The sequence below is a fragment of the Synechococcus sp. PCC 7336 genome (assembly GCF_000332275.1).
Classification (GTDB): Bacteria; Cyanobacteriota; Cyanobacteriia; order Thermostichales; family PCC-7336; genus PCC-7336.
Genome location: NZ_CM001776.1, coordinates 287,565 through 518,250, shown reverse-complemented (window position 1 = coordinate 518,250; position 230,686 = coordinate 287,565). Strand labels below are relative to the sequence as shown.

Sequence of the window (230,686 nt, the reverse complement as noted above, 5' to 3'; positions counted from 1 at the left end):
GAGACTGCCAGCGATCGCCCGCAATCCAAGCTAAATCTGGCGCACGGATAGCACCATTAGGCAAACGAAACCCAGTCGAAGAATCAAACACCTTACCCAATTGGGTTTGCCGATTCCAAAGTCCCAGATCGAGCCCCAATTCGAAGTTCAGGTTCCCGCCTTCACTGCCCGTTGGTGCCATTACAATCAATGTCCCATCTGCGGCCCGCTCTATCCGTAATTCGGGATTTGCGCGCGCAAATTGAAGAAATTGTTCGTCATTGACATTGAAGTCGCGAGGAATCGAAATGGGAAGGGTGGCAACCATAGCTGGGCTACACGGATGACTAGCTGCTCTTCCACAGTTTAACGGAGTCATTGTAGGGAAGTAGATTTAGTGCTCTTGGTTGGCCTGTAGCCGATGCGATTTGATGAAAGGCCGCTCGACGACTCTCAGCATCAAAGGCGGCACAGCCCTGCCCGCTGGAACACCTGCAGCGCTGTCAAGTTCAGCTCCGGCAAGAGCGGATCGGCGATGGGGCGATCGCCTCGATAAGTTTCCGGAACCGATTGCGGTGCAAATACCGTAATGCTTTGGGCTTGCGGATCGACAATCCACACTCTCAATACGCCCGCAGCCAGGTAATCACTGGCCTTTTCTGCCAGATTGCCAAAGGCTTGGCCGGGGGCAATAATCTCGATTGCCAGATCGGGAGGGATGGGACAGGGGCCATCGTCTTGCCGGTCTGAGGAGAGGCGATCGAAGGAGACATAGGTCAGGTCGGGAATTGGTACCCAGTCTCGACCCCGGCGCTTGAGAACGACCGACCACTCAACTCCCACTTCGCCCCGCTCTCTACCCCATTCGTCTAACATCCAGAGCAGGGCTTTCTGGGTTCTAGAGTGAAATCGTTGGGGAGCCACTTTGAGGATTGCTTCTCCATTGACCAGTTCGTAGCGATCGCCACTCAAAGGAGAGTTGAAAAACGCTTCGAGGGTAAGGGGCGATGGGATAGCGCGAACCATTGCAGGGTGGGGTTTAGATGGCTTGTTCTCAGTGTAGGGGAAGGTTGAGAGGGCGATCGCCCTTTACCCCAATGCTAGGCTGTCAAATATTCCGAATCCGATTGGAAGACTGATGGAGGTTTTGCTCATTCACGGTCTCGGGCGATCGCCGCTGTCAATGTTGGGCTTGGCGCGGCACCTGCAGCGCAGCGGCTACTCCACCGAACTGTTTGGCTACTTTGCCGCAACCGAATCCTACGATCGCATTGCCCTGCGATTGCGAGAGCGAATCCGCAGCATGGCCCGACAGGGAGCTTACGCGATCGTGGCCCATTCGCTGGGGGGCTTGCTGACACGCTCGGCGTTGACAGCAGAAGCATTGCCCAGCCCAGCCCATGCAGTTTTTTTAGGCACCCCCCATCAATCGTCGCGCATGGCCGCAATGGCTTGGCAGTGGTGGCCCTTTCGCTGGTTTGCCCGCGACTGCGGCTGGAAGCTAGCTCGAATAGATTGGCGTTCCAGCCTCTCCATGCCGACGTTTGATTACACCATTGTGGCGGGAACGCTCGGTTTTAATGGCTTGTGGAGTCCGTTTGGGGATGAACCCAACGACGGCATAGTGGCGGTGGGCGAAACCTCGATTGGCGATCGCGATCGCCTGATTCAAGTGCCCGTCTTCCATACGTTTATGATGAATCACCCGCTCGTGCAACAGACCATCTTAGAGGCATTGGACAGCGCGCGATAGCAGGTCGCTATTCCTCAGCCAATTCGAGCACCACTGGGGCGTGGTCGCTCGGTTTTTTCCAACTGCGAGGGTCGCGATCGATCGTGCAGGAAACGGCTCGTTCGTAGAGCCTGGGGGTGGCGTAGAGATGGTCGATGCGCCAGCCGCGATTGCGGGCAAATCCACCCGAGCGATAATCCCACCAACTGAAGTGACCGCCATCTTCTGTAAACTTGCGAAACGTATCCTGCAAGCCCAAGGCGAGCACCTGCCGCAAGACCTCGCGCTCGCGGCGGGAGGACATGATATGGGTTTCTTTCTTATCGGGGTTGTAGATGTCGCGATCCTCTAGGGCAATGTTGAAATCGCCGCACACCACCATTTGAGTCTTATCCCCCTCCGGCGCTAAATAGGTTTTGAGATATTCCTGCAAGACCTCGAACCAGCCCAGCTTGTACTGGTATTTTTCACTCCCCACTTCCGAACCATTGGGAACGTAAAGATTCACAATCCGCACCCCTCGCAAGACGGCAGAAATCACCCGTTTTTGCTCGTCAAACGCACCCGTGACAGCTTTCCCCACGACAGGTTCAAACCCACAGGTGACCTCTGCAAGCGGATGGCGGCTGATGAAGGCAACACCGTTATAAGCCTTTTGCCCGTAAATGTAGGGGTATAGACCCATAGCTTGCAAAGGTTCGAGCGGAAACTGTTTGTCTATTACTTTGGTCTCTTGCAGGCAGAGTACGTCCACCGCCGCACCGGCATCGGAGTCGAGCCAGGTCTGGATGTGGGCGAGACGGGTACGGATGGAATTAACATTCCACGTTGCAATTTGCATCGGTCATAGTTGAAGGAGAGTCTCTAGATACTGTAGGAGGCATTTATGTCGAATACCAATAGGTCGCCAGCCAAACGGTTGCTCGTGCCGCTCGCCAAGCTGGCGGCGGGGGCGATCGCCTCCATTGGGCTTGCCGCAGGCGTGAGTTGGGGAGTGGTGTTCTCGGATGGTCGGATTGCCTTTAATTCGCCGCCGCGCATGGTCGATACATCCTTAACGCCCAAGTTTGCCAGTGCCCGCAATGCAACGTTCCGCTTTGCTCTGTCTCTGCCTGCCAATGCGGGCGAGCCGCTGTCATATGTCGAGATTATTCCCTACTCTGGGGTGGAAACGATTTATTTTCGCTTGAATAATATTACGGCTTACGAAGGGGCGGGTTTGCGCAGGGGCGAGCCGGTGCCGGTGGTGGGTCTGCCTTTGGGGGGCGAGTTCGACTCGGAGGATAAAGCCGAGGCGATTGGGGTGTTGTTCGATCCGCCCGTCGAGCCGGGGCGCACGGTGACGATCGCCCTCAAGTCTTTGCGCAATCCTCGCCGGGGAGGATCGTATCTCTACACGGTGACAGCTTATCCCGAGCGCGAGGTGGGGGTAGGTCAGCGATTGGGGTTGGCCAGCTTCTCGTTTTTCGATCGCAATGGCGATCGCGATCGCTTCTAAACCCGTTATTTCCTGTGTCGTGCTGCTGCAGCGCAAACACCCAGACGGGAAAGCCTCTAAATGTGGTGCGTTTCTCCCGCTGCATACCGACCTTTTGGGCCACTCGCTGCGAGGCCAGGTTGTCGATGTGGGTAATGGAAATGAGGCGATCGCGGTCTGGAAGTTTAGCCCGAGCCCAATCTCGAATGGCGCGAGCAGCTTCTGTGGCTAAGCCCCTGTTCCAATATTGGGGGGCGATCGCGTAGCCAATTTCCAATTCCTGCTGTCCGTCTACTTCTTGCTGCAGGAGTCCGCAGCGTCCGATGAAGTTGCGATCGCTTTTCTGAATGGTGGCCCAGAGGCCGAAGCCTTGTTGGGTATAGCTTTGAAAGATTTGTTGTAGATATGTGCGGGTGCTGTTGGTGTCGCGGGGGCCGCCCATGTATTGCATGGCGATAGGGTCGGCGTAGAGGGCGGCTAGGTCTGGCAGATCTTCGGGAACAATTTCTCTCAAGATGAGGCGATCGGTTTCAACGATCGTCGGGAGGGAATCTTTCTCGTGTTTGTTCATTGGATTATTTTGAGGGGGCTGCTTTAATTCGATCGCATTTGAGCGGCTTGGGGGACGATTGCCCCCCAAGCCGCTATCCGTATTCTCCCGGCATCGATGTTGGGAAAACTGAGGGCCTGAAACTTCGCCATGGGCTCGGGGCATCGTAAGCAAGACTTCATCAATTCGGACTTCATATTTGTCTTTTAGATGAATGCCAAACAGGCAAAGAGTATATATACTCATTCTGTTTGACGTCCTCTCTGAGGACTTGCTGAAGGTTGGCGAGAAGAGTCTCTCGACCGACTCGATGGCCACTTTGAGGCAGCCTACCTTGCCCCAAAGGTCTGTGTGACTCACCGACAGGAGACATGACTTGGTGCCGATATCTTTAGTCCTGCAACCAGCCTCTAGTGACTCAACCCACCAGCCCTCTGCCTCAAATCTATGCCTCCACAATCGCCGATCGCGAATGTGGCATCACGCATCTCTACTGACGATCGCCACTCTGGCCCTCTCTGTCGGCCTTTTAGGAGACTTGCATTGGCGCAGAGCCCAAGCGACCGAACTGGACTGTGCAACAGACTGTCGCGAGGCTGTCGCGGAGTCAGCCAGTCAAGACCCTGACAGAATCGCGATCGCCAATCGCCCCATCTATATTGCCGATGCTGGGGACACAGTAGACGCGATCGCCCGTCGCTATAGCATTTCGGCTTCCTCCATCCGCTCGGCAAACGAGGACAAAGCGTTAGAAACCCTCAAACAAGGTGAAGAGGTGGCGCTGCCGTGGGTGCCCAATGTGATCGCCCATGCCGATTTTTCAACGGGTGCTGGCGGCAGGCTGCGCAGATCGGCTTCAAGTCTGTTTCCACTGGGCTCGACAGATTTTATTTGGCCAATGGCGGGTCAGGTGAGTTCGAGGTATGGCTGGCGATGGGGCCGAATGCATCGGGGGATCGATGTTGCGGGGCCGGTGGGGACACCGATTGTGGCGGCGATGGAAGGGATCGTGACTTATGCTGGATGGGATCGCGGCGGGTATGGCAACCGGGTGGATATTCGCCATCCCAATGGTTGGGTCACTCGATATGCCCACGGTTCTCGCGTAATGGTGTCTAAAGGGGACAGCGTCAGCCAGGGCGAGGTTATCATGACCGCTGGCAGCACGGGCCGCAGTACGGGGCCGCACTTGCATTTTGAAATTCGTCGCAATGGCTTAGCGATGAATCCAGCAGCCTTTTTAGGAGATACTCCTGCAGCGAATGACGTTCAACTGGCTGCACAGCCATTGGAGGGCGATCCGCACCTAGCGGCAACTCTAACTGAGGGGGACGGCGAAGATCTTCAGCCGTTAAAGATAAGCGCCTCAGAGGGCGGCCCCGAAGGCAATTCAGAGATAATTCGCAATCTACTGCGCGAGATCTCGAGATAGATCGAGCCCTTTTCAGTCAAGGGCTTGCCGATGGGAGGGAGAGTAGTCTTGAATGGGCTCAGGATGGAGATAATTAAGTCCTTTGCTGACCCCTTTTTAGAAGCTGTCATGGCGTCGACCGACAGCAGTGCAAAGACCTTATTTGCGGTTTTGACGCCACTTGCTACAGCTATAACCGGTTACTACTTTGGCTCAGCCAGTGGTCGCAACTCCGATGATTGAGAGTTTGTCGTGACATCTAAGTTACTTATTCTCGGCGGGACGGGGCGAATTGGGAGTAGTGTTGCCCGCGATCTCTGCACTCATACGCCTCATACCGTTGCGATCGCCGGACGCAACTCCAAACTGGGCGATCGCCTTTGCCAGCAACTGGGTCCCCAAGCACAATTTCTCCAATGCGATCTCGCCGATCGGGTCAGGCTGCGAGAGGCGATTGTCGAGGCCGATCTCGTCATTCACTGTGCCGGACCCTTCCTCTACCGCGATGCCAGAGTGCTCGAACTCTGCATCGAAACCCAAACGAATTATCTCGATGTCAGCGACAGCCGAGAATTCACCGAGCTCGCCCTCTCCCTGCGCAGCCGAGCAGAAGCGGCAGGCATCACCGCTACGATTAACTCCGGCATCTTTCCCGGCATTTCTAATAGCATGGTGCGTCAGGCTGCCGAGCAATGCGATCGCCCCGAAACCATTCAACTCAGTTACGTCGTGGCGGGCTCCGGCGGCGCGGGACTGACCGTCATGCGAACTACATTCTTAGGCTTGCTGCATCCGTTCGATGCCTGGATCGATCGCCAATGGCAATCGGTCTTGCCCTACAGCGATCGCCAATCCGTTCATTTCCCCCATTACGGCGATGCCCCAGTCTATTGGTTCGACGTGCCCGAGACCCTGACCCTCGCCGAATCTTTCCCCTCCGCGCAAGCGATCGCCACCAAATTCGGCTCGCTGCCCGATCTCTACAACCATCTCACCTGGCTAATGGCTCGCGCCATTCCCCCCACATTGCTCAAACGCCCAGTCACGATCGAGTTTCTCTCCCAAGTCAGCTATGCCATGACCCAAGTGAGCGATCGCTTTACTGGCATCGGCGTGGCCATTCGGGCCGACGTGACAGAGACAAAGGGCGATCGACAATGGCGATCGACATCCACACTGTATTGCGAGGATACGGCTGCTGCCGCTGGTGCAGGCACGGGCAGCATCGCTGAATCTATGCTTTCGGGGGAACTGTCGAAGCCGGGGGTGTGGCCTGTGGAGCAGATCCTGTCCACTCCTCTATTCGAGGCAGCCATGCACAACCGCAACATTCCCGTCACGCTAGAGCCGTTAGCGCGATCGCAGAGGGAGTCAGCAGCTAAGACAGATGGGGATCTGTGACCGATTCAATTGCCAAAATATTCAGCAATTCCTCGGGCGATCGCCTGCGCTACGCGCTCGCGATATTCCGCCGTGCGCAATCGGCTCGCTTCGGTTGGGTTGGTTAAATAGCCCAACTCCAACAGGACTGACGGCATGGTGATGGGGGTCTCCCGCACCATAAAGAAGCGCGCCCGCCGCACATTGCGATTGACTGCCCCCGTTCCCTGCACGACATTGCGATGCATGACTTGGGCCAATCGGGCGCTGTCGGGACGCAGGTAGTAGGTTTCGGCTCCACTAATGTTGGAGCGGTTGAGGGCATTGGTGTGAATGCTGACTAAAATCGCGGCTCCCCCTGCCACAGCCCTGTCGATGCGGGGTTGCAATAAAATTTTGCGATCGTCCGTCCGCGTCATCACCACATTGAAGCCCCGCTCCAATAACAACCGCTGCACTCGCTGGGTAATATCTAAATTCACCTCTTTTTCGCGAATGCCTCCCACCCCGATCGCGCCGGGATCGGCCCCCCCATGACCGGCATCGAGGGCGATTGTGGCTCGGGGTCGACGGCTGGGAAGTTGGGGGGTGGGAGCTGCCGTCGGTGCCGGCAACGGCACCGACTGGGCGACGGGGGGCGGCGCGGTTTGACCGATACCGAGGAGGTCGAGGGTAATGCGGCGGGAACCTTGGCCGGGAAACGGCTCGAACACGTTAAAGTCCCGCGAGGGCTGCACCAAGATGCTGACGGTCGTCGCATTTTCTTGCACGAACCGAATCCGCTCCACCGGACTGTTCGCAGACAAGCCCGGATCGGGTAAAGCTTCAGGCAGTACCGCCGGACTGACCGAGATGCGATAGGCCCGCGAGCTGGGATCCCAACCGCTGCGATAGAACATAAAACCATCGGCATCGATGACGAGGCGATTGCCCTGCAACTGCACCGATCGCAGCGTGGCCCGAGGCCCGTCAAAGTTGGCGGGGGTATTGGCCACTAGGGTTGCCCCTTGTGCCCCCCCGGCCGGGTAGAGTATCACCCCGCCGCGAGCAGCATCGTAGACACTTTCCCAATCACCGCTGGTGACATCGACGTCTAAGGCAATGCGAGCGACAGTCGGCAAAAATTGTCCGGCCCTGAGGGTACTGACGCCCAGCCGATTGACCGATAACTCTTTCGGACCCTCCATCTGGGAAACATCTGCGCCAAAAAAATCGACAGCAATGCGATCGGGATCGAACAAGCGGCGAGTTGTCACCTCAACAGGTCCGTTGGTGCGAATCAAGAAGCCTTCGGGTGTGGATTCAATGGCTGAGATGTGGATATCGACTTCGCGATCGCCAGTTTGAGCCACTAGCTGAGGTTCGGAGGAAGAGGCGATCGCCGGGGAGGCTGTACCGCTTGTCGGTAGCGGCGGGAGTAGCTCTGTCTGGGGGGGTGCGGCCGCCGCCACTGGGGAGACATTCTGCTGAGGCGATCGGGCAAGCTGAACTGCCCACCGTTCCGGGCTGGCGGTGAGAAGCTGCAATTCTGCGGGTGAGATCGGGCGATCGGGATCGATATCCAACACAATGCGGGTGGTGTCGGGGTTGAATTGACTGATGCGCAATGCCTGTACGCGATCGCCGCGATAGCGCTCGATCCGCTCCGGCTGCCCCCAAATCACTTTAGGAAAGTCCACCACCACGCGGGAGGGATTGTCGAGGGTAAATAGTTCAGGCCGGATTGCCCCCCCAGCATTCACTTCTAAGCGGCCCGAGGCGGGATTGTAGGACCAGTCGCGCAGTTGAGTGGTTTCAGTACTCTCTGCAAGTTCCGCAGCGCGGACGACGGCCGCTGGCGCGATCGCAGCTTCCAGCGCAGTGGTAACGACAGCCATCCCGCCACCCCACAAGCAAGTGCTGCAGCACACTAAAGGTAGCGCCCAATGCTTCAATTTTGTCCGCTTGTCCACTAAATAGCCCCACGACCCCCCAAGCTAAAACCCACTATAGCAACGGCAATTAAGGCAGTCCCCCATTCGAGCGCAAACCTCTTGCTGCTGAGGGAACAGTTCGGCAACGTTACCGAGATTGGGGATTCTGACAACAGTAATTCTGACTATAGAAGGAGGATACCCGAAGGTTGCCTATCCAACCGCTTGCAATGTTGGTGAAGCCATCAACTGACCGGACAAACTAAAGGCTCGCGCTTCGCGAATTTCCACTGGCACTAACTGACCGCGCCAGCGCTGCAGATCCCCCTCGAAAAACACCATCCGGTTCGAGCGGGTGCGACCGCTCACCTGGTCCGGTCGTTTGGGATTGGCCGCTTCCACCAATACCTCTTCAATGCGACCCAAATAGCGCTGGCTGCGGGCGGCGGCTGACTGGGCTACAGCCCGGTTGATGCGCTGCAGGCGATCGCTTTTCACAGCTTCACTCAACTGTTCCTCCCACGTAGCTGCGGGAGTGCCCGGGCGGGGGGAGTAAGCTGCGGTATTGACAGCATCGAACTCGATATCCCGAATCAACTGCAGCGTCTCTTCAAACTGCGCCTCAGTTTCCCCCGGAAAGGCCACGATCGCGTCGGCGGTAATGGAGGCATCTGGCATATACGAGCGCACCAGAGCAATGATGTCGCGATAGCGTTCGTGGGTATAGCCTCGCCGCATCCGCTTGAGCACTTCGTTATTGCCCGCCTGAAAGGGAATGTGAAAGTGCTCGCACAGCTTGGGCAGTTCGGCACAGGTGGCGATTAACTCTTCCGTAAAATAGCGGGGATGGCTGGTGGCAAACCGAATGCGCTCGATCCCGTCCACATCGTGGATGTAGCGCAGTAGGGCGGCCAAGTTGGTTTTCAGATCGCGACCGTAGGCATCGATGTTTTGTCCCAAGAGGGTAATTTCTTTAAACCCCGCGCGACCCAAGGTCTCAATTTCTTGTCGAATTGCCTCGGGAGTGCGGGACTGCTCCAGCCCTCTCACCGACGGCACGATGCAATAGGTGCAGCGCTCGTTACACCCATAAATCACATTCACCCAAGCAGTAATGTCGCTGTCGCGGCGGGGCTTAGTAATGTCTTCAAGAATGTGGGTGGGTTCTGTCATCGCCACCTGATTGCCCGCTTCCACTTGGGCTAACAGGTCCGCCAAACGGTTGACATACTGCGGCCCCATGACGAGATCGACTTCGGGCACCCGCCGCAATAATTGTTCCCCCTGCTGCTGGGCCACACAGCCCGCCACCACAATTTTGAGGGCAGGGTTGTCGTGCTTGCGTTTAGCTTGACGGCCCAAATAGGAATACACCTTCTGCTCGGCATTATCGCGAATGGTGCAGGTGTTGTACAGCACTAAATCGGCGACAAATTCATCCTCGGCAGCGGCATAGCCGAGGGTTTCCAGAACCCCAGCCATACGTTCGGAATCGGCCTTGTTCATCTGACAGCCGAAGGTGGTGATGTGGTAGGTCTGCTGAGACATGGGATGGGGGGCCGGATGGGGTAGCAGTGCGAAGCAAAGACCATTCTAATGTTTTCTGTCGAACTCGTGCATTCTGCGCTCTGCGATCGCAATGGGAAAAGAAAGCGTAAATATTTATGGCTCTATAGGGATAGCAGGGAGGTGAGATAGAAGCGGCATTCTGCTGTTGCGCTGGCCGGAGGGTGTGAAGTGTCCTAGATGCGGGAGCGAGCAGGTCAACAAGCGGGGTATGGATGATACTCAAGCGTATCGTCAACGCTACATCTGTCAAGGCTGCGGCAGACAGGTTGACGATCTGACGGGGAGCATCTTTGCCGCTCGTCGCCAGCCATTGCGAGTTGGGATTAGGGCTCTTGCCAACTTTTGGGGATCTGGAAAATAACCCGTCAATATACTGACGATTTCGAGCGGATAGAAACCAGAAATCGGGGTTGACAGCCCTCTTCTCTATAAAATTGAAGACAAACATTCTCGTCCAACAGTGATGAGCACCAAAAGTTGGCAAGAGCCCGAAGTTGACGTGATTTTGCAACTTGGCCTGGATAGTCAATTAATCGAGGTGCCCTTAAAGCGCAGCTTCATGGAAAATCAGTATTAATTATGACTATTTCTAATTAGATTGACGATACTATTTATAATATCTGAATATATCGTGGTTGGAGCTCTATCTACATTATAGTAATTAGAAGCTCTTAATTTTTTACGATTGCTTAAAGGAGGAACAATATCTCCTAGAGAAAGGATATTGTTCCGGGTTTCGCTAAGGATCTGAATTATTTTGTTTTGAGATTTTTCATCCTTGATGAGGGTATCAAGTTGTAAATCCCTTAGATTATGCCCTTGATTGAGGAGTTCTCCCTCCCACTCTTCTCGAACATTAAGAAGCCATTCATTGTCTGGATCGGCGGCTATCTTTGCATCAATAACCTCAAGAGATTCATCGATAATAAATCTCAAGTCATAGTCTTTTACGCTTACAAAGCCTTTTTTGTAGAAAATTTTTTTTGCATTTCTATCTTAAGAAGCGAACTCTAATTGTGTCTTTAATTCGACTTAATAGATCTAAAGATTGTTGATCTGTGAGTCCCAGTAAGTCTACAACAATTAGGTCAATATTAGATGTAGGCAATGAATCTACCTCACTATTAATGCTCCTTGCCACACGTGGTAAATTGAGCTCAGGAATCAATTCAAATGTTTGGATCCTATCGTTGATCTCCAAGAATGGTCCTTTCAGCTCAATGTTATCTCTGCCTGGAGCATCCACAAAATCAAAGCCTATTGTTGCAGGATTCCTAATCTCTCGTCCAAGTGCAGCCTCAAGGCGAGCTCCACCTAAGCCCTCTACAAAGTCAGGTCTACCTTGCTCGAGGTTATTAGTCAAAGCCTGGATGCGCTGTACAAATGGATCGTTTGGTGAATTTTGTAGCCCAGAGTTGACTCTATTCACAAAATCAAAGTCTTGCTGGAAGCGGGCTGCTGAATTTGTAATCCCGTCAGCCCTACGAGAGAAATCTGCGAATCCAGAGGGATCTTCAGCTCTGCTGGCGCGACTGGCATTGAGACGAGCGCGGACTTCAGCGGGGTCTGGGACATTATCTGAGAAGTTATTTCTCCGACCTGGAACGATTGGGAAAACTTCAGCAGCATCAGAAAGATCCCCGAGAGTGCTCGTTCGAGGGCCATCGGGAAAGGAGCGAAAAATATTGTCTGGCGCTGCCCCGGCAGTAATAATCTCAGCCAGTCCCTCGACAGCGGCTGAAGCACCTGCACTGGTTCGCTCTTCCGTGGTTAAGACTCTACCGGTGGCGAAATCGGTGCCAAAGATAAATTCTGACAGATTAGTTCCCAACTGGAGAGCACCTCCAATAGCCGCTCTGCGGCGGAGTTGGCGGGGCGTTAAACCATTGACTGGAGTCGAAAGATTTTGTTGGGCTCTCTGCTCCTCTCGGGCGATCGCCTCATCCACCTCATCCAAGCGACGACCGATATTATTCAAAGTCGTCCCGAGGGCTACCACACCGAGAATGGTGGCTGCTACTGGTAGTGCTGCTGGGGCTAGTGCTGTAAACCCTGCGATCGCTATCCCCACAGCAGCTCCAGTGACAACGCCACCGGTAACCACTTCTCGTACAAACTGGTCTGGGTTAATTGGCTGGGGCTCAGTTAAAGGAGCTGTTTCAGGAGTAGTCGAAGGTTGGATTCCAGCAACATCTGGTCCATCGGTGCCATTCACAGCATCGGGAGACACCACAAAGGGGCCGACTCGGCGACGAGGATCGCGGGGACGATTGGGGCGGGGATCCCGAGGTGGTAGGGGCTCTTCTGGCTCGTTGATTTCTGCTTCCGGCTCGTCGACCGCAGGCTCGGGCACGGGGTTGTGCTCGCTATTGGACAGCTCGGTGCCTTGATTGGGAGAGGGAGCGCGCGGGGGTAGATCGTCCTGCGTGATGATGATATCGGCCCCTTCGTCGATGATTGGCTCGGGAGTTAGAGTGGGCTGTTCGGGGGCTTCGGCAATCGGCGGTTCGGGTGTCTCAGCACCCGGTGAAGCAGAAGCTCTCACATCCAGAGACAAAAACGGCTTGACCGGGTGGAAGCTCGGCTGTGGCAAGGGGATGTTGATGGTGCGATCGAGCAGTTTGCGGCTTGGCAGCACGAGCGGGTGGAGCGCTTCATAGCCTATCTGACGAAGCATCTACATCGAATTGTCAATTACAGCTATTTCCAGACAGAAGGGATTTCCATCGGCTCGGGAGCCATTGAGTCTACCGTCAAGCAAATTGGTCGGCGCATCAAAATTTCAGGAGCCCAATGGAAGGAGGATAATGTTCCACAAGTCCTCAAACAGCGCTGTTTCTACCTCAATGGATTTCTCTCTGCTTGAAATCTGCAAAACTGGGATGCACTCTATTGAGGGGAACTCGAAAAATTGCTTTTGTCCAAAAAGCAGAGCCTGGAACCCTTGAAAACTCGTTGAAGATTCTCAATAATTCAGCCATATTCTCAATAAGCCTGAATTAATCGAGGTGCCCTTGAGTTAACCTCCTAATATATCTTGCTTAGAGATGCTTACATCTTTAGATCCCTCAAGAAACAGTCCTCCTGACATGCCTGAATATAACTCATCAATGGCGTGACCATAAGCTTTAATCATTACGATCTTCAGGTTGACATATCTAAGATTTTCTATGTCAGTTACTTCATAGTTCCCTTCGGGCGTTCTGGCTAGAATATTTCTATACACTTTCTGAAAAGTATCACCTATTTTTATTGTACCCTTATTGCAAGCACCTTCAACATAGAGCAAATCTTCTATTTCTTTTACAGAATCAATCAAAAATTCCATGACTCACCTTAATTTGCTGCACGCCTCGTGAACTCGAGAATTTGCTCAGGTGTTAAACGAGGAGTATTTTCTAAGATTTGTGTTGCCTCCTGAACAGATCCAATTGAAGGCGGTAGGTCTGCTACACCTAACTCACTTAGGATTTGTCTGGCCCTATCAGCCGATATAGAATTTGGTGCGTTACGAGCAAAGTCTGATGGAGACATACCAACAGCCACCTCTCTTTCCAAGGTTCTCCTCACATTCCCTAAGTTTATGTCAGGGCTGCCAAAATCTTGTGCATTTCCGAACAAAACTATGGGATCTCCACCTCTTGCTTTGCCTTCAAGAGCAAAAACTGTTGCTACCAGAGGATCTGTAGATGCAGGCGAAATTCCTAACCGCTGTAATATGGGATTCCCAGGAAAGTCCCTTGTGGTGCCACGAAATAGAGGAGTACCTCCCAGTAGCTGAAGTTGACGAGCGATCTCACCGTCACTTAAACCAGCCCCTCTCAGTGCAGTCAATTCGCTCAAGTCAAGATCGCTAAGTGCTCCGTTATCTGCTCGGCGCCCTGGGACTAGCGGAAAAATCCCTTCAGCAGCATCGCCAAGAGCTGACTCGGATGCCACCTCTCGTGAATTACTCAAGCGTATGGGTCCAGAATTGCGACTGTTAGCAGTGAATGTCCGAACCACTTCATCAGCCGTAGTGATGAGACCAACCACCTCAGTGGCGGTACTCAAAACACCAGTCCCCAAGTCTTCGCTACGCTGCTGAGTGGACAGCGTTGCACCCGTGACGAAATCTCGACCCGTCACGCCTTGAATCAGTTGAGTGACACCAGTGATATCACCCACGGCACCCGTGAAAACTCTAAGCTGAGTTTCGACTTCAGAACGACCCAAGGGGCCGACCAGAGTCGAGCCATCGACAACACTCTGGCTTCTGCCTAGACTGGCGGCCTGTTGAGAGCGCCGTCTGAGGCTAAACCCAAACACTGCCACAGCCAATGTGACTCCCACAACCGCAGCAGTAACGGGTGCTGCAGCTAAGGCTAAACCACCAACGATCGCGCCTGTAACGAGTGCTTGGGAACTGTTGTTGAATGCATCAATAGCCGTGAGAGGAGCGATCGGGTTGGGAGTGGAGTCAAACAGTGGAGAGGAAGCAAGGCTGTCAGTATTTCCAGGAGTAGAGGAGGTTGTGGATTGGATTCCAGCAACATCTGGTCCATCGGTGCCATTCACAGCATCGGGAGACACCACAAAGGGGCCGACTCGGCGACGAGGATCGCGGGGACGATTGGGGCGGGGATCCCGAGGTGGTAGGGGCTCTTCTGGCTCGTTGATTTCTGCTTCCGGCTCGTCGACCGCAGGCTCGGGCACGGGGTTGTGCTCGCTATTGGACAGCTCGGTGCCTTGATTGGGAGAGGGAGCGCGCGGGGGTAGATCGTCCTGCGTGATGATGATATCGGCCCCTTCGTCAATGATTGGCTCGGGAGTTAGAGTGGGCTGTTCGGGAGCTTCGGCAATCGGCGGTTCGGGGGCTTCAGCGCTTGGTGATACAGAAGTCCTCTCATCAAAAGACACAGGCTCGGGGTTGACTGGGCTGAATTCCGTTGCTCTCAGCTCGGCGATCTCTCGAGCTCTCGCAAGTGTCTGGTTAATGGTTGTTTCGGGAAGGGATGTCTTACTACCTTCAGCGATCTCGTTGGAGCGATCGCGTAGCTCGTTAATAGTTGCTTGGGGAATAGTAGAGCCGCTCTCCACGCTCAAATTAAATTGAAGTGGCGACTCTGCCTGATTGCCACTGGGGTCGATAAAGTTGAGCGGACTGTTCCCCACATAGCGATATAAGTTGACATCTCCAGCAGCAAAGCCAATCGGGTCTTGGCTGATAAATTGACCGGTGGATGGGTCGAGGTAGCGGGCGCGGAAGTAATACAGTCCCGTTTCCTCATCAAACTCTCGTCCCGTAAAGCTGAAGCGGAATTCAACGCTGGCATCGCTCTGGCTGGTGATGTTGCCGAAGCTGTCAAATGTGAGGTGGTTGACTACCGTGCCAGTAGAGTCGGCTATATCCCGCACCGTGTTTTGATGGTCGCTCAGGGCATACAGAACATTGCCCGCCCCATCCTCTTGCGCCACGACGCGATCGATTGATGTGCTGTGGAGGAACCTTTGGGTAACTTCACCGCTCTCGTACGTCACTAAGGCAATATCGCTACCGTCATACAGATACCGCTCGGTTTGTCCCTCCACAGTGCGCCCAATGCGGCGATCTAGGGCATCGTAGGTATATTCCGCTCGCCCAGTCTCGTTGCCGCTACTGTCGAGGGTGATGGCAGAGGTGAGGCGGTTGCGATGGTCGTATTCGTACTGGGTGACTTCGCCCGTGGCCTTATCGGTGCGTTGGGTGCGATTGCCCTCCGCGTCGTAAGCGTAGGTGAAGTTCTCGTCTTCTAAAAGCTGATTGTTGGGACCAACGATATTACCGGTATTGGTGCGGTTACCGGTGGCATCGAAGCTGAAAGATTCGTCAGTTTGGAAGTCGAAGTTGCCTTCGAGTTGTTGGCCGCTGGCATCGTAGCTGAAGCTGCTGAGACCATCGAGCGATTGGATGGCGGTGATGCGATTGGCTGCGTCGAAGCTGTAGGTGTAGTCGGCCAGGACTGTGCCGCCTGCGTCAGTATGAGTGATATTGGCCAGACGACCGGCAGCATCGAAGCTGTGGGTGGTGGCGATCGCCACTTGCGTCCCCGCTAAGTCGTTGAAAGTTTCAACGCCAATCAGTTGGCTGGCGGCATCGTAGGTATAACTGACACGCTTGTCGCTGACCGCTGCCCCTGTTTGCGTAATATCAATGACGCGATCGAGTGAGTCGTAGGTAAAGCGTTCGACACCAGTTTCGACTGCGTCAATACTGTCGGTGACACTGAGGCGATTGCCGACGGCGTCGTAGGTGTAGTCGAGGGTAAAGGTGGGGATTCCGGCAGTACCGGTATTGTCGCTGCGGGTGAGGCGCCCAGCGGCGTCGTAGCGGTAGGTATAGCTGGAATCAAAGTCGCTGATGCCTATCAGTTGGCTGGCGGCATCGTAGGTGTAGTCGATTTGCTCGACAGCTGTGCCTGCATCGTCTAAGAAGCGTTCTTGCGTGAGGCGATCGAGGCTGTCGTAGCTGTAAGCGGTTTGGCGACCGTTGCGATCCACCAGACTGGTCAAATTACCGACTTCGTCATAGTTGTAGCTGCGGCTGTCACCCAACTGGTTGGTTTCGCGCACCAGCAGATCGCGGACGTCATACTCATAGGTAGTGGTATTGCCAGATGCGTCGGTGATGGATGCGAGAGTGCCGACGGCAGTGTAAGTGGAGGTAGTAGTAAACCCGAGTGGGTCAATCGTGGCGATCTCTCGATTGAGCTCGTCGTAAACAAAGCGGGTGGTATTGCCCAAAGCATCGGCTTGCGAGGTCAAGTTGCCGACCGCATCGTAGCCGAACAGCGTCGAGTTACCTAAAGCATCAGTGATGCGTGTTTGGCGATCGAGCGCATCGTAGCCAAAGCGAGTGGTGCGCCCCAATTCATCGGTAAAACCGTATCAGCCTCGGGAGAGTAGGGTAGGGCAATCAGCCTGTGCTCTAAGTTCATCACCCTTTTGAGTGCCTGATAAAACCTATTTAATTTAGGTGATACAGTATTTTAGCTAGATCCTGGATGACACAAAAGTTGCATTATCTTTATAGTCCATGCAACTTCTGTGTCTACTTTTAAAGCTATGAAAGCCTTATAGATTAAGCTCTTTTTCTGGAATTTAAGCATAGAAAATGTGCAGGAAGCCTTGTGGATAGAATCGACACCCTAGGAGTAGGGTTGGATGCCTGATAGATTTTGTTCCGTGGGCAGTGCCCACCCTAACTCGCTCTCCTCTACTAGGAGCTGATTGTCTCCAGCATGAAAGAAGCGGCATCGATATCCCAAGTTAGCCAAGCTGGCGGGTTCTTTGATACTCCTTCGATAGAAAACCGTTTGTAGTTTTGGCCTTCCGAGGGTTGAGCTATATTTTTGTCTACTATTTTTTCTCCTGTAAAACCTTTGCGATCTTCTGAATATAGAGCTAGTATTCTGTGAGAATAAATTACATTTTTGAAGATAGCAATACATGAGTCAGATGGTTGGATAATTCCCTTTAACGGATGCTCTCCAAATATATACAAGCCAGAGTCGATATTCACGTATAAATCTTTATCAGAGAAGCTAAATTCTCCGATGTTACATTCTGTAAAATGTAAATCTTCAAAATAGTTTTCGGTGATCATTTTACTGTATTCGCTCAAGTATAGTAGTCACTATGCTATCATTATCAATTGGTGCACCATCTGTTCTAAAAAATTGGAAGTTAGCAAACTCCTGTGGAAGTGGAATATTTTCCTGGACTATCCTTAAGTTCAAATTGCTTAGCACTTCGGGGCTGACTCGATCAACTTGTGCAAATCTATTGTTGGGCGTACCACTAACTATAATTCGGCCTCCTGGTCTGGTGACACGTGCAGCTTCCGGCAGGAAATCTAGCATGTTTCTATTACTACCTTCTGGAATGAATGGATTGAAGGTAGTAACTCTATCAACACTATTGCTCGGAATAAATGAAAGTCCATCGGACAATATATTAGCTCTGACACCCTGCTCGGCAATGATATCAACATTGATTGCTCCGGGAACTTGGGAGTTGCGACCACCGAATAAGTCAAGTGTGGTATTACCTTGCCCAGAAAATAGACTGCCAGCATTGTCAGCTGTAAAGAGACCACTATTTGGGCCAATAATTGAGTCAGAGGCAATTCACTTTTTAGATGTAATTTTCTCCGATAAATACTGGGTTTGAGCGGCTAAGGAAAAAGACGGTGATGGTTGTTATTTGAGCAAGCCCCCCGAGGCAAGAGTTGAATCAATTCTACTGCTCGTCCAACTGTTCGGCGGCTAAGGTGGCGAATAACTCATCGGCTGTGGCGGGTGTCTCTTCAGTCTGTCCATCCCAATCGACGGAGAGCGATCGCTCGGAACGAGCCGGGTGAGTGAGGGTATGAACCTGCTTGAGCTTCTTAATCGAGACCTGGGTGTAAATCTGAGTGGTATCGAGACTGACGTGACCCAGCATCGCCTGAATGTGACGGATATCAGCTCCATTCTCGTGCATGAGCGTCGCCATCGTGTGACGGAACAAATGACAACTACCCGTCTTGCCCAGCTCAGCCTTATCGACATAGGAGCGAACCAACTGAGTCAAGCGGTTGGGAGTCAGCGGCTCCCCCAGATGAGAGAGAAACAAACGGCCATCCTCATGACCGCAACAGAGATGGGGCCGCACATCAGCCAGATATTTCTCTATCCAAGCCACGGCCCGAGCGCCAATGGGAATCATGCGGTCCTTGCGTCCTTTCCCCTGACGCACCATCAAAGTACCCCGTGCATATTCATCCGACTTCGGGGTCTTGTCCGCTTTTGGTGATCGTTAAATCTGTCCTAAATGAGGCGCTTATTTCGTATAAGAATCAACTGATTAGGATGAGGCGCTTGGCCAATAGCTCGAGCCCAGCCCTTCCAAACATCTGCCGTTTCAGCATTTTTAGTCGGTTGTTTTGACCCTCCACTGGCCCATTGCTCACCTCGAGTGTGAGAGCTGCTTTCACCGCATCGTAATCTTCTTGAAGACCCTTGGCAAAACTCCGTAATGCCTTGATTGAGCTGCTCACAGCTGTCTCCAGCCAATCGTCGAATTCCCCAGGCAGTCGCTCGCGCACCAGTTTGATGAACCCCTGAGCCAGAGCGATCGCCCCCGATAACTTTGGCTGCTGGCCCAGTTTTTCCAGCAGGGTTTTCTCCTCAGGCGTAAGGTTTTCAGGCCGTGTCAACAGCAGCCAAGCCGCCCGCTTGGCACTCAAAGGCTCTGACACTGGTGTGGCGGGTGATGGCGCTGGTCCCCGACCCGGTAAGTCATTGAGGGATTCTCGGCTGGGCTTGATGGAGGGCAGAGAGCAACGCAACTGCCGAGTGTAACGGGCGACGGTCATATAGCTGCCCGGGTACCCTTGCTGTTGGATCTCGCCAAACAACTGTTTAGTTTGTTGGCGCCCTTGCTGCCATTGCTCTGACAGGTAAGCCTTGTATGGATCCAAACAACTGGGGTTTCTCCGCCGCCCCACAGGATATTGCCATTCCGGAAACGTTGACGCGGCCAGGTAGGTATACACCGTTCGCTCGCCAATGCCGAGGTGATGGGCAATGTCTTTAATGGCATAGCCTTGCTTGCGTAGAGCATGGGTTTGTTCCCACTTCTCCAGTCGTATGGCCCGATTGACTTCCCTTTGGGTTCGATATCTATCCGGAGCAGCTTCGGGGGTCGGTGCTTCGGTTGGCTGTTGGGCTTGAATCTGTTGCTGCTCAACCTGTTCGAGCGACTGGGTTTGTCCCTTAAAGACTTTCTCTAAAGCCTCTTCGAGATTCTGCAACAGATGAAAGCGATCGGCTACCTGGATGGCATCGGGTGCTCCATCGCTCATGCCTCGCCTGTAGGCTTTGGAGCGATCTCTCGAGAGAATCTTCACGCCAGGATGCTCTTTCAACCAGGCTGCTAAGGTCCCAGCCGCCCGGTCGGGGAGTAGTGCGATCGGTTGGTTGGTCTCCAAGTCGACCAAGATCGTTCCGTAATGATGACCCGTGCGAAACGCGAAATCATCCACCCCCAATATCTTTGGCGTGGCCATGACTGGTAGGGGCAATTTGGAGATGGCTCGCAAGATGGTGTTGCGGCTGTATCCGTATCCGAGCTGATGGCTCAAGCGGGCTGCTGCCGAACCACCGAGGGCTAAGCCCATCGCTTCCAGTTGAGCCGTGTAGCGAGTCGTGCGTCTGGCCCAAGGCGCGACAACCTCGGGCAGACGCTCCGTAAAGATACGCCGAGGGCAACGCTCGTTGAGGCAGAAGAACTTACAGACTTGGAGCAATATCGTCAGCGTGAATTGAACTAATGGCAGATCCCTCAACGTTCTCTCATAGTGGCTATGGATGCGATCGGTGGAGCGATGACACAGCGGGCAACAGGCCACCGTTTGAGTCGAGCAGAGGTTAACAACGAGCTGTTGGTTGGCCGGATCGATACTCCAACTGTTCAAGCTCACATCCGTTTGGCTGGGCAGGAGATGCTGTAAAAGTTCCACGGGCTTGGCAGAGTGAGGGTTTGCACCTGGTATTCTCCTATACCTTCTCTGCATCACCAAAAGCGGACAAGACCCCGAAGTTGGCGTTATTTTGCAGGGCGTTGCCAACGACTGCACAGTTGTACCAGTGTTTTGTTCTTTCGGTTTGGGCGACCAAGTTTTACCTGCCCATTGACTTAATTCGCATTGATGAACGTACTGGTAACATCGCTTTCATTGCGGGTGAAGAAACAGTGATTACCATTGATGCTCAAGGGAGATGGGATAAAACTCATGAGTGAAGTAGATTTGCAGATGATGTCCCTTAAAGAGCTGAAGGCTTACGTGTTATCCCACCGTGAGGATGACCAGGCATTCCATACCTACATGGATAGACTTCAAGCTGAGGCAACTTGGACTTCTTATCCGCCTCTGAAATCGATGGAGGATATGGAGAATTACCCCGAGGTGATTGAGAGATTTCAGCAGGATTCTGGCCAGCATTCATAGATGAAGAAATAAGGTGCATCCCGCTTCGAAAATGCACCTTATTTCTAGACAATGGAAATCGACCTCGAAGGTGAGGGCAGGTTTACCTGCTCTTACCTTTGAGGAGCAAAACAATCTTGAGGGTCGTGCCCGTGTTTTTTCCCGCGCCAAGCAGCTACGGCGGGTGGGTGGGTGCGTTGCCCCTGCTTCGTTGATGGCACTGTTGGGCATTAGCGGGGTTGCGCGGGGGCGGCTTGGCGCGAATTGGGAGGCGCGATTAGCGCGGGTGGGGGGACTAGCATTGCCGTTGCACGACCGTGCGCTTGATCACCGGCGATGCGGAACAAGCGGAGCAAAGCGACTTCATTTACGTATCAGCCTCGGGGATGAGCAGTAGTCAATCTAATGCGGTAGGCGGGTGCCCGCCCCACCCGAATTCAAGCCTCGCGCTCTAAAACCGGGATTTATTTAGCCAATATTCAGATTTTTTAGGATCAATTTCTAAACCAAGTAATCCTTTTTGATAGGCTTGACTTAGGATTAATTGTGAAGGAGCATATCCTTCTTTACTTGCTTTCTCGAAATATTTAAAAGCTTGCTTGTATTTTTTAAGATCAAGATAGATTTCCCCTAGTCTATGGTAAGCATAAGAAAAACCTTTTTCCCCAGCTTTTTCATAGTATTTTTTTGATAGTCTATAATCTTTTTCAAAATCACTAGACAATCCATATATTCCCGAATATATATCTCCTAACATTGATTGTGCTAGAGGCATATCTTGAGATGAAGCTAATTTTAATAGCTTAATTGACTCTTTAGGATTGCTTTCAAAAAGAATAGTAGCAAGATTTATTTGGGCAATCGCATAACCCTGCTCAGCTGCAAATCGATACCATTTAGAAGCTTCAACTAAATTGGAATCCGTGCCTTGACCTGAAAAATACATTCCAGCAAGAGAGATTTGAGCTTTGACATCTCCACTCTCAGCAAGTTTTTGGAAAATCCTAAATGCTTTATCAAATTCATTATTTTGATAGGCAAAATCTCCATTTTCAAAAGTATCCATTTATATATCTCCATGGAGTAATAAAACATCAGAAACTTTGAGGAATTTATTTCATTCAACCAGCAGAAAAAATGCATCTTACTATGAGATCGATCAAATGATTATCTGGCAAAACTCATAGCCTCTTAGTCAAAGGTAACAGTTGGCAATATTCTCAATAAATAATCACTGAAAGCCCATGCATGCGTTCTGACTTAGAACGGTTAAAGCTCTTATCAGCAGAGCAGCAATGGCTAAAAGCTTTACGTGTCAGTCTATTCAGCATTTTGATTTAAGATGCGTTTACCCTGCTTCAACCAGCCGGCTCTAGGTTTCGATCTGGTGGGAGCCAATCTACTCCTTCAGGACATTTTTCTCCTAATGGCACAAAACCATGAACCAACCAACTACGTGGATCTCCTTGACAATGATATTGACATAATTCTCTGCCCAATGCAGGCATTGGGGATTGACGTACTAATTCACATCTAAATTCTCTCTCATTATTATCTTCAGAACAAGTAGTCGGTGGTAATGGGTCTGGGAGAGGATCGGGCTGAGTGTCATGCTCAAGCCAAGGAACTGGAACGGGCGATGGCGATGGCGATGGTGTTGGCTCAACACGAGGAGTAATATCAGTGCTTGTATCAGTTTCAGGAAGGGCACGAGGTAGGGGGGAAGGATCACCTTTTAAGGGCCAGACTAAAGGTGGTACCTCTGTCTGTGAAAGAATTATTACACCCACTACAACTAAACCAGCAATAACAATAACTGGTACTAGTGGTATGGCGAGAGGCAAAGCAAATAACCCAGAAGGATCGGTCAGATTGACAACAGAATTTCCAACATAGCGATAAAGATTGGCATCACTAGCACCGAAACTTAATGGATCTTGACTGATGAACTGACCGATAGAAGGGTCATAGTATCGAGCCCGGTAGTAGTAGTTTCCTGTCTCCTCATCAAACTCCCGCCCTGTATACCCGAAGCGAAACTCTACATCAGGATTGCTTTCACCCGTAATGTTGCCAAAACTGTCGTAGCTGATGTGATTGACGAGAGTGCCATCGGAATCGAGCAGGTCTTTTACAGTGCCCTGATGGTCTGTCAGTGCCCACAGCACCTCGCCACCGGCATCTTCTTGTGCCAACACCTGGTCGATCGCCGGTCCATGCAAATATCGATAGGTGAGATTCCCCTGCCCATCAAACACCAGCGCAATATGCTCGCCATCATACACATACCGCTCTGTTTGCGTTGCTAAAACCCCACCGCCATCCGGGTCAACTGTCTTCTCGATCCGCCGATCGAAGATGTCGTACTCGTAATCAACCGTCTCGATGATATTGCCGTTGATATCAGTTGTGACCACCCCCTGCAGTCGATTGCGATGGTCCCACTCAAACGTCTCTAACTCCCTAGTTGCCTTATCCAGCCGAGTAACTCGATTCCCCTCACCGTCATAGGTGTAGGCATAGCTCTCATCCTCAACTAGTTGATTGCGCTCCTGAGTGACATAGCCCGCATTCGTGCGGTTGCCATTGCCGTCATAGGTATAGTCTTCATTCCCCTGATAGTCATACTCAGCCCCTGTCAACTGATTCCGTTGGTCGTAGCTATACACCGATTCCCCATCTGGAGAAGTCAGCTGGGTAATCCGACTGGCCGCATCGTAAGTAAATCCATAATCAGCCACCGTAGAGCTGCTATTCGCATGGGTCAATTGCTCCAGCCGTCCGGCCAGATCGTATTGGTAGATACTGGTGGCCACAGACTGAGTCTCAGCCAAATCGCTAAACCGGCCCACACTCGTCATTTGACTGGCAGCGTCGTAGCCGAAAGTGACAGACTTCTCGGCCACATTCGCCCCCGACTGAGTAAGGCGAGTCACCCGATTGAGCAGGTCAAACTCAAAGGTTTCCAGTCCAGTCTCAACTCCGGCGATGGTGTCAGTTACAGAGGTGCGGTTGTTGGCAGCATCGTAGCCGTAGGCAAGGTCCACCTGAGGAACACCCGTGCTGCCTGCATTCGAGACTGAGGTGGCACGACCGGCTAGATCGTAGCTGTAACTGTAGCGATGGAAAGCATCCCCTGCTGCTTTCAGTTGGTCGGCAGCATCAAACTCGTAGACGTAATCTTGCAGCAGCTCGCCCAGCTCGTTATATCCCTGCTCGCCGATACGGCGATTGAGTTCGTCATAGCTATAGAGGGTCTCGAATCCATTACCATTAACCATCGAGATCCGATTACTGGTGGCATCGTAGCTAAAGGTACGCACATCTCCGTGGCTGGATTCTGCCTCCACGCGATGGAGCTTGTCGTAAACGTATTCGGTTCGGTTCAGTTCGGGGTCGAGTAGGGAGATAAGATTGCCAGCGGCATCGTGACCAAATGTGGTGGTGTCGTTATTGGCATCCGTAATACTAATCTGGCGATTGAGCGTGTCGTAGGCGTAGCGGGTGATGGAGAGCGTAAAAAAACAGGGGAAACCCTATGAATACTAGGATCGAGCGATAGTTGCCCTCATCCGATACCTGTCCCAAACAGTGCCATCAGGCATCAAAATCCAGGTGCGATTGGGATTCACTGTCCTGCCGGATGTAATCTCCCCCGGTTTTTCCGCTCTCCATCCCCAGCAGGAGCGCTCGCAACTGATAGACGAATGGATCGATAGGTGCTGACATGCCTCTATCCTACTGCTGACAAGCTTTCCCCCGGTTTTTTTCGCTCTCATACGTTTTTCCCTGGTTGTTCCGTTCTCCTTATGTCCACATGGCTATAGTCGAGAAACCTAAACAATCACCACTTTGAGTTTTACCTATAACATAAATATCAAACATAGAAATTGTTCCAATTACATAAAAACGTAAACCATTTAGATTTGAGAGTAGCAATTCATCGATAGCATTAAATTTTTCACCATCCTCAACAAGGTACACTCCTTCTATTCCTGAAGCCATTCCTTTAAACTCCCAGGTGTTGAGAAAATTTGATGAATGCAGAAGTCTACTAATTAGCTCATCTTTACTTTCAGCATAATCAAAAGCATACTTATCTCGTTTGCTATAGATATTGTGGCAGTCTTGCCAAACAAATTTCAGCTTATCAAGAATAGGTTTGAGTTTAGATAAAATTTTTTCTACTTCTTCCTCATACCGCAAAATACGTCTATTCATATATCTTTCAGGAGTTGGGCGGCTTGGAAATTCTACATTTCTGCTGATTGGACTAATACCAATCCAGCAATCATTCATCACTTTACCCACTAAGATTTTGAATGACTCAAAAACATCCTTGGATGAATTTAGATCATTACTATAATCGTAGTTGTGAGTCACTTCATCATATTTAATGACTCTGTAGACTTGCAGTTCGTTGACGTGCGTTTGTATATTTTCAAGCAAAGAAAGATAACGTTTCTCCATTACAGCTGACTCTGAGTTAAAAATTCTGAATTCCTCTTCTCGTTCTCGAGCTATTTGAAGGCGTGTAGAAAGTGGCATAGGCATTCTACTATTGCCCTCGCTAGTTAAATACTCTGGATTTTGATCTAGAAACTCTTGCCACTGTTTAAAGTCTTCTAAATACTCTCCCCAACTCAAGAAATCGTCTAATTCGACGGCGACCAAAGTGCCTATGGACTTTAGCAAGCGGCTGATATTAAACTCCCCCTGTGTGCTCACATCCCAAACAAATGGCTTCAATCTATAATCAGTCTCTGTCTCAAAGAACAAGCCTTGAATGCTCGAATCAATTGAGCTTAGAAGTCCAGCTGTATCATTCCGCATCATACAAATGATCTCCAAGGGTCTATCTATGCAAGCAAAAACCAAAAATAATTAGCTTGATTTTTTTTCAAGGAGCAGGTCTGTTTGTCCTAATTGTCCATGTAACACCTGGTCTAGATTGGCGGTTTGGATCGTTGAAGAATATTCCTTCGAAGATTGTACCATCTGAGAAAGCAGCTGTTGCAACAATAATGTTAGGTCTGAATGGAGATCCAAGTAATGGGAATTCTTCGTCTCGTACTAACTTAACACGAACATTTACTGCAGGCACATTGTCTGGTATTGCAACGCATGCTCTTGTTGCCTCTTCCAAGATTTCCTTTAAATCCTCATAATCTTGCCTGTTAAAGTCTTTGCCTAGTTCTTCTAGGTGTTCTCTTACTCGTCTTTCAAATTCTCTATATCCTCCCGAATTTATGCTTGAATTCTGAGCAATAAAATTACTCCGATTGAAGTTTGAACCACCAAGAATATGGGCAATTATATGTCCATTCGTATCCGCTATATCTCCACCTTGATACCTTCCACCCCAAGGTGTTACGGTCGGTAGGCGTATAGGAATTGCATTAGGATTATAAACGATCAGGGCATTCACAATGTCTGATATAATCGTGTTATTTCCTACAGAAGGTTCTGTTCCAGATCTACTTACTTACCAACTACTTTCTGGCGAGGTAGAGAATTTGACCTGGCTATTATTGAGCGTATCGAAAATCGTCGTTCCATCAGAAAGCGCTATCTGCCTTGTTTGACTAATAACAGTCCCTCCATCCAGGCCCAAAGGATCGATTAAATTTACTGGAGAATTAAATACATATCTATATAAATTTGCATCTTCAGCCAAGAAGCTAAGAGGATCTTCATTAATGAATTTTCCAACTTTACCATCGTAATACCGAGCTCGATAATAATTGAGCTTCGTCTCTCTATCAAACTCCCTACCCGTATAACCAAAGCGAAACTCAATATCAGAATTCGTCTCGCCCGTGATGTTGCCAAAACTACCATAGCTAATGTGGTTGACCAGATTGCCATTAGCATCGAGCAGGTCTTTTACAGTGCCCTGATGGTCTGTCAGTGCCCACAGCACCTCGCCACCGGCATCTTCTTGCGCCAACACTTGGTCGATCGCCGGTCCATGCAAATATCGATAGGTGAGATTCCCCTGCCCATCAAACACCAGCGCAATATGCTCGCCATCATACACATACCGCTCTGTTTGCGTTGCTAAAACCCCACCGCCATCCGGGTCAACTGTCTTCTCGATCCGCCGATCGAAGATGTCGTACTCGTAATCAACCGTCTCGATGATATTGCCGTTGATATCAGTTGTGACCACCCCCTGCAGTCGATTGCGATGGTCCCACTCAAACGTCTCTAACTCCCTAGTTGCCTTATCCAGCCGAGTAACTCGATTCCCCTCACCGTCATAGGTGTAGGCATAGCTCTCATCCTCAACTAGTTGATTGCGCTCCTGAGTGACATAGCCCGCATTCGTGCGGTTGCCATTGCCGTCATAGGTATAGTCTTCATTCCCCTGATAGTCATACTCAGCCCCTGTCAACTGATTCCGTTGGTCGTAGCTATACACCGATTCCCCATCTGGAGAAGTCAGCTGGGTAATCCGACTGGCCGCATCGTAAGTAAATCCATAATCAGCCACCGTAGAGCTGCTATTCGCATGGGTCAATTGCTCCAGCCGTCCGGCCAGATCGTATTGGTAGATACTGGTGGCCACAGACTGAGTCTCAGCCAAATCGCTAAACCGGCCCACACTCGTCATTTGACTGGCAGCGTCGTAGCCGAAAGTGACAGACTTCTCGGCCACATTCGCCCCCGACTGAGTAAGGCGAGTCACCCGATTGAGCAGGTCAAACTCAAAGGTTTCCAGTCCAGTCTCAACTCCGGCGATGGTGTCAGTTACAGAGGTGCGGTTGTTGGCAGCATCGTAGCCATAGGCGAAGTCCACTTGAGGCACACCCCCCGTGCTGCCTGCATTCGAGACAGAGGTAAGGCGACCGGCTAAATCGTAGGTGTAGCCGTAGCGATGGAAGTTATCTCCAACTGCTCGCAATTGGTCGGCGGCATCAAACTCGTAGAAGTAATTGTTCAGCAGCTCGCCCAGCTCGTTGTACCCCAGCTCGCTGATGCGGCGATTGAGTTCGTCATAGCTATAGGTAGTCTCAAATCCATTGGCATTGACCATCGAGGTCAGATTGCTGGTGGCGTCGTAGGCAAAGGTGCGCACGTCTCCGTGGCTGGATTCTTCCTCCACTCGATGGAGCTTGTCGTAGACGTATTCGGTTAGGTTCAGTTCGGGGTCGAGAACAGAGGTGAGATTGCCTACGGCGTCGTAACCCAACGTGGTGGTGTCGTTATTGGCATCCGTAATGCCGATCTGGCGATTGAGTGTGTCGTAGGCGTAGCGGGTGGTGTTGCCGAGGGGATCGGTGACAGATAAAACATTACCGTTGGCATCGTAAGCAGTGGTTGAAGTGTGGATGAGGGGGTCGGTGACGCTGGTTTGCCAGTTGCGTTTGTCGTAGGTAAAGCGAGTGGTGCGGTTGAGTTCGTCGCTGACGGAGAGGAGATTGCTATTGGCGTCGTAGCGATAGGTGATGGTGTCGTTGTGGGCGTTGGTGACAGTTTCAACTCGGTTGAGCTTGTCGTAGTCGTAGCTCGCCGTACGGTTGAGTTCCCCATCGATCCCCTTGAGGTTGCCGATCGCATCGTAGCGATAGCGGGTGGTTTGAAGTAGTGGGTCGATGACGGAAATTTGACGGTTGAGGGCGTCGTATTCAAATTGGGTGAGGCGATCCAGTTCGTCTTCCACTGAGAGGAGATTGCCGACTGCGTCATAGCGGAATTCTGTTGCACCCAGCTTGGCATCAATGGTTTTGGTCAGACGGTAGCGGGCGTCATATTCAAATTGAGTGGTGTGGCCGCGCTCGTCGGTGGCACTGGTGAGGTTACTGGCTTTGTCATAACTCCGCAGATAGCTGTTGGAGTAGGGGTCGATTTGCTGGACGAGACGGTTGATGTCGTCGTAAGCAAACTCTGTGCGGTTCTGATTGCGATCGACGGTTGCAATCAGGTTATTGACCGCATCAAACTCATAGCGGCTGACGTTGCCTTCGGCATCTGTGGTGCTGACTAGGCGATCGCGAGCGTCATATCCATAGCGAGTGGCATTGCCACGCGGATCGACCACCCGAATCAGGTTGTTATCTAGGTCGTAGGCAAACCTGGCGATACCACCTTCAGGATCGAGGCTGGCGATGCGGCGATTTCGACTGTCATAAAAATGAGTCGTCGCATTCCCTCTAAAATCCGTCTCGGCAATCAGATTCCCCTGACCGTCATACTCAAACGTAGACTCGTCATTATTGGCATTAATAATCTTGCTGAGGCGATCGCGCTCCTCATACTCGTAGCGAGTCAGATTGCCATTGGCATCAATGGTTTCAATGAGATTCCCATAGGCGTCGTAGTCAAACAGAGTAACAGGTGAAAGCAGCGGGCCAACGCCATCGGGGTCGGCTTCGATAATGCGTTCTAGCCGGTTGAGTGCGTCGTACTCGTAGCTGGTACGATTGCCGTTTTCATCGATAAAGGTAGCCAAGTTGCCTGCCAAGTCATATTCAAACCGCACTTGAGCTTGGTCTGCGGTGCCCACCGCCACGGTGGTGGATTCAAGCCGACCCAAGACATCGTAATCGTTGTCAGTGATGCGGCCTAAAGGATCGGTAATGGTGTCAACCAGTCCCTGGGTCGTATAGGTAAAAAGGGTGAGGAGATCGTCAGTTTCAACAGAAGTACGATCGTCCTGGCCAATCACCTGCCGAATTTCAGTGGTATTGCCATTGGTAGGATCGATTTCGAAAAAGGTTTGGCGGCCTAGCTCGTCGGTGTAGCTGGCGAGCTGGTTGAAAGCGGGATCGTAAGAAAATCGTTGAGAACTCCCTTCTGCCGCATCAACCGCCGTCAGTTTAACCACTCGAACATTATCAATCCCCCAAGACTCATCGAATAAGCCCTGCAATCCCTCATCGGCAAATCGTAACGAGGTCAGACCATCTTGGGCGGTAAACGTGAGGGAAATATCCCGGTAAATCGCATCTTGATATTGCGAACTAAATCCAAAATATCCAGACTCATCAGGGGGTCGAAATGTCGGTTCGTTGGTCAGGCCAAGCGCCTCTCTAAACAGAATCGTATTGTCTGCTTCAACCCTGACAATATCTGGACCGCTGATTGCGCTGTTCTCATCCCAAGAGTCGATCGCGTATAAATCAAACGTTATATTATAAGTCTCTCCTGCTGTGGTCGATAGATTGAGCGTGGTTTCACTATTACTAAAACGACCTAAAAATGTACTAAAAGTATTTGGATGAGAGTTGTCGGTGTTGCTATTTGTCCATTCATCCAGAGAAGAAGAGATGATGTCGCCCTCAAAGTCCTCATCATAAGCTAGCTCTTCGAGGAGAAATTGGTTATTCAAAGGAGCAGTATCTTCACTCCATTGGACGCCATTGGTTAAGTCTCCAGTCAATTCATCGTTAGAGCTAACAGCGGTGTTATCAATATTCGTACCATCGCCAGCATCCAATCTCCAATAGCCAAGCAGCCCGACTTCGTTCCCCGCTAGCTGATAGTCGAGATGGCGCTGAATCTCTGCTTGCGAGCGTGCCACTCCCCAGGCTCGAATCTCATCAACCTTACCGTTGAAATATCCCCCACCCCCATTATTGATATGGCGGCCAAGCTGTGTGGAGACAACATTGGTATTGGTAGGAAGATTACTGTTATTGAATGCGACCTCTTCTCCGTTCACATATAAAATCATGCCTCCTTCGGCATCTAGAACACCAGCAATGTGAAGCCACTCTCCAGCGACTATATCGACGGTTGCATTGACATATCGCCACTGGCCGCTACGATCGCTTCTCCAAATCGCAAATCCAATCGTATTATCATTGCGATAAAGCCGATGAATGGTTCCCCCAGAATTGTCTTCACTGTAAATCGTCTCCCCGACCTCACTGGTGACTGAGTTAAAGTTCACCCAGGTTTCAATGGTTGAATTGGGCAGACCTGCCACGATTGGGGAAGAGCTGAGTTGAACGTAATCATCAACTCCATCAAAAGATAATGAGGCTTGGGGTAGAGTCGCGCCTGTGGAAAGCGAGACGGTATCGCTGATACTGGTCACATTACCCCGCTCGTCATAGGTGTAATTAGTCAGAAAGCCCCTGGCATCGGTTGTCTGCTCGACTAAATTATCCGCATTGCGTCGAACAATTCCCCCAGCCCCAACCCCATCGCTGGCATTGACAAACTGACCGGCCAAATCCAGTTGAGCGGCCCGCACATTCCCATTCGCATCCGCATAAGTGGCCTGGAGTTCGCTACCTCCCGCCGCCAGCGGTGCTGCTGTCACATCGCGAGTCAGATCCCCCCGCACAAACCCCTGCGACTCAAAGCCAGCCACCTGCACTGCCGACCCATCGGGACGTTCCGCCCGAGACGCACGACCAGCCTCGTCATAGAACGTCTCCTCCACAAAACCGCGCTTGGTAATCTCCGTCGTCAGCAAATGACGGCTGTCATAGCCCCAAGTACGAGCCGATTCATCCGGGTCGACAATCCGTGCGAGATTGCCAAATTCGTCGTGCTCCAAACGGGTGACTCGGCCTGCCGGATCGACGATGGAGGTAATGCGATCGCCCGTATATTCAAACCGAGTTTCCAACCCCACCGGATCGACCCTTTTGACAAATCGTCCCTGCAGGTCGTACTCGTAACGGTTCGAGTTGCCATTGCGATCGCGCATCTCCACCAGTTGGTTGCGCTCGTTGAATTCGTAAACCGTCTGGTCTGTGAGCGTGCGGCGGAAGGTACCATCCGGCAATTTCACCAGTTCGGAGAAATCCCCCAACGGCGATTGATAGGGCTCCCCCGCAAGGCTGGGCGCATCGAACAATAGCTCGCTGCCATCCCCATCAATCAGCAGCAGCGAACCATCGGCATTCTCGACAATCTCCTGCAGCCCCGCCAAGCCCCAGCCACTGCCAAAGACACTATCAACCGAATTGACGTGCAACAGTTCCCCTTGAGTGGTGTTGGACGAACCGACCAACTGGTTGCGTACAAACAGACGAATGCCACTCTCCAACGAATAGTCATATTTGCCAGACTTGACCGAGCTCAAATCCACTTGGAGGGAGGCATTGACCGGGCCACTTTCTGCCGGCAGACTCCAGAAGTTTTCTCCCCCCTGCAGGCCGTATTGACCCCCTTCAAACCCAGCGGCTTCCAGATCGAAGCCATCGGCATGAACGGTTAATTGCGCCATCAACCGCAGCCGCTCTTCAAAATTAGGCGCTAAGGCGGTGGGGTCGACATTGTCGTAGCCGAAGGAGACGAGATGATTGGGATTGGCTCGTTGGGAGTCGTAGGTGAGCTGAAGGCCGCGATTGACCCCTTGAGACTGGTAGGAGGCTAGATCGTGGGTTTCAATTAATGCCCCTGTAAACAGTTGAACCGAAGAGTTGAAATTACTGCCATCGGGATTGTTCGATTCACCTAATTCGAGGTTGTTGGTATCGGCTGGGCAGGTATTGCATTCGGGATGGAGCTGGTTGAGGCCCGGAGCCTGGGGGGTTGGAGCAAAGAAATGCCAGCTACTGTTGCGAATTCCCCCCTCAACCGTTTCAACGACAGTTCCGTCAGCACTGACTCGCCCGCGACCCACCACCTCGAAGTCCCCCGTCGCAGGATTAATCGAGTAGAGATCCAACTCAAATCCCGCTGCATATCCAGCTAAATTCGGCAGCGACAGGGGAGCCGCCTGGGCAAACACCATCTCCCCTGGCTGAATCGTCACCACCAGATCGGGGCTGAGGGTGTCCGGAAAGGCGGCTGGGGTAAGCTCGGCGGAAACCTCCGTGATACTCAACACGCCCCCAAATGGATTCCCCTGCGGATCGAGCAACGAATCCGCTGCCACAAATACCGCCGCTCCCGGAATCTTATCGGTGGTGACCGTGACGTCTTGACCCGCTGGAATAACCGAACCACTGTCTACGTCAATCGGCGGCAGATAAATCGGTCGGGTAATGACATTATTCACCCCGACGATGGCCTCTTGGCCCAACACCAACGGCAGTCTCTCGGCAATAAATGGATAGGCCCCAGCAATCGAATCGCCGTGGATTTTGAGGGCATTGATGTCGGGGAAGCCATTCAGGAGTTCTAGAGTGAAGGAACCATCCGCCGCCGTGAAGGTCTCTGCTTCACCGAGGGTAATGCGCACTCCCTCCAACACCTGTTGCTCTCCTGTCGCTGGGTCGAGCAGCGTACTGGCAATGACTCCCGAAACGCGGGTGGTGGCGATCGGGTCGGCTACCACCTCCAACGTCACCGCCTGCTCCACCGTTGCGGTCCCGTCTACGGAAGGTGACCTCCCCATGTATGGGAGGTTCGTGAAAACACTATGAGAGCGTGATGAAATGCCTGAGACGGTTTAAAGTTAACAGCGACCTAGCGGCCGCACATGCGTGTATTCACGGAAATAGTATAAATAGATGCGTAATAATCGTAAGAAATATTAAATAGGTATCAAAACAGAAATCGGCAAAGTAGTGCCTTTAGGCTTCGATCGAGACTTTGGGTCTGTGACTTATCGACCGCCTCAGATCGGGCGATGTCTGGGTTTGCAGGCTGCCCGAGCTGTGCTCGCGGCTAGCGAAACGAGGGCTGAGAGGAACTGGAGGGGCAAAGGGCGATCGGAAAAATTAACATGATGCTCCTATCGTGAAGCGATCGCCTCTCAGAATGGTTAGATCGCTGCAGCAGCAAGACTTCAATCGCATCTTTAACGAACGCACTGGATTGCGGTTTGACGATCGCGATCGAACAGATGTAAACCCTCCATATCAAACCAGAGGGGAACTGAGTCGCCCACTTTCATGGCAGTGCGCGGGTCGATGCGGGCCACAAACTCGCTGCCATCGGGACTTTCTAAATACACAACCACTTCATTTCCCATCATTTCCATCACCGATACTTTGGCCGTGACGGATTCAGGCGAGATGTCTGGAACGGGGTACTGTGGGTCGTGAATATTTTCGGGGCGCAAGCCAAAGATAACCGGGAGATCGCGATAGGGGCGAAATTGCTCGGCTTTGCGCTCGGGCAACTTCAACTCAAATGCCTCCGTTTTGACAACTAAGTCCCCGTCGCGATCCAGCAATAGCGCTGCAAACAGATTCATTGACGGACTGCCGATAAACTCTGCCACAAACACATTTTTGGGATGGTTGTACAAATTGGCTGGAGTATCGATCTGCTGCAGCACTCCGTCTTTCAGCACGGCAATGCGGCTGCCCATTGTCATAGCTTCCACCTGATCGTGGGTGACGTAAACGAACGTCGCCCCCAATTTTTGATGCAGTTTGCTAATCTCTGCCCGCGCCTGCACCCGCAACTTGGCATCCAAATTCGACAGCGGTTCGTCCATCAAAAACACCGCCGGGTCGCGCACGATCGCCCGACCCACCGCCACCCGCTGCCGCTGTCCCCCCGATAGTTGCGCGGGCTTGCGATGCAACAGCGATTCGATCCCCATCTGCTGTGCTGCTTCAGTGACACGGCGAGAGATCTCCGCTTGATTCATCCCCCGCAACGTCAGGCTAAAGGCCATATTTTCGTACACCGTCATATGGGGGTAGAGGGCATAAGATTGAAATACCATCGCGATATCGCGATCCTTCGACGGCACATCGTTCACTCGGCGATCGCCGATCGATATCTCCCCCGAGCTGACCTCTTCTAAGCCCGCCAGCATCCGCAGCGTCGTGGTTTTGCCGCAGCCAGATGGTCCGACTAAGACGAGGAATTCCCGATCTCGAACCGCTAGGCTGAGCTCGCTCACGGCAGTGAAATCGCCATATCGTCTGGTGACGCGATCGAAAACCACTCCAGCCATTTCAATCTCCTTACCATTACCGACACCCACCTGTGGCGATCGCCGCAGAAGCTGCCATCAACCCTTCACCGACCCCGCTAAAATCCCCCGCACGAAGAAGCGCTGCAGGGCAAAGAACACGACGAGGGGGATCGTCATACTCAAAAACGCTCCGGCGGTGAGTAGGTGCCAATCTTGACCGCGCGAACCCACAATATTGCTCAGCTGCAGTGTCACCGGAGCCACATTGGGGCTGCCGCCGAGGTAGACCAAAGCCACCAGCAAATCATTCCACACCCACAAAAACTGGAATACTGCAAAAGAGGCGATCGCCGGAATCGAAAGCGGCACGATCGCCTTGGTGAAAATCTGCCAGTGGGAGGCACCGTCCACCGAGGCTGCTTCAATTAGTTCTCTAGGCAGCGACCCAATGTAATTGCGCATCAGATAAATGCCGAGGGGCATGCCGTAGCCCGTGTGGGCCAGCCAGATGCCGAGAAATGTACCGGATAGCCCCAGCGAACTATAGGCCCGCAAGACTGGGATCAGAGTCATTTGCAGGGGCACCACCAACAGTGCGATCGTCAGGCCAAACAACAACTGCCGCCCCGGAAATTTCATCCACGCCAGGGCGTAGGCAGCAAAGGTGGCGATCGCGATCGGCATAATCGTGGCCGGAATCGCAATCGTCAAGCTGTTGAGAAACGCCTGTCCCATCCCTTCCGCCGTCGCCACCCGCAGGTAGTTTTCCCAAGTGAATTGGGCGAAATCTAGGGGGAGTTGCAATACCGTCCACCAACCGGAGGCCAGCAAAGCCTCTCGCTCTCGTAACGAGCTGATGAGTAAACCCGTGGTTGGCAAGCTCCACAACAAACAAATCGTGACGATCGCCGTGTGGAGGGGAAGGCGGGAGGCAAATTTCTGGACTTTGAGCCGCCAAGTTGAGGGGTTCGAGCTGGAAAGCGTCATTAGCGATTGGCCTCCTGCTGCTGAAAGCGACGGATGTTGGCGAAGATAACGGGAATCACCAAGATGAAGAGAATGACGGCGATCGCGCTGCCTCGGCCAAAATCCCGGAAGTTGAACATTTCTTTGATCATGCGGCTGGCTAAGACTTCCGTCCCTTGATTGCCGCCAGTCATCACCCAGACAATATCAAACACTTTCAGCACCAAAATGATGACGGTGGTGGCAACGACAGCGATGGTGGAGCGAACGTAGGGAATGATAATGCGCCAGAAAATCTGAAATTCGTTGGCTCCGTCGATGCGGGCAGCCTCCAATATATCGGCGGGAATACACTTAATGGCGGAAGAGAGCAGCACCATGCAAAAACCGGTATATAGCCAAATCATGATGGCGATCAGGGCGAAATTATTCACCGATCGCTCCACCAACCAGCCCACGGGCTCGAATCCCAAGCGGGTGATGGCAGCATTGAGCAGGCCAATTTGTTCGCTATTTGCGGGGCGGAAGGCATAGATAAACCGCCAAATCACGCTGGCTCCCACAAACGAAATCGCCATGGGCAAGAAAATCAGAGATTTTGCCAGAGGCTCGTATTTGACGCGATCGAGCAGTACGGCGATGACCAAACCAAACCCCACACTCAACCCCGTGACCAGCACCAGCCACAAAAAGTTATTGCGGAAGGCAATTAGCATCGCCCGATTGGTGAGGGCGAAGGCGTAGTTGGCCAATCCGACAAAGTTTTCCGAACGGCGATCGAGCAAGCTCAGGTAAAAAGTGTTGAGTGTGGGCAGCACTAAGTAGGCAGCTAAAACGACTCCTGCAGGCCCGACAAAGACCCAGGGCAGCACCCGAGGTCGCCAGCGGTAGGGCAACCCTTGCACCAACGCATTCAGAACGTAGAACAGCCCGATAACCCCCACCACTCCAGCGGCGATCGCCAAAATGACACTCAGCAGGCGAGTCATCAGAGGATTGCTGCCAAAGGCGAGAGCTAAGACCAGGATGCAGCCCAAAACGAGGGTGCTGGCAATAATGGCGGTTTTGGCGAAGAGAGACCGAGGGATGGCGGGAAGCCTCATGGGGAAACGGGGGCTATCTACATGGGGGACGGGGCAAGGATCTCGCCCAATCCTCCGTGATTGAATCTTTGCAATGGGTTCGGAGAGGAATAGTGCATTTTACACGAGGATTCAATGTCGGTCAGTACTATTCCTGAGGCCAACTGGCTTGAATGTTTGAGAGCACGATATCGAGTGGCGTGCCGCCAACGTAATCTGTCACCCCTGCCCAGAAAGAACCCGTGCCTACAGCTCCCGGCATCATATCGGAACCATCGAATCGCACTGTTTCGGCGTTGGCTAAAATTTCTGCTTGCTGGCGAGCGATTGCGTTGGGATAGACATCCAAACTGACCTGACTGTAGGGGGAGATAAAGCCTCCCAAGCCTGCCCAAATTTCGTGGGGCTGGGTGGTAACTAAATAATTCATCAAGGCTTCGGTTTCGGGGGTGTCGTTCAAAGCGGCAAAGGCATCTCCAGCCACCAAGACGGGCAGGCCATTGGCGCGATCGATCGGGGGCAGTGGAAAAATGGCAACATCTTCACCCAACACCACGTCTTTAGGGAAGAAGGAGGCGATGAAATTGGCCTGACGGTGTAGGTAGCACTGGGGCGGTTCGCTGAATAAACCGTTGGGGGAATCGCCGAAGGGGATCGAGATCGCACCCACGGTGCCGCCAACGACATAATCGGGGTTGAGGGCAATGTTGCCAAATTGTTCGAAGGCAGCCTTCACTTCTGGGGAGTCGAAGGGTAACTCGTTAACGACCCAGCGGTCGTAGGTCTCTGCCCCCGCCGTGCGCAGCATGATGTCTTCAATCCAATCGGTGCCCACCCAGCCGGTGGAACTGCCGCTTTCCATGCCCAAACACCAGGGCACGCGGCCATCTGCCACGATGCGATCGGATAGGGCAATTAACTCGTCCCAACTGCTAGGAATGTCGTATCCTGCAGCGTCGAAGGCAGGAGGACTGTACCAGACGAGACTTTTGACGGAGGCTCGATACCAAATGCCGTAGCTTTCTCCGTCGACACTGCCGAGGTCGATCCAGTCTTGGGAATAGGCAGAGGTGAGGACATCGCGATCGATAAACTGGTTGAGGGGGATCAAATCTCCCGAGCGGGCAAAGTCTGCCAGCAAACCGGGTTGGGGAAACATGGCGATGTCGGGGGCGTTATTGGCCGCCACCCGCACCGGCAGCAAGGTGGCAAAGGCGTCCGTTCCTTCATACACCACGTCAATGCCGGTTTCTGCCTCAAACGGCGCTAGGGCTGCCTCCAACTTATCTTGCTGTTCCCCAATCACCACTCCCAGTATCGTGACGGTGGGCTGGTCCGTGCGGCGATCGGCAGATGTCTCGCCTCCCCCTCCGCCACAAGCGGCGAGCAACGACAGTCCTGCTAGAAGAACTGGCAACATTAGATGTTTGGGGGATGGCAAGGTCAACATTATCTCCTCAGGGGCATCTCTCAGACCTTAGCTTAAACCTCCAGCATCGATCGGGCCAGAACGGCGTCTTCTCCCTGCGCTACTGTTAAGAACGGCTTTCACCGCATGGCTCGCCTCTTGGTTTACTTCCTCACTGTTAACTACCACTGTGCAGCTCTGATTCAGAGATTGCTGAAGTCATTGCCCGATAGTAGCAACATTGCCCATCGCGTGGCGATCGTGAATAATTCCCCTGGCGATCGCCAGTTGGAAGCCTGTGCGGGACCGACAGTTTCAATTTTGACGAGTGCAACCAATGTGGGCTTCGGACGGGCTTGCAATCTCGGCTTGCAGTGGATCTTCGCTCGCGATCCGCAGGCGATCGTCTGGTTAGTCAATCCCGATACGCGCCTGTTACCCGGCACCCACTTGCCAGCCGTGGCGGAATTTTTCGAGCGCTATGCCTCGATCTCGATCTTGGGCACGATTGTCTATACAGACTCGCAACAGGTGTGGTTTGCCGGAGGGAGCTTCGATGCGGCAAAGGGGGCGATCGCCGAAGCCAATCTCATCTCGAAGGATTCCGAGCACCCCTACGTCGAGTGCGACTGGGTCTCGGGATGCAGCCTCTTAATCAATCTGGCCCGGTTCGATCGCTGTCCCCAGTTCGACCCCGAATTTTTTCTGTACTACGAAGACTTCGACTTTTGCCAGCGCTATCGGCAACAGGGTCACGGCATAGCCATTACAGCCCAATTCGGGCTCTCGCACGCCCCCTCATCCATTACCAATCGCAACCGCTTTAACAAGCTCCACCACAGCACCTACAGCTATGCGATTGCCTTGGAGCGATATGCCGACCCACTGGCCAGATGGGGGCGGATGCTGCGGATAGGATTGGTGGCTTTGGCCCTGTTACCCCTTCAACCCGCCACGGCATTGGGCAAGCTATACGGTCTGGGGCGCTATTTCCGACGCTCAGCTCCGACTACTCCACAGTAGGCAGTGTCACTGCGACTCTCGTTCCCCCTAGCGCTTTAGAAGAGACGATTTCCAGTTCACCCCCATGATTTGCCACCAGCCGTTTCACAATCGCTAACCCCAACCCATTGCCTTCGGGCTTTGTGGTGAGGAAGGGTTTTGTGATCTCGGGCAACACATCAGCCGGAATTGGGTCGCCAGTGTTGTAGACGGCCACACAAACCTTGTCCTCTGCCGGACGGGGCTCGATGGTCCAATGGACTTCTCCACCCACGGGGGTAGCCTCAAAGGCGTTTGTCACTAGGTTAATAAACACCTGCTTGAGCTTGTCGCGATCGCCCCGCACCAGCACCGGCTCGGGAGAGAGAACCCATTCGAAATGGCGATCGCGGGCGGCCGGTATCACTTGCAAGGGTTCTAACATCTCTTGAAGGAAGATATTCAGCTCTACCAGTTCCTGCTGCTGAGATTGAGGCTTGGCATACAGCAAAATTTCGTTGAGCAGTCGCTGCAGTCGCTCCGCTTCTTCCATCGCCATCGACAGCCGCAGTTGCGCTCGCTCGGACAGCTCCATCTGCTGGAAGGAGGCCAATCCCATGAGCACCGTTGTGAGAGGATTGCGGACCTCGTGAACGATGGTAGCGGCCAGCTCGCCAATTTCGGCCAACTGCTCCAGCGCCTCGATCGCGACCTGTTCGGACTGTTTGCGCTCGGTAATGTCTTCAGCAATGCCCGCCAACCGCTCCACTTCCCCAGCCTCGCTGCGGATGGGGAAGGATTGATCGCGAATGATGCGAGTGCTGCCATCGGGTCGCAGGATGCGATATTCCCGCACAGAAGCGTTCGGATTGCTATTCAGAAGCTGTTCCAAGCCGCCTTCTAGCCGATCCTCGGGATAGAGGGAGCGCTGCCACACCTGCGGATCGTTGTACCACTGCTGGCAGGGAATCCCCCAGATAGTCTCAAAGGCCGGACTGACGTAGAGAGGCGTGCCATCGCGATCGTACATCCAAAAGGTTTGGTGCATGTTCTCGGCCAATTGCCGCAGTTGTTCCTCGCTCTGCCGCAATTCGGCTTCCGCTTGCTTGCGATCGATTCCTAGAGCAATGCCGTTGGCGATGCTTGCCATCGCCTGCAAGGTCGCATCGGTGAGTTGCTGCCGCCCGAACAGAGCGATTGTGCCCACCAGGCGATCGCTCACCACCAGAGGATAGCCTGCTAGGGCAACAATGCCTTCCCGCTGGGCCCAGTCGCGATCGCCAAACTCGGGATCGTCGAGCAACTGGTTGGTGAGGAAAGGCTGCTGACTTTGGGCAATGGTGCCGATTTTCTGTTTGCCCAAAGGAATCGAGCAATAATTACTCTCCAGCGAGTTGGCCATGCCCGAGCTAGCCATCAGCTCGAGCATGTTGTTAGCTTCATTCAAGAGCCAAATCCGCGCCAGACAGCCATCCAGATGCTGCACCATCGCCTCGGTACAGCTCGACAGGATTTCGTGCAGAGTCCCCCCCTGCACCAAGGCTTCGCTAACTGCCAAGCTCAAGCGGGCCAATTGCATACTCTCGCAAATGGACAGCTCTTGTGGCTGACTCGCACCATTGGAGACGTGGACGAGTAGGTGGGGTTGTCCCTCTATGTCAATGGCACAGGCAGCCATATCTGCAGATAGCTTTGCGCCAGAGCGGGTCAAGCAGCTCAACTCATTGGTTTGGGCCAGTCCTTCGGCCATCACCCGCTGACCGAAAGCCATCAGCGCAGGCATTTCGTCGGGGTGGATATCGGAGATCGACACCTCTTCGATCAGCTCTTGGCGAGAATAGCCCAACATCTGGCAGGCGGTTGGATTGGCATCGACGATGCGATTGCTGTGGGAATCCACGATAAAGATGGCATCGCTGGCATGCTGAAAAATATGCTGGAATTTGAGATCGGCAATCGGCTGTGCAGGGGATGTTTGAGACGGCTCGGACGATTGTGGCAAACCCTCTAGTCGAGCGTCGTTGCGGACGTGGCTCAGCAAACAGGGTCGCCCGTCTATCTCTATGGCGCAGGCAGAAATTAGGGCGGGAAGTTTCAGGCCGGCGCGGGTCAGGCAGCTCAATTCATCGGTTTGTGCCTGTCCCTGGCTCGCGACCCGCTGGCTGAAGAGCATTAGCTCGGGCATTTCGTCGGGATGGATGTCAGAAATGGCAATCTTCTCGATCAGTTCTCGGCGGGAATAGCCCAGCATCCCACTGGCGCGGGCATTGGCATCCAGAATGCGATCGCGTTGGGGTTCGATGATAAAGATGGGATCGCTGGCCCGTTCGAAAATAAAGCGGAAGGGGAGATCGATCTCCGGTTGCGACACTGGCGAGGGCTGAGCCTCTGCTGGCTCTTTAGCACTCGATGTCGGGTCGGTTTGAGAAAGCGTCATCTCGAACTCACAGAAGGTCAAAGACGGGTGGCAGATGTTAAGAGACAGGAAGGATTGAATCTTTGCCCCATTTTAGTCACTGAACGCATTGAGCTAGCATCTATCCAAGCTCGCGATCGCCGCAAGATGACTATTTGGATTGTGGGGGGGACTGGCGACAGCAGGCGAGTGGCCCGCGCACTCTCAGCCGCAGACTGCGCTTGGACTGCCACTGTCACCACTCCAGCAGCTACCCGTCTCTATGCCGATTTGCCCGGACGAGTTTCCACTGGCGCGCTGGCACCCGCCACTCTGCCCGCATTTTTGGCGGACGAGGGGATCTGCGGCATTGTGGATGCCTCTCACCCCTTTGCCACCCAGATTTCCACTCTAGCCGTGCAGGCGGCGATCGCCCGCTCCATTCCCTACCTGCGCTACGAGCGCCCGACCGTTCCGCTGGCTGCCTCGACCATCCTGTTAGCGAATTTTGATTCCCTCCTGCAGCCCCAGCAGTTAGAGGGCAAGCGGATTTTGTTAACCACTGGTGTCAAATCGCTGCAGCGGTTCCGCCCCTGGCACACTCGCGCCCAGCTTTGGGCCAGAATCTTGCCGAGCGAGCGATCGCGAGCCCAGGCGATCGCCGCCGGGTTCCCCCCCGAGCGCCTGATTTCCCAGCGCTTGCCCATCTCGCTAGAGCAAGAGCGGCAGCTATGGCAGTCTCTGAGTTTGGATGCAGTGGTGACAAAGGCATCGGGGCAAGCGGGAGGGTTGGATATCAAGCAGACAGTTGCGGCCCAATTGGGGGTACAACTGATTGCGATCGCCCGACCGGTCCTCACCTATCCCCTGCAAACAGAGTCGCTCGATCGCGTCTTGGAATTTTGCCGCTGCTGTTTGGCGCGGGCGTTGCAACCATCCTGCGGTCAGTTCTCCGGCTCGACTGAGCGCAGCTCGTCTGAGGCCCACTCGAAATCCTCGCCAAACGTCTGGAATCATGAGAATTTAGAAGACCGAGTGTAAGCTATTTTCTAACGCGATCGAACAACTCCAGATTGAAGCATAGTTGTCATTTTGAAAGGGCATAAAGGGAAAGACGAGTTCAATTTTAAGCCCAAATAAATATCGTGAAACCCGATCGAGATGCTACGCTCTGAACTGGTAGCAACACCTGAGTTCGATGGCTCTGTATGGCCCTCGCCCCCAGCCCCTCTCCCAAACTTGGGAGAGGGGAGCAACAGCCTCAAACCCTCAATCTACCGTTCTATTCCCCTTCCCCCAAACTTACGGCTGACGCCACGCTTCGCGAGGGGGGAAGGGGTTAGGGGATGGGGGCCAGTCGCCTGTCGAACTGACGTTAGCAACAACAGCGATCGCAAGCACATTCGAAGTCAGTCAGCCCATTTCAGAGGGTATTCGATCGATCGAGATCGAGAGTCAACTATGAACCAAATTCTGGTCATTGACGACGATATTACGATTCAACTGACACTGCAGCGCATTCTGGAAAAGCAGGGATACGAAGTCGCGATCGCCAACAATGGAGAAGCCGGAATAGAGATGGCGATCGCCCTACAGCCGGCGGTGATTATTTGCGATTGGATGATGCCGGGGCTGAAGGGGCCAGACGTCTGCCGTCGGGTGAAGGAGAGACCGGAACTGTCTAGTAGCTTTTTTATCCTGTTGACCGCTTTCGATAGCGTAGACCAATTGGTGCGGGGGTTGGATGCAGGGGCAGATGATTTTTTGACGAAGCCGACGGAGCGGGCAGAGTTGCAGGCTCGCATTCGGGCGGGGGTGCGCTCTTACGAACTCAAGCGCCAGTTGCGATTGCAGGCCGAACAGATCGAGGCGGAGTTGGCCGAAGCAGCCAGTTACGTGCGATCGCTGCTGCCCGAACCCCTGACGGGGCCAATCTCCACCGATTGGAAATTTCTACCCTCCGCACAATTGGGGGGGGATAGTTTTCACTGTTTTTGGCTGACCGATGACTGTCTGGCGATTTACCTGTTGGATGTCTCCGGGCATGGGGTAGGGGCAGCCTTGCTGTCGGCAACATTGATGAATGTCTTGCGATCGCAATCGCTCCCAGAAACTGATTTTCAACAGCCCGAACAGGTGCTGCGATCGCTCAACGGCCGGTTTCGCATGGGGGATCAGAACGATAAATATTTCACCATTTGGTATGGGGTCTATCGTCCGCACTCGCGGCAACTTGTCTATGGCAGTGCCGGTCATCCCCCTGCAATTCTGATTGAGGATGGGAAATCCGCTCGGCAACTGCAAACGCCAGCAGTCGCGGCTGGCATGTTTGAGAATTCCGAGTACGTGCAGCAAGAGTGCTCGATTGCGGCTGGCAGCACCCTCTACCTATTTAGCGACGGGATCTACGAAGAAATCGATACAGACAGGAACGAACTGTGGGGATTGGAGAACTTTATTCAGTTTTTGCAGGCGACCCATCAAAACTGTGGCGATCGTGCGGAGCAAGTCATTCCTTCAGTTCTCAATCGAGTGCGACAGTTGCGGGGCAAAAGCCGCTTTATCGACGATGTTTCGCTACTGCAAGTGGTCTTTCGTTAAAGTCGAGTCTGTAAAAGATTTCCATCTTTCGCAGTCTTCCTGATTGTCGCTAACTCGTTCCCATACGATAGGGGTCGATCCAGTCCGCCGGATCGAAATACGAGCGAGCAAGTAGGGGGCTAGAACCGATTGGGGCCTCCCGAGATCGTATTAATGATGGCTCCGCTTGCAGCACCGCTGATGGCATTGGGGAGAGGATCGCCGTTATCGAGTAAAGCTCCAGCGACAGTACTGGTTGCTGCACCCACAGCTACGTCTTGTGCCAAACTACCCGCTCTAGTGCTGCGAGGAGAGGCATTTCGAGTGGCGTTGACAGCGGCTCCCGTAGCGGCTCCTCCGAGCGCATTAGGAAGCAAGTCTCCATTTCTTTGCAAGCCCCCTAAGACTGAATTGGTGCCTGCACCCACGAGCGTATCTCGGGCGAGGTTAGGGGACGAGGAGGCTGATGGAACAATCGAGATACCGATGGCGATCGCGATCGCGGATGTGAGGGTGCCTTTGAGAATAGCGTTCATGATGGTTCTCTCGGTAGACCGGTCGACTCTGTCTCTCGGAGCTCGTTTAGTTTCTCGGAGTAGCTGGAGCTCAGAGCCTTAAAGCAGCTAACCGATACCTGGTTTCCAGACATCAGGCATGGGTGGCTGGTACTTCAATTTTAACGATTTCAGCCTCGTCGATCTTCAAAATGGCATGTCGCCCATCCTGGATGGAGGAAAAGAGTAGTCTGGACGTACTGCGCTATTCACTCGTCGCAATGCCCAAACTGAAGCAGTTGGACAAGCTCCTCGACAGTCTCCGAGCCCTCAAGCACCAGCCTGTGAATGAGGAAAGCATCGCGCTGTTGCAGCAAGCTCTCCAGAGCAAGTTGGGCGTCGTAGTCTGTAGAGCAGCTCGAGTTAGCGCAGACTTGAAGGTCGAATCCCTCGTCCCCGAGATGGTAGAGGCTTTCGAAAGGCTGACTCACAATCCAGTGGATAGCGATCCGGGCTGTCTGGGCAAGGTCGGGATCGTGGATGCTTTGCGTCAGCTACAGCAGCGGGAATACGATTTGTTCCTGCAAGGGATTTGCTACCAGCAGTGGGAGCCCATCTGGGGCGGTCGGGAAGATCGAGCAGGCCACCTTCGGGGGCAATGTGCTCTTGCTTTGGCTGAGGCTGGATACTCAGATACCCTGCTCGCCATTGGTGATTTGTTAGCGGATCCAGAAGTGGAAACCAGAGTGGGCACAGCTCGAGCGATCGCCCAGTACGGCAGTGTCTGCGGAATTCCCTTATTGCGCCTGCGGGCTCTGAGCGGAGAAACATCGCCTCAGGTCTTGGAAGCGTTATTTGCCGCATTGATAGCCCTTTGCCAACCGCAGTCAGAGGCGATTGCCTTTATCGCCAGGTTCCTGGAGTCAGACTTAGCAGATGTCCCCGCCGTCGCGGCACTGGCTTTGGGAGAGTCTCGGCATGCGGCAGCGTTTGTGGCGCTCCAGGAATGGAGCGAACGCACGGTCGATCTCCAGCAGCAGCGTGCGGCTATGGTGGCTATAGCAACGATGCGCTTGCCTGCAGCTTTCGACTACCTATTCGGAGCGATCGAACGGGGTTCGGATGCCGAGTCGGCGATCGCCCTGGAATCCCTCGCGATCTACCGAACTGACATCGAAATTTGGGAACGGGCAGAAATGGCCCTGGCAAAGCGCAATGCTTGAGTTTTTGTCTGCACGAGAGTAGGTTGGGCCAGATGGGAAAGGGAAGCGAGTAAGGCGATCGCCTCTCTCTCAAAAACTGCTCTACGATCGCGCTTCAGCCTCGAAATGGCGATCGCTTATTCCTATGCCTGCCTTGCCCACTTGACATCTATTTTTCTATGACTAGAGACACAATCGCGCAGATAAAGATTGATTAGGCTTTGATAGGGAATTCCAGATTCCTCTGCCATGTCTTTAAAATATTCAATTACATCTTCACTCATCCGAATCGTTACCTGTTTTTTCAGTTTAGAGGCATACGGATTTTTGCGGCTCCTCATTTTAGAGAAATCGTATTCATCTTTCATTGCTTCTCTCCAGAATAGTATTTACGTTCGGATCTTGTCGCCTTCCTTGCTGAGATTATTCGGATTGCATTCCCTCTTTCCCTTTCGCAATGGCACACTACCAGTACTCTCAATCTAATACTCATTCCGAGCAATATAAATCGATCTTCTTCCTCTGAATACTCATCGTCAAAAAATTGAATCGCGTTTTCATCAAAGAATACTGAGCGAGCCTCGTCAAAAGAAACTCCATGCTTCTCCTGGTTTAATTGACTTTTTTGAGAGTCCCATTCAAACTCAATCATACATACATTATATTTACGTTGTATGTATGCGTCAACAGAGTAGTCAGTACCCCACTACATCTCATCTTCACGTTCTTCCAGAAGGGCGATCGCGAGCGGACACATCCACGGTTCTAGGGAGGACGGCTAACCTGCGATCTCGAGCATCTGCATCTTTAGTGAACTAAACCGAGTCTAGTCTGAAACCCGTAGTTTTGATAAGACATCTATTAGTCCCTCTCACGAGCGCTGTCGATCGCTGCATTCGCCCCCTAAATCCCCCATTCTGGGGGACTTGGCGACAGTGCTAGCTGGGGTTTGGAGACGGGGAAGAAGAACCGGCGAATCAGCCGGTCATTAAAGTTGTAGAACGAAGCCAATAGCCTCTCACAAGTCCCCCACTGGTGGGGGATTTAGGGGGCCGAGTGCAACGCCTAAAAACTCCAGGTCTCAACATAGATGCGGTTTATATCGACTCATAACTCCAACATCTTTTATTGAGGCGATCGCCTCTCTCTCTCAAGAACTACTTTACGATCGCGCTTCAGCCTCGAAATGGCGATCGCATCTCCCTAAAGCCTCACATCACTCAAAAGACATTTACAAGCCGTAAATTTCGATAGCATAACGCTAACGCTAACCGGCACGTAGGGAAGCATCCGAGTTGAGCGCCTTGTTGGGCAAGGCTTATTGTGCGAAGACGACCTGCATAACCTGCAGCGCAAAACGCGCTGATACCGTAGCGGGACCACCCCCCATTTCTATACCGACTTCGACAGCTTCTAATACCTCGTCATAGGTTGCGCCCGCTCCGGTGCATTGCATTGTTATACAGCTTTTACTGAAACAGGCTTAATTGTGCGGGTTGAGTTGAGAAAGCGACCCCGTTGTCCAAACAGGCCAATGCTTCACGAATGTTCTCTCCTAGTCTACGCGCGGACTCAACGGGCACAGCATTGCCGATTTGCTTGTGAATGTCACGTTTATTGTGACCAAGGAACTCCCAGTCATCGGGAAATGTTTGGAGACGTGCGTATTCGCGGTGGGTAAATGAGCGCAGACGAGAAGCATGAATTCGCCATAAGGTTACATCAGCATTCGGATTCCTGATGTGTTTACCGTTCTCTCGGTCTTTATTTTCACGTCGAGCAACGACATTACCTTGTGCCCAACCCCATACAGTTGCGGTGTCCACAGCGGGAAAAGGGTCATCGAAAGAACGGATTGGGTTGCCATCTGACGCAGTGCGAGAAAATCGAACAGGAACGACTTCTTCAGTGGAGGAGAATCTTTTTCCTGTTTCTTTGTGGACAGCGCTCGATAACACCGCTGTCCGTCAATTTCATCCACCGCCGGATTGACTGGATGAACGATGTATCCAGCCGATCGCAAATACTGCGCCACCCGATAGCTATCCCGATGGGGTTTATTGGAATGTCCCACCACAGCAATAGTCTGGGCCTCCTCCAATAGTTGACTCGTTACGCATTGGTTATCTTGCAAATGTCATACAGCCTTTCAGCCTCGAATTGGCGATCGCGTATTCCTAGATACCCACATCATTGATAGCATGAAAGTATAGCTGGGCAGCAGTCGGTAAATTTATTCTCCTTCAGAATTGTGTGATTTGTCCGCTTCGGGAGTGAGTTATGCAGCAATTTATATTCGGGATAGCAACTTGTCATATTCTGCATGGGAGCCAATCCAGAACCAAATCATAGTATCTCCATCTTGCCGACCAACTACTCGATAGTTTTTGCTAATTCGAGCTGAATAGATGGGCATTTTTGCATGAACTTGCTTAAAGCGTAGACTGGGATGCCCCGGATCTTGTTGAAACTGGCGATAAGCTTTGCGAGCCCGCTCTTGAGCTTGATTGGGTAACTTAGCAAACGCCTGACGGAATTTAGCTGTAGTTCTGGATTTCACAGTGTTTCTGGATTCAGCTCTTGAGTCTGACCAGCACGATGCTCGGTCATCGCTTCAGCAGCCAGATCGGCCAAAATCCCTTGAGAGTTGGCAAACGCAGTATCCCACTGGAGCTCTTCTTCTAGTTCCTCCATGATTAGAAGGGCGATCGCATCCTGTTTGTCATCAGGAAGGGTCTTCAATTGCTCAATTGCTCTTTCGAGGAGTTCTGTCATGGCGATTTAAGCGATATAGGTTAGAGATACCCTAATTATGGCTTGAATGCGAGAGCTGACCATTGCCAGTGGGAAATGTTGGGATACGAAGAAGCCCAACCGATAAGATGGGCGATCGCGAGCAGACATGTCTATCGATCTGGGGAGGAAAACTAACAGGCGATCGCGAGCATCTGCAGCACCTTGTATTCAGGCGATCGCCTTTCTCTCAAGAACTACTTTACGATCGCGCTTCAGCCTCGAAATGGCGATCGCATCTCCCTAAAGCCTCACATCACTCAAAAGACATTTACAAGCCGTAAATTTCGATAGCATAACGCTAACGCTAACCGGCACGTAGGGAAGCATCCGAGTTGAGCGCCTTGTTGGGCAAGGCTTATTGTGCGAAGACGACCTGCATAACCTGCAGCGCAAAACGCGCTGATACCGTAGCGGGACCACCCCCCATTTCTATACCGACTTCGACAGCTTCTAATACCTCGTCATAGGTTGCGCCCGCTCCGGTGCATTGCATTGTTATACAGCTTTTACTGAAACAGGCTTAATTGTGCGGGTTGAGTTGAGAAAGCGACCCCGTTGTCCAAACAGGCCAATGCTTCACGAATGTTCTCTCCTAGTCTACGCGCGAACTCAACGGGCACAGCATTGCCGATTTGCTTGTGAATGTCACGTTTATTGTGACCAAGGAACTCCCAGTCATCGGGAAATGTTTGGAGACGTGCGTATTCGCGGTGGGTAAATGAGCGCAGACGAGAAGCATGAATTCGCCATAAGGTTACATCAGCATTCGGATTCCTGATGTGTTTACCGTTCTCTCGGTCTTTATTTTCACGTCGAGCAACGACATTACCTTGTGCCCAACCCCATACAGTTGCGGTGTCCACAGCGGGAAAAGGGTCATCGAAAGAACGGATTGGGTTGCCATCTGACGCAGTGCGAGAAAATCGAACAGGAACGACTTCTTCAGTGAAGGAGAATCTTTTTCCTGTTTCTTTGTGGACAGCGCTGCGAAATCCCCATTCAGGATCGTGGTTTGGTAACCGAGGCGGCCGATCGTTGTCGTTCGCCAGATCGAATAGGTGATTGCGAATCGCTGTTAATGTTGCATCAGGAACGGGAAGATGATAACCGCGAGGAGCTTCACCTAAGAACGCGACAAAGACAAATCGTCGGCGTGTCTGGGGAACGCCATGAAAACACATTTTGAATATGTTGTGGAAGACAACGTACCCGGCGTCCTCTAGTTCCCGTGTGATTCGCTGAGCGAATGGAATGCCCGTTTCTGGACATTTCATGGTTCGCAGATTCAGAACGTTCTCGATAACAATGACGCGAGGTTGGTTGTTCGCCGCCAGCCGAACAACGTATTTGTAAAGATGATTGCGCGGGTCTGTATCTTGACGATTCCCGCCGAGTGAGAATCCCTGACAAGGTACGCCAGCCAACAGCACATCAGGAGCATTCGTCGTAGAAAGCGAATAGTCGCTTAGGTCTGCTTGTGAGACGTCCCATTCGGGTCGATTGGCCTTCAAGGTTTGAACCGCAAACGGCTCTAAATCCATCGAGTGTTGGTGCTGAAAGCCTGCAAGTTCAAATCCAAGATCGAGTCCACCGGCGCCTGCGCAAAGGCCATGAATAGTGAACGCTGTTGTCAAGTTTGTACATCCTGCTTGAGTTGTACGTCTGGCCCCGGCGAAGAAGTTGACCGATACGCCACGAACTTGTGCTGCCGCCCGGCGTGGGGATTGTCCCGCCAAGTTGCTTGCAATTCGTTCGTCGTCAGGTCGAACTGATAACCACACATCACACGTTCTGCTTCGAGCCTGACGATCTCCCCCTTTTTTACCACATCGTCACTGGGTGACCAAGAATCGGGGAGAACCAGCGTTACCTGTCGCTCGACGCCGTCGAGTAGACCGTATGGCGTTGGAGCTACATACATCTTTCTGTCTCGGAGAAGAATGTCCCCGTAGCTGCCCATTCCTCGAATGCTTTTGTTCTTGTGAACGTATTCATCGTCAGCATTTAGAAACGAACCGTGGCACAATACGAGGTCGAAAACGGAGTACTCGTTTGTGTCCGGTTTAGCGGGATATCGACCGAAAACATACATAATGTGACGACCACGATAAACACCGTGTGGAATCTGACTGTTGCAGTCATAGTCGGCCACGCGACCGGGGAAGCCAAGTCCTTTGATTTCGTAACCGACGGGATTGTGTACAAGCCGAAAATCCGGGTAGGTATTCCGACCCGGCTCGTCGAAGTCCAAGGATTGCGACTCCAACAGGAGCTTGAACCAGTTTTGGAAGTGGAATTCCTTGTCCTGTCGGTTCGCTCGTTGAATCAGGACGCCGTCTGAAATTGCGGTTGATGCTGCGCCGAATAACGAGCAAACGGAGTGTGAGAGCGCGTCCATGTCATCATTCGCGTCCGTCATACTCGATATCTTAATTTGATTAGATACACTTGCTGCATAACTATTATTTATTAGACTGACTCATTCTGCCTAACACACCTCTACGGGGCTATTAGACAGAAACTTTCCGTATAACTCCCCGATCTGGGTGTTTAGTCCGACCGGTTTTCCGCATATACCCCCCATCGGGGTATTTAGCCCAATTCTCGCAGTAATCGATTGAGTTTGATGTGCCTTTGGTCGGCCCAATATACCAGAACAGGTAATTTGGCTGAATGGGTGTCAACTCACTATTCTAAACTCAATCTGACTGAGAGCCAGGGGAGTGGAGGAAAGCGATCGCCACCTCTCTCCAGTTCCATCGCCCTTAAACCTCGAATTCAAAATCTCCGCTTAACAGCAATCCCCAAGCGATGGTGCTCAACTTTGATGCAAGCATCCATCACCACGATCGCCCCTCCCGCCACCGCCACCCGAGCCGCCCCTTCATCCACAACCCCCAACTGCGCCCAAATCCCCTTAGCCTGAATCGCGATCGCCTCTCTCACAATCTCAGCCAAAAACTCAGACCGCCGAAACACATTCACAATATCCACCGCCTCCGGCACCTCCGCCAGCGTTCGATAACACCGCTGTCCGTCAATTTCATCCACCGCCGGATTGACTGGATAAACGATGTATCCAGCCGATCGCAAATACTGCGCCACCCGATAGCTATCCCGATGGGGCTTATTGGAATGGCCCACCACAGCAATCGTCTGGGCCTCCTCAAGTAATTGACGAAGCGTTTCATCATCAGGATTAGCAAACATCACACTGGCTCCAAACCTTTCTTCGATCCTAGGCACGATAATGCGGTTGATAGATGTGGAGACTGACTGTGGCGATCGCGCACAACATTATCGAACTAGACACCGGAGCAGGCATTCAAATCTACAACCTCACCCCCCAAATTGAAGCAGCCCTTGCCGCCACACCGATCCTCAACGGTCAAGTCTTGGTCTTTTCGCGACACACCACCACCGCACTAGCCATCAACGAATGCGAAGACCGATTGCTGGAAGATATGAAAACCTACCTGCGCAAACTGGCTCCTGAAGGCGATCGCTATCTCCACAACGACCTCCACCTACGCCCCAACATCCCCCCCGACGAACCCAAAAATGCCCACTCCCACCTGATGGCCATCACCCTCAGCAGCAGCGAGGTCATTCCCGTAGTGAGTGGTAACCTAGCCCTCGGAACTTACCAATCGATCCTGTTTTTCGAACTAGACGGCCCCAGACATCGCAGCGTTTCCCTACAAATCAGTGGCGAGTCATTTCAACGTCAGTTCGACAAGTCACTGTCCCCAGCCCCTACCGCGCGCAAAGCGTAGCATCAGCTGTAACTTTAGGATTGGAGAAGACCAGAAAAAGACCAGCCAATATTGTCGACTGTTTCTCCCCTCTCCCTGGGGAGAGGGGCCGGGGGTGAGGGCCATACAGCCCTATCGAACTCAGGAAATTTAGGACTCGATCTCTTATCCGACGATGATTTAGAGTAGGACGGCATCCCTTTTGCACGGGGCAAGCTTCTCCTTACGATCGCCCGAGAGAAGCAAGCCACACAGCCCATTCGCCAACCGCCTCGCGAGATATCGCTTCAATCCGATGGAAGAACAACTAGCCTCCCTACAACAAGACTTAGCCACCCTGCTGCCCCAAGCCCAAACCCTGGAGGAGCTAGAAAAAATTCGCATCGATTTTCTAGGCAAGAAAGGCAAACTCTCCAAAATCTTGGCCTCAATGGGCAAACTGCCCCCCGACGATCGCCCCCGCATGGGAGCCCTCGCCAACGAGATCAAAACTCAACTGCAAACCAACCTAGAAGCGCGCAAAACGGCACTTGAAGACGCGGCCCTCGCAGCGCAACTGGCCGCAGAAACTCTAGATGTGACCATGCCCGGCCCCTACATCCCGATTGGGCGCGTCCACCCCCTGCAGGCCACCATCGATCGCATTCTCGATATCTTTGTGGGCATGGGCTACACCGTCGTTCACGGTCCCGAAATCGAAACTGAGTATTACAACTTCGAAGCCCTCAACACCCCCGAAGATCACCCCGCACGGGATATGCAGGACACCCTGTATCTGGAAAATGGCTACCTGATCCGCACCCAAACCTCATCGGTGCAGGTGCGCTACATGGAAGAACACGCCCCCCCCTTCCGTATCGTCCACGCCGGTCGAGTAGTGCGGCGCGATACCGTCGATGCCACCCATTCCCCCGTCTTTCACCAAGTGGAAATCTTAGCCGCCAGCGAAAACGGCATCAGCTTCGCCGATCTCAAGGGCACCCTCAACACCTTCATTACACAATTGTTGGGAGAACGAGAAACCCGCTTCCGCCCCAGCTACTTCCCCTTCACCGAGCCCTCCGCTGAAATGGACGTGAAATTTGGCGATCGCTGGCTAGAAATATTTGGCTGCGGCATGGTCGATCCCAATGTGTTTAAAGCCGTCGGTTACGATCCCGAAAAAGTCACTGGATTTGCTGCGGGATTTGGTGTGGAACGGCTGGCGATGGTGTTGCACGAGATTGACGATATTCGCAATTTCTACAACAGCGACCTACGCTTCTTGCGCCAGTTCTAAGAGAGTCGAGAGGTGACTGTGACTTTCGGGCTGTCCCCGTCACGATCTAAACTGCCTGCGGCATTCCCGGAGATCCATCCAGCATGAAAGCAACCATTGTCGGCGCCGGACGCATTGGCACAGCTCTCGCTCGCATGGGAGAGGCGATCGTGGTGCGACGGGGAGAACCCATTCCATCTGAAGAGGGGCCGATTTATGTCTGCACCCGCAACGACGATCTCGATGCCGTTGTGGGTGCCACCCTGCCCAACCGCCGCAAAGATTTGGTTTTTCTGCAAAACGGCATGTTGCGCACCTGGCTGAAGAAGCAAGGACTGCAGGACAATACGCAGGCCTTGATTTACTTTGCGGTGCAAAAGCGGGGGGACAAGCCGGTGGATGGCGGTGGCTCGGTGGTTTGGGGTCGCTGGGCCGAAGCCTTTGCCAATCTGCTCAACTCCGCCGGGATTGAATGCCTTGTGGTCGATCGCTCCAGCTTCGATCGCCAAATGGTCGAAAAACTCCTGTGGAACTGCATCTTCGGCCTGCTCTCCCAACGCCACGCTGCTCCTGTCGGCGCAGTGGCCGATCGCCACCGCAGCGAGGTCGATTGTTTGGTGGACGAACTGGCACCACTGGCGGAGCGAGAACTCTCGATTCGGCTAGAACCCGGAGTGGCGCAGCGGCTGTGCGATTATTCGCGATCGGTGCCCGACTATCGCGGTGCCGTCAAAGAGCTACCCTGGCGCAATGGCTGGTTTTTAGCGATCGCCCACACTCCCAAACACGTCCAGTGGCTGCGAGAAGTCGGCATTGCCGTCTGACATCCCGACCCACAGTTTGACCTCAATGTGCTTTACTTCTATTTTTGTCATCGACGGGGCAGGGGCGATCGCTCAAATCTATACAAAAGTTAAGACCGGTACCCATGCGGAAGACATTCTGCCCGAGTGAATCAATCGCCAGAATTAGGTAGAAATACTTTAAGGATAGATTGTCTCGGGCGGGGAATTCTCGTCAGTACGGTTTGTTGAAGACTCCATGAAGCCTGTGGAGATTTGAAACTGAGAGACTACAATAGTTTGCGGAATATGTAGGCATTCTGTCCTATGGATGTATTCCTCGCTCCTTTTCCCTAACCAGAAGTCCCGTTCTAACCAGAAGCCTTATGGAACTTGCCTATCAATACGTTTGGTTGATTCCGATTTACCCGCTGTTCGCAGCCGTCGCTGTCGGAATTGCCATCCTTGCCGCCAATCGCTGGATTCGCTCCATTCGCAAAGTCGCCTCTGGCTTTAGCGTGTTTGCCATCGGTACGGCCATGGTTCACGCGATCGCCATCCTGGTCGACCAAGTTCGAGGGGGCACATCCTTCTACCAATCGTTTGTTTGGGGGCAAGCGGGAGACTTTGTCTTGCGCATGGGCTTCACAGTCGATCACCTGGTCGCCATGATGCTGGTGGTGGTCGCCACCGTCGCATTTCTGGTCATGGTCTACACCGACGGCTATATGGAGCACGACGAAGGCTACGTTCGCTTTTATGCCTATCTCAGCCTGTTTAGCTTCTCCATGCTGGGCCTCGTCTTGAGCCCCAACCTGCTGCAAATCTATGTGTTTTGGGAGCTGGTGGGAATGTGCTCGTACCTCCTAATCGGCTTCTGGTACAATCGACCCGCTGCGGCAGAAGCTGCCCAAAAAGCATTCGTGACAAACCGGGTCGGCGACTTCGGCCTATTGCTGGGGATGCTCGGCCTGTATTGGATTTCCCACACCTTCGAGTTTGAGGCAATGGGGCGAGCTGTGGAAACGGCGGTTGAATCGGGGGCGGTCAGCATTGGGCTGGTGTCTCTGTTTGCCGTGCTGGTGTTTTTGGGGCCTGTCGCCAAGTCGGCACAATTCCCACTGCATGTCTGGCTGCCCGATGCGATGGAAGGCCCTACCCCGATTTCGGCCTTAATTCACGCTGCCACGATGGTGGCGGCGGGTATCTTCTTGGTGGCGCGCATGTTCCCCGTGTTTGAGGGCGTGCCGATTGCAATGCAGACAATTGCTTGGGTAGGAGCTGTGACGGCCTTTTTGGGGGCTAGCATTGCCCTGACTCAAAACGACATCAAAAAGGGTCTGGCCTATTCCACCATGTCCCAGTTGGGTTACATGATGATGGCGATGGGGGTAGGAGCCTATGGGGCCGGTCTGTTCCACCTCACCACCCACGCCTACTTCAAGGCCATGCTGTTCCTCTGTTCTGGCTCTGTCATCCACGGCATGGAAGGGGTGGTCGGTCACAACCCCGTCGTCGCCCAAGACATGCGAGTCATGGGCGGCCTGCGCAAATATATGCCTTTCACTGCCATCACCTTCTTAGTCGGCACCCTCGCCATTTGCGGCATTCCGCCTTTTGCCGGCTTCTGGTCCAAAGACGAAATCTTGGGCTCGACTTTTGCGGTCAATCCCGCCCTCTGGGCGATTGGTTTTATCACCGCCGGTCTGACAGCCTTCTACATGTTCCGCATGTACTTCCTCACGTTTGAAGGGGAATTTCGCGGCAATGATGCCAAGCTGTGCGCTCAAGTGGCCCGCAGCGGCGGCGCTCCGGTTCCGGCCTACAGTCCGGCGTTCGCTGCAGGCTTCGGTCCCGGTGCGATGAATACCGAGGAGCTCGAAGCCACCCAGGAGTATAGCGATCGCCATAGCGACGACGGCGATCGCCACGGCCATGCCTCCGAACCCCACGAGTCCCCTTGGACGATGACGATTCCATTGCTGACTCTGGCCATTCCCTCCATCTCGATCGGCTTGCTGGGCACCCCCTTCGCCAATTTCTTCGAAGCCTTTATCCATCCCCCCAGCGAAGTCGTGGAGGGAACGGCGATCGCGCTCGGCCTGGAAGAATGGGCTGACGTGGCGGCCGGACAGTTCGAATGGTCGGAATTTCTGCTTATGGGGGGCAGTTCGGTCGGCATTGGGTTGATTGGGATCGCCTTAGCGGTGTTGATGTATCGCCAGAAGGCGATTGACCCAGCGGCGATCGCGGCCAAATTCAAGCCACTCTATTTGCTTTCCCTCAAAAAGTGGTACTTCGACGAGATTTACGACACCGTCTTTGTCAAAGGCACTCGCCTCGCCGCCCGAGAAGCCTTAGAAGTCGATCAGCGGATTGTGGATGGCGTGGTGAACTTTGCCGGTCTAGTCACCCTGATCTCTGGCGAAACTCTGAAATATTTTGAGAGTGGCAAAGCGCAGTTTTATGCCCTAGTAGTGTTTGCCTCCGCGATCGCGATCGTCGTCTTTTCCGGCGCAGGTCTCATTTAGTGTCGAGAGAACCTTCGTCAGCATTCGGAGTTAGTGATGAATTTGCCCAGTTCCCCAAGTGAATTTCCCTGGCTGACAGCGGTGATTTTATTTCCTGTTGTAGCCGCTTTAGCCATTCCCTTTATTCCCGATCGCGAGGGCAAAGGCCGTCCGATTCGCTGGTATGCCTTAGTCATCGGCCTGATCGACCTGCTGATGCTCGTCGCCGGGTTTTACACCAGTTACGACCTGGACAGTTCGGGGTTGCAAATGGTCGAACGTTACGACTGGATCCCCCAAATCGGCCTCAGTTGGTCGGTGGGTGCAGACGGGCTGTCTATGCCTCTGATTCTGCTGACCGCCTTTATCACGACGCTGGCAACGCTAGCGGCCTGGCCCGTTACCTTTAAGCCCCGCCTATTTTACTGCCTGCTGCTGTTCATGTACGGCGGTCAGATTGGCGTGTTTGCCGTTCAAGATATGCTCCTGTTTTTCCTCATGTGGGAGTTGGAGCTGATTCCGGTTTACTTGCTGCTGTCCATTTGGGGCGGCAAGAAGCGACTGTATGCAGCCACCAAGTTTATTCTCTACACCGCAGGGGGATCGCTGTTTATTTTGGTGTCAGCCTTGGCGATGGCCTTCTTCGGCGATACGGTCACGTTTGACATGACCGCTCTGGCGGAGAAATCTTATCCCTTCGCCTTGCAGATACTCCTGTATGGAGCTTTCCTCATCGCTTACGGCGTCAAGCTGCCCATTATCCCCCTGCACACTTGGTTGCCCGATGCCCACGGCGAAGCCACAGCCCCCGTCCACATGCTGCTGGCAGGAATTCTGCTGAAGATGGGGGGCTATGCCCTCATGCGCATGAATGTCGGCATGTTGCCCGATGCCCACGTCTATTTCGCGCCGGTTTTGATTGTTTTGGGGACAGTAAACATCATCTATGCGGCACTCACCTCTTTTGCACAACGCAACCTCAAGCGCAAGATTGCCTATTCCTCGATTAGTCACATGGGCTTCGTGCTGATCGGGATTGGCTGCTTGACAGAGATCGGCATGAGTGGCGCGATGCTGCAGATGATCTCCCACGGTTTGATTGGGGCCAGTTTGTTCTTCTTGGTGGGGGCCACCTACGATCGCACCCACACGCTCGAACTGGAGGAAATGGGGGGTGTCGGTTTGAAAATGCCCCGTATCTTCTCGATGTTCACCATCTGCTCGATGGCCTCTCTCGCCCTGCCGGGAATGAGCGGATTTGTGGCCGAGGTCATGGTGTTTTTAGGGCTGGCCACCAGTACGGCCTTTAATCCCGCCTTCACCACTACGATGGTGATCTTGGCGGCGGTGGGCGTGATTCTGACCCCCATTTACCTCCTGTCGATGCTGCGCCAGATCTTCTTCGGTCCCGAAAATGAGGAACTCGTCTCCCACGAAGAACTCATTGACGCCGAACCCCGCGAGGTCTTCGTAATTGCTTGCCTGATAGTCCCTATTATCGGTTTGGGCATGTATCCCAAGTTGATGACCCAGGTCTATGACGTGAAAACGAATGCTCTCGTCGCAACTCTGCTTGACTCGTTGGAGCGGCCCGCAGCTTCGGAAATTGCACTCGAAGCTCCTGCCGCCTGGATATCTCCGACCGCCACTCTGCTGCAGGCACCAGAGATTCCTTAGGTCTCGCGGCTAGGTTGTCCCCAAACATGACGCATAAGCCGTCACGTTGCTCGCTCGATGTGAGGATCTACCTCAAGCGGCGGGAACGACGCTCTTGTGCAATGCGGCGCAGACTGAGTTCGTCGGCCTTCTGAAAGGGATTGCCCTGTTTAAAGGGGCGAATATCTGGGAAAAACAGCGATCGCGCCATCGCAATCCCTGGCTCGGTCAAGACAAACCCCACATTGCCAAAGGTCCGAATGAGGTCCTGTTGGGCCAACTCTTGTAGCGCCTTATAGACTTCCTCGAAGGCGGCATCGCAGATCTGGATACCGATCGCCTCGCGATCGAAAAACCGTCCGGGATATACCTGACGGTAGCCCAATAAATCGCGAAATCGAATCGGGCCTTGCAATTGCTCCTCAAACCAAGTCAGGTGCTGTCGAAAGTCCCAGCCTTCCTCTCGGCAGAGCAATCGATACTGCTCCAACATCTCCTCGTAACGAGCTTGGCGATATTCCGCTGTCACTTGACGGCGATGCTGCTCGAAGACTGGATAGTAAGCTGCAAGCAGCTCATTGGTCAGACCATCCACATCCCAATCGCAATCCAGGTGAATCCAGGCAATTTTTAACGCCTCAGTCTGAAGTGCGGATAGGGCAGTCAAACTAACTTCTCTCAAAAGACTGTGGTGTAAGCATGCCCGCTTTTCTGCAAGGATGGAACCTCTTGGCAGAAGAATGAGGTTAGCAAATAGGTTTGCAGGGCGATGTCTTGCTCGATCCGATCGCGAATGGGGCGTGAGGGATTTGAACCCCCGTAAGGCAAATTATGAGTTTGCTGCCTAAACCACTCGGCCAACGCCCCGGCAATACCCACACTAACGCCACCTAGCGAGAAAGCTCAAGCCCAAGTCCAAGTCCAACTCGGCGACTCACTGAATTAGCCGTGCCTTCAAGTCGGCGAGAGAAAACTGCTCCAAGGGCCAGCCCTCATTAGGGTTCCGATCGCCTTAGCTGTCGGGCAAATTGACTGATATCTCCTAGGCTTGCGGTGGGAAGCGTAGCCGAGCGCTCGGTTGGGACAGAAGGAGATGCAGATTTGGGCCGAACTAACCGTCGCAGGCTATCCCACAGCAGCGGTAGAGCACTACTGCCCACCACTCCCGCCAGTAGGAAACCGATCGCGCTATCGGCCCAGGTCCAGCCCAGACCCCAAACCGCTAGCGCTGCCACAATCGCTCCGATCGAGCCCAGGATATCTGCCATCACGTGTAAAGCAGCCCCCCGCAGATTTAAATCGCGATCGCTGTGGCGGTGTAGCAGGCGCAGGTTGATGCCATTGACCGCCAGTCCGACGATCGCGGTTGCCACGACCGGCAGACTGAGAATTTCGCGGGGGGGATGTTGAATGTGGCGAATGGCTTCCCAGGCAATCAAAACCGACACGAGACTGAGGCTGGTGCCGTTAATGAGGGCGGCAACGGATTCAATTGGCTGCGATCGCAGAGCCGGATGTCGGGCCAGCCAAGTGGCGCAAAGAGCAATGGCCAGGGCGATCGTGTCGGAGAGCATGTGTCCGGCATCGGCCCGTAGAGTCAAGCTATGGCTGAACGAGCCCACCAGCCATTCAATCGCGGCAAAGCTGGCAACGAGGGCGATCGCGCCGCTGAGGAGCCACTGCTTGTCGGGGGCGAACTGAGAGGGTTGCAGGCAGGTACAGCTAAAATTCGCGCGCATTTCGATGCTCGATTAGTCAGAATTTAGATTCAACATCGCTGTCAAGCCTTCAACTGTGGCTGGGATAGAGGCTGGATCGACAAATACCACCTTCGCACTGGGACTTTGACCGACTGTCGTCCCCATATCGATATAATTTTGGGCTAGCAAGAACTGCAAAGCGCTCTCCGCCGTGGCTCCGCTCTTGAGAGTATTGGCGATCGTAGCCAGCGCCTCCGCTGTACCCTCAGCTCGCAAGAGTTTCTCCTGTTTTTCTGATTCGGCCCGCAACACCCGCGCCCGAGCTTCGCCAGCGGCCTGGTTAATTCTGGCCTGTTGCTTCCCTTCAGATCCTAAAATAGCCGCCCGTTTTTCCCGTTCGGCAGCCATTTGTTTTTCCATCGAATCTTGCACCGTGCGGGAGGGATTAATATCTTTAACCTCAACCCGAGTCACTTTAATCCCCCAGGGATCGGTAGCTTCATCTAGTTCGTTCAATAGACGAGCATTAATTTCTGTGCGGGAGGAGAATGTCTGATCTAATTCCAAACGACCGATTTCGGACCGCAAAGCAGTGAGGACCAAATTTACTAAAGCGCGCTCGATATCTTCCACCGCATAATAGGTTTTCACCATATCGGTAATGCGCCAGTACACCACAGCGTCAGCCTGCAACGAGACATTATCTTTCGTGATGCACTGCTGGGGGGGAACATCTAAAACCTGCTCCCGAATCGTGTCTTTAAAGACGACCAACTCGATTGGAAACAAAATTACTGAAAATCCGGGCGTGAGCTTGCGGCTATAGCGACCGAGCCGCTCGACCAACGCTTCGTATCCTTGGCTAATAATTTTAACCGATTGAAAAAAATAGCCGATGCCGATTAATACAAGCGCACCAATGACTGCTGCCATTCGTTTTTACCTCTATTATGTATATTTCTAGGTGTATTGACCCTACACAGTGCTTTGTGCTTTCAAGTCAAAGGAAACAAGGTTAAGATCCCGCTGGCTGGGAGTTGACGAAATGTTCGGGCATGACAATTAAGGTATTGCCTTGACGCTCGATCACATAAAGATCCAGTCCTGCTGGAATTGTTAAGTCTTCCACTTCGCATTTCGCATTCCAAATGGAACCGGAATAGCGCACCCGCCCTTTTTTCCCGGCAGGAATTTCCGTTAGCGATCGCGCCTCGCGACTTTCTTCCAAATCGAAAGACTGTTGCGGTACGCACCTACGGGAGAGAAAAATCAAAATAACGGTGACCCAAAACCACACCAGCCACTGCACCGCTAGGGGAAACACCAACGAGACTAGGGCAGCCAGCAATGCCCCTACGCCTGCCGATCCAAACAGAAAACCTGGAATTCCGATTAGCTCGGTTGCCAATAGGATAATTCCTACAATCGCCCATACTTGCCAAGCAATCATTTGATTTAACTACATACGCTATTTAAAAGTATACAGACGAACAGAGGGCCAGTCTGCGTAGGTCCGATCCCACTCAACTGCTGAAATCCTCAGTCCTATTGCCGTCGATGCAAAATTTTCCAGCATTCTCTCCTCCTCTCTAGCACACAACTCGTAGGGCTTACAGATCGAGTGTGCCCATTCTTCAGGCTGACATTGAGGGGGCGATCGAACTGCTCGGTCGTGGGAGAGCAGCGAAGAGCTGGACTCTGGCGCAAAAGTCCTTTATGTCCCTTGGGTATGGCGCAGCCACCAGACGATCGCCCGCTGCCTCAGGGCAAACCAAGCCTGCGGGTTGAGCTTAATGGCAAAGACACCGTAGGTGACTACTAGCGTCAGGAGACAAAATTTGCCCAGGCTGGAGTAGGTCTCGATGATATGGGTGGCGCTCCAGCCATGTTGCCAGTTGAGTCGATTCATATCGCCACCAGCATCGCCCGCTCCAAAGATGGACCCCCAGGGGATCTCCCGCAGGCCGAGTTCGATCGTGTGCCACTGCCAGAAAGCTTGACAAAAGGTACCGGCGGCCACAATCAGAAAGGCAAAGCGCCAAAAATCCCAGCGCAGTCGATCGGGCAGGGGGAAGTAGAAGCAGACCATGAGAAAGGTGCTGAGATAAAACTCGCCCCCGATACCTCCAAACGAGAGCAGCAGATCGAAGCTGCGAACGGGCATCAGCCAGGTCATGTAGAACTGCAGCACTGCCAGGGAGGCGGCGATCGCCACGGCCCAGCGCTTGCCCTCGCGCCAGCCGGAAAACCCGAGCAAGGCCAGCAGGAAGAGGACGCCCAAATAAACGAATAATTCTCGTTCGAGGTTGACATTGGTCCAGCCGAAGGGGAGAGGGATGGCTCGCCGTCCCGCAAACCAGGCGACAGTGGCGTGGCCGAATTCGTGAATCCAGATATGAAAGGGAAGCATAACAAACGGCAGGATGGTATTGGCTGCCATGCCTGCGATCGCGGCTAGGGGAAAGGCGGCCAAGTTGAGGGTGGGGTTGTCGAATTTAAAGCGGTTGTAGTCGGCTTGGAGATTGAGGTTGGAAGGAAGTTGAAAGCCCGATTTCCAGCGCAGGCTGCGATCGCCTTCGATGCCGTACAGTTTGACGGTTTGCAGGTGGGGCAGTTGCAGTTGAGTGAGGGCAGTGTAGACCAGGGCGGTGGCGGCAGGGGGGTTGGGGGCGGCGTCGGCCTGCAGTTGAATGCTGAGGGTATGGTCTTTCAGGCTGACTTGCGATCGCCCTTTCCAGGGGTAAAGTCCCTTGTCAATCGCTGCGGTCAGGGCGGCGATATTGCCAGCGCGAGCCCGGGAGCTCGTATCGGGTTCGGTGTAGGAAGGAGAGGGTGCCGTTGGGCCTGTATCTGTGGATGGGGATTGAGGGGGGGAGTCGGCGAGGACGTCTTCCAGGAGGGGGAGGGCGCAGTTGGGCTTATCGCAGTAGCGGCTCAGCCAGATGGCGACGGATTTGAATTTTTCGACGGGTAGGGCTTGGATGTCGGCCAGCCAGACTCGGTGGGCCGGGGGAACGATGTCGAGTGGAGTTTTATCGGGGCGATCGAAGAAGGGGGGCAGGGCGGTTAAGAGGGTTTGTTTGTCGGCGTCTTTTAGGACGTGGACGTAGAGGACTGCGCTGGCAACGGTGGGGTGGGGCAGGGGCAGGGGGATGCGGAGCAGGCGCTGGTTTTTGATGAAGCAGTGGCCGGTGAGGGGGAGAGGGTCGGAAGGATTGGGTTGAAGGGGTCGATCGAGGTCAATTGCGGCGATTGGGGTGGGGCGATCGCTGTTGGGAGAGCGGTGCCAGAGGGTGAGGCGATCGACGTTGCTGGCAAAAGTTTGGACTTCGAGGGCAAGGAGGTGGGCTAAAGGGGGGTCGGTTTTGGGAGGTTTGGAGCTTTCGTCCAAGAGGATATGGAGGTGGCGGTCTTTGAGTTTGGCTCGCAGGGGTGGGGTGTCGTCGGGCAGGGCCTGTTGCAATAGTTGCTGGATTTCGCTTGCTTGCATATACGGTGTTCCCTCGACCGCGACTGGATTGTTGCAGCGATCTGGCCTAGCCAGTCGTTTAAAGCATTCGTTCGGATGTAGGGTACCCAGGGTTTGCAGTGCTGCAATGGGGTTCGATCGCGCCTTCAGGAGCCCTTTGCCACTAACCACAACGGTACTGCCTGAGCGCCAGTCAACTGCAAACCGCTGACCTGCGGAGCCCCAAAAATATAATCCACCCCCTGCACGAGGGGAATAAAAGGAACGCGATCGGCAATTTGTTGCTGAACTTCAGCCAGCAAGTCAGCACGAGCTCGAGCGTCTGTCTCCAGGCGCTGCTGTCGCACCAGATTGTCGATCGTGCGATCGTAGAAATACGAGCCGTGCAAGTAGGTGGAGCCCGCCGTGCAAATACCGTCCTCCGCGCGATCGCAGGACACAAAGGGATGGAGATAATTGTCTGGATCGATAAAATCAGGCGCCCAAGAGAGCAGCACCATTGGGTAAATGCCTTTATCCAGATTGCTAAATAACGTTGCGGCTTCCACCGATCGCAATTCCAACTCAAACAACCCTGCCAGATCGGCTTCAAGCGAAGCTTTCAGGGTAGAGGCAATCAACTCCCCCCGAGAGTTACCCGCTGCATGCCACAGCGTCGTGACGGCGGGATTGCCGGGGCTGAAGCCTGCATCGAGCAATAGGGATTTGGCTGTATCGATCGCGTGTTCCTCATAGGCAGTCAAAAAGGCAGGTTGCGCCCCCGCAACAGTATTGGGAATGAGGGAATAGAGGGGAGAAGCTTGGTTGAGAAACACCCGCTCTTCGAGCAGCGTGCGGTTGATGGCAGCGGCGATCGCCTGACGCACTTCCAAGCGATCGAGCGGGGGTTGGGTGACGTTGAGGACGAGATAGCGAATCAAGGAACTGGTTTGGGAGGCCACTTGCCAATTGCGAGTTTCCCGCTCGTCTAACAGGGTTTGGATTTGGTTCGGTTCGAGGGTTTGGAACGCCAGATCGATTGACCCACTCTTAAAAGCGTTCAGCAAGGTCGCGCCAGTATTGAAAAATTGAATGTCTATGCCTTCGTTGAGGGCTGGTTCACCCCAGTAGGCCTCGTGGCGATCGAGCACGAGACGGCTGTTTTCGGCATAGTCCTGCAGTCGATAGCGACCCGTTGCCACGACAGCTTCGGGGGTAAACTCCCCGATCGCGTGGGCTGCAGGCGAAACGGCGCAGGTGCCGGGAAACGCCAACACGGCAGTAAAGGCACTGAAGGGGGAGCTGAGCCGAATCGTCAGCTCCAGCTCGCCAGTCGCTGTTATCGATCTCACATTGTCCGCCAGCAGAAAGGCCGGTCGTCCGCCATTGCGGACGAACCGCTGTAGCGAAAACGCCATCGCTTCGGCATTGAATGCCGAACCATCGTGAAACCAAACGCCCTCGCGCAACGGAATCCTGTAGGTTGTGCCACCGTCACTCACCGTCGGCATCTTGCGAGCCAGCAGCGGCTCTAACTCCGTCTGTCCCGGTGCGTAAGTATAGAGGGTCTCGCCGAGATTGAGCAGGATGTTGAGGGAAACGGGCTCGAAGGCATCTGCCGGATCGAGGGTGCGGATGCGATCGGTGATGCCCATGGCAATGCGTTGATTGGAGTTGCCTCCAGCCACAGTCCCGCTTGAATTGGAGGATGGACCGCAGCTTGCCAAGACGACTCCCGCACCGCCACACCAAGCTAGAAATCGGCGGCGGGAACAGGATAGAGGGCGATCGCCGAGAACCATACAACACACTCCGCCACAAACTGTCCCAAATTATAGGGGCAGGCACTCTGACTGTCCCGCCCAACGCCTGAAACTGCTGGTTGTCGAGGACTGCGAGAAGCGTCTTTGTAATTTTTATACTGATTGACCAAAATTTAAGCTTTAATTCTTAGCTTTTAGATATATAACAAGTCGGCAAACACACTAAAACCAATGGGAATCTTGAATATTAAGAACAATTTTGCCTGCTATAGAGGGACTGAGGATGGAAGCCTTTTTGGTCGTGGTCGCAATTTCTACTGTCTTGCCAGTTTTACTTGTCACACTGCTGTATGCAGTCGAACCACTCGGTCGAAAAAGATTACCCAAGCAAGCCGCCTGATGTTTTATTAGGACTGATTTGGGGCATTCTAAAATCGGCCGCGAGTGAGCGGTCGTTTTTGCTGCTTGTACTTTGCACGACCGAAGATCGACGATATCCAGATTGGGATTCGTAGCTCTGAAGTTGAGGCGATCGCCCTCGCCCCGAGAAACCCATGAACGCATTTTTTATTGCAATCCTCTGCTCTAAAGGAATGCTTTTGGCTCTCAACGGCGAGTCATCTCTACAGCAGCCCAATTCTGCCATTACGACTCGCAAGGCGATCGGACAAATTTTCGCCATTGGCTTTCTCTCCGGTCTCTGCTGCTTTGTGGGCAGTGAATTGCTTCTAACTCTTTTCTCGCAGTAGTTTTTGCACCACTCACCCGAGCAATCGATAGGGATGGTTGAGCTTCAAGCCAAACTTGCCACTCATCAAGCTGCAACCGATCACTTGCCTAAACCAAAAATAACGATCGACGTTACTGCCAATAAAATAGCGACGATATCTTTGAGGCTCAAGCTCTCTTTTAGAATCATCAATCCAAGGATCGTAGTAACAATAAATGATAAGTTTAATATTGTAGATGCCAGTGAGACAGGTAATGATTTGAGAGCCGTACTAAACGATAATACACTCAGTGCGATCGACAATGCGGCCAAGGCAGGCCAAATCAAGCCACTCCATTGGGTAGATATCTGAAATGCAGATTTTTGTTCGGAAAACCACCAAAACGACATTCCGATGAAAGTTCCAAACACATAATAAAAAAGTGTTGTATAGATCGGTCCGATGGTATCTGTACTTATCTTAAAAATAAAATTTCCAATGCCGAGAGTTACCATAGCAAGAATTGCAAGTACATAAGCCATTTTCAGTTTCACCTAAGATTCTTTTCATTAGAGCATACCTGTCTGAACTTATACTTCATGCCTTAAGGCTCCCACTGTCTGCCTTACTAAAGATACGCTTTCAGATAGTCTGGCAATCGATTATTAAGCGCAATATCATAGGAGGTTAACAAATTCCATAATAAATCGGATTTCTAAAAGTACTCATTCTAAATAGCTAGATGACCCGAAACAAGCCTATAGATTGAGAAGTAAAAGTTTTCGCTCTAATCGAGAATATCATACTCTGGAAATTAGGCATTACTAGTCAGAAGGTATTCTGGCAGATATCAGAAAAACGCTATGTGCCTAGAAAGCAAAAGCTTCAAACCTTAAACCGAATCTAGCTTGAAACCCGTAGTTTTGAGTTCCTCCCACGAATGCGGTCAATCGCTGCATTCGCCCGCTAAATCCCCCATTCTGGGGGACTTGAGTACAGTGCTCGTTGGAGTTGGGAGGCTGGGAAGGCGATCGCAGTGACGAACAGTTGTAGAACAAAGCCAAAGTGCCGTGGAGCGAGCCCTGCTGCATCGAGCTCGATTGGCATCAGTTGCTTGCGGCTAAAATCAGCATCGAGGAAGGTGGTGCAATTGAGACAAGGGTTCTCACGCGCTCTAATTCTCAACGCAGACACAATTTCAGCTGCATAAAGCTTGAGAATATCTTGATGTGCTCGAAAAATGGGCAAATATACTTAATACTTATTTTGCGCTGCTGTCTGGCAAAGACTAGAAGATCGCTCTCGGTAAAGCTGCTACATCGCCAATCAATATCTTTATGAAGTTGCTCTACTCATCATGATTAGTGCTCATTGGTAAGTATTTATTCTCATCACGTTCCAAGATTTCTTGGTAAGTATTTATTCTCATCACGTTCCAAGATTTCTGATAAGTATTTATTCTCAGATATGTTTATGCGATCGCTAAAGAGTATCGACTGGAAATCCAGAACAAATTAAAACTCTGAAAGTGCTCAAAACAACATTATCGAATCGACTGCCAAAACTCAACACCAGCATAATACGGCTATTTTCTGCGTTTATCGCAAGAAAATAGCAATTAAATTGCTGATTCATTAAAGATAAGCACTTTAAAGTACTGTTACAAGAATTTTTTTAATAAATGTCTCACAATTCTCTAATTATTGTTAGGGATTCATTACATAATATGAATTGCAGCAGAGGTTAATAGCTAGAGGTTAATAATGTTTACTCCAAGCCTAAGTCCCCCTGAAGCTAAAGCTAAGGGTATTCCTGTAAGAAAAGAGCAATCTTTAAGCCTTAAATCCTATGCACGTCACTATAGCTCTTGGGTCAACGGAATAGCGATAGTATATTTGCTTGGTGCTTACACTTTTTCCATATTTGGAATTTCATCAGATATTTGGTGGCTCAATCTGATAGGGGTTATCGCACTAGTTCACTCTCTAATGTGGGCTGCTTACTTTGCCCACGAGCTATTTCACGACAACATTTTCTCACAGCAAGAATTGAATGATTGGCTTGGCGAAGCGGTGCTCTTCATGACAGGATCTTGCTATAGCCGCTACAAAGACTTGAAACACCATCACATAGTACACCACACAAAGCGAGTAGATCTATCTCCTTTTGCTCCCTTTTCTCTGACAGATTTCCTGTTATCCCTTCCAGTGCCTATTCGAAAGATAATTGTGGCATTAGAGCTTATCTATTTTCCAGCCATTAATCTAACATTGCGTTGGATGATAGCCTTAGCACCTTTCTTAAGTCAAAATCGAAAAAATGAACGCCTCCGAAATGGGATAATTCTCTTAGTAAGAGGGAGTCTATTTACAGGGCTAGCGCTATACTCGCCCAAGGCTGCGATCGTCTATTTCATTGGATATATTCTATTCCTGAACATTACGCAGTTTTTAGAGTGCTTTCAGCATACCTTCCCAGCATATGGAATTGACAGGAAGATCCCGTGGTATAGCCAAGAGCATGAAGAAGAGAACACTTACACAATTTATATATCGCGTCAGTGGCGTTGGCTCGATCTGTTAGTGTTTCTCAATCATAACTACCACAACGCACATCACCGCTTAATGACCTGCCCTTGGTACTTGCTAGAAAAGCTGGATGACCAACTCTATCCAACTGAATACGAGCAAAGAATATCTGTCTTTAAGTTACTTGGTAATTACTTCAAACAGAGCTATCGTATTCGACGATTATTTTGGGGGCAGGGCAACGTAAAAAGGACCGATTCTGGACTTGAGTTAGAAAACTTTGTAGGAGCTACAGGAATCTCCTTTTTGATGCTACGGAAATCATTTGATTGGGTAGAGATAACGTCGAATGCATATTCGAAAGAGACATATGTAGAAGGTTAGTTCGCAAGTACCAGAGAAGAGTTTACGGATATAAAGCCATTGACTCTTCTCGATCGCGTACACTCAGCTGTTGTATTAACTGATAACCCTCGAGCGAGTGCCGAATTATGAACTCAACAACAAACCATCAAGACCGGTATGACTTAGTTTTAAAAGGAGGTCGAATTATCGACCCAGCACAGAACTTCGATATGATAGCAGACTTGGCTATTCGCAATAATGCCATTGCATCTATTGCCCCTGAAATCCCCAAGCATAAAGCAGATAAGATTGTCTCTGTTTCAGATCGAATAGTCTGCCCAGGACTGATCGACCTTCACGCTCACATTTATGAATGGGTAGTCAGTGATAGCCTCAATGCAGATGATGCCGGTATCCATGCAGGTGTTACAACAATTGTCGATCAAGGCGATTGTGGCTCATCTAGTTTTCTTGGTTTTAAAGCATATATCGTAGAAAATTCAATCACAGATGTACGCTGCTTTCCCTGCATTAATATCTTAGGTACAGCTTCACCCGACAGCGATAAACTAGCACTATATAGTCCCGATATGGTCGATGTTGATGCTTTAGTCTATTTAGCCGAACAAAACCCTGAAATTATTCGGGGAATTAAAGCTCATGGAGAGTCAGGCACAATGTCCCGTTGGGGGACAGAAGTAATACAGCTAGCTCGTGAAGCTGCCGATCGAGCTAATTTACCTCTTTATTTTCATACTGGGGTTCTTTTTGATGTAGATGACTCAAATCGACCAGAAGCAGCACAGGTTATTGACAAAATTATCCCATTCGTCAAACCTGGCGATATGTTTACGCATTGCTATGGCGCTCGACCAGATGGCCTATTGGGAGAACGCCAGCAAGTTCCTCAATCTCTGATTGATGCTGTACGAGAAGGTTTGTTGCTAGACCTAGGTCATGGAATTCATTTTAGCTTTGACATCGCTCGCCGCATGTTAGAGCAGGGTCTACGTCCCTACACAATTAGTAGTGACGTTCATGGAGATTTTACCGCACTTCATAGTGATGCAAGCTTAAACTTTAGCCTATGTGGCGTGATGTCGAAGTTAATGGCATTAGGCTTTACGCTTCAAGAAGTTATATCTGGTACCACTCTTCATCCTGCTCGCATTCTAAGATCTGAAAAAGAAATTGGAACTTTAGCAATTGGTTCGCGTGCAGATATCACCATTCTTGACATCGTATCTGAAGCATGGCCATTCTATGATTCTTTTGGTGAGGAGATATTTGGAAAAGAAAGGTTGGTTCCAAGTTTGGTGATTCGTGACGGACATTTAATTAAGCCACACGGAAGACTACTGAGAGACCTGAAAGTCAATGACGGTCAGAATAAGAAAATTCCTGTAACAGCTTAGTAGGCTTAAATTTTTGAACATTGGAGTCTTATCAAAGTAAAGCGCAACTGCTGGAGGTTCAGATGATTGTAAGACACTTGGATGAACTCGTAAATACCGAGCGCGATGTCGAATGGGGTAACGGTCAAAGTCGTCGCTTCTTAATCGAACGCGATGGCATGGGGTATACGGTCACAGATACAATCGTGCATGCAGGTACGGAATCTCTTCTAGAGTATACAAACCACTTAGAGACATGCTATTGCATTGAGGGGGAAGGAGAAGTAGAAGCTGGAGGGAAAGTACACCCAATAAAAGTGGGAACTATCTATGCTCTCAATGAAAATGACAAGCATTACTTACGCGCTAAAACGGATATGCGACTTGTCTGTATGTTTGCACCTGCTTTAAAAGGAGATGAGTCTCATAACTTATCAGATGGTGACTCCTCCTGTTATTAATGACCGTAAGGATTTAGCAAAACCTCTATGCTAAATCCTTACCTCAATCCTTATTAAGCCATATCCAGTTATTGTGAACAAATAGGAGACCTTTTCGCTATGAAGCTAGTTATTGAAGGATTTAGCTATACTACTCGCGAGCTGAATAGATTACTTGATGACATAGACACGAAAGATGTAGAGACTAGTGCTCGTGCCAGACAATTAGCTCAAGATTTACTCTCAAACCTATCCATTAGCATAGATATCCGAGAAAAAGTTGCAGACATTCTTCATGACAAAAATTTATCTCTAGCCCTCGCAGTTACTGATATGGAGGCAAGCTATTGAATCTGTTGTTTGCGGTTTCTACTCAAATTGGAATCCACTCCTAAATTCACAAGCTGTAATCTTTTTTTGCTGGCTTTGGTTGAAAATGAATTCATCCCCAGTAATTCATCTTGCCTTCCGACTGTAAACCTATTAAGCTAGCCTTATTCGGTTTACATAATGGCCAGACACTACCATGACTCAACCTGGGAATCTTTCATCTTCTGTTAACCAGCTAGATTCAGTAGATCGGGAGATCGTCGCTTTATTGCGTATTGACGGGCGGATGTCTTTCTCAGAGATTGCTAAACGTTTAAAAATTCCGGAGGCTACAGCTCGCTATAGAGTTCAACGTCTTTTGCAATCAGGAACCATCGAGATATCTGCTTGGCCTAATCCTGATAAGTTAGGCAAGCCTCATATCTTAATTGTTTCAATCTCTGTAGAAATTCAATATATAGATGAAGTTGCAGAGCAATTATCAAATATGAGTGAAATACGATATGTTGCTGTAATTACAGGTAAATATAACATTATGGTAGATGTCTTTTTTGGACCGCATGAAGAGCTATTAGTTTTCTTTGAAAAACTTCACCTCATTCCTGGCATTATCAACTACGAATCCCAAGTCCTAATTAAACTTCTTAAAGCCGAGTATAAATATATTCTCTGAAAATATATTACAACTATGGACGAATGATTAATTTGCCTGATTAATTTTTCGATAGACTTTTTCCTGTCCAAGGAGGAAATCTATCAGACAAGTTTATACCATTTAAAGACTTTAGACTAACAGGAAAAGATAATGATTCAGATGAATTCAATGGATGATAAAACTTTTCGGGCGAGACAGAAATCAATTGAGTTGGATGATATTTTTCATATACCTGTCCAGATAGCATATACAGACATTGGGGAAGGAGAACCAATTGTTCTCTTACATGGCATTCCTACATGGTCTTATCTGTATAACAGTGTTATTCCTCTTCTAGCGTCTAAGTACAGAGTGATTGCCCCTGATTTCTTGGGACATGGTTGGTCGGACAAGCGCGATCGCTTCGATCGCTCATTGATTGCTCAAGCTAAGATGCTACTTCGATTCTTTGATGCTCTCGAGCTCGACCGTGTCAATCTTGTCGGACATGACACTGGAGGAGGAGTCGGTTTGATTTTAGGTATCGAAGCCAAAGATCGTCTCAAGCGTCTAATCCTTTCTAATATTGTGGCTTACGACTCTTGGCCCATTGATGACATGTTGATGCTGGGTAGTCCTCTTTGGAAGTCTAAATCAACTCAAGAAATTGTTGCCTATCTTACTGACGGTCTGTCTGAAGGGATATCTCGCCCGGAACAGTTAACTTCAGAATTTAAAGAAGGAATCGTTGCTCCTTATGCAAATGAAGAAGGAAAGATAAGTCTAATTCGTAATGCTTCTGCACTCAATACTAATCATACAATGGCTTTGGTAGATCGTCATAAAGATATTTTATCCCCTACCCTTCTCCTTTGGGGAATCGACGATCCCTGGCAAACCATCCAAGATGGTCAAAGATTAAAGCAAGAAATTCCAAATAGTAAGTTGGTCTGTATACAAAACGCTTCTCATTGGATACCTCAAGATGCACCTGGAGAATTTGCTGATGAGATAATTCAATTTATTGAATCAACCTCAGCATGCTGAATTCATCTGAAAATTTTATAAATCGGTCGATTCGACAATAGTTTTACGGTTCTGCAAAACTATTGTCCTCGTCTTAAAGTTTTGCAGAATATTGATAAAGGAGCCTCGAAAAATTAAATCTCTGAGAAAGTTACAGCAGAAAAAAGCTTTCAGTTTTTTAGTGAACTATGCTCAGAGATTTATCGAGCTTCTCTTCGATATATTTGAACTTTGAATGTAGGAAGTAATATTACTCCGATCTGGTTGCTGCTTTGCCAATGCTCCATCGAGTATCAAAGTCGCGTAGCATATAGAGTGCGATACAAGCAGCTAACATAGGCCATGCAGCAAAGAAGAGAATGTTTACGCTTTCATAAGGAGCAAGGTATTGCTTATATGAAGATAGGGTTGAAACCGAATGCATTGCTAAAACCAAACCGTAACTCCATTTTTTTAAAAACCCTACCAGAAAAGCTACGACAACAATCGCTTGTAGCGATCCAATAACATAGGCTAATGTGCTGCTTAAATTATTGATAAAATAAAAGCTTGAGAATACTGCAGCTGTATGACTGGGATTTAGGAACTTATCGAGTACCCAAATCACCATTACAGCAAACACGCTCAATCGTAGTATGAATAGAACTATTGGCAATCGATTGGAAAGTTTAGTCTCAATCATGGAAATACCTCTTTAGATTTCATCACTAGTTTTTATCAACACGAGAGATAATATTCAGATATTTTTCTCATGTTGAATCAACTCTAGGATTAGCATATCAAATATCATGTAAATCACCAAGAAAAAACATATGGTGATTCTGCTTCGATATGCTTAGAATTATAAGTTTTTTCTATAGGAATGATTAGCAAAGCTATGTACTACAGCAACTCTAGGTTTCTGAGGTTTCTGTTGGAATTTTTACTACACTGCTGGCGAGGAATCCAGCAGGCTGCTCGCTCTTTCTATTCAATACCAAAAATAGCTTGACCCAATCCCATCTGATGAAATCGCGTTCAGGTTTAATTCAGCAGTTCTAGTGTGTTTAATATCACCTGCATCGAGCAATCTTTCTTCACAAGGATTATATCTGCGATACATTTTGCTTTCATTTCGTAAGATAAACGTAAAAATACTTAGATTTTAGCCTCTCAATAAGTCTACCTTAACCAGAGTTTTACCTGTTTTGAGGTGAACCATGGGACATTGAAGGCGTCATACGTGAAACCATCTACTTAAACTTCATCCAAGCCACTGATTTAGGAGAAAACTTTAAGTCTCCTGCAATGGTGAGTTTGGCTCTCCAGATATCGTCAGGCTCGTGTGGGCTCCTCCAATAGTGTGGAGCACTGATTGCTTTGTTTGGAATTTTATGGGTGGTTCAATCGTCGATTTAATTCATGTTTTGGGGTAGGGCTAGTCATGTCAATCGAACTCAACCAAATTGGGACATTTACGACAGGAGTATTTGATGAAAGCGCTGCCGAAATTGCAGCTTTCGATCCCAGCTCCCAGCGGCTGTTTGTGGTGAATGGCGATAGCAATGCGATCGACGTTCTCGATCTCTCCGATCCGACAAACCCCACTCCGATCGCGTCTCTCGATGTCAGTCTCAGCGGCGGGCCTAACAGCGTCGCAGTGGCCAACGGCATCGTTGCAGTTGCCCTAGAGGATGTCACCGAGACCGAAACGGGTACAGTCGCCTTTTTCAATGCTGCAGATCTGTCTCTCTCGAATGTGGTTGGGGTCGGAGTCTTGCCCGATGCCGTCACCTTTACCCCAGATGGAACCAAACTATTGGTTGCCAACGAAGGGGAGCCCGTCGGCGATGGCAATTTGCTGGAAGTCGATCCAGAAGGAACGATTAGCATTATCGATCTGTCGGCAGGTGTGGAAGAGGCCACGGTTGCCACGGCTGATTTCTCTGCTTTTAACGGTCGCGAGAACGATTTGCGCGGCGATGGGGTGCGCATCTTCCCCGGTCGAACGGCAGCGCAGGATCTCGAACCCGAGTTCATCGCTGTTTCTCCCGATGGCACCACCGCGTTTGTCACGCTGCAGGAAAACAATGCTGTGGCGGTGGTGGATATCGAGTCTGCCACTGTGTTGGATATTCTGCCTCTGGGCGTTACCGATTTCAGCCGAGGGTTGCCGGAACTCGAAACCTTTGACATCCCCGAGCTGACAACGGAATCCTTTCAAATTGGCACCGACCCGGATGGCAATCCGATTTTTCTCGGCGGTCTATCGGGATTGGCCTTCGATGGATTCAACCCCGACAATGGCAATCCTCGGTTTGTAGCGATTAACGATCGCGGTCCTGTCGGCGGCGCGCTCGATACTCCCGACCCAGATTCTAGCGATCGCCCCTTCTTCGCCCCCGAGCTGCAAGTCACCGTCCTCACCCTCGAATTGGATGAAGCCTCGGGTCAAGTTTCGATTGTCGATAGCCTCGGTTTAACCCGCGAAATCAGTGTTGTAGGGGTACCGTTTCCGGTTTCCGTCCCCCTGACGGGACTCCCGAATATTCCAGGTTTCTTTGAAGTCCCTGTCGATCCCGAAACTGGCGATCCACTGCCAAACGATTTCTTTGGTTTGGACAGCGAAGGCATCATCCGCGATCCCTCCACTGGGAATCTCTACATTGCAGACGAGCAGGCCCCGTCCATCAATGTTTTCTCCTCCGAGGGCGCACTCATCGATCGCTTTGTGCCCATCGGTTTCGCGGCCCAAGACGAAACAGGCTCCCCTGCAGGTACCTTTGGCAGCGAAACGCTGCCCGAAGTCTATCTAAACCGCCGCAACAATCGCGGTTTTGAGGGCATTGCTTTCGACACCGAGCGCAATATTGTTTACGGCTTCATTCAAACGCCGCTGTCTAACCCCGACACCGCCACCAGCAATGGCTCCAGCATTCTGCGCATTTTGGGCATCGATCCGGTCACGGGCGTACCGATTGAGGAATTTGTCTACGTTTTGCAGACGCCCGCATTGGTCACAACCGATCCCAGCACCAGTTTTGGCAGCGCAGAAGTGGATCGGATTGGCGACGCCGTGTTTGCCGGTGACGGTCAGTTTTATGTCATCGAGCGAGATAACGAGGATATCGATACCGCTCAGCAGTTCATCTTCAAGATCGACCTGCAAGGGGCAACCAATATTCTCGGCACCGATATCGCGAATGCCACCGACGGCGCAACGCTGGAGACTCTCTCTCCAGACGATCTAGCGGCAGCAGGCATACAGCCAGTCAACAAGATTCAGGTCACTAATTTGCCCTCTTTGGGCTTTAGCCCCAGTGCCCAGTCTGAAGGATTGGCCCTGTTGAGTGACGGACGCTTAGCCGTGCTCAACGACAACGATTACGAAGGCCCCGGTACCCCCACCCAACTGGGCATCATCAGCTTCGAGAGCTCCAATGGTTTGGACCCCAGCGACGATGACGGTGCCATCAATATCGATAACTTCCCGGTTTTTGGTCTGTTCCAACCCGACACGATTGCGTCATTCGAGATCGACGGTCAAACCTTCTTCATTACTGCGAACGAAGGGGATGGCCGAGATAGTTTTGACGACCTCACCGATATCGATCGCGTTGGGGATTTAACCCTCGATCCCGACGCCTTCCCGGATGCTGACACCCTGCAACTGGATGAAAACTTGGGCCGCTTGGAAGTCTCCACCATCGACGGAGACATCGATGGCGATGGGGATTTCGACCAGCTCTTTGCTTTTGGTAGCCGTTCTTTCTCTATCCGCGATGCTTTAGGCAACATCGTGTTCGACAGCGGCGACCAATTGGAGCAGATTACCGCCGCCGCATTGCCGGAGGATTTCAACTCAGACAATGACGAAAACGGTAGCTTCGATAGCCGCAGCGATGACGGCGGGCCGGAGCCGGAAGGGATTGCAGTCGGCACCGTCGGCGATCGCACCTTTGCCTTTATTGGCTTGGAACGCATTGGCGGCATTGCGGTCTTTGACATTTCCGATCCGGCGAATTCCAGCTTTGTTCAGTACATCAACAATCGCGACTTCAGTCTTGACCTCGAACTGCCCGACGGGTCGTCCAACCCTGCCGCAGGCGATTCCGGTCCCGAGGGCTTGGTGTTCATCTCGGCTGAAGATAGCCCCAACGGCAACCCACTCTTGGTGGTTGCCAATGAAGTGAGTGGCTCCACCACTATCTTCGAAATCTCCGACTTGGATGACCCCGGTCCTGGAGGGGCGATCGCCGCTCAAGCTTTCAACGACCTCGACTCCAGTTCCACCTTCACGACCGACCAATTGGCCGATGGCGAGCCCTTAACCAATGCTGGGTCTGTTAACAGTGGCGGACCGGGCTTAGATTTTCAGACTTTCTTCTTCGAGACCAGAGGTGCCGCCGGTCCTGCAGCGGGCACTGAGTCTGGAGATTTTATTGGCGTCAACTCCTTTATTGGCGCGAATGCCCCCGATGTGGCTGCCGATGGCACCCCTGTCGCGGCGGGAGTGGAGCACAACTTCCAGTTCAACGATGGCGACGGACGCTTGGACTTAGTGTTTGAGTCGGTCGATTTGACGGACATCGACCAAAGCTTCCTCAGCTTCGATTACTGGATTAACGATACGGGCTTCGAGGCGGATGATGCCTTCTCCTTCAGCCTGAGCGATGGCACCCATTCCCAAACGTTCCTCAACTTCGGCGAGGCCGAACTAGAGGCCAACGTTTCTCCCGACGACGGCACCCCCAATTGGAACACCGTCACGGTTGACTTGGACGAGCTGATAAACACCAGCGGCTTTGACAATGAGTTAACCCTGACCCTCAGCGTCGATACCAATTCGGGGGTTGAGAACATCTTTGTGGATAACATTCTGTTTGCCGAGGGTGAAGCTCCCGATGTTGACCCAGATCCCGTAACCGTTGCAGCCATTTATGAGATTCAAGGGGCCGGACATCTTTCTCCGCTGCTGGGCGAACTCGTGCAGACGACGGGAATTGTCACGGCGATCGCCTTCAATGGCTTCTACTTGCAAGATGCTGTAGGGGATGGCGACGACAACACCTCTGACGGCATTTTTGTGGCGGGCAGCACCGCTGGCATTGCGGTTGGGCATGAGGTTGAGGTCGAAGGGACGGTGGCTGAGATTATTCCGGGGGGCGCTGGCACTGGCAACCTTTCCATTACCCAGCTCAACGCCTCTGACATCTCGGCGAACAGCAGCGGCAATGCCTTGCCCGACGCAGTGGTGATTGGACAGAGCGGTCGCTTGCCTGCGAATACGACAGTCATTAGCGACGACGAATTGCCGGTAAATCTGCAAAATGCAGCCGACGATGTCGCGAATAATTTCGATCCAGAAAACGATGCCATTGACTTCTACGAGAGCTTGGAAGGTCAACGGGTCACCATCGAAGCTGCCGTTGCCGTTTCCCCCACGCGGGTCTTTACCCCCTTCTCTGCAGAGGCATTCACTCTCCCCAATCTGGGGGCCACCTCTGACGACCCCCTCAATAGTCGGGGCGGCATCAACCTCGACTCCGGCCCCGATAATTTGGGCGATCGAAACCCCGAGCGGGTCCAAATTCAGTTCGATCCCACCATCTCTGGGGAATCTACCCCTCCGGCCTTGAATGTGGGGGACCAGTTGGGAGATGTGACTGGGGTTGTGGGATACAGCTTCGGTAATTTCGAAGTCAACCTCACCGGTCCCGTCAATGTTGTCACGCCTAGCGGACTGGAGCAGGAGGTCACCGACCTGGTAGGGACTGAAGACCAACTTACGGTCGCTAGCTACAACGTATTGAACCTCACCAGTACGCTTGCAGATGAGGGCGGTCTCGATCCCGATGCCGCTCAGCGCGATCGCCTGGCAGCTCAAATCATTGACAATCTAGGCTCCCCCGACATCATCGCCTTGCAAGAAATTCAGGATAACGATGGTGAAAACGGCGGCAGTAACAGCCTGGTTAGCGATGCCAGTCAGACGCTGCAGGATTTAGTCGATGCGATCGCCGCTGCCGGTGGCCCCACCTACCAATTCTTCGATGTCTTCAATGCAGCGGGGGTGGGTAATGAAGGCGAGTTCACCGAGCTCCAGGGGGGCGTTCCAGGCGGCAACATCCGCAATGCTTTCCTCTACAACCCCGACCGAGTCACCCTTGAAGGGATGGATGCTCTGACGCCAACTGCTTTGGCAGCGGCAGGGGTCAGTAATCCCGATGCCTTTGCCGGTAGCCGCGTTCCGGTTGTCGGGACCTTTGGCTTCAACGGCGAAACCGTGATGGTAGTCAACAACCACTTCTCCTCCCGATTTGGCTCCACACCGATCTTTGGAGGACCGCAGCCCTTCGTACAGGCGGGCGAAGCTGCTCGCGAGGCTCAGTCTCTGGCGAACAATGAATTCGTTGATTCCCTCCTCGCCACTGACCCCGCAGCCAACATCGTTGTGGCTGGCGACCTCAACACTTTCCAGTTCACCAACGACTTAGTCGAAATCTTGCCGGGAACGGGTGACGAACGAGTCTTAACGAACTTAATCTCGCAAGCTGAAGCGGACGGAGATGCTTACACCTTCATCTTTGATGGCAACAGCCAAGTGCTCGATAACTTCTTTGTCACGGACTCCATACTTGAAGGGGCAGAATTCGATATTGTCCACGTCAACAACGACTTCACCCGCGATGACGATGCGATCGAGTTTGACGATGTCCTTCCGGCCAGCGACCACGAACCCCTAGTGGCCCGTTTAGATCTATCTGCGGACCCCGTGGAGCCCGCTAACTTCACACTGCAACTGCTGCACGCCTCCGACCTCGAAGGGGGCGTCGATGCCATTTCCGCCGCCCCGAACTTTGCCGCTTTGGTCAGTGCTTTCGAAGCCGAATTCGAGAACACCATCACCCTCTCTGCGGGCGATAACTTCATCTCCGGTCCGTTCTTCAATGCGGCCTCCGATCCGAACGCGTTCAACCCCATCTTTGAAGGGCTATACAACACGATTCCGATCTTCGATGTCGATGGCGACGGCACCCCCGCAGCCCTAGTGGATGTCTCCGCCATCCCCGATTCGGCAGACACCGATGGCAATAGCTTCTTAGACAATGGCGAAATCGATGCCTTCCTGCTCGATCCGACCCAAAATACGGCAGGTCTAACCGCTGCCGATGTCTACGTGACCGACATTAATGGCGATGGCGATCCCGACTTCTTTGACGAGATTGACAACTTCCAAGGTCGAGTAGACATCACCATCATGAACCTGATTGGGTTCGATGCCTCTGCTCTGGGCAACCACGAGTTCGATCTCGGCACCGACACCCTGGAAAACATCATTAATTACGACTCAGAAGAAGGGAACAGTCTGTCTTCCACTGGCGAGGCATCCATTCTGGCGGCCTTCCCCGATCTCGTAAACTTTCTGCAAGAAGTTGACTTCCCGGGCATTCAGTTCCCCTATCTCTCCTCCAACCTCGACTTCTCTGCCGACCCCGAAATTGGCAATCTGTTCACTGACGAGATTCTACTCAGCACCGAATTCGCCAGCGACCTGCTGTCGGCGCGGGCCAATCCAGCCGATCCATTCGAAACGGCTGCCGATAGCAACGATGACAGGATCGCGCCTTCGACGGTGATTGAAGTAGGCGGAGAGCTGATTGGTGTTGTCGGTGCCACCACGCCGCTGCTGGAGAGCATCTCCTCCCCCGGCTTAGTCGAGGTATTGCCTAGCTCCGACGCGATCGCCGAACTAGCCACCATCATTCAGACAGAGATAGACGAGCTATTGGCCTTTGACGACGGCTCGGGACGCAGTCTCGATAAGGTGATTTTGGTCTCTCACCTGCAACAGTTTGCGATCGAAGCCGAGCAACTGGCTCCTCTCCTGTCTGGCGTGGACATCATCGTGGCGGGCGGTTCCGACCAGATTGTGGCAGACCAGGAGGATATCGATCGCGGCTTGCAACCGGGCGACACCATCGACAACGTGTTCGATATCGACCCCGACACCCCTAGCGTTCAACCGGGCTATCCCTTCGTCACCTCCGATGCCGACGGCAACCCCGTTGCCGTGGTGTCCACCGATGGCGAGTACAGCTACGTGGGCCGTTTGGCGATCGAGTTTGACAGCAATGGCAACATCATTCCCGAGAGCGTTGACGAAACCGTTAGCGGTGCTTTTGCCACAACCGATGCTGGGGTTATCGCCCAGTTCAATCAAGCTGGAGCGCTGACTGACGCAGAAGCGCTGGAGGCAGCCTTCGCCGATGGCACTTCTCAGCAAGTGGTGCAGGATCTGGTCAATAACGTCACAAACGTTGTCAATTTGCAGGATGGCAATATTGTCGGTCAGTCAGATGTCTTCCTCAATGGTGCCCGCTCCTCCGTCCGCAACGAAGAAACCAACTTCGGCAACCTCACCGCCGATGCCAACATCTTCGTCGCCCGCGAAATTGAGGATATCGATACTTCCCCTATCTTGGTTTCCATCAAGAATGGCGGCGGCATCCGCGACATCATCGGCTTTGTGGGCCAGCTCGACGACGGCACTGTGGTGCAAACCACCACCCAGGCCAACCCTGCTGCTGGCAAAGAAGCAGGCGATGTGTCTCAACTGGATATTGCCAATACCCTGCGCTTCAACAACGGTCTGGAATTAGTCACCCTGACCTCCGAGCAGTTGCTCGAAGTGCTCGAACATGCGGTGGCTGAGTCTCAGCCGGATATGTTCAACGAGCCCGGACAGTTCGGCCAGGTGGGCAACATCCGCTTCAGCTTCGACCCCACCCAAGCGGCTCGCAGCTTCGATCCCAATACCCTCGAACAGATTACAGCAGGCGATCGCATCCTCAATGTGACGGTGTTTGACGAAGCCACGGGCGAATTTGTGCCGGTGGTAGTCGATGGAGAAGTGTTACCGAATGCTCCCGCTGCCATTCGGGTGGTCACCCTCGACTTCCTGGAAAATGGCGGCGATAGCTATCCGTTCCCCGTCTTCGAGGCATTGGACCCCGATTTCTACAACGAAGTCAATTTGGAAGCAGAGTTTGCGGCGCTGGCGAGTGGCAGCTTCCAAGACTTGGCGGACTTTGCCGATGCTGGCTCCGAGCAGGATGCCCTCGCGGAGCTCTTCTTTGCGGAGTTCAACGAAGATCTGGGCGGCTCTGCGTTTGGTGTGGAGGATACTTCGGTGTCAGAGGACGAGCGCGTCCAAAACCTGAGTTTCCGGGAAGATACTGTGTTGCCATCTCTGGCCGTTCTAATCGGCACAGATGGCGATGACATCTTGCAAGGGACTGCCGATGGCGATTCAATTTTCGGCTTAGCTGGCGACGACATTATTAAGGGTCGCGCTGGTGATGACGAGCTCTTTGGAGCTGACGGCGACGACTTCCTCAAAGGTGACTCGGGCAACGATACTCTCCTCGGCGGCGCTGGCGATGACGATCTCAAAGCTGGCCAAGGCGATGACGACCTCCAAGGGGGAGGTGGCAATGACGACCTCTTCGGTCGCGCTGGCGATGACACCTTGGTTGGCGGTGAGGGAGATGATGACCTCTTCGGTGGCGGCGGTGCCGATACCCTCGAAGGGGGTGGCGGCAACGACGACCTCAGAGCAGGTGGCGGTGCCGACACTCTGTATGGGGGCGAAGGGGATGACGATCTCATCGGCGGCGGCGGTGCCGACACCCTCATGGGGGGCAGTGGCAACGACGACCTCTTCGGTGGCGGCGGTGCCGACTTCATTGCTGGGGGCAGCGGTAGCGACGATCTCTTCGGTAACGGCGGTGCTGACACCCTCATGGGGGGCGGTGGCTCCGATCGCCTGAATGGCGGCGGCGGCAACGATACGGCTGATTTCAGCGACATTCCCGTTGGAGTCACGGCAGATCTGGCTGCTGGCACTGCCTTTTACGAGCCTGCACCCGATGTACTGATTACGGATACTTTGAGAAGTATTGAAAATCTCACGGGCACTGTCTTCAATGACAATCTCGCGGGCGATGCTCGTGCCAATATCCTCAACGGAGTTGGCGGGGCCGATGCCTTAACGGGCGGTGCTGGTGGAGATACCTTTGTCTTAGGCGACGAGTCAGGGGCGTTCTACGCTGAGGCGGGTACGGCTGACGTGGCCGAACTGACAGATTTTGCGACGGGTGAAGATCGCATTCAGCTCTCGGGCAGTCTTGGCGATTACGCTTTCTTTAGCTTGGGCAGCGGTCCTGCCACGGCTATTGCGCTCGATGATGGCAACGGCAGCTTTGACTTCCTGGGCGACGAACTCGTTGCCTTTGTGGGCAATGGATTTGAGCTGACTGACTTGGCTTTTGTCTGAGTCTCTGACCGCTGATTGAAGGTATTTAAACTTAACCCCAGCCTCACTAGAGTAGGCTGGGGCTTTTTTGGGGGCGATCGCCCAACGCCTTCAGAAAACCAGGTTGCTCGGATGCGCTTTTCGCCGAGGGAATTTCGGCTCAAAGCTGTTCCAGCAGGGAGTTCGCTGCCCGATCGCCACTCTGCATAGCCCCTTCAATACTGCTTTGGCAAGTGTATTCCCCTGCCAGGACGAGCCCTGCCATAGCGGAGCGAGGGGAGGGTAAGCGATCGTGCAGGCCGGGGGGTTGATCGAATTGGGCAAAGGGGATGCGGTATTGCCGCAGGTAGCTCAGGCGATCGCCATCTAGGTGGGGAAACCAGTCGAGCAATTCTTGACGGCAGCGCTCGGCTAAGCGATCGGGGGTGGATGGCGGATTGCCCAAGACCGTCACCGACAGTAGGTGTTGGCCAACGGGGGTGAGAGCAGGGCTGACATTGCTCAGTTGGATGCAGTGATGGATGGCAGTCTCGGGTGTCTTGGCGCTGTTGAGGTGGATGGCGGTTTCCGCATGGGCGGAGATAGGGGTGCTGAAATAGAGACAGGTGACAGCGCGGGGTGTGGTAGGAATGGGGCGATCGCCGTTTAGTCGAGGAACGAGTCGCGCCGCTGCAGTGGCCTCTGTCGCACAAACCACAAACTCAGCGGCCAAGGTGCTGCCATCTCGTAGCTGAACTCCCGTAACGCGCTCCCCCTCGATCGCAATGCGTTCTACCGTAGCGTTACAGCGCAGTTGCCCGCTGGCGAGGTGGCTGGCAAGCTGGTCGGAGATTGCCCCCATTCCCCGTTTGGGAGTCGCGATCGCCCCTTCAGATAGCATCTTGAAATAGAACTGGAATAGACGGGCACTGGTTTTGAGTTCTGGGTCGAGAAAGATGCCGCTGTAGAAGGGATAGAAAAAGTGCTGCAGGATTTGTGGGGAGAAGCCCCACTGCTGGAGAAAATCTAGGGTGGAGAGATCGGGCTGCTGCCAAATGGCTTCGATCGAACTGGCGAATAATTGAGCTCGCAGTGTCAATATGCGAGCTTTGTCCCCCAGCGTCAACAGTGGATTGGCTAGCGATTCGAGCAGAGTGGCGGGAGCCCGGAGAGGGTCGCCAATGGGATAGTGGCGATCGCCCCGCACGAGCACCGCCCCCGGACTGTAGTTGCACAGTTCTAAAGCCTCGAGATCGAGATGGCGACGGACCGCTGGATAGGCGGAGAACAGCACCTGGAAACCGCGATCGAGCTGAAAGCCATTGACCTCATCCGTGCGCACTCTGCCGCCTGCGCGATCGCTTTGTTCGAGTAAGACAAAGTCATTGCAGCCGTTTTCTTGCAAAACCTTGGCGCAGGTCAGTCCCGCTAAGCCCGCTCCGACAATGGCGATCGTCTTTGTCATCCCATCCCCTCATATCTCTCAGGCTCAGTTGTACTGCACGGAGGGGAATTGCGGGCGGCTGGCGATCGCCAGCCGCTAAATCGAGGGAGCGACTTTGGTGCGAATGGTACTCTCTAACTGCTCGCGAGTGATATTCGTCCGCCGCAAGTTACACCCAGACAAATCTGCCCCCGCCAAATTGGCTCCGGCAAAATTAGCCTCCTGCAGATTGCAATCGCGCAAGTCAGCCCCCTGCAACTGCGCCTGACTCAGGTTCGCCCCCTGCAAACTCGACCCCACCAACACCGCCCGTCGCAAATCAGCCCCTCGACAATCGCAGCCTCTTAAATTAGCCGCAGATAGATTCGCCTCGCTCAAATCGCTACCGATTGCGCTGGCAGCACTCAGATTCGCAGCATGTAGGTTCGCGCCGTACAAATTGGCTTGGCGCAAATAGGCTTCTCTGAGATCGGCGCGATCGAGATTGATGCAGCGCAAATAGGCTCCGTACAGCAGTGCTCGCCGCAACGAAACTTGAGGAAAATCTCGCTCCCCTGTCGCAAATCTCTCCAAAACTTCCTCGGCACTCGCTCGCTGCCAGCCAGACTCTGCCGGTTTATCGATGGCCATTCTCAAGCGATCGCGATCCACCGGTATCGCCTCATCCGAGCGCACGCTACCATCCGGCATCACAGTCTCGCGAAACTTAGCCCCCTCCGAGCTCGCACGGGCCAGTTTTGCCTTTGTCAGGATGGCGTTGGCCAAATCGGCATCGTTCAAATTCGCGCCTTCCAGGTTGGCCCCCGTCAGATTGGCCCCTCGCAAACAAGCCATACTCAGATCGGCATCGCTGAGATTGGCACCCCTCAAATTACAATTGGCCAGATTGGCATAAGTTAAACTCGCCTCCGCCAAATTAGCCTGATTGAAATCGGCCCCTGCCAAATTAGCATGTCCCACTTTAGCGCCTTTCAGGTTCGCCTCAGTTCCCATTGCCCGCACTAAATTGGCTTCGTAGAGATCGGCCTCCATCAGGTTGGTGCGCTTGAGAACGGCCTCCTGCAAGTTGACCCCGCTGAGATCGCTGTTACGCAAATTGGCTTTATAGAGGTCTGCATGGGAAAAGTTGGTTTCCCGCAGGCTGCAGTGACTCAAAAAAGTGGTGGTGAGAATAGCATGGCTGAAGTTGGCTCCAGTCAAATTGGCTGAAATCAAAAACGAACCGGTGAAATCCACATAGCGCAAATCAGCTTCTACCAGTTGCACCTCGCGCAACTTTGCCCGCCGCACCCTCGCCTGCGATAGCATTGCGTTGTTGAGATTGGCACGATACAGATCGCTTTTGTACAGATCCGATTCACTCAGGTTGGCTCCGCTGAGATTGGCATTGTGCAAGCTAGACCGAATCAGCGCAATTCCCTGCAGGTGAGAGTCGGGCAAGTTTGCCTTATTGAGCTCGATGCCTTCAAATTTGCGGCGGTCGGCAGCATACCACTGCAATAATTCCTTCGCTTCCATGGACTCACCCTAACTGCTTTGAACTCACCCACCCACTGCCCGAACCGAAAATACTGTCAAATATTATCGCTTAGTTTATCGAGTTACACGCGAAGAATCAGTATTATGACGCTACATCTTTATATTTTAGTGTATTAATTGATGCTCTTGAGCTGCGATCGGCAGATTCAAGTTGAATTCACACTGTTGAGTGTGTTTGAGAGGTGATGGGCTGTGGCTTTAACCGAGGCGATCGCCCGCTCGTAGGGCAACCGGGTCGGCCCTAGCAGGCTGACGCTGCCCATTGCCCAACTGCCGCAAGAATAGCCAGTCGAAATCAGGCTGCACTGTCGCATCGGTTCGAGGGGGTTTTCGGAGCCGATATAAACAACGACGCGATCGGGGGACGTGGGTCCCAACACCGGCCACAATTCCGACTGATTTTCTTCGAGTAGCTGCACCACATCCTGGATCTGGTCGGTTTGAGCAAACTCTGGCTGGCGCATCAGGCCCGTCATCCCCCCCACAAAAACTTGGCCGATCGCCGGTCTCAAGTGATTGTGTTTGAGCACATCTAGCAACTGCTGGAGCCAAGCTCCATAAGAACGGAATTGGCGGTTGAGTTCGGACCAGTCAATATTGAGGATGTCGTAGAAGGTTTTGCCCCGCAATTGCAGGTTGAGGAAGTTGTTGAGCAGTTGCAGCTCCTGTTCCAATTGTTCGATCGCATCCGGCTCGGTTCGGCGATCGTCATTCACAGGCGATAGGGGGGCAATGGTATGTCCGAGGGGAGAGCCCAGCCCTGTCTGGGAATCGCTTTGTAGGTTGAGTAAGACGGAGTGGCTCTGGTAAGAATCGGTCACCAAAATCGCCATAATGCGGTTGCGATCGACTGCCACCAGTTGTAGGTGGCGGATGGTGGCGGTGTCAGTTGGGGGAGCGGTGACGAGGGCAATGCAACCACTCAAGGTGGCCAAAATTTGAGTGGCTTGGTGCAGTAGGGTTTCGAGATTGTCGTTCAGTTGCTGGCCGAGGCGATCGGAGAGCACTTGCAAGAGTTGCTCCTGCAGGTCGGTGGGGTCTTCGATCAAGTCGTCAACGTAGACGCGATAGCCGTTATCGGAGGGAATGCGTCCGGCGGAAGTGTGGGGTTGGAACAATAAGCCGCTGCGCTCTAATACCGCCATGACATTGCGGATGGTGGCGGTGCTCACCCCCAAGTCGTAGGATTGGGCTAAGGTTTTGGAGCCCACAGGCTCTGCCGTGGCGATATAACTGCGAACCGTCGCCCAGAGAATATTTTGCTGTCGGGCATTCAAGTTAATTTGCATGGGGATCGTTGTACCGCATCGAGTGACTTCGGCTGTATTGCTGTACCTACGTGTATCCCACAGGTTGAATTCAGCGTAGCGCAGCCAGTTGCACGATCGCTAGTCTTCCCTGAAGTTACTCCCGCTATCCGTTCCAATCGACCTTCGAGCGATCGCCAACCTACCGCTAATTTTGGCGTTTGGGGCGTTCTCCCGGTTAGGATCGTATCGCTGACGCAGTTGCCGTTTAGCCAACTTAACTCCTGTCCTGACAGTGCTTATGCGCATTTTCCTCAAATCCAAGCTTCACAAAGCAATAGTGACTGAAGCGAATTTGGCCTATACGGGCTCCATCACCATCGATAAAGCCTTGATGGAGGCTGCCGATTTAGCTGAGTACGAGAAGGTATTGGTGGTGGATAATACCAATGGCAATCGCTTGGAGACTTATGCGATCGCGGGCGATCGCCATTCTGGCGTCGTCTGTATGAACGGTGCTGCCGCCCATTTGGTTCGGGCAGGGGATGAAATCACCATCATGTCATTTCACCTCCAAGACAAGCCCACCCAGCCGATCAAGCTCTTGCTGGATGCCAACAATCGCATTTTTAAAAATCTAACTCAGTTAGAGTTGGTCCGATAGCGGCACCCCGTCTAAGCAGAGACCCGTAGTTTTGAGAATGTGTCTATTAGACCCTTTCACTAGCGCTGTGGTTCGCTGCGCTAAATGCCTGGATTACCCCAAAAAAAGCCCCTCGCTTGAGGGGCGATCGCGCTTCAACGAGTTGCATTGACTTACACGTCGTAGTAGAGGGAGAACTCGTAGGGGTGAGGGCGCAAGCTGAGGGGAATCACCTCGTTGTCCAGCTTGTACTCGATCCAGTTGTTGATGAAGTCCTCGGTAAAGACGCCGCCTTCCAACATGAAGGCATGGTCGCTTTTGAGGTTCTCCAACGCCTCCGAGAGGGAGCCGGGAGTGGAGGGAATTTTTTCCAGTTCTTCGGGGGATAGATCGTAAATATCGACATCCAAGGGGCTGCCGGGATCGATTTGGTTCTTGATGCCGTCCAAACCAGCCATCAGCATGGCAGCAAAGGCCAGATAGGGGTTGCTGGTGGCGTCGGGGCAGCGGAATTCCAGACGCTTGGCCTTCGGATTGGAGCCAGTAATCGGAATCCGCACGGAAGCAGAGCGGTTGCCCTGCGAGTAGGCCAGGTTAACCGGCGCCTCAAAACCGGGGACCAACCGCTTGTAGGAATTGGTGGTGGGATTGGTAAAGGCGAGTAGGGCAGGAGCGTGCTTGAGGATGCCGCCGATGTAGTGCAGGGCCATCTGGCTCAGGTTGGCATAGCCGTCACCAAAGAAGAGGGGCTGGCCGCCTTTCCAGAGGGACTGGTGGGTGTGCATGCCGGTGCCGTTGTCGTTGAACAAAGGCTTGGGCATGAAGGTCACCGTCTTGCCGTGCTTCTTAGCCACATTCTTGATGACGTACTTGTAGATCATCAAGTAGTCTGCAGCGGAGATCATATCGGCAAACTTGACCCCCAACTCCGCTTGACCGCCTGTGGCCACTTCGTGGTGGTGCTTTTCGATCGGCACCCCTAGCTTGCCCATGGTCAGTAGCATTTCGGTGCGAAGGTCTTGGTAGGAGTCGGTGGGGGAGACGGGGAAATAGCCTTCTTTGTAGCGGGGCTTGTAGCCTAGGTTGCCGTCCTCTTCTTCGCGACCGGAGTTCCAGCGACCTTCGATGGAATCCACATAGTGATAGGCACTGTTTTGGGTTTGGTCGAACCGAACGTCGTCAAAAATGAAGAATTCTGCTTCGGGGCCAAAGTAGGCGGTATCGGCAATACCAGTGGAACTGAGATAGGCGATCGCTTTAGCGGCGATGCTGCGGGGGCAGCGCTCGTAAGGCTCGCCAGTGCGGGGCTCGCTAATGCTGCAGGTGAGGCTGAGGGTCGGAACTTCGGTGAAGGGTTCGAGCCAAGCGGTGTTGGGGTCGGGCACCATCAACATGTCGGATTCGTTAATGGCCTTCCAACCGCGAATACTGGAGCCGTCAAAGGCCAAGCCTTCCGCGAAAGTATCGGTGTCTATTTGATCGACATAGAAAGAGCAATGCTGCCAGGTGCCGGGTAGGTCGATAAATTTCAGATCGACAATCTGGACATCGTGCTCCTGAATCAGGTTCATTACGTCTTGGGGTGATGCCATTCGCGTCTGTCTCCTTTTAAATACCTGAATTTGTTCCTAGACGCCCCGATTCAATCGCTTCAAGAATACTGGAGCACCGGAGTCAATAGAGCGTCAGATTTTGCTCACCCGATCCTAGAGAGCCACCTACCCCTGTTTTGTATCTAGCAATACCAAAAAATCCGTTCTGCCTTAAGTGAATCTGCAGATACCTTCGCCCCCACCTCAATGCACCGAGTGGGTTGCTGTAAAGGTGCAACCCACTTGACGGAAATGACAAAGCTTCGCAGACGGGACAATGCGATCGTATAAAATAGCGCTCTATACTTTTCCGGCTATTAACGCGCTCTCCAAGATTGCTTGCGCCGCTAAGTTGCCTGAAATCGTTGCCCCTTCCATGCTGTCAATGTAATCCTGCATGGTGTAGCTACCGGCGAGGAAGAAATTGGGCACGGGGGTTGTTTGGTCGGGCCGATAGGGGTCCATTCCCGGCCCCTCGCGGTAAAGGGATTGGGCTAGCTTGACCACGCTGAACCAGGTCACATTTAAATTGCGGGCCGAGGGAAACAGATCTCGAACCTGCTGGCTAACCTGCTGGGCGATCGCCTCATTTTTCATGGGCACAAACCGATCGCCGGGGGTGAGCACCAATTGCAATAGCGAGCCTTCCCCCTCTTTGTAATAAGAGGACGGACTGGTGAGGGCGAGATCGGCAAAGCAGGAGAAATCGGCGTCGGCGGTGTAAAGCAGGTTATCCAGCCCGATGGCAGACGCCTGCTCGGCTGCCGTTTTCGCTTCCCCCCGCAATTCCGTCACCCAGCCGTCAAATCGCAGTTGGACGGTCACCACCGGCACGGCCTCCAGTTTGTAAATATTGTCGAACTGAGGCCAGCGACGCCAGTGGGGGGGCAGTAGGCGGTGGGTGCCGGGAATAGCCGCCGCGCAGACATAGGCATCGGCAGTGACTGTGTCCCCGTCAGCGAGTTTCAGACCCGAGACCCTCTGCCGATCTTCAGTTCCTGCCGTCAAGATTTCGCTGACGCCGCGACGGAGATGGAGTTTCGCCCCCCGCGATGTAATGTAGTCCACAATCGGTTTGTGGAGAAATTCGGCAGGAGAGCCTTCTAGCATGCGCAACACCGATGCCTCGGTTTTAGTGGCGAAGAACAAGAAGATGGTCAGCATGCAGCGGGCGGAGATATTCTCGGTGTCGATGAAGCCGAGGGCGTAGGCGATCGGATTCCACATGCGTTTGAGGCTGCCGTTGGAGCCGCCGTGGCTGCGAAACCAAGCGGCGAAGCTGATGCGATCGAGCTCGCGCACCTGCTGCATAGCTCCGTTAAAGTCCACCAAGCCGCGCACAATCGGGCTGGTGCCGAGGGCGATCGAGTTTTGCAGTTTGTCTCTGGCCGACAACTGCGAGGTGGTAAAGAACGCCTTTAAGCCATTGAAGGGGGCTCTGGCAAAGAAGCGAAAATCGAGGGCACCCAGCTCGCCACCGCGATTGACAAAGGTATGGGTGTGTTGTTTGGTCAGGAGATGGTCGAGGGCTCCCACTTTGGCCATCAGTCCAAAGAGGTTGTAGTAGCAGCCGAAAAAGACATGCAATCCCATTTCGATGTGGTTGCCATCTTTGTCTATCCAACTGCCAACTTTGCCCCCCACAAACGGACGATTCTCAAAAATTTCGACGGTGTGGCCCGCTTCCACTAGGTTGACGGCGGTATTCAGACCAGCCAGCCCAGCTCCAACAATGGCGACGTGCATGCGAATTTCCCTGACGTCAACTGTAACGCAATGTAAATCTTCCTCATTCTAAGGCACTAGCTGCGCGCGATCGCGCCAATCTGGGCGAAACAAAAGGGACGCCACAATGCGTCCCTAGTCCGCTGCAATGCGATCGCAAGACAGTCACGAGATCGCACTGAGATTTAGCGCTTGCGCTGAATGGCGAGTTCAGCCTGCCGGAGTTCGCTAGCCACTCGATCGAGCCGGTCTTGACGAATGGGACGAATTTTCTCTTGACGATAGTAAGAGCCCAAGGTGTTGAAGATGGTTCTGAGGGTGGTGTAAGACTGATATCCCTTATAGCGATTGCGGTTGTAGCGAGAGCCAAATGCCTCCATCACCGAAAGGGCCTCTTTGCGCACCTCCGCTTGATTTTCAGCCTCTGGGGGAACGGCGATCGCCTCGCGCAGCACGTCTACCACCACCTGCGCATCGTCATAATATTTACCCGAAAGACGCTCGGTTCCTGGAGTCGAGGCACAGCCGGAGACAAACAGCACTGCCACCAGCAGCAGCGCTACGACTTTAGACAGGAAAATTTTCATGAAAATGTCTCAATGGGGGAAACAGCCTCTATTCAGCATAGGCGAAGACGGACACTTAACCAAGCGCAATCAAATGAAATCAAAGTTAACATTATTTACCCAGCCCCAGCACTAACCTGTTGGCAAACAAGCTTTGCCCCAAGCAGAGAAGGTAGATCGTCTGGGGTAAGTCTCTATTCCGCTCGACTGGACTTAGCCGAAGTGGCCGCTCACATATTCGCGAGTTTCTGCTCGAACGGGATGATTGAAGATTGCTTCTGTGCGGTCGAACTCTATGAGGCGACCGACCCGTTCGCCTTCATCATCGACTTCGGCATTGAAGAAAGCCGTCATGTCCGACACGCGGGCGGCCTGCTGCATGTTGTGGGTGACGATGGCGATCGTATAGTTATGCTTCAGTTCTTCGATTAACTCCTCAATCCGACGGGTGGAAATGGGGTCGAGGGACGAACAGGGTTCGTCCATTAGCACCACATCGGGCTTTACCGCCAGCGTGCGGGCAATGCACAAGCGCTGCTGCTGTCCGCCGGACAGAGCTAGACCGCTATCTTGCAGCTTATCTTTCACCTCATCCCACAAAGCTGACTGACGCAGCGATTGCTCCACCAACTCTGCCAGATCGGTTTTGTCCCCCTTAAACCCATTCACGCGAGGACCGAAGGCAATATTCTCAAACACAGATTTTGGAAAGGGGTTGGGCTTTTGGAAGACCATGCCAATGCGGCGGCGCACCTCCACCGGATCGATCTCTTCTTCGTACAGGTTTTGACCGTGATAAATCACCTTACCCTCGACGCGGGCGCTGGGAACCAAGTCGTTCATACGGTTAAAACAGCGCAACATCGTACTTTTGCCGCATCCCGAAGGACCGATTAGAGCCGTGACCTGGTTTTTGGGCACCGACATATTGACATCTGTCACGGCCAGGTAGTCGCCATAGTAAACGTCAACTTTTTGGGCTTCTAATACGGCTGTGTCTTTAACTTCGGTCGGTGCTTGTGAAGCAGATTGCATCAGATGAGTCTCCGGGAAGGAAGGGAGGTGGGGAATTGAATGACAGTAACGTTCAGCCTACTGACTGTATTTGCTGCGGATAACGATCGCCAGGGCGTTGAGGGACAGCAGCAAAATCATCAAGACGATAATGCCCGCAGCGGCTAACTCCTTGAACACATCCTGGGGCAAGCCCGTCCAGAAGAAGATTTGCAAGGGCAACACCGTAAACTGCGAAGTGAGGCCAAACCACTCTAGGATATTGGGATCGAAGGTGATGAAGGTCAGGGCGCCGAGGACTAAGAGCGATGCAGAGTCTCCGATCGCCCGCGAAACCGCAATAATCACCCCGGTCAAAATGCCGGGTATGGCATTTGGCAACACGTGGGTCCAAACGGTTTGCCATTTGGTGGCCCCCAATCCGTAGGAAGCCTCTCGCAGCGAACGGGGTACCGCCCGGATGGCCTCTCGAGCAGCCACAATAATCACCGGCAGAATCACTAGGGCCATTGTCAGAGCCCCCGCAAAGATCGCCCGTCCCAAGCCCAGCAGTCTGACGAACAGACCGAGCCCCAAAATACCGTAAACCACTGACGGAACCCCTGCTAAGTTGGCGATATTGAGTTCCAGCAGTTGCGTCAATCGATTTTTGGGGGCGTATTCTTCCAGGTAGATGGCAGCCCCAACCCCAATCGGGACCGAAAACAGAATGGTGTAGAGCAGGATGTAAATACTGCCGAGCAGCGGCGATCGAACCCCAGCGGTTTCGGGATTCACCTGCGAAGGGTAGGAGGTGAGAAAGCTGAAACTGAGAAAGGGAATTGCTCGGACGAAGGTCAAGCTCAGCAAGATTAACAGCACAACTAGCCCCGCAAGGGTGCCGATCGCACAGATGAGCGCGAACAGTTGGCCGACTAAATGGCGGCGCTGTAGGTTGGGAGCGAATAGATTTTGCTCTTCGGCAGCGGTTGCCCCGCCCATGGCCTCTAACGGATTGGTCACGATCAGTCGTACTCCTCGCGAATTCGGCTGGCAATAGTGCGGCTAATCAAGTTCATGGCCAAAGTAATGGAGAACAACACGAGACCGACTGCAAACAGGGTGCGGTATTCGATGCTGTCTTGGGGGGCATCGCCCAAGCTGACTTGAGCAATATAGGCCGTCATGGTGGCAATAGATTGTAAGGGGTTCGTTACAATAGCCAGGTTTTCAAGCGCGGTGTCGCCGCTGTAGAGAATGGGTTGCTGACCGGCTGCTACGGTCACAATCATGGTTTCTCCCACCGCCCGCGAGATGCCCAAAATAATCGAAGCAGCGATGCCGGAAATAGCTGCCGGAATCACCACTGTAGTGGCCACCTCCATCTTGGTGGACCCGAGGGCATAGGCACCGTCGTGCAAGGCTCTGGGTACGGAGACGATCGCATCTAGGCTGATGGAGCCGACGGTAGGCAAAATCATCAACCCCATCATGATGCCGGCACTGGCAGCATTAAAAATGGCAGTGTCGGGGAAAATTGCTCGCAAGATTGGCGTGATATAAACCAGGGCGAAGTAGCCGTACACGACAGTGGGAACTCCTGCCAGTAGCTCCACCAGCGGTCGCAGAAGCGTCGCCAGTCGCTTGGGGGCATACAGCCCGAGGTAAATGGCCGTCGCCAATCCTAAGGGGGTGGCCACCAGCATGGCGACCACCGTTACCAAGACCGTACCGTTAATCAGAGGCCAGATGCCAAAGCGCTTGCTGGCAAATAAAGGGGTCCAGCGATTGTCTAGAAAGAAGCGAGAAAACGAAGTGGAAATGCGGGTCCAGAATCGTTCGGCACCGCTGGCGGAGGAGATGTTTTGCTCTAGCGTCGCTCGAAATTCCTCTTGTGACAGGTTGGGAATGGCATCGGCGATGCGTTCGATGGTGCGATCGCGGGTATCGACCGCCTTGCGCAGGATTTCGGAGAGGTCGGCACCGCTGACGCCTGCGTCTTGGGCCAGTTGCCGAGTGGTTTTTTGCAAGTAGCCGATGGTCTCAAACAGCTCGTCGTTAAAGAACTCGACGGCGGTTTCCATCAGGATAAAGACAATGCCGACGGTGATAACCACGCAAAAGGCAGCACACAAAAACATCGCGATCGCGATGAGTTTGCCGCGCCTATCTCGTGCAGCATTGCGACGGAGCACTTGCTTGATGGATAAGCCAGTCTGACTACCGGAAGGAGCTTGCATAGGCTAGAAGGGGCGAACATAAAAATAGAACTGCTTCACTCGCGCTTGGGTCGCAAAAATCGGCCGGCGGGCGGAGCATAACAGTGATTACACCAGACTGGGGGAAACGAATCGCTTACACCCTATCGCGGCAATGCATCTTCATCGGTTAACGACAGGTTAAGGGATATTGTGAAGTCGATTATGGCGTTTCCTTTACCCACTGGGGCGGAACGTGACGGGCACGGCTGGCCTTGTTGGTACTTGGGGTGGGGGTTAGGATCGCGGTAATTTGCATTGCGGGCTCGAGATGCCACAAACGATTTGGATTGCTCGCCACGGCAATCGCCAAGATTTTGCCGATCCCGATTGGCACAAAACAGCTTTGCGACCCCACGATCCGGCGCTATCTGCCGATGGGGTGGTGCAAGCGAAGGAATTGGGCCAGCGTTTAGTGGGAGAGGGCATCGATTATATTTTTGCCTCGCCATTTTTACGCACGATTGAAACGGCCCATCACGTGGCTGAGGCTCTAGATTTACCCATAGCCTTGGAGGAAGGACTGAGCGAGTTTCTCAATCCCGATTGGTTTGCGCAGCGACCGGAGCTGCTGAGGATGGAGACGCTACGGCAGTTTTATCCGAGGGTGGACCCTACATATCGAGCGCGGGTGCGGGCGATGTTTCCCGAGACGGGGGAGGAAGCTTTAGCGCGGGCAGGCCAGACAGCGCAGGTGCTGGCGACTGAGTTTGGGGAGGATATTTTACTGATCGGCCACGGGGCTTCGATGTTGGGGGCTGCTTGGGGATTGGTGGGGGGGCGGCCCGAGATTCAATGCCATCTCTGCGGTTTGGTAAAACTGGTGGGGCAAAAGCGGTGCTGGAAGCTGGAGTTGAATGGGGATATTTCTCACTTGAGTGCTGCGGCCGAGCACTTGCGGTTTTATTGAGCGATCGCCAGTCCTACCTGCAAAGTTCCGCCAACTCGACCTCGATCCCGACACAGTGTAAGGGGGCGATCGCTTTACTCAACCCCTTCGCACAATAGTTTTTCGTCCTCGCTGACGTTGGGATTGTACTGGAGGTAATCGGCGATTTGGTGGCAACCTCTCGCAATGAGATCGTCGAGTTTAAAATTCCACAAAATCACTGTCCGATCGTAACTGGCGGAGGCAATCGTCTCTCCGTCCGGGCTGAAACTGACGCTAAAGATAGAGCCTTCATGGCCTTGCAGAGTCGTTAGTTCCTCCCCCTCTAGACTCCACAACTTCACAGTTCCGTCAGCGCTGCCAGAGGCAATCGTCTGTCCGTCCGGACTAAAACTGACGCTCTCGACAACTTTGTTATGGCCTTGCAAGGCGGTCAGTTCTTCCCCCTCCAGGCTCCACAACTTGACCGTGTCACCACTGGTAGAGGCAATCGTCTGTCCGTCTGGGCTAAAACTGACGCTCGTAACAGAGCCTGTGTGGCCTTGTAGGGTTTCGAGTTCTTCCCCCTCGCGACTCCACAGCTTGACGGTTCCGTCAGCACTGCCGGAGGCGACGATCTGTCCGTTCGGGCTGAAGCTAACGCTCGCGACAGCACCTTCATGACCTTGCAAGGTAGCCAATTCCTCCCCCTCGCGGCTCCACAGCTTGACGGTATGGTCCCCACTGCCGGAGGCGATCGCCTCTCCGTCCGGGCTAAAGCTAACACTCAAGACATCGCCTGCATGGCCCTGCAGGGTTTTTAGCTCTGCCCCCTCGCGACTCCATAACTTCACGGTTCCGTCAGCGCTGCCGGAGGCGACGGTTCGTCCGTTGGGGCTGAAGGTGACGCTAAAGACATCCCCTTCATGGCCTTGCAAGGTGGCCAATTCCTCCCCCTCGCGGCTCCACAACTTCGCAGTTCCGTCATAACTGGCAGAGGCGATCGCCTCTCCGTCTGGGCTGAAGGCGACACTCAAGACAGGCCCGCGATGTCCCGCCAGAGTGTCCAGTTGTTCGCTCTCGCGGCCCCACAGCTTAACGGTATTGTCATCACTGGCAGAAGCGATCGTCTGTCCGCTCGGACTGAAACTGACGCTATAGACCGGTCCGCGATGCCCCTCTAGGGTGCCGAGTGGCTGCCCTTCGCGGCTCCACAGCTTAACGGTGTTGTCGCCACTGGCGGTGGCAATCGTCTGTCTGTCCGGGCTGAAGCTGACGCTCCAGACATCGCCATCGTGACCTCGCAGGGTGGCCAGTTCCTCCCCCTCTCGACTCCATAGCTTGACGGTATCGTCACTGCTAGCGGCAGCAATGGCCTGTCCGTCCGGGCTGAAGGCGACACTCGTAACGGGGCTGTCATGGCCTGCCAGTGTGGCCAGTGCATTGCCCTCCAGGCTCCATAGCTTGGCGGTGCGATCGTCACTGGCGGAGGCGATCGCCTCTCCGTCTGGGCTGAAGGCGACACTCGTGACGGGGCTGTCATGGCCTGCCAGTGTGGCCAGTAGTGCATTGCCCTCTAGGCTCCATAGCTTGACGGTGCGATCGTCACTGGCGGAGGCGATCGTCTCTCCGTCCGGGCTAAAGGTGACGCTATTGACATTGCCTGCGTGGCCCAGAAGGGTAGCCAGTTCCTCCCCCTCCAGGCTCCACAGCTTGACGGTATTGTCTTCGCTGGCGGAGGCGATCGTCTCTCCGTCCGGGCTGAAGGCAACGCTCCTGATAGGGCCTGTGTGGCCTTGCAGGGTTATCAGTTCCTCCCCCTCCAGACTCCACAGCTTGACGGTATTGTCTTCGCTGGCGGAGGCGATCGTCTCTCCGTCCGGGCTGAAGGCAACGCTCCTGACAGGACCTGTGTGGCCCACAAGGCGGTTGCGCTCTCTCGGCCTGTAAACTGCTTCATTCAGCGCGGCAATAACCCGCATTTCAATATGCGGTAATAACTTGCCCCTCAAATCTGCCAAATCTTTTCCGGCAGCAATGGCTTCGATTTTCGCTTCAAGTGTTTGGCTTGCAAGCAGAAAGTTCTGTGTAGTCAAAGCATGAGCATTCATTTGAGTGTTGAGTGCCCGATTGAGTTCTCGATGGGCTATTCGTTGCTGCTGAAACGCAAAAATAGCTGCCCAAATCGCTCCCCCAGTCAACACTGCCATTGCGATGGCAACTCTCAAAACTAGCCTGAACCGGCGTTGTTGAATTCGAATCCTCTCTCGCTCCGCCGCCTGCTGCTCCCGCTCCGCAACCGCCCGCTCTCTCGCCTCTACACTCTCCTCCAAAAAAGAAATGGCCTCCTCAAACCCCTCAACATAGCGATTTGCCCAAGCCACATTGGGCCGCTCGTCCCGCCGCCAATGCAACGCAAACGCCAACTCCGGGTCTCGTAACAGCCCTGCCTTCCCCGCCCGATAGCGAGCCGCTGTTTCCGCCAGACGCAAATAATCCCGCGCTGACTCCGCCTCCTGTTCCACCCAATCCTTCAGCCGCGTCCAAACTCGCATCAAACTCTCGTGGGAAATATCCAACACTGTCTCGTCCGTCAGCGGCTCCGGTGCAGGTGGCATCAGAAATGAGTTGTTTCCCCCTCGAAACCGATTCACCACCTCTCGCACCTCATCCCCACTGACCCCCGCCACCTTTGCCACCTCCAGCAACGGCGTCGGTCGCCGAATCTCGCGCCCGTCCGGTCCCCGCTCCGTCAACCGCTGAAACAACCGCTTGGCAATCTGTTGCTGCCGTACCGTCAATTGCTCGTATCGATCGTCAGCATGGTTCGACAGCGCTGCAGCCATCGTCCCTACTGCCTCGTAATGGCGCAGGTCGACCGGTTCGTCCGGCTCGTGCTGGACCTGCCAATCGTCCCAGGTGCGCATCAGCGCGTGCTGCAAAATCGGCAGTTGATCTGGGTTATCTCCCACATCATTCAGCAGCCGCTGCACCAACCTCGGCGCAATCTTGCCTCCCGCCACCCCAATCGGCCCCTCAATCGCCGCTCGCCGCTGGTCCCGCGTCATGCGAGGAATCAAATACTGACTCTCGTTAATCGCCTCCGGCAATCCCGCAAATCGAGCGCAATCCCCTAAAAAATCCGATCGCATCGTCAGCACCACATAAATGGGCACTTCCCGCTGCCGCACCGCCCCCAACAACAACTTCACAAACGCCGCCGCTTCATCGTCTGTCCCCCGACAAGTCCCACTCTGCCCGAACCGAAACAACTCCTCAAACTGATCCGCCACCACCAGCAAATTCTCGTGCCGCTCCATCCGCGCCTGCCGCGCCACCTCCACCAACCCCAACCTCCCGCGTCTCAACGTCGTCTCCACAAACAACGCCTGCAGGTGGGCATCCTCCCCCTCGCCGCCCAACACCTCCGGTTGGTTCAACCCCACTGCCAAATTCCGAATTGGGGCCCCCCCAGGCCGCACGATCGCCACCCGCCAATCCGACCCCGCCCCCTGCAAAAAGCCGCTGTATACCGCTGGCAGCAACCCCGCCCGCACCAACGAAGACTTGCCACCCCCCGACGGCCCCACCACGGCCACAAAGCGATGCTGCTGCAGCCGCGCCAGCAACTCGTCCGCCTGCCCTTCGCGTCCAAAGAACAAATACTCTTCGCCCAACTGGAAGGGCCGCAATCCGGGAAAAGGATTCTTCCGCTCTGTTGCCTGCATCGAGATCTACCCTCCCTGCGATCGATTCAACTGCAGGGCAAACGGCTGCAGCAACTCTGGCGAAAACGTCTCCAACTCGCGAATCACCGCCAGCCCCGGCACCTGCAGTTCCTGCTTGCTCGGCGTCATCGGGTTCCCCACATACACCGCCCGAGGCAACTCCGACCGGACGGAGGCCAGACTCTTGCGCAACGCATTCAACCGCCGCTTGAACCACAGCCCACTGGCCCGCCCGTAATAAATCAGTACCCCATCCGATCGCCGCAACTTCTCCTCAGAACTCTCTACGCCTTCCCCTGCTTCGTAGTCCGGTGTCTCCACCCGAAACTGCTGTTCTAAATACTCGTAAAGCTGTTCCAACTCTGGCGCATCGAAGTCTCGCCGGTCGAAGTCCAAGTACACCTGAGGTCGTCCCCCCGTCCCATTCCCCATAGTTGCTGTGGGAACTGGACGCTCGATCCGCGCTTGGATCAGCGTTTTCAGCTCCTCCAGGCCAGTCTGCAACACATCGGGTTTTCCCGGCAAATCCGCGATCGCCTGTGCCCAATAGTCTCGCTCGCGATCGCTGGGTAGCCAAAGAATCTGAGCAAACCCCGGCTTGTCTCGACCGCAGGCTGCTGCTAGCTGCAATTGCTCTCGCATTCGAGCTGCTTCGATCTGGGGTAACTGTGCAGCAAATGACCGATCTGCCCCTGCAGAGGTCTCTCCAGCCGCCAGCAAGTGAACGGACATGTCGCACCGAGCCAGTGCCTTTTGAATCACTTCGCTAAATTCGCTGGAATAGGGTAAAGGGCGATCGGGCAGAACCGAGTGACCCGATAGCTGCAACTCCCGCCGAATCTTATCCCTAGCTTCAGTCAGTGCCGGACTCGTCTCCGCCAGATACACAATCTTCCCAGAGGGCGAAACCGCAAGTTCGTGGGACGATTCAGCTTCAGCCTCCAACTGCGCTAAAAGCTGCACGATGTCATAAGCTAAATCGTTGATCCTCGCCACATACTTCAGCTCCATTTCTGGGCCAAATTCGCGGCTGTACTCCACCGGTCGGTGCGCAGCATCGAACTCGAAAAACTCGTATCCCAGCAATCCTTGCAGTTCTTTGGGATGGTCTTCTAAAGGGAGCGGCGTTTTGATCGCTTTAAAAATGCGAGATTTATTGCCCGCCGCACGCACCCCAAGCGATTGCTCGGCTGCCTGACAAAAATGCTGCAATTCCTTCAGGCACCATTCTGACTTTGCATAGCGCGGCGAAAGCACCAAGAGCAGCAGAGCAACCTTCGGAAATTGCTCCACAATCGTGTCGCCAAAGTAGTCGTTCCCCTGCAGCTTCAGATCGCGCCAAATCTTCGGCTCCTTACCTAACAACTGAGCCAGCCGCCTCTCCAGTGTGTGGTGAAAGCGGCTAACCCAACCCTCCTGCCCTTCGAGCAAAGGCTGGTTGTCGATGTGGGCGTAGCTAATGAAGACATCTCGCTCGAACGTCATGCCAATATCGGTCCAGAGACTGAATGTTGGAATGTTGCTGCAGAAGCCTATGATTTAGCGTAAATCGACTACTGCTAGCCTGTCTGGCAAGCTTACAATACTTGACCTCGCAATCAACCCTAGCTCGAATGCTCGCAGGATCGCGCCTGCTGGGAGAAGCCCCGGCCCGCTCGGCTAGACTGAAGGCAATTGCGGCGATCGCCTCCCATGACCACTACTAGCGACAATCCTCTCAAACCCACGGTATCCGTCGATGTCGTCGCGCCGCCCGGTGACTTAGAAAGCGTCGAACCTCAATTGGAAACCTACTTACACCTGCAGCAGATGATTGTGCTGCTAACCAGTCTGGAATGGCTGTGGCGCGATCGCGACGACTTTTTCGCTGCTGGAAATCTGACTATCTACTTCAGTCCCCGCCAAATCAAATCCCAAGACTTTCGCGGCCCCGATTTCTTTGTGGTGCTCGACACCGAGCGCAAACCCCGCAAAAGTTGGGTGGTGTGGCAAGAAGAAGGTCGCTATCCCAATGTGATTGTCGAAGTGCTGTCGGATTCGACTGCAGCTAGCGATCGCGGCCAGAAAAAGCAAATTTATCAAGATGTTTTCCGCACTCCAGATTACTTTTGGGTCGATCCGAGTGCCGCAGACTTTAGCGGATTCCATTTAATGGATGGAAGCTACCGCCCCATTCCCCCCAACGAGCGCGGTCATCTATGGAGCGAGCAACTGGGGCTGTACTTGGGCATTCACGATCGTCAGTTGCGTTTCTTCCACGCTGACGGCCAACTAGTGGAAACCCCACCAGAATCGGCGATTTCAGCGTTTCGAGATGTCGAGCGGGAGGCCGAGCGAGCCGAACGGGCTATTCAGAGAGCCCAGCTAGAGGCCGAGCGAGCCGAGCGAGCCACTCAGAGAGCCGAACGAGAGGCCGAGCGGGCTGAGCGGGAGGCCGAGCGGGCTGAGCGGGAGGCCGAGCGGGCTGAGCGGGAGGCCGAGCGGACACGAATCCTGTCTGAAAGGTTGAGTGAACTCGGTATCGATCCCGACTCGGTATGAGGAAAGTACTCGCTCTTTCACGCACTTCTCCACCTCTGCTCTCCCAGCATGGCAGAGGTCTCGGCCCACTCGGCTAGACTGAGGGCAACTGCAGCGATCGCCTCCCATGACCCCCCCTAGCGACAATCCTCTCAACCCTACGGCATCCATCGATGTCGTTGTGCCGCCCGGTGACTTAGAAAGTATCGAACCCCAATTTGAATCCTACTTTCACCTGCAGCAGATGATTGCGCTGCTGACCAGCCTGGAATGGTTGTGGCGCGATCGCGACGACTTTTTTGCCGCTGGAAACCTGAGCATCTATTTCAGCACCCGCCAGCTCAAAACCCAAGACTTTCGCGGTCCCGATTTCTTTGTGGTGCTCGACACCGAGCGCAAACCTCGCAAAAGTTGGGTGGTGTGGCAAGAAGAGGGGCTCTATCCACACGCGATCGTTGAAATCCTATCCGAGGAGACTGCTGCTAGCGATCGCGGCGAGAAAAAGCAGATTTATCAAGATGTTTTCCGCACCCCAGACTACTTCTGGTTCGATCCCGACACCGACGAGTTTGCCGGGTTCCATCTGGTGGCTGGGACCTATTGCCCCATTCCCCCCAACGAGCGCGGCCATCTGTGGAGCGAGCAACTGGGGTTGTACTTGGGCATTCACGATCGTAAGTTACGCTTCTTCCATTCAGACGGACAGTTAGTGCCAACCCCTCTAGAAGTGGCAATTTCGATCGCTCGAGAGCGTGAGAGAACCGAGCGCGAAGCCGAGCGGGCGAGAGTCCTGGCTGACAAGTTGCGCGAACTCGGCGTCGATCCCGACACGGTATAAAGCCCAGTTACTTCAGGTGTTAGGCCAATCCGCAAAAGCGTTGCACAGTCTTCCAAATCGCAGCTTTACTTGCCTCATCACCTAACGCATGATCGCTATCTAACTCCAGCAGCTCCACCCAATCGCGATCGCCTGCAAACTGGCGACTCACCCGCACCGGCACCACGTCATCCTGACGACCGTGAACGATCGCCGTCGGCACTTGACGCTTTAACTGGGCCTCGTTGTACCCCAAGGCATCCTCCACAAACCGGTAGTGCAAGGGCAGTTCCGCCTGCTGTCCGTAGTGGAAAAACGAGCGCTTGCCATGCGCTTGCCATGCGGCGATCGCCTCTCTCCCCAAAGCCATCTGCCAGCGACGGGCAAACTCAAACGCCGGAGCCAGCAGGATGACTCGTTCCACCTGCGGCATTTGTTCGGCCACCCAAGCCGCCGTCAGTCCCCCCAAGCTGGAACCAATCAGGATTGTAGGAGAGTTGGGCAGGCGATCGCACACCTGTTCGATCTGCCGACTCACCGTCAGGTGGGTAAAGCCCCCCTCGTTGAAATCGGGAATTTGAAGGTCGATGTTGTCAGACTGTGCGAGTTGCTGTTTGAGAAAGACCCCTTTGGACGAACTGGGTCCCGAAGCAAAGCCGTGCAAATAGAAAAAAGTTGGGGGCATGGGGCGATCGCAACTGACAGCACGCACTCATCATTCATCATATAGAGTGCATCTGGCTCTCGATCGAGGCCATTGGCGTGACAGGATAAAAGCACACTTCTCGATCTGCGATCGATGCCGAAGCCCGAAATCATTGCGATCGCCGCACTATCTGCATCTAACCGCGTCATTGGCAAACAGGGCAAAGTCCCCTGGAGATTGCCCGAAGATCTGCGCCGCTTTCGACAGCTCACTCTTCATCACGCCGCGATCGTGGGTCGCAAAACGTGGGAGTTCGACCTGGAAAAGTGTCCCTTGAGCGATCGCCACAATATCGTCGTGTCCTCGTCTTTGCGATCGGACACCGTTGCTCCTCACTGTCGCAAGTTCCCTTTCAAACTCACCTTTGTTACCTCGTTCGAAGCGGCGCTTCAGACGGTAGCGAACGAAGACAAGGCTTTTATCATCGGCGGCGGCAGCTTATACCGCCAAGCCCTACCCTACTGCGATCGGTTGGAACTCACTTTCCTTGAGGGCGATCGTACGGGAGATACGTTCTTTCCCCCTTACGAGCATCTCATCGGTAAGGAGTTTGAGCTGACTGCCATAGAAAAACACGCCGGCTATCGATTTGAAACCTATCGACGGATGGAATGAAGGAAGCGTAACAGATTACTGTGAAATACTGAATTTGCTAAGCTGATTTCTCTAATACGTTTAATGCTAAATCTAGCCATTCTTCCTCCCATCTATTACTTGCCATCAACGCCATAATCTGCAAAACATTATGAGCGCCCTCTCGAGTCCACTGCATTTTCTGCTTCCTCCTGTGACGAGCATTGATGAGGGTGTCTATATGAGATTCTGCCACTTGACTCGAATTTCTCTAGGTTGCTTTCAGCTTCTCGGTAACCAGGCCGTTGAGGTGAATGCCACAACGATCTTGGCATCCAAGGAGAGGATTCTGTTTCAGGGGTCTCCTCAGCAGAGTCTGCTGTCAGGCTTTGGGGATCGAACCCGGAAATTTTGAGGGCTTCGTCTAGCTCCACAATCTGGCGAGTCTCATTTTGGGCGATCCTTCCAAGAATCAGAAGAGTAGTAAAGCCCGCGAAATTTCTCGGCACCCTTCAGTTTGCGATCGAATGTAGCTGTCTCATCGCACCCCGCCTGCTCGTTCACTGCACCAATTAAATAATCTGCAAAATCCGCTCGCCCTGCTTTCATCTGCTGCAGCGCTAGCAGAAGCGTCCCTCTATCTTCAAATTCAAACTGACTGCCACTGAGAATGTTCTCCAGGGCTTCTACAATCTCCTCGCGACTCAATCCATAAGCCCGAGACATCACCCATACTGCCTCGCACAACACAATATTGTTGATAAAGCAGTGCTTCCCTGCTTGAATCGCTGCCCTCACGAAGCGATCGGCTATCTGCCACTGCTCCTCGTCATCCCGCATCAAAAACCGGAGCAATACATTCGTATCCAGTCCCTTCAAGGCTCTACCCCAGCCGACTGACAAGCCCCAGCCGCGATCTCCTCATCCATTTCATCCAACGACACTGGTTTTCGTCCTGACCGATGCAGAATCCCAGACAATTGCCGCACGTCTACATTCGCAGGCTTGAGATAAACTCTGTCGCCATCCACCACAAAATCAATGCGATCGCCGGGCTGCAAATGCAGCAAGTCTCGAATTTGTTTAGGAATCGTTGTTTGCCCCTTACTGGTGAGGGTTGCGCTAACAAGTTTCATTCCTTACTTTCCTTCTTATTTCTTACTCTAGTGTATCTAGTAAGGAAAATAGTGTAAACTTCCCCAGTCTGGAATGAGGTCCTGCACGCAAGTCACCGCGTCCGCTGCAGTGAGGAGTGAGGTGACGCCGACCTGCACTGCAGCATCCTGAAGATATCAAGGACAGTAGGGATCTTACTGCCAGATACGTTGCAGACCGAGGATAAAGCCAGGAAGAACATCTGGTATGGTTCAGATGAGGGTAACACTTTCGGCCAATCATCAAAGCCTCAAACCCTCACCAAACCGGTTGTTGTGAGATTTGCACCCTGCTCGAAGTGTTACCTAAAAACACCAGTTCCCGAACTATGCCGAAATTTTTCTGTCGCAGCTGGTTGGCCAGACCTACAACAGTTACGTCCTAGCTCAGAACCTGTTTGAAAAGGGAGAACCCAAGCAGGTAAAGCCGTTATTGTATGTCTATCGGGTTTTGCTGACGGGAATTCATCTCATGCGATCGGGGGTAACGGCAATCCATTACACTTTCCTAGAGGCAGGGTAACACTTTAAACATAGGTCACATCTCACAAAAGCTGATTTGGAAGGAGATTGAGGCTTTGATGATATACAGAAAGTGTTACCTGCCATTGAGCCATATCTAAACTTTCAAACGTTAATGTTTAAACGCCTCAACGAGTTAAATAGCAATACACTCACAGTCAATATTGAAGGCGAGGATGTTCGAGTTCCTGTGGGCGAGACTGTGGTAGCAGCAGTGTTAGTCCACGATCTGGGCTATACCCGTACTACTCCCATATCGGGGGCACCCCGCGCACCTTTATGCATGATGGGGGTGTGCTTTGAATGCCTGATGGAAATTGATGGGGTGCCTAACCGTCAAGCCTGTCAGGTGCAGGTTACAGAAGGCATGAAGATCCGTCGCCAGCAGGGAGTAGGTGGGGAAGATGCATGATTCATATCAGCTTGTCGTGATTGGTGCCGGACCGGCAGGGCTTTGTGCTGCAACCACTGCAGCTAGTTTGGGGGTGGATGTGGCGCTCCTCGACGAGCAGCCTTCCCCCGGTGGACAAATTTACCGTGCGATCTCCAATTCCCCCGCTGACAGGTCCGAGTTGCTGGGAGCAGATTACCAGCACGGTGCCGATTTGGTCGAAGCATTTGACGCTAGTGGAGCCAAGTATTTGCCCCAGACGACTGTTTGGTCTTTGAATTCCCGTCGCCAGATTGGCATCCTGCGTCACGCTCAAACATCGATCGTTCGAGCTGAGCGAGTGATCGTTGCCAGTGGGGCAATGGAACGCCCAGTCCCCTTTTCTGGCTGGACATTGCCAGGGGTAATGAATGCGGGGGCTGCCCAAATATTACTGAAAACTGCTGGTGTTGTTCCTGCCAATGGGACAGTAATCGCGGGAACAGGTCCGTTGCCACTACTGGTTGCTTGGCAATACCTCCGGGCAGGAGTCTTGGTGAAAGCAGTGCTGGAACTCTCCCCCCGAACCAACTGGTGGCGTGCCGCACCGCGTTTGCCTGGGGCGTTAAGAGCCGGTAATTACATCACCCGTGGTTTGAAATACACCCTGGACTTACTTAAAGGTGGCGTGCCTATTTACTACGGGATTTCGAGGTTGAAAGCTCAGGGCGTCGACCGGATTGCAGCGGTGGAATGGGGTTGGGACATTTTAGGGATCGGTGGACACCAGACCATCGACACAGACAGTCTTTTGGTGCATTTTGGCGTGATTCCCCGAACCAATCTGACCAAATCAGCAGGTTGCCATCATCTCTGGGATAGGGGTCAACAGTGTTGGCGACCCCAGGTGGATCGGTGGGGCAACACCAATGTGCCCGGTATTGCAGTGGTGGGGGATAACGCGGGTATTGGAGGTGCCCGGAGTGCCGAACATAGCGGACGTTTAGCGGCCATGGAAGCCGCTCGGAGTTTGCATCTAATCGGCAAGCAACAGCGCGACCGCTTGGGCAAAGACGATCTCAACTGGAAGCGTAAAGACCTGCGAATACGCCCCTTCCTTGAAGCCTTGTACCGCCTACCGGATTCACTGCTCGTTCCCCCCGATGACGAGACCCTAGTCTGTCGCTGTGAAGAAATTTCGGCGGGGGAAATCCGCCAAGCAATAAGGGAGGGACACACCGATCCCAATCAGGTTAAGTTTTACCTCCGCTGTGGCATGGGACCTTGCCAGGGGAGGCAGTGTGCCCCAGCAGTTGCCCATATCGTCGCTGCCGAAACTAAGCGCCCAGTCTCTGACTACGCTCCTTTTCGAGTACGTCCACCGATAAGACCCCTGAGCATTTCCCAGCTAGCCAACTTGGCAAAGGCAGAGAAATGAAGGTTGATGCGGCGATCGTCGGTGGTGGTTTAATCGGGTCATCTACGGCCCTGCACCTCGCCATCAGCGGCCAAAGGGTCATCGTTGTGGAGAAAGATAGCCCCGGTCGCCATGCTTCGGGGGTCAACGCGGGGGGGTTGCGTCGGCTAAATCGCCATCCGGCTGAGATTCCTTTGGCCGTGGTTGCCGCCCAAATGTGGCGGGGTATCCAGTCTTTGGTTGGCAGTGACTGCGATGTTAAGCTCGGGGGCCAGGTGAGGGTTGCGGAGACTGCAGCCGATTGGAAGAAGCTTGAAGAACGCGCTGCCACAGTACGTTCCCTTGGGTTCGATCACGAGCAACTGATCGATCGCGATCGCCTCTACCAGTTGGTGCCCGATCTAGCCCCCCATTGTGTCGGTGGGCTTTATACAGCCGGTGACGGATTTGCCCGTCCTTACCACGCACTCACTGCCTTTCGCCGTAAAGCTCAGGCTTTGGGAGTGGAGTATCGGACGGGTTGCCGGATGATTGGGTTGGATCGGTTGGGCGACTGTTGGCGGGTTGTGACAGAGCAAGCTAATTTTGATGCGCCAATCCTCGTCAATTGTGCTGGAGCCTGGGCTGGAGAGGTTTGTAACTATTTAGATGAACCCGTTCCTCTCGAGGTCGGTGCCCCAATGATGATGGTGACTGAGCGCTTACCTCCTTTCCTCGACCCCGTAGTGGGTGCAGTTTCCCGTAAATTGTCTTTTAAGCAGATGCAGAACGGCACGGTGCTGATCGGGGGTGCTTATCTTGCCGACTATGACATGCTCGCAGAGACTACAGAGATTGATTTTAGCAAACTCAGCGAAAGCAGCCGCACCGTCCTGGAGTTGTTCCCTAGGATGGCTGATGTGCGGATTGTCAGAACTTGGGCGGGCTTGGAGGCATTTATGCCCGATCGCATTCCCGTCATCAGTCCTAGTGCTAAAGTACCCAACGTCTATCACGCATTCGGTTTCTCGGCTCATGGTTTTCAACTTTCACCTGTGGTGGGGAAAATTATATCGGAGTTGATTTTGAATCACAAGAGTTCCCTGCCGATTGAAGCATTTTCTATTCGGCGGTTTCAAGACTCGTACGCCGCTCGAACCTCAACCGGACTCAGAATAATCGCATCTTAAAATTGACGAAAGCTCGACTTTATCCATTAACGAGCATCTAACAACATAGGTGCTTTGGAATATTCTCTAGAGTGAGGGCATCCAAAAGGTTAAAGTAGTATCAGCCTTCTTTGCCAATTATTTGAAATCACTGTTTCAATCTATCTAAGCAAATATGGAGGAGAGATAAGGAACAGCATAGAGTTTAGATTTGTATACTTTCCCCGATCGTTACGCTTCGTAAGCCAACAATGATAGTGAGGTAGATCGCAAATGCTTAGTCATCAAATCCACTGCCAGTATTTCTCCCAAGAAGATTTACTCGCATCAGGCTGCTTGGATGTACGCATGGCAATGCAAGCTGCGGAAGATGCATTAAAGTCTTTCAGCCAGGGGGAAGTTATTTTTCCGGATAAGATTGTCCAGATATTTGACGATGATACCCAAGAACGGATTAATTGTCTTCCTGCAACATTTAAGAACCATAAAATTTGTGGCGTCAAATGGGTCTCAGTTTTTCCACCGAATCCCTTAAAGCATGGCATTCAAAATCTCTCTGCTGTCATTATTCTTTCGGAAATTGAGCATGGATTTCCGATTGCTTTTATGGAAGGAACGCTATGCTCCAATCTGCGCGTTGGTGCCATGGGAGCTATCGCTGCCAAGTACTTAGCGCGAACGGACTCAAAAACTATCGGTTTGATTGGTGCGGGCGAACAGGCCAAAATGCATCTGACTGCCATGAAAACGGCTGTTCCATCGCTCCGAGACTGTCGGGTTGCTGCTAAGACGGAGGCGGAAGAGGAGCAATTCATTCGGGAAATGTCGCTGATTTTGCAGGATGTCAAGATAGTTGGGGCGCGGACAAATCTTCAAGAGGCTGTTGATGGTGCGGATGTCATCGTTACGGCAACAAGTGCTCAAGAACCGCTGCTTAAAGCTGCCTGGGTCAAACTGGGTGCTTTCTACAGCCACGTTGGGGGCTGGGAAGACGAATATAGGGTCGCAAAAATTTGTGACAAGATTGTTTGCGACGATTGGGAAACAGTTAAGCACCGAACTCAAACGCTTAGCCGTATGTATAAAGATGGCGAACTAAAGGATGAGGATATTTATGCCAATTTAGTTGAGATCGTAACCGGGGATAAACTAGGCCGCGAGAGCCCTGATGAGAGAATCTATTTTAACGCTGTCGGTCTGGCCTATACTGATATTGCGATTGCTTATGCAATGTTCCAACGGGCTTCGCAAGCAGGCTTTGGTCAAGACCTCAGAATACAAAAGGAGATGATTTTCGAACATGCCCATTTAAGGAACTGGGTTCGGCTATAGAGTCTGGGAATTATTTTAGCTCTACCGGACTTGGTATGCTAGTTCAGTTTTAATTAACTGAGCTCTACCATTTCTGTTGACGCGACTCAGGTATATACTGATAGATGTAATGGAAGAGCTCTCTAAAAGCTTATTCTGATAATAGCTTGGCAACTAAAATAGTTGTGAGGAATGGAATGCAGCTTGGATAGATTTTAGACTTTCTACGATGCCTAGTTGTAATGAGGGTAATTCGATCGGTCTGGTCAATATTACAGATCTGATTCGATGTCCTAGCTCACAAAATATGCAAAGAAAAGTTCTAGTTTGTCAAAACGTAACCTGCCACCAACAAGGTTCAGGAAAAGTGCTCGCGGCTTTCCAGTTAGGAGCTCCATCCGAGGTCGAAGTGGAACCCTCAGGATGCTTGGGACAATGCGGTAGTGGTCCTATGGTTCTGGTTTTGCCGGAAGAAGTATGGTACTGCCACATCTACCATCTTGACGTTCCTGTCATTGTGGAGAAACATCTCAAAAGGGGCCGGATTGTTACTGAAAAACTATATCCAAAGTTTCATCCACCCAAGCCTATATGGATATGGCTGATTGCTTTCGTGATATGTCTGTCATTTATGATTCCAATTGTTTGGGCTCTTAGCGGTCAATCTTACTAATCTGGGCTCTGTCGGGTCTGCTGAGCTGACTTCAGACGGGAGCGTAATATATTTAGAGCGTTGCTACAGACCATTCTGCGTACGCGACTGGGCTGTAGACAGATTCGCGATAGCTCACCTGTTTGCGATCGCGTCGGGACACTATCTTTGCTAACAAGTTCTTCGATTTGGTTGCTGGAGCGGAAGGGGCTTATGACGTTGATGACCGGTCGGACTCTGTTGCTCTATGTATCGTTGATTTCAACGAGGCCACAGTCCATGCTTCGATGGATGCCCCGCCATCAATTGTGGAGCAGATTTTCAACAATACAGGTGAGTCTGGCAAGTTTCGGACATACCGCAATCTGATGAGTACGAAGGTCAAATTCAGAGCACGACTCTGTTTCGATTGGTGGCGGATTACGGCAATGGGGAGGTTGAAGAACGGGAGACTAGGGCGGTGATTGACTCAGGGGGAGGAGGGTCTAGTCCTCCGTCTTCTACGGGTGAAAAAACAGGACTATTCGATACAAAGCCCGAGGTGCTGGAGTTGAGTGGTACGCCTCATGCTGTGTTTGTGGGGCTGGGCGATCGCGTCAAGGACGACAAGATCGTTGCAGTTTGTTCATTGGAGATTGTTGTGGCAGAGGTGGTGGACTATCGCAAAATGGGCACTACGTTACCGTTGTTGGTGCAGTTACCATTGCTGCTGGATCGGCAGGTCACGATTCAGATGGAAGAAGAGCAGCATGTCAAGCTGGAATATCAGGGGGATGTGCGGGGGTTTCGGAGTTTCTTCGGTACGATTAATGCAATGCTTAACCAGTCGGGGACACAGGCCAATGTCATGCTGAAATTGCGCTTCGAGTTTGAGGCCCCAGTAGAGCCGCAGGGTAAGTCTTTGGTGCAGGCGCGAACTGCGGTCTACCAGTGTTTGAAAGCGAATGCTTATGACCCTAAGTCGTTGAGCTATAAGCGACAGAAGCCTTATCTGTTGGATGAGGAGTCGGGGGTAAATTTGGCGTTGTTGTTTCAGACGTTGCAGCCTTTGTCTAGGCCAGATCGGATTGCCAATCTTGTGGATGGGATTGCCGAGATGAGTAATGAGGAGGCTCATTATTGGTTTGCGAAGGTGAGTAATGGCAAGCGCAGTCCGGCGTTGCGGGCAATGCGAGTTTTATTGGGAGATTGATTGATGACTGTGATGACGAATGGCGGCGACATCATAATCACAGTGAAAGAAGCTGTGACTAGAGCGTACAAACATTTTCAGGGGTTGCAAGAGTTGTTGGGTGGGCCGCTGGAGAATATTCGATTGGAGGAGGTAGAGTTTTTGGAAGATTCTCTTGTTTGGCGGGTGACTTTGGGATTCGATCGCACGCTCAATCGTCCTCTGATTGGTGACTCTGTGGTGCGGGAGTACAAGGTTTTTGAGGTTGATGCACGGTCTGGTTTTGTCCAGGGGATGAAGATTCGGCAGGTATGAATGATTGGGCGAAAGACTTATTCAATCGCTATCGGCACAAGGGTTTGCTGGTGGATACGAATATTTTGCTGCTCTATTTTGTTGGCTTGACGAATCGCGATCGCATTTCTAGGTTTAAGCGGACTCGGCAGTTTGGGGCTGAGGATTTTGATTTACTGAGTCAGATTTTAGAAAAAAGATTTTCTCAGATAGTGACGACGCCAAATGTGTTGACTGAGGTGAATAGTTTTATCAATCAGTTGGGGGAGCCCGAGCGGGAGCAGTGTTTGGAGTTTTTTGCTAGAGCAATGGTGAATCTGTATGAACTTTATCTTGAAAGTGAGGAGCTGGTAAAGTCTACTGAGTTTTCGAGGTTTGGGTTGACGGATTGTGGGATTTTGGAGTTGCCGGTGGGTCAGTATTTGATTTTGACGGACGATCTGCGTCTGACGGATAGTTTGCAGAAGCGGGGGGTGGATGTGGTGAATTTTAATCATCTGCGCCCTTTAGGTTGGTCTTGATGCGCCAGAGGGCAGAGGCGGCAAAAATCTGGGTCCGTTTATACAGGATAGACTGGAGTCGTAGTTTTAAAAGTATGTAGGGTATGGCGGCTGTCAGCACTACCTTTACCAGCAAGGGACAAACGACAATTCTGAAGCAGATAAGGCTGACAGCAACTCACTTCACCCCTGCCTTGAGTTGTTCGGCTAATTCCGCCGGAGTGCAGCGTTCGTAAGGCTCGAACGGCTGGCGAATCCAGGGGCTATCGGAGAGGCGATCGACGTAATAGTGGGGCTCGTACACAGACGAGGCTTTGTACCACAACACGGCCGTGCGAATCTCTTCGATATAAAAGCCGTAATGAAACTGCAGCCAGTCGATCGCCCGCGCGAGCGTCCGGCCCGAATCGGCTAGATCGTCCACCAACAGCACGCGACTGCCCAAATTCGCCGTCGTCATCGACAAATCTCGCGAAAATGTCAGCGTCCCCCGCTGCCGACCGTCTTTCCCCCCATACGACGAGGCCGACAGGACTGCCAGTGGCACATCGTAGAGCCGAGCAAAGACATCCCCCACCCGCAAGCCACCTTTCGCCAAACAGACCACCTGGTTGAACCCCCAGCCACTGTCGTACACCTCGACAGCAAGCTGCTCGATTTTACAGCGGTAATCGTCCCAGGTCACCGTAATTTCCTGCAAGGGGGCTCCAGAATTAGGCAGCGCGAATGGCTTGTACAAACACAATAGCGCCAAACTCCAGATAGCGAGCAATGTTCAAGCCGACGGCCTGAAACTGTTGGCGCAGCTCTGATTGGGAATAGAAGCGCATGCCGCTGGGAGCGATCGCCTGCTGGAGAATATGTCCTAGACCTGCAACGGTTTGGATGTGCATGGAGACGAATTTGCCCTGGGGTTGTAAGACGCGGGCTACTTCGGCAAGGGTGGATTCAAAAGGCAATTCGTTGAGGGAGCCGCCACTCATCACAGCGGCAAAGGCATCATTTTTAAAGGGGAGAGCTTCGGCTCGGGCTCTCGCGAAAGAGTAATGAGGCCATTCGGGTCGAGCGCGTTGTGCGGCTTCTGCTAACAGGGGGGCAGAAATTTCCAGAGCCACTATTGTAGTCTTCGGGCGCGCGGCCAGCAGCAACCGACTCCAATAGCCGCTAGCAGCAGCCAGATCTAGGATGGGGTCGGCATTGCCCGCAAGCTCGTTCAATATATCGGCTTCCCGCTGAGAGGAGAAGGGTTGACCGCTCAGCAGGGTGAGGGCGTTCGTGCGCCAGAGGCGTTCGTAGGCCCAAGCAAAGGGGATGTTTTGGGCGATCGCCTGGGCAGGGGTGAGCGCGAGGGGGCGATCGCCGAGGCAGTCAATCGCTCCACTGGGCAAGAGGGAGTAGGTTCGACCGCATTGGGCGCAGTAGGCAGTGTCGTCAGCGAATAACGCGGGCGACTTTCGGGCGGGCAGTAGGGGGCTGTAGCTGCAGGAGAGGCAGCGATAGAGAGGGAGGGGAGGCGAGACGGGGAAAGCGCACATAAGAAGATTGCAATAGCCGGAGTACGGCGCTTATTGTGGGCGATCGCTGCGGTCGGAACAAGGATTGTGCCAGTTGGGAAGGGCCTCAAATGTCCAATGCAGCCAAATCTAATTGAGCCGCATAGGTCTCGATGAACTCGCGACGCGGAGCCACCACGTCCCCCATCAAAATCGTGAAAATGCGATCCGCCTCCACTGCATCTTCAATCTCAATCCGTTTCAACACTCGCGTCTCGGGATTCATTGTCGTATCCCACAACTGCTGCGGCATCATCTCTCCCAAGCCCTTAAACCGCTGAATGTTGTACTTGGCATTCGCCGGAAACTCCGCAATAATCTCGTCTTTCTCGCGATCGCTATAGCAATAGCGCGCCCGCTGCCCCCGCTCGACCTTGTACAGGGGCGGACAGGCAATATAAACGTAGCCTTCCTCTAGCAGCGATCGCTGATAGCGATAGAAGAATGTCAGCAAGAGCGTGCGAATGTGACTGCCATCCACATCCGCGTCGGTCATGATGATAATGCGGTGATAGCGCAACTGCGAGGCGTCGAACTCCTCCCCCTTAATCCCCAAACCCAACGCCGTAATCATCGCCTGAATTTCAGTATTCTTATAAATTCTGGACGCCTCGGCCTTCTCAATATTGAGGATTTTGCCCCGTAAGGGAAGAATGGCTTGGAACTGGCGATCGCGCCCCTGCTTGGCACTGCCCCCCGCAGAGTCCCCCTCCACCAAATACACCTCCGACTCCGCCGGATCGCGAGAACTGCAATCTGCCAACTTGCCGGGTAAGGTGGAGGATTCTAAGGCCGACTTGCGCCGCACCAAATCCCGTGCCCGACGCGCTGCTTCAGCCGCATTAAACGATTGAATCGCTTTATCAATAATGGACTTCGCTACATTCGGATTGAATTCCAAATACTCCGCCAATCCTTCGCTGACCAGCGAATAGACAATCCCGCGCACCTCGGGGTTACCCAACTTGGTCTTGGTCTGCCCCTCAAACTCGGGATCCGGCACCTTGACTGAAATAATCCCCGTCAACCCCTCGCGAATGTTATCCCCCGAAAGGTTTTTGTCCGACTCCTTCAGACGATTCAACTTGCGGGCCTGACTGTTGATGGTATTGGTTAAAACCGTCTTGAGACCTTCTAGGTGAGTACCGCCTTCTGTCGTGCGAATATTGTTGGCAAATCCGATCAGATTATCGCTGTATACATCCGAACACCACTGTAGTGCCACCTCCACCTGCACGCCCTCTTTTTCGTTAGTCATGTAGACGATGTCTTCGTGGATATGGTGCTTCTCGCGGTTGATATATTCGACATACTCGTTAATGCCGCCGTCGTATTTATAAGTCTCGATATGGGCGGGCTCGATGCGATCGTCCGCAAACACGATCTGAACGCCACCATTCAAATAAGCTAACTCCCGCAACCGAGACGCCAGCACTTGATAGTCGAACTCGCTCGTCGTCGTAAAAATCTCGGGATCGGGCTTAAACGTCACTTGAGTGCCGGTCTTGTTCCCGTCAGGACGAGCTTTTAACTCCCCCATCGGCACGCCGCGCTCGTAGCGCTGCTCGTGGACTTTTTTCGACCGCCAAACCTTGACTTCCAGCCATTCCGACAGGGCATTGACCACCGAAACCCCCACACCGTGCAAGCCGCCCGATACCTTATAGCCGCCCGCCCCGAACTTACCGCCCGCGTGCAGGACAGTCAGCACCGTCTCCAACGCCGATTTCCCCGTTTTCTCGTGCTTGTCAACGGGAATTCCGCGCCCGTTGTCCACCACAGTCACCGAGCCACCGCCATTCAGGCGCACGTCAATTGACGAGCAGTGCCCAGCCAGTGCCTCATCTACTGAGTTGTCCACTACCTCGTAAACCAAGTGGTGCAACCCTTTCGGCCCTGTCGATCCGATATACATACCGGGACGCTTGCGAACGGGCTCCAGACCCTCTAGGACCTGAATCTGCTGAGCGCTATAGGCATCTGACATGAAAGACTTTCTCCTAAAAGGAAGGGGGCGATCGCCTCAAAGCAACAGCACCCACGGTAGGCAAAAATGGGGCTAAATGCCCTTTTAAAGCAATAAAGCTTACCAACCCCATTTTGTATGTATCATAACACAAACCCCTCAGAAGGCCATTTAGCCGCCTCTGAGGGAATTTTCCGTTTGAGAACTCAGAGATAAGGCAGAGATAAGGCATAAAAATTGTTGTTGAATTTTGGGCTGACTGTTACCCACCCACGAACCGTGCAGGGTTGACATCTCGATCGGCAAAAAGATCTCGTCAACCAGCCCATAACACTATATGTGGTGTAAGATCGCGTCAAGTTCTCTTGAATTCCCCTAGTCCAGCGGACTGGCAGAAGCCGAGAGAGGCCCGCAAGCAGTTTTGACTCCACCTGTTTGCGAACTGGGGTGAGGAGTGTTGGATGAGGAGTGCTGATGGTGATGAATCCTGCTGAAGTGAGTACCGAGTCAAGCCCGTTAGATCTACACTGGGCGGCTCTTCCCCCCGAGCAACTGCAACAGCTCGTTAAAACCGTGACTCAGGCAGTGGTGTCTCAGTTAAACACTGATGCACCGCTGTCCGATCTCTCTAGCGGTGCTGTTGCCAGCCCCGCTGCAGAAGCAGCAGTGGCAGAGGGTGAAACTGCAACTGAGCCTACCGCCGATATCAGTCAGGCGTCAGCTGGTAATGGGGCTGACTCCGTTCAATCTCTATTTGACACTTCTGCTGACTCGGCTGCTGATGTGGCGGCGGCGGCGGCAGAGGTCTGGCACAATGTCTCATCCGAATCCGCGCAGGAAGAGACATTGGAGGACGATAGCGGCCCTGTCGGAGCTGACGCTGAGATGCCGGTTGAGTCTGCGATGCCCGAAGCAATCGCGATCGCCTCCGAAGCTGGCGAATCTCTCCCTGCGGTAGCTGCTGCCGAGACTGCATTCGAGCAGTCTGCTGACAACGCGATCGCCGAATCCCCCGAGTGTTCGGCAAGCCCATCTGAAACATCCGATATTTCCCTCGATATTTCCCCCTCCGCTACCCCTGCAGACTCTGAGTCTGATGGCGACCCCTTTCTGCAGTCTCTGACGTTCGACATGCTGGAGTGGGAAGCGATGTCGCCTCCCACTGCGTCGACAGGGAGCGATCCAATCTCCCTCGATTCAGCAACAGACCATCTATCAGCAACAGACCATCTATCAGAAACAGGCGATCTAGCCGCGAGCCCACTGGAAGCGGACTCTTCAGATCTGCCCCTAAAACGGGGATTTGAGTTCACCCCTCCAGAGCTGGATTTATCGCGATCGCCTGCCCGCTCTTCTTCGTCGGACGAAGAACCAGCAGAATCGCTGCCACAGCGGGAAATGCTCAAACAAATTCATACGCTGCGCGGTCAGATCGATGTGCTAGAGTTGCGAGAAGAAAAGCTCAACCGACAACTTCAGAACTACGTGCAGGAACTCGAACAGCTCAACGAGCAGAATCAACTGCTCGAAACCCTCGTGCAAGAGCTGCCAGAGATGTATCGACGCAAATTCCTGGTCCGCATGAAGCCCATTCAAACGCGGATTGCCGAAATTCAAGCCGAAAATGTGCAGTTACGCGATGAAATTGACTGGTTGAGCCAACAACTAGCCGAGACTCCCCTACCGACTGCCGCCTCCAGAGCCTTGGTGAGACTGCCTAGCTTTGGCCGGAAGGTGCCGCCGGTCCTGCCTCGGGCTGTGGGTCAGTAACTGAAGGGCTCAGTCATGGAGGAGCGTGGGAGTAGTGGGCTGTGCGCTTTGACATCTGGCGGTCATAATTAAATCCCCTGCCTTATCTGCTGTTGGGGAGTGCATGGCCTACGAACCGCTACACCACAAATATCGGCCCCAGCGCTTTGCAGATGTTGTGGGTCAGTCGGCAGTGGTGCAAACCCTCAGCAATGCGATTCGTCGCGATCGCATTGCCCCCGCCTATCTCTTTTGCGGCCCGCGCGGTACGGGCAAGACCTCTTCTGCCCGCATCCTGGCTAAATCCCTCAACTGCGTTGACGGTCCCACGCCCGAGCCCTGCAATCGGTGCGAGGCTTGTGTTTCCATTACCAACGGCTCGGCGCTAGATACGATCGAGATCGATGCGGCGAGCAATACGGGGGTGGATAACATTCGGGAGTTGATCGAACGATCGCAATTTGCACCCGTCTCCTCTCGCTATAAGGTCTACGTTTTAGACGAAGTTCACATGCTCTCGACAGCAGCCTTTAACGCGCTGCTGAAAACGTTAGAAGAGCCGCCGCCACAGGTGGTGTTCGTGCTGGCCACAACCGATCCGCAGCGGGTGCTGCCCACGGTGATTTCCCGCTGTCAGCGGTTCGACTTCCGTCGCATTCCCCTCAAGGCGATGGTGGGTCACCTGCGGGAGATTGCCGAACAAGAGAAGATTGCGATCGCGGAGCCCGCCCTCGAACTGATTGCCCAAATTGCTCGAGGGGGGCTGCGGGATGCGGAAAGTTTGCTCGATCAACTGAGTCTGCTGCCGGATGAAATTTCGGTGGACCACGTCTGGGATTTGGTAGGGGCGGTGCCGGAGCGGGAGCTATTGGCTCTGCTGGATGCGATCGCCCAAAAAGATCCCCAGCAGGTGGTGGCTCAACTGCGTCACTTGATGGATAACGGCAAAGAGCCGCCGATTTTGTTGCAGAACTTGACGGGGTTTTATCGGGATTTATTGCTGGCCAAAACCGCTCCGGCACAAAAAGAGATGGTGGCGCTGACACAACCCACTTGGGAAGCCTTGCTAGCGCGGGCAGACCGTTATGCGATCGCCGATATTTTGGCGGTTCAACAGCAGTTGATTGCGGTCGAACCGCTACTCAAAAACACCACTCAACCCCGACTCTGGCTGGAAATCTCGCTGTTGAACCTATTGCAGCCCCCTGCCTCGGAGGCTCCCGCCCCAGTCGCTCGCTCCAGTCAACCACTTGTCTCTGCCGATCGACCTGCGCCCCCCCCCACTGCCGCCGCGCCACAACCTCCAACCCCTGTCGAACCTGTCTCTACGCCCCCTGCCCCAACATTAGAGCCAGTGTCTTCACCTCCAGTTCCTGCAACTCCTGTAAAGGAACCTGCACCGATCGCTGCTAGCGGCTCGCTAGCGACCTATTGGGAGGCGATCCTCAACGGTTTACCGAACTCCAAGCGGGCATTGTTCGTGCAGCACGTTTGCATTCAAGCGGAGGAGAGCGATCGCGCTACGTTGGCCCTGAGTCCAAAAATGCGAGCGTTTGCCCCTAGCATTCAAACCCAGTTAGAGCGTCTGGAGTCCGTTGCGGCTGAGTATTTAGGCCATCCAATTAAATTGGAACTGGTGTTGGGAGAAATGACAGCAGCAGCAACCCCTGTCCCCGCTCCGACAGTCTCTTCCCCCTCGAACGGCCAAACCCCCACAATGCCTCGTTTGGAGTCGCCCGGACCGCCGCCGACGGCGGCTGAAATTGCGCCTTCAGAGCCCGCTCCCAGACAAACTGGCTCGACTGGAGGGCGATCGCTGACTCCCGCGAGCGAACCTAGCGATCTCGATCGCGCTGTGGAACGCTTGGCAGATTTTTTCAGCGGTAGTGTAGTGGATTTGGGGGAGGAGGAGTTGCCGGACAGTCCAGCGACGGTAAATTCTGTGAATGGGGCTGGCGCAACAGCTGCAGTAGAGGAGGAGGAAGAACTGCCGTTCTAGCGATCGATAATCCACCTCCTGCTAAACCCCGTCTAAGCAGAGACCCGTAGTTTTGATAATGTATCTATTAGATCCTCTCACTAACGCTGTGGTTCGCTGCATTAGCCCCCTAAATCCCCCACCAGTGGGGGACTTCCGATAGGCTAGTGGCTTCGTTCTACAACTTTAATCATCCCAATCTCCATCGCCTTCCCTGCCTCCCAACCCTCAACTGGAACTGTACTCAAGTCCCCCAGAATGGGGGATTTAGGGGGCTGAGTGCAATGCCTGAAAACTCCAGATCTCAATATGGATGGGGTTTAAAATCGATATCCAAAATTTTTTATGTCTTTGCTAAAAGAACTTCTTACTATCTCAATCGTCTCTTCGTCGTAGTAATCTTTGTAATGCTTTTTTCTTTTACTGCTCTTTAGGTGCGGCAGCTCAGCTTTCCTCTTCAGAGACTTGCAAACCTTCTCGAAATCATTTTGAAGGTTTTCAAATCTGCAAACGAAGTTTACTAAAATCGTACCGTCATTGTCTGAAATCCAATCAGATTGGGGCATAAACATCTTGGGCATGTCGTAATAAAATGGGTCCTTATCTCTATAAGATAATTTGACCCATTCTCTGAATTCAATCGGTTCTACACCTAAGTTTGTCTGATTTGTTTGAACGCGGTAGTGGTAGTGGGAAACCACTTTATCCCATGGATTTCTGACGACAGTAAACGTGAATTTTTTGTTCCATTGCGATCGGCCTATTTTCTGGATTTTTTCTAAGGCCGTCTCGTGCTTGAAAGATAAATCTAAAGCTTTTTCAATACTGCTACCGCCAGTCTTGTTGATGTGAATAAAGATAAAGTTATTGTGCTTCCTATGTCGAAACCTCTGAGCCTTTTTCCTAAGAGGCTGATAAAATCTCGTGAGTAATTCTTCCATGAATTGCCCTCTTTCCTTGAGGTATCCGACACCCAATTGTTTATTAGCTACTCAAACTGCCAATCGAGTTTGCAGAATGAAACAAACTGGGCTTTCATTCAGTATATCTTTAATAGTCTATCGAGCCTAAGGGGCTAGTCGATCGGGTCGATAGAAGGCTGTAGAACGGATGTTTGCGGTGGGGCGATCGCCGACTCCGACAGAGCCCTACTATTCATTAACTAGGCTCATATTATGACGCTGGGGGTTAAAACCGGCAGAAAAAACCGTATTGTTGTCGTAGACAGCCCCCTCCAGACGAGCAAACTGCAGATCGGCTCCCCTCAAATTGGCCCCCCTCAGATCGGCCCTGCCCAAATCGGCATTTCTCAATTTCGCCCGCTCGAATCTCGCTCCCCTGAGATTGGCACCCCTCAATACCGCCTGTCGGAAGTCGGCTCGATTGCCATTCGCTCCGGCTAAGTTAGCATTGGGCAGATTGGCTTCGGTAAAGTCTGCTCGCACGAGATTCGCTTGACGCAGATCGGCAGCGGCTAAAGACGTTCCCTGCAAATTGGCCTGCTCTAGATTGGCCCCCATCAGGTCGGGATGGTGCAGCACAATTCCCTCTAGATCGGCCCGCCGCAGATTGGAATTGCGCAGGTTAATGTTTGAGAGCGGCTCGATAATGAAATCTCCTCGCTGTGCAATCTGTCTGGCTCTGGACTGATTCGGCACATTCAGATTGTCATCGAGATCGGCAAAGAAATACCTCGATTCTGGAATATTGCTGCGGGCAATCGGATCGAGGATAAATTCCCGTTGAACGATGTCTCGGGCCCTGCGCCCTGCAATTTGTCTGGCCCTGCGAGGCGAGACTTCGTCTGTCCCTCTAGCTCGCCGCACTCCGGCTCTACTGAGAGCAGACTCGGGTAGCAACTCCAGCTCTAATCCCGCTTGACTCAACCGCAGCGGCGAGACGGAAGCAGGTACGCGAACTCCTCCAACTCCAGTTCTGACGGGACGGATTTCAGATCGCAACGGGCGATCGCCCAATAGAAATTGCTTCAGGTCGGCATTTTCTAAATCGCATCCGAGGCAGACTCCCTCCTGTCGAGCCCGATTGAGGTCTTCGCGTTCGAAGGCCCGCGCTGCTGGCGATAGAGTCACTGCTCCCGCGAGCAGGAGAAAGGGTAGAAGTTTGAATTTCATTGCAATCGTCCTTAAGGCAAAATAGCGACAGCAAAGGCCAGAAGAGAATAAATTGCTACGCCAAATAACGAGAAGATACTCTCCTCTGTTCCATCGTATTTAAACAGTTTCGATCGGACCAATAAGTTTGCAAAACTTGGTTGCTGCGATCGCCAAAAGCAACAGATCGTCAGCAACAAACGCCAGCTTTGTATCTTTTTTCTGTCTGCCCTTTAGCTTACTGTTCGGAGGATTGGATGCGCGGCTGCAGTTGGAAGGTATGGCCGGGGGTAATGGCATACACATCCGTCATATTGGTTTTGATCGTATTCTGCAGCGCCAATCCATTGGCACCACTGCGCAACATTTCGTCGAGCACGGTTTCTAAGGCTTTTACTTTTTGTTCTCGGTCTCTGCCTTCTAAACTATCGGCCAAACTGGGGAAGCGACCGTAGATTTGGGCGGCGAGAGAACCCGTGAGAGGAAGGTCGATGAGGGTTACATTTGACCCTCCCAACTGCAAGCCGAGGCTGGTGGCACGGCGATCGACCCCCAACGCTTGCAGGGCATTTGCCGTTTGATTGGTGGGGATGGTGCAAGTATCGAGCTTGAGAACGGGCACGGAGGAGGTGGAGAGCGCGGAGGTGGATGCGACCGTAATTAACGTAAAAGACGGCAACCCATTGTAGGCAAAACAAAACTCTCGCAGGTTGGGGGGAACGAGTTCGGCTTGGATGGGGCGTTCGTCGTCAAAGCCCCCTTCTGCGGTGTAAAAGTCTCGCATGGCAAAGCCGATAAAGAAGGCCACAATGCCGACTGCGATGAGTAGAGGAAGCCCTCCGACAGGTTTGCGCTGTTGGGGCTGCGCGGCACCAGCGGGACCGCCACCACCACCGCTAAAACCGCCATCGCCCCTGCCGTACTCGCGACCGCTATCGTACCCCCGCTCGCGGCTGTATTCCCGACTGGCTCCGCCATATCTTTCCCGCTCAGTTCTGCTAGGAGGGGCGTAGCGACGGCGATCGCCGTCGTAGGCTCGGCTGCGGGAGCGGCTGCGACCGGTTTCTGCAGGAGGGCGAGGATTACTGACGAGGGCTTGACTGGCGGCAATACTGCGGGCGGAGGTGGGGCGACTGGGGCGATCGCTAGAGGGTTGGGTCTCGCGCTCGTCGGGATTGGGGTTGCGAGGGCGGCGATCGCCCGCCTCCGCTCGATCTCGGTTGGGTCTGTCTGAGTTAGGTCTGTTTGAGGCTTGTCGATCGCCCTCGCTGTCGGGTTGGGGACGGCGAGCGGCGGATTCGTTGCGATCGGAGCGAGGGGCATCCGGCGAATTGGGATCTTCTGGCATGCTAGGGGTGCTGGATGGGGGTCGAACAGAAGAGAATCGCGATCGGCTTGACAGCCCGATCGTTACTAGACTAACCCACTGTGGCAGAGGGTTCTGTTTCTGGCGATCGAGAGGCGATCGCCGAAGGCAGATCCCACAGCGTGGCCCGATCGACAATGGGGAGCAGCGGCCCCGTCAGTTCTCCTCCGGCAATGGACAGATCGCTATGACACAAAATGACGCGATCGCCACAGCGGTGCAGCAGATCGGAGAGTGTCCGCCGCAATTGTTCGTCTAAGACTACCTGAGTCCGATCGGGGCTCCAAACCTCTCCCGACCAGTCCTGCAGAAACAAATAGGGGTTTTTGATCTGAAACGAACCAAAACTGCTGTAGGCACTATTCCACAAACTGGAACCCGCATCTAGCCAAAACTGCCAGCGGTGGGACTGCCGCGTCATGCGATATTGATAGATCGTTCCCAGTACCAACCCCCGCCGATCGAGATCGGCAAGATTGGGTTTTGCCGTCACGGTCCCCGCCGCCAAAAGCTCGTAAAAACTTTGGGCTAAAGAGGGTTGAGCTTGTCCCAACCGTTGGGCCACCGCCTCGTAGCGCTGGGCGGCATCCAACAGCGCTCGATAGGCGGTGACCTGGGTAAGAGTCAGATTTTGCTCCAGCCAGAACTGCCGCATGGCCCCTTCCAAAAATTCTGGCAGCGATCGCAACTCCGATCGCTGCTCCCGCGTCACCCATTGGGCCAGTGAGTCGTAGGCGTTGCTGGCCCTAGCTCCGAGGCGATCGCGGCGGGGGTCGTTGCTGGAGGGAAGTAGGCTGGGGCGATCGCGTTGGGGCACAAAACAACTGTCGCTCAACAGTCCCGCGCGGACGGGGTCAATTCGACCAGCAGTCGCGACAGTGAATAATTCGGCGATCGCCTCGGGGGAGAGCAGGTGACCGCAGTTGGGATAGACCAGTGCGGCGAAGGTGAGGAGGGCGCGCACAGTGGGAGAACTCCACAGGGGTCGCGAGTTATCTAACAAACGCACGGGAATCTCAGCCTGTGCCAGCAGAGTGGTGAGGGCATAGACCGCCACTGGGTCCAAACCGGGACCGACGATCGCCATGTCTTCGGGGAGAACTCGGCCCGATTCGACAACCGCGATCGCCGCCTCTGCCACGGCTCGCAATAGCTCCCGCCGGGTCGAGCGCTGCACCAGTTCCACCTGCTCTAGCGGATCGGAAACGGCCTCCCAAGCGGCTGAAGGATCGGCCAAGACGGCCTGCATGGCCTCTAATTCTGCGGTCAGCCCGGTCGAGGCAGGCAGGGATTCGATCGTGCAGTACTCGGCCAAGCGTTCTAACGCACCCGGATCGGCCCCGTAGCCCAATCTGACTGCCCCCGTGGGATTGAAGCCAAAGGCGCAGGGGATCTGTTCCTGCAACCAATACTCGAATAGATCGGCCATTAAGGCGGGATATTCGTCTATATCGTCGGCGATCGCATATCGGCAGCGCTGCAACAGTTGCTGGCGATAGAGACGGTGGGGTAAAAGCTGCTGGCCGTACAGTTCGGTGGCCGAGCTATAGGTGAGCAACCCCTGTTTGAGCAGATCGGTGCGAAACTGGACTGCTAATTCCCCCACGATCTGGAGTAATTCTGGGGGGAGCGGACTGCCCTCCGAGCGTCCCCGCTGCAGGCGCGGGCCAATCTCCTCTGCCGGAATATTGGCACTGGCGGCAAGTTGTAAGTTATCGACAATGTGACGCACGATTTGGGCGCGGCTAAATCCTTCAATCGTCAGTTCGCCCTGCTCGAAATGGCTGGCAAACAACCCGTCTGCCAGTTCCTGTTCGTTTTCGGGGGCGATCGCCAGGGGAAAGCGGGCCAGCAACCCCAATTGGCTTTGCAGCAGGGGCCAATACAGCATCACCTCCCGTTGGAAAAAGCCGATCGGGGTATACACCTGAACGACGGCGGCGTTGTGGGTGGCGGCTTGCAGGCGGCGGGAGAGCTGCGATCTCAGCTCGCTATTGGGAGCAAAGGCAAAGAGCTCGCGACCGTCTGCCCCCTGCTGAATCCAATCGGTGTAAGTGCGAATGAGGCGATCGGTTTTGCCGCTGCGGGCGGAGCCCACCCACCAGGTGGAAGTTGGGGATTCGCTGTCTGAGCTAGGCATGAGACGTGAGGGTCGTTCCGAATTCCACCTTAGTCGTAATGCTGGGTAATAGGGGCGATCTGCCAGTGGACGATACAAGGCTCAACAGAAGGTATACCACCAACCTGGAAAATGCTCTAAGACTTAAACACAATGCTGGGATCGACGCGGGTGACCTTCTGGATGGCAAAAACTGCCGAACTCGAACACATCGCCACCGTCAGGCCAAACACCCCAAGCACCAATTCTGGGGAAATCAAAATCAAGATCCCCTGCGTAGCCAAAGCCCAAGTACTCAAGCCCCAACACAGCGCCATACCGGGAATGTAGCCCAGCACCGCCATCCACAGCGCCTGCTTGAGGATAATGCTGTAGATGGTCCAATCCGAGGCCCCCATTGCCTTGAGCGTACCGAAGTCCTTGAGGCGATCGGAGACTGAAGCATACAAGATTTGGCTGACGATCGCGACTCCCACAATCGTCCCCACCGTTGCCCCCAGCCCCAAAATAAAGCCAATCCCAGTGCTTTCGCGCCAAAAGGCTTGAGTGCGTTCCATCATCTCTGCCTTCGTGTAAGCCAAGTTTCCCGGTAGGGCAGCTTCAATTTGTTGTTTCAACTCGCCCATATCGCGATCGGGAGCGACGCGAACCAGGAAGTAGGTGGCCGGTCCCAGCACAGAACTATCTTCCAACGAAACTGAAAAAGGGGCTCCGACATAGTCGTAGGCATTAGTGAGAGAAGTATAGATAAAGGAGCTAGAGGCGATCGACTGGGTGCCTCGCGTCAGACCGACCGTCTGAACGAAGAGCAAATTAATCTCAGCCATCTCTCCAACGCCTGCGATCCCCAGTCTGTCTAGATTGGACTCGTCCACAATGGCACTAAACGGCTGGTTCAAGTCCGCCCAATGACCCTCCACTAAAGTACCGGGCCGAAAGAGCTCCCCTGCGGGATCGAAGCCAAAGATACGCACGGGAGCGAGCTCCTGTGCAGGCGAGATCCAGCGGTTGGATCCAATCAGCAGAGCTTCGGCTCGCTCCACCCCCTCAATTTGGCGCAGGCTGTCTAACTGGTCGGAAGACAGAGATTGTTGGGTGAGTTCTAAATGCACCATCTGCTCCGAGCCCACCCATAAATCTGCGTCGGACTGTTCGACCAGAAGTGCAGTCGAGCGGGTAAACCCTTGCAAAATTCCAGCCTGAATCGTCACTAGACCGACCGCAAAGGCAATACCCGCCTGCGCCACTAATAGACGGGGGATATCGGCAAAGAGATTTCGGCGGGCGATCGCAACCATGGGTGGTGCTCAAAAAACATACGTTCACGATAGCGGCAGGCGCATAGGTACGACCCATAACATCTTCACGAATACCCATAACATCGGGATGAATGACGAGCAAACAAAAATACCTATAATGACCTAGTATTGAGGTTTTTTTCTGGAAAATCCTGTGATTGCTTTCGCCACCAGCTTTATCGCCGCCTTCTTGTTCGCCAGCTTGGTGGAATATTGGCTGCACCGACTGATGCACGTCTCTGAGCGTTTGGGAGAACGCCATCGCGATCACCACCGTCGCAATGAAGGGCAGGGAGTGCTGTGGGAATTTCGCGACTACGTGCGCGGCAGCGCGATCGCCATGCTCTTGCCCTTCCTGATTTCGCTGCCCGTGGGAGCGGGTTGGTGCAGTGGGGCACTCTTCTTTGCCGCCTTTTCGGCTTACGCCCACCAGCTTCAGCACGACAACCCTACAAAGTGTTTTTGGATGGCCATGCCCGTCCATTACGTCCACCACAAATACGGTATGTGGCACCACAACTTTGGCTTGGCTGTCGATTGGTGGGATCGCGCCTTCGGCACGTACAAATCTGTGGATTGGCTGACGGACGAAGAACTGGGCCAGCCCCAGCGCACCCACTGGCAGTTGCGCTGGTGGTAGCGGGTCCCCTTGCGCTACCCTTCAACATGGCCCGTACCCTCGAACCCCGTTATGACCGCCTCGCCCCCTCAGCCCACCTATACCGCAACCCTCTTATCCGGTGACGGTATCGGCCCCGAAATTATGGCGGTAGGGGTGGATGTCCTCAAAGCTGTCGCGCAAAAATTTGGCTTTAGCTGGAACTTTCAGGCGGCCCCCATTGGCGGTAGTGCCTACGCCGCCAGCGGCCATCCCCTCCCCGACGAGACCTTGCAACTTTGCCGGCAGAGCGATGCCGTCTATTTGGCGGCTGTTGGAGACTTCAAATATGACACCCTACCCGCCCACCTGCGTCCCGAACAGGCACTGCTCGGTCTGCGGGCCGGTCTCGGTCTGTTCGCCAACCTGCGACCCGTGCAAATCTTTCCGCAGCTGATCGATGCCTCCACCCTCAAACGAGAGGCGATCGAAGACATCGATCTGATGGTGGTGCGGGAACTGACGGGGGGCATTTACTTTGGCAAACCCAAGGGCATCTTTCAGCAGGAGAACGGCATTCAGCGCGGCGTCAATACGATGGCCTATTTGGATAGCGAGGTCGATCGCATCGGCAAAGTCGCCTTCGAGCTGGCGATGAAACGAGATCGCAAGCTGTGCTCGGTGGATAAAGCCAATGTGCTAGACGTGTCGCAACTGTGGCGACAGCAAATGACAAAATTGGCTGCAGATTATCCCGCAGTGGAGCTGTCCCACATGTATGTCGATAATGCTGCTATGCAGTTGGTGCGCTGGCCCAAGCAGTTTGACGTGATTGTGACCGGCAACTTGTTTGGGGATATTCTCTCGGACGAAGCCTCCATGCTGACGGGGTCGATCGGGATGTTGCCCTCAGCCTCGCTCGGAACCGAGGGTCCCGGCCTGTTCGAGCCCGTCCACGGCTCTGCCCCCGACATCGCCGGTCTAGATAAGGCCAACCCGATTGCTCAAGTGCTTTCTGGCGCAATGATGCTGCGTTACGGCCTCGATCGACCCGACGCCGCCCGCTGTATCGAAGGGGCGGTCGAACAGGTGCTGGAGCAGGGATATCGAACCGGCGACATTGCCTCGGAGGGGACTCAAGTTGTGGGCTGTCGCGAGATGGGCGATCGCCTCCTGACCGCGATCGATCGCCAAACGTAAGCGAACTGATACACTCGTTGGCGTAGCCTCAGGCGGTTCGACAGGCATGTCTCCCCCACGCGAACAGCTCAGCATCGAAGAGCGCGTTCAGCTCACCGCAGAGCTCGCTGCCCCCTACCGAAAACTGCGACAATTTATCTACATCACCTGCCTTGCCTCGGGAGGGATTGGCGCGTTTGTCTTTTTCTTTCGAGCTTTAGCCGGTCGAGCCCTAGACCAGACGTTGCCCAGCTTGGCTTTACAACTGGGCATCTCGGCGGGGGCGATCGCGTTGTTTCGATGGGAGCGCCAGCGACAGCGGAAGCTGGAGGATCGCCTGCGGGAGAAGTTCGAAGTCGGCGATCGCGCCAGAGGCTCTTAGAAATGCTAGAAAACCACAACTGAGATGGATCTAATCAGTACGCCGCTGCTGGCAGCCTCCACAGGCGGTACGGAAAAACTCTCGCTCGCGATTGTTGTCTTAGAATTGGCCCTGGTCTATCTCACAGCCCTGCTGGGGGGAGAATTTTGCCGTCGCTTGGGATTTCCCTCCCTGCTGGGGGAATTGCTGGGGGGGTTGCTGATTGGGATTTCGGGTCTGCACCTGTTTGTCCCCGATCCCGCCCTACCCCCCGACAGCTCGGTGCTCGTCAATTGGGTGGCAGGGCTGCATGGGGGGCTGGATTCGCTCGCCGAAGTCTTTGCCTTTCAGGGGGAATTTTTTCGCAATCTAGCCAATGTCGGGGTGGTGGTCTTGCTGTTCGAGATTGGCCTGGGTGCCAATCTGAATCAATTTCTAGTGCAGCGATCGAAAGTGATTGCGGTGGCAGGAACGGGGGTGCTGCTTTCAATTGTTGGCGGCTCGCTCGTCCTGAATGCCTTCTTTGGTGTGGAGATTTTGCCTGCGCTGTTTATGGGGGCGGCCCTGAGTGTCACGAGTCTCGGCGTCACCTTACAGCTCCTGCGGCAAGAAGCAGCCTATACCCCAGACGAGACTCAGGTGGTGATTGGCGCAGCCATGCTCGATGATGTCATCGGCATTATTCTGCTGTCACTCATCTTGGGGGTTTTCAAGACTGGCGGCTCGGTCATGAGTCTGAATATTTTGCTAGTGGTGGTACTGACCACAGCGGTCATCGTCGTGGCCATCTTGGCGGGGCGGCTGTTTAGCAGGCTATTGATGCTGCTGCGGCAAATCCTGACCACGCCGGGACGGGTGATTATTCCGGCTTTGATGTTTGCCTTCGTGTTTGTGCTCATTGCCAGTGGGGCGGGCTTGGTTAACATTCTGGGGGCTTTTTTGGCTGGACTGGTGCTCAAAGGCGGCGTACGCCGTTTGATTGCAGAGAGTCTCAGGCCAGTGGTGGACGCCTTTGTGCCGATTTTCTTCGTCTACGTCGGTGCCGAAACGGATTTGAGTCAGCTTTTGCCCGGTGCGGGCGATCGCGGCTGGTTTAGCCCCATTCTCGCGCTCTTTTTGATCGCGATCTCGGTGGTGTCCAAACTGGCGAGTGGCTATGCCGTTTCCATTCAGGAGGGCATGAATCCGCTGGCGATCGGACTGGGGATGATTCCTCGCGGCGAGGTCATGTTGGTCTTTGCCGAAGTGGGCCGCATTGCCGGAATTTTAGACCCCATTCTCTTTACCGTTCTGGTGGTGGTTTCTCTCACCAGCGCTTTAGCCGCTAGTTTGGGCCTGCGCTGGCTCAAGCCCGCTCCCATCCGCATTCCCGTTGGAGAAAGTCGATAATCGTGTTTGCGATCGCCCCTTGCACTGCTTGGCTGTTACCGCCAGTTCCCTTCTTCGCTGCAGAAGCGACAGAACTGCTCGACCCCAGCTTGGTCAATCGACCGATTGTGCAGATGGTGCTGCTCAGTCTGTTTTTCATTTATCTAGCGGCCAAAACGGGCGGCGAAATCACCAACCGCCTCGGGCTCACCTCCATCTTGGGGGAATTAGTCGGGGGAGCGGTGGTGGGGATCTCCTTGCTCAACCTCGTGGTGTTGCCCGGACCGGGCATCGAAGCCAGCGACTCGTTGCTACTCAGCTTCATTCAGCTCTTCCACTCCGGCCTCGGCGAGGCCGAACTCGAAGGCATCTTTGCAGCCCAGGGCGAAATCTTGGCCAACCTGTCGCAGCTCGGGGTAATTCTGCTGCTGTTCCAAGTGGGGCTGGAATCGAACTTGAGAGAGCTGGTGCGGGTGGCCCCGCAGGCAGCGGTGGTGGTATTGGTGGGCATTACCGGTCCGCTGTTTTTCGGCCTGTTGGGCTTGCTGTTCTTGTTCGGAGCCGAAATGCCGGGAGCCCTGTTCGCCGCCGCCGCTCCCACCGCCATTAGTATCGGGATCTCAGCCAGTATTCTAAATGACCTCGATATGTTGAAGTCGCCAGAAGGCCAGTTGATTGTTGGGGCTGCCGTCTTGGATGACATTACCGGTATCTTAATCCTGACGGTGATTATCGGGATCTCGTCCGGCACGGGGGTCAGTCTTGTCGGTCTGGCTACGCTGATTGTCTCAGCCGCAGTCTTTTTGGTGGGCTCCACGGTGCTCAGCCGTTTGATCGGCTCGATGTTTGTGGATTTGCTCAAGCCCATGCAGGTGAGGGGCGGCCTGCTGATGCTCTCTCTAGCATTCTGTTTTGGCTTGGGCTTTCTGGCCGATACGATCCGTTTAGAAGCCTTGATGGGAGCGTTTGCGGCAGGGATTATTCTGAGTCAGACCGAGGTGCGTAGCAATCTCGAACACCAGCTAGAGCCCGTTGCCCAATTATTGGTACCGATCTTTTTTGTCGTGACCGGCGCGCGCACCGACTTAAGGGTGCTCAATCCTTTTGCGCCCGGAGGGTGGGTAGTGATTTTAATGGGCTTATTTTTAGCCGCCACGGTCGCGATCGGTCGCATTAGCGGTGCCTATGCGGTGCCGACCAAACAGAAGCTCAACCGCTTGGCGGTGGGGGTGGGTATGTTGCCGCTGGGGGAAGTGGCGTTGGTGATTGCCGGTGTCGGGGTGTCTTCGGGGCAAATGTCCTCTGAATTGAGTGCTGCGGTGGTGATGGCAATTTTAGTGACGGTCATTCTCACGCCCATTTGCTTGCGGGCGGCATTAGGTCGCGATTCGAAGGCGGCAGCGGACTGACCAGACATCCTCTACTCCAGCAATCCTTGTGGTGGCGTCACTTCAATCCTGCCCGACGCTAAATCGACAATTGGCACAAAAGCTTTCACAAATGGGATCAGCACTCTCCGATCGCCGTCCACAATCTCCAACACGTCACTCCCCGCCGGAAAAATCGAGGCGATCGCCCCCAAATAGTCTCCACTGCTCTGCTCGTAAACCGCGACGCCAATCAAATCCGAGACGCGATACTCGTCCTCCCCCAGTGGAGGCCGATCGCCCTCCGGCACCAAGACCGTCGCCCCAATCCAAGACTCGGCTGTCGTGCGATCGCCAATTTCCTCAAACTGCACTAAATACAGTTTCTTCCCCGGCTGAAAGGTGCCCTCGAGCAGCTTGACCGCCGTGGGAGGCTCCCCCTGCCGTTGCAGCCAGCGCTGTCCCGGCTGCGTGAACCGCTCGGGAAAATCGGAGAAACTGCGAACCTTCAAGAGGCCGCGCAAGCCGTGGGCAGACTTAACCTTGCCGACGGTGAGAAAGCGATCGCGATCGGTGGCGGGTTCGTTTGCCATAGATTCGAGTAGTGGCGATCGGGGCTGAGATGCGACAAACTGCTGCCTCCGTTCCAGCCTCCGATCTCTACTTTGCTACCGCCTCCCGCACCTCAGTGGCCTCTTCGGCACTGATGCCCAGCCGTGTCAGATTAATGCGACCGCGATTGTCGATGCTGCGCACCTTCACCACCACATCGTCACCGACAGCCACCTCGTCTTCCACCTTGCCCACGCGGTAATCTGCCAACTGGGAAATGTGAATCATGCCCTCTTTCTTGGGCAAGAATTCCACAAAGGCACCAATGGGAATGATGCGGGTGACCTTGCCCATATAGACTTGGCCTTCCTCTACGCGGCGGGTCATGCCCTCAATCATCTTCTTGGCTGCTTCCGCCTGACCCCCCTTGTTGGACGAGACCACGACGGTGCCGTCATCTTCAATATCCACCTTGGCTCCCGTGGCTTCCACAATGCCCTTAATCGTCTTGCCGCCAGGTCCGATCACCTGACCGATCGCATCGGGAGAGATCTTGAAGGTAAGTAGGCGGGGAGCAGTCGGAGCCAGGTCGGCACGGGGGGCAGGCAGCAACTCCGCCATCTTGCTGAGGATATGCAGGCGACCGGCCTTAGCTTGCCGAATCGCTTCGCTCACCGTTTTCACGGTGATGCCGTCAATCTTCATATCCATTTGCAGGGCAGTGATACCGCTTTCGGTGCCCGCCACCTTAAAGTCCATATCCCCCAAAAAGTCTTCAATACCTTGAATATCGGTGAGAATGCGCTCCTCTGCGCCCTCGCGAATCAGTCCCATCGCGACACCCCCGACGGGAGCGGCGATCGGCACGCCAGCATCCATCAGCGATAGCGAGGAGCCACAGACCGAGCCCATTGAGGTGGAGCCATTGGAAGACAGCACTTCCGAGACCACCCTCAACACGTAGCCGAAACTGTCACTGGGAGGGAGGACCGGCAGTAAAGCCCGTTCGGCAAGGGCACCGTGACCGATTTCTCGGCGACCGGGCGATCGGGCCGGTTTGGTTTCACCCACAGAATAGGCGGGGAAGTTGTAGTGGTGCAGGTAGCGCTTCTGTTCGGCGGGGTGCAAGTCGTCTAATTCTTGGGCATCTCCGGGGGTACCGAGAGTGGTAATGGAGAGCACTTGGGTCAGACCTCGGGTGAACAGACCGCTGCCGTGGACTTTGGGCACCAATCCGGCTTGGCAGGAGATCGGGCGTACTTCATCTAGCTTGCGACCGTCCACCCGGATGTTCTCGTCGACAATTTGCTTGCGCATCAGGGTTTTGGTCAGCGCCTTGAAGGCTTTGGCGATCGCCTTGGGATTTTCTGCTGCAAACAGACGCAGCGGGTCATCTTCAGGACGCTCTTCTAGGGCCGCCACGATCGCCTCTTTGAGCTCGTCCAGTTGGCTGTCGCGCTCGTTTTTACCCAAAAACTGCTTCAAAATCGCCTGAATCTTCTCCTGGGCCTGCTCGGCGACAAATTCGTCCACAGCGGAGTTGGCTTCAGGAGGAATGCCCTCCACTTTCGATAGCTCCAGATCCTGAGAGATCTCCTCTTGGGCTGCGAGCAACTCTTGAATGGCTTCATAGGCAAAGTCAATGGCCTCGATCACGTCATTTTCGGGCAACCGATCCGCTCCAGCTTCCACCATAATGATGCCTTTGGGGGTTCCGGCCACCACTAGGTCGAGGTCGCCCGCTTCAATTTCGGCATAGGTGGGATTGATGATGAATTCATCATCGACTAAGCCGACGCGCACGGCGGCAACTGGCCCTGCAAAGGGGCATTGGGCGATGCGCACGGCGATGGAAGCAGCCGTAATGCAGAGGATGTCGGGGGGAACCGTTTCGTCAACCGACAGAGTGGTGGCAACAATCTGCACGTCGTCCCGCAGCCAACCAGGGAAGAGGGGACGCATGGGGCGATCGATCAGGCGGGAGGTGAGGGTGGCCCGTTCGGGAGGACGACCTTCGCGCCGCAAAAAACCGCCGGGGATCCGCCCAGCGGCGTAGAGTCGTTCTTCGTAATCCACCATCAGGGGCATAAAGTCAATGCCCGGTCGGCCTGTTTGTTGAGTGGCGGTAACGAGTACGCAGGTGTCTCCCGATTGAATCGTGACTGCTCCACCGGCTTGGGGAGCGAGCAAGCCCGTGGAAATCTCGATTTCCCGTCCGTAAAAGGAAATCGACTTGCGATATTCGTTCATTCTGTTCTTTTCTCTTTCTCTTTCGCTTCAGCCATCGTATCATCAGGAATTCGCTTAAAATCCAGAGTCCAGCGGGTTAACGCATTCATCGCTGACTTCTGCTAAAACTCAATTGCGCTCGATCGGCGATTGTCCTCATCGGCAAACGATCGCCTTCACCCTCCGCTGACGGGCGGAATCAGGACGAGTTCGTCGCCGGGTTGAAGCGGAGTTTCGGGGGCAACAAATTCGAGGTTGATGCCGAAGCGGGTTTGCGATCGCCATTCTGCCAGCGACGGATATTGGGCGATCAGGCGATCGCACACATCGCTGGCCGTGGTTCCCGCCTGCACCTCGAGGGTTTGCTCTTCCGCCCCGAGGGTCTCTCCATAGACGGCAAAGAGTTTGAGGACGATGGTAAAGCGGGTTTCTGCAGGAGCGGCCACGGCGAAATTGGGGGGTAAGGGGACAACCGGCCCAGAACGGGAGACACTGGAGAGAATAAAGCGAGCTGAGTTTGAAAAGCGATGTCGTGGTGGCAAGTGTTTAAGCGCAATCGTCTGGCCCAAGCGGCCGGGATTCTGCTGATTGTGTTGTACACCTGTTCAATTTTAGGTGAATTCATTGCACCTTACGGCCCGTTCGACATTCAAGACAGCGGCTCGCTGCTGCCCCCGACGCAGATCTACTGGCGCACTCAGCAGGGGGAGTGGATGGGTCCGCACGTTTATCCCACCTTGCAGGGGCCGGTGGAGATCGAGACGGGCGATCGCAGGCTCACTGTCGATTTCGAGCATCCATCCCCAATTCGGTTATGGGTCCGAGGTAGGTCTTACAAATGGTTGGGGTTGGTTCCTGGCGATCGCCATCTGTTCGGTACAGTGTCGAGGGGCGAAGGGCCGACAGGCTTTATCAACATTTTGGGAACGGACGATCAGGGGCGCGATTACTTCAGTCGCTTGGTGTACGGCAGCCGCGTTAGCCTGTTTGTCGGTATTGTCGGCATTCTGATTTCGTTCCCCATTGGCCTGACGGTGGGGGGCTTGGCGGGATATTTTGGCGGCTGGGTCGATACCCTACTGATGCGTTTGGTGGAAGTGGTGCTATCCATTCCAGGACTCTATCTGTTGGTTTCGCTGGCCGCCGTACTGCAGGAGAATCCCTTTACGGGGGTGCCGTTTTCCAATGCCGAACGGTTCTTCGTGATTGTGGCGATTACGAGTTTTGTGGGTTGGGCCGGTTTGGCGCGGGTGATTCGGGGACAGGTGCTATCGATTCGACAGCGGGAATTCGTACAAGCATCGCAGGCGTCGGGGGCTGGCACCTTCTATCTGCTGTGGCGCCATATTTTGCCGCAGACGGCGACTTACGTCATTATTGCGGGCACTCTGACGGTGCCCGGTTTCATTGGCGCAGAATCGGTGCTCAGCCTGATCGGCCTGGGCATTCAGCAGCCAGATGCCTCGTGGGGAAATATGCTGTCGCTGGCAACGAATGCGTCAATTATGGTGTTGCAACCCTGGTTAATTGTGCCGCCGACGGTGTTGGTGGTGGTGACGGTGCTGTCGTTCAATGTCTTGGGGGACGGCTTGCGGGATGCCCTAGACCCGCGCGATCGCCGTTAAGTTCAGCCAAAATAAAGTTAGCGTTAAGCAATCTAGAGCGATCGCCATGCTGGAAACGCTTGCTAAATGGACCCTCGATGACTATCACCGCACGATCGATGCGGGCATTTTGAGCGATCGCAAGGTCGAACTTCTGAATGGCAATATTGTTGAAAAGAGCCCTGAAGGTCCGATCCACTATTTCATCACTTCAGATATCGCAGACTATTTGCGGAGTCGTCTCGGCAATGCTGCCAAGGTGCGGGAGACAGGGCCAATCACTCTCTCCGATCGCAGCGAACCCGAGCCCGACATCGCAGTGGTTAAACCTTTGGGCATCGTGTATCGCGATCGCCATCCGTACCCTGAGGATGTTTTTTGGACAATCGAAATTGCCTACTCGTCGATCGGTCGCGACTTGGGAGAGAAAGTTTCCGCTTACGGGCGGGCGGGGATTTCAGAATATTGGGTGGTCGATCTCCAGAAGCTGGAGGTGATTGTGATGCGATCGCCCTCGGATGCTGGATACGAGCGGTGCCAGGTTTTCACCTCGGGCAGAATCAGTCCGGCAGCATTTCCCAACCTCGACATTACAATTGCCAAGCTACTCGGAGGCTAGGTTCGCCAGCTTAGAGCAACTTCTGGGCGGCGATCGCGAAGCCGGGAACGATGTCTTCGCCGCTGAGCGCAGCACTTGCTGGATATTGAGTGACCGAGCCATCGGCACGATAAGCCAAGACCTGTTGATTTTGGCGATCGCACAGCCAGCCCAGCTTAACGCCATGCTCGATATACTCCCGCATTTTGGACTGTAGAGCTTCTAGACTGTCAGTCTTCGATCTGACCTCAATGACAAAGTCCGGCGCAATTGACAAAAAGCTATCTTCGCCACCATCCCAATCTTTTGGGAGCCTTTGCCTGGTGATGAATGCGGCATCCGGCGATCGTATCGCCCCATTCTCCAGACGAAATCCAGTACTCGCGCTAAATACTTCCCCCAGATCGTTCTGTTCGACCCAAAGCAGTAAGTAGGCAGTAGCCTTGGCTTCGCGATTGCCAGAAATTCCTCCTGTTGGTGGCGTGGCAATTAAACTTCCATCGGCATTGCGCTCGAATCGCATCTCGGGGTTCTTAGAACTAATTTTCATTAGCTCTGCGTCACTTACCGCAAGTTTGGACTGAGCCATAGCGTTAGTGTGTCAGGCCGCGATGCCACTAGGTTAACTCATGCCCCAGACCGAAGCCGATCGGCGATCGCCCCCCCACTCGCGCACGCTAGCGCCTACCCATTCGATTCCATTAGCCCCAGACCGATCGCAAGCTGTCGTATCCTGACAGACGGACGCGATCGTAGTTGGAGACCGAGCTGTGCGAATTTTAATCATGGGCGGCACCCGCTTTGTCGGCGTAGCCCTCACCAAAGCATTAGTCGCCGCCGGCCACGACGTGGTGCTGTTCAATCGCGGCAACCGACCCGCCCCAGTGGAGGAAATCGAACAGATTCATGGCGATCGCAAAGATCCCCAGCAACTCAAACAAAAACTGCAAGGCCAGCAATTTGACGCCGTATTCGACAACAACGGCCGCGAACTCAGCGACACCCAACCTCTCGTCGAATGCCTCCGAGACAGCAACTTACAACACTTCGTCTACATGAGTTCGGCAGGGGTTTACCTCAAATCCAACCTGATGCCCCACATCGAAGGGGACCCCCTCGACCCCAACAGCCGCCACAAAGGCAAAGGCAACACCGAAGCCTATTTGCAGGAACAGTTCGAGCGCACTGGCTTCCCCTACACCTCCATCCGCCCCGTCTATATCTATGGGGCAGGCAATTACAACGACATCGAAGCCTTCTTCTACGATCGCCTCCACCGCGATCGCCCCATCCTCGTGCCCGACAACGGCCAGTGGATAACCCAACTGGGCCACGTCAGAGACCTCGCTGCCGCCATGACCGCAGTCTTGGGCAATAACAGCGCCAAGGGCCAGATTTACAACATTTCCGATACCCGCTGCATCACCTTTAACGGCTTAGTGGAAGAGTGTGCCGAGGCGATCGGCAAATCCGCTAACATCGTCCATTTCGATCCCAAACAATTCGATCTCGGCAAACGCAAAGCCTTTCCCTTGCGATCGCAGCACTTTTTCGCTTCTATTGCCAAAGCCCAAACCGAACTCGCCTGGACTCCTCAGATTTCGCTGGCAGAAGGGCTGAAAGAGTTTTGGCATGAGGACTATATTGCCTCCGGTCGGCAGCATCGGGAAGTGGACTTTGCGATCGACGATCGGATCCTAGCGGCCATATAGGCGTACCTCTCGTCGTCGCGATCGCGCCCGATTGGGCAAGTTTTACGATTGAACTAAAAATTTTAAATAAACTAAAACAGCAGCAATACTCCAAGCTCGCTCACTGTTTTACTTCCTCTTATCTCTCTTATCTTACACAGAGTCACCACAAGTACAACTTGCCGATGTTGCTCCCTTATCCCAGTTGAAGAAGTTTCAGTGTAACTGTTTGAGTATTGCTGCTGTTCTTAGAATCAACGTCAAGAAAGAACAGGGTACGTCCTCCTTTGCTGAATTCAATTGAAGCCTTTTTGCTTCAATTTCACTCTACACATTTCAAGCCGCTTTTTCGGCAGTCGATACATAACTTAGGAATTGAATGCTTCGATCGAGTCCTCTCTCAGTCAGGTCAAGCTTGGCAGGGATCGCGTTCAACTGAAGATCGAGTCCAGCCCAGCCATCCCTCCTGCTTGTCTCTCAGTCCCTATCCTAGCGATCGCTGCCGGGGGTTAGGGAAGGTCACGAGATCGTCCGCCACCCAGCGCTACCGATTGTGGCGACCGCGTTTTTTCTCTTTATAAATATCGTCTTTGAGCGGATGCACTCCTACTTCAGGAGCCTCATCATCATAGTGGGGAGGACCGAATACGCGGCCAATTCCTTTCCACGTATTTTGAAAGAACGTTAAAATTTGGGTCGCGATATTTCGAAGAGCTTTCATATGGTGTTCCTCCGAACAACCTCTGTTGATTGAGAACAATCGCCATCTAAACCTCAAACTTCTCGACTGACTCATAATACTCCCCCTCACTCAAATCCTACCAAATTCGCTTGAAGACTTGAAGGCCCAGAGGGCTGGCTTGCAGTAGAGAGTAGAGCAAGCAAATACAGTCAGCTCTAAATAGACTTGACTTCTCTCAAAAAAGTGTATGTGTACACTCCAATACATGCATATGCACCTTCCCAACCCTCTTGACATTAAACCGAACGTTCAGTACAATACTGTTATACCGAATGGTCAGCACAAGTCGGGCGATCGCGAGGTCAATACGACCTGAGACGTTCCTTGAAGGGCAGTTAAGCTTGAATCCCATAACTCTGGGAGCTGTACTGTTACTACAATTTTTGTACCGAATGTTCGGTTCGGGCAGCACCAGCAATAGACTGACACGAAGGAGAAATACCACTATGGCTACCTCGATCTCTCCCCAACACAAAACGATTGACATTGATGGTCTGGATATTTTCTACCGAGAGGCTGGCTCCAAGGATGCTCCGACAATCCTGCTACTGCATGGATTTCCTACGTCCTCTCATATGTTCCGCAACCTCATTCCAGCACTTGCAGATAGTTTCCACCTCATTGCTCCCGACTATCCTGGCTTTGGCGCCAGTTCTATGCCACTTGTCGATGAGTTTGAGTACAGTTTCGATAAGTTGGCAGAGGTTATCGATCGCTTTGTGAGTCAGCTGGGTTTAAAGAAATACTTCCTCTATGTGATGGACTATGGAGCACCTGTCGGCTATCGCCTTGCAGCAAAACATCCAGAAAATGTGTTGGGCCTAATCGTACAAAACGGCAATGCCTACGACGAAGGTCTGCGAGAATTCTGGAATCCCATTAAGGCTTATTGGCAGGATAAAACACCAGAAAATGCTGCAGTGCTAGCGGATAACTTATTAAGCTTAACAGCGACGAGATGGCAATACACCAACGGCGTTCGCAACCCAGAAACAATCGCGCCAGATAACTGGTTCCACGACCAATATTTACTCGATCGCCCTGGCAATCGGGAGATCCAACTAGAGCTGTTTTACAGTTACGGGAGCAACCCTTCTTTGTATCCGCAGTGGCAGGAATATTTTCGCAAGCATCAGCCACCAACCCTTGTGATTTGGGGTAAAGGCGACTACATCTTTCCAGCAGAAGGGGCGCACCCCTACAAGCAAGATCTCAATAACGTTGAATTCCACATCCTCGATACGGGTCACTTTGCCCTTGAGGAAGACCTAGAGTTTATTGCTTCGCACATTCGAGACTTTGTTCTGAGAAATATCGCTGCTTAACTCGTGCGGGAAAGCACTTCAAAGTTGGCTCATTGCACGTTCTCTTCAGTCAGTTCGACCTCGAACATATAGCTTTGTTGGGGGCATGGTTAGATCGATTTCGAACCATGCCGCAAGACCTTACGCTTCTACCCCAGTGGAAATGGGACAGGAAACATTGGTTCCGCCCAAACCGCAATAGCCGTTAGGATTCTTGGCTAAATACTGCTGGTGGTACTGTTCGGCATAGTAGAACTCGGGGGCAGAGAGGATCTCGGTCGTGATGGTGCCGAAACCCGCTTGGCTCAACTCCTGCTGATACATTTCGCTAGATGCCTCAGCCGCTTGCTTTTGCGCCTCCGAATAGGTGTAGATGCCGGAGCGATATTGGGTGCCGCGATCGTTCCCCTGACGCATCCCCTGGGTGGGGTCGTGACTTTCCCAGAAGGTTTTCAGCAACTGCTCGTAGCTGACGATCGAGGGATCGTAGACCACCCGCACCACCTCGTTATGGCCCGTCAAACCGCTGCAAACCTCGTGATAAGTGGGATTGGGGCTGGAGCCAGCAGCGTAGCCCACAGAAGTGGAGTAAACGCCGTCTAACTTCCAGAACGCTTTTTCGGCCCCCCAAAAACAACCCAAACCGAATAGGGCCAATTCCATGCCCTCGGGAAAGGGAGGCTTGAGGGGGTTGCCATTGACAAAATGGGCACCGGGTACGGACATTTCCTCAGCGCGACCGGGCAAAGCCTCTTCGGGGGAGGGCATTTGGCTCTTTTTACCAAGTAAGGAAAACAATCCCATGGTGAGTACTCAGATAAAGTTCAATGATGGAGATATTGTCCAATCTCGATCGCTAGGCTAACCCAAACTCCTGCAAGGCAGGCAAGCAGATATCCCGATCGATGGCTAGTCCAACAGCATTCGCACAGAAATTTCTACTTCTGGAAAAGCGATTGGAGCGATCGCCCCATCAGTCCGAGCCACCTTCGACTGATAGCCCTCAGTTTGAGGTTGACGGTGGACCCAAAGGATGCTGCCTTGCAAGTCTAATACCCAATATTCTGGAATTCTGCTGCTGGCGTAGAGAACCGCTTTCTGGGTCAGATCGTAAGTTAGGGAAGTGTTAGAAATTTCTACCAACCAAAAAATCTCGGCGGGGGAAGGATGGCGCAGGTCGTACTCCTCCACCAGCGGAGCCACCACTGCAATATCCGGTTCTGGTTCGCTGTCATGCGGCAAGGTTACAGGACCGCCGTGGCGAACGCTCGCCCGATCTTTCAAGAGATTGCGTAGGTAACGCGAGATGCGATCGCCCCGATTGAAATGCAGTGGCTGTTCTGGAGCCATCGCCACAATCTCTCCATTCACCAACTCCACCCGACGGCGGTCCAACATGCCTGCCGCGATCGTGGCGTGGTAATCCTCAATCGTCCATCGCGAAATTGCTGTCACAATCGTCGTTCCCAGTAGGCTAGCCCTACTGCCAGCATGTCCGAACTGTTCGGTATTGTCCGATCTCGATCGCTAGGCTAGCCCAAACTCTTGTAAGGCAGGCAAAAAATTGCGGTTCTCGTGGCTGGGACGACTCAGTTTAATCAGGGCAAATCGTTGCAGGCGAGTCAGATTGCTCCACTGCTGGGGGGCGATCGCCAGCTCTAACTCCTGCGCTTTGGCTGCCACAGTCTCCGGCACGACATCGAGATTGTCCCAAGCAGGGCTTTCCGGGATTGGCAGCAAACTGGGTTCGGACCCGTAGCGATCGCGCACTAACTCCATCAGGCGATCGCGATACACCTCGGCCTCAGCCTCAGTTTCGCAAGACATCTCGACGAGCTGTTGTCGCTCGGCCTCGGCCAGAGCAGTCCAGTGAACCAACTTGAGCTTGACCCCGCAGGTATCTAAATACAGCCGCACCCGCATGGGGATGCAGTTCCAAGACTCCACAAAGTCAGACTCGAATTGGAAATGGAGGGGCTCGATCTTTGCAGCAGAGTTGGGATCGGTCACGGCCACTTATCGACTCACCAGTTGGGGAACGGCAACTTGGGGCTGCATCTCATCTTCCACCGCATCGGTCGCAGGCATCACGCGCACTGCACAGGCTTTCAGCTCCGGTTGCAACGAGATCGGACAGACTTCGGGATGGGTCAGAGCATTCGCCTCGGAGTTTTTAGCCCACAGTTCGCCCCAATGCATCGGCACGAACACCGTTCCGGGAGCAATTGCTTTCGTCACGTTGGCTAAGAATCGACTCGTACCCCGACGCGATCGCACCTCCAGCCACTGACCGTCCTCAATGCCAAACTTAGCCGCGTCTTTCGGATGAATCTCCGCACGCGGGTGGGGATGCTTCTTCGCAATCCGAGCAATATGGCCGGTGCGAGACATGGTGTGCCAGTGCTCGTACAAGCGGCCCACTGTCAGCACTAGCGGGTAGTCGGGATTGGGGGGCTCGGCTAAACCGCCCGCGTGGAAGGCAGCAAAATTGGCTCGTCCGTCAGACGTATTGAAGCGCAAATCGGTATACAGGCGCTTGGGCTCGGGGTGCGCGAGCTTGGCGATCGGATCGGTGGGACGACCGGGACTGGGCCATTGGGTGGGGCCTTCTTCAGCCAGTCGGCGGTGGCTCAGGCGGGTCATGTCGCAAGGGCGACCTTTCGTGGCAGACACGAACTCAGCATAGACTGCAGCCGCATTGACAAAATTAAATTCCCGCTCGAAGCCTAAGCGCCGACCCACTTCCGCAAAAATCTCCCAATCTGCCCGTGCCTCTCCGGGCGGATCGCGAAACTGGGGACAGTAGGTCACCACCCGTTCGGAGTTGGTCATGACTCCCGATTTCTCGCCGAACTGGGCGGCGGGCAGCAGTAGGTGGGAGTAAAGGGCAGTCTCGGTGGGGTAATAGGCGTCTTGGCAGATGGTGAAGGGGGATTGGCGCAGGGCGGCTTTGGTGCGAACCAAGTCGGGCATACTCACGGCTGGATTCGTGGCGGCCACCCACATCACTCCCACAGTGCCCTGTTCTAAACCGCGAATCATATCCCAGGCCGCCAAACCTGGCTGCGGCGAAATACTGCCTGCGGACACCTGCCACAGGGTTTCTAACTCGGCTCGATGCTGAGGATTTTTAACAGTTCTATATCCGGGCAAGATGTGGGCTAAGCCGCCCGCTTCTCGACCGCCCATAGCATTGGGCTGCCCCGTAAGCGAAAAGGGACCGGCACCGGGCTTGCCAATGTTGCCAGTCATCAGATGCAGGTTAATGATGGTGCGACATGTGGCCGTTCCCTCGACCGACTGGTTCACCCCCATCGACCACAGCGACAGCACCCGATCGGAGTCCCCCCACCAGCGGGCGGCCTTCTCCAGTTCGTCAAGACGAATGCCGCACTGGCGGGAAACCAGTTCGGGGGGATAGTGACGGATAATTTCGGCAAACTGGCCAAAGCCAGCCGTACATTCATCGATCAAGACGGTGTCGAGATAGCCCCAGCGCATCAGTAAGTGGGCCATGCCGTTGAGCAGGTGCATGTCCGTGCCGGGACGAATGGCGAGATGGAGATCGGCCACTGCGGCGGTGGGGGTGCGGCGGGGGTCCACCACAATGAGCTTGACTTTGCGATTGCGCTTGTGATGCTTGCGCAGGCGATTGAAGACAATCGGGTGGCATTCGGCGGTATTGGTGCCGATTAAGAAGGCGCAATCGGTTTTATCTAAATCGTCGTAGCAGGTAGGGGGACCGTCGGAGCCGAAACTTTGGATGTAGCCCGCAACTGCAGAAGACATGCACAGCCTGGAATTGGCATCGAAATTATTGGTACCCAAGCAGCCTTTGAGCAGCTTTTGGGCAGTGTAGTAGTCTTCGGTTTGGAATTGGCCGGAGCCGTACATGCAGATGCCAGTCGGTCCGAGGCGGGCGAGGGTGGAGCGAATTTCTCTGACGATGCGATCGTACGCTTCATCCCAACTGACACGCCGGAAGGACTCGTCGAGACTGTCGCGCATCATGGGGTACTTCAGCCGATTCTTGTCGAGGGCTTCGGCAATGGTGGCCCCTTTGACGCACACTTGCCCTTTGCTGGAAGGATGGTCGCGATCGCCTCTCACTCGCCAAACCGGAGCCCCCGAACTATCCCGATTGGTGGCCTTGCCGGGAATGCCGGGAGGACTTACTTCCAAACCGCAACCAACGCCGCAATAGGGACAGAGAGTTTTGGTCATTTCGCTCATGCGATCGCGCTCCTTACCGGGTTCTAAGCGGCTGGGGATTCAGAGTCAGAATAGAGTAGTTTGAGAAATTAAGAAAGTGTTAAGGTTTTCATTTTGCCGGGACAATTCGTGCATTGACGTCCCCTCGAACTGTGGGGGGCTCGTCGGTACGGACAGTGTATTGAGTTCTTCTGGGTCGAAGAGTGAGTCTTGCTACAAACTCTTCAGAAATGTCTCCAGCAGTCCGATCGTCGGTCTAGGAAAAAGTTGCTGGGGCGCGATCCGCCCGCAGCAACCTCATTGTCCCGGTAGAAAATTGCGGGCTAGACAGCCTTTTTCATCGCGTCCAGTTCTTCCTCTTCCCCTTCGTGGAACTCAGCGAAGGACCCCTTGGGTTCTTTCAAGAAGATTGCACACAGAACAGTCACCACGAGTGCTGCACTACCCAACATGAGAAAGAAGGTTTGGAAGGAGCTAGACAGGGCTTCCGGTCCTTTCGGCAGCAAAGACCAAGTGGTGAGGTAGCAAACTGCTCCCACGTTGCCGTAAGCACCCACATTCCCGGCCACCTGACCGGTGACGCGACGCTTGATCAGAGGCACGATGGCAAAGGTAGAGCCTTCACCAGCCTGTACGAAGAAGGAACAAGTCATGGTCAAGAGCACTGCGATTACCAGCCAGCCGCCGTTACTTAAAGACCCCATCATCATGTAGCCAATACCCATACCGCCGGTCAAAATTGCCATGGTCCACTTGCGGCTACCGACAGAGTCGGAGATCAGACCGCCGCCAGGACGAGACATCAAATTCATAAATGCGTAGCTAGCCGCAATTACGCCAGCCCAGAAGGGAGTCAAGTTGAAAATTTCCTGGAAGAACAGCGGTAGAACGGTGACCACCGCCAGCTCGGAACCGAAATTCACAATGTAGGTCAGCTCTAGAATGGCCACCTGGTTAAAGCTGTAGCGATCGTCACTGGGGTAGTGCTTAGTGCCCACCATCAGCTCTCTATTGGCATTCCAAGCATTTAGGGCTTGGAATAAGTAGATCGCACCTAAAATGGCCCAAATGATGTACAGCATATTGGCGCTATACAGGTCCTGCCTCCACAAGCGCCAAGCCAACAGACACATCACGCCAGTCAGGGGCAGGTTCATGAGCAATAGGAAGTAAAAATCACCGCGACTGGTGACTTCCATACCGCCATGACGGGTAGGACGCTGATAAACGCGACCGTCAGGGGTATCTTGCACGTTGAAGTAGTAGAACACGCCGTAGAGGGCTGCAAAAATACCGGTAAAGGCGATCGCTGCTCTCCAGTGAAGTACATTGCCGCTCTCCAGCAGCGCGTGACCGCCGGGGAGGAAGCTGAAAAAACCGGCAACGGCAACCAGGCTGAGGGCGGCAGCAGCAGAACCGAAGTTACCCCAGCCACCGTAGATTCCCTCGGCCAAGCCGATTTCTTTGGGGGGGAACCATTCCGCCACCATGCGAATGCCGATCACAAAACCGGCACCGACAATACCCAGCAGCAGGCGGCTGGCCACCAACATCTCGAAACTGGTGGCAGAAGCAAACATGATGCAAGGAATGGCTGCATAAATCAACAGCACAGAATAAGTGAGTCGCGGACCGTACTTATCCAGCAGCATCCCGATGACGATGCGGGCGGGAACAGTCAGAGCAATATTGCAAAGACCAATGATGCTCCGCTGATCGCCACTGAGACCGAGCTCTTCTTGAATTGTGGTCGCGAGTGGAGCGTAGTTAAACCACACCACAAACGAGAGGAAGAAAGCAAACCAAGTCAAGTGCAGGACTTTGTATCGTCCCTTTAACTGAAATAACTCTGTTAACATCGCATACCCTTTATCTGGCAAAAAACAACCAACCTCAACAGCCCATAGGGCGATGCCTCAGCGGCAAGAAAAACTTAAGCAAAATGACACTGCTGGCAAGCACTAGACGGCCTCGACAGCTTTGGGCACTGCTTCGAAGTGCTCGATCAGAAGCGATCGCAGCACCTCTTTGAGATCGTCACAGGCAACCTGCTTTTGCACGCGGGTTCCCAACTGGGCATCTTTGCCCACCTTGCCCCCCATGTAGATGTCCACCGCTTCGACGGTTTTGCCGTCTTTGCGAACTTTTGTCCCCATGAGGCCAATCTCGCCCACCTGCGGCTGCCCGCAGGAATTTGGACATCCTGTCCAATGGACCCGGACGGGACGAAGCACCTCTAGCTCTGCCTCGAGTTCTTTTGCCAGTGCTAGAGCTCGCTGTTTGGTCTCCACTAGCGCAAAGTTGCAAAATTGGGCTCCCGTGCAAGACACCAGCGATCGCGTTAGGGATGCAGGGGCGATCGAAAATCTTTCCAGCAGAGGCTCTGCCAAAAACGCCTCTAAGCGAGAATCGGGAATGCCGGGAACAATGACATTCTGTTCGACGGTCAGCCTCACCTCGCCGCTGCCGTAGACCGAACACAAGCGAGCCAATTCAAAGAAATCCGATGCTTGCAGGCGACCGACCGGGACGTGCAAGCCCACAAAGTTGAGTCCCTCCCCCTGTTGGGGGTGTACGCCGAGGTGATCGCGCTTGTCCCAATCAATCAGATCCTCAGGGGCTGCCGTTGGCAAATCGCGACCCAGTTGTTCCATCACGTTGGCTCGAAACGTGTCGATACCCCACTCGTCAATCAGCCACATCATGCGAGACTTTTGCCGATTGGCGCGAGGACCGTTGTCTCGGTAAACCTCCAGGATGGCGCGACACAGGTCGACCACAGGCTCGATCTGCGGCGGCACCCACACATCCATCGGAATCGCCGCCTCGCAGCGGCGGGCGGAGAAAAAGCCACCCACCAACACGTTGAAGCCCAACTCGCCCTCTTTGTAAGCTGGCACAAAGGCAATATCGTTAATTTCGGCGTGGACGGAATTGTCTCGCCCCCCCTCGATCGCAATGTTGAACTTGCGGGGCAGGTTGGTGAAATCGTAATTTCCTTGCCCGGAATTGGTAATCATGTCCTGCACAGCTTTTACCAGCGGACGGGTGTCGATAAGTTCGCTGGCATCGATCCCCGCCACCGGAGAGCCAGTGATGTTTCGGACATTGTCCATGCCGGACTGAATGCTGGTCAGGCCAACCGCCTTAATGCGAGCAAAAATCTCGGGCACATCTTCAATGCGAATGCCGCGCAACTGAATATTCTGGCGGGTGGTGATATCTGCACTGCCATCCTCGCCATAACGCTGGATGACTTCTCCAAACATCTGCAGTTGTTCCGCAGAGAGCACGCCGTTGGGGGTGCGCATCCGCAGCATAAATTTGCCGGGAGTGACGGGACGGAAAAACAATCCCAACCACTTCAGCCTCTGTTCGCGATCGGTGGCATCCATGGCCTCCCAACCAATCTCGGCAAAATAGTCGAGTTCGTCCTTGACGGCCAAACCATCTTTTTCAGCCTTGTATCTCTCGAACTTATTCAGCTTGGGTGTCGACGTATCTACTGAGCTGGCCACGATTGCCTCTCGCGCTCGATCGCTGGGTGAGTTGAATACTGCTCAACCTAGAAGCTCGTATGGGGCGATTTTGTAGCCTCGGAAACACAACTGAGGAAAATTCGAGATTGCCGCATTGAAGTAATGCAAAAAACGAATAAGACTGTGTTACCGATTCATGTGCCCGTGGGAAGGTTGCCAATATTGGCGATACAAAGAATTGGCAGTGCCAAGAATCACAAGTGCCAAGAATCACAAGTGCCAAGAATCACAAGTGCCAAGAATCACAAGTGCCAAGAATCACATAGGACTGTCTCGTAATGAACAAACCTGCATCCAGCCAGATTGCGATCGACGAGCCTGAGGAAGACCGATTCGCTATCTCGAACTTTTCGCCGGAATTGGAGACTGTCATCCACGGGCTCAAATGGGGGGAGTTTCAGGTGCGCTGGGATGCTGCCAAAAAGTTGCCCCACTGCGGTCCGGCCGCTTTGCCGGCCCTGTTGCAGTTATTGCGCGATCCCGAAGCCGATGAGGAGTTGCTCTGGTTTGGCGCTCGGGCTTTGGGGCAGTTCGATCGCCCGGAGGCGATCGCTGCTCTAGCTGACTTACTCGATGCTGGCGAAGACGAAGATGTGGTGGCAGCAGCAGCGGCCGGGATTGCCAGTTTTGGCACTGTAGCGATTCCTCCCCTCCAGTCGCTGTTAGCGGATGAATCCAAACGCCTGTCAGCCGTGCGAGCCCTGGCCTACATTCGTTCGGTGGAGGCGGTGCCGCCGTTACTGAGTGTTTTAGAAGATCGAGGGGCGACTGTTCGAGAAGCTGCGTTGAATGCTCTCGCCAGCTTGCCCGAAACGCCTGAATCGCTGGCGGCGGCGATCTCTGCATTGTGCGATCCTGCCAGTGGAGTGCGACAGGCGGCGGTGACTGGCCTATCCGCTTGGCTGCCGCGACACCCCGAAATCGATTGGCTGAGCTACCTGCAGCCACTGTTAGTGGATCTCAATTCCCAAGTGGCGATTGCGGCAGCGATTGCCGTCGGTCGTGTCGGCAGCGAGGCGGCGGCCAATGCCCTGCGAGCTTTATGCCGAGATTCATTAGCTCCAGAGTCTTTGCGGTTGGCTGCAGTGCGATCGCTGGGATGGATAGCAACGCCGATTGCCCTAGCCCACTTGCGGGATTGTTTAATGGAGTCTTCCGCTTCTCTTCAATTGACCTGCATTCGTGTTTTGGGGCGGGTGGAAGTGCCGCTGCTCAAGATTGGGGCTGCTGGGGCGCTGACGGACTGGTTGCAGCAGCAAGCGATCGCCGCTGTCGATCCGCCTGCGTTACAGGCGATCGCCCACAGTCTGGGGCAGTTGGGTCAGTTCGACAGCTTCACCTCCCTCGTTCAGCTCTTGTCCTGCCAGCATATGGGGGTGCGGTTACACGCGATCGCCGCTCTCCAACAGCTCGATCGAGTGCGATCGCGGCAGCAACTCGTGGCTATTGCCCAACAACGCGATCTCGCTCCTCAATTAGCGCGGGGAATTGCGATCGCGCTGGCAGAGTGGGAATAGACGCTCTCTAACAAGCGGGCGATACAATGCTAGGCGACACTGGCTGAATCGAAAACCAAGAGTATTTCAGCAATTCTGCCTACATTGAACCTAAATAGCTGAGCAATGATGTTGTTTCCAGATTGTTTTTTGTACAGATAAAATACAGCAATAGCCTCTTCTGATTCGCAGATATCGATCATTTCAACATTAGTGTTGCTCTCCAAGCCACCTCGAAGAGATTCAAGGTATGAATGTCTAGATGAAAATGTAAATAATGGGCCTGCCAATTTGAGTTCGGGATGTAAGACGGATTCGAGCCCTTCTATATCGCCGCTACAGAAGTACTCTAGGTATTGCAGTACAAGATCGCGATTATTCATTTCGCGCCAAAGCCATCCTCAAGCCGTAATAAACTCGGCGGGCAGGCTCTTGAAAGCGAGATGGCCGTCGTTGTCGCCGTCCACAAAAATCGTCGCTCCATCGGCAAAGTCGCCCCGCAAGATGCCCTTGGCGATCGCATTTTCCAATTCCCTCTGAATCGCCCGCTTGAGGGGACGGGCACCGTAGACGGGATCGTAACCGGCTGTTGCCACGATATCTAACGCCTCCTCCGTGAGTTTGAGCGCGATCTTGCGCTCCTCCAACCGCTCGGCCAGACGCTGCACCTGCAGCTTGACGATATCCCGTAACTGATCTTTGGTCAGACTGTGGAAAATGATGATGTCATCAATGCGATTGAGGAATTCGGGACGGAATCCTTCTCGCATCGCGGCCATGACGAGCGCGCGCATTTCCCCATAGCGGGAGTCGTCGCCCGCAATATCCAGGATGTATTGGGAGCCGACATTGCTCGTCATAATGATGATGGCGTTTTTGAAATCCACCGTGCGGCCCTGCGAATCAGTCACGCGGCCATCATCGAGGATTTGCAACATGACGTTGAACACGTCGGGGTGAGCTTTCTCGATTTCGTCGAACAGGATGACAGAATAGGGGCGACGGCGCACGGCTTCAGTGAGCTGTCCCCCTTCGTCATAGCCGACATAGCCAGGAGGGGCACCGATCAACCGAGAGACGGAGTGTTTCTCCATGTACTCCGACATATCGATGCGCACCATCGCTTCTTCGGTGTCGAACAGATAAACCGCCAGCGCTTTAGCCAGCTCGGTTTTACCCACTCCGGTGGGGCCGAGGAAGATAAAGCTGGCGATGGGGCGATTGGGATCGGCCAGTCCCGCCCGCGATCGCTGAATGGCTTCCGCAACCGCCGTCACGGCCTCGCTCTGTCCGATTACTCGCTCGTGCAAAACTCCCTCTAAATTCAGCAGCTTGGCCTTTTCCGATTCCACCAATTTGCTGACGGGAATGCCGGTCCATTTGGAGATGATCTCGGCAATATCCGCTTCGGTAACCTCCTCTCGCAGCAGGGTGCGACCAGTGGTTTGGGAGGCTTCTAGTTCTGCCTCGATCTGCTTCAACTGCTGTTGTAGCTCCGCCAGTTTGCCGTATTTCAACTCGGCAGCTTGATTGAGATCGTAGTTGCGTTCGGCTTGCTGAATTTCGACATTGACGCGATCGATCTCTTCTTTGATGGCCTGAATGCTGTCTAGAACCTCCTTCTCCGATTGCCATTGGGCATTGAGGGCATTTTGTTCTTCTTTCAGATCTGCCAGTTCCTTTTCCAACCGCTCCAAGCGATCGCGAGAAGCGGGGTCCACCTCTTTCTCCAGAGAAAGGCGCTCCATTTCTAGCTGGAGAATCTTGCGATCGATCTCGTCCAGCTCTTCCGGCTTGGAGGTGATTTCCATTTTGAGACGGGCGGCAGATTCGTCCACTAGGTCGATCGCCTTATCGGGTAAAAAGCGATCGCTAATGTAGCGATTGGATAGTGTGGCCGCTGCCACCAGAGCCGAGTCGGAAATTTGGACGCCGTGGTGAACTTCGTAGCGCTCTTTGAGGCCGCGCAGGATGGAAATGGTGTCTTCGACGGAGGGCTGATTGACATACACCTGTTGGAAGCGGCGCTCTAGAGCAGCATCTTTTTCTAAATGCTGGCGATATTCGTCCAGGGTGGTGGCCCCAATACAGCGCAGTTCGCCGCGAGCCAGCATGGGTTTGAGCAGGTTGCCCGCATCCATGGCCCCTTGAGTGGCCCCAGCCCCGACGACAGTGTGGATTTCGTCAATAAAAAGGACCACTTGCCCCTCGGAGGTGGTCACTTCTTTGAGGACTGCCTTGAGACGCTCTTCAAATTCGCCGCGATATTTGGCTCCGGCGATCAGGGCACCGAGGTCGAGGGAGATCAGGGTGCGATCGCGCAGCGATTCGGGCACATCGCCGCTAACGATGCGTTGAGCCAAGCCTTCGGCGATCGCCGTTTTACCCACGCCGGGTTCCCCAATCAGCACGGGGTTGTTCTTGGTGCGGCGAGAGAGAATTTGGATGGTGCGTCGGATTTCGTCGTCGCGGCCAATCACGGGATCGAGCTTGCCGTCTCGGGCCAGTTGGGTGAGGTCGCGACCGAATTTTTCTAGGGCTTCGTATTTGCCTTCAGGGTTTTGGTCGGTCACTTTATGGCTACCTCGAATGCTGTCGATAATCTCTTTGAGTTCCTTCTCGGTTAATTTCCCATCGGCGAATAGGGGCCGTCCGAAGCGATCGTCTTTCACAAAGCCGAGCACGAGGTGTTCGATGGAGATGTAGTCGTCGCCGTAGTCTTGGCGGTAGTTTTCAGCCCGATCGAGTAGGGTATCGAGGCTGCGGCCGAGGTAGACGGAACTACTGGTGCCGGTCACTTTGGGCTGGCGAGCGATGAAGGCATCGGTGCGATCGCGCAGTTTATCGAAGTTCGCCCCAGCTTTGGTGAAGATATTGGCGGCGAGGCCATTGGGATCTTCCAAGAGAGCGCGGAAGAGGTGTTCGGAGTGGATTTGTTGGTGTTGGGCAGCTTTGGCGATGTCGGGGGTACGAACGATGGCGGCCCAGGCTTTTTCGGTGAATTTTTTGGGATCGGTGGGTTGCATCGGCGCTCTCTCCTGAAATGCCTTGCGCGCGGTCGGGAAGGCTATTGGGGGGTGTAGTCATATTTTAGGCAGTAGCTGCTACCCCGCGCAGATCGGTTCGCTCTCCACGGGGTTACGGATTGGCGCACTGGGAGGGTGCGGGCTGGCTGGGGTGACTTGCGACTCACCTGCTATCCCGGCTTAAGTGGATAGCCCGGTACCTATTTCAGCCAAAATTCTCTCTCCACGATTTGGAGTCAGCTCGCCAATCTGCTAGGTTGACTTGATAAAGGAAGCCCAACCCAAAACAACCGGAGGAGACCTCAAACCGTAAGGTGTGGCCATCAATAGAAACACGCAGCCCTAAGTTTAGGAGAGGATATTGTTTACGATCGCAACCAATAGATTTGAGAAGCCTGACTGGCTAACAACAATCTTCCAGTTAAAAGGGTCGGTTATTTTGATAATTTTGCCACGAATATTATTTTTTTGTGGCTTTACTACAGCAATTACGCTGTTATACACGCTAGACTTTCCCATTTATTTTCAAAAGCTAGGCGATCTAACCACCAATGTCATCTACAATTTAATCTTGGGCTTACTAGTGGTTTTTCGTACGAATACGTCCTACGATCGATTTTGGGAAGGGCGAAAAGCTTGGGGGGTGCTAGCGATCGATATTAGAAACTTGGCTCAAGAGATCCGGGTTGGAGTAGCTGAACGCGATGAAACCGACTTCCTTGAAAAACAGTCTGTCATGCGCCTGTTATCTGCTTTTGCAATTGCCACCAAACTTCATCTGAGGGGGGAAGCTGTTAACGATGAGCTCAAAGCACTGTTGACTCCAGCCCGAGCAGAGCAATTGGAAGCATCCAGCAATCGTCCTTTCGATATCATATTTTGGATTCGTTGCTATTTACAGAAAGTTTTGTCAAAAGGAGAGATAACTGAGTCGAAAGTCGGCGCGATCGACAACATGCTCAATCAGTTGACGGGAGGTGTCAGTGGTTGCGAACGCATCATCACCACCCCCATTCCAATTACCTATCGGGTTTATCTCAAACGCTTAATTTTAATTTATTGCATCGGATTGCCCTTCAAAACTATTCCCGAACTCACTTGGTGGTCATTACCCATTGTGGCAGTTGTCAGTTTTCTGCTACTAGGGGTCGAAGAAGTGGCTCGCGAGCTAGAGAATCCTTTCGGCTATAACGTCAACGATCTACCATTGGACGACTTTTGTCGCACGATCGCCAGCAATGTCGAGCATGTGCTGTCTCTAGAAACCCAAATAGAATTAACTCCAAAGAAAGAGCTGCAAGAATCTCTTTCCGGGCAGTTGCAGTTGTTTAGTGTAAGTCACATGTGACAATATCCCGGCCAGAATTAGAGGGGCCTATCGGGACGGGGTTCGATCGTCAATCAATAGGATCTCTTCGATCGCCTGCCCAACCGAAACGCAGCAGCCGACTAAAAACATCCCCGGCATCAAGAGTCCAGCCTCACCCGTTCATAGGCAAAAGCACCCAAGGGAGGTGCTGGCGAGTGGTTGAATCGAGCCAGCAAGGCTTCCACCCCTTCTTTTTTGAAGATCTTGGCGTAGGGCACTGACCCAAGCGCTGAAGAGGGTGTCAGAGCGCACCCGTTCGACGGTCGATATCGGCAGCGTACTGTATTTTGCCAAATATAAAGTTGCGGGCGAGTTGAACGAGTTCTGGGTTGAGTGAAGCCATTGGATGTGAAGTCACTCAGCTAGAGCGTATCGGGATCGATTCCCTTTTGCCGGAGTTTGTCCAGCAGTTGTTCGCGCAACAGTCGTTCCTGCTCCGCGACCTCAGTAGGAGCAGTGAGTCGATTCCCCTCTCGGTCATACCAGTACAACCAGTCTCTCGACCAGCCTCGATAGGTTCCCGACTCGCTTCCCAAGCCCAACCCAATCTCCGGCAGCCAAACCGGCTCCCCCGTCTGCAAGACGTAGCGATCGCTTTCGAGCCGATAAACCTCTAAGGGCTGACGCCGCTTGCGAGTGCAGTACTCCGGGTTGTAGATCGCGTAATACAACACACCGATGCGGGCGTAGTCTTCCAGCTTGGAGCCGTACTCCTGCCCGTAAGTGCGGGAGACGTATTCCACCACCAGAATCGGCAGCTCGCCCTCATCCCAGACGACGTAGCTGAGTCTGCCGCCCTTTCGAGGGAGCCGCTCGACTCCCAGACTCAAGAAGCCATCGGGGGCAATGGAAGGTTTCTCGGGGTCGTAATAGACGGCTAAATTAATGCCCCAGAACCAATCGGTGCGATCGCGCCAGTGCCAAGCAAGGAGATCGCCCAAGAGGCTGGCGACAAGCACTTGCAATTCGCTATCCACAGGGGCAAAGTCAGTTTCGGGCAGTTCGTCTTGAGTGGGGAGGTGTTGGCGGGGTTGGAACTGGACCATCGGGTTCGCTCCGAGCTGAGCTTACTCTATCGTAGCGAGGTGGGTTAGAGCTCAAAGCGATCGTTCGAGCTTGATGGCAAGAGGGAAGGCTTTCATACGGTTGGGTTGGGTGAGTCAGGTGGGCAATAGTTCGCTTCCAGGCCAGAGTTGAAGGCTATACATAGCCAGCCTTTCAGTCTTTGGAGGATAGTCATAAAAAGAGACTACGATCTGTGGTATTGCAGTCGATATCAGGTTACCTGAGTGATTGAGAGTCAAGTGGGGGATGATTGGGTTTTCTGGCAGGGGGGCTTCAGCCTGGGGAGGCTCCCAACAGTGCATGGCTAAATCTTGTGACACTCTCGGCACTGAAGGCGAGAGAAACAGGGAATGCAAAGCTGGTCTAAACACTGAAGTCTAAACACTGAAGGAATCCTCTCTACCCGACCGTGAAAACGAATGACCAAAATCGGATAGACTGAGATTTCAGCCTTTAAAAGAGCATCGAGCTCGGAGATTGACGCCTCTCGCGTTCTTCTCAGGATGCAGTGCGAGTAGATTTTGCGGCAGGAGCAGTGGAGCAGATCTCGATGCGTTACGGCCGCGAGGCGGACATTCTGCATGTTGAGGGGCAAGGATCTTTATTGCACCCGGGTTCTACTGCCATACTTCCACTCATTCGGGGCTGCCAACCCACTCACTTCATCTTGGTTCATCGGGCCGGACAAACCCACAATCACACCTTTCCTAACTTCGAAATTCCACCGTTACCGGACGTGATTCACATGTATGAGGCATTGGCTGGGGGGGGTGGAATTTTTACGCAGTCGAAGGTAGCGGCGATCGCTCTCAACACCCATCATTTAGATGCAGTAGAAGCCCAACAGGCAGTCGGCGAAATGAGAAAGTTGACCAATCTCCCTTGTGCCGACCCGGTACGGGATGGGGCAGAAATTCTCTTAGATGCAGTGCTCGATCGGGCTTCCTGACACAGGTACCTCAAAGCCTTTGAGTGCATCCCAGATTTGCAAGCAGGCTGAAACTGCGCAAATAATGCGTTGAAGTAGCAACAGCTAAGGTATGACCATCAATCCTTTCTCGACGAGGTTCTCGATGGATACCGATAAGCAAGCCCAAAAGCAAGCGCAACACTCAGCAAAGAACGATGGATTGCTGAATTGGCGTGGAGGATTGCTCCTGGCGATGCAATTCACGAGACTGAGATCGTCGTCAATGACTTCGTAGCGATCTCAGTCTTCCACCCACCCAATACGGGGTATCAGTAGCGTAACACCCCCTAATCTAGCTTGTGGCGCCCGTACCAGCGCATCAACATCGCCGCCAGCCGATCCGAATCGTGTCGCACCAAGCCCGTCTCGGCATCTTCTCGCATGACCTTTGCCAGCACGGCACGACAGTTGAGATAAGCCAATCGTTCGGGATCGAGTTTCACAAACTCCGACTGCAGCGAGTGATAGCGCTGCTGTGCCCGCTCGGATGGGGAATACTTCTGCACTAAGACCCCGTCAAACAGCCGCCTGCCCGCCACCTTGTCGATCGCCATGACGTGATCGCTCACAGTGTAACCGCTGGTTTCCCCCGGCTCGGTCATAATATTGCAGACGTAAATGTGAGGGGCCGAATTGCGGGCGATCGCCTCCACAATCTCGGGGGACAACAGGTTGGGGATCACACTCGTATACAAACTCCCCGGCCCCAACACAATCAGATCCGCCGCCGCGATCGCCTCCACAGCCTCTCGCGTCGCCTGCGGTTGTGGCGGATTGCACCCCACCCGCACGATCTGCCCCTTGGCCTTCGCAATCTTCGATTCCCCTTCCACCCAACGCCCGTCAGACATCTCCGCCCACAGGGTGACATCCTCCAGCGTAGACGGCAGCACCTGACCGCGAATTGCCAGCACCTGAGAGGTTGCGGCGATCGCCCGCAACAAATCCCGCCCCGTCACCTCTGACAGAGCCGTAATAAACAAATTGCCAAAACTGTGGCCGGACAGCCCTTCCCCCTCTTTAAAGCGATATTGAAACAGCTCCGTCAGCAACTTTTCTTCGCTGGCCAAGGCCGTCAAACAGTTGCGAATATCCCCCGGCGGCAACCCCCCAATCTCCCGCCGCAACCGCCCGGACGACCCCCCGTCATCCGCCACCGTCACCACTGCCGTAATCTTGCTGCTGTAATGTTTCAACCCCCGCAATAGCGTCGATAAACCGGTTCCGCCCCCCACTACCACAATCTTGGGACCGCGCCGCAACCGCTTGTTCGTCAGCAGCTTGTCAACCAGTTCTTCCTCGTCCCCCTCGGGAATCAGCACTTCGGTAATGGAACCCACCGTGCGTCGCAAGCCCAACAGAATCAGCCCCAACCCCGTCACCAGCACCAGCGGACCGCTAATCTTGTTGGGCACCACCCTGGTGATCGATCGCAGTACCGTTTCCACCAACTGCTGCAGGCGAAAAATGGGGGAGAGATCCACCCAAATGGCTAAGCCGATGATAAAGAGCACGAGTCCGAGCGAGGCTAACGAGAGCCACCGCTTGACCGATAGCCCCGGCAACAGCCACTTGCGCAATTGATCGACGGAACGACGCAGTTTGAGATCAGTCACGATTGCTTCCTCTGCCAGGGCGAGCCAGAGCGGCAATTTCGGCTTGAGAGTGGCTCAGATTGCGGTGGGTTACTTGTAGTTGGTAAGCAGTACTGGGCAAGAGTTCGTCGCGCAGTCCCAATGCCAACCGCTCCACAAATGCCACCGAACGATGTTGCCCCCCCGTACAACCGATCGCCACGAGCACCTGCGTGCGCCGCTCTGCCAAATAGTGGGGCAGAAATTGGCTGAGGGTGTTGAGAATTTGGCGGTAGGTGGATTGGGCCGTTTCGTTGCCGAATAAGAATTCTTGAATGGGCAGATCTCGGCCCGTGAGCGATCGCAGTTCGGGGATGTAATAGGGATTGGGCAGAAAGCGGATGTCGAATACTAAGTTGGCATCGAGGGGAACCCCATACTTGAAGCCGAAGCTGGCTAAGGAGACTGTTAGAGGAGGCTGTTCGTTGCCGAGGGCAATGGGTTCTAGACGAGCGTACAGTTGACGCAGCGATAGTTGGGTGGTGTCGATGGTGTGGGTGCTCTGGCGCTCGACTGCCTGCAGCAGTTGGCGTTCTTGCTGGATGGCCGCAAGCAGCCCGTCGGCGCGATCGCTGAAGGGGTGACGACGGCGGTTGGCGCTAAATCTTTGGACCAAGACGGGGTCGGCAGCATCCAAAAACACCAGCGGGATCTGTCGCTGTTGGAGGGGAGCTGAGATGCGATCGAAATCAGCCAGAAATTCTTTCCGGCTCAATTCCAGCCCCAGTGCCACTTGAGGGTAGTAGGACTGCAATTGCTCCAGTAGTTCCAAACTGAGGTGGGGCAAAATTGAGTCTACGCAAAAGTAGCCCAAGTTTTCGAGATAGTGCAAGGCAGAGCTCTTGCCTGCACCAGAGAGGCCGGTTAGGACGAGGGTGGGTGAGGGACGATCCATGTTGCACATTTTAGGGGAATCGGGGATCGAGCTGGTGGCTTTTCGAGTGAGGGCGCTCTCTAGATCGTTCGTCGCAATGGGTGCGGCAGCCAAACAATTCGCATTGAATGGAGTCAGCAGAGTCCGGTGATTGGATTTTGTCGATCGCATTTGAGGCAAGGGTATGGCAATGGCGAGCGAACGGGCGGTTTTGGAGTTCCCGGAGGTGCGATCGCAGCTTCCCAATCTCTGCGGCTGGGAAGCAGAGGTAACTGCTGTCACACAAGCGGACGAACCGGTGTGGCTGCCCGTTACCAATTTGCACCTAGAGAGCATTCGCGCGGGGTTTGCCTGCGCGCTGCACATGCATCAACCCACCATCCCGGCTGGAGCCAATGGCGAACTGATTGGCAACTTGCAAGCCATGTTCGAGCATCCTCAGCAGGGCGATAACCACAATGCCGGTGTCTTTGCCTGGTGCTATAGCCGCATGGGGGAATTTATTCCCGACTTAGTGGCGCGGGGCTGCACCCCCCGCATTATGTTGGATTATTCGGGCAATCTGCTGTGGGGGCTGCGGCAGATGGGACGTCACGACGTTCTGGATAGCCTGAAGCGGATTACCTGCGATCGCCAGTTTTGGCCCTATGTGGAATGGCTGGGCACGATGTGGAGTCACGCGGTGGTACCGTCCACCCCCATTCCCGACCTCAAACTGCACATTCAAGCATGGCAGCACCATTTCGCCGCGATCTTTGGCTGGGAGGCGCTGGCACGGGTCAAGGGCTTCTCGCCCCCCGAAATGCACTTGCCCAACCATCCCGACACCCTATTCGAATACATCAAAGCCTTGAAGGAGTGCGGCTATCGCTGGTTGTTAGTGCAGGAGCACAGTGTCGAGCGCTTGGATGGGTCGCCCTTGCCCCACGACGACAAATACATTCCCAATCGGTTGGTGGCGCGCAATGCTCGCGGAGAAATCGCCAGCATCACTGTGCTGATTAAAACTCAAGGGTCCGATACGAAGTTGGTGGCCCAAATGCAGCCCTATCACGAGGCCAAAGGACGCGATCGGCAGCAGCTCGGGAGGGTGGAGGTACCCAGTTTGGTCAGCCAGATTGCGGATGGGGAAAATGGCGGCGTGATGATGAACGAGTTTCCGCGCGATTTTGGGCCGGTGTGGGAAGCGATTCGGGATGGGGGCGATCGCGTTGTAGGTTTCAACGGGACAGAATATCTGGAGTTAATTGAGGCGGCGGGTGCGAATCCCGCAGATTACCCCGCCTGTCAGGCGACAGGGCAGCACAAGATTTGGCAGCGGCTGGAGGGCGAGGAGGCGAGCCCCGCGCGGGTGGAGGCGGCGATCGCCGACCTCAAACAGAACGACCCCCATTTCCATACGGAGGGGGCCTCGTGGACCAATAATCTCAGTTGGGTGCAGGGGTACGGCAATGTGTTGGAACCGATGTATGAGTTGAGTGCCCGCTTTCACCAGAGATACTCTGCAGCGGATTTGCAGAATCCTGCCGTTACGCAAACGGCTACCTACCAACAAGCCCTCCTGCATAATTTACTGCTGCAAACCAGTTGTTTTCGCTATTGGGGTCAAGGCACTTGGACTGACTACGCCCGCGAGATTTACGATCGAGGAATGGCGGTGCTCCAGTAGCCTTGCGGTGGAGCTGACACAGCTCACCGGCAGGCAGCCAAAATAATAGCGTTAATTTGACCTGAGTTCGATGGTTCTGTATGGCCCTCACCCCCAGCCCCTCTCCCAAACTTGGGAGAGGGGAGCAACAGCCTCAAACCCGCAATCTACCGTTCTGTCTTTGCCATATAGTAGTTGCCGAATTTCTTGGCTGAAATACTCATTCTCTCGTGCTAGCGAACAGCGTTTCGGCATTTGAGCCAAAGACTCAATAGCTTGCAGCAATCCTGCGTACCATTGACCCGATCGTACTGGAGAGGTGGTTTGCGAGAACTGTCGAAATGCACTATCTGCCTCGGCCTCTGCCACACTTGAAATCTCGATACGGTACTTCACGAATCTGTGGCTAAATTATGCTTGCTGCGCTGTTCGTCAGCAAACTCTTGGAAGGATCGATACTGACCTGTCTCAAAATCATTCAAGCCTTATAGCCTTGCGGTGGGGCGATCGGGACTTCCTCCTGCTGCGGTGGAATTCCCAGCACTGCATTATGGCGCGGGGACTTCCCCTTCAGTCGGAGTTGTAGGTGGCGGTGTGGGAGACTGGCTGCCCAGACTGCGGGTATAGAGACCGCCGACGATCGCCCAAAAACCTCCATAGGCGATCGCCTGCATTAGGTAGAGGCGATCGGTGTAGCCCAAGAGCGATCGCAGCACCATCCCCGGAAATTGTCGTTGGGGCAGAATCTCGTGCAAATTCCACACCTGCGGTCCCAGCCAGCAGACCGGCGAGTCTGTCCGGCACAATTGGGGAAAATTCTGCAGTTGCGATAGAGCCAATGTTGCTTCGTCAAAATCCGCTAGCGCCGAAACCACCAATCCCGCCACGATCGCCAACAGCAGCACCCCCATCACCTGGAAAAACCGGCCGATATTGATGCGAATCCCCCAGCGAAACAGCAGCAACCCGAACGCCACTGCCCCCCCTAGACCGGCGATCGCCCCCGTCACCGACATCCAGCCCTGTTGCACCTGCGCCAGCAGGAACAAGGCCAACTCGAACCCCTCCCGCAACACCGCTACGCAGACCAAACTGGCAATTCCCAAGGCTGCGCCGCGATCGCGATCCAAGGCTGCTGTCACCGCCCGCTCGGTTTCCCCCTTGAGTTGCTTGGCTTGCTTTGCCATCCACACCAGCATCCAACTGAGCAAGACAATCGCGATCGTTCCGATCGCCCCTTCCAGCAGCGGCTCCAGCGCAGGCGCGTACTCGGGTCGCACTTCACTCGCCACCGTTATCCCCCAGCGCAACAGCAACCCCACCACCACACTGCCCGCCACCCCCGCGCCAATGCCGGCATATACCCAGCGATAGAGCTGTTGTCGACCGACACGATTGAGATAGGCCAACACAATGCCGACCGCCAGTGCCGCCTCGACCCCCTCCCGCAGCGTCACCACAAACGCTGGAATTGCCGGACTCCAATCCATTGCTAATTGCTCCAAACTCGGCGATTGCCACTGTGGCGATCGCTTCCATGCTACCCGCCCAACTTTAGAGCCAGCCGCGCAGCCGGTAGATGGCAAAGCCCAAATATTCCTTGAGCGCGCGGGTCGTATGAGCCAGACGCTCGGCGTCGGGGAGGATATCCAAAAGGCTTTGTTCCAGCGATGGAGAGTCAGGCGAGTCGGGGACGAGAAAATCGGTGGGGGCGGCGATCGCCTCAATGCCCAAATGGCGAAAAATGCTCAACGCCCTCGGCACGTGCAGGGCGGAAGTGACCAATAAAATCTGCCGAATTCCCCGCCCCTCCAAAATGACAGCAATGTTAGTGGCATTTTCGTAAGTGTTGAGGGAATCCGGCTCCAACACGAGCGCCTGCCGAGACACCCCCATCAGTTCCATTAACTGCGCCATATCCTCCGCCTCCGAAGTAGCAGACAGCTGTCCCCCATTCCGCCAGCGGATGCGCCCGCCGCTCAACAAAATGACAGGAGCCTTACCCTCGCGAAAGAGCTGCGCGCCATAAATGACGCGATCGCCCGCCTCGCCCACATCCACCCCCGGTCGCGGCGGCAGCGAGGGCTTGGTTGCTCCACCCAACACCACAATGGCATCGGCAGTCGGTAGAGGCCCAGTCGGAACCTGCCGCCGCTCTAGCGATCGCACCAACCCATCAGAGACCGGGGCGGTGCTGCTCAGCCAGAGTGTCAAAAATGCTACAGAAAGAGCGATCGCCGCCATTCGAGGCCGCTTCCACATCAATCCCAAAGCCACCAGCACCAAGCCGCAGCCCAATCCCAACGGATAGACGAACAGCGGCAGAAGTTTCGACAAGAACAGAAACACTGCCGGGGTGAGGAAGGAGTCTTGCATTGTCCTCTCGCCCCAAAACGGCTATAGGGCTCTGAGTTGAATGGGAGGGAGGTTGTCGTCGCGCTCGACAACGCAACCGATAATACTGCTGTGTTCGTAGCCCAAGCTGTGGAGTTCTGCAAGACATCCCGAGGCCCGCGCCACATCCACTGCCGCCAGCAATCCCCCAGATGTTTGCGGATCGAACAAGACAGGATAGCGGGGATCTCGATCGATCGCCTCAATATCCCTAATTGCCCGAGCCGCCCGCGCATTCTGAGGGTGCAAAGAGCTGGTCGTGCCCGATTGAAACACGTCAATCGCCCCCGGCAAGATGGGTACGCCCGACAGATCGAGCTGAACGCTCACTCCAGAAGCCTCGACCATTTCCAGCAAATGCCCCAACAGCCCAAAGCCCGTGATATCGGTACAAGCAGTTGCTCCGTGTCGCTGCAAACACAGCGCTGCTGCTCGATTGGATTGCAACATTGACTGTACCGCCGCATCAATCCAGCGACCATCTGCCCGCAATCGCATGTGAGCCGCAAATAAAGCCCCCGTCCCGATCGCTTTCGTGACCAGTAGCACCCGATCCGGTTTGAGCCCGCTCTTGCGCAAAATGCGATCGGGACGAACGAACCCATTACAAGTCAGGCCAAATCCCAACTCGGCCCCCTCCACGGTATGCCCGCCAATCAACTGCGCTCCTGCTTCGCGCAAGACCTCGGTTGCTCCAGCTAGGAGCTGAAATAGCGTATCTTCCGCCTTCTCCTCGCTGGCATAGGGAAGGGTTGCCAGTGCCAAAGCACTATGCCCTGTTGCCCCCATCGCAAACAAGTCGCTGAGGCAGTGGTGGGTGGCAATTTGGCCGAATAGATAGGGATCGTCTAGCAGGGTTTTGAAATAGTCGAGGGTTTGGACCATTGCCTGGTCGGTGGGGACTTGCAAGATGGCGGCATCGTCCGGGCTGTCGAGACCGACGAGAATATCTGCCGATCGCTCTGACGCTCCGAGCTCCAATTGCAATCGCTGCAAGACTCGACTCAAGACCGTACTGCCCACCTTCGAGCCGCATCCGCCGCAGCGCATGTTTAGGTTGGAGAGCTCGCCGATCGTCTCGGGGTCTGCCATGCCTTGGGGCAATGCAGGGCGATCGCTGGCGGGCATGGGATCGAGATTGCGAAACTGGCCCATAAACCGAAATTCGATCCATTCTTTCCACCGCCACATTAGGGGAGATTGCCATGCCCAGTTCCACTTGGTGGCAACAGCAGATTTGTTGCCAGTGCCGACAATGCGCAAAAAGTCTTGTTGGGGTTTGAAAGGCTTGGAGGCTTCTCCCAGCAAGTGGCGGCGGAGATTGTCGTATAGGGGTTTGCCCTGGCGGACGGCAAAGACTCCGGCTTTGGGGCGGGGATGGCAGGTAACGGCGGAGATATCTCCAGCCGCAAAAACATTGGGGTGAGATTCGGATTGCAGGGTATCTTTCAGGGCGATGAAACCGCGTTTGTCAGTGGCTAACCCTGCTGCAGCAAGCCACGGTTGAGCGCTGGCCTGGGTAACCCAAAAGATGCGATCGCAGTCTACTGCCAAGCCCGACTGGCAAAGGACGCGATTGGGCTGGACCTCGATCGCCGTCTGCTCCAAATGCACCTCGATACCCTGGCGCAGCAGATTATTCAGCAAAATTTGGCGGGCCTTAGCATTGAGATCGGGGGCAAGTTTGCGACCCCGTTGAAACAGGTGAATCGTCAGGTTCGATGTCGGCTGTCCGGCTTGTTTGAGGATGCCGTGCAGGCGCGATCGCATGTTTAGCGACAGTTCTACGCCGCCAACGCCCCCTCCCACGATCGCCAGTCGCCAGGGGCGATCGGGTTGGCGAGTAATATTTTTGACCACCTGTTGCCAGTGCTCCAGAAAGTGGCGGATGGGTTTGGCGGGAATGGCATACTTCTCAGCACCGGGAACATTGGCTTTGGTGGGAATACTGCCGATATTGATGGAGAGAACATCGTAGGGGACGGGGGGGCGATTGGCGCAGCGCACAGTTTGATTCTCTAGGTCCAGACCGATCGCGCGATCGAGGTAGAGGCGCGCGTTGGCAAATTGAGCTAGAGGGCGCATGTCGATATGACAGTCATCGACGCTGTAGTACCCGGCAACGTATCCCGGCAGCATGCCCGAGTAGGGGGTATAGGTAGTCTCTGTAATGAGGGTGATTTGCACGCCCGGTATGGGGTTCATACCGAAAAGTTTGAGGGCGATCGCGTGGCTGTGGCCGGCCCCGATCAGAACGAGATCCCGCAGAGTTGGTTGTGGGTGCATAGTGTTGACGTGCCGTTGAGGGATAGGCTTCGCGCCGAGCTGAGACTCAACCCTCCTAATATAATCCGGCAGCAAGTTCTATAGCTGAGATCCAACTTACGCCTCTCTTTTTATTCCTTGCCCTCCAGCTGTAGGTGTCTGACTGCGGCGATCGCCGGCTTCCTCCCAGACTTCACAGTTCTTGTAAATCCCCCACAAATAGAGGTGTTATACCTGGAGTTGTTAGGGTTCTATGACCTGGGAGCAAGTATGTTCGTGAAACACACTTCCAGCGGGGCTCTGGTAGAGATTATGTCTTTGGAAGGTCTCTTCGATCCCAATATCAATAAAGTCATGGGGTGTTTGCATGCGGGTGAAGAGATGCAAGATGCCGAATATTTCAACAAATCTCATCTAACTTTTCCCTCAGGAGAGCCTCTGCCGCAATGCTGGGTGGATGTCAATTATCGAGCCCACAGTCAACCCCACTAAATTGTGAGAGAGATAGACTTTCTGCCCACTTTTCTTCGGGAGGAGGTGCGGAGGCGATGGGCAGGTGAAGCCGTGGGAGGCTGAGTTCCAAGCTGCAGTCTGTTGACCGACGGCCGCAGGCAAGATCTCCCGTTACGCTGTAGGTCTGGCCTGATAGGATCGACGAGACGACTGAATGAGCTTGAAACCGCACAATGCATTCAGCCCATGATGAGGGTGAACTAATGGAAAAACAAACTATGGTTAAGGAAATTCTGCAAAATCCCATTCCCTTTCTGGGAGGGTTTGCGGCAGGGATGCTGCGTCTCGATATCGAGCAAGAACCGCTCAAAAGTTGGTTAAAACAGCAGGGCGTATCCGTATCATCAGACTCTGACGATTCTGACGAGCCTCCCAGCGGTCCTCAAACGATTTCGATCGAATAGGCTGGCTGCCCCCTACCCCGCAATTCTCTGCAGCAGCACCCCCACCAATACACCTAGACCTCCCCAGCGCACAGCCTGCCAGAAAATTGCTGGAAAGCTAACTAATCCTTCTACATAAGTTTGCATCCGGGTTTCTAAGTCCAGGATTTGCTCTAACATTTCTGCCGCTCTTTCGGGCGGCAGTTTTTCTAGGCGATCGAACTCTTGCAAGTCGCTCAGTTGGACTTGCAGTTGCTGCAATCGCCGCTCCAAGTCGGCTAAGTCGATCGCCGGTTGAGTGGGGGAGGGGTTCGATACCATATGGAAAACCGCAAAGGGAGCATTCAGCGCGAGAATAGCCCACCTGAGGCCATTGTCCTTTCTGGGCAGAGATTGCCCATTGGGTCGGTGCCTGCGATCGCCTGCACGACTCTCTAACGACCAAATCCTGTCTGCAACTCGTTAAACGGCTGGCGTCGCAGGTCTCCCTCTGCTACGGGCTCTAAGTTGTATACCGCTCGAATGGTATTCTCTACCTCTGTGATGGGACGATCGCCCACTTGGTTATAGGTAATGCGACCGTCCGGATCGAAGAACAGCGTCTGGGGCACTCGTCCGTCAAAATACTGCCCCGGCCCATTCGGATCGTCTGTGGCGAGTGCATCGATGTTCAGGGCTACAATATTCACCCCCAGTCCGTAGCGCACCTGTAGATTGCCCACCACCGCCGCAAAGCGCTTGCAGTCGGAGCTATCTTCCACATAAAACACCAGCAGCGTCGGTACCCGCTGAGCAATTGAGTCGGCCAGCGAAACGCGGGGGGGCACGATGCTGCCATTGGAGCCGTAGAGAGCAAAAATATTGCCGTCGTAGCGATCGTTATCGATGCTGGCGCGCACTGGCAGTGCTGTCACCGCGATCGCCAGCAGTAGGCAGATGCCCACAGCCAAGCGCCGCCAGAGGGATAAAAGCGTGGGGACTTGAAACTTGTACGGGGGAACCACAACAGTAAGCAGTAGGGAAGGACGCCTCTCATCTTAACGGCGAACGGAGATTGACAGAGCGATCGCCTCGCGCTGCAACAGGATTGCCTGCCCTAAGGTTGCGTTTGAGGGTTCGGGTCGAAGGGCAACTGCCAACACATCTCCAGCCACTGCTCGCGCTCTTGACGATTGTGGGAGAAGCGCATCTCGACGTGAACGATCGCGATGCGATCGAGCGCCCCCTTCAGCCCGTAGCGAATTAATGCTGTGAGGGAGCCATCCGACCTGTGCCGTATCGAAACTCCCATATCTTGCAATACACCAGCCACCTCCTGAATAGATTCAGGTGGCACTTGTACGGTATATCGCTCGTAGGAAAGGGTAGAAAACATTCGATCTCTCATTCCTTAATTTTATTTTAAGTTTCTTCCTACAGTTTGAAGATGAAGATTTACATGCAACGGCTTGGGGTGAATTGGGGCAGGTCTTGCGAGGCGATCGCTCGGACTCCGCTCGAAGCCTCGACCCAGAAGTGTTGCGCTTGCGTAATTCTGGGGTTGGCGATCGCATGCTTGCGTCAGTACCCTAGAACGAACGTCATTTGCCTAGCTGCCGCTCTACGGAGACCGAGAATTCAATGAACTCAATTGTGTTAATGGCCGAAATTGTCACCGAGCCAGAAATGCGCTACACGCCAGACAACTTGGCAGTATCTTCTCTGTTAGTCAGTTTTCCCAGTTCGCGGCAGGGAGAACCCGATGCCCAAGTGCGGGTGGCCGCCTTTGGGGAAACTGCTCAGCAGGTGGTGGATAACTTTGCTGTGGGCGATCGCGTCACGATTGAGGGCCAACTCCACATCAATACGGTGGAAAGAGACGGACGCAACGAGAAGCGGGCCGAAATTAGCGCCCGTCGCATTTACAAAGTCAGTGGCGAATTTGAAGCCGCAGGAGCCAGCGATCGCAGTGCATCGAGCGGTGCCAGTAGTTCTCGCCCGCGTCCCAGCACTCCTAAAGTCGAAGCTCCTGCTGCTGCCTCGCCCGCGATGGATGAAATCCCCTTTTAAGCCAGACGGCTCCGCAATAACTGTCTCCGCCTTGCAGTTTCCGAACCCCTCGCTTGGCGAAGGTTTCGAGTGAAATAAGTTTCATTGAGTTCCTGGTGGGGGGGCCGCTGTCACCCTGCAATTTTCGTGCGCTCGTAGGTGGATAGGATGTAGTCAAAGGTTTTTGGGGTCGTGATATAGGTTGCCGTCACATCAGAGCTCAAGCGAATTTCATCGCCATGCTGGAGATCGAAAAAGTCAATTCGCTGGTTGTTGATATACAAGCCATTGGTGCTGGGATTGCCGTTCGGATCGCCATCGAGAATTTGGTAGAAAAAGCCTCCATTGCTATCGCTAACGCGATAGAGCAGGGCGTGTTGGCGCGAGACAAAACGAGAATCAATTCGTATACTATTAGACGCATCTCGCCCCAAGGTATACACCTCGGCTGTCAGCCAATAAGCCTTCGGACCGTTCCGGTCTTTGACAATCAAGGCATGATTGAGCAATTGTTTGTCAGCTACATCTGACATACGGTCTGTAGAAGCTGCTTCCATTGTTACTAGTCGTTACTAGTCTGCCCATTCAGCCAGCGGAATGAGCCCCGTTAGAGGTTTCCAGACGAGCCCTCTCAAATCCAACCCGATGGGAAGATTCGATCGGCGATCGCCAATCCCCAATCTTAGAATAGCTGCCCCGTTTCTGGGGCGATTTTTTAAGTGCCATCCTATACAGAGGATAGACGATGCCTAACACTACCCTGTCAGCGATAGGGTAAGACACGAGGCTGCAGGCGAAACTCACCTCGCTGGTGCCAGATCGATCGAGCCCGCTCTTTTCCCGTTGAATGATGCAAACAATTCTTACCCTGATGGTTTTGGCCTTAGCCTTTGTCAGCTTTATTGCTGAATGGCTGCCAGTGGATATTACAGCCATCTCTACCATGGTGCTGCTCATGGTGTTGGGGTTGGTGGACCCCACGGAGGGGATCTCGGGCTTTAGCAATCCTGCCACGATCACGGTGATGGCGATGTTTGTGCTGAGTGCGGGCATTGCCCGCACGGGGGCTTTGCAGGCAGTCACGAGCATATTATTGCAGTGGGGAGGGCGCAGTCCGGCACGGCAAATTGTGACACTGGGGGTATTGGTGGGGCCGATCTCGGCCTTTATTAACAACACGGCGGTGGTTCCCACATTTTTACCCTTGATTGAAACCTGGGCAGAAAAGTTAGGGATATCGGCTTCTCGTCTGCTAATTCCGCTGTCGTATCTCTCGATTATGGGAGGTACCATCACGGTTATCGGCACTTCCACTAACGTGCTCGCTAGCGGCCTGTCACAGCGGTTGGGCTATGGGGAATTTCCGCTGTTTTTATTCACGGGGGTGGGATTGTCGGCTTTCTGTGCGGGCTTGCTCTACTTGGCCATCGTAGCCCCTCGACTCTTGCCCGATCGCCAGCCGGTCAACTCGGCTTCGATCGCCCAGCGATACCAATTGCGAGACTATGTGAGCGAAATTGCGATCGCCCCCGACTCCAGTTTGGTCGGACAAACGTTGCGGACCAGCTCTCTGCAACGACAGTTTGATGTGGATGTATTGGAAATCATTCGTAACGACGCTCACTTTCCCCAGCCACTGGCGGACAAACTGCTGCAGGTGGGGGATATTCTGTTAGTCAGGTGCGATCGCGAAGAACTCCTTAAAATCAAGCAGGAGAAAGGCATCTATATTTTGCCCGAGCGCAAATTTAACTCTCAATCTCCCTCCCCAGAATTGGTCACTGAAGAAGACGGTATTGCCGAAGTTTTGATCTTGGGTAATGCCCGCGTTGTGGGCTCGACGCTGAAAGAATTGCGCTTCCGGCAGCGCTATAACGTTACGGTGTTAGCTATTCGGCGCGGTCAAGAGCTGGTGAGGGAACGCTTGGGCAAAGTACCGCTGCGATTTGGCGATATTTTGTTGGTGCAGGGACCCAAACAGAGCTTTTTGGGGCTACAAACTAGCCGAGACCTACTCGTCATTAACGAACGAGATCTGGAAACACTGCGCACCGATAAGGCGGGTGTGGCAGTGGCGATTGGGGTGGGCGCAGTCCTGCTAGCCGCATTCGAGCTGTTACCCATCCTGGTCAGCGCTCTATTGGGGGCTGTATTGATGGTGTTGACGGGGTGCCTCAAGCCGGGGGAACTCTACGCCGCCATTCGATGGGACATTATTTTTCTGTTGGCAGGGCTGATTCCGCTGGGGATTGCCATGGACAATTCAGGGGCAACGCAGTGGCTGGCCGATCTGTTCGTGGGGGCCAGTGGCGAGCTGACCGGGTATTGGATTTTGGTGTTCTTTTACCTGGCAACGTCACTACTGACCGAGATCTTGTCCAATAATGCTTCGGTGGTGTTGATGCTGCCGATCGCTGCCAAAGCCGCCGAAAGCTTGGGCTTGAACCCGCTCTCGTTTATGCTAGCGGTCACCTTTGCTGCCTCCTGCAGTTTTATGACCCCCATCGGCTATCAAACCAACACCATGATTTACACTGCTGGCGGCTATAAATTTCTCGATTTCACCCGCGTCGGTGCCCCCCTCAGTTTAATGCTGACCTTCCTAACCCCCTTTCTGATTGTCCGCATCTACGGGCTGTAATCCGTGCGGGGAGGCGATCGTATCTCGCCTTACCCCTAACGGTTGCCGGTCTCGGTCCCGACAATAAACTGCTCGCAAATCTGTCGCGAGCCTTCTGCCAAGCGTTGGTAATCGATCTCGGTCAGGGGAATAACGGGGGGTAAGCCAGCCTCAGATTGAGGGGATTCCCCGTTAGTCTCAGTTGCGGCTGCCGCTTCTGCGGTTGCTTCGATGGTTTCGGAGGTTTCAAACTCTGTGGGAATGCCAGCATCGGCTAAAAGTTGTCGAAACTGGTCGCGAAATTGAGTGGCGCGATCGCTGCTGCCAGCCAATTGGTCTTGCTGGATCGTAATTTGCCGATTGGGATATTTCTCCAAAAATTCCAACAAGCTGAACTGACCGTCAGGGGCTGAAGCATTAATCAGGCCCGCCCGCAGTGCTTGTACGGCATTCACATTACTGGCTTGTGGTTTGACAACAGTAGCAAGTTGCCCCAAGAAACAGGCACCGCCTTCGGAGCGCAGGTACTGTGTGAACGGAACGAAGTCTAGCTGAATTTTGAGATTGAGGGCTTTGCGAATGCCGTCAGCGGCTTCTGGACCCGAATCGTTCAAGTAGATCTGCAGTTGGCGACTGGTTTCGCCGGTTTCGGCATAGGTCGCTAGGTCTTCAATCGGGATACTGCGACTAGCCGGTCCCACCCAAATAACCATTTCATCGGCTGCCAGAACTGGCGAGGTTGCCACGGAGGCGATCGCGGCAGTAAGCCAAGCAATAGAGTGACGCACGCGGCGCATGAGCATCTCCTATAACGAGCCTAAACAAACAGAACGAGCCCAAACAAACCGTCGGATGCGAATACCGCTCTGCAGACCTGACTATAACAGTTGGCCAAAAATAGGTGGGAGGGCGATCGCCGCAATTGGATGTTCGGTACCGCTCCCGCTAGCTTGCGAACGAGTGAGGGGGAAATGCGGCAGACTCCACAGCCCCTCCCATCGCCGATGGAAGCTATCGATCGCCACCGCAAGTTATAGAAGTCACCGATCGGTCACCCTCTCTCAAGTCATGTGCCTGAAAGAGGGTGGCAAGAGCAATCGAAACTAACGTTTACATCAGTGGGTGACTTTGCGTAAAGAGCGGACGTATTCAGTGAATTCCTCATCGCGACTAGCGTCGTCGACCTCGTCTGCTGACAGCGAACTACCGGGTTCGGTAGTTGCCACCTCAACCCCTTCCCGCTGGCGTTCTGCCTCATGAATTCGGCTGAGAGGAACAATACGATTTCGGTTCGTGCGTTCTAAAGCCAACTCGTCCAACGTCCTGATGATTTTGGGAACGGCGATCGCGGGAGCTGAAGACAGCAGCGCTGCACTACCGGCAACTACCGCTGCCGCAATAGCAATGTTGCAACGGATATTCATGACAAACTTCCTTTCAAGTCAGGGTAACGTTCAAAAAGAATCAAATTCGAAATCAGAACCCCTCACTGCCAAGGTGGAACACTCCGATCTGCAGTCATGGGGTTTCCAACCTCAGGCCCACTCCAGATGCATTGTGATTCAGTCTGGCTTTTCCTTTTAGTTTAATTATAAGACTTGTCACATTAGACCTACATTAATGGCCGTTAATTCCTGGTTGCGAGTGTCTTCTAACATCGAAATCCTGACAAAATAGAAATTTCAAACAAATCCTTTGTGGCTATGCCCCTCATTAATGAATGTTGCCAAAGCATTGTGTTTTATAGCTTTGGAGCAGTTCTTGTAAGTAATGCCTTTAATAGCAATTGGGCTGAATTTATTGTTACATGTGTTTACAAACGACTTCTAAAATATTGTCTGTTATTGCGCTGAGCTCTGATTTAAAAACAGGATACTCAGGCTTTAACCTCAGATAGAAGTCTGCGAGTTTTCCGATCTTTCCACACCTGCCAAGACTGTCTCTATTGAGAGCTATATCAATTAGCTTGAATCGAAAGATTGTAAAGTTGTGACTTCAAGTAAAATATATCCTTCAGCCGCGTTCTGTAAAATCATTCTATTACTCGATGAATCTTCTGCAGGTCGGATTAGATCGCCACGATGCAGTTATCTTTATCCGGTCTTTACGGAGGTCTCAGGCTTTATCTGATGCTTACGTATTTTTACTGATTCGGTGGGAATTATAGAGGTATGCCTCGTGTCACGTGGTGATGAGCGATCGCTTTGCCCTTCGGGGTGGAGCGATCGCAACTCCAAGAAGGGGTACCCTCAACACTTGCGCGCGGGCAGCCCCTGTAACAGATAGCAAACACCGCGCGCAGAGCGTATCCGATTTTCGGCATGTAGGAGGCGTTATGGGAGTGCCTCGGCGAGCTAAATGCAGCGACTGCTGGAGCTCTAGGCCGCTGCCACAGAAACGGCAGCCTCTGTGAGTATTTCAGCTTTATCCGTGCGTTCCCAGGGCAGATCGAGGTGAGTTTGCCCGAAGTGACCGTAGGCGGCTACATGTTGGTAGAACTTGCCACCCCGCTCTTGGGGCAATGCACGCAGTCCGAAGTGAGCGGCGATCGCTGCCGGACGCAAGTCGAAGTGCTGCTCGACTAGAGCCAGCAGTTCCTCTTCAGAAATACGGCCGCTGCCAAAGGTTTCGACAAAAATGCTGACCGGACGAGCTACGCCAATCGCATAGCTCACTTGGATTTCACACTTTTGGGCCAACCCTGCCGCCACAATATTTTTGGCTACATACCGGCAGGCATAGGCTGCACTGCGATCGACTTTAGTGGGATCTTTGCCGGAGAAGGCACCACCGCCGTGGCGAGAATAGCCGCCGTAGGTATCCACAATAATCTTGCGCCCCGTCAGGCCGGAGTCCCCCTGCGGTCCGCCGATCGCAAACTTGCCCGTCGGATTGACCAAAATGCGAGTCTCGCCATCCGGTTTCACCGCCAAATCGGCAAAGGCGGGACCGATGACGTACTTCAGTAGATCTGCCTCAATGCGGGTTTGAATCTGCCCGTTATCGGTTAGCTCGCCCAGGGTCTCGGCATGTTGGGTCGAAATCAGAATCGTATCGATACCCACCGGTTGACCATCTTCGTAGGCCACCGTTACCTGCGATTTACCGTCGGGTCTGAGGTAAGGCAGCGTACCGTTTTTGCGTACCTGTGCCAGACCGCGAGTGAGACGGTGCGCCACGCTAATGGGTAGGGGCATCAGCTCGGGGGTTTCGTTGCAGGCAAAACCAAACATCAAGCCTTGATCGCCCGCGCCCACAGAGTCAAATACATCGTCGCCGCCGCTGCGATTTTCGAGGGCAACATCCACGCCTCGGGCAATATCGGGCGATTGTTCGTCTAAGGCAATTAAGACCGAGCAGCTATTGGCGGCAAAGCCATTATTGGCATCGGTGTAGCCAATCTCGGCAATCTTATCTCGCACCAGTTGGGTGTAATTGATATTGGCCTGGGTAGAAATTTCCCCCGTCACCAACACCAAGCCGGTATTGACCACCACTTCGGCAGCAACTCGACTGGCCGGATCTTCAGCCAGCAAGGCATCCAAGATGGTGTCGGAAAGCTGATCGCAGATTTTGTCGGGATGACCTTCTGTCACCGACTCGGATGTGAAGAGATATCGTTTAGTCAATGGAATTCTCCTGTACTCAGACCCTCGGGCTTTGTCGAGCAATTTCTCAACCGAGCATCCTGCAGCATCAGAGGGTAGGGCTGCCTCGAGGCATCAGTCCCTACCATCGAGACTTACCAATAAGAACGGAGCGAATCCACAGTCGTATCAGACAAGGCTTGCTCTTTATCTGTCGGTCTTCCGTTCAACCGCAGGATTTGGCACCGTGGCAGCGATCTCGTGCTTCCGACAAGCGGAATGCGCTCGAACTGCTAGGTTGCCGCAGCGTCAAAGGGCCAGTCCCTCAGCTGCTCTGGATAAAGCCGTGATAGTCATCCTAAAGTCAGTGCGATCGAAAGTCAAATTTTGGACTGGTTCAAACTGGATAGCGGTGAGGTAACACTTTAAGGACGAGTCAGAGGCAACTCAAGCCTACTGGGCTAGGCTTGAAGGATTGAGTGACAGACTGCGAGTCTAACTCTCGTTTGAACCATGCTCCACATCTGAATGATTAATACTCTCATCTCGCTCCTCGACCTGGGAAGCAACTGAATTGGCCGACACCGACATGCCAGCCGCCAGTTCCAAGCGCAATTGAGTTTCAATTGTTTCTCGAACATCAGCATTCTCTGCAAGATAGGCGATCGCGTTATCTCTGCCCTGGGCAATATTGTCACCCTTATAGCTATACCAAGCGCCCTTGCGTACAACGATCTTGGCTTCTTCAGCCAAGTCAATAATGCAGCCCAGGTTTGAAATTCCCTTGCCAAACAAAATATCGAATTCAGCCCGACGGAAGGGGGGAGCGATTTTATTCTTTGCCACCTTGACGCGAGCCCGAATGCCATACTCCTCAGTTCCTTTCTTCAGGGTCTGGATGCGGCGAATATCTAATCGCACAGACGCATAGAACTTCAGCGCATTACCGCCAGTAGTGGTCTCCTGAGGACCGTATCCCATACCGCCGATTTTGGAGCGCAACTGATTGAGAAAAATCACCGTGCAACCAGTTTTAGAAATGCTGCCCGTAATCTTGCGCAGCGCCTGACTCATCAAGCGCGCCTGCAAACCCACGTGAGCATCCCCCATTTCCCCCTCGATCTCCGCCCGAGGCACCAAGGCTGCCACCGAATCCACAACTACGACATCCACCGCAGCCGATCGCACTAACTGGTCCACAATTTCTAAGCCCGCTTCGCCAGTGTCCGGCTGAGCAATCAGTAGCTCGTCCACATTGACGCCCAATACAGCTGCATAAGCGGGGTCGAGGGCGTGCTCGGCATCCACCACCGCAGCTGTGCCCCCCTGCTTTTGGACTTCTGCTACTGCATGCAGGGCCAAGGTGGTTTTACCCGAAGATTCTGGTCCGTAGATTTCAATCACGCGACCTTTCGGCAAGCCTCCGCCCAGAGCTAAATCGAGTGTTAAGGCACCCGCCGAAACTTTTTCCACCTGCATGCGGGAGGCTTCCCCCAACCGCATAATCGCCCCTTGGCCGAAGTTGCGCTCGATTTGACCCAGAACCGCCTGCAAAGCCTTTTGTTTGGCTGCATGCTCGGGGGACAGCTCTGGTTTGGATGGGGTGGATTGAGGGATTTTTGCTTGAGCCGATGGAGTTTTAGCTGCCGGGGTTTTGGCTCTGCCATTGGAGGTGCGGGGCATGGTTGGGGGTCTCCAAACAAACGAACGGTCGAATAGGGTTCGAACCAGCAAATGGTGGAATCGGCTTCAGATGGAGGGAACGCTGACAGACAGACAACTTGCCCGATCCGAACGGCATCCAACTCAAACTCAGCATATCCAGTGGGCAGAACCCGTAATATTGCAGGAATAGCTTGCGCTTTTACGCGAATATTCACTTTAAACGGCGAATATGTTAGCCACATTAACGGTTTTGTACGAATTCGTCAACCGAATCTTTCTGGCAGGAGTTTGCTGAAATCTAAGCCAAGTCGGGAAAGACCTCTCGCACGGCGGGATGGACCAGTTGGCGATCGCGCACATTCACCGCTGCGTTCAATCCGGCATTCAGCTCCAGCGCCTTCAGTCCGTAATTGGCCAGCTCGATCGCGTAGGGCAGCGTACTGTTGTTGAGCGCTTGCGTCGCGGTACGAGGTACTGCACCGGGCATGTTGGGGACGCCATAATGAATGACGCCTTGCTCGATATAAGTGGGATGGCTGTGGGAGGTGGGGCGGATAGTTTCGATGCAGCCCCCCTGATCGACTGCCACATCTACGATGACGGACCCCTCTCGCATCTTGGCGATGGTGTCTCGCTTGACTAAATGGGGCGCGCGCCTGCCGGGGATTAAGACGGCACCGATTAATAAATCGGCTGCGGGTACGATCGCCTCGATCTCTGCGGCGGTGCTGTAGAGCAGCTCTGCCCGGGCACCAAATAGGCTTTCTAAATAGGCGAGACGGTTGACGTCGATATCTAAAATTTGGACTTGGGCTCCCATCCCGATCGCCATGCGGGCTGCTTCAGTACCCACAACGCCACCCCCTACGATCGCCACCCGCCCCGATCGCACGCCGGGAATGCCTCCCAACAGCACGCCGCTCCCCCCCTGCTGCCGCTCCAAAAAGTGCGCTCCAAATTGTACGGATAGTCGTCCGGCGATGATGCTCATGGGGATCAGTAGGGGCAGGGTGCCATTGGCTTCTACCGATTCGTAGGCGATCGCCGTTATGCCGCTATCGATCGCCTGTTCTGTGAGGGTCTGGGCTGCCGCCAGATGCAGGTAGGTAAATAAAATCTGCCCCTTCTGCAGGAAGCCATACTCGTCAGGCAACGGTTCTTTGACCTTCACCACCAGCTCTCGGTTCCAAGCGGCAGCGGCATCGGCAACGATACTGGCTCCCATTTGTTCGTAGTCTGCATCTGCAAAGCCAGATCCAACGCCTGCTTGGGTTTGTACAAATACTGCATGATCGGCATTGCAGAGTGCTTTCACGCTGGCGGGGCTCAAGCCGACGCGAAATTCCCGATCTTTGATTTCTTTGGGAACGCCAATCTCCATGCAGTCTCCGGGGGAATCACGACTGGAGTCGAGCGGTTTGAACCGGAACAGCTCCGCTCTCCGCCCCCCCTATTGTGGGACATGTTTTAGGCTTGGGGGCTACCGGTGTCGTTTTCTGTGTCTGGGCGGAGATGAAAGGCCACAATACAGTCAGCATCTAGGTTGAGACCTGGAGTATTCGGACATTGCACTCAACCCCCTCCTCCACCAGTGATGCTGCTGGCGAAATTCATATTCCGAAACATTGGCCATTTGTCTAGATGCCTGTGGCCCCCTTCCCCTAACCCCTACCCCCAACTTTGGGGGCAGGGGAACAAGGCCCCGTAAGGATTTTCGGCTGTTTCTCCCCTCTCCCAAGTTTGGGAGAGGGGCCGGGGGTGAGGGCCATGCAGAGGACTTGCACCATGCCAATATTTCTAAATGTTAAATTGGCCAGCAGTATCACCAGTGGGGGACTTGTGAGAGGGTGTTGGCTTCGTTAGATTGTTCTGAGTGCTGCAATCTCCAGGCAAAGTCTGGAAAGGCGATCGCTACCTCCGCCCAAATCTGCGTCGAGATCTGCGCCGCGCTTTTTCCTTGCGCTTGCGCTTCTCTGCGGGGGTCTCGAAATGTCGCACCCGCCTCATATCGGAAAAAATGCCTGCCTTGGATACTTTTTGCTTAAATCGACGCAGGGCCGACTCAATCTGTTCTCGGTCGCCCACTAAAATTTGGGTCATCAATCTTCCTTGGCTGGATGTTCTGGGTGCCGGATATTGCAGAACGGGCACCGATCGCCGAACAGCCAAAACCAAACGGTTAGAGGAGAGTTAACGCACCTAGGCCGAGGTACAGAGGTGGCTGCTATGTTCGAAGTCAACAATTGCTGCAGGCGGCAAAGAACTGCCGCCTACACAGTCTCAATTAGGTCCGAGGTCTGGCTTCATTCACCCGCAACGTCCGACCCATCCAGTCTGCACCGTCTAGATCTTTGATTGCAGCTTCTTCTTCAGCCTTTGACTCCATCTCTACGAAGGCAAAACCGCGCATGCGGCCTGTTTCGCGATCGGTGGGTACTTTGACCTGCTTGACCGTACCGTACTCGGCAAAGACATCAGTGATATCAGCTTCTGTCGCCTTAAACGACAGATTGCCAACATAAATGGTCATCTGCGACCTCCTGAGAGAACTACTAAAGGGCTGGAGAGTTCGGAGAGGTCTGCAGAAATCGACAATTCGACAGATAACAAACGCTGTAACCGAAAACAATTCCGAAGCTCAGGCTAGCACGGATTGCAGTATTCCGGTCATTCGCTTTAAAAAAAATCCAACATCAGTTCTGACCGCAATACGGCCCGATACCGATCGTGCGACCGCAGCGCTTACCGATCGCCGTAATAGAAGGCAATCTCTTTCGGTTTCAGGGGGGCAAAATCGGCTTCGAGCAGCATTTTGTTGAGGGTCTCCCGCTCAATATGCTTGGCACCAATCCGCACAATTCGCGATCGCATCGAGTTGGTGACGCCACTGCGCTTGCGGCTGGCTTCGAGAGCCATGACTTGGTTATAGAGAGCGAGTTTGTCTGCCGGAATGGGGGAGCCATCCAGATCGACACCGCGAGCGATCGCTGCATCGACAGCTTCAGCGCCCCTCGCAGAGGGTTCGGAGGAGGTGGATTCAGCAAACATGAAAGGCGATCGCCGCAGACTTCAGGTTTACTCTAGTGGACTGCGATACCGTTGCAAAGCCCGCTTGCGATATTCAGGCAGGACGTGGGGAGAATGCAGGTAAACTTGCGGGCGATCGCCACGGGGTTTTCCGCTATACGATTCCCCTCGCGGCAGTCTTTGCAGGACACTAAAACTATTGTCGGAACTGGGACAGTCCTCTTATGCCCATGCCATTGACGCCCGAACGCCAGATCGCTGGCCCTTTTCACTGGAAAGCTGCTCTATCGCTGGCGATCGCCCTGGTATTAGCCAGTTGCTCCACCGAAACCGAACCGATTGCTACTAGCCAATGCCAAGCTGCTGTCGCCAGAGCCACCTACACTTGGCGAGTGATTTATTCCCCTCGTACGAGCGGCAATGCCCAACGGGACCGGACGGAGTGGTTTGACAGTACGGAGTTAATCAATCGCAATGGCGAAAAGCCACTCGGGGCTGTTTCCGGTCCTGACGATAGCGGGATTTGGTGGCCCGCACTGCCCCCTCGACCCTCTGCCGACCGAGTCGATCGCCGCCGCGAGCGGTTCGAGCGCAACGATTCCCCCGCGCTGGTGCGTTCGGTGGAGCATTTCCTCCAGTGCGACGGGCGCGATCTGGCGGCCAGCAACCGCGTCTATCGCCGCGCCTCTGCAGCCTTCCGCGACGGGCAATCGGTGCGGGCTACCCACGTTCTCGGTCGCGTTACCAGCGCTCGAGTTGGCTCGGACGTTGTGGAGGGGGACTCGTCTGCGAGCGGCGAGCTAGGGAATGCAGGGGATCTGCCCGATCGCCCTGTCTTCGAGGAAGTCGTCCCCGATGCCGTCGCGACAGCTCCGTCGATTTGGTATGTCGATCCAGTGAGCGGTACAGATGCCGGTACGGGGGCTTTAGACAGTCCGTATCGCAGCATTACACTGGCATTGGCGGCAGCGCAGCCGGGGGATACGATTCAGCTCGGACCGGGGATTTACAGCAGCGATTCGGGGGAGATTTTTCCGCTGGAAATCGGGCCGGATACTTTATTGCGGGGGGACGAGCTGACGCAAGGAAGTGGCATTGCGATTGTGGGGGGCGGAGATTATCTCAGTCGCACTTGGGCCAAACAAAATGTGACGGTGGTGGCAGGCGATCGCGCCCAAATTTCTGGCATTGCGTTTACAAACCCCAATCTGCGGGGCACTGGTATTTGGATTGAGTCGGGTTCGCCCGCAATTCTCAACAACACTTTTACCCATAACAACCGCGAAGGGGTGTTTGCCTCGGGGACTGCGGCTCCAGAGGTGCGGAATAATCTGTTTGTGGATAACGGGGGGAATGGGGTGTCTTTTACCCGTGAAAGTGGCGGTTTGTTCGAGGGAAATACGATTCAGCGGAGTGGGTACGGAATTGCGGTGAGTGAAACTGCCAGTCCGGTGATTGCGGGGAATTCCATTGCTGAAAACCTCAGTGGGGTGGTGGTGTCTGGCGAGGCTCGACCGGTGTTGCGGGAAAATCTGATTCTGGGTAATGCGCGGGATGGCATTGTGGTGGTGGATAAGGCGGCTCCAGTAGTGCAGGGCAATACTCTCGGTCAAAACGGCCAGTTTGACATTAACAACATTACGGGTCTGCCGTTGAATGTGGAGGGCAGCGATCTGGCATTGTTGAAGGTGCAGGGAGCGGTGCAGTAGATGTGACCAGTTAAACCCCGTCTAAGCAGAGATCCGTAGTTTTGAGAATGTGTCTATTAGACCCTCTCACTAGCGCTGTGGTTCGCTGCATTCGCCCCCTAAATCCCCCATTCTGGGGGACTTGAGTCCAGTTCCAGTTGAGGGTTGGGAGGCGGGGAAGGCGATGATTAGCTTCGGTTGCACGACGCCACTCTCCTACTGAGCTCCTATGCAGAGTTCCGTCGACGTACCATTGAGCGGTATTCAAGCCAGGTCGATCTCTTTCACCACCTAAAATGCACGCAATCACCAGCAGGAGGATGACAGCCATTCCGACCGGGAAGATTCCGCCCATTCAATAACTCAAACCGTCACTTAAATCTGCAAAACCCCTGACGGCATCACGCTCAACAACACCCGTCGCTGCAAGCCCTCTCGGTGCAAAATCTCATTCGCCGCCAACAAGCCACTACTCGTAGCTCGCTCCATCAAGCCACAGGGAAACGGCATCTTAACCCAATCGCCAGCAAACACGAGATTGGGCACAGCAGTTGCCGTTTCGGGTCGCCCAGCAAAGCTACCGGGGGGATAGCCGGAAAAGTTTTTCTGGTTGACTAATTCTCGGTGCAGGATGTTGGCCTCCTTTAGCACCGGAACAATTTCGTACAGTTCCCGCTCGAAGGTGTCCATAATCTCCTGCTGTGTGGGGAACTCTGCCTCTTTATAGCAATAGGCATGCAGCTCCACCACGCTGCCCCCCGTGCGCTCCGCCCACTCGATATAATCCTGCTGGATGCGGTGGTAGAGCGTAATACTGTCGGTGAGGCGATAGCCCGAGAGCGAGGTAAAAGCACTGTATTCCCATTCGAAGTCGCGATCGAACCAGAGGCGCATAACCGCAAACGGATCGGCGATCGCCAACTCCTCTATCCGACTGGCCAGCTCGGCATTCACATCCCCTTTCGACAGCGAAAAGAGCTGCTTCACCCCCGGTACGTCGGTCGCAAACACGTAATAATCAGCCGCGATGGTTTCCACCTGCTTGGCCTGGGGACGCGCTCCCACCAACTGCACCTCCCCCGGACGTTTGGCCGTCACCTCAAAGGTCTCCAAATCTCGCTGGGCCGGACCGCTGACGACTGTGCCGCTGGCATCGAAGCTGGCTCCGTGGCAGGGACAGCGAAAGAGGCCGTCTTCACTCGCTTGCACGGTGCAGCCCTGGTGGGTGCAGGTGAGGCCGATCGCGCGATCGCCGCCTTCCGTGAGGACATAAACATCATCGCCCGCCCCGTAATAAGCGCGCGCTCCCTGACTTAACGAGCCATTGCGACTGACCCAAAAGGGCACATCGGTCACACCACTCCCGGTTTCGTAGTCGAGAGCAGCAATGCGTCCGTCCTGCCAGGTCACGCCGCTCACTGTCACATCAGTGAGAATCCTGCCGCCACTGTCCCGCACGAAATCGGCGATCGGGTCCACCAAACTGCGACCCATATCCTGCCGCGTCCCCTCAAACGCTAGCCCCTCTGGGTTGCCAAAAAAGTAGAAGTGGAAAAACTGCATCAGCTCCCCTGCACTGAGGCGATCGGGGGCGTTGAGGCTGGATTTGGCGAAGGGCAGAAAGTAAAGGTCGTAGAGACCTCGGGGGAACTCGCCGCTGACCCAATCGGCCACCGACATATCGTCGAGGCGATCGTAGCTTTTCACCGGTTGAAATCCGGCAATTTCCCGAAACACCTTCCAATGGTCGGGCTCGGTTAGGTTAATGCCCCAACGCAGCGCATTCCGAGAGGACAGCCCCAAATCCACCACATTCCACGGAAAGGCGGAATGGCTGGGGCGGAAAATTTCGGCTTTGTAGGTGTCGCGATACACCACCGCATAGGAGTCGAGGGAGACGAAATTCTGGCGAATATTCAGCTCCGTTTCAATGCTTTTGAGGTTGTAATACTGGGGAAAGAAGCCGTGGAACCCATGTTCCATATGAAATTGCTCGTCGCCTGCGCGAATGGGCCAACTGGCGATTTTGCCCCCCAACTGCGGCGATTTCTCCAGCAGGGTGACGCTAAATCCGCGCTTGCTGAGTTCGTAGGCCGCTGCTAACCCGGCCAACCCGGCTCCCACCACCACAGCGGTTTTGGGGGTGGTGAGGCTGGAGGGCAGTGCGATCGCATCCTGTTGGTGCTGATAGGGCTGCGGCTTGTGAAGGCGGGAATATCCGAGCGTTCCGGTGGCGGCGGTGATGCCTGCAAGCTGCAAAAAGTGGCGGCGGGAGAATTGAGAGGGAATCGCGTCAGAGGAATGGCGCATGTGCAAAAACGAAAGTGACGAAGGATGGGGACAACAGAAAGGAGCGATCGCGTCGGTCAGTCCGGCAGATCGAGGCCAAGCTCGGCGATTTTCGCTAACTTAAAGAGGATTAAGGCTCACCATACCCAAATTATTCGGTTGTTTCAGGCAAGCTTCACAATACCTGCGGTTTTGTCGGGTGCTGAAAGCGATCGCCGTCCAGTTTGCAGCGGGAGTACGAGCGGACTTGTGAAATATTGGCGCGAAACAGTTGCCGTGGCGCGGCGGATTGCGATCGAGTTGCTGCGGCGACGGCGCAGCTTGGTGTTTTGGGGGGTGTTTCCGATCGCCGTCCTGTGGCTCAACGGACTGATTTTGGCCGAACGAGCTCAGTTGGAACGGGGGGCGGCCTTCGCATTGGCGGCTCCGGTGACGTTGGTGGGGGCGGCGCTGTTTTTTAGTTGTCTGGGGGGCAGTGTGGCGACGGTGGTGGCGGAGCGGGAGCAGCGCACCCTGAAGCGGTTGTTTGTCTCTCCCTTGAGTGGCACGTCCTATTTCTTGGGCATTTTTCTGGCCCACACCGGCATTGGTTTGGGGCAAACGCTGCTGGTGGCGGCGGTGGCGGCGATCGCCGGAGCGCAGTTTTCGGGCTCTTGGTGGCTGAGTTTGGCGATCGTGTTGCTGAGTATTGCCGCCTATGTGGGGGTGGGGTTCGTGTTGGGTACCCAATTTGCCCGCCGCACGGAGGATGTGAATGCCTTGGTGGCAACGTTTGGAGTGCCCCTGTTGATTCTGGGCGGCACGTTTTTACCGGCGTCGCTATTTCCCCAAATCCTGTTGGATATCGCCCGCTTCAACCCCATCTATCACATGAACGAGGCACTGCTGGGGGCCACCGCCGCTGCTCCCCTGTGGAGGGAGATTGCCCCTCACTTCTACTTTTTGGCGGTGTTTGCGATCGCCATGCTGGGGGCCGGATGGCATTCTTATCGCCGCATGTTGCAAGTGGAACAGAGGTTGTAGCGCGATGTTGCAGCTCTGTAATGTGACTAAACGGTACGGCGATCGCTCCGTGCTCAAAGCCCTCTCCCTGCAGGTGCGCCCCGGAGAAATTTACGGGCTGCTCGGTCCGAATGGGTCAGGCAAAACTACAACCATCAACATCATTTGCAATCTGCTGCAACTGGATAGCGGTTGGGTCTTGCTGGACGGTCAGCGGGTGTCAGATGCCACCAAAGCACTGGTGGGGATTGCCCCCCAAGACAATCTGCTCTACCGCAGCCTCACCTGTGCCGAGAATTTAGACTTTTTTGCCCGCATTTACGGTCTTCCCACAGCCCAACGGCGACAGCGGATTCGCGCCTGTTTAGAAGCCGTGAAATTAGGCGATCGCGCCCACAGCACGGTCGAGACCCTTAGCGGCGGTATGCAGCGTCGCCTCAGCATTGCGATCGCCCTGGTTCACCAACCCAAGCTCGTCATTCTGGACGAGCCCACCACGGGCTTAGACATCGAGGCCCGCTACGACATTTGGCACTTAATCCAGCAGCTCGAACGCAACGGCACCACGGTTCTGCTCACCACCCACCTGCTCGACGAAGCCGAACGGCTCTGCCACCGCATCGGCATTCTCAAACAGGGCCACATCCTGGCCGAAGGGTCGTTAGAGGAATTGCGCCAGCACATCCGGGCCAGCGAGTTAGCCATTGTCGAGACCCCCGCACCCGATCGGGCGATCGCCCGCGCCGACCAGTTGGGCTGGGCACACCGCTACTACGGCGGCGACTTAGCCTTCTGGCTGCCCGAGGCACTCGATTTACCCCAAATCCTGTCTCACTTTGAGGGGATTCCGCTCACCTCGGTGGCGAGGCAGCCGGTGCGCCTAGAACATATCTATCTCGAAGTGACTCAGCCAGGGATTGCCCCAACAGTTGAGGCACGAGAGGCGATCGCGATTGCCTGGGAGCAATTGCTCCCCGACGGCCTCATGCTGTAGGGGCTAGAAGTAATCTTTTACCCCGTGGAGGGGGGTAAGACAGAATGAGGGTCAATCAATCGTTGGGCAGCTTTTTCAGCCTGTAGGAACTCTAGAACATGCAATCATTGCCTTCCCCTCCCAAGCACTGCAGATCGAGTTGGCGGACGATCGGTTTAGTTCTAGCGGTTTCGGCAGTCCCTATAGGCGTAGTCTTGCTCTTACATTTTTGGCAAGGAATCCCCATCGGTTCGCTCACTCGCGATCCAACTGCCATCCTCGAAGCTCCTCTCTATACAGGTTTTCTCTCTCAAATAGGTCTCTTATTGTGGTCTGCTTCAGCAGCCGTCTGCATGTTGAGCGCCAAGCTCCTCTCAGGGCGCGCCGACAGTCTCAAAATCAACCGCTTTCTGTTTGTTTCAGGGCTGCTGACATTGGTCCTCGGCCTTGACGATGTCTTCCTGCTTCACGAAGGTTTCTTCCCTTCTATCGGCGTACCCGAAAAAGCTGTCTTTGTTAGCTATGCTGGATTTTTACTGTTCTATCTGGTTAAGTTCTATCCGGTAATTTGGCAAACAGAGTACATCTTATTAGGAATGGCTTTAGTCTTTTTTGGAGTTTCGAGCACTTTGGATTTGCTTCTTCCTTCCGACTTGGACCTCTATCTATTTGAGGATGGGGCGAAGCTAGTGGGTATCGTAAGTTGGCTGTCCTATTTCTCCAGCACCGCGACATTTGCAGTGGGCTCTAGACTCGATAAGCATTGCAGGAACGTATGAGTCGGGAAATGTCAAAAGTCCTTAAAGTTGTAGAACGAAGCCAACAGACTCTCATAAGTCCCCCACTGGTGGGGGATCTAGGGGACCGGATGCAACGCCTAAACACTCTAGGTCTCAAAATAGTTGAGGTTCAGGTGAGTTTTAAGACTAGGAAGAGGTGTTTTTCTCTAGAGGCTTGGGCGATAGGTTAAAGACGCGCTTGCCAGTGTCGATTAAGACTGAGAATGCCTTGCCTTTCGACAGAATACCCGCAATAACGATATAGCCCACGAGGACTAACAGCGGCTGAATCCCTGGGGATAGATTTAAATTCAACTGGATCGGATGGCTCATTCCGATAGCAGAACCGATGGAGACTGTGGGAATGACGACCGGTTTGAAGACTGTCACCTCACTCCAGCCAGTGGCTCGACAGGTTGCGAGCCAAAACCAAACGCTGGCCCCAATGCCCATCACTAGAGCCACTGACATCGCGACCCCTTGGATGCCGCCCAATCGCGCCCCAATGAAAAACGCGGGAATAGATAGGGGGACCAAAGCCCAATTGATCTTCGCATTCAGTTCGGGCCGGTCGATCGCATTCAACGTAGTGCCTAAAATTGACATGAAACCGCGTGTATAGGCAAAAATCAGCACGATCTGAAAGAGCAGCACAGCAGGGGTCCATTCGGCTCCATACAATTGGGGAATGAGCCAAGGGGCGATCGCATAGGCGACGCCGTAAACGGGAGCCGACAGCATGGCATAGAGTTCGAGCGATCGACAGACGTAATGTTGTCGATCCTGTCCCGTTTGTTGGGACAGCACAGAAAAACTGACGCGATTCACCTGAGACAGCACAAAGGTCGGCATCATCGCCAACTGATAGGCCAAGTTGTAGAAGCCCAGAGACTGTGCCCCCAACAGCCGACCCACAATCATGTTGTCACTGTTGGTATTGGTATAGACGGCGAGATTAATCCCAATCGAGCTGCCGATGTAGCTGCGCACGTTTCGGAAGGCTTCGGCATTGGGTAAAAGCTGATAGTCAAAGCGATATCCACTCAAGCTGCGACGCAAAATACTGCTGGTGGTTATTGAAGCCAGTTCTGCGGCGACAAAAGCCCATACCCCAGCTCCCGAGGCGGCCACAGCGATCGCCACGCCCATCCGTGCCAACCCCGCCACAGATTGAGATAGAGCTAACTCCCGAAACTTCATCTGGCGCTGCAACACGGCCCCATGTGCCCCAGCCCCAGCCCCAATCAGAAACGTGAAGGCTGCACAAGTGGCGAGCGGAAAAACGAGGGGCTGGTCAAAAAACAGGGAGAGGGGATAGCCGAGCGCGGATTGCAGCAGGAACATGAGGACAGAGAGGGAAACCCCCAAGCTGTAAACCGTATTGACCGTGGTTTTATCCGCGAGCCCCCTTTGGATGAGAACTCCCGCAACTGTGGCGTCCTTGAATAACCCCGCCAGAGCCGTAACCACCAGCACCATGCCCCAGATGCCAAAATCCTCCGGCATCAAGAGTCGGGCCAAAACGATCTGGGCCAGTAACTGCAAGCACTTGGCCAAGACAAAACTGGCGGTCAGCCACAGACTACTTTTGGCAATGTTTGCTGCGGTTGCCTTTGCCATTAGTCAAACCCCTCAGATTCGTACAGTCGGCTGTGGGGGATAGTGCTCTGGGCTAGCTCCCGACCGCGATCGCCCAATCTCTGACGCAGTTCGGGGCTTCTACAGAGGTGCAGCAAAGCTTCAACGCTAGCCTCGGGATCGTTCGGCTCGACCAAAAATCCAGTTTCGTTATGGATGACCGCATCCGCCACTCCACCCACTCGACTGGCGAGGACGGGTTTGCCGAAGTACCCGGCTTCGCGGTAGACAATGCCAAAACCTTCAATACTGGCTGCTTGGGTTTCAAAGAAGGTCAGCATGGCAAAAATATCGCTAGCGGCGTAGTATCCAGCAAGTTCGGCGTCGGGTACAAAACCAGCGAAATGAACGCGATCGCCGAGTTCCAATCGGTCTACCTGGCTGCGTAAATCGGCTTCCATCGATCCCCGACCGCAGAGGATGTAGTGAACGTCGATTCCGGCTGCCAGAAGCTGCGGCAGGAGTTCGACAACGCTGCCAAACCCCTTTCTGGGGATTAGCCGACCCACCGACAAAATCGCGATCGCGTCAGACGGAATTCCGTAGTGGCCCCGGATTTGCTGTCGCAGATCGGCGAGTTCTGCATCCCTTAGAGGAGGGCCAAATTTGTCTGTCCTCACAATGGGATGAATAACGTAGGTGGGAGTGGAAACTGGAGCGCATTCCCGCAGGTAATTCGAGGTGAATGCACTGTTACACACTAGGCCGCTAGCCCGCTCTAAAGTGTGGGCAAACAGCAACTTCAGCCCCGCATGGCGTAGGGGACACAGGAGATCGTTGCCGTGCAGGTAGACGAAATATCGAACCGGCAGGAGATATCCCAGCAGGAGCAGGGAGGGAAAATCGAACCCGTGTGCCCATTCAATGTAGCGATAGCGATAGCGGAAAAACAGCAGGAGTCCCAGCAGCAGCGCTCCCAGCATCGAAAACACTTGCGCGAGCAGACTGCCGAATTGACCCGTCGATCTCAACCAGGCTGGCATGGGCCAGCGATGCACGCTAAAGGGCTGTTGGCGATCGAACTCGCTGTCTCCCGGACAACTGGCAGCCAGCACCACAATGCGACCGGGATCTTGCAGGCAGCGGTTGTAGACATACTCTTCGATGCCCCCTTCCTTCGGTAAAAAGGTGCGAGTGACGACCAAAATGTCTGGGGTGGCAGTGCGATCGCCTCTGGTGGTAGTCGATTGGACGGAGTTAGAGACTGGCACGGACGTTCAATTGGGGGGTAAGGGTTTGCACGATAGATAGAAATTTTGCTCCAGTTCGATCCCAGTCATAGTTGGGGAGCAGTTGCTGGCGACCGGCGCGTCCCAGACGAGCGCGCAAATCGGGGCGATCGATCAGCTTTTGCAATGCTTCGGCCAAAGCCTGTGAATTTTGAGGGGGAACCAATAACCCCGTTTCGCCATCCCGCACCAGTTCTGGCAAGGCGGTGACGTTGGTGGCCACAATCGGCAGACCGTAGTGCATGGCCTCTAGCAAGACGATGCCAAAGCCTTCTTTGTAGGATGGCAGAACAAACAGATCGGATTGCTGATAGAGCTGATGGAGGGTGTTGTCGTCCGTTCTGCCGTGGAAGATGACGGCATTAGCCAAACCCGCGCTCTCCACTCGCGATCGCAATTTGCGGTAGTACCGGGCATCTTTATCGGTTTTGCCTGCAATATGGAGGACGTAGTTTTGACGATCGATCGTGGCAAAGGCTTCCACTAACTCCAAAATTCCTTTGCGAGGAATGCAGTGGGCGACACATAAAATGGCCGGGTTTTCCAACTGCAATGGTTGAGAGGGATTGTCAGAATTTACTACTTTCTGCTCCAGTCCGGGGGGAAGAATGGTAATGTTTTGCGCTGGAAAACCGAGGGACTCGATTTCCCGTTGGGAATATTGGCTATTGGTAATCATCTGGGAGGCCCAGATCAGTTTTAGCCGTTCGGCCAGGGCACGGCAGGTTTTCCCGAGTGAGGCTGGGGCGCTGCTGTCATAGCGATCGAAATGATGCACAATCGCAAGACTCTGGCCCCGATGCCAGCAGCGATGAATGGCGTTCATCCCCACTAGATATCCAGCAAAATATTGGTCGAAGACTAACAGGCGATCGCCTCGACCGAAGGCCAGAACGGCCAGACAAAGGGCGATCGCAATATTCCCCAGCAGCGGAATCCAGGTGAGTTTAAACAGGTAGCGAAGCTTGTGGAGGTTGATATACTCCACTGCCAAACCCGACTGCTTCAGGTAGGTGTACACCTTGTGGTTATAGAATTCCCCCCCTGTTTTGGGCGGGATATCGCCAGCGAGAAACGTGACCTTTGGCATGGGTGATGGTCTGGATTGAAGGTGAATGGGAAAGACAATGCGGTGGGCTCAGACCTAGCCAGAGGCGTTGAAGTTCCGAGTGGCATTGTGGGCGAAGTCAGGGGGATGGTTGGTGTCTGTGTCGGACGAGCGCGAGACTAAACCTGTCAACTCCATGACGCCTTTGGCATATTGAGTCACCTGGCAATGTTGTGCGATCCATGCTTGTCCGATTTGGAGTCGTCGATCGGTCTCGGCTGGAGAGGTTCTGAGACTCAAAATTCGATCTGCCACCCCTCGGGGATCGTCGGGGCTCGCGGTCCATGCCGGGGCAAAGTTATTCAGAATTTCGGCAATTCCGCCCGTATTGCTGCCGATCGCCGGTACGCCACTGGCGATCGCCTCCACCACCGTGCGTCCGAAGGGTTCGCGGGGGGCAAGGGCGACCACTGCTTCGGCAAAGGGAAAGTAGCACTCGATATCGAAGACGGAGGGCAAAAGGGTCAAGCAATCTGCGACGCCTTGCTGTCGGGAGATCGCCTCTAGGTCTCGCGTATAGCTGCCATCGTTCGAGCCGTCATCGCCAATCACCACACTGTGATAGCGTTCTCCTCGCGCTTTTAAAGCTGCCAGTACCGGCATCAGCGCCCGCAAGTTTTTGTCGTTGACAATGCCAGGTTTGTTGAGGCGAGAGGGGGTGAGCAAGATGGGAGTTCCCGAGTCTAGCAATGGTCTGAGGGCATCTGGGGGAAGGCGATCGCGGCGGGGGCTAAATCGGTCTGTATCGACGGGCTGATATAAAATTCCGCGAATCTCTCGCATAAAATTTTGGCGAATGTGACTGGCGGTGAAGTGAGAGTTGCAGATTGCTCCTGGTGAAAGACAGGTAAACGCCAGCTTGCGAGCCCAGTTGCCCAGCCGGTTGTAGGAGAGTGCTAAATCGTGAAAGAAGTGGAACACGGGCCGTCGATGCAGGTGTAGGAAAAGCGATTCTCGGATCAGGATGGGCGGGTAATCGCGCCAAACGCAGTTATCCAATAGCAAAGGCCAGGAGTGGGGCTGTTGGTGAACCCACTGCATCGCCATTCGCAGAAAGGATGCTCCCGAGCCAGTCGCGACCAGCGGTTGCAAGCAGTCCGCATGACCGGCGGCGACCAGATAGCGTTCCTGTAGCGACCCCAGACGGGTCGCAACCCTCAGTCGATCTCCCAGGCCCAACTGCTTAAAGCCCTCGATCAGCAGGGATAAGCTCACGGTCATGCCCCCCAACGAGTGAGTATAGGGGGAGACGATCAGGAGCTTGCGGTGGGTCGTTGAGACTGGAGAGGCCGAGAGTTTGGCGGAGAGACCGAGCATGGCTACCCCACCTCCTTGCGAGTGGGTGGTGCCGATCGCTTGCGGTTTTGGGGTTCCTCTCCCGTCAGCTTGTAGCGCAAATAATGGCGCGGTCCCAAGCCCATCACGAGTTTTCCTTGTTCCGGGACAAGAGCACAGGTGCCTCGTCGCAGCAGTCGCTCCAGAGTATCTTTGGTAGCTTGACCGAGGGCCAAGCTTTCGCTGAGGGTGAGGCGCAAAATTTTAGCAAAATCGGCGAGCGATCCCCGCCCTCGCTGTGCCGCTAAATAGCTGAGATAGTCTGCATCTCGCCCAATGTCGAAACGGTCGCGCAGTCCTGTCAGCTCGGCCGCGCGATTGATGCAGTCTCGCGAATCTTGGCGTTGTTCGATTAAATAATCGATGTTGTTGGATTTGGCGCGGCGGTTGTTGCCATGTTGCCGTCGGTACATGAGTGGGTCTGCGATCGCCCCCACTTCGCCGAAAAACGGCACGGTGGCAGTCAAGTAAGTATCGGCGGCTTTGGGGCGGGCGGGGATAGGCGCAACGGTTTCGAGCACCCAGCGCCGATAGGAGAGTGCGGACGTGACCGCCCAGGCATAGCGCCCGTATTGCAAGAGCAACGAGCGCACATCGCCCCGATTGAAGAACGTGGGATCTCGACCCATCTTGCCGCCATCTTTATCTACGGTGACTCGCCCGTGGGACAACTGCACCCACTCGGGATGCCGAGCGAATGCCTCCACAACCCGAGCGACTTTTTGGGGATGGAAATAATCGTCGGCATCGAGCAAACAAATAATGTCTCCGCGCGATCGCTCGATTCCGGCAGTAAATGCCGGACCCTGGCCGGAATTGTCTTGAAAAATCGCGGTGAGGCGATCGCCGTAGGAGGCGATCGCCTGGCGGGAGCCATCCACCGAACCGTCGTCTACTACGATTAACTCGACGTGGGGATAGGTTTGGGCTAGGACGCTGTCGATCGCTTGACCGATGTATTGTCCGTAGTTGTAGTTGCTAATCATGACACTGACCAGCACATTGGCAGCCACTGGGGCGGGGACTGGGATGGGGAATTCAGCCTGCATCACTTCACCTCACACCTGCAATTGCCTGCCGCAATGACCTCTCGCCCCAACTGGCAGGCGATCGCGACTCGATGTGGAACTACCATCGGTTGCGAGATCGCCCTCCCTCCCGACTAACAAGCCGTTCGGAATTAAGTGGCACCGGATTTGCAGACCTCAAGCATCCCAAGCTATCCCAACTGGGTTCTCGCGATCGCGATCGCAACCCCGAGACCGTCGCAGGCTGGAGCATTAAGACACACAGCAACACAATCGGCATGACTGGCATCTCTAACTCCATCACTACAAAGGTCAGGCTGAGCAACACTAGCGTTGGCAAGACACAAATTGGGCGGCTGGCACGAGTGCGGTACAGCCATGCCAGCAACGATATCCAGAAGGTTGCAAAAATAGTGGCTCCGAACAATCCTGCTCGATACAGCAGCGTTCCTAGTAAAAAACTATGGGAGCCAACCCTAGCGGGGTCGTATCCCCTCAATACAGTCTCCCCTGAGACTGTGTGGCCGAAGAGCAAAGTTAGATCGGGCGCATTAGCAATCGCATTCCAAGTCTGGCGATAAATCTCTAGACGTACCTCTGTCGAATCTCCCCGAAAATCTGCTGTTGCCGTCGCTGTCCCAGATAATGCCTCCATCACTTGCCCAGTCACATCGGGAAAGGCCAACAAGCCCAAACTGAGGGCGGCGGCGATCGCGCAGAACACCCCCGGCCCCAACACCCGTTTCGTCACGAACAGGTAGCGGATTGCCAAAGCAATCGGCAGTGCCACCAACACCGAGCGAGTGCCGCTGAGCAACAGGATAAAAATGGCCGTGCCAAACAGCGAGATCGACCAAAGGCGAGGCTTGAGATCGAGAGCCAAACAACTGAAAAACCCCGCCACTAACGCTAATGCCTCCGGCCCCGGCAGGAAGAAAATATATCGCACCATGCCGGGAATGAGAGATTCGTCGTAGGGAAAGTAGGACAGCAGGTAGTTGCTATTGCCAGCCCCTGGCACGTACCTCAAACTCTTGCCTGTCAAAAAGCCGTAGAGCGAACGCGGTGGAGCATAGCCCCCCTGATGCAAGCCGAAGTAAATGACAGCCCAGAATGCCAGCATCGCGATCGCCACCACCGAGCAAGCCCAAGCCACCACCTGCCAGCGCACGCGAATGTGCTTGCTCTGGATGTACCAGAAGAGGATGGCAAATCCAAACCAACTGTTCAGGACTGTCAGGACGGAATTGGGACTGAACGAGCTACCCGTCAGTTGGTTGTAGAAAAAACGATTGACGAGTACGTAACAGCCAAAAACCAGAGCTGAGAGGACGATGGTGCTGGGTCGCCGCCAACGCAGTTTGCCGTTGCGCTTGAGGTCCAGTCCCACTAACGTCATTGCCAGCAGAATCAAAAGATGCTTCCACCCCCACAGCCACCACAGCGGAATCAGGACAATCGCCCCGCAGGTGACCCGCTCGGCTGGGGTTAATGCTTTCCACCGCAGCCAGACAAACGAAAATAAGCCGCGATCGGCAACCGTCGAAGGGGCGATTTTAGCGATTTCGGTTGGAGCAACTGACGAGTTCACGAGGCTGCCTCCGTTAGCTTGGGCCGATACAGGTAGTAATTGGCTGGGTTCGCCAGCTTTCCGTTCACGACGATGCCGAGAATGCGGGCTCCGTGACGTTGCAGTTGCTCGATAGAGTTGCAGAACGGGTCGCGGTTACTCGTCCCCGGTCGCACCACCATAAGTACGTTGCCGATTGCTCGTGCCATCAGCGTTGCCTCACTCGTGAGCCCCACAGGCGCACTATCGACAAGCACGTAGTCGTAATTGCCCGTTGCCCGAGCCTGTTGCACGTATTCGGCAAACCCTCCTCGTGCCAAAAACTTGGCCGTATCGCTTCCCAGCGGCAAACTCGGGACCAAGTCAATGCCAGGCTTGACTGGCACTGTCACAACATTGGTATCGACCAAACTGCTGGCTTCCGTCCGATTGGAGGTTTGCCAAGCACATCCCAGCTTTTGGCTCAGCTCCCCTTTATGGAAATCCCCATCCACTAACAGCACCCGAAACCCGAGACTGGATAGTGCTGTTGCTAACCCCAACACCGTTGTTGTTTTCCCCTCTCCAGCAGTTGCACTCGCCACCATCAAATACCGACGATCGAGCGGCAAAGCCTCGATATCTGAGGCTAACCACTGATATTCGCGCATCGGCTCCAGCAGCGGCACGTCTGGGTTGCCGATTAGGGCATCCCACTGGGGAACTGTTTCCAGAACGGGGATATCGATGGTCTCGATATCGCGGGGTGCCAATAGAGGGTTGCGCCCTTCCATTAGGAGGACGATCGCAGCACTGCCCAGCCCGGAAGCCAGCAATCCGCCCATAGCCATGACTCGACGGGAGGGACCTGCGGGCTTGCTGTCTGCATAGGGATGCTCCAGCACCTGGACGATGGGATAGGTACTGAAGGCGCTCAGCTTCGTTTCTTCCACCTGGGCGATGAGGCCGTTGTAGACCCCCTCGGCAACAGCAAATTGCTGGCGCAGCTCTGCCAGACGAGCTTGGTTAACCGGTAGGGTACTGAGGCTTTGATTGAGGCGATCGATTTGCTGTTGCAGGAGATCGGCTTGCTGCTGTTGAGCCACTGCTTCGCTGTCTGCCAAGACGAGAGCTTGCAACAACTCGGTAGCATCTCCAGCGGCGAGCAGGTCGAGCTCGCCGCTGTTGCCTTCCCCTGCGAGATAGACCGCCAGTTGAGCTAGCAAGCCGGTGCGTTCTCGCTCCAACGCTTTGATGTGGGGAGAGTCTGCCAAAAAACGACCTTTGAGTTCTGTCAGGCTGGTTTCTACCTCTCCCAATCGAGTGCGAGCCAATTGAAAGCTGGGATTATCGTTAAGCCGCAGCAATTGGATCGCGCGATCGGGGTTGAGGCCCAAGCGGCCAGATAGCGACTGAGCCCGGGCTACACTGGCTCGAGCTTCGGCTAACACCTCTGCCCGAGAGGTCGTCAGAGTGGCGATCGCCGCTACAATTTCTTGAGTTTGCCCTTCACTGTCAACTAAATTGGACGATTCTTGAAAGTCAACTAAATTGAGCTGAGCCTCTTTCAGTTGGGCTTCGGCCTGCAGCAGTGAAGCTTGCAGCAGTTGAACCCGCTGCTCGGCATCTTGCTCCCGCAAGTCTTGCAATCGTGCTTGAAAGGTCGCCATCAGTAGATTGGCTCGCTCTAGGGCCAGCTCGACACTCGACCCCTCGACGCCGATGGAAATCACAGTCGATTCGGACTGCGGCGACACCTCGAACAGATCGCGATAGGTTTTCAAGCGAGGATAGTCCTCCTGTTCGGGATCGCTGTCCCTGACTCGGCTGAGGGTGTCGTTGCTCGTGATGATGGCAGACAGCGTATTGAGGGGATTCAGCTGTTGGGAGAAGCTCAATCCCTCTTGGTTGAGATCCCCCAGTGTTCCTAAGTTGGCGCTGAGATCGGCACTGGACTGAGGCACAATCAACTCTGCCCGAGCCAGCCAAAATCGAGGGGTGGCCAGGATATTGTAGGCAGTAATCCCAAACAGGACAGTATTGAGGGCCAACAGTGGCTTCCAATGTCTTAGGGTTGCAGCAACCAATCCGTTCATCTAGAACAATCTCCTCCTGTTGACTTGCGATCGGGGGCGAGAGCTAAGAATAAGCCCGAATCAAGTGGTCTGCCAACAGCGGTCCGTGCAGAAAGTCTTTGTCCGCTGGTGGAGGTGGGGAGACCACGGCTGCCGCTAGCTGTTCCAGGTTGACGCACATCCTGACGCCAAATTTCTCGACGCGCTGGGCAAACCATAATTGGTGGTTGTCTACATGCTCTCCGTATTCAGCCAACCTGGGCAGAAGCACAAAGCTCGCCCCTTGTTTAGCTAGCATAAATGCAGATCCTTGACCCGCATGAGAAATGACCAATTGCGATCGCCGTACAGTTTCGACAAAGCGATCGGGCGGTAGAGTTGCCTCGACCGAAATCTGCGGGTGGCGTGCCAAAGCTTTGGCAAGTTTGCTGTTGCCATATTGGATCGTGAGGCGATCGCGAGCTAGTATCCCCCGATCGTGAAGTTCTTCCAGCCATTGGATTGCCCGATTGAAAGGGTAAGGGCTAGTCCCGAGCGTGACAAAGATCATCCCCATAAACCCCACAAGATTAAGCTCAACAAATATAAGCTGAGCCCCAGCAACATTCAGGCACTATAGACTCTGCCATTAATTAACAGGTTTAAACGAAGAAACTGATTTTGAAAAATTCCAAACATATATCTTAATAATCCCTTAACCTAATGGAGAACTTCTTGTTTTGAATCAACTTACGATCGTGGTGGCTGGTTACTTGACTATGCCCCTTCCCTTGCAGGACTCTTTCAGACTCAGGGAAATCGATTCAGACATGGCTATTTGATACTCAGCATATTAGTATTGGTGTTAAATTTTAAATAAAATAGAAACTTTTTATATACGGAAGTTAGTTTTTGCAATGCTAATAAACCGCATCCATGTTGAGACCTGGAGTTTTCAGGCGTTGCACTCGGCCCCCTAAATCCCCCACCAGTGGGGGACTTGTGAGAGGTATTGGCTTCGTTCTACAACTTTAATGACCGCTGATTCGCCGGTTCATCTTCCTCGTCTCCAAACCCCAGCTAGCACTGTCGCCAAGTCCCCCAGAATGGGGGATTTAGGGGGCGAATACAGCGATCGACAGCGCTAGTGAGAGGGACTAATAGATGTCTCATCAAAACTACAGGTTTCAGACTAGACTCGGTTTAACTCAAAAGAATTGCGTAACACCAACGAATTGTGTATGCCCAATTCAATCCACATTTTGGGCAAATTTAGGATCGCCGGCCCCTGCTTCTCCATGCGTCGACGGCAGCTCAGACGACATATCCCTTAAACTGTGCTTTTGAATATCTTTGGCACAACTCAGGATCCTGAACGTAAAATTCATGAGATAGCAGGTAAACTAACTTGCCAGTCAAGCTGATTTCTTGACTGCGGGAAATACTTTCAACATAGACAAACCGAATGCCCAGCAACTTCGCACAAATTGCAAAGCCAACCGCGATGCTAGCTCCAGTGGAGACGATAACCGCTGGCTGTTCTTGCCGCAGAATTCGATACACTTGGGGCAAATTGTGCAAAAAGCTCTGCCAATCTCGGGGAGCTTGGTAGGGTAACCACCGAACAACCTCTCCTGAACTTTTTAAGCTTTCGGTGTCTGTCTTCAGGTCTGTAACCCAGACCCGCTCGTGCCCGCTCCAAAACTCTTTCAGTCGAGACATGGTTGAAAAATGACCGCCAGATGTACATGCTAGTAATAACTTCATGGCCTGTACCGCTCTCTAAAACATGTTGGAACATCCTCGAAGTTTGCAATAGAAGCTAGATAGATATTGGCCCATCACAACTATCCACCCCTAAACGCAAAAGCAAGCAACTTCGAAGGAATTACAAGTCGATTGAGCCAAAGGCTATGAATGACGTACTTTGTATATTCCTAGCACCAGAAGTCATTGCCTACACAAGGCCAGACAACCTGAAACCTCTTTGAGAAGAAGATATTACACAAACCCAGCCTTAAACAGGCTTGAGTTTAGTGAGGGGTTGTTTACTTGAATTGGAAGAATTCTAGTACAAATATGAATGCTTGTAAACTCTTTTTTCGTACAACCCGAATATTTCCGTACGTACAGAGTACGTACTCTGTTGGGAAAAGTTTTCAGTGAACTGTTCGTGTGCTTGCCTGTTTGCCATCTTGTATAAAATGACCGGGCTTTACTCCTCGGGCCTGTCTGAATAAAACGCGACTTCGACTTGCTGAGGCGATCGAGCAACTGTGCTGGCTAGGGCCGCTCGCAGTTGGGGCAGATCGTTGACAGCGGCATCTCTTTGTAAACACCTAACCCGTCAAAAAATAGCGTGACGTTGTTATCGGTGGCAGACCAAGGCCCATCCCTGCCGCTCCCCATATACATGCCGAGCTTCCAAGCCGGTTTGACGATGGGAGCGTCCCACCAAGTTCGAAAGTCGCGGACTTCGCTCACCAGTTTCCCCGCAATCCACCACCGTAAAGACCCTGAGTTGTCTGCATCCCAGACAATTTGCACGATGTGTCTGTCCCATCCTCCTCGCGCAGAGGGAATCCCTCGAATATCGATACAGTCGTCTTCTCCTTCCTCCACATTCCGCACTCGGAACCTCAGGCGGTATTGATAGTCGCTCCATTTCAATTCGGGGCCGATTGCGCCATTACCGCAATAGCGATCGGGATCCTGTTTGGGGCAGGTTTGGGCGGGGTCGCTACTCCAGCAGGGCCACTGAGACACGATCGCCCAATTGCCGCCATCGCGATCGTGGCGGAAGTCGCCAAACTGGTCGGGGATATAGAGGGAAAAGGTGTAGGTGTAGACTTTGCCGAGTTCGATCCGATCGCGATCGCGATAGGGCATCACAAACCCTTCCCCGCGATTGTCAGAGCGGGACCAGCGTTTGCCGTCGATTTCGGTTAAGCCGCAGGAATTGAGGGAAACCTTACCAACCCGATTGTTCGGGTCTGCACCATCAGGTGTTGGGACAATTGTCATACCGTCTCGAGCGGTTTGGCAGCCCTCTGTGTAGTTGCCAATATTCCAATCGCGAGCCAGCCAGTCAGACCCTGCTTGAAAATCAACTGAGATGGAGGCTGAGGTTGCCGGACAGGCGATGAGTAATAACAACAGGAGTAGGCTTGCCAGCGAGCTGGTGAATGGGGATAGGCGTTTTACGGGAAGTGTAAAGGCGCTCGGGCTCGCTATTCGACGGGCAAGCATCGAGAGTCTTTTCAAGGCGATCTCCAGGCGATCGAGGCACATCTAGAGAGCCATCGCCACGTCGGGATACTTCTCTAAATAGCGCTGTACGGAAGCCAAATCCTTGTCGCCGCGACCGGAACAGTTGAGCACAATTTTGGCGTCTGCGTCCAACTGCGGCGCGAGTGTTTCCAGATAGGCGATCGCGTGGGCTGTCTCTAGTGCCGGGATAATGCCCTCTAACTTAGAGGTGAGCAAAACCGCTCGCACCGCTTCGCGATCGGTGGCACTATAATATTCTGCCCGCCCAATATCTTTGAGATAGCTGTGCTCGGGACCGACGCCCGGATAATCTAACCCCGCACTGATGGAATGCGCCTCGCGCACTTGGCCGTCGTCGTCCTGCAACAGATAGCTCATCGCCCCGTGCAGCACTCCCACCTGTCCGCGAGTGAGCGTCGCTGCGTGATGGGCTGTATCTGCACCTTCTCCTGCTGCCTCAATCCCAATAATGCGGACTGACGGTTCGTCAATGAAGTCATTAAAGAGCCCGATCGCGTTCGAGCCCCCCCCCACGCAGGCCAGCAATACATCCGGCAAGCCCCCCCATTTCTCCAAGCACTGCTGCCGGGTTTCGCGACCGATGCAATCGTGGAACTCCCGCACCATCATCGGATAGGGATGCGGCCCCGCCACAGACCCAATGATGTAGTGGGTGGTTTCGACATTGGTGACCCAATCGCGGATGGCTTCAGAAGTGGCTTCTTTGAGGGTGCGAGTTCCCGCATCCACCGGGCGCACCTCGGCCCCCAGCAGTTGCATCCGCTGCACGTTGGGAGCTTGTCGCTCGATGTCGAGGCGACCCATATAGATAATGCATTCCAAGCCAAACCGCGCGCAGACGGTTGCAGTCGCCACGCCGTGCTGGCCCGCCCCCGTTTCGGCAATGATGCGGCGCTTGCCCATGCGCAAGGCCAACAGCACTTGCCCCAGGGCATTGTTAATTTTGTGGGCTCCCGTGTGGTTGAGATCTTCGCGCTTGAAATAGATTTGAGCGCCGCCATAGTGCTGGGTTAGACGCTCGGCAAAATACAGCGGGCTGGGACGACCCACATAATCCTTCAGCAATCCGTCCAGTTCTGCTTGGAATTGGGCGTCTTGGCGATATTGGCGAAAGGCAGCTTCTAACTCCGTTAGGGCACTCATCAGCGTTTCGGGCACATATTTGCCACCAAACTGGCCGAAACGGCCTCGCCGGTCGGGGCGGGCTTCGATCGCGCTGGCAGTGGAAGGCGATTGAGGTGCAATGGGGGTTTGCGTCACAGGATAGAAAAGGCGAAGAACTGCCCCCCAATTATAAGCTGACTGGCCAACACTCCCAGCGGAGGAACCGCAACTAAAGTAGAGGCAACGATAGAGCATCAGGAATTTCGCAATGAGATTCGAGAGGTAGGGCAACTAATCGCGAGTAACGCCCGCGCGATTAGTTGAGCTGAACTGTCTCGAACAGTCCTGGCGATCTAACGCTGGTTTCAGACCGCAAGCGATCGCGCTGGTTGCTTATGGGCTCTCTCGGGGCGATAAGAAGTCGCTCAACCTAGCTGTAAAGGCCAGACAACGATCGCCCCGACGGTATGGGGCCTTTAGACAAACGAGAACGCCGAACTTTGCAGTTGGAGACCCGCCCCTCCTGCAATCGTGGCAATCAACTCGTCGCCACCACCGATCGCCCCATCCCGATCGCGATCGAGGAGCAAAACCACATCGGCGGCATTCGCACTCGACTGACCGAGCAAGTAGTCGCTTGCATTTCCATGCAGTTGAATCGTGTCTTCTCCAACAATGAAATCCGCAATCGTTGCGAAGTCGTCCTGGCCACTGGAACTGTAGAAAGTCCCACCGTTATTCCCCAAGACAAATAAGTCATTGCCAAAACCGCCGAGCAGAGTATCCCACTCGCCAGCCCCTCTGTTACCGCCTGTCCCCTGCAACGTATCGCTGCCATTACCGCCATTGAGGAGGTCGTTACCACTTCCCCCAATCAGCAAATCGAAGTCACTGCCCCCAATGAGCGTGTCGGCTCCATTGCCGCCGCGTATAGTATCGTCGCCGTCATTCCCTTCGAGTAAGTCTGCCTTCTCTCCTCCCCTGAGCAGATCGTTGCCGCTTCCCCCCAAGAGAGTATCGGAACCACTGTTACCCAACAACGTATCGTTGTCCTCATTGCCTTCCAGCAGATCGTTGCCGTCAGCACCTGTGAGTTGGTCGTTACCGGTGCCGCCCGCGAGGGTATCCTCGCCACCTTCCCCCAAAAGTGTGTCTCGGCCTTCGCCACCGGCGAGCAGATCGTTGCCATCTCCTCCTTTGAGTCGGTCGTCACTACCGCCGCCATCGAGAGTGTCTCGGCCAGCGCCACCCAAGAGCGTGTCAGTGCCAACTTCACCCAAAAGGCTGTCACTATCACTCCCTCCTTCAAGGCGATCGCTGCCATTGCCCCCTTCGAGCGTATCGCTACCACTGCCGCCGACGAGGGTATCGTTGTCATTGCCCCCTTGGAGAACGTCGTTGCCATCATCGCCATTGAGGCGATCGCTGCCATCAGCCCCCAAGATCGTATCGTTGCCCAAGCCGCCAGATAAGTTATCGGCTCCTGCCGTTCCGGTGAACGTATTATCGTTGCGCAGGTCGTTCGGCAGAGCTGTAATGCTGGCTTGGATATTGTCAAATTGGTTTTGAAAGTCTGCGATTTGGCTCGGGGACAGGGTGAAAATATCGAAGCGGTTGATGGTCTCAAGCAACTGGTCCAGTCTCAGAGCCTGGTTGTTCAACTCCGGGAGCAGGAGGGTACTGAGACTGGTCTCCAAGGGGGGAATGCTGGCTTGGAGTTGCGCGATCGCGCTGAGGAGCGGATCGACTGGACTGCGGGGAGTGACTTCCAGTGTGTCGCCATCGACAACGGCATCGGTGAACTCCAGTTGTTCGACGTTAATGAGGACGTCATTGGTGCCGCTCAGGGAAAGGCTAGAGCCCACTCGTTCGATCTCTCCTGCTTGGGCGACATTGAAGTCGAAGACGGCGATATCGAAGCCGTCGCCGCCGTCGATGGTATCGCTGCCACTACCACCGGTGAGAATATCGTCCCCACCGCCGCCAAAAATGCGATCGCCGCCAGATTGACCGTCGATCTCATTCGCAGAATTGTTGCCCGTGATGGTGTCGTTACCCGCACCGGCACTGATATCTGTATCGCCGAGACCCAGTTGGAGCACGTCATCGCCAGCGCTCGGGCTACCGATGCCACCTCCAGAGGTCACGGTAAAGGCAATTTCAGTGGTGCCGATGCCAAAAGTTTCTTGAAATTCTGCCGAAAAGGTCACTTCGGCGAAGATGCGGTTTTCGGCATCGAGCGAGACATCCAGGTTTTCGAGATTGCCTGTAGCGGTGATGGCGACGGCGTTCTCGCTAATCGTGCTGGTGTCGTTGGGGTCAGTGCTGGGAGCGGAAGGATCGATTTGGTCGAGGATTTCGCGATTGCCCTCTGCGTCTTCTCGAACAATTTGAATGAGTTCGATGTCTTCGAGGCTGATTTCCCCTTGGTTGAGGGCGGCAGTTAAATCAGAAGGGTCCGTGAGGAGAACGGCACCGGGGTCAATGATTTGGAGGGCACTGAGACTAGCTCCCGTTCCCACACCGAAAGCGCGGACGTCGGCAACCGACTGCAGGGCAGAACTAGCTCCCGAGCCGAAGCCGTCTGAGAGGAAAAAGGCGATGTTGGTGCCGGTATCGGGAACGCTATTGAAAAAGTCCAAGCCTTCGGAGATGGCTACCCCAAAGTTTGTACTGCCGCCAGAGGTGAAGCTGTTGACGATCGCGATGGCTTGCTCTGCCGAGTCCGTAATACTGGTGCTGGCAAAAGAATTGAATTCGATAACCGCAAATTGACTGATATCCGCAATTCCTGTCGCAATCAAGTCGTTAGTTAAGGTTGTAAAGGTTTGTTGAATGGTGGATAAAATACCGCCACCGGTGCTGCCGGAGGTATCGATAATGTAGGCGAAGTTGAATTGCGTGCTGGGGTCTAGAGCGGAGATTTCGAAGCTGTAGTCGACATCGCCATCCAGGGTGAAGCTGGGCAGGGTGAAGTTCAGAGTGCCGATGTCTTCCCCTTCGCTGCTGAAGAGGGTTTCGCTGAGGCTGCTTTCGGGGCCATCTTCGAGGGGGAGCTGGAAGATGCGACCATCATTTGCACCTAATTCAAGGAATTCGATGCCTTGGAGAGTATCGGTACCGAAAGGTTCGCTCGAAATGGTGAACGTACCGTCTTCATTTTCAGTAATTTCGAGGTCTTCGAGACCGAGGTTGAAGAAAGCAGTATCGTCGCCGTCACCTCCGAGCAAAATATCGTCGCCAATGCCGCCTTCGAGTCTGTCGTTACCTGTATGACCAATCAGCAAATTATTGGCATCATTGCCAATCAAGTTGTCTCCCGCTTCACTACCGATCGCATTTTCAATATTCACAAAGCGATCGTCCGCAGCCTGTCCCCCTGACCCCGTACCTAGCTGGAGATCGACCGTCACTCCTGCGGTGCTTCGCAGAAAGCTAACGGTATCCTCACCACTGCCACCGTCGTGAAAATCTTCTCCCAGCCCGCCAATAAACAGGTCATTTCCACTTCCCCCCCTCAAAGTATCGTTACCGACACTTACCCCAGGCTCGTCAATGCTTCCAAAGATCAAGTCATCCGTACCGTCATAAATACGGTTATTTCGGTTTTCAGCGGCAACGCGATCCACTGTGAAAGCTGCCACTTCAGCAGGTTGATTAGCGCCTGCGATGCCTTGTGCGGACGCAGCAACAAATACCCCCTCCAATGCCGATGGCGTTAATAAGGAGTTGCCAGGAGATACAATACTGAGGGCTTGCTGGATGCCTTCTGGGAGAGTGCCGAAGTTTTCGATTAGAACGTCTCTAGCAAGCTCAAATTCCTCTTGAGTTGTCAGAACATTACCGATTTCTATTCCTGTCAGCCTGCTATTGAGAGCAGCAATATCGTCATTTGCTATCCTTATTGCTGCACTTAATGTGGCTTCGTAAAGGCTGATGCGTTCCTCATGTTTATTGAACGTTCTGAATACTTTGAGTGCATCAGTTTCGGAAGGTCGGAAGTCTGGATCTGGATTGGAAACTGCGTAAAGACCAAATACTTCTGACTCAATATATCTACGCCTTGCCTCTCCAAGATCTAAGCTAGGATTTGTATTGTAGCGAATTTCGTAAAAAGCTTCAGCCCGATCGCCGTTAGTAAAAGCTGCTGGTAGTCCTTGACCAGTCAGCGTAGTTTGCGCATTAAAGGCGAGTGAAACTAAAGCTGCACGCTCTAACGAATTGCTTATTCCAGAAAAAGCAGAAAGTGAGTCCACAAAAGTTTCGTCAATCGTCTCAACCCTATCTTCAAAAGCAGCAATGGATGTTGCTATGTCGGGGAATTCAAACGCCATTAGCCTTTCATTGGAGGGAATCCCCATATTTGCTAACACCATCTCATTGCCTGCACGCGTCACTAGGACAGCATTTAAATCATTGATTAATGTAGGAAGCTGGCTTGATAAAAATGGTTGAGGGTTAATACTACTACCATTATCAAGAATCCCTTCTATCATCGATGCAAAAATCGCGTCTACCGGATCTACAGTGGAGTCTGTCTCAATGCCAAGTGCTCTGAAAACAGCATCTCTTGAATCATCATTTTGAAGATTTAGTCCTACACCAAGTGTAGGAATTCCTTCGTCATCTAGGATGATTTGTGTTAAAGGATTCAGGGCATCACTGGTCTCTAGTTGGTTAAGGAGTTCGCGTCTAAAGATTGCATAATTGGCATCGCTTAAGTTCTGTGTATTAATCACTGGACTTCTCCACAAATTGAAATATACAGGCGGGAAATATTGCTATGTATTCTCGGTTAAGTCTAGGGATTGCTTCATAGACACCGAATGCGCTACCAAGTGAGCCTAATAGATATGTACGCCCTCCAAAAAAGAAAGCCTCTGTTTTTTTGCTCAGACGACGTAGAAAAGCATCACTTAGAAGAAGGTTATCCTCATCTAGAATATGATAGGAATATATCCATGAAGGAGATGTTTGACCTTCTGTAAATTGCGAACATTCTGCCAATGAATATCGATATATACGATCTGGATCGCCATCAAGATCGACATCAAAGCTACTAGTTTCGATGTCGATCTCCTCTCGATTCAACCTATCCTCAAACAGTTCTTCTCCACTGTGCTCCAAGAGTCTTTCGACAGCATGTATGTCTCTAATTTGGCGGTCTAGAAAGGTGCGAAGAAAAAGCTCTCTCGCTAGTTCATAATTACTAGAAGCATCTATTTTTTCCCAGCTAGGTTGAGTAAAAAGAGGTGGTTCAAGAATTTTGGGCAATCTACACCAAAACTCGTTTTGAGAGGATACAGAAATTGAACTAAATATAGCTTCTAAAGCCTGACAAAGTTCTGGCTGTTGTCTGCCGAGATCGTTTACTTCAACCAAAGAGAGCGAAAGAGTCTCAGGCTGTGCTCGCAAGGGATTTTTCTGGAAGTTAATTCCAGAAATAAGTAATCCCAGAAAAATTACACAAAGGAATATAATTCTTTTCAAATCTACTTGTCTGTTCATGGTTTCACCAATTGATTGATATGAGATCCTCTGAGGCAATCTTTCCTCTCAACAACATGAGTTAAAATATTGAAATCCTTACAGATTTTCTATAAAGGTTTTCATTGGAGTGAGGAGGTGTAGCATAATATTTGTAACGTTTGCATAGCAAAGCTTTTCATGTACCCCATTCGTTCAAAAACCGCTATATTGAGAGAAAGTACTATAGCCTCTCTAGTATCCAAAGTAAGTGTGCAGTTCTTACTTTTGGCTATATGATTATGCTCGATCAACTATATATAACAATCCGAGAATGACTTGTAAATGTCGATCCTTCCCAGCACTAGATTTCAGGTATCCTGGCGTTCACAAATCGATTAAGATTGCTATATAACGATCTTGATATACTGGTTTACTTAAGCACAACACCCATTTTTGCGCTTGAATTTCGTAACCGTCCCAGGGATTTAACGAAGATTGATTGTTTCAGCTGTTTTTACCTCGATCTGTTAGGACGAGAAAGGCTGAAACCCTTTAAACTCGTTATCTGTCTGGCTCGTTCCAAGCTTCTGAGACGGTTACTGAATTTCTATATTTGTAGATATTTTAGCAAGGCAAAAAAAATGCTGAAACAGTGATAATACTGAATTAGTTAGTCTGATTTTAGGAGTTACGCATTGACAGGCGATGCAAAACATAAATTGATAAAAACGTTCTCCTCCCTCAGATCTATTGAGTGATGCGTCAGTGCTCTAAGCCCTCCCAGTCGGCTATTAATAGCAGCGACTTCCTGATTTACTGCTGAAATAGGCTCATCGGTTCTGGCTATGCTGTCCGTAGCCCTGAAGAGCCTAAAAGCCTTACCTAGCAAGGCATTCATGAGATCTTGAGCATAAAGAAGTATGTTTTACCATCTAATCCATTGCTAGCAAGGCTTTGAGCAGTTTTGGCATGGAACTAGCATACTAGGTCCGGTAGAGCCCTGAAATAATTCCGCCAAGACCAGCCTCATAAGCACTGATACGCTCTTCATGTTTATTGAAGGTTCTGAATACCTTGAGAGCATCAGTTTCCGATGGTCGAAAATTTGGCCCAGGATTCGATACATCGTACAGTCCAAAGGTTGCAGCCTCAATATATCTACGTCTTGCAATCCCAGGCCCAGATATAGCGCCTATATTAAATTCGAAGTTTGTATTGTAACGGATTTCGTAATATGCTTCAGCTCTGTCGCCACTATTAAAAGCTGCGGTCAATCCTGGCCCAATAAGTCCGATACCTCCATTGAATGCAAATGAAACTAGCGTAGTACGTTCTAATGAGTTACTTACCCCTGAAATCGCACCATCTACGTCTGGCTCAAATATAGCAACACGTTGACTAAAGGCATCGATTGATTCCGTTCGACTGGTAAAACTAAATGTTGTGCGTCGGTTAGTTGCTAGCACATTAGGATTATTTGCTCGCCGGATCAAAACATCATCCAAGTCAGCTCTCAATTGAGATACTGAAGACTGTGGACTATTGATGACACTTATGAGTTCTGCAGCAAAAACTGCATCTGCAGGATCAATAGCGGGGTTTTGTTCAATATCAAATGCACGAAATACAATATTTCTGGAATCGACATCTCTTAAATTTAATCCGACACCAATTGTAGGAATACCTGCACTATCTATAATGGGATTCAAGATAGGATCTATGTTGTTACTGGTCTCAAGCTGGTTAAGGACCTCAAATCGAAGACTCTGGTATTCAGAAAGAGTAAGATTCTGTGTATTTATCGTCATAGCCAAGTTTACTCCCATTCAAATTCACATATTGGAACCATTGCTATAGTTAATAAATTGGGCAAATCGTGTGGTTCCCTAATTGATGCACCATTTAGCTGAAATGACAGCAGATATGTGCGGCCTCTGAAAAAGAAGGCTTCTGTAGACTTAGAGAAGTAAGACAAAGTTATCTTTCCAAGGATGGGATCGTCTTCATCTAAGATGTGATAAGAACCAATTGACGAAGAATTAGCCTCCACACCTTGAGGACAAACTCTTCTGGTATAACGATAAACGCGATCTTGCTGTCCATCAAAGTTAAAGTCTAAATTGCTAACCTCAATGCGCATTACTCCTTGAGATACTTCTTCATTGAAAAGGTGTTGCCTTTGTTCCCAGAAACTATCAACAACATCTGCATCTCTAAACCGAGCCCCTAGCCAGCTGCGAAGAAATATTTCTCGTGCAAGATCCAGGTTTTTAGTAATATCTATCTCGTTCCAAATAGGTTGTGGAAAGAGAGGTGGCTCTAAAATATTAGATGTGTTACACCAGAACTCCTCTTCAGATTGAATAGGTCTCGAATTGAAAGCTAATTCTAATGATTGACAGAGTTCATACTCTTGGCCTTTGACTAATGACAAGGTAAGAGATTCCGATTGTGCATTTGTAGGATCTGGCCTAATGCTAATTAGAGAAAAGAATATCCCTAAGAAGATTAGGCTAACGAGTACTATCCTTAGTGGGTTCTTTACTCTGTTCACGGCCTTGAAGCAAACAACAATGAGTAGCTACCTGAAGAAGTATAATCGCCACCTTCTGTTGCAAGATGGCATCTATACCTCGTCTACGTAGAGACCTGGAGTTTTCTGGAGCTAGTCTCTGGAGCTGAAAATATTCCCCTGCAAGCACTGTAGTTGCACTTTGAAAACTACAGTTTTCAAGCTAGACATGGGTTAGAGCATAAAAACAAGCTCACTCAATAGAGACATTTCTATACTCATGGATGATAGATGACTCAAAATGATACTGTAACCGTGACATCTCCGAACATTCTTGATATTTTTATACAGATCGACTCATTCTAATACCATTCTTGTCTAAGCCTATGCTTAATCTTCTAGGGCTTGCACTGTTTGGCTTACTGAGACAAGCTTTCAGTCGATCTCGCTGTCTGAATGTTCAACCCGTATTGTCATTTGGAATATATAAATATTTGGAGGCGATTCCCTTTACCCTCAAGCTCTTATATTTTTGCGGAACGGAGATTCCAAACAAGTCAAGAAAAGTTAATTTTATGAGAGATTGATGATGCGTTCGTTCAACACCATTGGCTCTGTGATTTCTATCTTCCTCATATACTTTTTATTTCTATTCTCAGTAAGTGCTTCGGAGACTAGTGAGCTTCCGAGCCAGAAACAGATTAAACGAGCATGTGAGTTCGTTGCATCGGCTGAGAAGAATACAATTGAGGACTACTTTCTTCGTCGTGGACATATTGATATCAATAATGATGGTACAGCAGAGCAAATTTTACGAGGACTTACAGGTACGGCAGGAGGAGATTTTTTTGATTTCATTGATGAATCAGGTCATGCTATATCTATAAATATGGTTGATTATGAATGGAAATCGTATGTAACATATGGACAAGGGATTCTCCCATTTGATGGCTTGGTTTACCAAGTACACTTTTCAGATGAGAGCTTAAAATACCCACAGTATCTTACATATATAACTCCCTCGAATCAACAACATATTCTGTGTGAGTTTTCAAATACAGTCACTGAGTATGTTAGTCATCCCTCAGAAGAACGAAGTTTTTGTTGGTCATTATTGTCTAATTCTCCATTACAGTCGGTCGGCAATGAATTCTTATCGAGCCATCTTGAAGGCGCTGTTCCATATCCGAATACACTAATTCAAGTTGATGGTACTTTCCTGTCTTCTCCCAACACTAGAATTCGTTCTGAAACATTTACTACAGGGAATAAGGTGGATGTTGATTTCAACAATGACGGCACAATTGACACGTTAGTAGAATTAGAGTTTATTAGTGGTGCTGGCCGCGGGTGTTATGTCTCATATTTTGATGTACTGAATGAAAATCAAGATGGGTTTGATGTGTCGGAAAAGCATGACTTACTTATGCGCATTCAGGACATAGACCTAGAAGAGAGATTTCCAGGTCGATGTAGAGGTAATAAAATGCAATGGTTTCGGATCGATGAATTGAATTATTTGGAGGATAAATTTCAAGGTGATGCTCCCCGAAATAAAAATACTGAAATCAATACTATTCGCTATCTACAAGATGGAATTGTGCATAAAACCTGTACATTTGGTTTCGCAATTAATACGACTGTAAAAGCTGAATAATTAGTGCAGAAAAGCGCATTTTCAATGCTCCAGACAGTTTTAAATCGAGTTAGGTGAAGGTACGATTAAATCAGGTCTTGGTTATACTTTTTACTCTCCAAGTACAGGAAAATAGACTTAACCTAAGACACTTTCTGTACCTTTTAGGGTTTATCGGCTACCGTTCCTGTTGTGCTGTCCGCTGCCTGGAGACGTCCAAAAACCTTATCCAACAAGGCTTCGATAAAGAGTATGTCACGAACAGAGCTTGATGAGAAAACCTAAGCAGAAATTTGCAATCAAAATAATCAAAATTTTAGTGAATTCATCAAATCTATGGAGGCGATATTTCTATCGATTTTACTAGTCTTTCCTCATTATAATAACCAAAAATCTTTGTTGTTGTATTTGCCAGATCTCTTGCGAACCAAAAGAAGATAAAGAAACCTTCTCGGTCAGGGTAAGAGGCATCGGACTGAGTGAAATCTCGATCTTCAAGAAAATTCTTGAACTCATCAAAGTCTGGATTTGAAGCAAGTTGCTGCTCGACACAATCACGAAAAACAGCTTGGTTTATGGGATGACACTCGTCGGGGCCGACATTCCATCCCGAGGAGCACCCTCCCAAAAAAATGGACAGAGAAAAAAGCACTAATCTCTTGACAGTAGACCAAATTGAGTTAGGTGCAGACATGATTAAATACAGATCTTAGCTACACTTTTTACTCCCCAAGTGCAGGAGAGTAAAATTCACTTAGTGCGCGTATTTACAGAACTAACTGCATCAAGAACAGATAACTGCATATACTCGCAAGATAGCACACACCCAACAAAGGTAAGCGGTATTATCACGAAGTTTTATAGTATAAATTTACTCCAAGTGGTGTTTATACAATCTGCTTATGCGTTATCCTAAACTCGACTGGCCCCATAGGTGTTGCAGTCTCTGAACCATGCCCTAGTGTGGGAATGTTTTTGGGCCTTCGGGTAACCGCAGAGGGGACAAGTCATAGTCATGTTTCAAGACAGTGGACAACTCTGATTATAAGAGCGTGTCTGAAAAGGTCAGCAGATAAAGTTGAGAGGCTGAGTTAGAGCCTCCCAACCAATGACACGCCAATCCTACGACACCGATCTAACCCCTGCCCAGTGCGAGCTTCTAGCTCCGCTATTACCGCCAGCTAAGCCAGGCGGTCGTCCCCGCAGCGTCAACGTTTTCGAAGTGGTCAATGCCATCTTCTATCTGTTGAGAGCCGGATGTGCCTGGCGTCTGCTGCCCCACGACTTCCCCGCTTGGCAAACGGTCTACCATTACTTCCGTCAGTGGGAAGCCGATGGCACCTGGGAAGCTCTCAACCATGCTCTGCGCCAGCAACTGAGAGAAACGGTGGGGCGCAATCCTTCTCCCTCGGCAGCCTGCCTGGATTCCCAGTCGGTCAAAACAGCTGGTGCCGCTCAAGAAACAGGCTTTGATGGAGGCAAAAAAGTTAAAGGTCGCAAGCGCACTATCCTGGTTGATACGATGGGTCTACTGCTGGGTGCCAAGGTCCACAGTGCCCGACGCTCCGACCATGACGGCCTCACCTTGCTGGGGATTTGGTTTGCCAGTATGTGGAGTTGCTTGCAATTGATTTGGACCGATAAAACCTTTGGTGGCAAATCTTTTGTGGCTTGGGTTGAGCAAGCGTTTGGCTGGACTATTGAAGTCGTACAACGGCCTGCTGAGCAAAAAGGGTTCCAGCTTTTACCTCGGCGATGGGTGGTTGAGCGCACCTTTGCCTGGTTTGGTCGATACCGTCGCTTGAGCAAGGACTACGAATATTTGCCCACTACGAGTGAGACGATGCTTTACGCTGCTATGGTCAATCTCATGCTTCGTAGGCTGGCTTGAGACTTTTCAGACACGTTCTAAAAACACCGATTCAAATCTGAAGTGCAACATCCTGCACAAAGCTGTTAGCATTGCTTGTGGAGATCAGATAGCAGCATAAACATTTTCTCTATCTCTATCTCTGAAAGGCTTACATCTCCCCAGAGCGTTTATCTCCATTTTCCTCCTTAGTGGCAGCTTTTGTCAGGCGGTTGCACTTCAACGTAGAATTGGCCCAATTCCACGCTTCCTTGCTACACAACCCATGATGATTAAGAAATTTACTCTTACGGTTTTGATTTTTGTAATAGGGGCGATCGCTTTTTTGAATGGCCGTCCCTCCAGGGCAGATACTGTCACTCCATTTATGCAGCTTAATTGCATACCTGAGTTAGGGTATCTCCAGGTTTCTGCGGTCACTTTAGCCAATGTTGGCTGGCAGGAAAACTATCGAAAGTATGGGGAAATGCACGGGCTATATCTAAGAAATTTAGCGGAAAACCTAGATCCAATTCGAGTAACTTGCGGTGTAACTGAAGTTGAGGTAACGTATGGTACTTCTCGGGCACAAGGAATATGTGGGTCTGCACCTGCAGCAGCATTATCATTTTGGCTGAATGGAGAGCTCATCTTAGATGGAGTTAGATTCCACGATAACTGCCTTGAAGATAGTGTGTTTTTATTGACCTACGATGAAGGTAATTCTCTCGAATTGTGTAGCCGCTCAGTGGGTTTCCCGGAGAGAAGTGCAGTTTGTAGCACTAAGTTTTTATTCAACTTGGATGCAGGGCCTCCTTACAAATCATTTACCGAGTTTCGCTCCAATGCGCCTTCTATTTATCAGTCGAGCTAGTAGAAAAATCCCTCTGTTTTGTTATAGGCCATCTTCCCAGACTCAACCCAAAGAGGCAATTCAATCAGGAAGGAAATTAGACCGAATGCCGAAATATAGCAATCCGAAATGACTTGTAAATGCCGATCCTTGCCAGCTCTGGGCTTCAGGCATCCTGGCGTTTACGAATGGCTTAGGACTGCTATAGTGCAGGTAACTCTCAATTCTCTCGACTATTTCACTGCGATCACTGCAGCGAAAAGATCGGGGTGAACGAGATCGGGGCGAAGCGATCTCGACCAGGTAGAGAAGGGTGCAATTTGATGGGGTAGCGTCACGCCCTTCCCCCGAGAGTGAACAATTATCATAATCACATAGCTACAGCAGACCGCAAACGAGATCTAGCCACTAATCGACGAGGGATGAACAACAACGATCTCTTTAAATCGCTTAAAGTCTTTGATATTAAAGGTTAAAAGATGGGTCAGTTCGTGCATGAGCATCGCTGCCACCAGTCTTGTGTCGTGGACTTTGACACCCCGCACCTGATAGCGATCGATTAAGTCTTTCCAGATTGGATAGATTCCGGGCACATCCTCTCGAAGTAGCAACAGCCCCTCAAGTCTCTCGACCTCAAGTTTTGTTTCCTGGTGAGACAGTCCGAATCCATTACGTTCCATTGGTCGAGTACAAGCGTTCCAAAACTCTGCGATTATCTGCGGGATCAGATAAAGCTCGTTGCCCTGGCGTATCAAGATTTCAGCAGCATTCAGGGCAACCATACAGTCGGGATGCTCTTCCTCAATGCTTCTCAACCAAATGTTGGTATCGACTAAATACTTCATCCACGCTCGCCATAGAGGCTTTCACGGCTAATTGCTTCGTCGGATAGTACGGGTAATTTTCGCCGAGGCTGCTTTGCCCAGGCTAGAAAAGCCTCAGCCCTCTCATCGGGTGTCATCTCGACTGGAGCAAAACCTTGTAGAGCCTTAGTGAATCGCAGGACTAATTGAAGCTGTTCTTCAGACAGCCCTTCTAATTCTTGTGCGATCGCTTGCTTAGCCGTCATCGATCAAACTCTTCTCTATCCCGATCAATAGCCTATTTTACAGACTATTTCAGCTAGCTTGCAAACCACTGATTAGTTCCTGCCCAAAGACACGTAGTCACGTACCTCGATCCAGTCATCCACGGCCTCCCGCAGAATCTCGTTTATTGTGAGCCGAAAATTATGGTTTTTGTTTCACCTCCTGTTGCAAATCCTGACAAACCCCCTTGAGGCGCTCAATAATGTGTTGCAGGGTGAGACGATAGGGTCTGTTGGCGTCCTCTGATTCCATTGCGGTTTCAAGCGTCCAAGCAATTGCCGTAAGCTGTTCAAGTTCCTGGAGCAGTTTATTGGTCGTCATGCGGTATGTCTCCCTTGACTTATGAAAAAGTCACCGCCTGCAGAGGGGTGACCGGGAGCTAATAAACCGCACAGGAGCACGGCTACGGCACTTTTTAGCCGGAGCCTGGACATATAGTGCCGTCTCCCGGTCGAAGAACCGAAAGACGACATGATTTAGCGGCTCATGCCAACCGCTCCTGTTAGGGGTTATTAGACCCCAAGACAACGCGCACGCGCTATCTCACGGCAAGACTATCATTCGAGCGGTGCTCTTGGAGTCCCACCGTATGCTGCCATTTTTTTAGCTTCCGCACGTTTATTGAGAGTAATCTCAATAAACGGGTAAAAACTTACCTTCGCCGGAACAGGCATTTTTTCGCCGTTAAGGGCCTTAATTTACTTTTAGGGATTTCCCCCGTCTGAACAGCGAAAAATGCTTCTACGGGCTTCTGAGGACGCTCTAGGCAAATAAAAAACCTTTTCCGCTCTCCCCTTCCCCCTGGTAATAGCCAATCGCTAACTTCCCCGATATCGTCTTGAACCAGGGAAAGGGGAGTTTTCCACAGGTTTTGCCTACAGGCGCGTGTCTATAGGTTTTTTATATATCTATAGCGATCCTATACGATTCATATAATAATCCGAGCTAAATCAAGCTAAAACTGCCTGAGTCTTCAGCTCAAAGAAGCCATACTTGTAAAGCTTCGGAAAGTCATAGACTTCTCCTTCAATTAAAAATTCAAAGAACCACTTGACTAATGGAAAAGACTCTAACTCATGCCAACATTTTCTAAGCCAGCTTTTAGCATTCAACCAGATATCCTCCACCGGGTTTTGCTCCGGCGCATTAGGAGCAAATAACTCACAAGTCAAAAGCCACTCAGAAGCATCTAATCCTTGATTGATTTCCTCTAGATATTCCTTCATCTCTTTGTACTTGTGATAGCTTGCTCCATCCCAAATTATTAAATGTTTACTCTCTGGATTGAGAGATTGCAAATATTTTAGAAAAGATACCGTGTTTTCGGAATTCGCAGTTTTATACTCCTGCCCGAAAAATTGTCTTGTTGCATAATTTATTGCACCATAATATGTTTGTTTTTCTCGCTCATTAACTATTGGAATTTCTATTCGTTCTCCCTTTGGACCCCACACGGACTTCCTTGCTACACGACCCATGATGATTAAGAAATTTATTTTTACGGCTTTGATTGTTGTAATAGGGGCGATCGCTTTTTTGAATGGCCGTCCCTCCCGCGCAGATACTGTTACTCCATTTATGCAGCTCAATTGCATACCTGAGTTAGGGTGTTTGCAAGTTTCTGCGGTCACTTTAGCCAATGTTGGCTGGCAGGAAGACTATCGAAAGTATGGGGAAATATACGGGCTATATCTAAGAAATTTACCAGAAAACCTAGATCCAATTCGAGTGACTTGCGGTGTAACTGAAGTTGAGGTAACCTATGGTGCTTCTCGGGCACAAGGAATATGTGGGTCTGCACCTGCAGCAGCATTATCATTTTGGCTGAATGGAGAGCTCATCTTAGATGGAGTTAGATTCCACGATAACTGCCTTGCAGATAGTGTGTTTTTATTGACCTACGATGAAGGTAGTTCTCTCGAATTGTGTAGCCGCTCAGTGGGTTTTCGGGAGAGAAGTGCAGTTTGTAGCGCTAAGTTTTTATTCGAACTGTCTCAAGAGCTTCCTTACAAATCATTTACCGAGTTTCGCTTAGACGATCTCTGAGTCATTAGAACTGCCAGAACCCACAATCATTGGTATTGATATCTGTAGCGGCCACGCACCCCTCAACCTCGCAGCAACATCAAATGCAAATTCCGCCGCGCCTCTGGATTGAGGAAATGCTCCTGCAGTGGCTGCCAATCCAACCAAGCCCGATGTCTCGCCTGCACCAAAATCGTCGCCAACGTCGGCATCGACGCCTTAAACTGCCGATCGAGCGTCCGATCCAAAAAATCTTCTAAAACCACACTGTCCTGCATTCTCCCCAAGGCATCCTGTAACTGCGAAAATCGCTTCAACTCGGCCTGACAGCCCTTACCCAGCCAATCTGCACAAAAATCCAGTTGATATCGCACCCGCTTCACCTGTTTGCGCAAATCGTGCAACGGCGTTCCTCGCACAGAAATCAGCTTTTCAGCCGCCTCGGGCGTCAATTCCCTCAGCGGATAAAACCGATCGCCTCGCAGCTCTGCCCCCACCCACCAACCGGGATGCAGCAGTAATTGACAAATTAGTGGCTGCACGAATTCCGGCACAATATCCGCCACAGGCAACTGCGCTAGCGGTCTGTACTGGGGCGATCGCAACCAAGCCCGAATCTGCTTCTTCAGCGTTTTATACTTCTCCCCGGTCAGTGTCGATCTCGCCTGCTTGAAAGCCTTCTGGCGATCTTCCCCCAACTGATGCATCACCTTCGCCAGCACCAGTTGCTCTTCAAACGGCAATGCAGGCCAATAGTGCCTCTCCAGTGTCTCCATCAAGACATCGAGATCGCGCAAATTCCCCAATCTTCGGGCCACCTTGCCCACCTGTCGGTCTCGCGCCCTCTCCGGCAACTCCAACACCGATCCATAAGCCTTTAACGCCGTCCGCAACCGCCGCATCCCCACTCGCATTTGATGTAGATCTTCGGGATCGCGATCGGCTAAGACTGCCGACTCGTAGCGAGTTACCTTGCGCACATACCGTCGAATCGCGCTATGAAGATAGTCGGATAGAACAGCTGGCTCCGCTCGTCCATCGGGTGGTGTAGTTCGAGTTGTAGCTGCTGTTTTTTTCATGTTTGTCTTTAATCTTCCCATAACCTAATTCTTGCTCGCGCATTCTGCAGCAATGGGTGTGCGTTACAAATTTTTTAAGATCGAGCTGCTTTCGAGCAGCCTTGCCAACACGAGTTCGGCGGAAAAAACCGGTAAACGTAATGAATGAACATGCGATCAGACGTTAACCTGGTACGATCTCATTTCAGATCGTGTATCTGAAGATTTCAGCTAAAGGCTGTTTGCAGTTTATATTTGTGTAGCAATCCTGATTTTCTCATTTTCTGTTCAGTTTCAGGTGATATTGCAGTATATGAAGTATCTTCCTGAGAAAGCGTAGAGTTCGGTACTACTTCTATCGGAGAATATCGTGAAGAAGAATTCTGAAAAATGTCCGATCGCCTTTGCTGGCGTCGGGCTGTTGAGTGTAGGTCTAGCGGCCTTTTCTCTTGTCGGGCAAGCTGAAGCAGCTTCCCTTGTTACCATCGAGTTTGCCCCCGCAAATTTTAGTATTGGAGGTGTCGGCCCAGCAGCGGTTGCGGATGGTCCGGGGCCGGGAACCTCAGACTTCAGCTTGAGTGGGATTACCGGCAGCGGTGGCGAGGTTTTGAACCTAGCTGTGCCCGCGTTCTACTCATCCCCCCCAGCCAGCTATTTCTTCAGCGATGTCACTCCTCTAGTGAGTGGTTTTGATAGTACGGTTGCCACTGGCAGCGGTTCTCTGAGTTTCGACTTTACAGTAGGTGCTCTGGAGTTTTTCTTTTTCGATCCATTGGACACCGGTTTGGCAACGGCAACAGCCTTCGATAGCGGTGGCGTTGCATTAGGCACTGTTAGTGCCACCTCCTCACTCGCTCCCGGCTTTGTCACACTTGATTTTGCTGCCCCCATCGCCAGTGTTGAGTTCAGTGGGGGAGCGATCGATAGTCTAACCGCTGTAGCTGTCCCCGAGCCCGCGACATTCTTGGGGCTGCCGATCGCTTTCCTCGGTGCCATCTATCTGAAGCGCAGGGGCAATGTGGGTCAGTAAATTGGCTGTTTTTAAGTGATACCTACTTTAAGTGATACCTAGCCGAGAGGGGAAGCTTTTCAATAGATCTCCTGCGGCTAGGGCACTCAAGGGTTTGGCGATGAGATATCCCTGGCCGAACTCGCACCCCATTTCCCGCAATTGCTGCATTTGCTCCTGCGTTTCTACCCCTTCGGCGATCGCGTGCAAGCCCAAACTGTGGGCCAGCGTCACAATAGCCAACACAATCGCCGGGTTGCCCCCCTTTCGACCCATCTCTCGTACGAAGGAGCGGTCGACTTTGAGAATGTTGAGGGGTAATTGCTGCAGATAACTCATGGAGGAGTAGCCCGTACCGAAGTCGTCGATGCACAGTTGAATCTGGCGATCGCGCAATGCTTGTAGCAGATTTCGAGCTGAGTTGGCATTGTCCATTAAGGCACTTTCAGTCAGCTCCAGCTTCAAACAGGTGCTATCCAATTGCGTTTCGAGCAAAACCCGATCGACGGTCTCCAGCAGGTTGGAATGAATGAATTGTCGGGCCGAAATATTCACACTCACGCTCAGCGATCGCAAACCCGCATCCCAGTCCTGCCATTGGCGCAGTTGGCTGCAGGCTTGCTGCAAACACCACTGACCGATATCGACGATCGCGCCGGTTTCTTCCGCGATCGGAATAAATTTAGCGGGGGAGATGGGGCGCTCGGGATGGTTCCACCGCAACAAGGCCTCGAAGCCGCAGATCGTATCGGAGGTTAGCGACACGATCGGCTGGTAGTACAACTCCAGTTCGCGATTGGGGACAGCGCGGCGCAGGTCGTTTTCCAGATCGAGGCGAGCCACCGCTCGAACGTACATAGAGGTATCGAACACCTTGTGGCGATCGGGACCCTGCTGTTTGGCACGATACATGGCCGCATCGGCATCTCGCAAGAGGTGTTCGGGCGAGTCATAATCTGCCGTCCCCAAAGCAACTCCAGAGCACACGTCGATAAACACTTCTCGCCCCTGCAACTGAAACGGGAGCTTCATTTGCTGGCGCACCCACTGCACCAAAGCTTGGGCCGCCTCCCTCGAATGGACCGTATCCACCACCAAGCCAAATTCGTCTGCTCCCAAGCGGGCCAAAAATGTCTCGGGAGGGAGATTGAGCTGGAGTCGCTCGGCAATGAGCTTCAGGAGACAATCCCCCGCGCTGTGCCCCAGCGAGTCGTTAACCACTTTGAAGCGATCGCAATCAAACAGCAGCAGCGCAAATTCATATTGGGAGTTTTGTTTGGCGCGATCGAGCTTGCGATCGAGCTGTTGTAATAAACTGAGCCGATTGGGCAGTTGGGTCAAACGATCGAACAGAGCCAAGTATTCCAACTCCTCTTGAGCCTGCTGCCGTTGCAAAATCTGCTGCTCTAGCTCAGCTGTACGCTGGCGTACCCGATCTTCCAACTGCTCGTTCCAGGTTTCCAACTGGCGTTTTTGCCGCAGCAGCTCGATCTGGCTATTCACCCGAACTAAGACTTCTTGGGGCTCGAAGGGTTTGAGAATGTAGTCGCAGCCCCCCACCTTAAAAGCCCGCACCTTATCGCGAATGTCTTCGAGGGAGCTAATAAAAATCACCGGGATCGATTCTGTTGTCGCATTGGCTTTTAGACGCTGACAGGTGGCATATCCATCTAATTCCGGCATGCGGATGTCCATCACAATCAAATCGGGCGGTTGCTCGCCCACCATTGTCAGCGCAGCGGCACCGCTGTCTGCCTGGTGAATGGTATAGCCAACAGCACTTAAAATTTTGGAGAGCGACAGGCGATTGACGCGGCTATCGTCGACAATCAGGATGTTTGTCTCGGGCGAGTTAACAGAAGAGCACAACATTAGGCAACTAGCACAAACTCCAGAGACGGCTGCTCGACTCAAGCTTACATTCAAGACAGGTCCTTACTATTAGCTGTTCCTCAGAAGCCCGTGTCGGGGGCAGCGAGGCAGGTAATAGCTGAACTCGAGCTGACAGACCTAGAACGGAGTTTGCCCCAAAGCAGGTTATTGTAAGGCGATCGCCAAGATTGCCGAGCGCTAGCTTGAAAAATCGCTAGGGGCCTCCGATCTGCCTCTGCCTGGAGGGGCGGGCACTGGGAACAGGTACTTGCTGGGAGGGCTGACATAAACTTGTCGAGTAAATGGAGCAAACAAATGGCGAAAGCACTCTTGCAAATGCAGGCATCAGCTCTACAAATTCGCGCTCGCCTCGAATATCCAGAGACAGGCATTTTGAGTAAAGTCTTGCTCGGGGATGAGAACTGTCAATACATGCTCTTTTGTCTGGCAACTGGAAGCAAGATTGCCGAACATAGAGCCCCTCGCAATGCCACTATCCACGTGCTGGAAGGAAGTGGAAAGCTCACACTGAATGGACAGGTCATTTCCTTGGAACCCGGCATATTTGCAGTGATGCCCGCTCGTACGCCCCATGCCCTCACTGCGATCGAAAATCTCGCTTTTTTACTCATCCTTTCGGAGCCAGCACCACCGCTGCGATCCTAGGAAGGCAGAATGATGTAGCCGTGAAAGCGATCGGCACGACCGGTGGAAGCGATCCCACATCATGTGCATTGCCCTATGGGAGCTCGGTCAGCCAAGTGACGATCGCGTCATTGACAAGCTCGGGGTGTTCGTCGTGGGGGCAGTGACCCGTTTGGGGAATGGGTACAAACTTGACTCGATCGCTGTAGCTGGCATAGTGGCGACCGCGATCGATGGGGGTCCAGGGGTCCATCTCTCCCCACAGCACCAACAGCGGTCGATCGACCTGGGGTAACAGCTCCTCGGGGGCAGGTCCGGCAGGGGCCGTCAGGATAGAGGCAAACACTTTATGGGCATCGGGGTGGCAAGCGGGGGCGTAAATGGCATCCACCAGTTCGTCTGTGATGGCTTCGCGATTGCCGTAGACCTGCCTCAGGGTGCCGCGAATGCGATGTTTTTGACGAATGCGATCGAACAGCCAGGGGCCGATAATCTGCGAGTTGACTGCCCGCTGAAACGTTCCCATCACCAAACGCAGGGGCAGGTTCAATTCATTGGAGCGATGGTTGAGCCCGCCAGCACAGTTGAGCAAGACGCCCCCCGCCGACAGTTCGGGATGGCGGGCCACCAACATCAGGCTGAGCAGCGCGCCGATGGAGTTGCCCACAAAGACGGTTGGCTGCTGAATGTGCTCCGCCCAAAATTCTGCCAACATGGTTTCCCATAGGTCGAGGGAGTAGGCGATCGCCGGTTTATCGGAGCCGCCAAACCCGAGCAGGTCGATCGCAAAGACGCGATAGCCCGCTGCTGCTAAGACGGGAATATTTTTGCGCCAGTGGTGAACGGACGCCCCAAAGCCGTGGATCAGCAACAGGGGCTGGCCGCTACCGGCAACGGTGTAACGAATGGAATGCCCCTGCCAGATCCAGGTTTGTAGGGGTGGCAGGGGAGCGCGTACGGGGGATTGAGCAATCACAGCGATGGGGTATCCGAGAAGCTATCTCTCTCATCCTAATCTGGGACTGGAAATGAGGGTGCAGGCTGGTTGTCTGGCAAAACCGATGCCGTGGCGATACAGAGGCGATACAGAATTGATATCCCAGACAAGCTCTGGGGGTTAGGTGATGCGATCGCCGTTTAAGAGCGGACGAAAATGCCCAGGGATTCTAAGAGTTGCGGCCGATCTTCGAGGGCGATTTTGGCGATCGCTTTGCAGTCGCGCGTCCATTATGATGGCTGGGTTGTCATTGCAGGAATGCAATGTCCTTTGACAGCGTTTGCAAATTCATCGCGGAAACTTTTACCGCTGACCTCGCCACTTGGCTGCTGGGGGAACCAGTCGAGTTTGCTCGTTTGGAGCCTTCGGAGTTATTGAGCAGCCCCATCTATGCCGATTCGTTAGTGCTTTTGGAATCGGAAGATCTGGTGCTCCAGGTAGAATTCCAAGTGGAGCCCAAAGTGGAGATCCCATTCCGCATGGCAGACTATGCCATCCGGGGATTTCGCCGCTTTCCCAACAAGACAGTACGGCAGGTGGTGATTTACCTGCGGCGATCGCAATCCCCGTTGGTTTATCAGACCAGCTTCGATCGCGACGGTATACATCACGAGTTTGAGGTCATCCGCATCTGGGAGGAACCTGCCTCCCAATTTCAGGAGTTGCCAGGTTTGCTGCCTTTTGCGGTATTGGCTCAGACGAGCGATCGCGAGCGGACGTTGCGGCAGGTATCGGAGCAAATTGAGGCGATCGGCGATCGCGAACAGCGAGGGGATGTGGCGGCCTCTACAGCAATTCTGGCAGGGCTAGTATTGGAGAAAGAGCTGATTCGGAGTGTATTGCGGGAGGATGTGATGAAGGAGTCGGTCATTTATCGAGAGATTGTCTCGACGGCGGAAGCGCGCGGGCGGAGTGAGGGCAGACAGGAGGGAGAGCTCTCTTTAGTTTTGCGCCTGCTCAAACATCGGTTTGGAGAGTTGGCTCCCGAACGACAGCATCAGGTTGAGAGCCTTTCCCTAGACTCTTTAGAAGAGTTGGGCGAGGCACTGCTGGACTTTTCTAGTGAGGCCGATTTGGTGGCTTGGCTGCAAAGGCTTCGGTAGGCGATCGCTCTCATAACCCCCAGCAAAACTTCAACCTAATCCTCTTCAAAGGCGAACCCTTCACCGCTCTAAACCTGCAACGAATGCGCGATCGACTCATCCCCCCGCCACATCAGCCCAAAACACAGCAGTTCTAAACCAGTCGAAGCGTGAGGAAGAATTCTTCAAACTTTGCCCGCCCTAGATTAAAACATCATCACCATCGCCACTGGCATCAAATATGATGGCTGGGTTGTCATTGCAGGAATGCAATGTCCTTTGACAGCGTTTGCAAATTCATCGCGGAAACTTTTACCGCTGACCTCGCCACTTGGCTGCTGGGGGAACCAGTCGAGTTTGCTCGTTTGGAGCCTTCGGAGTTATTGAGCAGCCCCATCTATGCCGATTCGTTAGTGCTTTTGGAATCGGAAGATCTGGTGCTCCAGGTAGAATTCCAAGTGGAGCCCAAAGTGGAGATCCCATTCCGCATGGCAGACTATGCCATCCGGGGATTTCGCCGCTTTCCCAACAAGACAGTACGGCAGGTGGTGATTTACCTGCGGCGATCGCAATCCCCGTTGGTTTATCAGACCAGCTTCGATCGCGACGGTATACATCACGAGTTTGAGGTCATCCGCATCTGGGAGGAACCTGCCTCCCAATTTCAGGAGTTGCCAGGTTTGCTGCCTTTTGCGGTATTGGCTCAGACGAGCGATCGCGAGCGGACGTTGCGGCAGGTATCGGAGCGAATTGAGGCGATCGGCGATCGCGAACAGCGAGGGGATGTGGCGGCTTCTACAGCAATTCTGGCGGGGCTAGTATTGGAGAAAGAGCTGATTCGGAGTGTATTGCGGGAGGATGTGATGAAGGAGTCGGTCATTTATCGAGAGATTGTCTCGACGGCGGAAGCGCGCGGGCGGAGTGAGGGCAGACAGGAGGGCAGACGCGAGGGAGAGCTCTCTTTGGTTTTGCGCCTGCTCAAACATCGGTTTGGAGAGTTGGCCCCCGAGCTGCTGCTGCAGGTTGAGAGCCTTTCCCTAGACTCTTTAGAAGAGTTGGGCGAGGCACTGCTGGACTTTTCTAGTGAGGCCGATTGGGTGGCTTGGCTGCAAGGGTCTCGGTAGGCGATCGCGCCTGCGACCCCCAGCAAAACTTCAACCTAATCCTCTTCAAAGGCGAACCCTTAACCGCCTCGACCTTACAACGAATGCGCGATCGCCTCATCCCGCCACCCGTACGGTAAACGGCCCTCAGCTTTCCATAGCTAATCTCAAAACAGAACGCTATCATCGCAGATGTTTTCACCTCTGCCCGATCGCCTTGACTCTTCCCCTCTTCCCAACCGAAGACAGCCCTACCCAATGGGTAGAAGCGATCGTCGATCGCCCCGGCAGCCTCGACTGCTACACCTATCGCCTGCCCGATCGCCTTGCAGGCGACACCGTCCAGCCAGGAGATGTCTTGGCCGTGCCGTTTGGCTCGCAAACGGTGGGGGCGATCGCCTTGCGCATCCTCGATCGCCTCCCCAAAGGCTTGGATGCCAGCCAAGTGAAAGACGTGGAAGATGTGGTGGCAACGGGTCTGCTGCCAGAGGAATTGCGCTGGTTGCTGGAACGGGTGTCGGAATATTACGCCACCTCCTTGCAGCAAGTGGTGCGGGCAGTGCTGCCGCCCGGAATTTTGACGCGATCGCAGCGGCGCATTCGGCTGACAGCAAAAGCAGCAGGTGAAGTGGAGATTGCAGGGGTAGGGCGATCGCTGCTGGAGTTGCTGCGGGAAAAGAAAGGGGATCTGTCGTGGCTATTTGTGCGGCGAACTGTGAAGGATGCCTCCAAGGGATTGCGCCAATTGCAGCAGCGGGGCTTGGCAGAAAGTTATTGGCAAGAGGCAAAATCGGTCAAGCCGAAAGTCCGTCAAGTGGTGACGCTGTGCGGCGATGACTCGCAGGAGTTGACACCCCGACAGGCAGAGGTGCTGGCCGCACTTCAGCGCTTGGGAGGGGAGTTGTGGCTGTCGGAGTTCTTGGTCGAGGCAAAAACGACACGAGGGGTGGTGCAGGCACTGGCGAAAAAGGGACGGGTGGCGATCGCCGAGCGGGAAATGCTGCGTTCGGCGATCGCCCCCGATGTGAACCGCGATCGCCCTAAGACATTGACGGCAGCACAGGCAGCAGCAGTGGAGGCGATCGCCAACGCAAGCAACCAGACCTTACTGCTGCAAGGGGTAACGGGCTCGGGCAAAACTGAAGTCTATTTGCAGGCGATCGCCACCGTTCTCGAACGACAGCAATCTGCCCTTGTCTTGGTGCCCGAAATTGGCCTTACCCCCCAACTGTCCGATCGCTTTCGAGCCCGGTTTGGCGATCGCGTTTTGGTCTATCACAGCAATTTATCCACCGGGGAACGCTACGACACTTGGCGGCACATGTTGGGGGGCGAAATCTTTGTGGTTATCGGCACGCGCTCGGCAGTCTTTGCCCCCATTCAGAACTTGGGCTTAGCCATCTTAGATGAAGAGCACGACGACAGCTACAAGCAGGACCAGCCGCAGCCCTGCTATCACGCCCGCACCGTGGCTCGCTGGCGATCGCAACGGGCCAACTGTCCGTTAGTCCTGGGCACCGCTACCCCCTCCCTAGAAAGCTACACCGCCGTCGTCGGCGATCCCGGTCGGCATTTGGTCTTGCCCGAGCGGATTGGGGCCAAGCCCCTGCCCCCGATCGAAGTGGTGGACTTGCGCCAAGAATTTGACAGCGGCAACCGCTCTGTCCTGAGCCGTCCGCTGCGAGAGGCGATCGCCGACGTGCAAGCCTCCGGCGAGCAGGCCATTCTATTCTTACCCCGGCGCGGCTACAGCACCTTTGTACAATGTCGCAGTTGCGGCTACGCCATGACCTGTCCCCATTGCACCGTTTCCCTCACCTTCCACCAAGTGGGCCAGCAACTGCGCTGCCACTACTGCGGCTACCGCTGCCCCCAAGCCCGCGCCTGCCCCGAATGTCAGTCCCTCTATTTCAAGCAATTCGGTACTGGCACCCAACGCATTGTGGATAAGGTACAACAGGAATTTCCCCAGTTGCGTTTGTTGCGTTTCGATCGCGATACCACCCGCCAAAAGGACGGACACCGCAAATTGCTCGATCGGTTTCGAGCCAAGCAAGCAGATGTCTTGGTAGGAACCCAAATGCTCACCAAAGGGATTGATATCCCCGAAGTCACCTTGGTGGGGGTGCTGGCGGCAGACGGATTGCTCAATCAGGCGGATTTTCGGGCAGGGGAGCGAGCGTTTCAACTGCTCACGCAGGTGGCGGGGCGGGCAGGACGCGGCGATCGCCCCGGGCGGGTCATTCTGCAAACCTATTTACCCGAACATCCCACCATCGCCCACGTCCGCTCCTATTGTTATGGCGACTTCGCGATCGCCGAATTGGAGCAGCGGCAAGCACTGGGCTACCCCCCCTTTCGGCGGTTGATCTGCGTTCGGGTCAGCAGTCAAGAGCGGCAGAAGGCCGAGGAGTTTAGCCTTAAGGTGGCACAGTATTTGAGCGATCGCATTCCCGGCGAACGACTCGGACCTTGTCCGGCAGAAGTGGAGCGGGTGGCGGGATGGTGGCGCTGGCAAATTTTGTTGAAGGAGCCGATGGAGCGGGAATGGGAGATGGCAGAATTATCTCCTCTGCTGTTGCCTCTACCGCAACGGACCCCCGATCGCGTCAGGCTGAGTATTGATGTCGAGCCGCTGCGGCTGCTATAGGCGGGCTCAGAGATGCGATCGCCTCACCCCGTGCTTGGCATATACCCGCAGTCCGTCCGAGTACTGAATCGCCGGTTCCCCTTCAGCGTGGATGCGGTTGTCGCTGTCGACTAGCAGGTGCGTGGGGCGAGCGCAGACGAGGGCAACTCGCTCGAAGGGCAAGATCCAGCCACAATGTTCGATGAGATATTTGAGGGTAAACCATTTTTTCTCGTCGCGATCGCAATCGAGCACCGAAAAGAAAAAGTCCATAAAGCCGCAATAGGCCGCCCACAATTCTGGCTCCAGACAATTGAGTAACTGCAGGCCCTGCTCGTTGCTTAAAATGACTCCCCAAATTTCGTTCAGGCGATCGGTAACCTGTCTGCCCTCGGCATCGTAAGCCTGCACGTCAATCGGCAAGTCAAAAAACGAACTCGTTTGCTGAAAACCCAATTGCAAGAGCATTTTTGTCAGAGGTCGAATCCAGGGGAAGTGTTGTTCGAGGGCTCGACTGCCCCCCACTCCCCAAACCAAACCAATAAATTGCCGCACCGTAAAGTGCGTCCCAATTTGAGCCCCCACTAAAATTCCCAGTTGGCTGTAGGGAGAGACTTGCAATCGATCTAAGAGGGGTTTATCTAACTGTTGGCTCAGCTGACTCACCAAAGCTGCCAGCAGTTTGTCTTGCAACTGCGTTCCCACCGGTTGGCCGAGGCGAGAATCCTCGAGGTCGCCAATCGTCTCTTGCATGAAGTCTAAAAGCCGCTCGAAGCCTTCGAGCGGACTCGAACAGTGGATCGTCTCGGGCTCGCGATAGCCACTCAGAACATAGGCCATTTTGACTGCTTCGGCAGCCTTGTGGCGATCGCCTTCATGCCCTTTGAAGTGCTGTTGCTTCCAGCGATCGCGATAGCCAAATAACAGCGCTTCTTGTTCGAGGGTGAGGTGAGAAATATAGCGAGTCGGCATGTTAACGTTTGACAGGTAAAGTGTAAAACTGGTCCGTGAATCTACCTTAGCGCGATCGTCCGATCGGCGTCGCTGCCAGAGGGCATCGAAGCGGTCGAGTCTATGTTTCCCTGCAATTGTCTTGCCGAACGCGAACGTTCTCTGATGACTGACGTTGAGCGATCGCTTCACTAGATCGGCAGACCTGTTGCTTGAGTTCGGCGGTGTCGGTCTCTAGAATTGGAACTACATCTTAAAATTTGTGCGGCACAGTCAGGGAGGTTCATGTGAGCGATCGTCCAATTATTCTAGGTATCGTCGGAGACAGTGCTGCGGGTAAAACCACCCTAACTCGCGGGATCGCTCAAGTCTTGGGGCAAGAAAACGTCACTGCCATCTGCACGGATGACTATCACCGCTACGATCGCAAGCAGCGAGCTCAAATGGGCATTTCAGCCCTGCACCCCGACTGCAACTACCTCGACATCATGGAGGAGCACATTGCCCAGTTGCGCATCGGGCAATCGATCCTCAAACCCATCTACAACCACTCCACAGGCGAATTCGACCCGCCGGAATATATCAAGCCCTCCAAGTACGTCGTGATCGAAGGACTGTTGGGCTACTCCACCCGCAAGGCCCGCGACAGCTTTGATGTCAAGGTTTACCTCGCTCCTCCCGAAGAGCTGCGCTACACCTGGAAAATCAAGCGGGACATGCGCAAGCGCGGCTACACCGAAGAACAGGTGCGCGAGGCCCTGCGCAAGCGCGAGCCCGACTCCGAAGCTTACATTCGTCCTCAACGCCAGTGGGCAGATATGGTGGTGAGCTTCTATCCCCCCGAAGGAGATGCCAAGGTCAACGAGCTCTTGCTGAACGTCAATCTCGTCTTGCGTCCCACCATTCCCCACCCCGATTTCACTCATCTATTTGGCGAAGGCAGTGCCTTGGGCGATGCCATCCGTCTGGAATTGGCTCGCGATATGGGTAAGCCTGTGGACGTGTTGGCGATCGACGGTCACGCGACCCAAAACAAGGTGGTGGAGCTGGAGCATGTCTTGTGCAACGAGGTGCCGACGCTGGGTCAGTTCTGCAGTCTGGAAGGCAATCAAGAAGTCGGTAAGGTGGTCGGCACGACGGGTGAAGTCTTGCAGAGTTATCCGCTAGCTCTCACCCAATTACTGATTACCTATCACATGCTTAAAGCTTCGAGCATATATCAGTAGTTGAAGGTCAGTTTTCAGCTCAAAGAGGCTGAATAGACTGCCAATCGGGCCAAGAATCTCTGAGCTCCCCAATCGAAACCTTATTGAACGTGAGTTCGACAAGGGACCGGCCCCCATCCCCCATCCCCTAACCCCTTTCCCCCAACTCTGGGGGATGGGGAACTAAACTACAGATGAAGGGTTTCAGGCTATTTCTCCCCTCTCCCTGGGGAGAGGGGCCGGGGGTGAGGGCAATGCAGAGTCATCGAACTCAGGTCTAATCGCCCTTCCCTTGGCGCTGCTCTCGCTCCAACTCGAACCTGCGCCGCTCGATCCACTGTTGCAAAATCACTGTGGCCGCCGCTCGATCCACCAACTCCCGCTTGCCCTTGACCGAAATCCCTGCCGCCTGCAGATTCCAGCGGGCTTGCACGCTAGAGAGTCGCTCGTCCACATACTCCACCGGCAAGGGGATCTGGGCCGTCACCGATTTCATAAACCTCTTCACCTTGCGGGCCTGAAATCCAACGCTGCCGTTCATATTGAAGGGCAGGCCGACCACAAATCGCTGCGCCTGTCGCCGCTCCACCCACTGCTGCAGCGTAGCAATATCGGCTTGAACGTTTTGGCGATGAATGGTGGTCAGCCCCGTCGCAAACGAGCCCGTCCCGTCGCAGCCCGCCACGCCAATGCGGCGATCGCCCACATCCAATGCCAACACAGATATCCGTTCTCGCACCGTTTGAAGTTCCTCTGGCGATCGAAGGCTAGCAAGTGAAAAAAAGGGCGGCGATCGGCCACCCCAAATAAACTTTAACGTTAAGACTGCATTCGGAGCGATTCGAGGGCGCTAGTCGTAGTAACCCTTGTTGATGCGGTTCTCGAGGTAGTTGGCTCCTTCATCGTAGGCACCAGCCTTCAAGTTTTTCAGATTCGCTTCGAGCAATTGCTTTTCGGTATCGGTCAGACCTTCAATATCGAGGACATCGTCAATCTTGTCGTAGGGAGCGCCAAATATAATCTTTCGAGCCAAGGTGGGATAAAAACCGGGCAGTTCGCGGTAGGTGCGCAAGATATCGTAGTTCACATCCAGTGGAACCTCTAACTCGGCAACGGGAATGCCACTCACTTCTGCCGCACCTGCCTCGGCTAAAGCAGGCATCGGAGCCGTGAAGATCGAACTCAGACTGAGAATAATCGCTAGTGCGATCGTGACGAAACGAGACCAGCTAGTGTTTACGAGGCTTTTCATAATGCTATTTCTCCCTGACAGCAGCGGAATATAAAATGCGCAGAATTCATAAACGAGATTATCACTTGAGATTCCCCCTCTGACGAAAACTTTCCAGCTTTGCCACCTTTCAGCCCTATCAGTGAGAAATAATACTCATTTGCTTGCCAATGCCGACTGCACCCGCTCGGCAACTGCGCGGGCAGCCCCCTCAACAGCCACCTCTCGCGTCTCGCCCGTAGCGCGCTCGTTCAGCTCCATCTTGCCATCTTTGAGGCTGCGACCCGTCGTGATGCGGAAGGGAATTCCAATGAGCTCGGCGTCTTTAAACTTTACCCCCGCCCGTTCGTTGCGATCGTCTAGGAGCGTTTCAATCCCCAGCTCGGCGAGCTCGCTAGCGATCGCCTCTGCCGCCGCCATCTGGCTGTCATCTTTGATGTTGGGGACGACAACGACGCAATGGTAGGGGGCGATCGCCACTGGCCAAATAATCCCTTTATCGTCAAAGGATTGCTCGACTGCCGCCTGTGCCAGCCGCGATACTCCTACGCCATAACACCCCATCACCAAGGGCACGGTCTTGCCCTGCTCGTTGGTGAAGCTGGCCCCCATCGCCTCGGAATATTTCGTGCCCAACTGGAAAATATGGCCAATTTCAATCCCGCGAGCCGTCTGCAGCGTTTGGCTGGGATCGCGAACGGAGCGATCGCCTGCCACCGCCGTTTGGATATCCACCAGCTCGGGCAACTGGAACTGCTCTCCCCAGTTAGCCCCCACAACGTGATAATCTACCTCGTTCGAGCCGGTGACAAAGTTTTTCAGATCCGCAACCGTGCGATCGGCCAATCGGAAAAACTTGGGCTCTAGACCGTCAAGCTTGCGAATATAGTCATCCGGTAGCGCCGGGTCCATATAGCCCAACGGCAGCGGTTGAGCGGCCCACTGCTGCTGTATCGACTCATCCGGTACATCCAGCACCAGAATCGCGCTGCCAAACTGGCCCCCCAAACGCACCAACTCGTTCTGCAGCTTCACCTCATTCACATCCCGATCGCCGCGAATGCTGACTGAGACAAGCACAGTGGTGCCAGTGTCGTAAACCGCCCGATACAAAACGTTCTTAACGCTGTTGGTGGGGTCGCAGCCCAAATACTCGCACATGGAGGCAATAGTAGTGGTGCCGGGGGTTTCCCGCTTCTCAAAGGTCTGGAACGGAGAGGGCTTCGCTTCCGCTGGCAGCGACACCGCCTTCTCCACATTGGCGGCATATTGCCCGTCTTCGGTGTAAAGCACCTCGTCTTCACCCGCATCCGCCAACACCATAAATTCCTGCGAGCCAGCTCCGCCGATCGCCCC

196 protein-coding genes, 1 tRNA gene, 4 pseudogenes and 1 riboswitch (2 of these 202 only partly in view) are annotated in these 230,686 nt (G+C 53.4%); of the genes and pseudogenes, 74 read left to right on the top strand and 127 right to left on the bottom strand.

Going from position 1 to position 230,686, the window contains the following annotated elements; genetic code table 11:
- Together SYN7336_RS02490 and SYN7336_RS02485 are read right to left on the bottom strand one after the other, a co-directional pair.
- Positions 1-307, bottom strand: partial view of a Uma2 family endonuclease gene (locus SYN7336_RS02490; RefSeq protein WP_017324337.1) — the 5' portion only. It extends 284 nt beyond the left edge of the window; the window shows 307 of its 591 coding nt (coding positions 1-307); its start codon is at positions 305-307; its stop codon lies beyond the left edge, outside the window.
- A 131-nt stretch (positions 308-438) separates the two neighbouring features.
- A complete protein-coding gene (locus SYN7336_RS02485) occupies positions 439-1,005 on the bottom strand; it encodes a Uma2 family endonuclease (RefSeq protein ID WP_017324336.1) in 567 nt (188 codons plus the stop codon).
- 112 nt (positions 1,006-1,117) lie between these two features.
- Here SYN7336_RS02485 and SYN7336_RS02480 point away from each other — a divergent pair, with 112 nt between their 5' ends.
- Positions 1,118-1,732, top strand: a complete 615-nt coding sequence (locus SYN7336_RS02480) for a triacylglycerol lipase (RefSeq protein WP_026100624.1) — start codon at positions 1,118-1,120, stop codon at positions 1,730-1,732.
- A gap of 7 nt (positions 1,733-1,739) precedes the next feature.
- Here the strand turns inward: SYN7336_RS02480 and xth are convergent, their stop codons facing one another.
- A complete protein-coding gene (gene xth / locus SYN7336_RS02475) occupies positions 1,740-2,552 on the bottom strand; it encodes an exodeoxyribonuclease III (RefSeq protein ID WP_017324334.1) in 813 nt (270 codons plus the stop codon).
- Positions 2,553-2,597: 45 nt separating this feature from the next.
- Between xth and SYN7336_RS32130 the strand changes: the two genes are divergently transcribed.
- Positions 2,598-3,209: a DUF2808 domain-containing protein gene (locus SYN7336_RS32130; protein ID WP_017324333.1), complete on the top strand. Its 612-nt coding sequence runs from the start codon at positions 2,598-2,600 to the stop codon at positions 3,207-3,209.
- A 91-nt stretch (positions 3,210-3,300) separates the two neighbouring features.
- Here SYN7336_RS32130 and SYN7336_RS28560 read toward each other — a convergent pair.
- A pseudogene (locus tag SYN7336_RS28560) lies at positions 3,301-3,759 on the bottom strand (GNAT family N-acetyltransferase); the annotation flags it as partial.
- A gap of 451 nt (positions 3,760-4,210) precedes the next feature.
- On the opposite strand from SYN7336_RS28560, the gene SYN7336_RS27625 reads away from it, so the two are divergent.
- Positions 4,211-5,170 carry a M23 family metallopeptidase gene (locus tag SYN7336_RS27625; RefSeq protein ID WP_017324329.1) on the top strand — a complete coding sequence of 320 codons (960 nt, stop codon included), beginning with the start codon at positions 4,211-4,213 and terminating at the stop codon, positions 5,168-5,170.
- A 231-nt stretch (positions 5,171-5,401) separates the two neighbouring features.
- Positions 5,402-6,550, top strand: coding sequence for a saccharopine dehydrogenase family protein (locus SYN7336_RS02440; RefSeq protein WP_017324327.1), 1,149 nt, complete (start codon positions 5,402-5,404; stop codon positions 6,548-6,550).
- A 5-nt stretch (positions 6,551-6,555) separates the two neighbouring features.
- Here SYN7336_RS02440 and SYN7336_RS02435 read toward each other — a convergent pair whose 3' ends face one another.
- Together SYN7336_RS02435 and miaB are read right to left on the bottom strand one after the other, a co-directional pair.
- Positions 6,556-8,406 carry an N-acetylmuramoyl-L-alanine amidase gene (locus tag SYN7336_RS02435; RefSeq protein ID WP_017324326.1) on the bottom strand — a complete coding sequence of 617 codons (1,851 nt, stop codon included), beginning with the start codon at positions 8,404-8,406 and terminating at the stop codon, positions 6,556-6,558.
- A gap of 249 nt (positions 8,407-8,655) precedes the next feature.
- Complete coding sequence (gene miaB / locus SYN7336_RS02430) at positions 8,656-9,990, bottom strand: tRNA (N6-isopentenyl adenosine(37)-C2)-methylthiotransferase MiaB (protein WP_017324325.1); 1,335 nt, start codon at positions 9,988-9,990, stop codon at positions 8,656-8,658.
- Between the two features lie 166 nt (positions 9,991-10,156).
- Here miaB and SYN7336_RS28555 point away from each other — a divergent pair, with 166 nt between their 5' ends.
- Positions 10,157-10,372: a transposase gene (locus SYN7336_RS28555; protein WP_071590726.1), complete on the top strand. Its 216-nt coding sequence runs from the start codon at positions 10,157-10,159 to the stop codon at positions 10,370-10,372.
- A gap of 212 nt (positions 10,373-10,584) precedes the next feature.
- On the opposite strand, the gene SYN7336_RS24090 is transcribed toward SYN7336_RS28555, so the two are convergent.
- On the bottom strand, positions 10,585-10,947 hold the full coding sequence (locus SYN7336_RS24090) for a hypothetical protein (protein WP_038025687.1): 363 nt from the start codon (positions 10,945-10,947) through the stop codon (positions 10,585-10,587).
- Between the two features lie 55 nt (positions 10,948-11,002).
- A complete protein-coding gene (locus SYN7336_RS02415; RefSeq protein WP_193789872.1) occupies positions 11,003-12,604 on the bottom strand; it encodes a hypothetical protein in 1,602 nt (533 codons plus the stop codon).
- Here SYN7336_RS02415 and SYN7336_RS24085 point away from each other — a divergent pair.
- Positions 12,569-12,877: pseudogene (locus SYN7336_RS24085) on the top strand (ISKra4 family transposase); the annotation flags it as partial. The gene SYN7336_RS02415 and the pseudogene SYN7336_RS24085 sit on opposite strands and share 36 nt — an antisense overlap.
- Positions 12,878-13,030: 153 nt before the next feature.
- Here SYN7336_RS24085 and SYN7336_RS02405 read toward each other — a convergent pair.
- The 5 genes from SYN7336_RS02405 to SYN7336_RS02385 form a co-directional block, all read right to left on the bottom strand.
- Positions 13,031-13,339, bottom strand: a complete 309-nt coding sequence (locus tag SYN7336_RS02405) for a hypothetical protein (protein WP_017324320.1) — start codon at positions 13,337-13,339, stop codon at positions 13,031-13,033.
- Positions 13,340-13,347: 8 nt separating this feature from the next.
- Positions 13,348-16,899 carry an RHS repeat-associated core domain-containing protein gene (locus tag SYN7336_RS32885; RefSeq protein WP_017324319.1) on the bottom strand — a complete coding sequence of 1,184 codons (3,552 nt, stop codon included), beginning with the start codon at positions 16,897-16,899 and terminating at the stop codon, positions 13,348-13,350.
- Positions 16,900-17,248: 349 nt separating this feature from the next.
- On the bottom strand, positions 17,249-17,635 hold the full coding sequence (locus SYN7336_RS02395) for a hypothetical protein (RefSeq protein WP_017324318.1): 387 nt from the start codon (positions 17,633-17,635) through the stop codon (positions 17,249-17,251).
- A gap of 635 nt (positions 17,636-18,270) precedes the next feature.
- Positions 18,271-18,774, bottom strand: a complete 504-nt coding sequence (locus tag SYN7336_RS24080) for a tyrosine-type recombinase/integrase (protein WP_255346700.1) — start codon at positions 18,772-18,774, stop codon at positions 18,271-18,273.
- A gap of 94 nt (positions 18,775-18,868) precedes the next feature.
- A complete protein-coding gene (locus tag SYN7336_RS02385) occupies positions 18,869-20,533 on the bottom strand; it encodes an ISL3 family transposase (RefSeq protein ID WP_017324316.1) in 1,665 nt (554 codons plus the stop codon).
- A 20-nt stretch (positions 20,534-20,553) separates the two neighbouring features.
- Between SYN7336_RS02385 and SYN7336_RS28545 the strand changes: the two genes are divergently transcribed.
- Positions 20,554-20,814, top strand: coding sequence for a hypothetical protein (locus tag SYN7336_RS28545; protein WP_227498587.1), 261 nt, complete (start codon positions 20,554-20,556; stop codon positions 20,812-20,814).
- Positions 20,807-21,022, top strand: a complete 216-nt coding sequence (locus SYN7336_RS02380; protein ID WP_038026390.1) for a hypothetical protein — start codon at positions 20,807-20,809, stop codon at positions 21,020-21,022. The genes SYN7336_RS28545 and SYN7336_RS02380 overlap by 8 nt, the downstream gene beginning before the upstream one ends.
- Positions 21,023-21,452: 430 nt before the next feature.
- Here SYN7336_RS02380 and SYN7336_RS02375 read toward each other — a convergent pair whose 3' ends face one another.
- The 11 genes and pseudogenes from SYN7336_RS02375 to SYN7336_RS02335 form a co-directional block, all read right to left on the bottom strand.
- On the bottom strand, positions 21,453-22,067 hold the full coding sequence (locus tag SYN7336_RS02375) for a tetratricopeptide repeat protein (RefSeq protein WP_017324314.1): 615 nt from the start codon (positions 22,065-22,067) through the stop codon (positions 21,453-21,455).
- A 292-nt stretch (positions 22,068-22,359) separates the two neighbouring features.
- A complete protein-coding gene (locus SYN7336_RS02370; RefSeq protein WP_017324313.1) occupies positions 22,360-24,351 on the bottom strand; it encodes an RHS repeat domain-containing protein in 1,992 nt (663 codons plus the stop codon).
- A 9-nt stretch (positions 24,352-24,360) separates the two neighbouring features.
- Positions 24,361-24,510, bottom strand: a pseudogene (locus SYN7336_RS32880) (hypothetical protein); the annotation flags it as partial.
- A gap of 88 nt (positions 24,511-24,598) precedes the next feature.
- A complete protein-coding gene (locus SYN7336_RS32585; RefSeq protein WP_017324312.1) occupies positions 24,599-24,730 on the bottom strand; it encodes a hypothetical protein in 132 nt (43 codons plus the stop codon).
- A gap of 78 nt (positions 24,731-24,808) precedes the next feature.
- Positions 24,809-25,837, bottom strand: a complete 1,029-nt coding sequence (locus SYN7336_RS02360; protein WP_017324311.1) for a nuclease A inhibitor family protein — start codon at positions 25,835-25,837, stop codon at positions 24,809-24,811.
- Between the two features lie 64 nt (positions 25,838-25,901).
- Positions 25,902-26,429 (bottom strand): DNA/RNA non-specific endonuclease, encoded by a 528-nt coding sequence (locus tag SYN7336_RS28540; protein WP_071590724.1) that lies wholly within the window; start codon positions 26,427-26,429, stop codon positions 25,902-25,904.
- Positions 26,430-26,486: 57 nt separating this feature from the next.
- Positions 26,487-33,305, bottom strand: coding sequence for a LamG-like jellyroll fold domain-containing protein (locus SYN7336_RS31855; protein ID WP_083885632.1), 6,819 nt, complete (start codon positions 33,303-33,305; stop codon positions 26,487-26,489).
- 405 nt (positions 33,306-33,710) lie between these two features.
- Positions 33,711-34,823 carry an ABC transporter ATP-binding protein gene (locus tag SYN7336_RS02350; protein WP_038025684.1) on the bottom strand — a complete coding sequence of 371 codons (1,113 nt, stop codon included), beginning with the start codon at positions 34,821-34,823 and terminating at the stop codon, positions 33,711-33,713.
- Positions 34,824-34,880: 57 nt separating this feature from the next.
- Entirely contained in the window at positions 34,881-35,771 is an 891-nt protein-coding gene (locus SYN7336_RS02345; protein ID WP_017324308.1) for a carbohydrate ABC transporter permease, read from the bottom strand.
- On the bottom strand, positions 35,771-36,853 hold the full coding sequence (locus SYN7336_RS02340) for a carbohydrate ABC transporter permease (protein WP_017324307.1): 1,083 nt from the start codon (positions 36,851-36,853) through the stop codon (positions 35,771-35,773). The genes SYN7336_RS02345 and SYN7336_RS02340 overlap by 1 nt, the downstream gene beginning before the upstream one ends.
- 127 nt (positions 36,854-36,980) lie before the next feature.
- A complete protein-coding gene (locus tag SYN7336_RS02335; RefSeq protein WP_017324306.1) occupies positions 36,981-38,252 on the bottom strand; it encodes an ABC transporter substrate-binding protein in 1,272 nt (423 codons plus the stop codon).
- Positions 38,253-38,387: 135 nt separating this feature from the next.
- On the opposite strand from SYN7336_RS02335, the gene SYN7336_RS02330 reads away from it, so the two are divergent.
- Positions 38,388-39,263, top strand: coding sequence for a glycosyltransferase (locus tag SYN7336_RS02330; RefSeq protein ID WP_017324305.1), 876 nt, complete (start codon positions 38,388-38,390; stop codon positions 39,261-39,263).
- Here the strand turns inward: SYN7336_RS02330 and SYN7336_RS27620 are convergent.
- A complete protein-coding gene (locus SYN7336_RS27620; RefSeq protein ID WP_051039718.1) occupies positions 39,250-41,658 on the bottom strand; it encodes a PAS domain S-box protein in 2,409 nt (802 codons plus the stop codon). The two genes, SYN7336_RS02330 and SYN7336_RS27620, sit on opposite strands and share 14 nt — an antisense overlap.
- A gap of 27 nt (positions 41,659-41,685) precedes the next feature.
- Here SYN7336_RS27620 and SYN7336_RS24070 point away from each other — a divergent pair, with 27 nt between their 5' ends.
- Positions 41,686-42,657, top strand: coding sequence for a cobalt-precorrin-6A reductase (locus tag SYN7336_RS24070; protein ID WP_017324303.1), 972 nt, complete (start codon positions 41,686-41,688; stop codon positions 42,655-42,657).
- A gap of 420 nt (positions 42,658-43,077) precedes the next feature.
- Positions 43,078-44,217: a PP2C family protein-serine/threonine phosphatase gene (locus SYN7336_RS02315; RefSeq protein ID WP_017324302.1), complete on the top strand. Its 1,140-nt coding sequence runs from the start codon at positions 43,078-43,080 to the stop codon at positions 44,215-44,217.
- Positions 44,218-44,336: 119 nt separating this feature from the next.
- On the opposite strand, the gene SYN7336_RS02310 is transcribed toward SYN7336_RS02315, so the two are convergent.
- The gene (locus SYN7336_RS02310) at positions 44,337-44,732 is read right to left on the bottom strand and encodes a hypothetical protein (RefSeq protein WP_017324301.1); all 396 of its coding nucleotides are present in this window, start codon (positions 44,730-44,732) and stop codon (positions 44,337-44,339) included.
- A 239-nt stretch (positions 44,733-44,971) separates the two neighbouring features.
- On the opposite strand from SYN7336_RS02310, the gene SYN7336_RS02305 reads away from it, so the two are divergent.
- The gene (locus tag SYN7336_RS02305; protein WP_026100619.1) at positions 44,972-45,913 is read left to right on the top strand and encodes a hypothetical protein; all 942 of its coding nucleotides are present in this window, start codon (positions 44,972-44,974) and stop codon (positions 45,911-45,913) included.
- 122 nt (positions 45,914-46,035) lie between these two features.
- Here SYN7336_RS02305 and SYN7336_RS02300 read toward each other — a convergent pair whose 3' ends face one another.
- From SYN7336_RS02300 to SYN7336_RS02255, 8 genes are all read right to left on the bottom strand, one after another.
- Positions 46,036-46,260 (bottom strand): BrnA antitoxin family protein, encoded by a 225-nt coding sequence (locus SYN7336_RS02300; protein ID WP_017324299.1) that lies wholly within the window; start codon positions 46,258-46,260, stop codon positions 46,036-46,038.
- Positions 46,257-46,544, bottom strand: coding sequence for a BrnT family toxin (locus tag SYN7336_RS02295; protein ID WP_017324298.1), 288 nt, complete (start codon positions 46,542-46,544; stop codon positions 46,257-46,259). The genes SYN7336_RS02300 and SYN7336_RS02295 overlap by 4 nt, the downstream gene beginning before the upstream one ends.
- 817 nt (positions 46,545-47,361) lie before the next feature.
- On the bottom strand, positions 47,362-47,718 hold the full coding sequence (locus SYN7336_RS28530) for a DNA cytosine methyltransferase (RefSeq protein ID WP_227498586.1): 357 nt from the start codon (positions 47,716-47,718) through the stop codon (positions 47,362-47,364).
- Entirely contained in the window at positions 47,610-47,993 is a 384-nt protein-coding gene (locus SYN7336_RS32125; protein WP_227498585.1) for a CoA-binding protein, read from the bottom strand. Before SYN7336_RS32125 ends, SYN7336_RS28530 begins: the two co-directional genes overlap by 109 nt.
- A 455-nt stretch (positions 47,994-48,448) precedes the next feature.
- Positions 48,449-48,667, bottom strand: a complete 219-nt coding sequence (locus SYN7336_RS02275) for a hypothetical protein (RefSeq protein ID WP_017324295.1) — start codon at positions 48,665-48,667, stop codon at positions 48,449-48,451.
- Between the two features lie 527 nt (positions 48,668-49,194).
- Positions 49,195-50,322, bottom strand: a complete 1,128-nt coding sequence (locus tag SYN7336_RS02265; protein ID WP_017324293.1) for a DNA cytosine methyltransferase — start codon at positions 50,320-50,322, stop codon at positions 49,195-49,197.
- On the bottom strand, positions 50,319-51,107 hold the full coding sequence (locus SYN7336_RS02260) for a hypothetical protein (protein ID WP_017324292.1): 789 nt from the start codon (positions 51,105-51,107) through the stop codon (positions 50,319-50,321). The genes SYN7336_RS02265 and SYN7336_RS02260 overlap by 4 nt, the downstream gene beginning before the upstream one ends.
- A gap of 359 nt (positions 51,108-51,466) precedes the next feature.
- Positions 51,467-51,898, bottom strand: coding sequence for a CoA-binding protein (locus SYN7336_RS02255; protein WP_017324291.1), 432 nt, complete (start codon positions 51,896-51,898; stop codon positions 51,467-51,469).
- A 53-nt stretch (positions 51,899-51,951) separates the two neighbouring features.
- Between SYN7336_RS02255 and SYN7336_RS24060 the strand changes: the two genes are divergently transcribed.
- The 5 genes from SYN7336_RS24060 to SYN7336_RS02230 all read left to right on the top strand — a co-directional run bounded on the left by SYN7336_RS24060 (position 51,952) and on the right by SYN7336_RS02230 (position 58,670).
- On the top strand, positions 51,952-52,464 hold the full coding sequence (locus SYN7336_RS24060; RefSeq protein WP_017324290.1) for a secondary thiamine-phosphate synthase enzyme YjbQ: 513 nt from the start codon (positions 51,952-51,954) through the stop codon (positions 52,462-52,464).
- A gap of 274 nt (positions 52,465-52,738) precedes the next feature.
- The gene (locus SYN7336_RS02245; RefSeq protein ID WP_017324289.1) at positions 52,739-53,722 is read left to right on the top strand and encodes a phenylalanine--tRNA ligase subunit alpha; all 984 of its coding nucleotides are present in this window, start codon (positions 52,739-52,741) and stop codon (positions 53,720-53,722) included.
- Between the two features lie 83 nt (positions 53,723-53,805).
- Positions 53,806-54,525, top strand: a complete 720-nt coding sequence (locus SYN7336_RS02240) for a ketopantoate reductase family protein (RefSeq protein WP_017324288.1) — start codon at positions 53,806-53,808, stop codon at positions 54,523-54,525.
- A 344-nt stretch (positions 54,526-54,869) separates the two neighbouring features.
- Positions 54,870-57,014: an NAD(P)H-quinone oxidoreductase subunit 5 gene (locus SYN7336_RS02235; RefSeq protein WP_017324287.1), complete on the top strand. Its 2,145-nt coding sequence runs from the start codon at positions 54,870-54,872 to the stop codon at positions 57,012-57,014.
- A 36-nt stretch (positions 57,015-57,050) separates the two neighbouring features.
- Positions 57,051-58,670, top strand: a complete 1,620-nt coding sequence (locus tag SYN7336_RS02230; protein ID WP_017324286.1) for an NAD(P)H-quinone oxidoreductase subunit 4 — start codon at positions 57,051-57,053, stop codon at positions 58,668-58,670.
- A gap of 67 nt (positions 58,671-58,737) precedes the next feature.
- Here SYN7336_RS02230 and SYN7336_RS02225 read toward each other — a convergent pair whose 3' ends face one another.
- From SYN7336_RS02225 to SYN7336_RS02195, 7 genes are all read right to left on the bottom strand, one after another.
- Positions 58,738-59,316, bottom strand: coding sequence for a hypothetical protein (locus SYN7336_RS02225; RefSeq protein ID WP_156819992.1), 579 nt, complete (start codon positions 59,314-59,316; stop codon positions 58,738-58,740).
- 127 nt (positions 59,317-59,443) lie between these two features.
- A tRNA-Ile gene (locus SYN7336_RS02220) sits at positions 59,444-59,516 on the bottom strand.
- Between the two features lie 128 nt (positions 59,517-59,644).
- Complete coding sequence (locus SYN7336_RS24055; protein ID WP_017324284.1) at positions 59,645-60,388, bottom strand: cation diffusion facilitator family transporter; 744 nt, start codon at positions 60,386-60,388, stop codon at positions 59,645-59,647.
- A 12-nt stretch (positions 60,389-60,400) separates the two neighbouring features.
- Positions 60,401-61,282 (bottom strand): SPFH domain-containing protein, encoded by an 882-nt coding sequence (locus tag SYN7336_RS02210; RefSeq protein WP_017324283.1) that lies wholly within the window; start codon positions 61,280-61,282, stop codon positions 60,401-60,403.
- 82 nt (positions 61,283-61,364) lie between these two features.
- A complete protein-coding gene (locus tag SYN7336_RS02205) occupies positions 61,365-61,799 on the bottom strand; it encodes an NfeD family protein (protein WP_017324282.1) in 435 nt (144 codons plus the stop codon).
- Between the two features lie 264 nt (positions 61,800-62,063).
- The gene (locus SYN7336_RS27615) at positions 62,064-63,839 is read right to left on the bottom strand and encodes a hypothetical protein (RefSeq protein ID WP_156819991.1); all 1,776 of its coding nucleotides are present in this window, start codon (positions 63,837-63,839) and stop codon (positions 62,064-62,066) included.
- 125 nt (positions 63,840-63,964) lie between these two features.
- Positions 63,965-65,599 carry an ABC transporter substrate-binding protein gene (locus tag SYN7336_RS02195; protein WP_026100618.1) on the bottom strand — a complete coding sequence of 545 codons (1,635 nt, stop codon included), beginning with the start codon at positions 65,597-65,599 and terminating at the stop codon, positions 63,965-63,967.
- A 515-nt stretch (positions 65,600-66,114) separates the two neighbouring features.
- Between SYN7336_RS02195 and SYN7336_RS02190 the strand changes: the two genes are divergently transcribed.
- Complete coding sequence (locus SYN7336_RS02190; protein ID WP_017324280.1) at positions 66,115-66,309, top strand: hypothetical protein; 195 nt, start codon at positions 66,115-66,117, stop codon at positions 66,307-66,309.
- Positions 66,310-66,389: 80 nt separating this feature from the next.
- On the opposite strand, the gene SYN7336_RS28520 is transcribed toward SYN7336_RS02190, so the two are convergent.
- Entirely contained in the window at positions 66,390-66,824 is a 435-nt protein-coding gene (locus tag SYN7336_RS28520) for an EamA family transporter (protein ID WP_156819990.1), read from the bottom strand.
- A gap of 1,209 nt (positions 66,825-68,033) precedes the next feature.
- On the opposite strand from SYN7336_RS28520, the gene SYN7336_RS02175 reads away from it, so the two are divergent.
- The 6 genes from SYN7336_RS02175 to SYN7336_RS02150 all read left to right on the top strand — a co-directional run bounded on the left by SYN7336_RS02175 (position 68,034) and on the right by SYN7336_RS02150 (position 72,988).
- Positions 68,034-69,182 carry a fatty acid desaturase gene (locus SYN7336_RS02175; RefSeq protein WP_083885631.1) on the top strand — a complete coding sequence of 383 codons (1,149 nt, stop codon included), beginning with the start codon at positions 68,034-68,036 and terminating at the stop codon, positions 69,180-69,182.
- Positions 69,183-69,289: 107 nt separating this feature from the next.
- A complete protein-coding gene (locus SYN7336_RS02170; RefSeq protein WP_017324276.1) occupies positions 69,290-70,558 on the top strand; it encodes an amidohydrolase family protein in 1,269 nt (422 codons plus the stop codon).
- 20 nt (positions 70,559-70,578) lie between these two features.
- A complete protein-coding gene (locus SYN7336_RS02165; RefSeq protein WP_017324275.1) occupies positions 70,579-70,998 on the top strand; it encodes an ectoine synthase in 420 nt (139 codons plus the stop codon).
- Between the two features lie 99 nt (positions 70,999-71,097).
- A complete protein-coding gene (locus SYN7336_RS02160) occupies positions 71,098-71,328 on the top strand; it encodes a hypothetical protein (RefSeq protein ID WP_017324274.1) in 231 nt (76 codons plus the stop codon).
- Positions 71,329-71,503: 175 nt separating this feature from the next.
- Entirely contained in the window at positions 71,504-71,980 is a 477-nt protein-coding gene (locus SYN7336_RS02155; RefSeq protein ID WP_026100616.1) for an Lrp/AsnC family transcriptional regulator, read from the top strand.
- Between the two features lie 132 nt (positions 71,981-72,112).
- On the top strand, positions 72,113-72,988 hold the full coding sequence (locus SYN7336_RS02150; RefSeq protein WP_017324272.1) for an alpha/beta fold hydrolase: 876 nt from the start codon (positions 72,113-72,115) through the stop codon (positions 72,986-72,988).
- Positions 72,989-73,217: 229 nt separating this feature from the next.
- Here the strand turns inward: SYN7336_RS02150 and SYN7336_RS02145 are convergent, their stop codons facing one another.
- The gene (locus tag SYN7336_RS02145; protein WP_017324271.1) at positions 73,218-73,649 is read right to left on the bottom strand and encodes a DoxX family membrane protein; all 432 of its coding nucleotides are present in this window, start codon (positions 73,647-73,649) and stop codon (positions 73,218-73,220) included.
- A 741-nt stretch (positions 73,650-74,390) separates the two neighbouring features.
- Here SYN7336_RS02145 and SYN7336_RS32120 point away from each other — a divergent pair.
- Positions 74,391-83,285, top strand: a complete 8,895-nt coding sequence (locus SYN7336_RS32120; RefSeq protein WP_017324270.1) for a choice-of-anchor I family protein — start codon at positions 74,391-74,393, stop codon at positions 83,283-83,285.
- 139 nt (positions 83,286-83,424) lie between these two features.
- Here SYN7336_RS32120 and SYN7336_RS02135 read toward each other — a convergent pair whose 3' ends face one another.
- From SYN7336_RS02135 to SYN7336_RS02120, 3 genes are all read right to left on the bottom strand, one after another.
- A complete protein-coding gene (locus tag SYN7336_RS02135; protein ID WP_017324269.1) occupies positions 83,425-84,708 on the bottom strand; it encodes an NAD(P)/FAD-dependent oxidoreductase in 1,284 nt (427 codons plus the stop codon).
- Positions 84,709-84,783: 75 nt separating this feature from the next.
- Positions 84,784-86,205 (bottom strand): pentapeptide repeat-containing protein, encoded by a 1,422-nt coding sequence (locus SYN7336_RS27605; protein WP_017324268.1) that lies wholly within the window; start codon positions 86,203-86,205, stop codon positions 84,784-84,786.
- A 167-nt stretch (positions 86,206-86,372) separates the two neighbouring features.
- Complete coding sequence (locus tag SYN7336_RS02120) at positions 86,373-87,515, bottom strand: heat-inducible transcriptional repressor HrcA (protein WP_017324267.1); 1,143 nt, start codon at positions 87,513-87,515, stop codon at positions 86,373-86,375.
- 259 nt (positions 87,516-87,774) lie between these two features.
- On the opposite strand from SYN7336_RS02120, the gene panD reads away from it, so the two are divergent.
- Entirely contained in the window at positions 87,775-88,137 is a 363-nt protein-coding gene (panD, locus tag SYN7336_RS02115) for an aspartate 1-decarboxylase (protein WP_017324266.1), read from the top strand.
- 152 nt (positions 88,138-88,289) lie between these two features.
- Here panD and glnA read toward each other — a convergent pair whose 3' ends face one another.
- The 6 genes from glnA to pstC form a co-directional block, all read right to left on the bottom strand.
- Positions 88,290-89,708, bottom strand: coding sequence for a type I glutamate--ammonia ligase (gene glnA, locus SYN7336_RS02110; protein ID WP_026100615.1), 1,419 nt, complete (start codon positions 89,706-89,708; stop codon positions 88,290-88,292).
- Positions 89,709-90,008: 300 nt separating this feature from the next.
- The gene (gene zds, locus SYN7336_RS02105) at positions 90,009-91,454 is read right to left on the bottom strand and encodes a 9,9'-di-cis-zeta-carotene desaturase (RefSeq protein WP_017324264.1); all 1,446 of its coding nucleotides are present in this window, start codon (positions 91,452-91,454) and stop codon (positions 90,009-90,011) included.
- Positions 91,455-91,618: 164 nt separating this feature from the next.
- Positions 91,619-92,020 carry a hypothetical protein gene (locus tag SYN7336_RS02100; RefSeq protein ID WP_017324263.1) on the bottom strand — a complete coding sequence of 134 codons (402 nt, stop codon included), beginning with the start codon at positions 92,018-92,020 and terminating at the stop codon, positions 91,619-91,621.
- Positions 92,021-92,212: 192 nt separating this feature from the next.
- A complete protein-coding gene (gene pstB, locus SYN7336_RS02095) occupies positions 92,213-93,037 on the bottom strand; it encodes a phosphate ABC transporter ATP-binding protein PstB (protein ID WP_369791875.1) in 825 nt (274 codons plus the stop codon).
- A gap of 54 nt (positions 93,038-93,091) precedes the next feature.
- Positions 93,092-94,015 carry a phosphate ABC transporter permease PstA gene (gene pstA / locus SYN7336_RS02090; RefSeq protein WP_017324261.1) on the bottom strand — a complete coding sequence of 308 codons (924 nt, stop codon included), beginning with the start codon at positions 94,013-94,015 and terminating at the stop codon, positions 93,092-93,094.
- Between the two features lie 2 nt (positions 94,016-94,017).
- The gene (gene pstC / locus SYN7336_RS24020; protein WP_017324260.1) at positions 94,018-95,232 is read right to left on the bottom strand and encodes a phosphate ABC transporter permease subunit PstC; all 1,215 of its coding nucleotides are present in this window, start codon (positions 95,230-95,232) and stop codon (positions 94,018-94,020) included.
- Positions 95,233-95,521: 289 nt separating this feature from the next.
- Between pstC and SYN7336_RS02080 the strand changes: the two genes are divergently transcribed.
- Positions 95,522-96,160 carry a histidine phosphatase family protein gene (locus SYN7336_RS02080; RefSeq protein WP_017324259.1) on the top strand — a complete coding sequence of 213 codons (639 nt, stop codon included), beginning with the start codon at positions 95,522-95,524 and terminating at the stop codon, positions 96,158-96,160.
- Positions 96,161-96,234: 74 nt separating this feature from the next.
- Here the strand turns inward: SYN7336_RS02080 and SYN7336_RS02075 are convergent, their stop codons facing one another.
- The gene (locus tag SYN7336_RS02075) at positions 96,235-99,846 is read right to left on the bottom strand and encodes a WD40 repeat domain-containing protein (protein ID WP_017324258.1); all 3,612 of its coding nucleotides are present in this window, start codon (positions 99,844-99,846) and stop codon (positions 96,235-96,237) included.
- A gap of 6 nt (positions 99,847-99,852) precedes the next feature.
- Positions 99,853-101,331, bottom strand: coding sequence for a TIR domain-containing protein (locus SYN7336_RS02070; protein ID WP_017324257.1), 1,479 nt, complete (start codon positions 101,329-101,331; stop codon positions 99,853-99,855).
- Positions 101,332-101,538: 207 nt separating this feature from the next.
- Here SYN7336_RS02070 and SYN7336_RS02065 point away from each other — a divergent pair, with 207 nt between their 5' ends.
- Together SYN7336_RS02065 and SYN7336_RS02060 are read left to right on the top strand one after the other, a co-directional pair.
- The gene (locus SYN7336_RS02065) at positions 101,539-102,387 is read left to right on the top strand and encodes a Uma2 family endonuclease (RefSeq protein ID WP_017324256.1); all 849 of its coding nucleotides are present in this window, start codon (positions 101,539-101,541) and stop codon (positions 102,385-102,387) included.
- 106 nt (positions 102,388-102,493) lie between these two features.
- Complete coding sequence (locus tag SYN7336_RS02060) at positions 102,494-103,204, top strand: Uma2 family endonuclease (protein ID WP_017324255.1); 711 nt, start codon at positions 102,494-102,496, stop codon at positions 103,202-103,204.
- 19 nt (positions 103,205-103,223) lie between these two features.
- On the opposite strand, the gene SYN7336_RS02055 is transcribed toward SYN7336_RS02060, so the two are convergent.
- Positions 103,224-103,868 carry a YqiA/YcfP family alpha/beta fold hydrolase gene (locus SYN7336_RS02055; RefSeq protein WP_017324254.1) on the bottom strand — a complete coding sequence of 215 codons (645 nt, stop codon included), beginning with the start codon at positions 103,866-103,868 and terminating at the stop codon, positions 103,224-103,226.
- Between the two features lie 114 nt (positions 103,869-103,982).
- On the opposite strand from SYN7336_RS02055, the gene SYN7336_RS02050 reads away from it, so the two are divergent.
- Complete coding sequence (locus SYN7336_RS02050) at positions 103,983-104,504, top strand: dihydrofolate reductase (protein ID WP_017324253.1); 522 nt, start codon at positions 103,983-103,985, stop codon at positions 104,502-104,504.
- A 37-nt stretch (positions 104,505-104,541) separates the two neighbouring features.
- Here the strand turns inward: SYN7336_RS02050 and SYN7336_RS32875 are convergent.
- The 3 genes and pseudogenes from SYN7336_RS32875 to SYN7336_RS02035 all read right to left on the bottom strand — a co-directional run.
- A pseudogene (locus SYN7336_RS32875) lies at positions 104,542-104,727 on the bottom strand (ISKra4 family transposase); the annotation flags it as partial.
- A gap of 182 nt (positions 104,728-104,909) precedes the next feature.
- Positions 104,910-105,341: a PIN domain-containing protein gene (locus SYN7336_RS02040; RefSeq protein ID WP_017324251.1), complete on the bottom strand. Its 432-nt coding sequence runs from the start codon at positions 105,339-105,341 to the stop codon at positions 104,910-104,912.
- Complete coding sequence (locus SYN7336_RS02035; RefSeq protein ID WP_017324250.1) at positions 105,338-105,598, bottom strand: AbrB/MazE/SpoVT family DNA-binding domain-containing protein; 261 nt, start codon at positions 105,596-105,598, stop codon at positions 105,338-105,340. Before SYN7336_RS02035 ends, SYN7336_RS02040 begins: the two co-directional genes overlap by 4 nt.
- Before the next feature lie 355 nt (positions 105,599-105,953).
- Between SYN7336_RS02035 and SYN7336_RS31940 the strand changes: the two genes are divergently transcribed.
- From SYN7336_RS31940 to SYN7336_RS01995, 8 genes are all read left to right on the top strand, one after another.
- Positions 105,954-106,139: a DNA polymerase beta superfamily protein gene (locus tag SYN7336_RS31940; protein WP_156820321.1), complete on the top strand. Its 186-nt coding sequence runs from the start codon at positions 105,954-105,956 to the stop codon at positions 106,137-106,139.
- 114 nt (positions 106,140-106,253) lie between these two features.
- Positions 106,254-106,550 (top strand): (2Fe-2S)-binding protein, encoded by a 297-nt coding sequence (locus SYN7336_RS02030; protein ID WP_017324249.1) that lies wholly within the window; start codon positions 106,254-106,256, stop codon positions 106,548-106,550.
- A complete protein-coding gene (locus SYN7336_RS02025) occupies positions 106,543-107,946 on the top strand; it encodes an NAD(P)/FAD-dependent oxidoreductase (protein WP_017324248.1) in 1,404 nt (467 codons plus the stop codon). Before SYN7336_RS02030 ends, SYN7336_RS02025 begins: the two co-directional genes overlap by 8 nt.
- Entirely contained in the window at positions 107,943-109,094 is a 1,152-nt protein-coding gene (locus tag SYN7336_RS02020; RefSeq protein WP_017324247.1) for an FAD-binding oxidoreductase, read from the top strand. The genes SYN7336_RS02025 and SYN7336_RS02020 overlap by 4 nt, the downstream gene beginning before the upstream one ends.
- A 252-nt stretch (positions 109,095-109,346) precedes the next feature.
- The gene (locus SYN7336_RS02015; protein WP_017324246.1) at positions 109,347-110,405 is read left to right on the top strand and encodes an ornithine cyclodeaminase family protein; all 1,059 of its coding nucleotides are present in this window, start codon (positions 109,347-109,349) and stop codon (positions 110,403-110,405) included.
- Positions 110,406-111,448: 1,043 nt separating this feature from the next.
- Positions 111,449-112,228, top strand: a complete 780-nt coding sequence (locus tag SYN7336_RS32115; protein ID WP_227498584.1) for a hypothetical protein — start codon at positions 111,449-111,451, stop codon at positions 112,226-112,228.
- Positions 112,229-112,231: 3 nt separating this feature from the next.
- Positions 112,232-112,522, top strand: a complete 291-nt coding sequence (locus SYN7336_RS02000) for a hypothetical protein (RefSeq protein ID WP_017324245.1) — start codon at positions 112,232-112,234, stop codon at positions 112,520-112,522.
- Positions 112,519-113,022, top strand: a complete 504-nt coding sequence (locus SYN7336_RS01995) for a PIN domain-containing protein (RefSeq protein ID WP_017324244.1) — start codon at positions 112,519-112,521, stop codon at positions 113,020-113,022. Before SYN7336_RS02000 ends, SYN7336_RS01995 begins: the two co-directional genes overlap by 4 nt.
- Positions 113,023-113,179: 157 nt before the next feature.
- On the opposite strand, the gene SYN7336_RS01990 is transcribed toward SYN7336_RS01995, so the two are convergent.
- The 3 genes from SYN7336_RS01990 to gyrB all read right to left on the bottom strand — a co-directional run bounded on the left by SYN7336_RS01990 (position 113,180) and on the right by gyrB (position 116,541).
- Positions 113,180-113,701: a phosphoribosyltransferase gene (locus SYN7336_RS01990; RefSeq protein ID WP_017324243.1), complete on the bottom strand. Its 522-nt coding sequence runs from the start codon at positions 113,699-113,701 to the stop codon at positions 113,180-113,182.
- 13 nt (positions 113,702-113,714) lie between these two features.
- The gene (locus tag SYN7336_RS01985) at positions 113,715-114,536 is read right to left on the bottom strand and encodes a class I SAM-dependent methyltransferase (RefSeq protein WP_017324242.1); all 822 of its coding nucleotides are present in this window, start codon (positions 114,534-114,536) and stop codon (positions 113,715-113,717) included.
- Positions 114,537-114,621: 85 nt separating this feature from the next.
- A complete protein-coding gene (gene gyrB / locus SYN7336_RS01980) occupies positions 114,622-116,541 on the bottom strand; it encodes a DNA topoisomerase (ATP-hydrolyzing) subunit B (RefSeq protein ID WP_017324241.1) in 1,920 nt (639 codons plus the stop codon).
- A 453-nt stretch (positions 116,542-116,994) separates the two neighbouring features.
- On the opposite strand from gyrB, the gene SYN7336_RS27600 reads away from it, so the two are divergent.
- Together SYN7336_RS27600 and SYN7336_RS01970 are read left to right on the top strand one after the other, a co-directional pair.
- On the top strand, positions 116,995-118,290 hold the full coding sequence (locus SYN7336_RS27600) for a hypothetical protein (RefSeq protein WP_017324240.1): 1,296 nt from the start codon (positions 116,995-116,997) through the stop codon (positions 118,288-118,290).
- A gap of 103 nt (positions 118,291-118,393) precedes the next feature.
- Complete coding sequence (locus SYN7336_RS01970; RefSeq protein WP_017324239.1) at positions 118,394-120,268, top strand: DNA polymerase III subunit gamma/tau; 1,875 nt, start codon at positions 118,394-118,396, stop codon at positions 120,266-120,268.
- A 299-nt stretch (positions 120,269-120,567) separates the two neighbouring features.
- Here the strand turns inward: SYN7336_RS01970 and SYN7336_RS01965 are convergent, their stop codons facing one another.
- The 5 genes from SYN7336_RS01965 to SYN7336_RS01945 form a co-directional block, all read right to left on the bottom strand.
- Positions 120,568-121,188: a sulfotransferase family 2 domain-containing protein gene (locus SYN7336_RS01965; RefSeq protein WP_156819989.1), complete on the bottom strand. Its 621-nt coding sequence runs from the start codon at positions 121,186-121,188 to the stop codon at positions 120,568-120,570.
- 210 nt (positions 121,189-121,398) lie between these two features.
- On the bottom strand, positions 121,399-122,379 hold the full coding sequence (locus SYN7336_RS27595; RefSeq protein WP_017324237.1) for a pentapeptide repeat-containing protein: 981 nt from the start codon (positions 122,377-122,379) through the stop codon (positions 121,399-121,401).
- Between the two features lie 217 nt (positions 122,380-122,596).
- Entirely contained in the window at positions 122,597-123,706 is a 1,110-nt protein-coding gene (locus SYN7336_RS27590) for a hypothetical protein (RefSeq protein ID WP_017324236.1), read from the bottom strand.
- 70 nt (positions 123,707-123,776) lie between these two features.
- Entirely contained in the window at positions 123,777-125,864 is a 2,088-nt protein-coding gene (locus SYN7336_RS23995; RefSeq protein ID WP_017324235.1) for a hypothetical protein, read from the bottom strand.
- A 116-nt stretch (positions 125,865-125,980) separates the two neighbouring features.
- A complete protein-coding gene (locus SYN7336_RS01945; protein WP_017324234.1) occupies positions 125,981-127,141 on the bottom strand; it encodes an ABC transporter permease in 1,161 nt (386 codons plus the stop codon).
- Positions 127,142-127,295: 154 nt separating this feature from the next.
- On the opposite strand from SYN7336_RS01945, the gene SYN7336_RS01935 reads away from it, so the two are divergent.
- Genes SYN7336_RS01935 through SYN7336_RS01915 form a run of 5 tightly spaced genes read left to right on the top strand, consistent with a single transcriptional unit; the run spans position 127,296 to position 132,056 of the window.
- On the top strand, positions 127,296-127,781 hold the full coding sequence (locus tag SYN7336_RS01935) for a sterol desaturase family protein (RefSeq protein ID WP_017324232.1): 486 nt from the start codon (positions 127,296-127,298) through the stop codon (positions 127,779-127,781).
- Between the two features lie 51 nt (positions 127,782-127,832).
- Positions 127,833-128,939: a 3-isopropylmalate dehydrogenase gene (leuB, locus tag SYN7336_RS01930; protein WP_017324231.1), complete on the top strand. Its 1,107-nt coding sequence runs from the start codon at positions 127,833-127,835 to the stop codon at positions 128,937-128,939.
- Between the two features lie 46 nt (positions 128,940-128,985).
- On the top strand, positions 128,986-129,300 hold the full coding sequence (locus tag SYN7336_RS23990; protein WP_017324230.1) for a DUF3493 domain-containing protein: 315 nt from the start codon (positions 128,986-128,988) through the stop codon (positions 129,298-129,300).
- Positions 129,301-129,324: 24 nt separating this feature from the next.
- Positions 129,325-130,668, top strand: a complete 1,344-nt coding sequence (locus SYN7336_RS23985) for a cation:proton antiporter (protein WP_017324229.1) — start codon at positions 129,325-129,327, stop codon at positions 130,666-130,668.
- 2 nt (positions 130,669-130,670) lie between these two features.
- On the top strand, positions 130,671-132,056 hold the full coding sequence (locus SYN7336_RS01915; protein ID WP_017324228.1) for a cation:proton antiporter: 1,386 nt from the start codon (positions 130,671-130,673) through the stop codon (positions 132,054-132,056).
- Between the two features lie 11 nt (positions 132,057-132,067).
- On the opposite strand, the gene rimM is transcribed toward SYN7336_RS01915, so the two are convergent.
- The 3 genes from rimM to SYN7336_RS01895 all read right to left on the bottom strand — a co-directional run bounded on the left by rimM (position 132,068) and on the right by SYN7336_RS01895 (position 135,241).
- The gene (rimM, locus tag SYN7336_RS01910; protein ID WP_017324227.1) at positions 132,068-132,607 is read right to left on the bottom strand and encodes a ribosome maturation factor RimM; all 540 of its coding nucleotides are present in this window, start codon (positions 132,605-132,607) and stop codon (positions 132,068-132,070) included.
- A gap of 67 nt (positions 132,608-132,674) precedes the next feature.
- A complete protein-coding gene (locus SYN7336_RS01905; RefSeq protein WP_017324226.1) occupies positions 132,675-134,816 on the bottom strand; it encodes a polyribonucleotide nucleotidyltransferase in 2,142 nt (713 codons plus the stop codon).
- Positions 134,817-134,971: 155 nt separating this feature from the next.
- Positions 134,972-135,241: a MoaD/ThiS family protein gene (locus tag SYN7336_RS01895; protein WP_017324224.1), complete on the bottom strand. Its 270-nt coding sequence runs from the start codon at positions 135,239-135,241 to the stop codon at positions 134,972-134,974.
- Between the two features lie 81 nt (positions 135,242-135,322).
- Here SYN7336_RS01895 and SYN7336_RS01890 point away from each other — a divergent pair, with 81 nt between their 5' ends.
- The gene (locus tag SYN7336_RS01890; RefSeq protein WP_017324223.1) at positions 135,323-136,420 is read left to right on the top strand and encodes an ABC transporter permease; all 1,098 of its coding nucleotides are present in this window, start codon (positions 135,323-135,325) and stop codon (positions 136,418-136,420) included.
- A 46-nt stretch (positions 136,421-136,466) separates the two neighbouring features.
- A complete protein-coding gene (locus SYN7336_RS01885) occupies positions 136,467-137,018 on the top strand; it encodes a Uma2 family endonuclease (RefSeq protein ID WP_017324222.1) in 552 nt (183 codons plus the stop codon).
- Positions 137,019-137,028: 10 nt separating this feature from the next.
- On the opposite strand, the gene SYN7336_RS01880 is transcribed toward SYN7336_RS01885, so the two are convergent.
- Both SYN7336_RS01880 and SYN7336_RS30395 read right to left on the bottom strand, forming a co-directional pair.
- Positions 137,029-137,547, bottom strand: coding sequence for a Uma2 family endonuclease (locus SYN7336_RS01880; RefSeq protein WP_017324221.1), 519 nt, complete (start codon positions 137,545-137,547; stop codon positions 137,029-137,031).
- Positions 137,548-137,619: 72 nt separating this feature from the next.
- Positions 137,620-137,784, bottom strand: coding sequence for a hypothetical protein (locus SYN7336_RS30395; RefSeq protein ID WP_156819987.1), 165 nt, complete (start codon positions 137,782-137,784; stop codon positions 137,620-137,622).
- On the opposite strand from SYN7336_RS30395, the gene SYN7336_RS01875 reads away from it, so the two are divergent.
- The gene (locus SYN7336_RS01875; protein ID WP_038025676.1) at positions 137,768-138,709 is read left to right on the top strand and encodes an NAD-dependent epimerase/dehydratase family protein; all 942 of its coding nucleotides are present in this window, start codon (positions 137,768-137,770) and stop codon (positions 138,707-138,709) included. The genes SYN7336_RS30395 and SYN7336_RS01875 overlap by 17 nt on opposite strands.
- A gap of 523 nt (positions 138,710-139,232) precedes the next feature.
- On the opposite strand, the gene SYN7336_RS30390 is transcribed toward SYN7336_RS01875, so the two are convergent.
- Complete coding sequence (locus tag SYN7336_RS30390) at positions 139,233-139,409, bottom strand: hypothetical protein (RefSeq protein ID WP_017324219.1); 177 nt, start codon at positions 139,407-139,409, stop codon at positions 139,233-139,235.
- Positions 139,410-139,876: 467 nt separating this feature from the next.
- On the opposite strand from SYN7336_RS30390, the gene SYN7336_RS01865 reads away from it, so the two are divergent.
- Complete coding sequence (locus SYN7336_RS01865) at positions 139,877-140,755, top strand: alpha/beta fold hydrolase (RefSeq protein ID WP_017324218.1); 879 nt, start codon at positions 139,877-139,879, stop codon at positions 140,753-140,755.
- A 120-nt stretch (positions 140,756-140,875) separates the two neighbouring features.
- Here SYN7336_RS01865 and msrA read toward each other — a convergent pair whose 3' ends face one another.
- From msrA to SYN7336_RS01835, 6 genes are all read right to left on the bottom strand, one after another.
- On the bottom strand, positions 140,876-141,538 hold the full coding sequence (msrA, locus tag SYN7336_RS01860; protein WP_026100610.1) for a peptide-methionine (S)-S-oxide reductase MsrA: 663 nt from the start codon (positions 141,536-141,538) through the stop codon (positions 140,876-140,878).
- Positions 141,539-141,643: 105 nt separating this feature from the next.
- Positions 141,644-142,189 (bottom strand): Uma2 family endonuclease, encoded by a 546-nt coding sequence (locus tag SYN7336_RS01855; protein WP_017324216.1) that lies wholly within the window; start codon positions 142,187-142,189, stop codon positions 141,644-141,646.
- A gap of 72 nt (positions 142,190-142,261) precedes the next feature.
- On the bottom strand, positions 142,262-142,750 hold the full coding sequence (locus tag SYN7336_RS01850; protein ID WP_017324215.1) for a nitrate reductase associated protein: 489 nt from the start codon (positions 142,748-142,750) through the stop codon (positions 142,262-142,264).
- Complete coding sequence (locus SYN7336_RS01845) at positions 142,751-144,967, bottom strand: molybdopterin oxidoreductase family protein (protein ID WP_017324214.1); 2,217 nt, start codon at positions 144,965-144,967, stop codon at positions 142,751-142,753.
- Positions 144,968-145,269: 302 nt separating this feature from the next.
- Positions 145,270-146,805 carry a NarK family nitrate/nitrite MFS transporter gene (locus SYN7336_RS01840; protein ID WP_017324213.1) on the bottom strand — a complete coding sequence of 512 codons (1,536 nt, stop codon included), beginning with the start codon at positions 146,803-146,805 and terminating at the stop codon, positions 145,270-145,272.
- A 102-nt stretch (positions 146,806-146,907) separates the two neighbouring features.
- The gene (locus SYN7336_RS01835) at positions 146,908-148,464 is read right to left on the bottom strand and encodes a ferredoxin--nitrite reductase (RefSeq protein WP_017324212.1); all 1,557 of its coding nucleotides are present in this window, start codon (positions 148,462-148,464) and stop codon (positions 146,908-146,910) included.
- Positions 148,465-148,763: 299 nt separating this feature from the next.
- On the opposite strand from SYN7336_RS01835, the gene SYN7336_RS23980 reads away from it, so the two are divergent.
- Positions 148,764-150,002 (top strand): HEAT repeat domain-containing protein, encoded by a 1,239-nt coding sequence (locus SYN7336_RS23980; RefSeq protein WP_017324211.1) that lies wholly within the window; start codon positions 148,764-148,766, stop codon positions 150,000-150,002.
- A gap of 29 nt (positions 150,003-150,031) precedes the next feature.
- Here SYN7336_RS23980 and SYN7336_RS23975 read toward each other — a convergent pair whose 3' ends face one another.
- Complete coding sequence (locus SYN7336_RS23975; protein WP_038025675.1) at positions 150,032-150,364, bottom strand: nuclear transport factor 2 family protein; 333 nt, start codon at positions 150,362-150,364, stop codon at positions 150,032-150,034.
- 18 nt (positions 150,365-150,382) lie between these two features.
- Positions 150,383-153,007, bottom strand: coding sequence for an ATP-dependent chaperone ClpB (clpB, locus tag SYN7336_RS01820; RefSeq protein ID WP_017324209.1), 2,625 nt, complete (start codon positions 153,005-153,007; stop codon positions 150,383-150,385).
- A 361-nt stretch (positions 153,008-153,368) separates the two neighbouring features.
- Here clpB and SYN7336_RS23970 point away from each other — a divergent pair, with 361 nt between their 5' ends.
- On the top strand, positions 153,369-154,355 hold the full coding sequence (locus tag SYN7336_RS23970; protein WP_227498582.1) for a bestrophin family protein: 987 nt from the start codon (positions 153,369-153,371) through the stop codon (positions 154,353-154,355).
- 383 nt (positions 154,356-154,738) lie between these two features.
- Here SYN7336_RS23970 and SYN7336_RS01805 read toward each other — a convergent pair whose 3' ends face one another.
- On the bottom strand, positions 154,739-155,422 hold the full coding sequence (locus SYN7336_RS01805; RefSeq protein ID WP_017324206.1) for a Uma2 family endonuclease: 684 nt from the start codon (positions 155,420-155,422) through the stop codon (positions 154,739-154,741).
- A gap of 527 nt (positions 155,423-155,949) precedes the next feature.
- On the opposite strand from SYN7336_RS01805, the gene SYN7336_RS23965 reads away from it, so the two are divergent.
- Positions 155,950-156,390, top strand: a complete 441-nt coding sequence (locus tag SYN7336_RS23965; RefSeq protein WP_017324205.1) for an NAD-dependent epimerase/dehydratase family protein — start codon at positions 155,950-155,952, stop codon at positions 156,388-156,390.
- Between the two features lie 308 nt (positions 156,391-156,698).
- Here the strand turns inward: SYN7336_RS23965 and yvcK are convergent, their stop codons facing one another.
- Both yvcK and rapZ read right to left on the bottom strand, forming a co-directional pair.
- Positions 156,699-158,027, bottom strand: a complete 1,329-nt coding sequence (yvcK, locus tag SYN7336_RS01795) for a gluconeogenesis factor YvcK family protein (RefSeq protein WP_017324204.1) — start codon at positions 158,025-158,027, stop codon at positions 156,699-156,701.
- A complete protein-coding gene (gene rapZ / locus SYN7336_RS23960; protein WP_227498581.1) occupies positions 158,020-159,033 on the bottom strand; it encodes an RNase adapter RapZ in 1,014 nt (337 codons plus the stop codon). The genes yvcK and rapZ overlap by 8 nt, the downstream gene beginning before the upstream one ends.
- Positions 159,034-159,109: 76 nt before the next feature.
- Between rapZ and SYN7336_RS01785 the strand changes: the two genes are divergently transcribed.
- Positions 159,110-160,588, top strand: a complete 1,479-nt coding sequence (locus SYN7336_RS01785) for a hypothetical protein (protein ID WP_017324202.1) — start codon at positions 159,110-159,112, stop codon at positions 160,586-160,588.
- 87 nt (positions 160,589-160,675) lie between these two features.
- Here SYN7336_RS01785 and SYN7336_RS23955 read toward each other — a convergent pair whose 3' ends face one another.
- The 4 genes from SYN7336_RS23955 to selD form a co-directional block, all read right to left on the bottom strand.
- The gene (locus SYN7336_RS23955; protein ID WP_202951131.1) at positions 160,676-160,963 is read right to left on the bottom strand and encodes a hypothetical protein; all 288 of its coding nucleotides are present in this window, start codon (positions 160,961-160,963) and stop codon (positions 160,676-160,678) included.
- 152 nt (positions 160,964-161,115) lie between these two features.
- Positions 161,116-162,153, bottom strand: a complete 1,038-nt coding sequence (locus SYN7336_RS01770) for an FTR1 family protein (RefSeq protein ID WP_369791868.1) — start codon at positions 162,151-162,153, stop codon at positions 161,116-161,118.
- A complete protein-coding gene (locus SYN7336_RS01765) occupies positions 162,122-162,943 on the bottom strand; it encodes a YdcF family protein (RefSeq protein ID WP_017324199.1) in 822 nt (273 codons plus the stop codon). Before SYN7336_RS01765 ends, SYN7336_RS01770 begins: the two co-directional genes overlap by 32 nt.
- 21 nt (positions 162,944-162,964) lie before the next feature.
- Entirely contained in the window at positions 162,965-165,247 is a 2,283-nt protein-coding gene (gene selD, locus SYN7336_RS01760) for a selenide, water dikinase SelD (RefSeq protein ID WP_026100606.1), read from the bottom strand.
- 249 nt (positions 165,248-165,496) lie between these two features.
- On the opposite strand from selD, the gene SYN7336_RS01755 reads away from it, so the two are divergent.
- Together SYN7336_RS01755 and SYN7336_RS01750 are read left to right on the top strand one after the other, a co-directional pair.
- Positions 165,497-165,718: a hypothetical protein gene (locus SYN7336_RS01755; protein ID WP_026100605.1), complete on the top strand. Its 222-nt coding sequence runs from the start codon at positions 165,497-165,499 to the stop codon at positions 165,716-165,718.
- Positions 165,719-165,942: 224 nt separating this feature from the next.
- Positions 165,943-166,143 (top strand): hypothetical protein, encoded by a 201-nt coding sequence (locus SYN7336_RS01750; protein ID WP_017324196.1) that lies wholly within the window; start codon positions 165,943-165,945, stop codon positions 166,141-166,143.
- 12 nt (positions 166,144-166,155) lie between these two features.
- Here the strand turns inward: SYN7336_RS01750 and SYN7336_RS01745 are convergent, their stop codons facing one another.
- From SYN7336_RS01745 to SYN7336_RS01730, 3 genes are all read right to left on the bottom strand, one after another.
- A complete protein-coding gene (locus SYN7336_RS01745) occupies positions 166,156-166,443 on the bottom strand; it encodes a hypothetical protein (RefSeq protein WP_017324195.1) in 288 nt (95 codons plus the stop codon).
- Between the two features lie 113 nt (positions 166,444-166,556).
- Positions 166,557-167,126 carry a thylakoid membrane photosystem I accumulation factor gene (locus tag SYN7336_RS01735; protein ID WP_156819985.1) on the bottom strand — a complete coding sequence of 190 codons (570 nt, stop codon included), beginning with the start codon at positions 167,124-167,126 and terminating at the stop codon, positions 166,557-166,559.
- Positions 167,127-167,218: 92 nt separating this feature from the next.
- Complete coding sequence (locus tag SYN7336_RS01730; protein ID WP_017324192.1) at positions 167,219-167,497, bottom strand: hypothetical protein; 279 nt, start codon at positions 167,495-167,497, stop codon at positions 167,219-167,221.
- Positions 167,498-167,742: 245 nt separating this feature from the next.
- On the opposite strand from SYN7336_RS01730, the gene SYN7336_RS01725 reads away from it, so the two are divergent.
- Positions 167,743-168,171, top strand: a complete 429-nt coding sequence (locus SYN7336_RS01725) for a single-stranded DNA-binding protein (protein ID WP_038025672.1) — start codon at positions 167,743-167,745, stop codon at positions 168,169-168,171.
- A gap of 110 nt (positions 168,172-168,281) precedes the next feature.
- On the opposite strand, the gene SYN7336_RS01720 is transcribed toward SYN7336_RS01725, so the two are convergent.
- Complete coding sequence (locus SYN7336_RS01720; RefSeq protein ID WP_227498580.1) at positions 168,282-168,707, bottom strand: FHA domain-containing protein; 426 nt, start codon at positions 168,705-168,707, stop codon at positions 168,282-168,284.
- Between the two features lie 290 nt (positions 168,708-168,997).
- Between SYN7336_RS01720 and SYN7336_RS01715 the strand changes: the two genes are divergently transcribed.
- Positions 168,998-170,791 carry an SLC13 family permease gene (locus tag SYN7336_RS01715; RefSeq protein WP_017324189.1) on the top strand — a complete coding sequence of 598 codons (1,794 nt, stop codon included), beginning with the start codon at positions 168,998-169,000 and terminating at the stop codon, positions 170,789-170,791.
- 35 nt (positions 170,792-170,826) lie between these two features.
- Here SYN7336_RS01715 and SYN7336_RS01710 read toward each other — a convergent pair whose 3' ends face one another.
- On the bottom strand, positions 170,827-171,567 hold the full coding sequence (locus SYN7336_RS01710; protein ID WP_162139075.1) for an alpha/beta hydrolase: 741 nt from the start codon (positions 171,565-171,567) through the stop codon (positions 170,827-170,829).
- Positions 171,568-171,657: 90 nt separating this feature from the next.
- Here SYN7336_RS01710 and SYN7336_RS30385 point away from each other — a divergent pair, with 90 nt between their 5' ends.
- Entirely contained in the window at positions 171,658-171,807 is a 150-nt protein-coding gene (locus tag SYN7336_RS30385; RefSeq protein ID WP_156819984.1) for a hypothetical protein, read from the top strand.
- A gap of 78 nt (positions 171,808-171,885) precedes the next feature.
- Here the strand turns inward: SYN7336_RS30385 and SYN7336_RS01705 are convergent, their stop codons facing one another.
- The 7 genes from SYN7336_RS01705 to SYN7336_RS01675 form a co-directional block, all read right to left on the bottom strand.
- Positions 171,886-172,194, bottom strand: coding sequence for a hypothetical protein (locus tag SYN7336_RS01705; protein WP_017324187.1), 309 nt, complete (start codon positions 172,192-172,194; stop codon positions 171,886-171,888).
- Positions 172,195-173,148: 954 nt separating this feature from the next.
- Positions 173,149-174,399 carry a methionine adenosyltransferase gene (gene metK, locus SYN7336_RS01700; protein WP_026100602.1) on the bottom strand — a complete coding sequence of 417 codons (1,251 nt, stop codon included), beginning with the start codon at positions 174,397-174,399 and terminating at the stop codon, positions 173,149-173,151.
- Between the two features lie 162 nt (positions 174,400-174,561).
- Positions 174,562-174,702: riboswitch (SAM riboswitch) on the bottom strand.
- A 150-nt stretch (positions 174,703-174,852) separates the two neighbouring features.
- The gene (recA, locus tag SYN7336_RS01695) at positions 174,853-176,040 is read right to left on the bottom strand and encodes a recombinase RecA (protein ID WP_017324185.1); all 1,188 of its coding nucleotides are present in this window, start codon (positions 176,038-176,040) and stop codon (positions 174,853-174,855) included.
- 280 nt (positions 176,041-176,320) lie between these two features.
- Positions 176,321-177,403, bottom strand: a complete 1,083-nt coding sequence (ald, locus tag SYN7336_RS01690; RefSeq protein WP_017324184.1) for an alanine dehydrogenase — start codon at positions 177,401-177,403, stop codon at positions 176,321-176,323.
- A gap of 530 nt (positions 177,404-177,933) precedes the next feature.
- Positions 177,934-178,122, bottom strand: a complete 189-nt coding sequence (gene rpsU / locus SYN7336_RS28505; protein WP_071590721.1) for a 30S ribosomal protein S21 — start codon at positions 178,120-178,122, stop codon at positions 177,934-177,936.
- A gap of 184 nt (positions 178,123-178,306) precedes the next feature.
- Positions 178,307-178,552 (bottom strand): RNA-binding protein, encoded by a 246-nt coding sequence (locus tag SYN7336_RS01680; protein WP_017324182.1) that lies wholly within the window; start codon positions 178,550-178,552, stop codon positions 178,307-178,309.
- Positions 178,553-178,764: 212 nt separating this feature from the next.
- Positions 178,765-179,070, bottom strand: a complete 306-nt coding sequence (locus SYN7336_RS01675; RefSeq protein ID WP_017324181.1) for a DUF4090 family protein — start codon at positions 179,068-179,070, stop codon at positions 178,765-178,767.
- Positions 179,071-179,105: 35 nt separating this feature from the next.
- Between SYN7336_RS01675 and SYN7336_RS30380 the strand changes: the two genes are divergently transcribed.
- Both SYN7336_RS30380 and SYN7336_RS27585 read left to right on the top strand, forming a co-directional pair.
- The gene (locus SYN7336_RS30380; protein ID WP_017324180.1) at positions 179,106-179,243 is read left to right on the top strand and encodes a hypothetical protein; all 138 of its coding nucleotides are present in this window, start codon (positions 179,106-179,108) and stop codon (positions 179,241-179,243) included.
- Positions 179,244-179,273: 30 nt separating this feature from the next.
- Positions 179,274-180,758, top strand: coding sequence for a DUF1565 domain-containing protein (locus SYN7336_RS27585; protein WP_017324179.1), 1,485 nt, complete (start codon positions 179,274-179,276; stop codon positions 180,756-180,758).
- A gap of 354 nt (positions 180,759-181,112) precedes the next feature.
- On the opposite strand, the gene SYN7336_RS01660 is transcribed toward SYN7336_RS27585, so the two are convergent.
- Complete coding sequence (locus SYN7336_RS01660) at positions 181,113-183,047, bottom strand: FAD-dependent oxidoreductase (RefSeq protein ID WP_017324178.1); 1,935 nt, start codon at positions 183,045-183,047, stop codon at positions 181,113-181,115.
- 228 nt (positions 183,048-183,275) lie between these two features.
- Between SYN7336_RS01660 and SYN7336_RS01655 the strand changes: the two genes are divergently transcribed.
- The 3 genes from SYN7336_RS01655 (at position 183,276) to SYN7336_RS01645 (ending at position 185,780) form a co-directional block, all read left to right on the top strand.
- Complete coding sequence (locus SYN7336_RS01655) at positions 183,276-184,049, top strand: ABC transporter permease (protein ID WP_017324177.1); 774 nt, start codon at positions 183,276-183,278, stop codon at positions 184,047-184,049.
- Positions 184,050-184,053: 4 nt separating this feature from the next.
- Positions 184,054-185,022, top strand: a complete 969-nt coding sequence (locus SYN7336_RS01650) for an ABC transporter ATP-binding protein (protein WP_017324176.1) — start codon at positions 184,054-184,056, stop codon at positions 185,020-185,022.
- 98 nt (positions 185,023-185,120) lie between these two features.
- Positions 185,121-185,780 (top strand): hypothetical protein, encoded by a 660-nt coding sequence (locus tag SYN7336_RS01645; protein ID WP_156819983.1) that lies wholly within the window; start codon positions 185,121-185,123, stop codon positions 185,778-185,780.
- Between the two features lie 147 nt (positions 185,781-185,927).
- Here SYN7336_RS01645 and SYN7336_RS01640 read toward each other — a convergent pair whose 3' ends face one another.
- The 15 genes from SYN7336_RS01640 to SYN7336_RS30375 form a co-directional block, all read right to left on the bottom strand.
- Positions 185,928-187,400: an oligosaccharide flippase family protein gene (locus SYN7336_RS01640; RefSeq protein ID WP_017324174.1), complete on the bottom strand. Its 1,473-nt coding sequence runs from the start codon at positions 187,398-187,400 to the stop codon at positions 185,928-185,930.
- Positions 187,400-188,629 (bottom strand): glycosyltransferase family 4 protein, encoded by a 1,230-nt coding sequence (locus SYN7336_RS01635; protein ID WP_017324173.1) that lies wholly within the window; start codon positions 188,627-188,629, stop codon positions 187,400-187,402. Before SYN7336_RS01635 ends, SYN7336_RS01640 begins: the two co-directional genes overlap by 1 nt.
- Positions 188,616-189,737 carry a glycosyltransferase family 4 protein gene (locus tag SYN7336_RS01630; protein ID WP_017324172.1) on the bottom strand — a complete coding sequence of 374 codons (1,122 nt, stop codon included), beginning with the start codon at positions 189,735-189,737 and terminating at the stop codon, positions 188,616-188,618. Before SYN7336_RS01630 ends, SYN7336_RS01635 begins: the two co-directional genes overlap by 14 nt.
- 54 nt (positions 189,738-189,791) lie before the next feature.
- Positions 189,792-191,072, bottom strand: a complete 1,281-nt coding sequence (locus tag SYN7336_RS01625) for a glycosyltransferase family 4 protein (RefSeq protein ID WP_017324171.1) — start codon at positions 191,070-191,072, stop codon at positions 189,792-189,794.
- 2 nt (positions 191,073-191,074) lie between these two features.
- Positions 191,075-192,139 carry a glycosyltransferase gene (locus SYN7336_RS01620; RefSeq protein WP_017324170.1) on the bottom strand — a complete coding sequence of 355 codons (1,065 nt, stop codon included), beginning with the start codon at positions 192,137-192,139 and terminating at the stop codon, positions 191,075-191,077.
- Positions 192,140-192,218: 79 nt separating this feature from the next.
- The gene (locus SYN7336_RS01615) at positions 192,219-193,709 is read right to left on the bottom strand and encodes an O-antigen ligase family protein (protein WP_017324169.1); all 1,491 of its coding nucleotides are present in this window, start codon (positions 193,707-193,709) and stop codon (positions 192,219-192,221) included.
- The gene (locus SYN7336_RS01610; RefSeq protein ID WP_017324168.1) at positions 193,706-195,763 is read right to left on the bottom strand and encodes a tyrosine-protein kinase domain-containing protein; all 2,058 of its coding nucleotides are present in this window, start codon (positions 195,761-195,763) and stop codon (positions 193,706-193,708) included. The genes SYN7336_RS01615 and SYN7336_RS01610 overlap by 4 nt, the downstream gene beginning before the upstream one ends.
- A 43-nt stretch (positions 195,764-195,806) precedes the next feature.
- Positions 195,807-196,298, bottom strand: a complete 492-nt coding sequence (locus tag SYN7336_RS01605; RefSeq protein ID WP_083885629.1) for a glycosyltransferase — start codon at positions 196,296-196,298, stop codon at positions 195,807-195,809.
- 737 nt (positions 196,299-197,035) lie between these two features.
- Entirely contained in the window at positions 197,036-197,488 is a 453-nt protein-coding gene (gene pssD / locus SYN7336_RS01600) for a PssD/Cps14F family polysaccharide biosynthesis glycosyltransferase (RefSeq protein WP_026100599.1), read from the bottom strand.
- A gap of 516 nt (positions 197,489-198,004) precedes the next feature.
- Positions 198,005-198,985 (bottom strand): heparin lyase I family protein, encoded by a 981-nt coding sequence (locus SYN7336_RS01595; protein ID WP_162139074.1) that lies wholly within the window; start codon positions 198,983-198,985, stop codon positions 198,005-198,007.
- A 27-nt stretch (positions 198,986-199,012) separates the two neighbouring features.
- Entirely contained in the window at positions 199,013-200,272 is a 1,260-nt protein-coding gene (trpB, locus tag SYN7336_RS01590) for a tryptophan synthase subunit beta (protein ID WP_026100598.1), read from the bottom strand.
- A 320-nt stretch (positions 200,273-200,592) separates the two neighbouring features.
- On the bottom strand, positions 200,593-204,492 hold the full coding sequence (locus SYN7336_RS01585) for a hypothetical protein (protein ID WP_038025667.1): 3,900 nt from the start codon (positions 204,490-204,492) through the stop codon (positions 200,593-200,595).
- 355 nt (positions 204,493-204,847) lie between these two features.
- Positions 204,848-205,624 (bottom strand): hypothetical protein, encoded by a 777-nt coding sequence (locus SYN7336_RS01580; protein WP_017324162.1) that lies wholly within the window; start codon positions 205,622-205,624, stop codon positions 204,848-204,850.
- Positions 205,625-206,568: 944 nt separating this feature from the next.
- The gene (locus tag SYN7336_RS01570) at positions 206,569-207,393 is read right to left on the bottom strand and encodes a hypothetical protein (protein WP_156819981.1); all 825 of its coding nucleotides are present in this window, start codon (positions 207,391-207,393) and stop codon (positions 206,569-206,571) included.
- An 8-nt stretch (positions 207,394-207,401) separates the two neighbouring features.
- Positions 207,402-208,019: a hypothetical protein gene (locus SYN7336_RS30375; RefSeq protein WP_156819980.1), complete on the bottom strand. Its 618-nt coding sequence runs from the start codon at positions 208,017-208,019 to the stop codon at positions 207,402-207,404.
- A gap of 667 nt (positions 208,020-208,686) precedes the next feature.
- On the opposite strand from SYN7336_RS30375, the gene SYN7336_RS30370 reads away from it, so the two are divergent.
- Positions 208,687-209,754, top strand: coding sequence for a hypothetical protein (locus SYN7336_RS30370; RefSeq protein WP_156819979.1), 1,068 nt, complete (start codon positions 208,687-208,689; stop codon positions 209,752-209,754).
- 313 nt (positions 209,755-210,067) lie between these two features.
- Here the strand turns inward: SYN7336_RS30370 and SYN7336_RS30365 are convergent, their stop codons facing one another.
- Positions 210,068-210,427, bottom strand: coding sequence for a hypothetical protein (locus SYN7336_RS30365; protein ID WP_156819978.1), 360 nt, complete (start codon positions 210,425-210,427; stop codon positions 210,068-210,070).
- A gap of 414 nt (positions 210,428-210,841) precedes the next feature.
- Here SYN7336_RS30365 and SYN7336_RS01545 point away from each other — a divergent pair, with 414 nt between their 5' ends.
- Positions 210,842-211,624 carry an IS5 family transposase gene (locus SYN7336_RS01545; RefSeq protein WP_017324155.1) on the top strand — a complete coding sequence of 261 codons (783 nt, stop codon included), beginning with the start codon at positions 210,842-210,844 and terminating at the stop codon, positions 211,622-211,624.
- 244 nt (positions 211,625-211,868) lie between these two features.
- Positions 211,869-212,456 (top strand): hypothetical protein, encoded by a 588-nt coding sequence (locus tag SYN7336_RS30360; RefSeq protein WP_156819977.1) that lies wholly within the window; start codon positions 211,869-211,871, stop codon positions 212,454-212,456.
- A 380-nt stretch (positions 212,457-212,836) separates the two neighbouring features.
- Here the strand turns inward: SYN7336_RS30360 and SYN7336_RS01535 are convergent, their stop codons facing one another.
- The 4 genes from SYN7336_RS01535 to SYN7336_RS01520 form a co-directional block, all read right to left on the bottom strand.
- Positions 212,837-213,280 carry a PIN domain-containing protein gene (locus SYN7336_RS01535; RefSeq protein ID WP_017324153.1) on the bottom strand — a complete coding sequence of 148 codons (444 nt, stop codon included), beginning with the start codon at positions 213,278-213,280 and terminating at the stop codon, positions 212,837-212,839.
- Complete coding sequence (locus tag SYN7336_RS23945) at positions 213,277-213,504, bottom strand: hypothetical protein (RefSeq protein ID WP_017324152.1); 228 nt, start codon at positions 213,502-213,504, stop codon at positions 213,277-213,279. The genes SYN7336_RS01535 and SYN7336_RS23945 overlap by 4 nt, the downstream gene beginning before the upstream one ends.
- 160 nt (positions 213,505-213,664) lie before the next feature.
- Positions 213,665-213,844: a hypothetical protein gene (locus tag SYN7336_RS01525; RefSeq protein ID WP_017324151.1), complete on the bottom strand. Its 180-nt coding sequence runs from the start codon at positions 213,842-213,844 to the stop codon at positions 213,665-213,667.
- Positions 213,845-214,473: 629 nt separating this feature from the next.
- A complete protein-coding gene (locus tag SYN7336_RS01520; RefSeq protein WP_255346695.1) occupies positions 214,474-215,001 on the bottom strand; it encodes a transposase in 528 nt (175 codons plus the stop codon).
- On the opposite strand from SYN7336_RS01520, the gene SYN7336_RS30355 reads away from it, so the two are divergent.
- Positions 215,000-215,569 (top strand): hypothetical protein, encoded by a 570-nt coding sequence (locus tag SYN7336_RS30355; RefSeq protein ID WP_227498579.1) that lies wholly within the window; start codon positions 215,000-215,002, stop codon positions 215,567-215,569. The genes SYN7336_RS01520 and SYN7336_RS30355 overlap by 2 nt on opposite strands.
- A 62-nt stretch (positions 215,570-215,631) precedes the next feature.
- Here the strand turns inward: SYN7336_RS30355 and SYN7336_RS01510 are convergent, their stop codons facing one another.
- On the bottom strand, positions 215,632-216,627 hold the full coding sequence (locus tag SYN7336_RS01510) for a CHAD domain-containing protein (protein ID WP_026100597.1): 996 nt from the start codon (positions 216,625-216,627) through the stop codon (positions 215,632-215,634).
- A gap of 349 nt (positions 216,628-216,976) precedes the next feature.
- Here SYN7336_RS01510 and SYN7336_RS01505 point away from each other — a divergent pair, with 349 nt between their 5' ends.
- Positions 216,977-217,636, top strand: coding sequence for a PEP-CTERM sorting domain-containing protein (locus SYN7336_RS01505; protein ID WP_017324147.1), 660 nt, complete (start codon positions 216,977-216,979; stop codon positions 217,634-217,636).
- Positions 217,637-217,663: 27 nt separating this feature from the next.
- Here the strand turns inward: SYN7336_RS01505 and SYN7336_RS01500 are convergent, their stop codons facing one another.
- The gene (locus SYN7336_RS01500) at positions 217,664-219,487 is read right to left on the bottom strand and encodes an EAL domain-containing response regulator (protein ID WP_017324146.1); all 1,824 of its coding nucleotides are present in this window, start codon (positions 219,485-219,487) and stop codon (positions 217,664-217,666) included.
- Positions 219,488-219,802: 315 nt separating this feature from the next.
- On the opposite strand from SYN7336_RS01500, the gene SYN7336_RS01495 reads away from it, so the two are divergent.
- Positions 219,803-220,153 carry a cupin domain-containing protein gene (locus SYN7336_RS01495; RefSeq protein ID WP_017324145.1) on the top strand — a complete coding sequence of 117 codons (351 nt, stop codon included), beginning with the start codon at positions 219,803-219,805 and terminating at the stop codon, positions 220,151-220,153.
- 73 nt (positions 220,154-220,226) lie between these two features.
- Here SYN7336_RS01495 and SYN7336_RS01490 read toward each other — a convergent pair whose 3' ends face one another.
- Entirely contained in the window at positions 220,227-221,108 is an 882-nt protein-coding gene (locus SYN7336_RS01490) for an alpha/beta fold hydrolase (RefSeq protein WP_017324144.1), read from the bottom strand.
- Positions 221,109-221,392: 284 nt separating this feature from the next.
- Here SYN7336_RS01490 and SYN7336_RS01485 point away from each other — a divergent pair, with 284 nt between their 5' ends.
- The 4 genes from SYN7336_RS01485 to priA all read left to right on the top strand — a co-directional run bounded on the left by SYN7336_RS01485 (position 221,393) and on the right by priA (position 225,964).
- Positions 221,393-222,232, top strand: coding sequence for a DUF4351 domain-containing protein (locus tag SYN7336_RS01485; protein WP_017324143.1), 840 nt, complete (start codon positions 221,393-221,395; stop codon positions 222,230-222,232).
- 251 nt (positions 222,233-222,483) lie between these two features.
- Complete coding sequence (locus SYN7336_RS01480; protein WP_017324142.1) at positions 222,484-223,335, top strand: DUF4351 domain-containing protein; 852 nt, start codon at positions 222,484-222,486, stop codon at positions 223,333-223,335.
- Positions 223,314-223,454 (top strand): hypothetical protein, encoded by a 141-nt coding sequence (locus SYN7336_RS30350; RefSeq protein WP_156819975.1) that lies wholly within the window; start codon positions 223,314-223,316, stop codon positions 223,452-223,454. Before SYN7336_RS01480 ends, SYN7336_RS30350 begins: the two co-directional genes overlap by 22 nt.
- A 77-nt stretch (positions 223,455-223,531) precedes the next feature.
- Positions 223,532-225,964 (top strand): primosomal protein N', encoded by a 2,433-nt coding sequence (priA, locus tag SYN7336_RS01475; RefSeq protein ID WP_017324141.1) that lies wholly within the window; start codon positions 223,532-223,534, stop codon positions 225,962-225,964.
- Positions 225,965-225,970: 6 nt separating this feature from the next.
- Here priA and SYN7336_RS01470 read toward each other — a convergent pair whose 3' ends face one another.
- Complete coding sequence (locus tag SYN7336_RS01470; RefSeq protein ID WP_017324140.1) at positions 225,971-226,915, bottom strand: DUF6745 domain-containing protein; 945 nt, start codon at positions 226,913-226,915, stop codon at positions 225,971-225,973.
- A 266-nt stretch (positions 226,916-227,181) separates the two neighbouring features.
- Between SYN7336_RS01470 and SYN7336_RS01465 the strand changes: the two genes are divergently transcribed.
- Positions 227,182-228,120, top strand: a complete 939-nt coding sequence (locus SYN7336_RS01465; protein WP_017324139.1) for a phosphoribulokinase — start codon at positions 227,182-227,184, stop codon at positions 228,118-228,120.
- A gap of 256 nt (positions 228,121-228,376) precedes the next feature.
- Here the strand turns inward: SYN7336_RS01465 and ruvX are convergent, their stop codons facing one another.
- The 3 genes from ruvX to proS form a co-directional block, all read right to left on the bottom strand.
- Complete coding sequence (gene ruvX, locus SYN7336_RS01460; RefSeq protein ID WP_017324138.1) at positions 228,377-228,838, bottom strand: Holliday junction resolvase RuvX; 462 nt, start codon at positions 228,836-228,838, stop codon at positions 228,377-228,379.
- 111 nt (positions 228,839-228,949) lie between these two features.
- On the bottom strand, positions 228,950-229,351 hold the full coding sequence (gene psbU, locus SYN7336_RS01455) for a photosystem II complex extrinsic protein PsbU (RefSeq protein ID WP_017324137.1): 402 nt from the start codon (positions 229,349-229,351) through the stop codon (positions 228,950-228,952).
- A 135-nt stretch (positions 229,352-229,486) separates the two neighbouring features.
- Positions 229,487-230,686: the 3' portion of a proline--tRNA ligase gene (proS, locus tag SYN7336_RS01450; protein ID WP_017324136.1), read on the bottom strand. The gene runs 618 nt beyond the window's last position; 1,200 of the gene's 1,818 nt are visible here — the last part of the coding sequence; its start codon lies off the right edge, out of view; the stop codon is at positions 229,487-229,489.

What these genes read in the sequence shown, in the direction of transcription:
- SYN7336_RS01785 (WP_017324202.1), top strand. Translation starts at nt 159,110, where the DNA reads ATGGCGAGCGAACGGGCGGTTTTGGAGTTCCCGGAGGTGCGATCGCAG.
- SYN7336_RS23985 (WP_017324229.1), top strand. Translation starts at nt 129,325, where the DNA reads ATGGATCTAATCAGTACGCCGCTGCTGGCAGCCTCCACAGGCGGTACG.
- SYN7336_RS01995 (WP_017324244.1), top strand. Translation starts at nt 112,519, where the DNA reads ATGAATGATTGGGCGAAAGACTTATTCAATCGCTATCGGCACAAGGGT.
- SYN7336_RS01905 (WP_017324226.1), bottom strand. Translation starts at nt 134,816, where the DNA reads ATGAACGAATATCGCAAGTCGATTTCCTTTTACGGACGGGAAATCGAG.
- SYN7336_RS01730 (WP_017324192.1), bottom strand. Translation starts at nt 167,497, where the DNA reads ATGTTTTCTACCCTTTCCTACGAGCGATATACCGTACAAGTGCCACCT.
- SYN7336_RS01880 (WP_017324221.1), bottom strand. Translation starts at nt 137,547, where the DNA reads ATGAAAATTAGTTCTAAGAACCCCGAGATGCGATTCGAGCGCAATGCC.
- miaB (WP_017324325.1), bottom strand. Translation starts at nt 9,990, where the DNA reads ATGTCTCAGCAGACCTACCACATCACCACCTTCGGCTGTCAGATGAAC.
- SYN7336_RS02135 (WP_017324269.1), bottom strand. Translation starts at nt 84,708, where the DNA reads ATGACAAAGACGATCGCCATTGTCGGAGCGGGCTTAGCGGGACTGACC.
- SYN7336_RS02160 (WP_017324274.1), top strand. Translation starts at nt 71,098, where the DNA reads ATGAAGCTAGTTATTGAAGGATTTAGCTATACTACTCGCGAGCTGAAT.
- SYN7336_RS01630 (WP_017324172.1), bottom strand. Translation starts at nt 189,737, where the DNA reads ATGCCAAAGGTCACGTTTCTCGCTGGCGATATCCCGCCCAAAACAGGG.
- SYN7336_RS32585 (WP_017324312.1), bottom strand. Translation starts at nt 24,730, where the DNA reads ATGTCAGCACCTATCGATCCATTCGTCTATCAGTTGCGAGCGCTCCTG.
- SYN7336_RS02335 (WP_017324306.1), bottom strand. Translation starts at nt 38,252, where the DNA reads ATGTTGCCAGTTCTTCTAGCAGGACTGTCGTTGCTCGCCGCTTGTGGC.
- SYN7336_RS01680 (WP_017324182.1), bottom strand. Translation starts at nt 178,552, where the DNA reads ATGACCATTTATGTTGGCAATCTGTCGTTTAAGGCGACAGAAGCTGAT.
- SYN7336_RS01805 (WP_017324206.1), bottom strand. Translation starts at nt 155,422, where the DNA reads ATGGTCCAGTTCCAACCCCGCCAACACCTCCCCACTCAAGACGAACTG.
- SYN7336_RS02100 (WP_017324263.1), bottom strand. Translation starts at nt 92,020, where the DNA reads ATGAAAATTTTCCTGTCTAAAGTCGTAGCGCTGCTGCTGGTGGCAGTG.
- SYN7336_RS02155 (WP_026100616.1), top strand. Translation starts at nt 71,504, where the DNA reads ATGACTCAACCTGGGAATCTTTCATCTTCTGTTAACCAGCTAGATTCA.
- SYN7336_RS02485 (WP_017324336.1), bottom strand. Translation starts at nt 1,005, where the DNA reads ATGGTTCGCGCTATCCCATCGCCCCTTACCCTCGAAGCGTTTTTCAAC.
- SYN7336_RS02230 (WP_017324286.1), top strand. Translation starts at nt 57,051, where the DNA reads ATGAATTTGCCCAGTTCCCCAAGTGAATTTCCCTGGCTGACAGCGGTG.
- SYN7336_RS02195 (WP_026100618.1), bottom strand. Translation starts at nt 65,599, where the DNA reads ATGGTTCTCGGCGATCGCCCTCTATCCTGTTCCCGCCGCCGATTTCTA.
- rpsU (WP_071590721.1), bottom strand. Translation starts at nt 178,122, where the DNA reads ATGACCCAAATTTTAGTGGGCGACCGAGAACAGATTGAGTCGGCCCTG.
- SYN7336_RS01755 (WP_026100605.1), top strand. Translation starts at nt 165,497, where the DNA reads ATGTTCGTGAAACACACTTCCAGCGGGGCTCTGGTAGAGATTATGTCT.
- SYN7336_RS02480 (WP_026100624.1), top strand. Translation starts at nt 1,118, where the DNA reads ATGGAGGTTTTGCTCATTCACGGTCTCGGGCGATCGCCGCTGTCAATG.
- SYN7336_RS02065 (WP_017324256.1), top strand. Translation starts at nt 101,539, where the DNA reads ATGACCACTACTAGCGACAATCCTCTCAAACCCACGGTATCCGTCGAT.
- SYN7336_RS32120 (WP_017324270.1), top strand. Translation starts at nt 74,391, where the DNA reads ATGTCAATCGAACTCAACCAAATTGGGACATTTACGACAGGAGTATTT.
- SYN7336_RS02375 (WP_017324314.1), bottom strand. Translation starts at nt 22,067, where the DNA reads ATGGATACTTTTGAAAATGGAGATTTTGCCTATCAAAATAATGAATTT.
- SYN7336_RS02395 (WP_017324318.1), bottom strand. Translation starts at nt 17,635, where the DNA reads ATGATCACCGAAAACTATTTTGAAGATTTACATTTTACAGAATGTAAC.
- SYN7336_RS02020 (WP_017324247.1), top strand. Translation starts at nt 107,943, where the DNA reads ATGAAGGTTGATGCGGCGATCGTCGGTGGTGGTTTAATCGGGTCATCT.
- SYN7336_RS27625 (WP_017324329.1), top strand. Translation starts at nt 4,211, where the DNA reads ATGTGGCATCACGCATCTCTACTGACGATCGCCACTCTGGCCCTCTCT.
- SYN7336_RS01725 (WP_038025672.1), top strand. Translation starts at nt 167,743, where the DNA reads ATGAACTCAATTGTGTTAATGGCCGAAATTGTCACCGAGCCAGAAATG.
- xth (WP_017324334.1), bottom strand. Translation starts at nt 2,552, where the DNA reads ATGCAAATTGCAACGTGGAATGTTAATTCCATCCGTACCCGTCTCGCC.
- SYN7336_RS01470 (WP_017324140.1), bottom strand. Translation starts at nt 226,915, where the DNA reads ATGCCGACTCGCTATATTTCTCACCTCACCCTCGAACAAGAAGCGCTG.
- SYN7336_RS23995 (WP_017324235.1), bottom strand. Translation starts at nt 125,864, where the DNA reads ATGCCTAGCTCAGACAGCGAATCCCCAACTTCCACCTGGTGGGTGGGC.
- SYN7336_RS24055 (WP_017324284.1), bottom strand. Translation starts at nt 60,388, where the DNA reads ATGCGCGCGAATTTTAGCTGTACCTGCCTGCAACCCTCTCAGTTCGCC.
- SYN7336_RS02150 (WP_017324272.1), top strand. Translation starts at nt 72,113, where the DNA reads ATGATTCAGATGAATTCAATGGATGATAAAACTTTTCGGGCGAGACAG.
- SYN7336_RS01605 (WP_083885629.1), bottom strand. Translation starts at nt 196,298, where the DNA reads ATGGGGATGATCTTTGTCACGCTCGGGACTAGCCCTTACCCTTTCAAT.
- SYN7336_RS02350 (WP_038025684.1), bottom strand. Translation starts at nt 34,823, where the DNA reads ATGGCTGGAGTGGTTTTCGATCGCGTCACCAGACGATATGGCGATTTC.
- SYN7336_RS01610 (WP_017324168.1), bottom strand. Translation starts at nt 195,763, where the DNA reads ATGAACGGATTGGTTGCTGCAACCCTAAGACATTGGAAGCCACTGTTG.
- leuB (WP_017324231.1), top strand. Translation starts at nt 127,833, where the DNA reads ATGACCGCCTCGCCCCCTCAGCCCACCTATACCGCAACCCTCTTATCC.
- msrA (WP_026100610.1), bottom strand. Translation starts at nt 141,538, where the DNA reads ATGGGATTGTTTTCCTTACTTGGTAAAAAGAGCCAAATGCCCTCCCCC.
- SYN7336_RS02205 (WP_017324282.1), bottom strand. Translation starts at nt 61,799, where the DNA reads ATGATTGCTTGGCAAGTATGGGCGATTGTAGGAATTATCCTATTGGCA.
- SYN7336_RS24060 (WP_017324290.1), top strand. Translation starts at nt 51,952, where the DNA reads ATGTGGAGACTGACTGTGGCGATCGCGCACAACATTATCGAACTAGAC.
- recA (WP_017324185.1), bottom strand. Translation starts at nt 176,040, where the DNA reads ATGCCCCGCACCTCCAATGGCAGAGCCAAAACCCCGGCAGCTAAAACT.
- pssD (WP_026100599.1), bottom strand. Translation starts at nt 197,488, where the DNA reads ATGAAGTTATTACTAGCATGTACATCTGGCGGTCATTTTTCAACCATG.
- SYN7336_RS02190 (WP_017324280.1), top strand. Translation starts at nt 66,115, where the DNA reads ATGAACGCATTTTTTATTGCAATCCTCTGCTCTAAAGGAATGCTTTTG.
- SYN7336_RS23975 (WP_038025675.1), bottom strand. Translation starts at nt 150,364, where the DNA reads ATGAATAATCGCGATCTTGTACTGCAATACCTAGAGTACTTCTGTAGC.
- SYN7336_RS01675 (WP_017324181.1), bottom strand. Translation starts at nt 179,070, where the DNA reads ATGTTTGCTGAATCCACCTCCTCCGAACCCTCTGCGAGGGGCGCTGAA.
- SYN7336_RS02075 (WP_017324258.1), bottom strand. Translation starts at nt 99,846, where the DNA reads ATGCAGGCAACAGAGCGGAAGAATCCTTTTCCCGGATTGCGGCCCTTC.
- SYN7336_RS02295 (WP_017324298.1), bottom strand. Translation starts at nt 46,544, where the DNA reads ATGATTGAGTTTGAATGGGACTCTCAAAAAAGTCAATTAAACCAGGAG.
- SYN7336_RS02210 (WP_017324283.1), bottom strand. Translation starts at nt 61,282, where the DNA reads ATGGCAGCAGTCATTGGTGCGCTTGTATTAATCGGCATCGGCTATTTT.
- clpB (WP_017324209.1), bottom strand. Translation starts at nt 153,007, where the DNA reads ATGCAACCCACCGATCCCAAAAAATTCACCGAAAAAGCCTGGGCCGCC.
- SYN7336_RS01705 (WP_017324187.1), bottom strand. Translation starts at nt 172,194, where the DNA reads ATGAATATCCGTTGCAACATTGCTATTGCGGCAGCGGTAGTTGCCGGT.
- SYN7336_RS01965 (WP_156819989.1), bottom strand. Translation starts at nt 121,188, where the DNA reads ATGGAAGAATTACTCACGAGATTTTATCAGCCTCTTAGGAAAAAGGCT.
- SYN7336_RS23945 (WP_017324152.1), bottom strand. Translation starts at nt 213,504, where the DNA reads ATGACGGCTAAGCAAGCGATCGCACAAGAATTAGAAGGGCTGTCTGAA.
- SYN7336_RS01710 (WP_162139075.1), bottom strand. Translation starts at nt 171,567, where the DNA reads ATGCGCCGCGTGCGTCACTCTATTGCTTGGCTTACTGCCGCGATCGCC.
- selD (WP_026100606.1), bottom strand. Translation starts at nt 165,247, where the DNA reads ATGCACCCACAACCAACTCTGCGGGATCTCGTTCTGATCGGGGCCGGC.
- SYN7336_RS01545 (WP_017324155.1), top strand. Translation starts at nt 210,842, where the DNA reads ATGACACGCCAATCCTACGACACCGATCTAACCCCTGCCCAGTGCGAG.
- SYN7336_RS02080 (WP_017324259.1), top strand. Translation starts at nt 95,522, where the DNA reads ATGCCACAAACGATTTGGATTGCTCGCCACGGCAATCGCCAAGATTTT.
- SYN7336_RS02340 (WP_017324307.1), bottom strand. Translation starts at nt 36,853, where the DNA reads ATGAGGCTTCCCGCCATCCCTCGGTCTCTCTTCGCCAAAACCGCCATT.
- SYN7336_RS01650 (WP_017324176.1), top strand. Translation starts at nt 184,054, where the DNA reads ATGTTGCAGCTCTGTAATGTGACTAAACGGTACGGCGATCGCTCCGTG.
- SYN7336_RS27585 (WP_017324179.1), top strand. Translation starts at nt 179,274, where the DNA reads ATGCCCATGCCATTGACGCCCGAACGCCAGATCGCTGGCCCTTTTCAC.
- SYN7336_RS31855 (WP_083885632.1), bottom strand. Translation starts at nt 33,305, where the DNA reads ATGGGGAGGTCACCTTCCGTAGACGGGACCGCAACGGTGGAGCAGGCG.
- glnA (WP_026100615.1), bottom strand. Translation starts at nt 89,708, where the DNA reads ATGGCATCACCCCAAGACGTAATGAACCTGATTCAGGAGCACGATGTC.
- SYN7336_RS02315 (WP_017324302.1), top strand. Translation starts at nt 43,078, where the DNA reads ATGAACCAAATTCTGGTCATTGACGACGATATTACGATTCAACTGACA.
- SYN7336_RS01715 (WP_017324189.1), top strand. Translation starts at nt 168,998, where the DNA reads ATGATGCAAACAATTCTTACCCTGATGGTTTTGGCCTTAGCCTTTGTC.
- pstC (WP_017324260.1), bottom strand. Translation starts at nt 95,232, where the DNA reads ATGCAAGCTCCTTCCGGTAGTCAGACTGGCTTATCCATCAAGCAAGTG.
- SYN7336_RS01885 (WP_017324222.1), top strand. Translation starts at nt 136,467, where the DNA reads ATGCTGGAAACGCTTGCTAAATGGACCCTCGATGACTATCACCGCACG.
- SYN7336_RS01485 (WP_017324143.1), top strand. Translation starts at nt 221,393, where the DNA reads ATGTCCTTTGACAGCGTTTGCAAATTCATCGCGGAAACTTTTACCGCT.
- SYN7336_RS02345 (WP_017324308.1), bottom strand. Translation starts at nt 35,771, where the DNA reads ATGACGCTTTCCAGCTCGAACCCCTCAACTTGGCGGCTCAAAGTCCAG.
- SYN7336_RS01750 (WP_017324196.1), top strand. Translation starts at nt 165,943, where the DNA reads ATGGAAAAACAAACTATGGTTAAGGAAATTCTGCAAAATCCCATTCCC.
- rimM (WP_017324227.1), bottom strand. Translation starts at nt 132,607, where the DNA reads ATGGCAAACGAACCCGCCACCGATCGCGATCGCTTTCTCACCGTCGGC.
- SYN7336_RS01720 (WP_227498580.1), bottom strand. Translation starts at nt 168,707, where the DNA reads ATGGAAGCAGCTTCTACAGACCGTATGTCAGATGTAGCTGACAAACAA.
- SYN7336_RS02275 (WP_017324295.1), bottom strand. Translation starts at nt 48,667, where the DNA reads ATGACAGAACTCCTCGAAAGAGCAATTGAGCAATTGAAGACCCTTCCT.
- SYN7336_RS01970 (WP_017324239.1), top strand. Translation starts at nt 118,394, where the DNA reads ATGGCCTACGAACCGCTACACCACAAATATCGGCCCCAGCGCTTTGCA.
- SYN7336_RS01840 (WP_017324213.1), bottom strand. Translation starts at nt 146,805, where the DNA reads ATGTTAACAGAGTTATTTCAGTTAAAGGGACGATACAAAGTCCTGCAC.
- SYN7336_RS01510 (WP_026100597.1), bottom strand. Translation starts at nt 216,627, where the DNA reads ATGAAAAAAACAGCAGCTACAACTCGAACTACACCACCCGATGGACGA.
- SYN7336_RS02035 (WP_017324250.1), bottom strand. Translation starts at nt 105,598, where the DNA reads ATGAAACTTGTTAGCGCAACCCTCACCAGTAAGGGGCAAACAACGATT.
- SYN7336_RS02300 (WP_017324299.1), bottom strand. Translation starts at nt 46,260, where the DNA reads ATGAAAGATGAATACGATTTCTCTAAAATGAGGAGCCGCAAAAATCCG.
- SYN7336_RS02380 (WP_038026390.1), top strand. Translation starts at nt 20,807, where the DNA reads ATGAGTGAAGTAGATTTGCAGATGATGTCCCTTAAAGAGCTGAAGGCT.
- SYN7336_RS23990 (WP_017324230.1), top strand. Translation starts at nt 128,986, where the DNA reads ATGTCTCCCCCACGCGAACAGCTCAGCATCGAAGAGCGCGTTCAGCTC.
- SYN7336_RS02060 (WP_017324255.1), top strand. Translation starts at nt 102,494, where the DNA reads ATGACCCCCCCTAGCGACAATCCTCTCAACCCTACGGCATCCATCGAT.
- SYN7336_RS27605 (WP_017324268.1), bottom strand. Translation starts at nt 86,205, where the DNA reads ATGGAAGCGAAGGAATTATTGCAGTGGTATGCTGCCGACCGCCGCAAA.
- SYN7336_RS01660 (WP_017324178.1), bottom strand. Translation starts at nt 183,047, where the DNA reads ATGCGCCATTCCTCTGACGCGATTCCCTCTCAATTCTCCCGCCGCCAC.
- SYN7336_RS01585 (WP_038025667.1), bottom strand. Translation starts at nt 204,492, where the DNA reads ATGGTGTTAGCAAATATGGGGATTCCCTCCAATGAAAGGCTAATGGCG.
- SYN7336_RS01495 (WP_017324145.1), top strand. Translation starts at nt 219,803, where the DNA reads ATGGCGAAAGCACTCTTGCAAATGCAGGCATCAGCTCTACAAATTCGC.
- SYN7336_RS01480 (WP_017324142.1), top strand. Translation starts at nt 222,484, where the DNA reads ATGTCCTTTGACAGCGTTTGCAAATTCATCGCGGAAACTTTTACCGCT.
- SYN7336_RS02240 (WP_017324288.1), top strand. Translation starts at nt 53,806, where the DNA reads ATGAAAGCAACCATTGTCGGCGCCGGACGCATTGGCACAGCTCTCGCT.
- SYN7336_RS27595 (WP_017324237.1), bottom strand. Translation starts at nt 122,379, where the DNA reads ATGAAATTCAAACTTCTACCCTTTCTCCTGCTCGCGGGAGCAGTGACT.
- SYN7336_RS27620 (WP_051039718.1), bottom strand. Translation starts at nt 41,658, where the DNA reads ATGACGCTTTCTCAAACCGACCCGACATCGAGTGCTAAAGAGCCAGCA.
- SYN7336_RS01745 (WP_017324195.1), bottom strand. Translation starts at nt 166,443, where the DNA reads ATGGTATCGAACCCCTCCCCCACTCAACCGGCGATCGACTTAGCCGAC.
- SYN7336_RS02030 (WP_017324249.1), top strand. Translation starts at nt 106,254, where the DNA reads ATGTTTAAACGCCTCAACGAGTTAAATAGCAATACACTCACAGTCAAT.
- SYN7336_RS02305 (WP_026100619.1), top strand. Translation starts at nt 44,972, where the DNA reads ATGCCCAAACTGAAGCAGTTGGACAAGCTCCTCGACAGTCTCCGAGCC.
- SYN7336_RS27600 (WP_017324240.1), top strand. Translation starts at nt 116,995, where the DNA reads ATGGTGATGAATCCTGCTGAAGTGAGTACCGAGTCAAGCCCGTTAGAT.
- SYN7336_RS02175 (WP_083885631.1), top strand. Translation starts at nt 68,034, where the DNA reads ATGTTTACTCCAAGCCTAAGTCCCCCTGAAGCTAAAGCTAAGGGTATT.
- SYN7336_RS02055 (WP_017324254.1), bottom strand. Translation starts at nt 103,868, where the DNA reads ATGCCCCCAACTTTTTTCTATTTGCACGGCTTTGCTTCGGGACCCAGT.
- SYN7336_RS30355 (WP_227498579.1), top strand. Translation starts at nt 215,000, where the DNA reads ATGATGATTAAGAAATTTATTTTTACGGCTTTGATTGTTGTAATAGGG.
- SYN7336_RS02360 (WP_017324311.1), bottom strand. Translation starts at nt 25,837, where the DNA reads ATGATGCGGAATGATACAGCTGGACTTCTAAGCTCAATTGATTCGAGC.
- SYN7336_RS30365 (WP_156819978.1), bottom strand. Translation starts at nt 210,427, where the DNA reads ATGTCTGCACCTAACTCAATTTGGTCTACTGTCAAGAGATTAGTGCTT.
- SYN7336_RS02330 (WP_017324305.1), top strand. Translation starts at nt 38,388, where the DNA reads ATGGCTCGCCTCTTGGTTTACTTCCTCACTGTTAACTACCACTGTGCA.
- SYN7336_RS01525 (WP_017324151.1), bottom strand. Translation starts at nt 213,844, where the DNA reads ATGACGACCAATAAACTGCTCCAGGAACTTGAACAGCTTACGGCAATT.
- SYN7336_RS02310 (WP_017324301.1), bottom strand. Translation starts at nt 44,732, where the DNA reads ATGAACGCTATTCTCAAAGGCACCCTCACATCCGCGATCGCGATCGCC.
- SYN7336_RS02435 (WP_017324326.1), bottom strand. Translation starts at nt 8,406, where the DNA reads ATGGCTGTCGTTACCACTGCGCTGGAAGCTGCGATCGCGCCAGCGGCC.
- gyrB (WP_017324241.1), bottom strand. Translation starts at nt 116,541, where the DNA reads ATGTCAGATGCCTATAGCGCTCAGCAGATTCAGGTCCTAGAGGGTCTG.
- SYN7336_RS01500 (WP_017324146.1), bottom strand. Translation starts at nt 219,487, where the DNA reads ATGTTGTGCTCTTCTGTTAACTCGCCCGAGACAAACATCCTGATTGTC.
- psbU (WP_017324137.1), bottom strand. Translation starts at nt 229,351, where the DNA reads ATGAAAAGCCTCGTAAACACTAGCTGGTCTCGTTTCGTCACGATCGCA.
- SYN7336_RS30370 (WP_156819979.1), top strand. Translation starts at nt 208,687, where the DNA reads ATGCGTTCGTTCAACACCATTGGCTCTGTGATTTCTATCTTCCTCATA.
- SYN7336_RS02245 (WP_017324289.1), top strand. Translation starts at nt 52,739, where the DNA reads ATGGAAGAACAACTAGCCTCCCTACAACAAGACTTAGCCACCCTGCTG.
- SYN7336_RS02260 (WP_017324292.1), bottom strand. Translation starts at nt 51,107, where the DNA reads ATGACGGACGCGAATGATGACATGGACGCGCTCTCACACTCCGTTTGC.
- SYN7336_RS32130 (WP_017324333.1), top strand. Translation starts at nt 2,598, where the DNA reads ATGTCGAATACCAATAGGTCGCCAGCCAAACGGTTGCTCGTGCCGCTC.
- SYN7336_RS01625 (WP_017324171.1), bottom strand. Translation starts at nt 191,072, where the DNA reads ATGCTCGGTCTCTCCGCCAAACTCTCGGCCTCTCCAGTCTCAACGACC.
- SYN7336_RS02405 (WP_017324320.1), bottom strand. Translation starts at nt 13,339, where the DNA reads ATGGAATTTTTGATTGATTCTGTAAAAGAAATAGAAGATTTGCTCTAT.
- SYN7336_RS02070 (WP_017324257.1), bottom strand. Translation starts at nt 101,331, where the DNA reads ATGACGTTCGAGCGAGATGTCTTCATTAGCTACGCCCACATCGACAAC.
- SYN7336_RS01645 (WP_156819983.1), top strand. Translation starts at nt 185,121, where the DNA reads ATGCAATCATTGCCTTCCCCTCCCAAGCACTGCAGATCGAGTTGGCGG.
- SYN7336_RS27590 (WP_017324236.1), bottom strand. Translation starts at nt 123,706, where the DNA reads ATGCCAGAAGATCCCAATTCGCCGGATGCCCCTCGCTCCGATCGCAAC.
- SYN7336_RS01640 (WP_017324174.1), bottom strand. Translation starts at nt 187,400, where the DNA reads ATGGCAAAGGCAACCGCAGCAAACATTGCCAAAAGTAGTCTGTGGCTG.
- SYN7336_RS01535 (WP_017324153.1), bottom strand. Translation starts at nt 213,280, where the DNA reads ATGAAGTATTTAGTCGATACCAACATTTGGTTGAGAAGCATTGAGGAA.
- SYN7336_RS30390 (WP_017324219.1), bottom strand. Translation starts at nt 139,409, where the DNA reads ATGAAAGCTCTTCGAAATATCGCGACCCAAATTTTAACGTTCTTTCAA.
- SYN7336_RS01945 (WP_017324234.1), bottom strand. Translation starts at nt 127,141, where the DNA reads ATGGTTGCGATCGCCCGCCGAAATCTCTTTGCCGATATCCCCCGTCTA.
- SYN7336_RS01845 (WP_017324214.1), bottom strand. Translation starts at nt 144,967, where the DNA reads ATGAGCGAAATGACCAAAACTCTCTGTCCCTATTGCGGCGTTGGTTGC.
- SYN7336_RS02145 (WP_017324271.1), bottom strand. Translation starts at nt 73,649, where the DNA reads ATGATTGAGACTAAACTTTCCAATCGATTGCCAATAGTTCTATTCATA.
- SYN7336_RS30360 (WP_156819977.1), top strand. Translation starts at nt 211,869, where the DNA reads ATGATGATTAAGAAATTTACTCTTACGGTTTTGATTTTTGTAATAGGG.
- SYN7336_RS02050 (WP_017324253.1), top strand. Translation starts at nt 103,983, where the DNA reads ATGCCGAAGCCCGAAATCATTGCGATCGCCGCACTATCTGCATCTAAC.
- SYN7336_RS23980 (WP_017324211.1), top strand. Translation starts at nt 148,764, where the DNA reads ATGAACAAACCTGCATCCAGCCAGATTGCGATCGACGAGCCTGAGGAA.
- SYN7336_RS02120 (WP_017324267.1), bottom strand. Translation starts at nt 87,515, where the DNA reads ATGCAAATTAACTTGAATGCCCGACAGCAAAATATTCTCTGGGCGACG.
- SYN7336_RS01570 (WP_156819981.1), bottom strand. Translation starts at nt 207,393, where the DNA reads ATGACGATAAATACACAGAATCTTACTCTTTCTGAATACCAGAGTCTT.
- SYN7336_RS01985 (WP_017324242.1), bottom strand. Translation starts at nt 114,536, where the DNA reads ATGTGCGCTTTCCCCGTCTCGCCTCCCCTCCCTCTCTATCGCTGCCTC.
- SYN7336_RS01620 (WP_017324170.1), bottom strand. Translation starts at nt 192,139, where the DNA reads ATGCAGGCTGAATTCCCCATCCCAGTCCCCGCCCCAGTGGCTGCCAAT.
- zds (WP_017324264.1), bottom strand. Translation starts at nt 91,454, where the DNA reads ATGCACGTCGCCATTGTTGGAGCTGGGCTGGCTGGTCTGAATACCGCC.
- SYN7336_RS01890 (WP_017324223.1), top strand. Translation starts at nt 135,323, where the DNA reads ATGTCGTGGTGGCAAGTGTTTAAGCGCAATCGTCTGGCCCAAGCGGCC.
- SYN7336_RS01765 (WP_017324199.1), bottom strand. Translation starts at nt 162,943, where the DNA reads ATGCAAGACTCCTTCCTCACCCCGGCAGTGTTTCTGTTCTTGTCGAAA.
- SYN7336_RS01865 (WP_017324218.1), top strand. Translation starts at nt 139,877, where the DNA reads ATGGCTACCTCGATCTCTCCCCAACACAAAACGATTGACATTGATGGT.
- SYN7336_RS27615 (WP_156819991.1), bottom strand. Translation starts at nt 63,839, where the DNA reads ATGCAAGCAAGCGAAATCCAGCAACTATTGCAACAGGCCCTGCCCGAC.
- SYN7336_RS02170 (WP_017324276.1), top strand. Translation starts at nt 69,290, where the DNA reads ATGAACTCAACAACAAACCATCAAGACCGGTATGACTTAGTTTTAAAA.
- SYN7336_RS02255 (WP_017324291.1), bottom strand. Translation starts at nt 51,898, where the DNA reads ATGTTTGCTAATCCTGATGATGAAACGCTTCGTCAATTACTTGAGGAG.
- ald (WP_017324184.1), bottom strand. Translation starts at nt 177,403, where the DNA reads ATGGAGATTGGCGTTCCCAAAGAAATCAAAGATCGGGAATTTCGCGTC.
- SYN7336_RS01580 (WP_017324162.1), bottom strand. Translation starts at nt 205,624, where the DNA reads ATGAACAGACAAGTAGATTTGAAAAGAATTATATTCCTTTGTGTAATT.
- SYN7336_RS02025 (WP_017324248.1), top strand. Translation starts at nt 106,543, where the DNA reads ATGCATGATTCATATCAGCTTGTCGTGATTGGTGCCGGACCGGCAGGG.
- SYN7336_RS01520 (WP_255346695.1), bottom strand. Translation starts at nt 215,001, where the DNA reads ATGGGTCGTGTAGCAAGGAAGTCCGTGTGGGGTCCAAAGGGAGAACGA.
- SYN7336_RS02015 (WP_017324246.1), top strand. Translation starts at nt 109,347, where the DNA reads ATGCTTAGTCATCAAATCCACTGCCAGTATTTCTCCCAAGAAGATTTA.
- SYN7336_RS02000 (WP_017324245.1), top strand. Translation starts at nt 112,232, where the DNA reads ATGACTGTGATGACGAATGGCGGCGACATCATAATCACAGTGAAAGAA.
- panD (WP_017324266.1), top strand. Translation starts at nt 87,775, where the DNA reads ATGCGCATTTTCCTCAAATCCAAGCTTCACAAAGCAATAGTGACTGAA.
- SYN7336_RS02235 (WP_017324287.1), top strand. Translation starts at nt 54,870, where the DNA reads ATGGAACTTGCCTATCAATACGTTTGGTTGATTCCGATTTACCCGCTG.
- SYN7336_RS30395 (WP_156819987.1), bottom strand. Translation starts at nt 137,784, where the DNA reads ATGATTAAAATTCGCACAGCTCGGTCTCCAACTACGATCGCGTCCGTC.